Origin of the sequence: Draconibacterium sp. IB214405, assembly GCF_033963885.1 — a bacterium.
Taxonomy (GTDB): Bacteria; Bacteroidota; Bacteroidia; order Bacteroidales; family Prolixibacteraceae; genus Draconibacterium.
Genome location: NZ_JAXBMA010000004.1, coordinates 634,384 through 865,069, shown reverse-complemented (window position 1 = coordinate 865,069; position 230,686 = coordinate 634,384). Strand labels below are relative to the sequence as shown.

At 40.8% G+C, this 230,686-nt stretch carries 187 protein-coding genes, 5 tRNA genes, 1 other RNA gene and 1 riboswitch (2 of these 194 running past the window's edge); of the genes, 98 read left to right on the top strand and 95 right to left on the bottom strand.

Features of this window, described 5'->3' with window-relative positions; genetic code table 11:
• From SLH46_RS16095 to SLH46_RS16070, 6 genes are all read right to left on the bottom strand, one after another.
• Positions 1-1,414, bottom strand: partial view of a S9 family peptidase gene (locus SLH46_RS16095; RefSeq protein WP_320282234.1) — the 5' portion only. The gene continues 1,334 nt to the left of window position 1, outside the view; 1,414 of the gene's 2,748 nt are visible here — the first part of the coding sequence; it begins with the start codon at positions 1,412-1,414; its stop codon lies beyond the left edge, outside the window.
• Positions 1,415-1,594: 180 nt separating this feature from the next.
• Positions 1,595-1,990 (bottom strand): hypothetical protein, encoded by a 396-nt coding sequence (locus SLH46_RS16090; RefSeq protein WP_320282233.1) that lies wholly within the window; start codon positions 1,988-1,990, stop codon positions 1,595-1,597.
• Between the two features lie 81 nt (positions 1,991-2,071).
• The gene (locus SLH46_RS16085; protein ID WP_320282232.1) at positions 2,072-3,199 is read right to left on the bottom strand and encodes a saccharopine dehydrogenase family protein; all 1,128 of its coding nucleotides are present in this window, start codon (positions 3,197-3,199) and stop codon (positions 2,072-2,074) included.
• A 119-nt stretch (positions 3,200-3,318) separates the two neighbouring features.
• On the bottom strand, positions 3,319-3,963 hold the full coding sequence (locus SLH46_RS16080) for a response regulator transcription factor (RefSeq protein ID WP_320282231.1): 645 nt from the start codon (positions 3,961-3,963) through the stop codon (positions 3,319-3,321).
• A 75-nt stretch (positions 3,964-4,038) separates the two neighbouring features.
• Positions 4,039-5,076 carry an ATP-binding response regulator gene (locus SLH46_RS16075; RefSeq protein ID WP_320282230.1) on the bottom strand — a complete coding sequence of 346 codons (1,038 nt, stop codon included), beginning with the start codon at positions 5,074-5,076 and terminating at the stop codon, positions 4,039-4,041.
• A gap of 228 nt (positions 5,077-5,304) precedes the next feature.
• A complete protein-coding gene (locus SLH46_RS16070; RefSeq protein WP_320282229.1) occupies positions 5,305-5,910 on the bottom strand; it encodes a hypothetical protein in 606 nt (201 codons plus the stop codon).
• Between the two features lie 441 nt (positions 5,911-6,351).
• Between SLH46_RS16070 and SLH46_RS16065 the strand changes: the two genes are divergently transcribed.
• The 4 genes from SLH46_RS16065 to SLH46_RS16050 are packed head-to-tail and all read left to right on the top strand — an operon-like array spanning position 6,352 to position 11,324.
• Positions 6,352-7,536: a glycoside hydrolase family 130 protein gene (locus tag SLH46_RS16065; RefSeq protein ID WP_320282228.1), complete on the top strand. Its 1,185-nt coding sequence runs from the start codon at positions 6,352-6,354 to the stop codon at positions 7,534-7,536.
• A 57-nt stretch (positions 7,537-7,593) separates the two neighbouring features.
• Positions 7,594-8,802 (top strand): AGE family epimerase/isomerase, encoded by a 1,209-nt coding sequence (locus SLH46_RS16060; RefSeq protein WP_320282227.1) that lies wholly within the window; start codon positions 7,594-7,596, stop codon positions 8,800-8,802.
• Positions 8,803-8,848: 46 nt separating this feature from the next.
• On the top strand, positions 8,849-10,225 hold the full coding sequence (locus SLH46_RS16055) for an MFS transporter (RefSeq protein WP_320282226.1): 1,377 nt from the start codon (positions 8,849-8,851) through the stop codon (positions 10,223-10,225).
• 1 nt (position 10,226) lies between these two features.
• Positions 10,227-11,324 (top strand): glycoside hydrolase family 26 protein, encoded by a 1,098-nt coding sequence (locus SLH46_RS16050; protein WP_320282225.1) that lies wholly within the window; start codon positions 10,227-10,229, stop codon positions 11,322-11,324.
• Positions 11,325-11,375: 51 nt separating this feature from the next.
• Here SLH46_RS16050 and SLH46_RS16045 read toward each other — a convergent pair whose 3' ends face one another.
• On the bottom strand, positions 11,376-12,335 hold the full coding sequence (locus SLH46_RS16045) for an aldo/keto reductase (RefSeq protein WP_320282224.1): 960 nt from the start codon (positions 12,333-12,335) through the stop codon (positions 11,376-11,378).
• A gap of 159 nt (positions 12,336-12,494) precedes the next feature.
• Here SLH46_RS16045 and SLH46_RS16040 point away from each other — a divergent pair, with 159 nt between their 5' ends.
• Both SLH46_RS16040 and SLH46_RS16035 read left to right on the top strand, forming a co-directional pair.
• Positions 12,495-12,947: a hypothetical protein gene (locus SLH46_RS16040; RefSeq protein ID WP_320282223.1), complete on the top strand. Its 453-nt coding sequence runs from the start codon at positions 12,495-12,497 to the stop codon at positions 12,945-12,947.
• Between the two features lie 78 nt (positions 12,948-13,025).
• Positions 13,026-13,508 (top strand): cytidine deaminase, encoded by a 483-nt coding sequence (locus SLH46_RS16035; RefSeq protein ID WP_320282222.1) that lies wholly within the window; start codon positions 13,026-13,028, stop codon positions 13,506-13,508.
• 155 nt (positions 13,509-13,663) lie between these two features.
• On the opposite strand, the gene SLH46_RS16030 is transcribed toward SLH46_RS16035, so the two are convergent.
• Together SLH46_RS16030 and panB are read right to left on the bottom strand one after the other, a co-directional pair.
• The gene (locus SLH46_RS16030; protein WP_320282221.1) at positions 13,664-14,371 is read right to left on the bottom strand and encodes an RluA family pseudouridine synthase; all 708 of its coding nucleotides are present in this window, start codon (positions 14,369-14,371) and stop codon (positions 13,664-13,666) included.
• 140 nt (positions 14,372-14,511) lie between these two features.
• A complete protein-coding gene (panB, locus tag SLH46_RS16025; RefSeq protein ID WP_320282220.1) occupies positions 14,512-15,327 on the bottom strand; it encodes a 3-methyl-2-oxobutanoate hydroxymethyltransferase in 816 nt (271 codons plus the stop codon).
• 168 nt (positions 15,328-15,495) lie between these two features.
• Here panB and SLH46_RS16020 point away from each other — a divergent pair, with 168 nt between their 5' ends.
• A complete protein-coding gene (locus SLH46_RS16020; protein WP_320282219.1) occupies positions 15,496-16,842 on the top strand; it encodes a hypothetical protein in 1,347 nt (448 codons plus the stop codon).
• Here the strand turns inward: SLH46_RS16020 and SLH46_RS16015 are convergent.
• Positions 16,839-17,948, bottom strand: a complete 1,110-nt coding sequence (locus SLH46_RS16015; RefSeq protein ID WP_320282218.1) for an acyltransferase family protein — start codon at positions 17,946-17,948, stop codon at positions 16,839-16,841. The genes SLH46_RS16020 and SLH46_RS16015 overlap by 4 nt on opposite strands.
• 392 nt (positions 17,949-18,340) lie before the next feature.
• Between SLH46_RS16015 and dnaK the strand changes: the two genes are divergently transcribed.
• The 28 genes from dnaK to SLH46_RS15875 all read left to right on the top strand — a co-directional run bounded on the left by dnaK (position 18,341) and on the right by SLH46_RS15875 (position 74,387).
• Positions 18,341-20,254 (top strand): molecular chaperone DnaK, encoded by a 1,914-nt coding sequence (dnaK, locus tag SLH46_RS16010; RefSeq protein ID WP_320282217.1) that lies wholly within the window; start codon positions 18,341-18,343, stop codon positions 20,252-20,254.
• Positions 20,255-20,633: 379 nt separating this feature from the next.
• Positions 20,634-24,689: a hybrid sensor histidine kinase/response regulator transcription factor gene (locus SLH46_RS16005; protein WP_320282216.1), complete on the top strand. Its 4,056-nt coding sequence runs from the start codon at positions 20,634-20,636 to the stop codon at positions 24,687-24,689.
• Positions 24,690-25,244: 555 nt separating this feature from the next.
• The gene (locus SLH46_RS16000; RefSeq protein WP_320282215.1) at positions 25,245-28,292 is read left to right on the top strand and encodes a SusC/RagA family TonB-linked outer membrane protein; all 3,048 of its coding nucleotides are present in this window, start codon (positions 25,245-25,247) and stop codon (positions 28,290-28,292) included.
• A 19-nt stretch (positions 28,293-28,311) separates the two neighbouring features.
• Positions 28,312-29,904, top strand: a complete 1,593-nt coding sequence (locus SLH46_RS15995; RefSeq protein WP_320282214.1) for a RagB/SusD family nutrient uptake outer membrane protein — start codon at positions 28,312-28,314, stop codon at positions 29,902-29,904.
• A 66-nt stretch (positions 29,905-29,970) separates the two neighbouring features.
• Complete coding sequence (locus tag SLH46_RS15990) at positions 29,971-31,758, top strand: DUF6057 family protein (protein ID WP_320282213.1); 1,788 nt, start codon at positions 29,971-29,973, stop codon at positions 31,756-31,758.
• Positions 31,759-31,762: 4 nt separating this feature from the next.
• Positions 31,763-33,220 carry a TolB family protein gene (locus SLH46_RS15985; protein WP_320282212.1) on the top strand — a complete coding sequence of 486 codons (1,458 nt, stop codon included), beginning with the start codon at positions 31,763-31,765 and terminating at the stop codon, positions 33,218-33,220.
• Positions 33,221-33,269: 49 nt separating this feature from the next.
• A complete protein-coding gene (locus tag SLH46_RS15980; protein ID WP_320282211.1) occupies positions 33,270-36,497 on the top strand; it encodes a glycoside hydrolase family 2 TIM barrel-domain containing protein in 3,228 nt (1,075 codons plus the stop codon).
• A 2-nt stretch (positions 36,498-36,499) separates the two neighbouring features.
• Positions 36,500-38,053, top strand: coding sequence for an arylsulfatase (locus tag SLH46_RS15975; RefSeq protein WP_320282210.1), 1,554 nt, complete (start codon positions 36,500-36,502; stop codon positions 38,051-38,053).
• 11 nt (positions 38,054-38,064) lie between these two features.
• On the top strand, positions 38,065-40,356 hold the full coding sequence (locus SLH46_RS15970) for a glycosyl hydrolase family 95 catalytic domain-containing protein (RefSeq protein WP_320282209.1): 2,292 nt from the start codon (positions 38,065-38,067) through the stop codon (positions 40,354-40,356).
• Positions 40,357-40,463: 107 nt separating this feature from the next.
• Positions 40,464-41,879, top strand: a complete 1,416-nt coding sequence (locus tag SLH46_RS15965) for an arylsulfatase (protein WP_320282208.1) — start codon at positions 40,464-40,466, stop codon at positions 41,877-41,879.
• A 12-nt stretch (positions 41,880-41,891) separates the two neighbouring features.
• Complete coding sequence (locus SLH46_RS15960) at positions 41,892-43,199, top strand: DUF3472 domain-containing protein (protein ID WP_320282207.1); 1,308 nt, start codon at positions 41,892-41,894, stop codon at positions 43,197-43,199.
• A gap of 11 nt (positions 43,200-43,210) precedes the next feature.
• On the top strand, positions 43,211-44,623 hold the full coding sequence (locus SLH46_RS15955) for a sulfatase family protein (protein ID WP_320282206.1): 1,413 nt from the start codon (positions 43,211-43,213) through the stop codon (positions 44,621-44,623).
• Between the two features lie 15 nt (positions 44,624-44,638).
• Entirely contained in the window at positions 44,639-46,126 is a 1,488-nt protein-coding gene (locus tag SLH46_RS15950; RefSeq protein ID WP_320282205.1) for a Gfo/Idh/MocA family protein, read from the top strand.
• A 112-nt stretch (positions 46,127-46,238) separates the two neighbouring features.
• The gene (locus SLH46_RS15945) at positions 46,239-50,273 is read left to right on the top strand and encodes a glycoside hydrolase family 2 TIM barrel-domain containing protein (protein WP_320282204.1); all 4,035 of its coding nucleotides are present in this window, start codon (positions 46,239-46,241) and stop codon (positions 50,271-50,273) included.
• A 250-nt stretch (positions 50,274-50,523) separates the two neighbouring features.
• Positions 50,524-52,428: an alpha-L-fucosidase gene (locus SLH46_RS15940; protein ID WP_320282203.1), complete on the top strand. Its 1,905-nt coding sequence runs from the start codon at positions 50,524-50,526 to the stop codon at positions 52,426-52,428.
• 9 nt (positions 52,429-52,437) lie between these two features.
• A complete protein-coding gene (locus tag SLH46_RS15935) occupies positions 52,438-53,856 on the top strand; it encodes an alpha-L-fucosidase (RefSeq protein ID WP_320282202.1) in 1,419 nt (472 codons plus the stop codon).
• A gap of 32 nt (positions 53,857-53,888) precedes the next feature.
• Entirely contained in the window at positions 53,889-55,352 is a 1,464-nt protein-coding gene (locus SLH46_RS15930) for a sulfatase (protein ID WP_320282201.1), read from the top strand.
• A 274-nt stretch (positions 55,353-55,626) separates the two neighbouring features.
• Complete coding sequence (locus SLH46_RS15925) at positions 55,627-57,114, top strand: Gfo/Idh/MocA family protein (protein WP_320282200.1); 1,488 nt, start codon at positions 55,627-55,629, stop codon at positions 57,112-57,114.
• 175 nt (positions 57,115-57,289) lie between these two features.
• Positions 57,290-58,339: a FecR family protein gene (locus SLH46_RS15920; protein WP_320282199.1), complete on the top strand. Its 1,050-nt coding sequence runs from the start codon at positions 57,290-57,292 to the stop codon at positions 58,337-58,339.
• A gap of 184 nt (positions 58,340-58,523) precedes the next feature.
• Complete coding sequence (locus tag SLH46_RS15915) at positions 58,524-61,733, top strand: SusC/RagA family TonB-linked outer membrane protein (RefSeq protein ID WP_320282198.1); 3,210 nt, start codon at positions 58,524-58,526, stop codon at positions 61,731-61,733.
• Positions 61,734-61,753: 20 nt separating this feature from the next.
• Entirely contained in the window at positions 61,754-63,226 is a 1,473-nt protein-coding gene (locus SLH46_RS15910; protein WP_320282197.1) for a RagB/SusD family nutrient uptake outer membrane protein, read from the top strand.
• Between the two features lie 31 nt (positions 63,227-63,257).
• Positions 63,258-65,528 (top strand): tetratricopeptide repeat protein, encoded by a 2,271-nt coding sequence (locus tag SLH46_RS15905; RefSeq protein ID WP_320282196.1) that lies wholly within the window; start codon positions 63,258-63,260, stop codon positions 65,526-65,528.
• A 67-nt stretch (positions 65,529-65,595) separates the two neighbouring features.
• Entirely contained in the window at positions 65,596-66,198 is a 603-nt protein-coding gene (locus tag SLH46_RS15900; protein ID WP_320282195.1) for an RNA polymerase sigma-70 factor, read from the top strand.
• Between the two features lie 97 nt (positions 66,199-66,295).
• On the top strand, positions 66,296-66,988 hold the full coding sequence (locus tag SLH46_RS15895) for a Crp/Fnr family transcriptional regulator (RefSeq protein WP_320282194.1): 693 nt from the start codon (positions 66,296-66,298) through the stop codon (positions 66,986-66,988).
• 330 nt (positions 66,989-67,318) lie between these two features.
• Positions 67,319-68,227, top strand: coding sequence for a discoidin domain-containing protein (locus SLH46_RS15890; protein ID WP_320282193.1), 909 nt, complete (start codon positions 67,319-67,321; stop codon positions 68,225-68,227).
• 58 nt (positions 68,228-68,285) lie between these two features.
• Complete coding sequence (locus SLH46_RS15885; RefSeq protein ID WP_320282192.1) at positions 68,286-71,273, top strand: SusC/RagA family TonB-linked outer membrane protein; 2,988 nt, start codon at positions 68,286-68,288, stop codon at positions 71,271-71,273.
• 33 nt (positions 71,274-71,306) lie between these two features.
• The gene (locus SLH46_RS15880) at positions 71,307-72,968 is read left to right on the top strand and encodes a RagB/SusD family nutrient uptake outer membrane protein (RefSeq protein ID WP_320282191.1); all 1,662 of its coding nucleotides are present in this window, start codon (positions 71,307-71,309) and stop codon (positions 72,966-72,968) included.
• An 87-nt stretch (positions 72,969-73,055) separates the two neighbouring features.
• Positions 73,056-74,387: a DUF3472 domain-containing protein gene (locus SLH46_RS15875; protein WP_320282190.1), complete on the top strand. Its 1,332-nt coding sequence runs from the start codon at positions 73,056-73,058 to the stop codon at positions 74,385-74,387.
• A 98-nt stretch (positions 74,388-74,485) separates the two neighbouring features.
• On the opposite strand, the gene SLH46_RS15870 is transcribed toward SLH46_RS15875, so the two are convergent.
• From SLH46_RS15870 to SLH46_RS15860, 3 genes are all read right to left on the bottom strand, one after another.
• Complete coding sequence (locus SLH46_RS15870; protein WP_320282189.1) at positions 74,486-75,580, bottom strand: phosphotransferase enzyme family protein; 1,095 nt, start codon at positions 75,578-75,580, stop codon at positions 74,486-74,488.
• A gap of 1 nt (position 75,581) precedes the next feature.
• Positions 75,582-76,958 (bottom strand): phosphoglucosamine mutase, encoded by a 1,377-nt coding sequence (glmM, locus tag SLH46_RS15865; RefSeq protein WP_320282188.1) that lies wholly within the window; start codon positions 76,956-76,958, stop codon positions 75,582-75,584.
• Positions 76,959-77,034: 76 nt separating this feature from the next.
• Positions 77,035-77,955, bottom strand: coding sequence for a nucleotidyltransferase family protein (locus SLH46_RS15860; protein ID WP_320282187.1), 921 nt, complete (start codon positions 77,953-77,955; stop codon positions 77,035-77,037).
• A gap of 367 nt (positions 77,956-78,322) precedes the next feature.
• Here SLH46_RS15860 and SLH46_RS15855 point away from each other — a divergent pair, with 367 nt between their 5' ends.
• The 7 genes from SLH46_RS15855 to SLH46_RS15825 all read left to right on the top strand — a co-directional run bounded on the left by SLH46_RS15855 (position 78,323) and on the right by SLH46_RS15825 (position 84,955).
• A complete protein-coding gene (locus SLH46_RS15855) occupies positions 78,323-78,685 on the top strand; it encodes a twin-arginine translocation signal domain-containing protein (protein ID WP_320282186.1) in 363 nt (120 codons plus the stop codon).
• Between the two features lie 110 nt (positions 78,686-78,795).
• The gene (locus tag SLH46_RS15850) at positions 78,796-79,584 is read left to right on the top strand and encodes a toxin-antitoxin system YwqK family antitoxin (RefSeq protein WP_320282185.1); all 789 of its coding nucleotides are present in this window, start codon (positions 78,796-78,798) and stop codon (positions 79,582-79,584) included.
• A 141-nt stretch (positions 79,585-79,725) separates the two neighbouring features.
• Positions 79,726-81,360, top strand: coding sequence for a S8 family serine peptidase (locus SLH46_RS15845; protein WP_320282184.1), 1,635 nt, complete (start codon positions 79,726-79,728; stop codon positions 81,358-81,360).
• 3 nt (positions 81,361-81,363) lie between these two features.
• Positions 81,364-82,809, top strand: a complete 1,446-nt coding sequence (gene xseA / locus SLH46_RS15840) for an exodeoxyribonuclease VII large subunit (RefSeq protein ID WP_320282183.1) — start codon at positions 81,364-81,366, stop codon at positions 82,807-82,809.
• Positions 82,799-82,999, top strand: coding sequence for an exodeoxyribonuclease VII small subunit (gene xseB, locus SLH46_RS15835; RefSeq protein WP_320282182.1), 201 nt, complete (start codon positions 82,799-82,801; stop codon positions 82,997-82,999). Before xseA ends, xseB begins: the two co-directional genes overlap by 11 nt.
• A 3-nt stretch (positions 83,000-83,002) precedes the next feature.
• Positions 83,003-83,683: a deoxyribose-phosphate aldolase gene (deoC, locus tag SLH46_RS15830; protein WP_320282181.1), complete on the top strand. Its 681-nt coding sequence runs from the start codon at positions 83,003-83,005 to the stop codon at positions 83,681-83,683.
• A gap of 141 nt (positions 83,684-83,824) precedes the next feature.
• A complete protein-coding gene (locus SLH46_RS15825) occupies positions 83,825-84,955 on the top strand; it encodes a chorismate transformation enzyme, FkbO/Hyg5 family (RefSeq protein ID WP_320282180.1) in 1,131 nt (376 codons plus the stop codon).
• A gap of 74 nt (positions 84,956-85,029) precedes the next feature.
• On the opposite strand, the gene SLH46_RS15820 is transcribed toward SLH46_RS15825, so the two are convergent.
• The 7 genes from SLH46_RS15820 to SLH46_RS15790 form a co-directional block, all read right to left on the bottom strand.
• Entirely contained in the window at positions 85,030-87,471 is a 2,442-nt protein-coding gene (locus SLH46_RS15820) for a TonB-dependent receptor (RefSeq protein WP_320282179.1), read from the bottom strand.
• A gap of 40 nt (positions 87,472-87,511) precedes the next feature.
• A riboswitch (TPP riboswitch) is annotated at positions 87,512-87,613 on the bottom strand.
• 70 nt (positions 87,614-87,683) lie between these two features.
• Entirely contained in the window at positions 87,684-88,109 is a 426-nt protein-coding gene (locus tag SLH46_RS15815; protein ID WP_320282178.1) for an acyl-CoA thioesterase, read from the bottom strand.
• Positions 88,110-88,111: 2 nt separating this feature from the next.
• Positions 88,112-89,152: a glycosyltransferase family 2 protein gene (locus SLH46_RS15810; RefSeq protein WP_320282177.1), complete on the bottom strand. Its 1,041-nt coding sequence runs from the start codon at positions 89,150-89,152 to the stop codon at positions 88,112-88,114.
• A 3-nt stretch (positions 89,153-89,155) separates the two neighbouring features.
• The gene (locus SLH46_RS15805) at positions 89,156-89,632 is read right to left on the bottom strand and encodes a hypothetical protein (protein ID WP_320282176.1); all 477 of its coding nucleotides are present in this window, start codon (positions 89,630-89,632) and stop codon (positions 89,156-89,158) included.
• A 127-nt stretch (positions 89,633-89,759) separates the two neighbouring features.
• Entirely contained in the window at positions 89,760-90,557 is a 798-nt protein-coding gene (locus SLH46_RS15800; RefSeq protein ID WP_320282175.1) for an inositol monophosphatase family protein, read from the bottom strand.
• A gap of 31 nt (positions 90,558-90,588) precedes the next feature.
• On the bottom strand, positions 90,589-91,893 hold the full coding sequence (gene mtaB, locus SLH46_RS15795; RefSeq protein WP_320282174.1) for a tRNA (N(6)-L-threonylcarbamoyladenosine(37)-C(2))-methylthiotransferase MtaB: 1,305 nt from the start codon (positions 91,891-91,893) through the stop codon (positions 90,589-90,591).
• A gap of 159 nt (positions 91,894-92,052) precedes the next feature.
• Positions 92,053-93,384: a PhoH family protein gene (locus SLH46_RS15790; protein ID WP_320282173.1), complete on the bottom strand. Its 1,332-nt coding sequence runs from the start codon at positions 93,382-93,384 to the stop codon at positions 92,053-92,055.
• Between the two features lie 100 nt (positions 93,385-93,484).
• Here SLH46_RS15790 and SLH46_RS15785 point away from each other — a divergent pair, with 100 nt between their 5' ends.
• The 4 genes from SLH46_RS15785 to SLH46_RS21725 all read left to right on the top strand — a co-directional run bounded on the left by SLH46_RS15785 (position 93,485) and on the right by SLH46_RS21725 (position 95,496).
• The gene (locus SLH46_RS15785; RefSeq protein WP_320282172.1) at positions 93,485-94,780 is read left to right on the top strand and encodes a bifunctional folylpolyglutamate synthase/dihydrofolate synthase; all 1,296 of its coding nucleotides are present in this window, start codon (positions 93,485-93,487) and stop codon (positions 94,778-94,780) included.
• 100 nt (positions 94,781-94,880) lie between these two features.
• Positions 94,881-94,955: transfer RNA gene (locus SLH46_RS15780), tRNA-Val, on the top strand.
• Positions 94,956-95,020: 65 nt separating this feature from the next.
• A tRNA-Val gene (locus SLH46_RS15775) sits at positions 95,021-95,095 on the top strand.
• A gap of 203 nt (positions 95,096-95,298) precedes the next feature.
• Positions 95,299-95,496, top strand: a complete 198-nt coding sequence (locus tag SLH46_RS21725) for a GIY-YIG nuclease family protein (RefSeq protein ID WP_442873568.1) — start codon at positions 95,299-95,301, stop codon at positions 95,494-95,496.
• Positions 95,497-95,613: 117 nt separating this feature from the next.
• Here SLH46_RS21725 and SLH46_RS15770 read toward each other — a convergent pair whose 3' ends face one another.
• From SLH46_RS15770 to SLH46_RS15755, 4 genes are all read right to left on the bottom strand, one after another.
• Positions 95,614-96,159, bottom strand: a complete 546-nt coding sequence (locus SLH46_RS15770) for a glutathione peroxidase (RefSeq protein ID WP_320282171.1) — start codon at positions 96,157-96,159, stop codon at positions 95,614-95,616.
• A gap of 135 nt (positions 96,160-96,294) precedes the next feature.
• The gene (locus SLH46_RS15765) at positions 96,295-96,906 is read right to left on the bottom strand and encodes a hypothetical protein (RefSeq protein ID WP_320282170.1); all 612 of its coding nucleotides are present in this window, start codon (positions 96,904-96,906) and stop codon (positions 96,295-96,297) included.
• A 141-nt stretch (positions 96,907-97,047) separates the two neighbouring features.
• A complete protein-coding gene (locus SLH46_RS15760; protein WP_320282169.1) occupies positions 97,048-98,244 on the bottom strand; it encodes a SpoIIE family protein phosphatase in 1,197 nt (398 codons plus the stop codon).
• On the bottom strand, positions 98,225-99,154 hold the full coding sequence (locus SLH46_RS15755; protein ID WP_320282168.1) for a PAS domain-containing protein: 930 nt from the start codon (positions 99,152-99,154) through the stop codon (positions 98,225-98,227). Before SLH46_RS15755 ends, SLH46_RS15760 begins: the two co-directional genes overlap by 20 nt.
• Positions 99,155-99,379: 225 nt before the next feature.
• Here SLH46_RS15755 and SLH46_RS15750 point away from each other — a divergent pair, with 225 nt between their 5' ends.
• From SLH46_RS15750 to SLH46_RS15705, 10 genes are read left to right on the top strand one after another with little or no spacing between them, the layout of a single operon-like run.
• Positions 99,380-99,724: a hypothetical protein gene (locus SLH46_RS15750; protein WP_320282167.1), complete on the top strand. Its 345-nt coding sequence runs from the start codon at positions 99,380-99,382 to the stop codon at positions 99,722-99,724.
• Positions 99,724-100,134: an ATP-binding protein gene (locus tag SLH46_RS15745; RefSeq protein ID WP_320282166.1), complete on the top strand. Its 411-nt coding sequence runs from the start codon at positions 99,724-99,726 to the stop codon at positions 100,132-100,134. Before SLH46_RS15750 ends, SLH46_RS15745 begins: the two co-directional genes overlap by 1 nt.
• 3 nt (positions 100,135-100,137) lie before the next feature.
• Positions 100,138-101,505, top strand: coding sequence for a [Fe-Fe] hydrogenase large subunit C-terminal domain-containing protein (locus SLH46_RS15740; protein ID WP_320282165.1), 1,368 nt, complete (start codon positions 100,138-100,140; stop codon positions 101,503-101,505).
• A complete protein-coding gene (locus tag SLH46_RS15735; protein WP_320282164.1) occupies positions 101,462-101,824 on the top strand; it encodes a DRTGG domain-containing protein in 363 nt (120 codons plus the stop codon). Before SLH46_RS15740 ends, SLH46_RS15735 begins: the two co-directional genes overlap by 44 nt.
• A gap of 4 nt (positions 101,825-101,828) precedes the next feature.
• Entirely contained in the window at positions 101,829-102,569 is a 741-nt protein-coding gene (locus SLH46_RS15730; protein WP_320282163.1) for a PHP domain-containing protein, read from the top strand.
• A complete protein-coding gene (locus SLH46_RS15725; RefSeq protein ID WP_320282162.1) occupies positions 102,566-103,114 on the top strand; it encodes an ATP-binding protein in 549 nt (182 codons plus the stop codon). The genes SLH46_RS15730 and SLH46_RS15725 overlap by 4 nt, the downstream gene beginning before the upstream one ends.
• A 20-nt stretch (positions 103,115-103,134) precedes the next feature.
• Positions 103,135-103,530, top strand: coding sequence for a (2Fe-2S) ferredoxin domain-containing protein (locus SLH46_RS15720; RefSeq protein WP_320282161.1), 396 nt, complete (start codon positions 103,135-103,137; stop codon positions 103,528-103,530).
• An 18-nt stretch (positions 103,531-103,548) separates the two neighbouring features.
• Positions 103,549-105,342, top strand: coding sequence for an NADH-quinone oxidoreductase subunit NuoF (locus tag SLH46_RS15715; protein ID WP_320282160.1), 1,794 nt, complete (start codon positions 103,549-103,551; stop codon positions 105,340-105,342).
• Between the two features lie 18 nt (positions 105,343-105,360).
• Positions 105,361-107,112, top strand: coding sequence for an NADH-dependent [FeFe] hydrogenase, group A6 (locus SLH46_RS15710; RefSeq protein WP_320282159.1), 1,752 nt, complete (start codon positions 105,361-105,363; stop codon positions 107,110-107,112).
• A gap of 58 nt (positions 107,113-107,170) precedes the next feature.
• The gene (locus SLH46_RS15705) at positions 107,171-107,653 is read left to right on the top strand and encodes an NADH-quinone oxidoreductase subunit NuoE family protein (RefSeq protein WP_320282158.1); all 483 of its coding nucleotides are present in this window, start codon (positions 107,171-107,173) and stop codon (positions 107,651-107,653) included.
• Between the two features lie 62 nt (positions 107,654-107,715).
• Here SLH46_RS15705 and SLH46_RS15700 read toward each other — a convergent pair whose 3' ends face one another.
• The 10 genes from SLH46_RS15700 to SLH46_RS15655 form a co-directional block, all read right to left on the bottom strand.
• Positions 107,716-108,738 carry a 4Fe-4S binding protein gene (locus tag SLH46_RS15700; RefSeq protein ID WP_320282157.1) on the bottom strand — a complete coding sequence of 341 codons (1,023 nt, stop codon included), beginning with the start codon at positions 108,736-108,738 and terminating at the stop codon, positions 107,716-107,718.
• A 10-nt stretch (positions 108,739-108,748) separates the two neighbouring features.
• On the bottom strand, positions 108,749-110,047 hold the full coding sequence (locus SLH46_RS15695) for a hypothetical protein (RefSeq protein WP_320282156.1): 1,299 nt from the start codon (positions 110,045-110,047) through the stop codon (positions 108,749-108,751).
• Positions 110,044-111,432: a 4Fe-4S binding protein gene (locus SLH46_RS15690; protein ID WP_320282155.1), complete on the bottom strand. Its 1,389-nt coding sequence runs from the start codon at positions 111,430-111,432 to the stop codon at positions 110,044-110,046. The genes SLH46_RS15695 and SLH46_RS15690 overlap by 4 nt, the downstream gene beginning before the upstream one ends.
• Complete coding sequence (locus SLH46_RS15685; RefSeq protein WP_320282154.1) at positions 111,433-111,819, bottom strand: hypothetical protein; 387 nt, start codon at positions 111,817-111,819, stop codon at positions 111,433-111,435. It lies immediately after the preceding gene.
• A 1-nt stretch (position 111,820) separates the two neighbouring features.
• On the bottom strand, positions 111,821-112,822 hold the full coding sequence (locus tag SLH46_RS15680; protein WP_320282153.1) for a permease: 1,002 nt from the start codon (positions 112,820-112,822) through the stop codon (positions 111,821-111,823).
• Positions 112,822-113,214, bottom strand: coding sequence for a hypothetical protein (locus tag SLH46_RS15675; RefSeq protein ID WP_320282152.1), 393 nt, complete (start codon positions 113,212-113,214; stop codon positions 112,822-112,824). The genes SLH46_RS15680 and SLH46_RS15675 overlap by 1 nt, the downstream gene beginning before the upstream one ends.
• A 172-nt stretch (positions 113,215-113,386) precedes the next feature.
• Positions 113,387-114,166, bottom strand: a complete 780-nt coding sequence (locus SLH46_RS15670) for an alpha/beta fold hydrolase (protein WP_320282151.1) — start codon at positions 114,164-114,166, stop codon at positions 113,387-113,389.
• A 103-nt stretch (positions 114,167-114,269) separates the two neighbouring features.
• On the bottom strand, positions 114,270-115,043 hold the full coding sequence (locus SLH46_RS15665; RefSeq protein WP_320282150.1) for an NIPSNAP family protein: 774 nt from the start codon (positions 115,041-115,043) through the stop codon (positions 114,270-114,272).
• A 33-nt stretch (positions 115,044-115,076) separates the two neighbouring features.
• Positions 115,077-116,264 carry an aldo/keto reductase gene (locus SLH46_RS15660; protein WP_320282149.1) on the bottom strand — a complete coding sequence of 396 codons (1,188 nt, stop codon included), beginning with the start codon at positions 116,262-116,264 and terminating at the stop codon, positions 115,077-115,079.
• A 168-nt stretch (positions 116,265-116,432) separates the two neighbouring features.
• Positions 116,433-118,859: an alpha/beta hydrolase family protein gene (locus tag SLH46_RS15655; protein WP_320282148.1), complete on the bottom strand. Its 2,427-nt coding sequence runs from the start codon at positions 118,857-118,859 to the stop codon at positions 116,433-116,435.
• Between the two features lie 200 nt (positions 118,860-119,059).
• Between SLH46_RS15655 and surE the strand changes: the two genes are divergently transcribed.
• From surE to SLH46_RS15615, 8 genes are all read left to right on the top strand, one after another.
• Positions 119,060-119,833 (top strand): 5'/3'-nucleotidase SurE, encoded by a 774-nt coding sequence (surE, locus tag SLH46_RS15650; protein ID WP_320282147.1) that lies wholly within the window; start codon positions 119,060-119,062, stop codon positions 119,831-119,833.
• A gap of 10 nt (positions 119,834-119,843) precedes the next feature.
• Positions 119,844-120,146: a hypothetical protein gene (locus SLH46_RS15645; RefSeq protein WP_320282146.1), complete on the top strand. Its 303-nt coding sequence runs from the start codon at positions 119,844-119,846 to the stop codon at positions 120,144-120,146.
• Between the two features lies 1 nt (position 120,147).
• Entirely contained in the window at positions 120,148-121,293 is a 1,146-nt protein-coding gene (lpxB, locus tag SLH46_RS15640; protein WP_320282145.1) for a lipid-A-disaccharide synthase, read from the top strand.
• 8 nt (positions 121,294-121,301) lie between these two features.
• Positions 121,302-123,710, top strand: a complete 2,409-nt coding sequence (gldG, locus tag SLH46_RS15635; protein WP_320282144.1) for a gliding motility-associated ABC transporter substrate-binding protein GldG — start codon at positions 121,302-121,304, stop codon at positions 123,708-123,710.
• 123 nt (positions 123,711-123,833) lie between these two features.
• On the top strand, positions 123,834-124,961 hold the full coding sequence (gene dnaN / locus SLH46_RS15630) for a DNA polymerase III subunit beta (RefSeq protein ID WP_320282143.1): 1,128 nt from the start codon (positions 123,834-123,836) through the stop codon (positions 124,959-124,961).
• Positions 124,962-125,035: 74 nt separating this feature from the next.
• On the top strand, positions 125,036-125,842 hold the full coding sequence (locus SLH46_RS15625; protein WP_320282142.1) for a 3'-5' exonuclease: 807 nt from the start codon (positions 125,036-125,038) through the stop codon (positions 125,840-125,842).
• A 92-nt stretch (positions 125,843-125,934) separates the two neighbouring features.
• Positions 125,935-126,549: a fumarylacetoacetate hydrolase family protein gene (locus tag SLH46_RS15620; protein ID WP_320282141.1), complete on the top strand. Its 615-nt coding sequence runs from the start codon at positions 125,935-125,937 to the stop codon at positions 126,547-126,549.
• Positions 126,550-126,586: 37 nt separating this feature from the next.
• Entirely contained in the window at positions 126,587-127,009 is a 423-nt protein-coding gene (locus tag SLH46_RS15615; RefSeq protein WP_320282140.1) for an acyl-CoA thioesterase, read from the top strand.
• Here the strand turns inward: SLH46_RS15615 and SLH46_RS15610 are convergent.
• The 3 genes from SLH46_RS15610 to SLH46_RS15600 form a co-directional block, all read right to left on the bottom strand.
• Positions 127,006-127,626: a hypothetical protein gene (locus tag SLH46_RS15610; RefSeq protein ID WP_320282139.1), complete on the bottom strand. Its 621-nt coding sequence runs from the start codon at positions 127,624-127,626 to the stop codon at positions 127,006-127,008. The genes SLH46_RS15615 and SLH46_RS15610 overlap by 4 nt on opposite strands.
• 11 nt (positions 127,627-127,637) lie before the next feature.
• Entirely contained in the window at positions 127,638-128,273 is a 636-nt protein-coding gene (locus SLH46_RS15605; protein ID WP_320282138.1) for a YkgJ family cysteine cluster protein, read from the bottom strand.
• Positions 128,274-128,385: 112 nt separating this feature from the next.
• On the bottom strand, positions 128,386-129,756 hold the full coding sequence (locus SLH46_RS15600; protein ID WP_320282137.1) for an alanine/glycine:cation symporter family protein: 1,371 nt from the start codon (positions 129,754-129,756) through the stop codon (positions 128,386-128,388).
• A 182-nt stretch (positions 129,757-129,938) separates the two neighbouring features.
• Between SLH46_RS15600 and SLH46_RS15595 the strand changes: the two genes are divergently transcribed.
• From SLH46_RS15595 to SLH46_RS15580, 4 genes are read left to right on the top strand one after another with little or no spacing between them, the layout of a single operon-like run.
• On the top strand, positions 129,939-130,421 hold the full coding sequence (locus SLH46_RS15595; RefSeq protein WP_320282136.1) for a hypothetical protein: 483 nt from the start codon (positions 129,939-129,941) through the stop codon (positions 130,419-130,421).
• A gap of 2 nt (positions 130,422-130,423) precedes the next feature.
• Positions 130,424-130,912: a hypothetical protein gene (locus SLH46_RS15590; protein ID WP_320282135.1), complete on the top strand. Its 489-nt coding sequence runs from the start codon at positions 130,424-130,426 to the stop codon at positions 130,910-130,912.
• 2 nt (positions 130,913-130,914) lie between these two features.
• Complete coding sequence (locus SLH46_RS15585; protein WP_320282134.1) at positions 130,915-131,400, top strand: hypothetical protein; 486 nt, start codon at positions 130,915-130,917, stop codon at positions 131,398-131,400.
• The gene (locus SLH46_RS15580) at positions 131,390-131,590 is read left to right on the top strand and encodes a helix-turn-helix transcriptional regulator (RefSeq protein WP_320282133.1); all 201 of its coding nucleotides are present in this window, start codon (positions 131,390-131,392) and stop codon (positions 131,588-131,590) included. The genes SLH46_RS15585 and SLH46_RS15580 overlap by 11 nt, the downstream gene beginning before the upstream one ends.
• 89 nt (positions 131,591-131,679) lie before the next feature.
• Here the strand turns inward: SLH46_RS15580 and SLH46_RS15575 are convergent, their stop codons facing one another.
• The 6 genes from SLH46_RS15575 to nuoE all read right to left on the bottom strand — a co-directional run bounded on the left by SLH46_RS15575 (position 131,680) and on the right by nuoE (position 137,820).
• Complete coding sequence (locus tag SLH46_RS15575) at positions 131,680-132,513, bottom strand: endonuclease/exonuclease/phosphatase family protein (protein WP_320282132.1); 834 nt, start codon at positions 132,511-132,513, stop codon at positions 131,680-131,682.
• A gap of 90 nt (positions 132,514-132,603) precedes the next feature.
• Positions 132,604-133,563, bottom strand: a complete 960-nt coding sequence (locus SLH46_RS15570; protein WP_320282131.1) for an alpha/beta hydrolase — start codon at positions 133,561-133,563, stop codon at positions 132,604-132,606.
• A gap of 235 nt (positions 133,564-133,798) precedes the next feature.
• A complete protein-coding gene (locus SLH46_RS15565) occupies positions 133,799-134,284 on the bottom strand; it encodes a methylated-DNA--[protein]-cysteine S-methyltransferase (protein WP_320282130.1) in 486 nt (161 codons plus the stop codon).
• Between the two features lie 52 nt (positions 134,285-134,336).
• Entirely contained in the window at positions 134,337-136,127 is a 1,791-nt protein-coding gene (locus tag SLH46_RS15560) for an NADH-dependent [FeFe] hydrogenase, group A6 (RefSeq protein WP_320282129.1), read from the bottom strand.
• A gap of 21 nt (positions 136,128-136,148) precedes the next feature.
• On the bottom strand, positions 136,149-137,333 hold the full coding sequence (locus tag SLH46_RS15555) for a complex I 51 kDa subunit family protein (protein ID WP_320282128.1): 1,185 nt from the start codon (positions 137,331-137,333) through the stop codon (positions 136,149-136,151).
• A gap of 10 nt (positions 137,334-137,343) precedes the next feature.
• Positions 137,344-137,820 carry an NADH-quinone oxidoreductase subunit NuoE gene (gene nuoE / locus SLH46_RS15550; RefSeq protein WP_320282127.1) on the bottom strand — a complete coding sequence of 159 codons (477 nt, stop codon included), beginning with the start codon at positions 137,818-137,820 and terminating at the stop codon, positions 137,344-137,346.
• 440 nt (positions 137,821-138,260) lie between these two features.
• On the opposite strand from nuoE, the gene SLH46_RS15545 reads away from it, so the two are divergent.
• A complete protein-coding gene (locus SLH46_RS15545) occupies positions 138,261-138,662 on the top strand; it encodes a carboxypeptidase-like regulatory domain-containing protein (protein WP_320282126.1) in 402 nt (133 codons plus the stop codon).
• Positions 138,663-138,687: 25 nt separating this feature from the next.
• Here the strand turns inward: SLH46_RS15545 and SLH46_RS15540 are convergent, their stop codons facing one another.
• Positions 138,688-140,334 carry an alkaline phosphatase family protein gene (locus SLH46_RS15540; RefSeq protein ID WP_320282125.1) on the bottom strand — a complete coding sequence of 549 codons (1,647 nt, stop codon included), beginning with the start codon at positions 140,332-140,334 and terminating at the stop codon, positions 138,688-138,690.
• A 217-nt stretch (positions 140,335-140,551) separates the two neighbouring features.
• Between SLH46_RS15540 and SLH46_RS15535 the strand changes: the two genes are divergently transcribed.
• From SLH46_RS15535 to SLH46_RS15520, 4 genes are all read left to right on the top strand, one after another.
• Positions 140,552-141,535 (top strand): hypothetical protein, encoded by a 984-nt coding sequence (locus SLH46_RS15535; RefSeq protein WP_320282124.1) that lies wholly within the window; start codon positions 140,552-140,554, stop codon positions 141,533-141,535.
• A gap of 100 nt (positions 141,536-141,635) precedes the next feature.
• Positions 141,636-142,127 (top strand): RNA polymerase sigma factor, encoded by a 492-nt coding sequence (locus tag SLH46_RS15530; RefSeq protein WP_320282123.1) that lies wholly within the window; start codon positions 141,636-141,638, stop codon positions 142,125-142,127.
• Complete coding sequence (locus SLH46_RS15525; RefSeq protein ID WP_320282122.1) at positions 142,120-142,980, top strand: FecR family protein; 861 nt, start codon at positions 142,120-142,122, stop codon at positions 142,978-142,980. The genes SLH46_RS15530 and SLH46_RS15525 overlap by 8 nt, the downstream gene beginning before the upstream one ends.
• On the top strand, positions 142,980-145,526 hold the full coding sequence (locus SLH46_RS15520) for a TonB-dependent receptor (RefSeq protein ID WP_320282121.1): 2,547 nt from the start codon (positions 142,980-142,982) through the stop codon (positions 145,524-145,526). The genes SLH46_RS15525 and SLH46_RS15520 overlap by 1 nt, the downstream gene beginning before the upstream one ends.
• A gap of 17 nt (positions 145,527-145,543) precedes the next feature.
• Here SLH46_RS15520 and SLH46_RS15515 read toward each other — a convergent pair whose 3' ends face one another.
• From SLH46_RS15515 to SLH46_RS15505, 3 genes are all read right to left on the bottom strand, one after another.
• Positions 145,544-146,077 (bottom strand): hypothetical protein, encoded by a 534-nt coding sequence (locus SLH46_RS15515; protein WP_320282120.1) that lies wholly within the window; start codon positions 146,075-146,077, stop codon positions 145,544-145,546.
• On the bottom strand, positions 146,064-146,582 hold the full coding sequence (locus tag SLH46_RS15510) for an RNA polymerase sigma factor (RefSeq protein ID WP_320282119.1): 519 nt from the start codon (positions 146,580-146,582) through the stop codon (positions 146,064-146,066). The genes SLH46_RS15515 and SLH46_RS15510 overlap by 14 nt, the downstream gene beginning before the upstream one ends.
• Before the next feature lie 609 nt (positions 146,583-147,191).
• Complete coding sequence (locus SLH46_RS15505) at positions 147,192-148,034, bottom strand: SDR family oxidoreductase (RefSeq protein WP_320282118.1); 843 nt, start codon at positions 148,032-148,034, stop codon at positions 147,192-147,194.
• Positions 148,035-148,176: 142 nt separating this feature from the next.
• Between SLH46_RS15505 and SLH46_RS15500 the strand changes: the two genes are divergently transcribed.
• The gene (locus SLH46_RS15500; RefSeq protein WP_320282117.1) at positions 148,177-148,545 is read left to right on the top strand and encodes a winged helix-turn-helix transcriptional regulator; all 369 of its coding nucleotides are present in this window, start codon (positions 148,177-148,179) and stop codon (positions 148,543-148,545) included.
• 14 nt (positions 148,546-148,559) lie between these two features.
• Here the strand turns inward: SLH46_RS15500 and ygiD are convergent, their stop codons facing one another.
• The 3 genes from ygiD to SLH46_RS15485 all read right to left on the bottom strand — a co-directional run bounded on the left by ygiD (position 148,560) and on the right by SLH46_RS15485 (position 150,478).
• Positions 148,560-149,444, bottom strand: a complete 885-nt coding sequence (gene ygiD / locus SLH46_RS15495) for a 4,5-DOPA dioxygenase extradiol (protein WP_320282116.1) — start codon at positions 149,442-149,444, stop codon at positions 148,560-148,562.
• 81 nt (positions 149,445-149,525) lie between these two features.
• Positions 149,526-150,089, bottom strand: coding sequence for a YceI family protein (locus SLH46_RS15490; protein WP_320282115.1), 564 nt, complete (start codon positions 150,087-150,089; stop codon positions 149,526-149,528).
• 11 nt (positions 150,090-150,100) lie between these two features.
• Positions 150,101-150,478, bottom strand: a complete 378-nt coding sequence (locus SLH46_RS15485; RefSeq protein WP_320282114.1) for a hypothetical protein — start codon at positions 150,476-150,478, stop codon at positions 150,101-150,103.
• Between the two features lie 234 nt (positions 150,479-150,712).
• Here SLH46_RS15485 and SLH46_RS15480 point away from each other — a divergent pair, with 234 nt between their 5' ends.
• On the top strand, positions 150,713-151,432 hold the full coding sequence (locus SLH46_RS15480) for an AAA family ATPase (RefSeq protein ID WP_320282113.1): 720 nt from the start codon (positions 150,713-150,715) through the stop codon (positions 151,430-151,432).
• A gap of 6 nt (positions 151,433-151,438) precedes the next feature.
• On the opposite strand, the gene SLH46_RS15475 is transcribed toward SLH46_RS15480, so the two are convergent.
• Positions 151,439-152,029, bottom strand: a complete 591-nt coding sequence (locus tag SLH46_RS15475; RefSeq protein ID WP_320282112.1) for a Crp/Fnr family transcriptional regulator — start codon at positions 152,027-152,029, stop codon at positions 151,439-151,441.
• Between the two features lie 129 nt (positions 152,030-152,158).
• On the opposite strand from SLH46_RS15475, the gene SLH46_RS15470 reads away from it, so the two are divergent.
• Positions 152,159-152,704: a DUF1697 domain-containing protein gene (locus tag SLH46_RS15470; protein ID WP_320282111.1), complete on the top strand. Its 546-nt coding sequence runs from the start codon at positions 152,159-152,161 to the stop codon at positions 152,702-152,704.
• Here SLH46_RS15470 and SLH46_RS15465 read toward each other — a convergent pair.
• The 9 genes from SLH46_RS15465 to SLH46_RS15425 form a co-directional block, all read right to left on the bottom strand.
• Positions 152,701-153,681: a CHAD domain-containing protein gene (locus SLH46_RS15465; protein ID WP_320282110.1), complete on the bottom strand. Its 981-nt coding sequence runs from the start codon at positions 153,679-153,681 to the stop codon at positions 152,701-152,703. The two genes, SLH46_RS15470 and SLH46_RS15465, sit on opposite strands and share 4 nt — an antisense overlap.
• A gap of 83 nt (positions 153,682-153,764) precedes the next feature.
• Positions 153,765-154,883, bottom strand: coding sequence for an ABC transporter permease (locus SLH46_RS15460; protein WP_320282109.1), 1,119 nt, complete (start codon positions 154,881-154,883; stop codon positions 153,765-153,767).
• A 72-nt stretch (positions 154,884-154,955) separates the two neighbouring features.
• Positions 154,956-155,306: a four helix bundle protein gene (locus tag SLH46_RS15455; protein WP_320282108.1), complete on the bottom strand. Its 351-nt coding sequence runs from the start codon at positions 155,304-155,306 to the stop codon at positions 154,956-154,958.
• Between the two features lie 79 nt (positions 155,307-155,385).
• Positions 155,386-156,492: an ABC transporter permease gene (locus SLH46_RS15450; RefSeq protein WP_320282107.1), complete on the bottom strand. Its 1,107-nt coding sequence runs from the start codon at positions 156,490-156,492 to the stop codon at positions 155,386-155,388.
• Between the two features lie 87 nt (positions 156,493-156,579).
• The gene (locus tag SLH46_RS15445) at positions 156,580-157,299 is read right to left on the bottom strand and encodes an ABC transporter ATP-binding protein (protein ID WP_320282106.1); all 720 of its coding nucleotides are present in this window, start codon (positions 157,297-157,299) and stop codon (positions 156,580-156,582) included.
• Between the two features lie 6 nt (positions 157,300-157,305).
• On the bottom strand, positions 157,306-158,217 hold the full coding sequence (locus SLH46_RS15440; protein WP_320282105.1) for an ABC transporter ATP-binding protein: 912 nt from the start codon (positions 158,215-158,217) through the stop codon (positions 157,306-157,308).
• 17 nt (positions 158,218-158,234) lie between these two features.
• Positions 158,235-159,116, bottom strand: a complete 882-nt coding sequence (locus SLH46_RS15435; protein ID WP_320282104.1) for an HlyD family secretion protein — start codon at positions 159,114-159,116, stop codon at positions 158,235-158,237.
• A 26-nt stretch (positions 159,117-159,142) separates the two neighbouring features.
• Entirely contained in the window at positions 159,143-160,420 is a 1,278-nt protein-coding gene (locus SLH46_RS15430) for a TolC family protein (RefSeq protein ID WP_320282103.1), read from the bottom strand.
• The gene (locus SLH46_RS15425; RefSeq protein WP_320282102.1) at positions 160,417-161,031 is read right to left on the bottom strand and encodes a TetR/AcrR family transcriptional regulator; all 615 of its coding nucleotides are present in this window, start codon (positions 161,029-161,031) and stop codon (positions 160,417-160,419) included. The genes SLH46_RS15430 and SLH46_RS15425 overlap by 4 nt, the downstream gene beginning before the upstream one ends.
• Positions 161,032-161,192: 161 nt before the next feature.
• On the opposite strand from SLH46_RS15425, the gene SLH46_RS15420 reads away from it, so the two are divergent.
• On the top strand, positions 161,193-162,011 hold the full coding sequence (locus SLH46_RS15420; protein WP_320282101.1) for a 3-keto-disaccharide hydrolase: 819 nt from the start codon (positions 161,193-161,195) through the stop codon (positions 162,009-162,011).
• A gap of 6 nt (positions 162,012-162,017) precedes the next feature.
• On the opposite strand, the gene SLH46_RS15415 is transcribed toward SLH46_RS15420, so the two are convergent.
• Positions 162,018-162,941 (bottom strand): DMT family transporter, encoded by a 924-nt coding sequence (locus SLH46_RS15415; RefSeq protein WP_320282100.1) that lies wholly within the window; start codon positions 162,939-162,941, stop codon positions 162,018-162,020.
• A gap of 227 nt (positions 162,942-163,168) precedes the next feature.
• Between SLH46_RS15415 and SLH46_RS15410 the strand changes: the two genes are divergently transcribed.
• Complete coding sequence (locus tag SLH46_RS15410) at positions 163,169-163,633, top strand: MaoC family dehydratase (protein ID WP_320282099.1); 465 nt, start codon at positions 163,169-163,171, stop codon at positions 163,631-163,633.
• 102 nt (positions 163,634-163,735) lie between these two features.
• On the opposite strand, the gene SLH46_RS15405 is transcribed toward SLH46_RS15410, so the two are convergent.
• The 5 genes from SLH46_RS15405 to SLH46_RS15385 all read right to left on the bottom strand — a co-directional run bounded on the left by SLH46_RS15405 (position 163,736) and on the right by SLH46_RS15385 (position 169,193).
• Positions 163,736-164,224: a low molecular weight protein-tyrosine-phosphatase gene (locus tag SLH46_RS15405; RefSeq protein ID WP_320282098.1), complete on the bottom strand. Its 489-nt coding sequence runs from the start codon at positions 164,222-164,224 to the stop codon at positions 163,736-163,738.
• A gap of 97 nt (positions 164,225-164,321) precedes the next feature.
• Positions 164,322-165,071, bottom strand: a complete 750-nt coding sequence (locus SLH46_RS15400) for a shikimate dehydrogenase family protein (RefSeq protein ID WP_320282097.1) — start codon at positions 165,069-165,071, stop codon at positions 164,322-164,324.
• Positions 165,072-165,109: 38 nt separating this feature from the next.
• Entirely contained in the window at positions 165,110-166,045 is a 936-nt protein-coding gene (locus tag SLH46_RS15395; protein ID WP_320282096.1) for a DUF368 domain-containing protein, read from the bottom strand.
• Between the two features lie 156 nt (positions 166,046-166,201).
• Entirely contained in the window at positions 166,202-167,614 is a 1,413-nt protein-coding gene (locus SLH46_RS15390; protein WP_320282095.1) for a tetratricopeptide repeat protein, read from the bottom strand.
• Positions 167,615-167,666: 52 nt separating this feature from the next.
• Positions 167,667-169,193 (bottom strand): DUF4301 family protein, encoded by a 1,527-nt coding sequence (locus tag SLH46_RS15385; RefSeq protein ID WP_320282094.1) that lies wholly within the window; start codon positions 169,191-169,193, stop codon positions 167,667-167,669.
• Between the two features lie 31 nt (positions 169,194-169,224).
• Here SLH46_RS15385 and SLH46_RS15380 point away from each other — a divergent pair, with 31 nt between their 5' ends.
• Positions 169,225-170,295 (top strand): TIGR01212 family radical SAM protein, encoded by a 1,071-nt coding sequence (locus SLH46_RS15380; protein ID WP_320282093.1) that lies wholly within the window; start codon positions 169,225-169,227, stop codon positions 170,293-170,295.
• Positions 170,296-170,297: 2 nt separating this feature from the next.
• On the opposite strand, the gene SLH46_RS15375 is transcribed toward SLH46_RS15380, so the two are convergent.
• From SLH46_RS15375 to SLH46_RS15360, 4 genes are all read right to left on the bottom strand, one after another.
• The gene (locus SLH46_RS15375) at positions 170,298-172,247 is read right to left on the bottom strand and encodes a DUF3857 domain-containing protein (protein WP_320282092.1); all 1,950 of its coding nucleotides are present in this window, start codon (positions 172,245-172,247) and stop codon (positions 170,298-170,300) included.
• Positions 172,247-174,106: a DUF3857 domain-containing protein gene (locus SLH46_RS15370; RefSeq protein WP_320282091.1), complete on the bottom strand. Its 1,860-nt coding sequence runs from the start codon at positions 174,104-174,106 to the stop codon at positions 172,247-172,249. Before SLH46_RS15370 ends, SLH46_RS15375 begins: the two co-directional genes overlap by 1 nt.
• A 199-nt stretch (positions 174,107-174,305) precedes the next feature.
• Positions 174,306-175,046: a DUF4197 domain-containing protein gene (locus tag SLH46_RS15365; protein WP_320282090.1), complete on the bottom strand. Its 741-nt coding sequence runs from the start codon at positions 175,044-175,046 to the stop codon at positions 174,306-174,308.
• Between the two features lie 11 nt (positions 175,047-175,057).
• Positions 175,058-176,917, bottom strand: coding sequence for a YgiQ family radical SAM protein (locus SLH46_RS15360; protein WP_320282089.1), 1,860 nt, complete (start codon positions 176,915-176,917; stop codon positions 175,058-175,060).
• 201 nt (positions 176,918-177,118) lie between these two features.
• Between SLH46_RS15360 and SLH46_RS15355 the strand changes: the two genes are divergently transcribed.
• Positions 177,119-178,909 (top strand): GNAT family N-acyltransferase, encoded by a 1,791-nt coding sequence (locus SLH46_RS15355; protein WP_320282088.1) that lies wholly within the window; start codon positions 177,119-177,121, stop codon positions 178,907-178,909.
• Positions 178,910-179,171: 262 nt separating this feature from the next.
• Here SLH46_RS15355 and SLH46_RS15350 read toward each other — a convergent pair whose 3' ends face one another.
• The 6 genes from SLH46_RS15350 to SLH46_RS15325 form a co-directional block, all read right to left on the bottom strand.
• Positions 179,172-179,369: a YwbE family protein gene (locus tag SLH46_RS15350; RefSeq protein ID WP_320282087.1), complete on the bottom strand. Its 198-nt coding sequence runs from the start codon at positions 179,367-179,369 to the stop codon at positions 179,172-179,174.
• A gap of 68 nt (positions 179,370-179,437) precedes the next feature.
• A complete protein-coding gene (locus SLH46_RS15345; protein ID WP_320282086.1) occupies positions 179,438-181,054 on the bottom strand; it encodes an ABC-F family ATP-binding cassette domain-containing protein in 1,617 nt (538 codons plus the stop codon).
• A 197-nt stretch (positions 181,055-181,251) separates the two neighbouring features.
• Positions 181,252-182,451, bottom strand: a complete 1,200-nt coding sequence (trpB, locus tag SLH46_RS15340; RefSeq protein WP_320282085.1) for a tryptophan synthase subunit beta — start codon at positions 182,449-182,451, stop codon at positions 181,252-181,254.
• Positions 182,452-182,542: 91 nt separating this feature from the next.
• On the bottom strand, positions 182,543-184,207 hold the full coding sequence (locus tag SLH46_RS15335) for an AMP-binding protein (RefSeq protein ID WP_320282084.1): 1,665 nt from the start codon (positions 184,205-184,207) through the stop codon (positions 182,543-182,545).
• 88 nt (positions 184,208-184,295) lie between these two features.
• The gene (locus SLH46_RS15330; RefSeq protein WP_320282083.1) at positions 184,296-186,068 is read right to left on the bottom strand and encodes an SGNH/GDSL hydrolase family protein; all 1,773 of its coding nucleotides are present in this window, start codon (positions 186,066-186,068) and stop codon (positions 184,296-184,298) included.
• Positions 186,069-186,078: 10 nt separating this feature from the next.
• On the bottom strand, positions 186,079-187,290 hold the full coding sequence (locus tag SLH46_RS15325) for an S-adenosylmethionine:tRNA ribosyltransferase-isomerase (protein ID WP_320282082.1): 1,212 nt from the start codon (positions 187,288-187,290) through the stop codon (positions 186,079-186,081).
• Positions 187,291-187,409: 119 nt separating this feature from the next.
• On the opposite strand from SLH46_RS15325, the gene SLH46_RS15320 reads away from it, so the two are divergent.
• Both SLH46_RS15320 and rnpB read left to right on the top strand, forming a co-directional pair.
• Positions 187,410-188,447, top strand: a complete 1,038-nt coding sequence (locus tag SLH46_RS15320; RefSeq protein WP_320282081.1) for a DUF2027 domain-containing protein — start codon at positions 187,410-187,412, stop codon at positions 188,445-188,447.
• Positions 188,448-188,529: 82 nt separating this feature from the next.
• An RNA gene (gene rnpB / locus SLH46_RS15315) (RNase P RNA component class A) lies at positions 188,530-188,942 on the top strand.
• Between the two features lie 70 nt (positions 188,943-189,012).
• Here rnpB and SLH46_RS15310 read toward each other — a convergent pair.
• The 6 genes from SLH46_RS15310 to SLH46_RS15285 all read right to left on the bottom strand — a co-directional run bounded on the left by SLH46_RS15310 (position 189,013) and on the right by SLH46_RS15285 (position 198,389).
• A complete protein-coding gene (locus SLH46_RS15310; RefSeq protein WP_320282080.1) occupies positions 189,013-191,433 on the bottom strand; it encodes an outer membrane beta-barrel family protein in 2,421 nt (806 codons plus the stop codon).
• A gap of 202 nt (positions 191,434-191,635) precedes the next feature.
• Positions 191,636-192,196: a fused DSP-PTPase phosphatase/NAD kinase-like protein gene (locus SLH46_RS15305; RefSeq protein ID WP_320282079.1), complete on the bottom strand. Its 561-nt coding sequence runs from the start codon at positions 192,194-192,196 to the stop codon at positions 191,636-191,638.
• Between the two features lie 290 nt (positions 192,197-192,486).
• Positions 192,487-193,506, bottom strand: a complete 1,020-nt coding sequence (locus SLH46_RS15300) for an NAD-dependent epimerase (RefSeq protein ID WP_320282078.1) — start codon at positions 193,504-193,506, stop codon at positions 192,487-192,489.
• A 12-nt stretch (positions 193,507-193,518) separates the two neighbouring features.
• The gene (gene cysN, locus SLH46_RS15295) at positions 193,519-195,438 is read right to left on the bottom strand and encodes a sulfate adenylyltransferase subunit CysN (protein WP_320282077.1); all 1,920 of its coding nucleotides are present in this window, start codon (positions 195,436-195,438) and stop codon (positions 193,519-193,521) included.
• A gap of 12 nt (positions 195,439-195,450) precedes the next feature.
• Complete coding sequence (cysD, locus tag SLH46_RS15290) at positions 195,451-196,359, bottom strand: sulfate adenylyltransferase subunit CysD (protein WP_320282076.1); 909 nt, start codon at positions 196,357-196,359, stop codon at positions 195,451-195,453.
• A 221-nt stretch (positions 196,360-196,580) separates the two neighbouring features.
• Entirely contained in the window at positions 196,581-198,389 is a 1,809-nt protein-coding gene (locus SLH46_RS15285; protein WP_320282075.1) for an SLC13 family permease, read from the bottom strand.
• 317 nt (positions 198,390-198,706) lie between these two features.
• Here SLH46_RS15285 and SLH46_RS15280 point away from each other — a divergent pair.
• Both SLH46_RS15280 and SLH46_RS15275 read left to right on the top strand, forming a co-directional pair.
• A tRNA-Lys gene (locus SLH46_RS15280) sits at positions 198,707-198,782 on the top strand.
• 210 nt (positions 198,783-198,992) lie between these two features.
• Positions 198,993-199,065, top strand: a tRNA-Lys gene (locus SLH46_RS15275).
• Between the two features lie 158 nt (positions 199,066-199,223).
• On the opposite strand, the gene SLH46_RS15270 is transcribed toward SLH46_RS15275, so the two are convergent.
• Together SLH46_RS15270 and SLH46_RS15265 are read right to left on the bottom strand one after the other, a co-directional pair.
• The gene (locus SLH46_RS15270; protein WP_320282074.1) at positions 199,224-201,893 is read right to left on the bottom strand and encodes a WD40/YVTN/BNR-like repeat-containing protein; all 2,670 of its coding nucleotides are present in this window, start codon (positions 201,891-201,893) and stop codon (positions 199,224-199,226) included.
• Positions 201,894-201,972: 79 nt separating this feature from the next.
• Entirely contained in the window at positions 201,973-204,342 is a 2,370-nt protein-coding gene (locus SLH46_RS15265; RefSeq protein ID WP_320282073.1) for a WD40/YVTN/BNR-like repeat-containing protein, read from the bottom strand.
• A gap of 537 nt (positions 204,343-204,879) precedes the next feature.
• Here SLH46_RS15265 and SLH46_RS15260 point away from each other — a divergent pair.
• Both SLH46_RS15260 and SLH46_RS15255 read left to right on the top strand, forming a co-directional pair.
• Positions 204,880-206,271, top strand: a complete 1,392-nt coding sequence (locus tag SLH46_RS15260) for a site-specific integrase (RefSeq protein ID WP_320282072.1) — start codon at positions 204,880-204,882, stop codon at positions 206,269-206,271.
• 225 nt (positions 206,272-206,496) lie between these two features.
• Positions 206,497-207,369: an SOS response-associated peptidase gene (locus SLH46_RS15255; RefSeq protein WP_320282071.1), complete on the top strand. Its 873-nt coding sequence runs from the start codon at positions 206,497-206,499 to the stop codon at positions 207,367-207,369.
• Between the two features lie 73 nt (positions 207,370-207,442).
• Here SLH46_RS15255 and SLH46_RS15250 read toward each other — a convergent pair whose 3' ends face one another.
• The 10 genes from SLH46_RS15250 to SLH46_RS15210 all read right to left on the bottom strand — a co-directional run bounded on the left by SLH46_RS15250 (position 207,443) and on the right by SLH46_RS15210 (position 213,570).
• Entirely contained in the window at positions 207,443-207,880 is a 438-nt protein-coding gene (locus tag SLH46_RS15250) for a hypothetical protein (RefSeq protein ID WP_320282070.1), read from the bottom strand.
• A 51-nt stretch (positions 207,881-207,931) separates the two neighbouring features.
• A complete protein-coding gene (locus tag SLH46_RS15245; RefSeq protein WP_320282069.1) occupies positions 207,932-208,639 on the bottom strand; it encodes a hypothetical protein in 708 nt (235 codons plus the stop codon).
• 44 nt (positions 208,640-208,683) lie between these two features.
• The gene (locus tag SLH46_RS15240; protein WP_320282068.1) at positions 208,684-209,286 is read right to left on the bottom strand and encodes a hypothetical protein; all 603 of its coding nucleotides are present in this window, start codon (positions 209,284-209,286) and stop codon (positions 208,684-208,686) included.
• 431 nt (positions 209,287-209,717) lie between these two features.
• Complete coding sequence (locus tag SLH46_RS15235; protein WP_320282067.1) at positions 209,718-210,026, bottom strand: Rha family transcriptional regulator; 309 nt, start codon at positions 210,024-210,026, stop codon at positions 209,718-209,720.
• Positions 210,027-210,038: 12 nt separating this feature from the next.
• On the bottom strand, positions 210,039-210,200 hold the full coding sequence (locus tag SLH46_RS21720) for a Rha family transcriptional regulator (RefSeq protein ID WP_442873567.1): 162 nt from the start codon (positions 210,198-210,200) through the stop codon (positions 210,039-210,041).
• 125 nt (positions 210,201-210,325) lie between these two features.
• Entirely contained in the window at positions 210,326-210,508 is a 183-nt protein-coding gene (locus SLH46_RS15230; RefSeq protein ID WP_320282066.1) for a hypothetical protein, read from the bottom strand.
• A gap of 507 nt (positions 210,509-211,015) precedes the next feature.
• Positions 211,016-211,621 (bottom strand): hypothetical protein, encoded by a 606-nt coding sequence (locus tag SLH46_RS15225; RefSeq protein ID WP_320282065.1) that lies wholly within the window; start codon positions 211,619-211,621, stop codon positions 211,016-211,018.
• Positions 211,608-212,330 (bottom strand): hypothetical protein, encoded by a 723-nt coding sequence (locus tag SLH46_RS15220; protein ID WP_320282064.1) that lies wholly within the window; start codon positions 212,328-212,330, stop codon positions 211,608-211,610. The genes SLH46_RS15225 and SLH46_RS15220 overlap by 14 nt, the downstream gene beginning before the upstream one ends.
• A complete protein-coding gene (locus tag SLH46_RS15215) occupies positions 212,330-212,611 on the bottom strand; it encodes a helix-turn-helix domain-containing protein (protein ID WP_320282063.1) in 282 nt (93 codons plus the stop codon). Before SLH46_RS15215 ends, SLH46_RS15220 begins: the two co-directional genes overlap by 1 nt.
• Positions 212,612-212,709: 98 nt before the next feature.
• Entirely contained in the window at positions 212,710-213,570 is an 861-nt protein-coding gene (locus tag SLH46_RS15210; protein WP_320282062.1) for a hypothetical protein, read from the bottom strand.
• 121 nt (positions 213,571-213,691) lie between these two features.
• On the opposite strand from SLH46_RS15210, the gene SLH46_RS15205 reads away from it, so the two are divergent.
• The 8 genes from SLH46_RS15205 to SLH46_RS15170 are packed head-to-tail and all read left to right on the top strand — an operon-like array spanning position 213,692 to position 226,611.
• Complete coding sequence (locus tag SLH46_RS15205) at positions 213,692-217,096, top strand: helicase-related protein (RefSeq protein ID WP_320282061.1); 3,405 nt, start codon at positions 213,692-213,694, stop codon at positions 217,094-217,096.
• Positions 217,097-217,139: 43 nt separating this feature from the next.
• On the top strand, positions 217,140-218,204 hold the full coding sequence (locus SLH46_RS15200) for an AAA family ATPase (RefSeq protein ID WP_320282060.1): 1,065 nt from the start codon (positions 217,140-217,142) through the stop codon (positions 218,202-218,204).
• Positions 218,201-218,866: a DUF4276 family protein gene (locus SLH46_RS15195; RefSeq protein ID WP_320282059.1), complete on the top strand. Its 666-nt coding sequence runs from the start codon at positions 218,201-218,203 to the stop codon at positions 218,864-218,866. Before SLH46_RS15200 ends, SLH46_RS15195 begins: the two co-directional genes overlap by 4 nt.
• The gene (locus SLH46_RS15190; protein WP_320282058.1) at positions 218,866-221,985 is read left to right on the top strand and encodes a DUF1156 domain-containing protein; all 3,120 of its coding nucleotides are present in this window, start codon (positions 218,866-218,868) and stop codon (positions 221,983-221,985) included. The genes SLH46_RS15195 and SLH46_RS15190 overlap by 1 nt, the downstream gene beginning before the upstream one ends.
• A gap of 18 nt (positions 221,986-222,003) precedes the next feature.
• On the top strand, positions 222,004-225,297 hold the full coding sequence (locus SLH46_RS15185) for a DUF499 domain-containing protein (RefSeq protein ID WP_320282057.1): 3,294 nt from the start codon (positions 222,004-222,006) through the stop codon (positions 225,295-225,297).
• Positions 225,298-225,307: 10 nt separating this feature from the next.
• Entirely contained in the window at positions 225,308-225,847 is a 540-nt protein-coding gene (locus SLH46_RS15180; protein WP_320282056.1) for a hypothetical protein, read from the top strand.
• A 21-nt stretch (positions 225,848-225,868) separates the two neighbouring features.
• Positions 225,869-226,090 (top strand): HTH-like domain-containing protein, encoded by a 222-nt coding sequence (locus SLH46_RS15175; RefSeq protein WP_320282055.1) that lies wholly within the window; start codon positions 225,869-225,871, stop codon positions 226,088-226,090.
• A 20-nt stretch (positions 226,091-226,110) separates the two neighbouring features.
• Positions 226,111-226,611, top strand: a complete 501-nt coding sequence (locus SLH46_RS15170) for a hypothetical protein (RefSeq protein ID WP_320282054.1) — start codon at positions 226,111-226,113, stop codon at positions 226,609-226,611.
• A gap of 291 nt (positions 226,612-226,902) precedes the next feature.
• Here SLH46_RS15170 and SLH46_RS15165 read toward each other — a convergent pair.
• A tRNA-Met gene (locus tag SLH46_RS15165) sits at positions 226,903-226,976 on the bottom strand.
• 146 nt (positions 226,977-227,122) lie between these two features.
• Between SLH46_RS15165 and SLH46_RS15160 the strand changes: the two genes are divergently transcribed.
• From SLH46_RS15160 to SLH46_RS15145, 4 genes are all read left to right on the top strand, one after another.
• On the top strand, positions 227,123-227,500 hold the full coding sequence (locus SLH46_RS15160; RefSeq protein WP_320282053.1) for an START-like domain-containing protein: 378 nt from the start codon (positions 227,123-227,125) through the stop codon (positions 227,498-227,500).
• Between the two features lie 123 nt (positions 227,501-227,623).
• A complete protein-coding gene (locus SLH46_RS15155; RefSeq protein ID WP_320282052.1) occupies positions 227,624-229,099 on the top strand; it encodes an LptF/LptG family permease in 1,476 nt (491 codons plus the stop codon).
• Positions 229,100-229,105: 6 nt separating this feature from the next.
• The gene (locus SLH46_RS15150; RefSeq protein ID WP_320282051.1) at positions 229,106-230,308 is read left to right on the top strand and encodes a glycosyltransferase family 4 protein; all 1,203 of its coding nucleotides are present in this window, start codon (positions 229,106-229,108) and stop codon (positions 230,306-230,308) included.
• Positions 230,305-230,686 carry the 5' end (the start) of a glycosyltransferase family 2 protein gene (locus SLH46_RS15145; protein WP_320282050.1) on the top strand. Its footprint extends 809 nt past the window's final position, so 382 of the gene's 1,191 nt are visible here — the first part of the coding sequence; it begins with the start codon at positions 230,305-230,307; its stop codon lies off the right edge, out of view. The genes SLH46_RS15150 and SLH46_RS15145 overlap by 4 nt, the downstream gene beginning before the upstream one ends.

The window sequence follows — 230,686 nt, the reverse complement described above, 5'->3', positions numbered from 1 at the left end:
CATCGTTTAATTCGTTTGCCGCTTGAATAGTAGCCGGATCAGTGATTTGATACTCCTTACCTGTTGCAATTTCGTAGGTATTCCAGGTTGTGTCGATGGCATTGTACCAGTACACAAATTTACCGTCGGGAGAAACAGATGGATTGGCACGGCAGTCGGTTTTAAATTTTTCAGCCTCTCCGGAGTTGATATCAACCAGGTAGAAATCGTTGTGATATGGACCGCCTTCCCACATGGCTTGTACGGCATAAGGTCGATTGCTAAAGGCCAGCAATTTGTCTGCATCGCCATTTTGTATTTTTCCAATACGCGAAAACTGTTCTGTTTCCAACTGAACTGTTTTTTGCTGATTGAGATGAACAACAGCCAGGTATGATTTTTTCAAATCCTTTTTTTGGTTGTTAAGCTGTACGGTTTGAAGTTGCTCTTCGTTCCAGGTCCAGACATCAAGAGCCGGAATTTCTTCTTCCAGTATTGTTGTGTCTTTTTCAGGAACTATTGGAGCTGTTCCGAAAAACAAACGTTCGCCGTTATCAGAAAAAGAAAGTTTGCCGTTTTCGCTGATTTCCCAGTTTTCCGGAATGGCAGCATTTGTGTTGTCGGCAATAATTGATTCAGTTTCCCCTCCCCAATGGTAAAGAGAGTAAGATGGTTTTTCGGCATCGGTAGAATCGGCCAAAAAGGCAAGTTGTTCGCCATTGTCGGCAATACAAAGTTGCTCGAACTTTCCTTCTGCTTCCAAGATAGGAGAAAGTTTTTCTGCCTTTAAATCAAACAGGTAAACACCTGCAGTAAACGTACTATCGCCTTCAGAAATAAAACTGATAAATGGCTGGTCTTTTGCCAGTTCGTAACTGCTAACTGCAGGATATTGTTTTGTCGATCCGGTAGCAAGATCTTTTATATAGAGCGGGTGCTTTTTGTCCTTTTTGCTTTTTGTTGAATCATTCGGATCCTTAGCCTGGTATGCGATCCAGCCCGACCACTCTTCTGGTACTTTTACCGACTTCAGGTTTTCGATGGTTTCCGATTTATTCTCCTCAATATCAAAAACAACCAATTTATTCTGAGGCAGGTCTTCCTTTTTTGTCTTTTTCAGTTTCAGAGCACGAATGGTATCTGCCGGTGGAACTTCCGTAAAAATCAGGTAGCGCGAATCGTTTGAAAATTGCGCTTTTGTACCATAATTAAATGATGCAATTTCTTTGGCTTCGGGAGTGCTGATCTTTAATGTTGCATCGCCTTTCCATGGTTCTTCTTTCCATGCAATATATTTACCATTGTTCGACAGATGCGTTTCGGTAATTCGGTTCCACTTTAAAATATCGTCGAACGTTAGTTCTTGTTTTTCTGTTTGGGCCGACAAACCGGCCGAGATAATTAATAGCGCGAGTAAAGACAAAAAGTTTTTCATGTTTATCACAGTTGTTGGATTTTACCTAATTGGGTGAATAATGCGAATTAAAAATTATTCGCCGTTCAAATAAAGCATTTGATGAAGATAAAAAAATTATTAATCAATAAGAATTCGGCTTCACAATGCCAGTATAAGACGATAGATTCAATGAGAGGTTTAAATGGGGTAGAAAAAGTTTTATGCCTCGGCCATTAACATTCGGGCTTCGCTTTTTAAGATGGCCGGAAGTTGAATGTGTCGGCGTTCGATGCTTAGAAGCCAGAATTTAATCTCATCGGTGTTTAAGGTGTACAACACTTCGCGAAACTGTTCAATCTGGTTGTTGGTGTAGGCATTTTCGTCCACATTTTTGTACTCGTCGAGCTCTTCATCATCGTAATATTCAATTATCGATTCATCCATTTTTATCTGGTCGAACTCGCATACTTCGTGAGCGCCGCAACAGTCTGATGGCGGTGCAACCACGTCTTCCTGTGGTTTGTCTGTTTTCTCCTGCTTTTTATTTGCTTTTACCAAAAGTAGAACACCAAAAGCGGTGAGCAATAAAAACCCAAATCCAATAATCATTTCCATGCTGCAAAAATAGCATTTTGCTACAAAAGATAAATTGGTTTGAATTAAGGTTAAACTAATTTTAAGAGAGGTCTGATATTTTTACTCTGAGAGCGTGTATATTACGCCGCGTTCCTTCATGTATTGGAAGATATAACTGAGATTGCCTGGTTGTGCACCCACCGCTTCGGGAGCACTAACACCAACTGAATTAAACACCCCGTCGAGTACCAGATTGGCAACCGAAGAACAAGTGTAACCTGTTGTGCGTGCCATGGAAATCGTTTGTGTTTCGCGGTCGTATTTATCGAGCAGATGGTAGGTAAAAGATTTTTCTGTTCCGTTTTCTATTCCCTTTATGACAATCCGCATTATCGTAAAATCTTCCTCACCGGGCTTCAATTGCCACTTCGGAAAAAGCAATTTGGCTGTAACATCGATTGGCCGTACCTGCACACCGTTCACTTCAACCGGATCGTACGAGAAAAAGCCCGATGCTCTTAACACACGAAGGTATTCGATACATCCCGGATAACGAAGTGTTTTTTCAATCATGTCGGGAATATTCTTCATGGTTTGCATCAGCGAACGTAATCCGTCGGAGTTCCACGATTCAAGCGTACCAACACCTTCAAAATCGATCAGTTCCGGATCGGAGAGTGCCTCTTTTTCTACCAATTCATAGTTTTGGATATAGCGCGCAGGACGTGTGTATTCTTCAATTACATCGATGGGGGAGAATACAGCTTTGTATTCGTAGGGCCATTCGCGAATTACAGGTAAACCGCCAACAAGGCATTCGTATGATTTAACCGACATTTTTTCGTTGTAATGACCAAGGATAATATTTCCCATGCCGGGCGCAACACCGCAATCGGCAACAATACAAACTTTATTTTTTTGGGCTAAGCCGTTTAACGACAGAAAATCTTCGGGCATAAAGGAAATATCGACCATATTTTTGCCGGCTTCAATAACAGCTTTCATGGTTTGATAGCCCATAAAACCCGGAACAGCGCCAATTACAAGGTCGTAATCAGCAACCAACGATTTTATTTTTTCAGGCTGGCTAAGGTCTTCCTGAATACAATTAATTTCAGGTAAATCAGAAAACTTGGTAAAGGCTTTTGGATCAAAATCAACACTGGTAACCTGGTGGTTTTTCGATAAATCTTTGGCAATTGAACTTCCTACAAGTCCTGCTCCCAACACGATAACTTTTTTCTTCACTTAGGTAGGTTTGTTTAATGGTTTGTATTTCAGTTAAAGTGTGTGTTAACAGAGGTTTGCACTAAAACCCTGAACTCGGGTTCTTTAAACCAGTCCGGATTACAGGAAAATATCTTCTGCTAAAGTTGAATCAGTCCCTTTTTTAAGGCATATTTTACCAGGTCGGAATTTGTTTTTAAGTCGAGCTTTTCGAATATATTTTGTTTGTGCGTACCAACCGTTTTTACACTGATAAAAAGTTTGTCGCCAATTTCGCGTGTTGATTTTCCCTCGGCAAAAAGCAGGAAAATTTCTTTCTCACGCTCGGATAATTGAGAGAATGAATCCTTCTCGTCGGCGTTTGAATTGAGGTAGCCGTTAATAACAATTTCAGTAATGTCTTCGCTCAGAAATTTTTTGCCGTCGTGAACTGAATTAACCGCATCAGTAAGCTGCCGGTAAGTACAGTTTTTCAGCAAATAGCCGTCGGCACCAGCTTCAAGCATTCCTTTAACGTATTGTTTATCAGAGTGCATCGATACGGCAATGATTTTAACTTCCGGCATTTTCCCTTTTAAAATTTTGGTAGTTTCAATGCCGTTAATTTTCTCCATCGCAATATCAACCAAAAGCACATCGGGTTTAAATGCTTCCACTTTATCAATCGCATCTTGTCCGTTTTCGGCCTGGGCAATTACTTCAATATTGTCAGCAGAATGCAAGAGGTTGATTAACCCTTCTCGAAAAAGTTGATGATCGTCAGCAACTATTACCTTAATTTTCATTTTTATTTTTGTTTGTCAGGAAATAGCGATTTTAGCCTGTATACACCACTAAATCCTGTTATTGTTAGACTAATTTTATTCAATATTATACGGAATCTCAATTTGTGCTATTGTGCCATTTTCAGCAGCTTCAATACTAAAAGTTCCATTTAAAGTTTCAATACGCTCTTCGATACTTAACAGTCCGAAACCGCCTTTGTTTGATGCCGGTTTTTTACTCGACTTATCAATTCCAATTCCATTGTCTTCTACTGAAATACGGTACATGCCATCTTTTGTTGCTTGTTTCACAGTCACTTCTGTGGCTTCGGCATGTTTCGATGTATTGGTGAGTAACTCACCAACTGTTCGGTACAGAAAAATATTATTCTCTTTACTAAGTTTGGTACCTACATTCTCGACAATCAGGTTGGTGGCAATTTTAAAATCCTTCTCAAATTGTTCCAGTTTCCATTGAATGGCCGGAAGTAACCCCAATTCGTAAAGAATCGGAGGACTTAAATCGTAGGTTAACCGCCGCGACTCCTCAATGGCTTTATTCAGGAGTTTTGAGGTGAATTTAATCGTGTTTTTTACGCCCGGAGTACATTCCTCGGTATCAATTGCCGAAAGGTTCATAAAAGCCAGTCCAAGTGTTTGCCCCAGGCTGTCGTGAAGATTTTCGGCAATCCGTCTTCGTTCGCGTTCCTCCACCAGAGTGATTTCGGAGTTTAACTTTTTCAGTTGAACCTGGTACGATTTTATGCGTAACGCAACGTTAATCTGTGCCTTTAACTCAATTTGGTCAAACGGTTTCGAAATAAAAGAGTCGGCACCGGCATTCAAACCTTTCGTACGCTCTGCACTGTCTCTGCCCAAAGCCGATACCATTATGATAGGTATTTGTTTTGTCCGGCTATTTTTCTTTAACAGTGTACAGGTTTCATACCCGTCAAGGTCGGGCATCATTATGTCTAATAAAATCAGATCAGGATTTTCTTTTATGGCGATGGCGATTCCTTCCTCTCCGCTCAAGGCTCCAAAAAATCTGAAATCGGGGTAATAAACCTTTACAATCTGCGCGATAAGTTCCAGGTTGATGTTATTATCATCTATTGCAAGGATCTTTTTCATAAATTCAGTTTCACTATTTGGTATCAACATCACAAAAAATTACTTAGGGTTTTCTTCTTCAAACGTCAAACTGTCTAAAGATATCAAAAGTGTCGGAATCTATGAAGTAAAATGTTAGAAATGCTTAACAAAATATCAGTTTTTTGCTGAGGCATTAATGAGGTTTGGGCAAATAATGAAGTAATCTAATTCTTGATTGGGTGGTTATTTAATCGGTCTTCGATTTATCTAGTCGTTTTTTATCAATCCGTACATAATTCCAATTCCTGCACCAATATATGTTTGGTTGCTGTTTACCATAACCATTGGGCCGACCGAACATCCAAGCGATGAATATAAAGGCAATTCGACTTTCGGATTTAAAACCAGGCTAAACTTTTTCGATGTCTGAGTTTCAAAATTATATTGATCTCCTGATTGTGTCAGATTGAATTCCGGTTCACGAAAAGTTGATATTCCGGGGCCTCCCTGAAGAACAAGTCGTACGCTGCTTTTTTTATTCAGATCGAAAATCCGTCCTACCATCATGTGCAGGTTTTCAGTATTTTCAAAGGGTACAGAAGTAGTGGCAGGTGAAAGGTTTGAGGCCGATTTCAGAAACTCCGCAGTGGGAGTAACAGTCGATTTAAATGTGGCCGTGTATCCCATGCTAAGTATATACTTGTTGTTATAGGTGTAGCTGAGGCCGATATTCCCGGCCTGTTGCTCGCCTACAACATATTCTCCTGATGAATATAAATTATGTTTTTTTGTGACTGCAGGTTGGCCGTCCCATTGGGCAAGCGAAACCAACGCGGTCAGACAAAAAATTGTTGTGAATAAAAGTGTTTTCATTGGCAAACTTTTAAGAGGTTTTATTCTTGCAGTAAATAATGGGTTTGAATTTCTGCTGCAATGAATAAACCTGCTAGTGATTTAATGAATTTCGGTTATGTAAAATTAAAGAGTCTCACGTCGTTTATTTAATTTTTATTGCTGATTTAGGGGGTGCGAACTGACCATAATGTATTCAGAAAAACGGAAAATTTGCCTAGAGACAGTCGGCAGATGAGCAAAAGAAGGATGAAAGTAAGAGGTGAAATCGGTTCACGACACTAAGTTATTATTTGAAAATCGATGCTGTAAAATACCTTATTTTGTTGCTGAGTGTCGCGAATATTTCAGATATTCACCGATTGATTAATATTGTATAAATCACAAGAAGTATTAGTTGGTCAAACAGTGGTCATTATGAGTATTTGTTTGAGCATTAACAGGTAGAAAATATTGTAAACGATGGATAATTTATTTGACTCAAGATTAAAACAAATTAAGGCAGATTTTAAAGGGCTTGTTGAGAAGAAAAATGAGAAACTTTTTTCTTCGAACGGTATTTATAACCGGTATAAAAATCCGGTTTTAACACGCGAGCATATTCCTTTACACTGGCGTTTTGACCTGAATGCAGAAACCAACCCGTTTTTTATGGAACGCAATGGTTTTAATGCGAGTTTTAATGCGGGTGCCATGAAATTTAATGGCAAATATATTATGGTTGTTCGGGTCGAAGGAAACGACCGGAAATCGTTTTTTGCCATTGCTGAAAGTCCAAACGGGATCGACAATTTTAAATTCTGGGACCGGCCAATTACTTTGCCGCAAACCGAAGAGCCAGATACCAACGTTTACGATATGCGCCTGACGCAGCATGATGACGGATGGATTTATGGGGTGTTTTGTACCGAACGCAAAGACCCAAATGCTCCGGACGGTGATACATCGAGTGCCGTGGCAGCTGCCGGAATAGCACGATCAAAAGATTTGGTGGAATGGGAGCGTTTACCTGATCTGATTTCAACAACCGGTCAACAACGAAATGTTGTTCTGTTTCCGCATTTGATTGATGGAAAATATGCCTTTTACACCCGTCCGCAAGATGGTTTTATCGATACCGGAAAAGGTGGTGGTATTGGTTTTGGTTTGTCGGAAACCATTGAAAATGCTGAGGTAAAAGAAGAAGTTATTGTTGACGCAAAAACATACCATACCATTTACGAAGTGAAAAACGGACTTGGTCCGGCACCTATTCGCACGAAACATGGTTGGTTACAGCTGGCACACGGTGTAAGAAACACGGCCGCAGGCTTACGATACACGCTTTATATGTTTATGACGGACCTGGAAAAACCTTGGATCGTAACACATAAACCGCACGGGCATTTTATTGCCCCGTTAAAAGGCGAGCGTGTTGGCGATGTTTCCAACGTGGTTTTCTCCAACGGCTGGATTGAAGATGAGGATGGAACGGTATTTATTTACTATGCTTCGTCGGACACACGCATGCACGTGGTAACATCAACGGTTGATCAGCTGGTGGATTACTGTATGAATTCTCCCCAGGATCAGCTGTATTCACACAAATCGGTAGAAACGATCAATGAGCTAATCGATTCGAATAAGGATTTTATGCATTTGCTTTAACCCGATTTTACATAAATATTCAACCACAACCAAAAGTTAATTGCTCAGAAATTTTAAATGGATACAATAGAACAACTCGAAATATTAAGCGAGGAAATGGCTCTTGAATTGGAGAATATTCTTGAATTCTGGAGTATGCGAACCGTCGATCAGAAATATGGAGGATTTGTTGGCTGCATCGATCAGGAAGGGGATGTTGTTTCGGAAGCCTCAAAGAGTGCGGTGTTAAATACCCGCTTACTCTGGACGTTTGCTGCCGGTTACCGTTTAATCGGATCGGAAAAACTGGAGCAAATGGCAACACGAGCCTATCGTTATCTTGTTGACAAATTTTGGGATAAGGAGTTTGGCGGTTTATTTTGGGAACTCGATTTTAAGGGTGAAGTTTTGAATTCGCGAAAACAAGCTTATGCACAGGGATTTGGAGTGTATGCTTTTACCGAGCTTTATCTGGCAACAGGAAATAAGGAGAGTTTGGAATATGCGAAAAAGCTTTACAATTTAATTGAAACGCATTTTAGTGAAAGTACATTTGGTGGTTACATTGAAGCGTTGGACAGAGAGTGGAAACCGCTGGCGGATATGCGATTAAGCGAAAAGGATGCAAACCTGCCCAAGTCGATGAATACGCATTTGCATATTTTGGAACCCTACACGAATCTTTATCGTGCCTGGCCCGATCAGGGATTAAGAGAACGAATTCTGCATTTACTCGATATTTTTCAAACCAAAATTGTCAACCATAAAACCGGGCATTTTGGCTTGTTTTTCGACTTGGACTGGACACCAAAAAGTGATATCGTTTCTTTTGGACACGACATTGAAGGTGCCTGGCTTTTGCATGAAGCTGCAATTGAAACTGCTGCTACCGATAGAATTGCAGACGTGCAGCAAACAGCTTTAAAACTGGTTAACTCAACTTTAGAAGAAGGTACAGATCGGGACGGATCATTGTTTTACGAAAAGGAAGGAGAGCAGCTGGACACAGATAAACATTGGTGGCCGCAAGCCGAAGCATTGGTTGGTTTGATGGATGTTTGGGAAATTACCGAAGAAAATCGATATATTACGGAAATTGTTAGAATTTGGGATTTTATCAAAGAAAATGTGATCGATTATGAAAACGGAGAATGGTTTGGCCGGATTGATAAAAACGGCAATGCCATCTCAACCGAGGATAAAGTGGGATTTTGGAAATGCCCCTATCACAACACAAGATCGATGATAGAAATGATCAATAGAATTAATAAAGAACTAATCAAATAACGGACGTTTCGGAGTAAGAAATTACTTCGGTATTTAACCTAAACTTATGGCAGAAAAACTTCATCTTAAAGAGAAACTTGGTTACGGATTTGGCGACTTTGCTTCGTCAATTTTCTGGAAATTGTTTACCATGTTTCTCACCATTTTTTACACCGATATTGTTGAGCTGTCGCCAACTTCGGTGGCAACAATGCTTTTACTTACAAGAATATGGGATAGCATTAACGACCCGATAATGGGGATGATTTGCGACCGCACGAATACTCGAAGAGGAAAATTCCGGCCCTACGTTTTATATGTGGCCATACCATTTGCGATAATAGGTGTTCTAACTTTTACCAAATTTGATTTTGATGCTACGGGTAAATTGGTATATGCCTATGTAACCTATACTTTAATGATGATGGTTTATACGGCCATCAATGTGCCTTATTCATCGTTGTTGGGTGTAATGACTCCTATTCCTGCTGAGCGAACAACACTGGCTTCCTTCCGGTTTATCGGGGCATTTACAGGTGGTATATTTGTTACGGCAACGGCAGCTCATTTTATCGAATTTTTTCAGAATCGCGGAGCTAACGAAGCACAAGGTTACCAGTACTCTGTAGCAATTTATGCAGTTATTGTTGTTATTGCTTTTTGGTTAACTTATGCTTGGACTAAGGAGAAGGTAAAACCCGCGAAGCACGAGAAAACATCTATAAAACGGGACTTAGCCGACCTGTCGAAAAATATACCGTGGTTTATTGTTCTTGGTGCTTGTATTTTTGCCACCATTTTTTCATCGCTGAGAGACGGATCGATGATGTATTATTTTAAATACTTTGTAAAAGATCAATACATTCCGGGCTTTGGGGAAGTGACCTGGGCAAAATTGGCATCGGTTTACATGACTATGTGGCTGGCAGCAAATATGCTCGGTGTGGTATTGGCCAAACCCGTATCATCGAAGTTCGGAAAGAAAAAGACCTTTATCGGGGCAATGATCATTTCGGCTGTTATCAGCTTTTCAATGTATTTTTTACATGCCGGGCAGATTATGGTTATCTATGCGCTCAATTTAATTGTGGGTATCACTGCAGGAATTATCATGCCATTAATCTGGGCGATGTATGCCGACGTTTCTGATTATTCGGAATGGAAAAACGGGCGACGTGCAACTGGTCTCATCTTTTCTTCATCAACCATGTCGCAAAAAATGGGCGGTGCACTCGGTGGTGCCATTACATTATGGATTCTTGCGATATACGGTTTTCAGGCGAATGTCGATCAAACTGAAACGGGGCTAAGCGGAATTAAAATGACGCTGAGTATTTACCCGGGGATTGCAGCAGCAATTTCGGCTTTGTTTCTGATGGGCTATAAACTGAACGAGAAATTTATGTACAAGGTAACTGAAGAACTCGAACAAAAACGAAAATAAAATGACACGCATCCTTCTGGCTCTTTTTATGCTTTCCGGAGTATTCGCTTCTGCTCAAAATCCAATGCCGGCCGATAAAAAGGCCACAAAAGAAACCGTAAAACTGTATCAGAACCTTATCGAATTAAAAAAGAAAGGACTGATGTTTGGGCACCAGGATGATCTGGCTTATGGCGAAGGCTGGTACGGCGAAAAAGGCCGCTCGGATGTAAAGGATGTGTGTGGCGATTATCCGGCGGTTTATGGTTGGGAGATCGGTCATTTGGAACTCGGAGATGAATACAGTCTGGATTCGGTTTATTTCAAGGATATTCAAAACTGGATAAAAACGGTTTATGAACGTGGTGGAATAAATACCATGAGCTGGCACTTGCGGAATCCTTATACGGGAGGTTCGTCGTGGGATGTGTCGTCGAAAAAGGTTGTTGCTGCAATTTTACCCGGCGGCGAGAAACATGAGTTGTTTGTTAGCTGGCTTGATGAATTGGCCAATTTTCTCAATGGTTTGGAATCAGCTGATGGCACTAAAATTCCAATTCTTTTTCGTCCGTTTCATGAACACACCGGAAGCTGGTTTTGGTGGGGACGCAATTTGTGTTCGGTAGATGAATACAAGGCACTTTGGCGATTTACAGTCGATTATCTGCAAAATAAAAAAGAAATTCATCATTTGTTGTTTACTTATTCTACCGATAGGTTTAAAACTGAAGCAGAGTACCTGGAACGTTACCCGGGAGACGAAATTGTTGATGTTTTAGGATTCGATTTATACGACCGTGGAAGTTATTACAAGGGGACTTTAAAAAGCTGTGCAGAGAAGGTAACTAAACTAGCTGTAGAAAAGGGTAAGGTGGCAACCGTTAGCGAAACCGGAGGCCCGATTGCAACCAACCACGAGTGGTGGACGGAAGTGCTGGATATTTTAAAACCTTACGAATTATCGTATGTGTTGGTGTGGCGAAATCCTTTCCGTCCGACTGATCATGGTAATTTTGCTCCGTGTAAAGGCAGTCCCGACTCTGATAATTTTATCGAATTCTATAACGATCCGCACACCATTTTTCAGAAAGAACTAACTTCAAAACAAGTTTATAAGTAGAAACGCAAGTCCGATCTGAATCGTTTTAATTAACAGACCGGACTTGTTATTTTATTCCCATTCAGGAAACTGAGTTGTATTCAGATCTAATGCTGCAATGGTTTTCATATCCGCATCATTCAATTCAAAATCAAAAATATTGAGATTTTCCATCATGTGTGCCTTTTGCGATGTGCGCGGAATGGCAACTATGCCACGCTGATAATGCCAGCGTAAACTAACCTGTGCGTTATTTTTATTGTATTTTTTGCCAATAGCAGCCAGAGTTTCATTCGTAAATAATTCGTTTCTGCCTTGTGCCAACGGCGACCAGGCTTCCATTTGTACACCGTAATCCAGTAATGATTTTCGGGCTTTGCTTTGCTGAAAGAAAGCATGCGTTTCAATCTGGTTAACAGCCGGTTTTATCGTAGCATATTCCAGTAGTTCATCAATTTGAAAATCTTCGAAGTTACTAATGCCAATGGCCTTAATTTTACCTGCTTTGTGCAATTCTTCCATAGCTTTCCACGAGCCTTTTACATCGCCTCGCGGACGGTGAATGAGGTACAGATCAAGGTAATCAAGTCCCAGTTTGTCAAGTGATGTCTGAAAAGCAGCTTTACCCTTTTCGTAACCCGAATCGTCCACCCAAAGCTTCGAGGTCACAAATAGTTCTTTTCTGTCGATACCACTTTTTTTAATGCCGGCACCCACTGCTTCTTCGTTGCCGTAAACCGTGGCTGTGTCGATCAGTCGGTAGCCCAACGAAATGGCATCGGCAACACATTGTGCCCCTGTTTCGCCATTCAGATAAAGTGTGCCAAATCCCAGAATTGGCATTTTTACTCCATTGTTTAAAGTAACATTTTCGATTGTGGTTTGTGCAACAGTATTACCGGTTGCTGCAAAAAGTTTGGTTGTTCCCAGTCCCATAAAACCGGCACCGGCTGCAAAACTTGCTCCAACACGGATAAACTCGCGGCGTTGAATTCCTTTTGTTTGATCGCTTTTGTTCGATTTTTCTTTCATGATTTGCTATTAGATTTAATTGGTAAAAAAAGTTGGTTATTGTTGTCGGTACAATATAAACAAAAACATTATTGGTTGGTTCAGTGTCGTTTAATCCTTTGTCTACGTTGTGATTACAAAACGATATTCGTAACTTATTTTAAACAAAAACGACCTGTTATGCTTCTACAATATTTACTGCTTGCCGTTTTTGGGATAGCCATGGCACACTTTGAAGGGGTAGTGGTGGTATATCTCAGAAAAGCCATCGGACTTCTTGATTCTGATACGGAATCGGGAAATAGAGAATTGCTTGAAAAGGTTCCGAAACGCACGATTAAAATTGAAATGACGCGTGAGGCTGCAACAATAATAATGTTGGTGACTCTGGCTTTGCTGGTTGGAAATACCTGGCTGGACAAGGCCATGGTTTTTCTGTGGACTTTTGCGTTTTGGGATTTGTTTTATTACGTATCGTTGTATGTGGTAATAAAATGGCCGCCGCGGCTCACAACAATCGATGTGTTATTCCTGATTCCACGCCCGTGGATCGCGCCCGTGTGGTTCCCGGTTGGTGTATCATCATTAACAATTATTGGTATTGCGGTGTTTTATTTAGTGCCGGGGATTTAATGGATTCATTGACTTGTGAAATCCATACTTTCCCCGCCATTTAATATAAAATTGTACATTTGATAAAAATACCCGTTTATGCGAAGGAAAGAATTGAGGATAATGGTTTGCGAGTACGATGCGGTAGTGGAATTGCCCGATGCCGATCAGAAACTGGTGCTGGCAGCCCGCGAAGCCAGTAAAAATGCCTACGCACCCTATTCAAAATTTCATGTTGGAGCGGCTTTGTTGCTCGAAAATGGCGAGGTGATTACTGGCAGTAACCAGGAGAATGCCGATTTCACCGATGGATTGTGTGCTGAACGCGTGGCTTTGTTTTATGCCAACTCAACTTACCCTGATGTAGCGGTTAAAGCTATTGCCGTTACCGCAAAAAATGCACATGGCTTATTGGAATTTCCGGCGCAACCTTGTGGCTCGTGCCGCCAGGTGCTGGTAGAAACCGAGGTGCGTTACAACAAACATATTCGTGTAATTCTCGATGGCCGCAAACACATTCAGGTACTGGAAGGAGCCGACAACTTGCTTCCGTTTGCATTTAAACCTAAAGATTTAGAGTGAGAGAAGCTTCTAGCCACTAGCTACAAGTTACAAGTATCAAACATCAAGTTTTTTATCGAAAAATCATTTGTAGTTTATTCAAGCATTTCTGCATTTTCGCATTGCAGCATTTCCTCATTAACTCAATCACTCATTCACCAATCACTCTTTCTACCTTAAACCTTCACCGGGCTAAACTTTCCGGCTTTAAAAATTTTCATAAACTCGTCCCAAACAGGATCTTTTGGAGGATCGGCAATAATTGTAAGCGGCTCTTTGCGCACGGGATGCATAATTTCCACTCTGCGGGCATGCAGGTGAATACCTTTATCCTTGTTCGAGCGGGCAGCACCGTATTTTAAGTCGCCTTTAATATGCAGATGTAACTGGCGCAGCTGTACCCGAATTTGGTGATGACGACCGGTATGTATTTCTACCTCAAGCAAATGATAACGATCGATACTGGCCACGTGCCGGTAGGTGAGGCTTGCAAATTTAGCATCAGAACGAGGTTCTTTGTAGGCATAGCTACGATTTTTCTCCTGATCTTTGATGAGGTAATGTTCCAGCGTGTCAGTATATTTTGGAGGCCGTCCGTCTACCACAGCCCAATACACCTTTTTTACCCCGTCTTTTGTTTGAAAAAGTTTGTTCAGTCGTGGTAACACCTTGCTGGTTTTGGCCAATATGAGAATACCACTAGTAGGTCGGTCGAGGCGGTGTGGCAGACCAAGATAAACATTACCCGGTTTGTTGTATTTCACTTTCAGGTAATGTTTAACCTTGTCCATTACGGTTTCGTCGCCGGTTTTATCGCCCTGCACAACATCGCCGCATGCCTTGTTTATTGCAATAATATGGTTGTCTTCGTAAATTACTTCCATAGTGAGCTGCTAGCTTTTCCAGTTCAAAGTTTATCTCAGTTCTGTCATCCCCCTGGTCCTTCGTCCCTTTCCCCCTTCGAAGGGGGACTATGGGGGATGATACTTCCCCGAGTCTTGTATTTTACCTTTTTCCTTGAATTCTAATACTGTTCCTTTTCGCTAGGGAAATCCTGCGATTTTACATCGTTGATATAATTACCAACTGCCCCCTTAATTTCGGCAGCAAGATTGTGGTAACGACGTAAAAATCGTGGCGAGAATTGCTGCGTAATTCCCAGCAAATCGTGGATAACCAACACCTGTCCATCAACACCGCCACCGGCACCTATACCGATTACGGGAATTTTCAATTCCTGAGCCACTCGTTCTCCAAGTGAGGCAGGAATTTTCTCCAGCACAATCGCAAAACAACCGGCTTCTTCCAGCAACTTAGCATCGTTGATCAGTTTTTCTGCTTCGGCTTCCTGTTTGGCGCGTACAGTGTAAGTTCCAAATTTATGAATCGACTGTGGCATTAATCCAAGGTGCCCCATCACCGGAATCCCGGCAGAAAGGATACGTTTTACCGATTCGATTACTTCTTCGCCACCCTCGAGTTTTACCGAGTCGGCGGCAGTTTCTTTCATAATTCGAATGGCAGAACTAAGTGCCTCGCGCGAGTTTCCCTGGTAGGTTCCGAAAGGTAGGTCTACCACAACCAGTGCACGGTTTACGGCACGAACTACCGACGCTCCAAGGAAAATCATTTCGTTGAGTGTGATTGGCAGGGTGGTTTCGTGACCGGCCATTACGTTTGAGGCTGAATCGCCTACAAGAATAACATCTATCCCGGCTTCGTCAACCAACTGTGCCATACTGTAATCGTAGGCGGTTAACATCGATATTTTTTCGCCGCGCAATTTCATTTCCGATAAACGGTGCGTGGTAACTTTTCGAACTTCGCTGTGTACTGACATGTCTGTTTGTATTCTGTTTAGACAGCAAAATTAACCAAACCTTTTATTTTGCGCAAAACCAGACGTTTTTTCGTTTCATGTAAGTTAATGGTTAACTTTTATTAACCGGTTTATGCTCATAGTTTTCAGAAGGTTTATTTTCTTTGTGCCTAATTTGAATGTTAGAAAATGAGAAAACGAAAAAGTATATTCCCAAAAATTTATTTACCACTGATTTTTGTATTTGCTGTTTTTATTGCCGGGGCGCAGGATTCCGGAATTAGTAACGACGTGGTTTCGTTTACAAAACGCGAATTGAATTGGGGACTGATTATGGGCGTTAGCAAAGAACGCGAAGAATTGTTAAGCGACGAGAGCCGTTTTAACGAAGAACGTACTTTGCTGAATGGTAAATTCAGGTTCGAAAACAACTACTGGAATTTATTGGATTACAAACAGGAACGTTTGAATTTTAAGATTGAAGTTGGTCCTTACGGCGGTTTTGGCGATTGGGTTGACAGCTCGAAAGTAGAATACATTACTGCCGATCAGGATTTTTACGGATTGAGAACTTCAGCCAATATCGATTATACTTATCGCTATTACTACGATGCCAAAAGTTACACCGTGTTTGATGTAAGCGCTTGGGGACGTTACGATTTATATAAGCAGAATTTGGATGGAACCAGTACCGATTCGTTGGGTAACACTACTCCCGTTGACGAAAGTGATACAAAAGACCGCCTGCGTTATGGAATTAATGCAAAAGCTGGTTGGGGATCGGGACGATTAAGTCCGATGAACCATTTAATGACAGCCCACTACCTGTTGGAAAAATATTATCCGGGGCGTTTATTCTCCGATTACGAAATTGCACAGTTTGCACAGGTAATTGCTAATATAAAACACAGAAGAAATTACAAAGAAGGTCACGATACTGAAAAAGAAATGCTTGAAGTAATAGACTTTATCCGCAGCACTTTTGTGCTGGCTTCACCGGAATCGATGACAGCGGAATGGTCGTTCAGCGAGTTTGATCCGCGTTACCAGGGAAACCGTTTTGAGATTGGACCGCACTTTAAATATTATAACCAGGAACCTGACTTTTTATATGGAGGGTATATTCAGTACGACAACGCCAAATATGTAAACGTAAAATGGAACCGGAATTTTTCGGCAGGGCTTGTGTATAACCGCTACACCAAAACAGATATGGAATATGTTGATGAGTACCTTGTCAATGACAATGTTAGTCGCGATTGGGCAACAGCAGATATTAACCTGGGATGGAGTTATTACCCCAACCTGAAAACACAGTTCGATTTTGGAATGCGTTATGTTCCCGGTATTGAATTAAATAATTTCGACAATGTTGGTTCGTTAAGCCACAATTTTATTCCTTACCTCGCATACTTCACGCAGCTAAATGCCAAATCAAGAGTTAAACTCAACCTTGCCTGGCGTATTGCCGATGGCGAGCAGTTTGTTGTTCCGGGGCCGGAGTTTTCGTTATCGATTTATCGAAGTAAATATTAAACCCGCAGGAAAATCTTCTTTTTATACATGTAGTACAGTAATCCCCACATTAAGGCGAGTCCAAGGATTAGCAGCAAAAACTGACCGGCATCGCCAAGTGGTTTGGTAATCCACCCGAAAAAGAATTCGGTTATATACTGCATATCGATTATACGCACAAAAAGGTAAATAAAAATGGAGTTCATCCCGATTACCCTGAAATAAAATGCCCAGGCACGTATTTTCCAGTGATCGATGATGAGGTAGAATAAAGCCATTAACAGAAAACTGATTCCACCGGCAAGCATATTAAATGTCGATGTCCAGCAACTTTTTATAATAGGGTAGAAGGTTGAAAAGGCAAGCGCCAGAATGATCAAACCAACACCTGTGGCAGTCATATAACCGATTTTTTGCCAGTCGGTAGTTTTGCGGTTTCTGAGAATATTTCCGGCAATTGTGCCCATCAAAGTAACTCCTGTTGCCGAAAGACTACACATAATTCCTTCCGGATCAAACGTTCCTCCATATAATCGCCCGGGTAAAAACAACTGGTCGATGTAACCGTTTATACAACCTTCGGGAGTAAGAACACCGGCACCGACTCCCGGAACAGGAATTAACAACTGGATGATTCCGAAACCCGCAAGAATGCCCGCCAACCAGTAAATCCGACTTTTAAACGAATGAAAATAAATAACAATGAGCGAAGCAAAGAAGTAACCGATACCAATTTGCCCAAGCACACTGGCAATCCGGCCGTTTGCAAAACCATTATGGAAAACACCGTTGTAGAGCATTCCGAGAATGATTAGTATAACCATCCGTTTAAAGGCTTTTATTGCCAAACGTTTTTTCGGAACATTCTTTTCAATTTTTGCTTTTATCGAAAAGGGGATAGCAACTCCGGCGATAAACATGAATAAAGGGAAGATCAGGTCTTCGAAATGAAAGCCGGCCCAGTCAACATGTTCCATTTGCGCCGCCAGCCACTCGGCTCCGGTTATTTGCGAAATGGCAGTTGCCAAAATTCCGCCGCCGGTTATCCAAAACATATCAAATCCGCGAAGTACATCTAATGATTGAAGTCTTTTTTGTGGTTCAGTTCTTAATGATTTAGTTGCCATATTCGTTTAAGTTTAGACTTTTAAAAATAGTAAACATTGTGATTGATAAAACAGACTGGGAATTTATTTGAGTGTTGCATATTATAAAAAAATAGGTTGTGGTGTAATAACTTCAATTGCAATTTAACCCTTTACTACATCATCTTTTAAAGCCCATTCAATGGAACTTGTTGTTTAAATTAAGAGTCATCTGCTAAATCAAAAATCGTTAATCGTCATTCAATATTCGCAAATCTCCTGTCGTTTTGTCACCACTTCTGACAGGATTTTTACTGCGGCGGGTCAATAGTGTGTCAGATTTTACATTCATTCTGCTGATTTTTCCGTGGCACAATCATTGATTATTTCCTGACGTAAATTTTTGAAACAATAAAAACTTAAAAAATATAACAATGGGAAAAATTATCGGAATTGACTTAGGAACCACAAACTCTTGTGTTTCTGTAATGGAAGGTAACGAACCTGTAGTTATCCCTAACAGCGAGGGAAAACGTACAACACCTTCTATTGTTGCTTTCGTAGAAAACGGAGAACGCAAAGTTGGTGATCCTGCAAAACGTCAGGCTATCACTAACCCAACAAAAACAATCTTCTCGATTAAACGATTTATGGGAGAAACTTTTGATCGTGTATCAAAAGAAGTTGCCCGCGTACCTTACCAGGTAGTAAAAGGCGACAATAACACTCCACGTGTACAAATCGACGACAGAAAATATTCGCCACAGGAAATTTCAGCAATGACACTTCAGAAAATGAAGAAAACTGCTGAAGATTACCTTGGACAAGAAGTTACTGAAGCAGTAATTACTGTTCCTGCTTACTTTAACGACTCACAGCGTCAAGCGACAAAAGAAGCTGGTGAAATTGCCGGTTTAACTGTTCGTCGTATCATTAACGAACCTACTGCTGCATCGTTGGCTTACGGTTTGGATAAAATGGACAAAGACATGAAAATCGCAGTATTCGACCTTGGTGGTGGTACTTTCGATATTTCTATTCTTGAATTGGGTGACGGTGTTTTCGAAGTAAAATCAACCGATGGTGACACACACCTTGGTGGTGACGACTTCGACCAGGTAATTATCGACTGGTTGGCCGATGAATTTAACAGCGAAGAAGGAATCGACCTGCGCAAAGATCCAATGGCACTGCAACGTTTGAAAGAAGCTGCTGAGAAAGCAAAAATCGAATTGTCGAGCTCTTCTCAAACAGAGATCAACCTGCCATATATTATGCCGGTTAACGGTATTCCAAAACACCTGGTGAAAACATTATCACGTGCAAAATTCGAGCAGTTGGCAGATACTTTGATCACTGCTACTATCGAACCTTGTCGTAAAGCATTACAAAATGCAGGAATGTCGGCAAGCGATATCGACGAAGTAATTCTTGTTGGTGGATCAACTCGTATTCCTGCCATTCAGGATAAAGTAAAAGAATTCTTCGGGAAAGAGGCTTCAAAAGGTGTAAACCCTGATGAGGTGGTTGCCGTAGGTGCAGCTATTCAGGGTGGTGTTTTAACCGGTGAAGTAAAAGACGTTCTGCTGCTTGACGTAACTCCGCTTTCATTAGGTATTGAAACCATGGGTGGTGTAATGACCAAGTTGATCGAGTCGAATACAACTATTCCGACAAAAAAATCGGAAACATTTACTACTGCTGCCGACAATCAGCCTTCCGTAGAAATTCATGTTCTGCAGGGTGAGCGTCCAATGGCACAGGGTAACAAAACTATCGGTCGTTTCCACTTAGACGGAATTCCACCATCACCACGTGGTATCCCACAAATCGAGGTAACTTTCGATATCGATGCAAACGGTATTCTGCACGTACACGCTAAAGATAAAGCAACAGGTAAATCACAGTCGATCCGTATCGAGGCTTCTTCAGGTCTTTCGGATGACGAGATTAGCCGCATGAAATCGGAAGCTGAAGCAAACGCTGAAGCCGATAAGCAAGCAAAAGAATCAGCTGATAAAATCAACCAGGCTGACAGTTTGATCTTCCAGACTGAAAAGCAGTTGAAAGAATATGGCGACAAATTGCCAGCTGACAAAAAAGGCCCGATCGAAGATGCATTGAAAAAGCTGAAAGAAGCTCACGCATCAAAAGACATTGCAGCTATTGATGCCGCAATGAACGAGCTGAACACTGTTTTCCAGGCAGCTTCGCAGGAGATGTACAATGCTTCGCAAGCTGAGGGTGGTGCACAACCTGGGCCTGATGCAGGTCAGCAAGCCGGTCCTCAAGACCAGCCTAAAGACGACGGCGAAGTAACAGACGTTGACTTTGAAGAAGTGAAATAAGAGACGATTAGTAAAATAATCAATATAGTCAAGCGCAGTAGGTTTTTACTTACTGCGCTTTTTGTTTTTAGGTACTTGGTTTTGTTTACTTGTTTTTTTATTGTGCACTAACCTAACCGGTCGCATTGCAATAAAAGTGTTTATTAATTCAGTAATTGACGTAAAAAAGTTTAGAGGTACTTGTAAAATTATTTGAAGTTAATTATTCTTTTTGAAGCCCGGTAGGTGATTTAAGCATAAAGTACGGGTAGTTGAAAATGAGATTAAGTATAAAAACTAAATCAAACAGTGAAGCGTTCATGTTAAATCGAGCAAATTTTCCAATTAGTCTAATATTTTTAAAATAATATCTTTGCGAAAAATTCACTTTAGCTTGGACATGAATTTTTCGAATCAAATCTGTTTTCTGATTTTAACACTTTGCTACACATTCGTTTGTAGTTTTAGTAATGGGCAGGAATACCAAATTGAATACCTGTCTGTTGAAGATGGTTTGTCGCACAACAAAGTCACTTCCATTGTCCAGGATAAGTATGGTTTTATGTGGTTTGGTACCAACGGGGGACTTAACAGATACGATGGTTATCAATTTAAACACTATAAACCGAACCGGGAGCAAGTTACAAGCATTCAGAATGCATCTGTGGAAAGCTTATTCAGGGATTCTGCTGATCGGCTGTGGGTTGGAACGCAATCCGGTGGATATAGTTATTACGATGTAGAAAAAGACATATTCGTTGTTCCACCAGGAGCGGACAAATTAAATAAAAACCCGGTTGTTTCCTTTAATGAGGATGCCAGTGGCAATATCTTTATCAGTTCTCTGGGGCAAGGAGTTATTAAGTACAGCCCCGATAGTAATAACTATGAGAAATTAACAGAGGATGGATTTTGTCGCGCAGTAACCTGTGTTAATGATTCCATGATTTTTTATGGAACACAGCAAGGATTAACACAAATTGGATTGGATACTGTTGTAAAAACATTTAATCTTATAAACGGATACCACGAACCAATGAAAATGGTTGTTGATCGTCACAATCCTTATATCTGGATTGTTGGTTGGCGATTAAATCTGGTATGCTACAACTATTTGAATGGTAATTCTGAAATCATTAAAATTCCGGGTTTACAGGATGATCTGGATGCTGGTATTTCGTTAATGCAGGATGCAGATGGTGATCTTTGGATTGGAACAATAGGTAAAGGCCTGTATAAGTTTAATGTGGGAAGTTCGCATTTTCAGAGAATTGATATCAAACGAAATTTGAGTAGTTTGTTTAATCGTGATCATGACGTGATATTAGATATCTTTCAGGATGAAGCCGGATGTATTTGGCTTGGAACTGATGGAGGTGGTATAGTAAAGATAACTAAGCGAAACCAGTTTTTTACTCATCAGGTAGGAAATACGGATGAAGGACAACATATTACTGCAGTTCTCGAGGACGATAATGGTGTGTTGTGGGTAGGAACCAAAGGGAATGGGCTGTTCATGCGTGATGAAAAGGGACAATTCACAAAAATTATTAATCAGGATTTAAGTGTTGTAAATGATTTTGAATCTAATTATGTGAGAAGTATCTATCAATCTAAAGATGGTGTGATATGGGTGGGATTAGAATCGAATTTGTTTGTAGTACAAAAAAATAACAGCGGCCGAATGGAGTTGGTAAGGGCTGCAAAATTCCATGACTCACCTAATTTGTATACCCGAAAACCAATCAGTATAGCAGAAACTGAAACCTTACTTTGGATTGCCACTGAACAGACTGGTTTACATGTTTTTGAAAAAAATGCAGGGAAGTATGTGCTTAAGAAAAGAATCGAATCTAAAGATGAAGAAAGTAAACTTATAAGTACAACTGGTATGGTTTTACATGCCGATAATCAAAAACGTTTATGGCTCGGTACTAAGAATGGCCTCTATATGCTCCATTCAGAAGACGATTCTTTTACTTCGCTTACTTCGTTGCTTAGCGACCAGAATTTTTTGTTCGACAATACGATATTATGCCTGCATACGGATAATAATGGTCACTTGTGGTTTGGTACTCCCAGTAGTTTAAACCAACTTGTAAATAAATCCGACGGAGGATTCCAGGTAATCGAGTATGATATAAATGATGGCTTATCTGATGATTATATAAATTCTATTTTAAGCGATGATGAAGGGAATATTTGGGTAAGTACCAATGCCGGATTGTCGATGTTTAACCAGTTGGACCAAACGTTTATGAATTACGACATGTCTGATGGATTGGCAGATGTAAGCTATTCTGAGGCCTCGGGTTATAAAGGAAAAGATGGGCGATTATACTTTGGCGGTCAGAGCAGGTTAACCTACTTTTTGCCATCAGAAATAACGGATAACGTTTACAATCCTCCAATTGTAGTAACCGAATTCAAAATATTAAATAAGCCTGTTTCAATTGGCGATCAGGGAGTTTTAACGGAGAACATCAATGAGCAGCAGCGAATTTCTTTAAATCATTATCAAAATGAATTTTCATTAGAGTTAGCGGCGCTTGATTACAAAGCCCCTGGCTTAAACCAATATGCATATTGGTTAGAAGGAAGGGATAGTTCGCGGGTAATGATGGGGAACAGACGCTATATTTCCTTTTCGAATTTAAAGCCCGGCGCTTATACTTTACATTTGTACGCAACAAACAGTAATGGGCTGTGGAGTAAACATGAAAGATCGATTCGTATAAAAGTATCGGCTGCTCCATGGAAAACCTGGTACGCCACCGTAATTTATGTTCTTGTTATTGTGTTAATTGTGTATTTAATTATGCGAGTTGCAAGAAGGCAGGGAGCTTTAAGTCGCGATGTTGAAATGCAAAGGAAACTCCGCGAGAATCAAAAACAACTAAATGAAGAAAAACTGAGGTTTTTTACCAATGTTTCACACGAGATTCGTACACCACTTACACTTATATTAGCTCCGGTTAACGAATTACTGCAAAAGGACCTTTCAAAGGTTGGGCATAGTTTTGTAAGAAACAAAGCCGAAATTGTTCAGCAAAATACAAACAGACTGTTAACGCTGGTCAATCAGTTGCTTGAATTTAGGAAAGTAGAAGAAGGTCAGGTAACACTGAGGGCCTCAGAAAATAATATCATTGAATTCATTAAGCAATTGAGTAAGCCGTTTGAAGCTTATGCTACAAGCAAAAAAATAAAATACACATGTAACTATAAGTTAAGTGAGCCCTCGCTATTCTTCGATAACGAAAAAATGGCGGTGGTAATCAACAATTTACTCGCCAATGCAATTAAGTATGCGGGAGAGCCGGGTGTGGTGTCGATTAGTGTAAGCGATGGAGATGACTCTTCAGTATTGATAAGGATTTCGAACAATGGAAGTGGTATCCCTTCATCGAGTATGGAGTTACTTTTTGATCGTTTTTATCAGAATTCAGGATCGGCAACAGTCGACAGCTCGGGGATCGGACTTTCGCTGGTTAAAAGTTTTGTAGAACTCCATAAAGGTGAAGTTAGTGTGAAAAGCGCACCTAATGAATTAACCACTTTTACTATTGAGCTTTTGAAGGGGAAAGAACATTTATTACCCGATCAGATTATCGAAAGACCAACCGAAGCAGAAACATTTGAAAGTATCATTAAAAACGAACCGGAACCGTTACCTAAACAAAATAAAGGCATCAAAAATGCAAAGGTGTTAATTGTTGAAGATAATGAGGAAGTACGCAATTACTTGAATGATTTTTTAGAAGACTATTTTAATGTGATTGTAGCTAAAGATGGTTTGGAAGGCTATAAAAGTGCAATAGAACACAAGCCTGAATTGGTTATTTCGGATGTTATGATGCCCCGCATGGACGGCTTTGAATTGTGTCAGAAGATAAAATCCAATGCGCAGATTTCACATATCCCAATCATTCTTTTAACGGCAAAAGCCGAGCAGAAAGATGAAATGCTCGGAACCACAAAAGGAGCCGATGCTTATTTGACAAAGCCTTTCGATGCAGGAATGCTACTAGTGAAAATCAATATGCTCATCGACTCGCGACGTAAATTATCTGACAAATATGCCGATAAAGTCGTTCTTGCTCCGGAAGACAAGGAACTCGAGAAAGATGATGCCAAATTCTTAAAGAAGATCATGGCTATTCTCGAAGAAAATATTGGTAATATTGATTTCACGAAGGAACTGTTGGCAGATAAAATGGCAATGAGTGATACAACTTTGTTTCGGAGGTGTAAAAAGCTTGTCAATCTTTCACCAAGCGCATTCATTAAATCAATACGTTTAAAACGAGCGGCTCAGTTACTGCGAGACTCCGATCTTACAGTGACTGAAATTATGGATGCTGTAGCTTATGTGGAAATAAAAACCTTTAGGCGAAACTTTATAAAAGAGTTCAAAATGTCTCCATCCGATTACAGAAAACAGCATAAGAAGTGATGTTGTTTTTGTCCGCAATCAACTTCCTGATCTGAGGTATCAGACCGTATTATTGCCAATTCCAACTATACTTAAAATATCTTCTCCACGTATATATTTGCGCTAAAACTAAAGCCACTTATTCCAATATTTACTCCCTCCCAATTGTAATGTATCATTATTCCATACCCTCAGGTCTTTATTTGATTTTTTGCTGTTTTGTGAAAATTTTAAGTTGCTCATAATGTGTGGAATTCTATGTGTTTGTGACGCGTTTTGTACCCCATCATGAATCTTTTTTAATGTGCGTTTAGACCGTTTTTGTACCCCTGTCTGGTTTTTTAAAACGCATTTTCATCGGGTTTTCATCCACTTTTGGGAAATGAGATTTTTAAAGAATTTCATCTGTGTGGAAATTGAAGTGATCTTCTGGAATTATGATAAAGTTTGATAGACAAAAATTCTTGACATACCTACTAAGAGCCATGTTTTTGATTCTTGTGGTTATGCTGTTTGTGTTGTTTTATGTGCTTGGAAATTGAGATTTATGTTGGATTAACAAATAGTTTAAAATTTATGAAAAAAAATTATGAAGTATTAAAACGGATGCTATTGATTATTGTACTGATAATCACTAGCTATCTAAATGTTGCTGCCCAGGCAAATAGCTTGTCCGGGGTAGTGAAAGATGAGGCAGACCTGCCGCTGCCGGGTGTGTCAGTTGTAATTCAAGGAACTACGACCGGTACAGTTACCAATGTCGACGGTGAATTTACCTTGACGAATGTTGAAAATGGTACAACGCTCTTATTCTCTTGCGTGGGAATGAAAACAGAGGAAGTGGTGTACAACGGCGAGTCAACAGTTGCAATTACAATGGTGATTGATGCCATTGGTATCGACGAAGTTGTTGCAATTGGTTACGGTGTAAAAAAGAAATCGAATCTTACCGGTTCGGTTGCCACTGTAAATGCGTCGCAGATTAACACGCGTCCTACACAATCTATTTCGTCAGCATTGTCTGGTACAATGTCGGGTGTAAGTGTAAGACAAACATCAGGTGCTCCCGGTTCTCAAACTGGTAGCGTAGTTATTCGTGGAAAAAACTCGATTAACGGTGGTAGCCCATTGGTAATTGTTGATGGTGTTCCGGGAAGTATGGATAACATCGACCTTGAAGATGTTGAAAACATTTCGGTACTGAAAGATGCGGCGTCTGCTGCAATTTATGGTGTTTCTGCAGCAAATGGTGTAATTCTTATTACCACCAAAAAAGGTACAGTTAACCAGGGACCAAGTGTAAGCTACAGCAACAATTTAACCTGGTCTTCTCCAACCTATACTCCAACATATCTGGAGTCGGCCGAGTATGCTGAGTTATACAACGAAGCGTATATGAACGATAATCCATCGGCTACTGCTGCTCCTTATACGGATGAGGATATTCAGAAATTTCGTGATGGTTCTTCTCCATACACGCATCCGAATACCGACTGGATTGGTGAGTTCATGAAAAAAAGTGCATTCGAGCAGCACCACCATATGGGAATTACCGGTGGTACTGAAAAAACTTCTTATTCTGCATCTGTCGGTTTCCTCGATCAGGGTGGCTTAATTGACAACATGGACTATAGTCGTTTTAATATGAGAACAAATATTCAGTCGCAGATTAACGACCGTTTATCTCTTGGCATGAATATTTCGGCTTATAAAAGCGAAAACAATAGCGGATGGAACTCATTTGGTACTATAATGGGTTGGTTAATCAGGAATCCGCCCACATCGGCCATTTATAATGCTGACGGAACATACTCGTACGATGGATATAAAAACCCTGCTGCTTACATTGGTAACGATGGTTTCAGAGAAAGTAAACAAAACGAATTGTTTGCCATTTTTAATGCTGAATACAAAATTATCGATGGCCTTACCGTAAAAGGGGTTTATTCGCACCGTGCTTCTTTTAACCAAAGCAAAGGATTCAAGAAACACGTAACTTATTCGAATACTGAAACCGGTATGACAGATGATTCAGGTTTGCGCGAAATGTATGAAACACGCACAGAAACGGAAAGAGCAACCGGACAGGTGCTTGTTAATTACAACAAATCGTTCGACAAACACAATATTGGTGCTTTGGCCGGTTACGAGCAATACGAGACAGAGTACAATTACCTGAATGCAACAAGAAAGAACTACTCGAACGATGAATTGTATGAGCTAAATGCCGGCGACGCTGAAACACAAAAGAACGACGGAACCGGTAACGATTTTGCCCGTCAGTCATACTTCGGACGTGTTCAGTACGACTACAGCGGAAAATACCTGTTGGAAGCCAACTTACGTTACGATGGTACTTCTCGTTTTTCTGAAGACCACCGCTGGGGACTTTTCCCTGCACTTTCAGCAGGTTGGAGAGTTTCTGAAGAAAGTTTCCTTGCTGATGCTTCATGGTTAGACAACCTGAAACTTCGCGGAGGCTGGGGATCTACCGGTAACTCAGAAACCGGACTTTACGAAACTGTTCCTACATACAAATACAACGGACAGTACATTATCGGCAATAGTTTGGTTACTGGTGTAAACGAAGGTCGTTATGCCAACAGCGTATTAACCTGGGCTACTGTAAAATCAGTGGAAGGTGCCGTTGAAGGTAGTATCTACAACGGATTGTTCGGATGGGAATTAGCTGTATTTAAAAAGACAACCACCGATATGATTCTTCAGTTGCCAGTTCCTTCTATCCTAGGTATGTCTGCTCCTAATCAGAATGCAGGTGAATTGCAAAATACAGGTTTCGACCTTTCGTTAACACATAGAAATAGCTTTAGCAATGGTTTCAAATACGATGTAGCTGTTAACTACGGTTATGTGAAAAACGAATTGACAGACCTTCAGGGAACAGAAGGTCCTTACAGCAAATACATTATGGAAGAAGGTAGTCCATGGGAATCGTTCTATGGTTACGAATTCGAAGGATTTTTTGTTGACCAGGCAGATATTGATAGCCATGCTTCGCAAAATGGGAATATTGCTCCTGGTGACCTGAAATTTAAAGACCAGTTAACTGTTGATACTGATGGTGATGGTACACCTGATGCAACCGACGGCGTAATTAACGGCGATGACCGTGTTGTTATCGGACAAAATTTCCCAACTCACACTTTGGGTATTATCGGTAATGCAAGCTACAAAAACTTCGAATTTTCAATATTCTTCCAGGGAGCTTTTGATGTTGATGTATACTACGAGAACGAAGCTGCCTATTCATTCTTTAACGGAGCTAAAGTATTGGAACGTCACCTCGACCGTTGGACTCCTGAGAATTTAGATGCAAGCTACCCAAGATTAACACAAAGCCAGCAACACAACTATGCGACCAACAGCTTTTGGTTGGAAGATGGTTCTTATTTAAGGCTTAAAAACATCAACCTGGGTTACAATATTCCTAAGGCTTTAACATCAAAAATTGGTATCGACAGACTGAAAGTATTCTTCTCAGGCGAGAACCTAGTTACATTCTCTGGTTTGGATAACTTCGATCCTGAAGCTCCTTCAATTAACCGTGGATGGTATTACGGAAACGTGAAGAAAGTGTCTTTCGGAGTTAAAGCTAATTTCTAATCAATAAAGAACAGTGAAAATGAAGAAATATATAGTACTATTACTGACAATTATCGCATTTACATCGTGCGAAGACGGTTTCTTAGACCGCTATCCAAAAGATGAACTTTCGGCAGGAAGTTTCTGGAAACAGGAGCAGGATGCAGTTCAGTTCCTTACCTCTATTTATCAATACTTCCCAATGTTCCTGATCGATGATGAGATCTATTCAGATAATGCATTGCACGGAATTAAATGGGCCGAAGGAGATGTTGCAAAAGGTATTTACGATCCGTTGAATGGAACTTTCAAAGGGCACTGGAGTGGCAAATACGGTGGTGTTCGTAAAACAAATGTATTGTTGGAGAATATCGAGAATATTGAAGATATTGATCCTACAGTTAAAGCACAGATCATTGCCCAGGGCAGATTTTTCAGAGCCTACTTACACTTCGACCTTTGTAAAGTGTTTGGCGACATTCCAGTAATCGACAAAAGTTTAACACTGGAAGAGTCGTATACAGTAAGTCGCGCACCTATTGCACAGGTAGTTGATTTTATTACTGCCGACCTGGCGGCTGCTGCTGCTGATTTGCCTGTTGAATGGGCAGGAGAAGAATATGGCCGTGTAACAAAAGGTGCTGCCCTGGCTATGAAGGCGCGTGTTGAGTTGTTCTACAGCAACTGGGCCGATGCTGCTGCCACTGCAAAGCAGGTAATGGACCTTGATGTTTACGAATTATACGACCAGGAAAATACCGGTAGTTATGCTGAGTTGTTTTATACCAGCGAACAGGGTGATCCTCGTAAAGCAGAAATGGTGTTGGAAACACAGCGTAAAGCTGACGACTATGAAAACTGGCACAACAAATGGAGTGCGCCTCCGGGATTTGGTTGGGGTGGTATTAACCCGACACAGAGTTTTGTTGACGAGTTTGAATGTATCGACGGTAAAACCATTGCCGAATCGGATTTATACGACGACACAAAACCTTTCGAAAACCGTGACCCACGTTTAGAAGTAAACGTTTTGCACCACGGTGAAACATTCCAGGATCAGGAAATCCGTACCCGTCCGGTACAGGAAGATTATCCAAGAGGTATTGCAACACACCGTGATGCTACTTCAACCGGATACTACCAGGAGAAATTCCTGAATCCGAACGAAGATATTACCGGTGCTGATGCATGGAACACTTCTCACGACTGGCCTATTATTCGTTACGCTGAAGTGCTGTTAACTTATGCCGAAGCAAGAAACGAAGCTACAGGTCCGGACGCTGAGGTGTACAGTGCCGTAAATAAAGTTCGTACAAGGGTTGGAATGCCTGAGTTACCTGCAGGACTTTCGAAAGATGAAATGCGCGAACGCATTCGCAGAGAATGGCGTGTTGAGTTTGGTATGGAAGGCCGTCGTTGGTTAGATATCCGTCGTTGGGATATTGGTAGCGAAGTGTTGCAAGGTCAGTACTACGGAATGAAATACGATCCTGAAACACAAACACCTTTTATTGGTGAGAATGTAGCTGCAGGTGTAGTTCGTCAATATGAATCGCATAACCGCTTGTGGCCAATCCCGAAAAGTCAGCTCGACCTGAATGAGAATCTTACTCAGAATCCGGGATATAATTAATAAATTACAAAACAATTGTTTTAAATAGAAGGGAGGAGGTACTGCCTCTTCCCTTTATTTTTTAAGATGAAAGCTGGAATAAAAAACATATTGAATGCCCTCTTTTTTATAGTGCTTTGGGCATATTATGCTTCATATGGAAAATACATTCTCATTTACCAGGAAAATCATTCCCTCTTTTTATTCGACAAACAATATTTTTATAAATTCCTTTATTTCCCCGGTGGTTTAGCTGAATATCTTTCTGCATTTTTCACCCAGTTTTTTTATTCCCCGATATTAGGTGCGTTTCTAATCGCCCTTATTTTCCTGCTCATCACATTTTTTATACAATCTGTATTAAACAGGCCTCCTCATTTACTGTTTCTACTTTCCTATATTCCAGCCCTTATTTTCCTGGTTTTTTTCAATCAACCAGAATTTGGGCTAACACTGGCTATAGCATTTACCATAAATCTGGGCGCTATAGTTATTTTTAATAAGCTTGCAAAAACAAGATGGCGCTATTGCTTTGCTGTTCTTGCAGTGGTTATTTTGTATTTTACTTGTGCCGGTGTATATCATCTGTTCTGGATTTCAGTTGTACTCTACGAGATTTTATACTTCCAGTCAAAATCAAAAAAAATATTCTTACCCCTATTCATCGTATTGGCACTATATGTACCAACTTTTGCCGGACAAAACATTTTTCATATTCATTTTAACGTTAGCTATTTTCGCTTACTCGGCGATAGCCTCAACGAAATGCCTCCAATATTTTTTGCACTGGTAGGTTTTTTCATTCTTGTGCCGATTGGTACATGGTTGCTACAGTCAAAATCTAATCTCCTGTCTGAAAAGATGGAAAAGCCGTTTGTTATACTTGGGGCCATTTTTATGCTTACACTTACGGTGGCCATTTTGTATCGCTCTTACGATAAAAAAGTAAACCAAATGATTTGCACAGCCCATGAAGCCCGTGCAAATAATTGGGAACAGGTACTTAAAATTTCAGCAGATTACGATGGTTCGAATTACCTGATGGCCTATTACACCAACCTGGCTTTATTAAAGTCGGGTAAAATGGAAAACAACTTGTTTGAGTTTAACCAGGAATTGGGAACAAACGGCTTGTTTTTTACCTGGGACCGAAGTCGTAAAAAAAGCGAACACGGTGGCTTACTTTATTACGAATTAGGATTTATTAATGAAGCTCACCACTGGGCATTCGAATCGTTAATAAGTAATGGCGAGAATGCACCACAATTAAAAATGCTGGCATTAACGAACCTTATAAACGGAAAACGTGAGTCGGCAGCAAAATATTTACTAAAATTAGATCAATCACTATTCTACTCAAATTGGGTAGAACAATATATGCCTTTATGTGAGGACAGTACGCTTTGGGCGAAAAGCGAATTCATTAGGGAAAAGAGGGCACAAATGCCAGATGCTGATTTTTTTATGAACCTGAATAATTTGGCTCCCGACCTTGTACAATTGTTGAAATCAAATCCTCAGAACGAGGCTGCTTTCCGGTTTATGCTGAGTTTTTATCTGTTATCGAATCAGGTAGATTTATTTGCAGAAACATTAAAGGAATTTCATCCTGCCAATCAAGCTATCTCGTCAATGTATCAGCAGGCTTTGTTAATTTTTCTTTCGGCACATCCTGATAAAGCAGAAGAGTACAAGGATTTTAATATTGATTTAGCCACCAAACAAAAATTCAGTGCTTATGCCAATGCAATGCGTTCTCAACAACCGCGCAGAGGAAATATTCCGGAAAAATTCAGGAATGAATTCCAAAGTACGTATTGGTATTATTTGCACTTTGTAAGTCCGCACGGCAATAAGGTAATTACTAAAAATTAGAATGATGGAAACAAAAAGGGGATATATTTTAATCGTAATACTTATAGTGCTTTTGGCAGGCTGTAAAAGTTCTGTTACCGATTTCACTGAGACCGATAAATTGGTCTCAATAGACCCCGATTATTCCGATATTGTATTGCCACCAAACATTGCTCCGTTAAACTTTAAAATTGAAGAGGAGGCAACAGAATATCGTGTTGATATTTATTCCGAGAATGGAAAAGTAATTCAGATAAAATCAAAAAATGGCATTGTTGACATTCCTATTTCAAAGTGGAAAAAACTTTTGGCTGAAAACAGAGGGGAAAAACTATTCTTTTCAATTTATGGTAAAAGCGAAAACGGGTGGGTAAAATTCCCGGAGATTGAAAACACGATTGCCAACGAGAATATTGATAGCCATTTGGCTTTCCGGATTTTATACCCGGGTTACGAGTTGTGGAATGACATGGGAATATACCAGCGCAACCTGGAAACCTTTGAACAAAAGCCAATTATCGAAAACAAAGCTTTGGGCAACGATTGTGTGAATTGCCATTCGTTTGCTGCTAATTCGCCCGAAACCATGATGTTTCATGTACGAGGTAAAAACGGAGGAACCATTGTGTATTCGGAAGGCGAACTTAAAAAACGCAATATTAAAGTTGAAGGAATGCCTGGCGGCGCAGTTTATCCGTATTGGCATCCCGGCGGTAAGATGATTGCATTTTCATCGAACAGAATAAAACAGTTTTTTCATTCAACCGGTGACAAATACATCGAAGTCAGCGATTTTATATCGGATCTAATCGTATATGATGTGGAGGAGAATATTGTCCGCTCCGATTCTTCCATTGCCACAAAAGAATATATGGAAACATTCCCAACCTGGTCGCCCGACGGAAAATACCTTTATTATACCAGGGCTTTACCACCTGTTGACGAAGACCTTAAAAACGTTCGTTACAACTTAATGCGGATTGCTTTTAACGCTACAAATAACACCTGGGGGCAACCCGAAACTATTTACGATGCGGTTGCGATCGGTAAAAGTGTTGCTTTTCCGCGCATTTCGCCCGATGGAAAAACGCTGGTTTTTACCATGGCAGATTACGGTAATTTTACCATATGGCACAACGAAGCTGATTTGTACCAGGTAAATCTGGAAACCAACAAAACCGAAATTCTTCCTGTAAATAGTGATTGGGTAGAGAGTTACCACAGCTGGTCGTCGAATGGCAGGTGGATGGTTTTTAGTAGCAAACGGCGCGATACCCAATGTGCTAGGCCTTACTTTTTCTATTTCGATAAAAACGGTAAAGCCCATAAGCCATTTATAATGCCACAGAAAGATCCTGAATTTTACGATTCGTTTTTACGCACCTATAATATACCTGAATTGATTACCGGGGAAGTTCCTGTAAAGGAGTGGGATTTAATTGATGCTGCACATCAGGATCCGGTACAAGCTCAGGCTGATTAGATGCAAATTTACCAACCAACTAATATTTATAATTTTTAACTGAACAATTATGCCTAAAATATTTTTCTCCTTATTTGTTTTTTTGCTTGGAAGCCTAACGTTTACAAGTGCCCAAAATACAATCGATTTATCAGGCGAATGGCAGGTATTTTTAGAACCCAACCACGAACTTGAAGAACAATACCCCAACTCATTTAATGGAATGGGCAAAATTGAACTTCCGGCTTCGTTGGCCGAAAAAGGTTTTGGCTACCGCACCACCGGTTCCGATTTTGGTATTCTAACCCCGGAATTTAAATTTATTGGAAAAGCACGCTATTCACGGGAAATAGAAATTCCGGCCGATTGGAAAAACAAAGAGGTGGAAATACTTTTAGAACGAGTTCTCTGGGAGTCACGCATTTTTATCGACGGTAAAGAACTGAGTAAAGCAGATGCTTTGGGGACACCTCACATTCACCGGATTGGGGAAATTAAACCGGGCAAACACCAATTGACTGTTTTGGTTGATAACGACCTGATTCATAATATTGGCGATAAAGGCCATGCTTACGGAGAGTATACCCAAAGCATCTGGAATGGTGTTGTTGGAAAAATGGAAATGCGTGCGCTTAATTCCACCCGGTTTCAAAAAGTAAATATTTACCCTGATGTTGAAAATGAAAAACTGAGCGTTAAAACGGAAATCCAATCCGAATCAGCCGGGAAAACAGTTTTTTCGTATGAGATTGTTTCAGTCACTACCGGAGAAGTTGTTTTACAGGGAGATGAAAAAGTTGAGCTTTCAACAGATTCAAACGAAGTGGACTTTGTGATCGATACAAAATCGAAGCTAAAAAAGTGGAGCGAATTTACACCCGAAGTTTATCTCCTGAAATCAAAATTACACGTCGGAGAAAACACCGATGAGACGGAAACAGAATTTGGATTTTACCAGTTAAGTCACAACGGAACAAAATTGCTGGTTAACGGAAATCCTGTTTTTCTGCGTGGTAACCTCGATTGTGTGCATTTCCCACTAACCGGATATGCCTCGTGTAAGCTGGAAGATTGGGAACGGATTTTTAGGATATATAAAGAGTATGGTCTAAATCATGCCCGTTTCCATTCGTGGTGTCCGTCCGAGGCGGCTTTTAAAGCAGCAAACCGTGTGGGGATTTATTTACAGGCCGAAGCGTCGATTTGGATTGACTGGTGGATGAGCGTGGATAATACAGAACGTGGGCGACCGGAAATGAATACAAAAGGTTTCCCAAAAGGACTGGGCTTCGATGAAGAACGCGATAAGTTTGTAGTAGCCGAGATGAACCGCATGGTGGAAACCTATGGAAACCATCCGTCATTCACGATGTTTTGTATTGGCAATGAATTGGGGAATTCCGATTTCGACGTAATGAAACAGTGGGTTGCCGATTTGAAAAAGAAGGATCCGAGAAGACTTTATGCGGTTTCAACGGCACGTACCATTACCGAATTTGACGATTATAGTGCAACACATTACATTAAAGATGTAGGCCGTACACGCGGACTAAACGGGGCACACACCAACTGGGATTTCGAAAAGGTTTATTCACAAATGAACATCCCAATTATTGCGCACGAAATTGGCCAGTGGCCGGTATATCCCAAGTGGTCGGAAATTGATAAATACAAAGGCGTATTAAAAGCACGTAATTTTGAGGAGTTTAAAGTTCAGGCTGAAAAGAACGGAATAGGTGAACAGGACGAAGAGTTTGCCAAAGCATCGGGTGCGCTTAACCAACTGATGTATAAATACGAAACCGAATCGTTTTTCAGAACAGAAAGTTGTGCCGGAATTCAGCTCTTAAGTATGCAGGATTACCAGGGACAAGGCGAAGCTTTGGTAGGCTGGCTCGATGCCCATTGGGATAGCAAGGGGATTGTGGAGCCGCAAAAGTTTAAAGAGCATTACAATACAACTGTTCCATTATTGCGAATGGATAAATTTGTGTGGACAACAGACGAAAGCTTTGAAGCAGAAGCCCAAGTCTCTCATCACGGAGAACAGGATTTAACAGGAATCTGTACATGGAAGATAGTTGGCGAAAATGACAAAACCCTATCAAAAGGTACATTTGGAAAGTTTAGTTTTAAACGGGGAACCTTAACCGATTTAGGACAGATTAACTACCCGCTAAACAACATTACGAAAGCCCAACAACTAACTGTTTCTATTGAAATTGAAGATACTGAATTTCGGAACGAATGGAATATCTGGGTATTTCCTGCCGAGGTAAATGTGCCAGATACAGGCGATGTATTGGTAGCCAAAGTTCTGGATGAGAAAACAAAGGAGGCACTTGAAAATGGCGCAAAAGTACTTTTAGTTGCCAACAAATTGGGGACAAAAGAAACATCGGTGAATATTAACTTTTATCCTTTGTATTGGTCTTTAACCTTTTTCCCGGGGCAAGGCAAAACTTGTATTGGCATGTTGCTGCAAGATGAACATCCGGCATTTAATCAGTTTCCAACCTCGTATCATTCCGATTGGCAGTGGGAAACCATCAGTAAAGAAGCCAAAGGTTTTATTTTGAATGAATTGCCAAAAAATTACAAGCCAATAGCACAACCGGTTGATGATTTTCACCGAAACAATAAACTTGGAGCAATATTCGAATTTGAAGTTGGGAAAGGAAAAATTTTGGTTTGCGGTTTCGATATCGATTCGGACAAACCGGTTGCCTTCCAGTTAAAAAGCAGTTTGTTGGAATACATGAACTCAGGCAAATTCAATCCAAAACAGGAGGTGGAGTTTTCCTGGCTGCAACAAATGCTTCCTGAAATTCCAAAAGCGGAAGAAGCAAATGTCCCGGATGAATTTAAAAACGCGGTTCTCTACGTAGATGCTGCTGCCAATTTGAAGAAGGAAGGATCAACTGTCAGCTGGGAAAAAGAACTGGATGAAATTAAGCTTGCGAAAGAAACCTCGTACCAGTTAAAGGCCGATGGTGTTTGGAAAGAAAAGGATCAAACGCTTTGGCACGGGAAAAAAATGAATCTGCAGATAAACTGTCCGGAAGGAATGTTGGGAACACTGTATGTCCAGTTTTCCGATTTCAATAAGAAAGGACGCACCGGAATGCTTGAATTTGAAGGCCGAAAATCAAAACTTGGCCTTCACCACGGTGATGGAGTTTGGGTAAAATTTCATGTTATGCGAGAGGATAGCAACGATGGTAAACTGATATTAAAAACAGAAACCGAGACGGGTGGAAATTTAATGATAAGCAAGATCGTACTCGTAAAAGAATAAGAATGAAAACACAAAGTATAAAACTTATTTGCGGCCTTCTTTTAATTGCTCTATGCAGTTGTCAGAAAAGTACTGAACTAAGCGGTTCTAAGCCGAATATCATTTTTATTCTGGCCGACGACATGAGCTATTACGATTTAAGTTGCCTGGGACAAAAAGAATTTTCAACTCCTAATATTGACAAACTTTACAATAACGGGCTGTTTTTTTCTGAGGCTTATAGTTCGGCTCCTGAATGTGCACCGGCACGTGGAACTTTGATGGAAGGAAAACATTTAGGCCACAGTCGTATTCGTTTAAACCGGTCGGTTCGAATGCAAGACCATTTAAAAGATGAAGATATAACCGTTGCCGAAATGTTAAAAACAGCGGGTTATAAAACGGGTTTTGTTGGGAAATGGGGAATCGGCCTTCCAGGTACTGAAGGTACACCCGACAAGCAAGGATTTGATTATGCCTACGGTTTTTACGACCAGCTGCGTGCCCACGGATTTTACCCGCATTACATGATGGAGAATGGCAAACAGGTTCCTGTTCCTGAGAATTATGGTTTCGACATGGATAATGCTTATGCGCATACAAACAACAAAGAGGGTTTAAATGTATACGACGAAAATGGTCAGCTTCTTCCCAAAGGAATTAAAGATCCTTACAAGGCAAAAAACTCGCAGGATTTGATCCATGAAAAAGCGTTGACCTTTCTGAAGGATAATCATGAATCGCCCATGTTTTTGTATTACGCCACGCAATTACCACATGGCCCATGTATTACTCCTGATTTGGGGGAATACAAAGACAAACCGTGGGAAATGAAACACAAAGAGTGGGCTGCCATGATGACCCACCTCGACCGCCACGTAGGCGAATTGGTAGACCTGACGGTTGAATTGGGAATTGATAAAAATACCATCTTTATTTTCTCTAGCGATAATGGTTATGCCCACTGCGGATATATGGGACGCAAGCATTGGGAGGACGATCCGCTTTTCAAAAACAAAGGGCCGTGGAAAGCCGGTAAGTTTGCTTCGTTTGATGGTGGTGTAAGAATACCTATGCTGGCCTACTGCCCGGGTAAAGTTCAAAAAGGAAACACCAGCCATAAAGTTGTGTTATACGACTTCCTGGCAACTGCTTGCGATATGGCAGGAGTGAATCCTCCTGAAAATGACGGTTTAAGCTTTGTGCCGCTTTTGCAGGGCAATACGGAACAACAGGAAGAACATGCCTACTTGTATTGGGGAGGCGGAACATTTACTCCACAGGCACAGGCTGTGCGAATGGGAGACTGGTTTGCTACACGGAATACTCCGGCAGAGCCGTTGCAATTGTGGAACCTGAAATATGATATTAGCTGTGAAAAAGATGTGGCAAAAGAAAATCCCGCGTTGGTGAAGGAGATTTTGGAAATAATGCAAAATGAGCATCGTGACAGCGAGTGGTACACAAACCCGGGAGATACGAAACAAATCTTAAAAGAGAAAAAAGAGAAGGCTGAAAAAGAAGGAACAATGCAGGTTCCGGTAAAAGCAAATTCAGTTTACCCTAAAATAAACTAAATCGATTAATGATGAAGCAACTAAAAATATTCGGACTATTGTTAATAGTTAGCCTGATTGCATGTACCAAAAAGGAAACTGTTCAGAGTTTTCAAGGTAGTAATCTGGTTTTCGAAGAATTGGCTAACGTTTGGGACGAAGCCATGCCCCTTGGAAACGGAATGGTGGGCAACCTGGTTTGGCAAAAAAACGGGAAATTACGTTTCTCGCTCGATCGTGCCGACCTTTGGGATTTACGCCCCATGGAAAACATTGACTTTGATACATGGAAATTTCAAGAAGTGTATGAGCATTGGAAAGCCGATGAATATCAAAAAGTTCAGGAAGTTTTTGATGCGCCATACAACAAATTACCTGCACCATCGAAAATACCTGCCGGTGCTTTGGAATTCGATATTGAAAAGCTGGGAAAAGTAAAAAAGGTGGAGCTTGATATTCAAGCCGCAATTTGTATCGTTGAATGGGAGAATGGCGCAAAACTTACCACTTTTGTTCATGCTGATAAACCTGCAGGTTGGTATCGATTCGAAAATATTCCCGAGGCATTAAAAATTGAATTAATAGCGCCTGCTTACAATCGGGAAAATACTGAAGGATATACCAGTCAGTCACGTCAGGATTTAAACCGGTTGGGCTACGAGCAGGGCGAAATTATTAATGGCGAAAATGAAATTACCTACAACCAAAAAGGTTGGGGAGAGTTTGCCTATCAAATTCATACTGAGTGGACAGACGACGCAAACAGTCTGATTGGGTGTTGGTCGGTTTCATCGGAGAACGAAGGATGGGAAGCCAGCCCCAAAGCCATTGAAGTAGTAAAAAATGAAATAGCTTCGGGTTATAAAGAAGCAGTGACGAGCCATAATAAGTGGTGGCAAAACTTCTGGAACCAATCATCGGTAAATATTCCTGACTCAGTTTTACAACGACAGTACTATTTAGAAATGTATAAGTTCGGCTCGGTAGCACGTGCCGATGCTCCTCCAATTTCGTTGCAGGCAGTTTGGACTGCCGACCACGGAAAGCTACCGCCCTGGAAAGGCGATTATCATCACGATTTAAATACCCAGCTTAGTTACTGGCCTGCATACACAGGTAATCATCTTCAACTGGAGGAAGGTTATATTAACTGGCTTTGGAAATACCGTCCGACCTTTAAAAAGTATACCAGGGAGTATTTTGGTGTTAACGGAATGAATGTTCCGGGTGTATGCACGCTTGACGGCGAACCAATGGGCGGTTGGATTCAGTACGCAATGGGGCAGGGAGTTGGATCATGGTTGTCGCATCATTTCTACTTGCACTGGAAATACACGATGGACCGCGATTTCTTAAAAACAAAAGCTTACCCGTGGTTGAAAGATGTAGCAACTTTTATCGATGAAATATCGGTGGTTGGCGCAGATGGCAAACGCAAACTAAAAATAAGTTCCAGTCCTGAAATCTACAATAATTCGGCTAAAGCCTGGTTTGGTAAGACCACCAATTTTGATTTGGCTTTAATAAGGTGGAATTTGACAAAAGCAGCTGAACTGGCCACTGAACTTGGACTGAATGAGGAAGCTAAAAAATGGATGGGGATTTTAGCCGAATGGCCGGAATTAGCTGTTGACGAGGAAACCGGATTAATGATTGCCCCGGAATTCCCTTATAATGAATCGCATCGCCATTTTTCTCATTTAATGGGATTCCATCCACTTGGCCTGATTGATTATTCGAATGGTGAAAACGACAAAAAAATAATCGATAATACCTTGAGTAATCTTGAACAACAAAGTTCTGACTATTGGGTGGGTTATTCATTCAGTTGGCAAGGTAATTTATACGCCCGGGCTTTTGATGGAGAGAAAGCAGCGCAGGCTTTAACAACTTTTGCTGAATGTTTCTGTTTGAAAAACTCGTTTCATGCCAATGGAGACCAGTGTAAAGCCGGTCATTCAAAATTTACTTACCGACCATTTACACTGGAAGGTAACTTTGCTTTTGCCTCGGCCATTCAGGAAATGCTGATTCAAAGTCATACAGGTGTAATAAATCTTTTCCCTGCATTGCCTGATTCATGGGCGAATTGTTCGTTTGAAAAATTACGAACAAACGGCGCTTTTCTGGTATCAGCAAAATATGAAAACAGCGAAGTTACAGAAGTAATAATAGAAGCAACTGTTAAAGGTACGGCAACAGTTAAATATCCATTCAGTACTCAAACCTACCTTGTAAATGGTAAGGTTCAGCAACATAGTGGCGATCCCTTACTGAATCTGGATATGGAAGAAGGTGAAAAGTTAATCTTAAAAATTCAATAGCAACTGATATAAAATGAAACAACTCATTTTTTTCCTGGCGGCAATAGTTTTTTCGAAAGTTCAGCACCGGTTAAAAAGTTAGTTGAAGCAATACAGTTAAGTTAATTATGACTCGTTTATTTTTATTAATAGTTATCGCAGCCTTTTTGTCATCGTGTACACAAAAGGTAGAGCTTGAGCCATCAAAGCCAAACGTCATTTACATTTTGGCCGACGATTTAGGCTACGGCGATTTAAGCTGCTACGGGCAGAAAAAATTCTCAACTCCAAATATAGATAAGCTGGCCGGACAAGGCATGCTTTTTACTCAGCATTATTCGGGAAGTACGGTGTGCGCACCATCGCGCTCTGCATTAATGACAGGCCAGCATACCGGGCACACTTATATTCGGGGCAATTGGGAGCGCCCGCCCGAAGGTCAGCACCCGCTAATTACAGAAAACCCAATACTGCCCGAATTATTTAAACAAGCAGGGTACACAACCGGTGCTTTTGGGAAATGGGGTTTGGGCTACCCGGGTTCCGAAGGCGACCCTAACAACAAGGGCTTCGATGTGTTTTTTGGTTATAACTGCCAAATGCTGGGGCACCATTATTACCCTTATTTTCTTCGGTCGAATCAGGACAGTTTGGTGCTGGAAGCCAATGCCGGAACAAAAACAGGAATATATGCTCCGCAACTTATTCACGAAAAAACCATTGAGTTTATCGAAGAAAATAAAGACAAGCCTTTCTTTTTGTACGTTCCTTCCATAATCCCTCATGCCGAGTTGTTTGCACCCGAAGAATACATGGAGCGCTTTAGAGGGAAGTTTGATCCCGAACATGCCTACAAAGGAGTTGATGAAGGTGAGCGCTTCCGCAAAGGCCCTTATGGCTCTCAACCCGAATCTCATGCTGCATTTGCCGCTATGGTTGCCTTGCTCGACGAGCAGGTGGGAGAGATTGTTGCAAAGGTGGAGGAACTGGGTATTGCCGATAATACCATTATCATTTTTACCTCCGACAATGGTCCGCATTTAGAGGGAGGTGCACAGCCCGATTATTTTGATAGCAATGGCCCGCTAAAAGGGTACAAAAGAGATTTATATGAAGGTGGTATCCGTGTTCCTTTTATTGCCAGCTGGCCGGGGAAAATACCTGAAGGAACTACATCCGACCATATTTCTGCTTTTTGGGACATCTTACCCACTTTCACCGATATAATTGGAGCTCCTGCCCCTGGGAATATCGATGGTATTTCGATGCTGCCAACACTAAGTGGCAAGGGTACCCAAAGTGAGCACGAGTACCTTTATTGGGAATTTCATGTTTGGGGTGGCCGAAAAGCGGTTCGAATGGGCGATTGGAAAGGAGTGCAATACGGAATTAGCAAGGATCCTGATGTGCCAATTCAACTTTATAACCTGAAAAACGACATTGGCGAAACCACTGATGTTGCTGATAAATATCCTGAAGTGGTAGAGCAAATAAAAGAGATTATGGGGAGTGCAAGTACCCCTTCTGAAATATTTAAATTTTAAACAGCTACTAAAATGACTCTAAAAAATATGAATAAAGGAATTGGTTTTTTGGCTTTGCTGCTGATTGTGCTGCTAAGTGCATGTAGTTCCGGGGAGAGGAGTGTTGTGTATACAGCATCGTTACCTGTTGAAGGCAACACCTGGACCGACAGTAATAAAGTAAAGTGGGATTATTCCCCTGAAACCCCGGGATCCATCATTTTGCCAGGTAAAAATGAGGCAACACGTACTTATTTTTGGACGGAGCAAACAGGTGAAATCCACATTGGTTTTTCTGTAAAAGCTGTTTCTGAAAATGTAAAAGTAGTAGGTGTTTTCAACGGAGAAGAAACCGTAATTGAATTAACACCCAGTTCTTCCGATAGCATTTATATGGGAAGCTATTCTATTGATACACCCGGGTATAATTGTGTGGAATTGTACGCACACGAAAGTAATGGTCAAACCACCGTTGAACTGGAGGCAGTTTTACTGGGTGGCGCAGCCGTACAAGAAGGCTTGCAATATGTAAAAGACGATTTCTACTGGGGCAGACGTGGTCCTTCGGTACACTTGAGTTACCAAATTCCGGAAGAGGCTGGTGATATTGAGTATTTCTATAACGAAATTACCGTTCCAAAAGGTCAGGATGTGTTGGGTTCGTATTTCATGGCCAATGGTTTTGGCGAGGGCTATTTTGGTATCCAGGTTAATTCACCTACCGAACGAAGGATATTGTTTTCGGTTTGGAGCCCCTTTAAAACGAATAATCCCAACGAGATTCCCGAGGATCAACGCATCAATTTGTTAAAAAAGGGTGAGTCTGTTTACACCGGTAAATTTGGCAACGAAGGCTCCGGAGGTCAAAGTTATTTAAAGTACAACTGGAAGGCCGGAGTTACTTACGGCTTTTTATTAAAGGCTAAACCTTCAGAAAACAACAGCACGATTTACACGGCTTGGTTTATGGATCCTGAAGTGAATGACTGGCAACTGATCGCCAGTTTCCGCCGACCTCAAACATCAACCTATGTGAAGCGTCCTCATTCGTTTTTAGAGAATTTTATACCTCAAATGGGAACTCAAAGCCGCATGGCCTATTATAACAACCAATGGGTGTGTAACACTGAGGGGCAATGGTATGAACTAACGGAAGCCAAATTTACGGCCGATGCAACAGCCCGAAAAGGCGCCCGACAGGATTATGCAGGAGGAGTTCTGGATGGAAAATTCTTCATGAAAAATTGTGGTTTCTTTAATGAGCGAGTGGCTTTTGATCAATATTTTGAAAGGGAAAAACAAGGTGAGAAACCAGTAATCGAGTTTAATAAATTGAAATAAAATATAGTAATATGAAACATCTGATCTTTTTCGTATTTATCGTATTCGGCGGTCAACTTTATGCCCAACAGGCAAATGTTAAGCAGCCTAATATTATTCACATTTTGGCTGACGACGTAGCTTTCGATGATCTGAGCTGTTTTGGCTCAAAAGATATTTCAACACCCAACCTTGACGCTTTGGCTGAAAAGGGCATGAAATTCACCAGTTTTTATGCACCGCACGGAACCTGCACACCTTCGCGAGCAGCCTTGCTAACAGGTCGGTACGCACCACGGGTGAATGGAGGCGAAGGTTTATATGTACTGTTTCCTCACTCAACCACAGGCTTGGAAGATGAAATGGAGGTTACTATAACCGAGTTGCTGAAGAAACAGGGCTACAAAACAGGTCTTTATGGAAAATGGCACCTTGGGCACTTGCCGCAGTACCTGCCTTGTGTACATGGTTTCGACGAGTTTTTAGGTATTCCTTATCCCAATGATCATGGACCTGAGCGTATCGGCAATAGTGGCTGGCGCCCTAACGGCATAAGCGATCCGGCCATTCCATTAATCGAACAGGCGCAGGTTATCAAACGCTGCGATAACAATGATTTGGCTGAATTACCGGCATTGTTTACCCGCGAGGCATGTAAGTTTATCTATCGTTCGGTAAAAGAAGATAAGAAACCCTTTTACCTACAGTATGCTAATATTGAGACACATACGCCATGGTTTGTGCCTAAGGGTTTTGAGGGGCGAAGTAAGGCTGCTGCTTATGGCGATGCGGTTGAATATTTAGATCGTTCGGTAGGCATCATCATGAACACTTTAAAGCGTCTGAATATCGAAGACAATACCATCATTGTTTTTTCCTCGGATAATGGTCCTCTCATTTACAGAGATGAAGAGCTGGAGAACTGCTATGGCAAATTTGGCTTTACCGACCCGGAACGCACACATGTTCTGCGTGAAGGCAAATACCAGCAGCGCTATGACGGTGGTATCCGGGTATCATGTATCATGTCGTGGCCGGGGCAGATTCCGCAGGGAACTACCTGTGATGAACCGATAACAGCAATGGATTTGTTCACCACATTTGCCAATATTACCGGGGCTGAAATACCTACAGATCGTCCTATCGATGGCAAAGATATTCAGTCGTTGATGAGACAGGAAGAAGGAGCCGTTTCTCCTCATGAAGCGATTTATGGTTACAGGGCCAGAGGCGGATTAATGAGTGTTCGTTATCAGAACTGGAAGCTGGTATTTAAACAGAAATATGACCCGGAAGGTAATAACGACGTGTTTTTGTACGACCTGAATACTGATTTGGGTGAATCAATTGATGTGGCTTCTGAAAACACTGATGTAGTGAAGAAGATTTTAAAACTGAGTGAAAAAGCTGAATTAGCAATTAAAGAAGGAAAACAACTAAATTAATAATAGAACAATATTATGACCACAAATAGAAGATCATTTTTAAAGAATATAGGAATTGGCGCAGGAGTTGTCGCCACTACACCGCTAATGGCATCGGGCAGTACTAGTCCAAAGGAAGAGGTTAAATTTATCCGCAAATCTGCCGAGCATGTTCCTGCAATGGAATTTAACATGTGTGGTTATGCAGCCCCAAAACTGGATAAAGTACGAATTGGTTTTGTAGGAATTGGTGATAGAGGAATTGGCGCTGTCGACCGTATGGGTTTTATCGATGGCGTGGAAGTAACCGCTCTTTGCGATACACGTCAGGCTGCTATTGATGGTGCACAAGCTTCATTGGCTAAGGCCGGATTACCAAAAGCAAAAGAGTTTACCGGTAGCGATACAGCTTTTAAAGCCCTTTGTGATAGCGGGCTGGTTGACTTGGTTTATATTGCTACCCCCTGGGAATGGCACGTGCCGGTAGCTTTGGCTGCGATGCGCGGCGGTAGCCATGCGGCTGTTGAGGTGTCAACAGCTAAAACCATGGACGAATGTTGGGAAATTGTAGAAGTATCGGAGCAGACCAGGAAACACTGTGTGATTCTGGAGAACTGCTGTTACGATTTCTTTGAGCTGTTAACTTTAAATATGGCGCGTCAGGGAGCCTTTGGTGATCTGGTGCATGGTGAAGGTGCTTATATCCACGATTTGGATTACTGGCATTTTAACAAACCACAAGATGACAAACCACGTGGTGATGGCGCTTACGATAAATTGTGGCGTTTGCATGAAAACACTCGCAAAGCGAATGTTTATCCAACACACGGCTTAGGGCCAATCTGCCAGGCGATGAATATCAACCGTGGCGACCGTATGGATTACCTGACTGCCATGATCTCTGATGATTTTACTTTGGCTAATCGAATAAAGGAGTTGGCTCCTGACAGACCCGATTTACAACAGTTTGTAGGTAAAGAAATGCGTGGTAATATGGATATGCAGATGATCCGAACTGTTAAAGGACGTACCATTATGATTCAGCACGATATCAGTTCTCCTCGTCCGTATTCACGTATTCATATGCTAAGCGGAACCAAGTGTTTTGCTCAAAAGTGGCCTTTGCAACACATCGCCTTTGGACACAATGTGGCGGATGACGCGAAAATGAAAGAATTAGAAGAGAAATACACACCCGAAATTGTTAAACGAATTGGTGAAATGGCCAGGCAGGTTGGTGGCCATGGCGGTATGGACTTTATGATGGACTGGCGTTTAATTGACTGTTTGCGCAACGGCCTTCCGATGGATATGGATGTATACGACGCAGCAGCCTGGAGTTGTATTACCCCACTAAGTGAATGGTCTATCGCCAACGGTTCCAAACCAATTGATATTCCTGATTTTACCCGTGGTAAATGGAGAACCAACAAGCCGGTTGAATTGACCTTAAAAGGTGGAGGTACAACAGGTGTGCGTAATCTTAAAAAAGCAGATTCTGACAGCCAGTTAAATGTGCATTAGTCACATAGAAAAAGGTTAGTGATGATCAGAGAAACTGTAGTCGTAATTATATTGATGAATGCTTAATAATTCGATTACAGTTTTCTGACAAATAAAAAATTAAGTAGATTTTATGAAGAAGACAGCAATCGCATTGTTTGCGTGTTTTGCAGCATTGTATTGTTCAGCTCAGGAGCAACTGGAAGGTTACACTTATGGTGATAAGGATGCGCCTACCGGAAAAGAGTGGGAATCACCATCACATATTGCCCATAACAAAGAACAGCCACGTGCTACTTTTTACTCTTTCCAGGATGTTAAAAGTGCCCGAAAAGTATTGCCCGAAAATTCAGAATACTGGCAATCACTTGATGGTAACTGGAAGTTTAACTGGGTAAAACGTCCCGAGCTTCGTCCTGTTGATTTTTACAAGCCCGATTCTGATGTCAGTAACTGGGATGAAATTCCGGTTCCTTCTAACTGGAATATTGTAGGTCTGGGTAAAGATGGTGGCCAGAAATATGGCACGCCCATTTATTGTAACCAGCCGGTTATCTTCAAACACAGTGTAGAAGTTGATGACTGGAAAGGTGGTGTTATGCGTGAGCCGGCTAAAGATTGGGTGACTTACGAGGCACGGAATGAAGTGGGATCCTACCGTCGCGATTTTGAAATTCCCGAAAATTGGGATGGACGTGAAGTTTTCGTTCAATTCGATGGTGTAGACTCGTTCTTCTACCTGTGGATCAATGGCAAATATGTTGGTTTCTCAAAAAATTCGCGTAATGCAGCTACGTTCGATATCAGTCGGTATTTGATAAAAGGCAAAAACGTTATTGCCGCCGAAGTGTACCGTAACTCTGACGGTTCTTTTCTGGAGGCACAGGATATGTTCCGCCTTCCCGGCATTTTCCGTACCGTACAATTGTATTCGACTCCCAAAGTGCAGATCCGCGACTTGTTCGTTCTGCCTGAATTGGATGATAACTATGTTGATGGTTCACTGAAGATTGCTGTTGATATTCGTAATTTTAGCAAAAAAGCAGCTAAAGGTTATAAAGTTGATTATTCACTATTTGCCAATAAGCTTTACTCAGATGATAACGAACGTGTTGAAAATACTGTGGCAACAGCTTCGGTTCCGATTGTAACGAGTGGGGCACAGACAAGTGCAACAACCGTTATGCAGGTACAATCGCCAAAACAATGGTCAGCAGAACTTCCTTATCGTTATACTTTGGTTGCCGAACTGAAAGATAATAAAGGCAAAGTTATTGAGACTGTTTCGGCCTACACCGGTTTCCGTGAAGTCGTGATTAAAAATACTTTAGCTAAAGATGATGAATTCGGTTTGGCCGGTCGTTATTACTATATCAATGGCAAGACCGTTAAACTGAAAGGGGTCAATCGTCACGAAACACATCCGGCAACAGGACATACACTGACGCGTGAGCAAATGCAAGAGGAAGTGATGCTAATGAAACGAGCCAATATTAATCACGTTCGAAACTCACACTATCCTCCTGCTCCTTATTGGTACTACCTTTGCGATAAATATGGTATTTATCAGGAAGACGAAGCCAACATCGAATCGCATCAGTATTATTATGGTGAAGCCTCGCTTTCGCATCCGCCGGAGTGGAAAAATGCCCATGTTGGTCGTGTGGTTGAAATGACACACCAGAATAAAAACTATCCATCCATTGTCATCTGGTCGCTTGGTAACGAAGCCGGTCCGGGTAAAAACTTTGTTCACGCTTATGATGCACTGAAAAAAATCGATGTGTCACGTCCTGTGCAATACGAACGCAACAACAGCATTGTGGATATGGGCTCTAACCAGTATCCTTCTATCGGTTGGATGCAAAATGCGGTAACCGGTAAAATGGATATTAAATACCCGTTTCACATCTCTGAATATGCCCACTCAATGGGTAACGCCTGTGGTAACCTTATTGATTACTGGGAGGCCATTGAGTCGACTAACTTTTTCTGTGGTGGTGCAATCTGGGACTGGGTAGACCAGGCTATTTATAACTACAGACCCGATGGTACGCGTTATCTGGCTTATGGTGGCGATTTTGGCGACAAACCCAATAGTGGTCAGTTTGTAATGAACGGGATACTTTTTGCCGAACGCGATCTGAAACCTCAGTATTACGAAGTGAAAAAAGTATACCAACATTTTGGTGTGAAAGCTTTGGATATTGAAGAAGGCACGTTTGAAATCTTCAATAAATATTACTTCAAATCGCTTGCTGATTACGAGTTGATATGGTCGGTCTGGGAAAACGGTACTGAAGTTCAGGATGGTCAGTTAGCGCTCTCAGCAATCGCTGCCCGGACGAAAAGCACCGTAACACTTCCGTATAACTTTGGCGATTTTGAAGCCGGTTCTGAATACTTTGTAAAACTGCAGTTTATTCTGAAAGAAGATCAGCCGTGGGCGGAAAAAAACTATGTGCAGGCTGAAGAGCAGTTCTTGCTGAAAACAAAAAGCACGGTTCCAGCTATTGCCGAAGTGGCCGGTACTGCGGGAGCTTATAAATTAGAGCTCGCCGATGCCGGGAACAACATTAAGATTATTCAGGGTAAAGGTTTTACTGCCAAATTTAATCTTGAAGACGGTTCTCTTTACGGGCTTGTTTACAATGGTCATACTGTTATTGCTGATGGCAATGGACCAAAGCTGGATGCATTTCGTGCTTTCGTAAATAACGATACGTGGGGATACCGCAGCTGGTATGAAAAAGGTCTGCATAACCTGAAACACAAAGCGGTTGATGCTAAAATCCGAACCAATGATGATGGAACTGCGACATTGGCTTTTACAGTTGTTTCTCAAGCTCCCAATGCCGCTCGGCAACATGGAGGTACCAGTGGTAATGTTATAACGGTTGAAGAACTTATTGATACTAAGTTTGGAGAGAACGATTTTCGTTTTGTAACAAACCAGATATGGACCGTTTACCCGGATGGATCAGTTGAACTTCAATCGAGCATCACATCAAATGAGCCACACTTTGTACTGCCGCGACTGGGCTACTCAATGACCATCCCTAAAGAATACGAAAACTTTACGTATTATGGACGTGGCCCTATCGGTAATTATAACGACCGAAAAACAGCTCAAAATATTCAGAAATATACAACGACTGTTGGCGACGAATTTGTAAACTTTCCGAAACCGCAGGACATGGCCAATCACGAAGAAACCCGCTGGTGTGCATTAACCAGTAATAGTGTTGGTAATACAACCGGTGCCGTATTTGTGGCGACCGGCGATATGGCTGTTAGCGCCCTTACATACACTGCTCAGGAAATGGCAACTTCAGCTCATATCTATGAACTGCCCGAAGCAGGTGATATAACATTGCATCTCGACACCAAAGTTTCGGGTCTGGGTGGTGCCAGTTGTGGACAGGGTGGACCGCTTGAACATGACCGGGCATTTGCAGGTCATAATGATTTTGGTTTTATCATTCGTCCTGCAGGTTCCAACCTTGATAAAATTGCCAATGTTGCGCCTTCAGGCGAAGTTCCAATTGCCATTACACGCTCTGATAACGGCGTCGTTACAATTTCTTCAAGCAATGCGGATGCAAAACTATGTTATACCATAAACGGTAGTGCTGTAGGGGATTATACTGAGCCAATTTCGTTGCGTGATGGAGGAGTTGTTAAAGCTTGGTACAAAGGCAACAAAGATTCGGAAATTACAATGAAATTCAATAAAATCGAAAAAATTGAAACCACTGTTGTATTCACCAGTAGCGAAGAGCCTGGGAGTAGTACTACGGCTAAAAACCTGGTAGATGGAGATCCTTCAACGACCTGGCATACCATGTATTCAGTAACTGTGGCACAGTTTCCTCATTGGGTTGACTTTGACTGTGGTGAAGCCAAATCAATCAAGGGATTTTCATACTTACCTCGTCAGGACGGTGGACGAAACGGGGATATAAAGGACTATACGATTCATATAAGTATTGATGGAAAGGACTGGGGTGATCCTATACATAAAGGTGGTTTCTCCGCCGACAAAAAGGAGAAGCGCGTACTATTCAGTAAGCCTGTAAATGCGCGATTTATTCGCTTTACCGGTTTAAGTTCACAGAACGGACAAGATTTTGGCGGTGGGGCTGAGTTTAATATCCTGGCCGAATAATGTATTACTTATCAGGATTCGATAAAATTATTACGCATTTAGCGTTCGCATAGATTTAGTTTAGTTCGCAAAGAGGGGGTATTGTACTCCCTCTTTTTTTATCAATTTTGCCCGCATTTTATTACTTTTGAAAAAAATTAAAATGATAACACGGCAAATTGAAATTTATTGCTTAGGAGGGGCGTCTTGTTTGGTTCTTAAAAAAACGGAATTACCCAAAAATTGATACAAGTACTAAAATAACAGATGGATGAACAGAAGACTGAAGATAATAAACATGGTTATTTTACTCACATTGTGTTGCGGACATTTCGCCAATGCACAATGGTCAGTAAAAGGTGACACAACGGATAAAAAAGCCCGCTGGAACCATCTTCATATGTTTTCGGAAGAAGAATGGGATGCCAGTAATTTTGCTTCTGAGGAGGAAATGCAGTGGTTTAATGATGCCCGCTATGGCATGTTTATTCACTTTGGGCTTTCAACCTACATTGGCAAAGACCTGAGCTGGGGTATGTGTTACACCCGGAAAGCACCCGATAAAGGGCATGGCCCGATTGCTGATTCGGTGTGGGTGAAATACCCGGAAAAATTTGTTTTCGAAGACTTCGAAGCCAAAGAATGGGTGAACATCGCCAAACGTGCCGGCATGAAATACATCGTTACCATAGCCAAACACCACGATGGTTTTCACATGTGGGACACCCAATATTCCGATTTTAAGGTGACCAACACACCCTTTGGGCGCGATTATTTAAAAGAAATTGCCGATGCCTGTCATGAGGAGGGAATGAAATTCGGAATTTACTATTCGCAGCGCGACTGGTATCACCCCGACTATGCACCGGTCGACACCGCACTGATCGACCAGATGGACGAAGCCCCTTATTTCAGACCAAAATCCGGAGTGAAGGAAGTAAAACCGGGACCCAGTCATCAGAAATACATCGATTACCAGTTTAATGTGGTGCGCGAACTTTGTACAAATTATGGCAAAGTAGATGTTTTCTGGTTCGATGCCACCTGGTGGGGAGGTATGTTCACCTCGGATATGTGGGAGTCGGAAAAACTAACCCGAATGATTCGGGAACTTCAGCCCGGGATTATCATCAATAACCGTGCTTCGCTTCCCGGAGATTTTGACACCCCTGAACAAAAAATCGGGATGTACCAGTTTCGTCCCTGGGAAAGTTGTGTAACACTTTGTGGTTCGTGGTCGTGGTCGGACACACCCACAAAATCGAAAAAGAAAATCGTTGAAATGCTAACGGCAACTGCTTGTGGTAACGGAAATATGTTGTTGAGTTGGGGCTCGAAATGGGATGGCGAATTCGATCCGGTTCAGGTTAAACGTCTGGAAGAAGTGGGCGGTTGGCTTAAACAATACGGACAAACCATTTACAATACCAAAGGCGGACCCTGGTATCCTGAAAAGTGGGGAGGCAGCACCTGGCGTGGAAAAACCGCGTTTGTACACATTACCGGCGAAGTAGGAGATACGCTTTCATTACCTGCAATTGAGAATAAAATTGTATCTGCAAAAGTACTCACCGGCGGAAAGCTCAGCTTCAGCCAAAATGAAAAGCAGGTATTTATTAACCTGACGAATGTAAACAGGGATGTTGAGTCTGTTATCGTTGAACTTACGTTCAAGAATGAAATCGATGGAATGGTGACCGAAAAGCGATCGAAATCGAGGTTTGATGATCCGTTGTATGGTAAACAACTCACCGAAAATATAAAACTGGAACTCAGTTCTCAATCAGTTCTCGACAATCCTGAGCATCATAAATTGCTTTTGGGAAACACCTTGTTTAACAGTGCTTTCGCTTTTCATACAAAAGCAGAAAAAGAACCGTATGCCATAATCGATTTGGGAAAATTGTATTCGGTAACCGTTGTAGACTTGTACAATGATAAACATTACACTGGAAATCCGGGTACTTTTGAAGTATTGATTTCTGAGGATGGAAGAACCTGGCAATCAATTGAGAAGCATAATAAGGCATTCACTCAGTGGGAAGTTCCGGTGGCTCAGTTTAATGCCGGAATTCAGCTTCCCGGGGTGGAAGCACGGTATGTAAAGGTAGTGCTAAAAGCGAATGCGGAAGATGCACTTCACTTAAAAAGAGTACACATTTATACATTAGATTAATATTTGATTATGAAGAATATTGCAACCTATATTGTTTTGACGCTTTCATTTGTTGTATTGTTTTTATCAAATGCTGTGAGTCAGAAATTACCCAGAGAAAGCAGTGAAATACCTGTGCCAACACAAGCCCAAGTTAACTGGCAGAATGCCGAGATGGTGGCTGTTTTTCATTACGATCTGCACGTGTTTGATGGAAAGAAATATGTGCAGCGCGAAAACCGGATTACTCCCGTGCCCGATTATAACATTTTCAATCCCAAAAAGCTGGATACCGATCAGTGGATAAAAGCTGCAAAGGATGCCGGTTGTAAAATCGCAATTTTAACAGCAACGCACGAAACCGGTTTCGCCCTTTACCAGAGCGATGTAAATCCATACAGCCTGAAAGCTGTAAAATGGAGAGATGGCAAAGGAGATATTGTAAAGGATTTTGTTGAATCGTGCCGGAAATACGATGTGTTGCCTGGAATTTATATCGGTATTCGCTGGAATTCGTTTTTGGGTGTTTACGATTTTAAAGTGAGCGGCGAAGGTGCTTTTGCCGAAAACAGACAAAAATATTACAACAGTATTTGCGAGGGAATGACCGAAGAACTGATGTCGCGATACGGCGATTTGGCTATCGTTTGGTTTGATGGTGGTGCACACGGCCCCGAAAAGGGCGGTCCCGATGTTTTGGGTATTTTCGAAAAACACCAGAAGAATTGTATATTTTATCACAACACGCAACGTGCCGACATACGTTGGGGAGGAAGCGAAAGCGGAACAGTTCCTTATCCAAGTTGGGGAACCTATCCTTATCATTATTCGCACTCCACCAACCAGGAAATAATTTTTAAGAATAACTTTCAACTTTTAAAAGAAGGCGACCCAAATGGGGCGTATTATATGCCCGCCATGAGCGATGCGCCGCTACGTGGTTATAATGGTCGGCACGAATGGTTTTGGGAACCCGGCGATGATGATGCAGTCTATCCTTTAGATAAACTGGTGAACATGTATTACAATTCGGTGGGGCATAACAGCTCGTTAATTTTGGGTTTAACTCCTGATGCTGATGGCTTGCTGCCTGAATCCGATGTAAAACGCCTAAAAGAACTGGGCGATGAGATCAAAAGCCGGTTTGCAAATCAACTGGCAACGACCGCTGGTGTTGGTACTAAATTCACCCTTAAACTGAATAAAGGCCAAAAAGTGAATCAGGTTGTAATGGCTGAAAATATTGAATCGGGCGAACGTGTGCGAAAATTTGTGTTGGAAGGAAAAACGAACAAAGGCTGGCAAACCATTTTTGAAGGTTCTTGTATCGGACACAAGTTTATTCATCTTTTTGATGAGATGGAAGTGAAGGAACTGAGGTTAAAAATTAGCGAATCGAGAGCAGAGCCGCAAATTGCAGCGTTTTCAGCTTTTTATATTGAGAATTGACAATTAAAGAGATACTGTATAATATACTGAGTATGAGTTTGAAGAGTAGTTTGTTGTTTTACATTTCTGTTTTGTTTGTATTAACCGCCTGTAAGAGTAAGTCGGAAGTGGAAAAGCCCAACATTCTTTTCATTTTAGTAGACGATTTAGGATGGGCTGATTTGGGTTATACCGGCAGTAAATATCACGAAACTCCCAATGTTGACAAACTGGCAACTGAAGGAATGGTATTTACCGATGCTTATGCAGCTTGTCCGGTATGCTCTCCGTCGAGGGCTGCAATAATGAGTGGGAAATATCCGGCACGGCTCGATCTGACTGACTATATTCCGGGCAACCGGCAATGGGGGCCGCACAAAGATCAGAAATTGGCTTCGCATCCGTTTAAACTGCAACTCGACCTGGAAGAATATACACTTGCTGAAGCACTGAAAGATGCAGGATATAAAACCATGTTTGCCGGGAAATGGCACTTGGGAGAAGAGGAGAAATACTATCCTGATCAGCAGGGATTCGACATAAATATTGCAGGAAATAAAACAGGTCATCCGGCAGGTGGGTATTTCTCTCCCTATAAAAATCCTCAAATTGAAGATGGTTACGAAGGGGAATATTTAACTGATCGTTTGACCGATGAAGTCATTCAATTTATCAGGCAACATAAAGATTCTACCTTTTTTGCATATCTATCCTATTACACCGTTCATCTCCCGTTGCAGGCCAAACCCGAAAAAGTAAAAAAATACCAAGACAAACTTGCTGAAATGAATTACAGCGATGAAGAAAGTTTCAACGAAGGAAAAACCTGGTTTAAAAACATTCAAAACATGCCAAGATATGCAGCAATGGTTGAAAGCATGGATGAAAATGTAGGACGTGTTCTCGATGTACTCGACGAACTTGGGCTGGCCGAAAATACAATAGTGGTTTTTACCAGCGACAATGGTGGAATGGCCAGCAATACAAACAAGGATTTGATCCCAACTACGAATGCGCCGCTCAGGGCAGGAAAAGGTTTTCTGTATGATGGGGGAATTCGCGAACCTTTGCTTATTCGCTGGCCTTCGAAAATTCAAAGTGGTAGCAATAGTACACCGGTCACCGGAGTCGATTTGTATCCAACCTTGCTCGATCTTGCCGGATTATCGATGAACACTGAACAACACAAGGATGGCGTTTCATTAAAACCTTTGCTGGAAAATGAATCCATTGCTGAACGTCCGATTTTCTGGCATTATCCGCACTATAGCGGCGGCTTGGGAGGAAGGCCGTCGGGAGCTATTCGACTTGGGAAATACAAGCTCATCGAATTCTACGAAGACATGCACCTTGAACTGTATAATCTGGAAAACGATATTAGTGAAAAAAACGATCTGTCGGCTAAGTTTCCTGAAAAAACTATTGAGCTAAAAAATCTATTGCATCAGTGGAGAAATGAAGTTGATGCACAAATGCCTTATCCAAATCCGGATTACGAACTTGTTAACAAAGAATAGTACAACTGAAATAATTACCATGTATAATCCGAAAATTGTGAATAGAAATGAAGTATTATAAAACGGTGTAAATTTATATTGAGCTGAAGGATTAAGGCTTTTAGAAGCCGATAACTGGAAAATGAATATTACTTTACTACACAAACGAGACAGATATTTACTTTTCTCTCCAACAGTTTTGAATCAAGATATTCTGCATTTTAGTGTAGGGTAATCGACCGAATTATTCGTCAATAAATCAAAACAGATAAACGAATACTAAATAACGAATAAAATGAGTACAAATCGTAGAACGTTTTTAAGAAATATTGGACTTGGAGCAGGTGTTGTTGCCAGTACTCCGCTGATGGCGTCGGCTGGTGTTACTGAAAAGGAACAGGTGAAATTTATCCGCAAATCGGCTGAACGTGTTCCTGCCATGAATTTTAACATGTGTGGCTATGCTGCACCAAAATTGGATAAAGTACGAATTGGCTTTGTTGGTATCGGCGACAGAGGTATCGGAGCAGTAGACCGTATGGGTTTTATCGATGGAGTTGAAGTTACTGCCCTTTGCGATACACGTCAGGCTGCGATTGACGGAGCACAGGCTTCGTTGGCAAAATCGGGTTTCCCGAAAGCAAAAGAATTTACCGGAAGCGATACCGCGTTTAAAGCATTGTGCGAAAGCGGACTGGTTGATCTGGTTTATATTGCAACTCCGTGGGAGTGGCACGTACCTGTTGCACTGGCAGCAATGCGTGGTGGTAGTCATGCCGCTGTAGAAGTTTCTACCGCTAAAACCATGGACGAATGTTGGGAAATGGTTGAGGTTTCGGAACAAACCAAAAAGCACTGTGTAATTCTTGAAAATTGTTGTTACGATTTCTTTGAACTCTTAACCTTAAACATGGCGCGCCAGGGGGTATTTGGTGACCTGGTGCATGGCGAAGGTGCATACATTCATGATCTGGATTACTGGCACTTTAATAAACCACAAGACGATAAACCTCGTGGCGATGGAGCTTACGATAAATTATGGCGTTTACACGAAAATACACGTAAAGCAAATGTTTATCCAACGCATGGTTTAGGCCCAATTTGTCAGGCAATGGATATTAACCGTGGCGATCGTTTGGATTACCTTACGGCAATGATTTCTGACGATTTTACTTTAAAAAACCGCATAAAAGAATTAGCGCCCGATCGTCCGGACTTACAGCAGTTTGTTGGTGTTGAAATGCGTGGTAATATGGATATGCAAATGATTCGTACCGTAAAAGGACGTACCATTATGATTCAGCACGATATTTCATCTCCACGCCCGTATTCGCGTATTCACATGTTAAGTGGTACAAAATGTTTTGCTCAGAAATGGCCTTTACAACACATTGCGTTTGGTCATAATGTAGCCGACGATGCAAAAATGAAGGAGCTGGAAGAAAAATATACGCCTGAAATTGTAAAACGTATCGGTACCATGGCAAAACAAGTTGGTGGTCACGGAGGAATGGACTTCTTAATGGACTGGCGTTTGATCGATTGTTTGCGTAACGGTTTGCCAATGGATATGGATGTTTATGATGCTGCAACATGGTCGTGTATTACGCCATTAAGTGAGTGGTCGATTGCAAACGGTTCGAAACCAATTGACGTTCCTGATTTCACTCGCGGTGCATGGAAAACAAACAAACCTGTTGAGTTAACGCTAAAAGGTGGTGGCACAACAAAAGTGCACAATCTTCGTAATGCCAACTCAGAAGGACAACTAAAAGTAGAGTAAACAGGACCGGAAAAAATACCCGCAAGGGCATATGTTCTGATTAAGAATTATATTTTTGGGCAATTATAGATTGCCCAAAAATTTATAATTGCTTAAGCTATAATAAATTCCATTTTGAATGTAGGGTTTGTGTAGTTTCGACACGTCTTACATATGTGGAATACAACTTTAATTAATGACCAATACAAATACAAATATTGAAAATCTTCTTTCGAAATCTGTTTTTGGCGGATTGAGTGAGGAAGAGAAATCGCAACTCGACAAATGGATTTCCGAATCGGAGGAGAATGCCGGAGAGTATGAGGCATACCAGCAATTGTGGAAGAAATCTGAAGAATTGGTTGTTGGTGATTCCATCGATGTGGAGGCCTCGTTGTTAAAAACGAAAGAGCAAATTTCGTTTACCGATTCGAAAAAACGTTGGTTGATCATTGCAAGACAGGTTGCCGCTGTGTTATTAGTTTCTATTACAATTTCAGGTTTGTATACCTATTTTTCGAAGCCTGAAAAAGAGCACGTGGTTTACCAGGATATTTCAACGGCATTTGGCACACAAACCGAATTCGAATTGGCAGACGGTACAAAAGTGTGGTTAAACTCAGGTAGCCATATCCACTATCCAAACTCTTTCAATAATATGGACGAAAGACGGATAGAGTTGGTGGGCGAGGCTTTTTTCGAAGTCACAAAAAATGCTGAGAAACCATTTATTGTAGAAACATCGGCCCTCGATATAAAGGTACTAGGAACAGCTTTTAATGTTTCGGCGTATACCGGTTCGGAAAATCTAACGGTTGCGCTAAAAGAGGGGAAGGTTAGTCTGCACAAAGCAGGTTTGGCTGCCGAGGAGGATGCATTGGTTTCGCTGGTGCCCAACGAAGTGGCGGTTTACAACAACAAACAAAACGATATCGTAATTCATAAAGAGAAGAGTTTGAATAAGTACAATGCCTGGAAAGATGGAAGGATTGTATTTTTTGAAGATGGAATTGAAACGGTAGTACAAAAACTGGAAAACTGGTACAACGTTGATATTGAAGTTGCTGATAACGAATTAAATGAATTGATTTTTACAGCAACATTTATCGATGAGCCATTGGAACAGATATTAAATTGGCTAAGTATTTCATCTCCGATAAACTACTCCATAACTCCGGCAACCAAAAATGAGGATGGTATTTATTCAAAACGAAAAATCATTATAAAGGAGCGCAATAATAGATAGAAATAGTTTTTAAGTTTTTCAAAAAGGAACACAGGGAAGATTTGAGCTCTTCCCTGTGCGAATTTCACCTGACTTGTCCTCAGGCAAAAATTTTGTTTGAATCTAATTCACGTCAAAAATAATAAAAAAAGAAGATTGACAGGAATTTCCTGTTGATTCCAATTTTATTAAAGTGATTTAGATTATGAAACTGGTAATTTTTTTTACATCATTACTAGCCCTCTCATTAATTTCGAATAAGGTTAATTCGCAGAATCCGCGTATTAACCTAAACCTGTTTAATGTAAGCATTAAGGAAGTTTTGCAGGAAATCGAAATTCAAAATCAGTATTACTTTTTATACAACAACAATTTAATGGATGTTGAACGAAAAGTGGATCTAAACATTCAAAATAAAAGGATAGATGAAGTGGTAGAACTGCTATTCGAAGATCAGGCAGTGGATTTTACCATCCAAAATCAGATGGTTATTCTTTATCCTGTCGATGGTTTTTCTGCTAATGGAAATAAAACGGCTATCAGCGGAAAAGTAGTCGACAAATCCGGTTTGCCGCTTCCCGGGGTCTCCGTTCTTATCCGGGGAACTTTTTCGGGTACGGTAAGCAATTCTCAAGGTAAATTTAACCTTTATACGGCCAAAGCACAACCAATTATCGATTTCTCATTTATTGGCATGGAAAGCCAAACCGTGACTTATTCCGAACAGGAGTTTTTAACGATTACCATGATGGAATCGAGCCGAAATATCGACGAAGTAGTTGTTGTTGCTTACGGTACACAAAATGTATCTACACTCACCGGTTCGGTTCAGGCAATAAACAAAGATAAGTTAATGACTGTTGCCAGCCCATTCCTGCTAAACCAGTTAAAAGGCGAAGCAACCGGGTTGCTCGTGTCCAGTTCTTCAGGAACGCCGGGCGAAAAACCGGCATTACGAATTCGTGGCGAGGGGTCGATAAACTATACAAATGAACCGCTTTGGGTAGTCGACGGAGTTATTTTCGGAACCAGTTCGCCCGATATTAATCCGAACGATATTGAGTCGGTATCGGTGTTAAAAGATGCCGCTGCCGCTGCACTTTATGGTTCACGGGCTTCAAACGGAATAATCCTGGTTCGTACAAAAACCGGGAAAATAAACAGCTCAACGTTCAACTTAAAAACAAGCACCGGAGTATCGCAGGTTAATCACGGTAATTTAAACCTGATGAACGGGCAGGAGTTGTACGATTACGTAATGTCGATGGACGGAAATATACTTCCCGGCCAATTTCCTGCAGCCGATTCTGAAGGTGTACTAAACGGCGTCGACTGGCAGGATATCGCTTTTCAGAATGGAATTGTACACGATTATAATTTATCGTACAGCGGGGGCAACGACCGCACAATGGTGTATACCAGCCTCGGTTATTTTAACGAAAAGGGAGCTGCACGTGGTCATAAATGGGAAAAATTCTCAGGCCGGATAAATCTCGATTATAAAGCATCGGAAAAAGTAAAACTGATGTTAAAGGGAGAGGGGATTTTCCAGAATAGTTTTAACAACGAAAACGATTTGGTGTATGGTTCATATATTCTGCTTCCGTGGGATAATCCATATTTTGATGATGGTACAATAAAAGTCGGGCGGTCTGAAATTGATGGCGAAAAATGGTACGGACGAAGCCAGTGGAACCCGCTCTACGCCCGGCAATACAACTATAGCAAAAACCGAAGTACCCATTACATGACCGATTTGGGGGTTGAATATAAACTTACCGACTGGCTGACTTTTGTTTCGAATAACCGGATAAAAACAAGAACATCGAGATTTGAGTCATTGGACGATTCGCGCACTCCTGACGGACAGGCCGATTCGGGAGTTCTGTTTAACGAGTACAGGTTTGTGCGCGATTTGTCAACCAGTAACGTTTTCCGATTTAAAAAGGATTATAACAGTCATTCGGTGTTTGGTGTTATGGCTTACGAATATTCTCATTCGTATTCCGATGGGTTGAGTGGCGAAGGAAAAGGAATTTACCCGTCGCTTGAAATTATGAATGGCGCCTCAGAACCAAAATCTATAGGAGGAGTAAAATCAGAATCTGCTTTTCTGTCGTTACTCTCGAATGCACAATACGTGTACAACAACAAATACATGGTTCAACTTTCCTATCGTCGCGACGGTTCATCGCGGTTTGGATCCAATCAACGTTTTGGGGATTTTTACTCTATCGGAACTTCCTGGGTGGTTACCAAAGAGGACTTTATGCAGACCTTAGGTTTTGTCGACAATCTGAAAGTACGACTGAGTTACGGTTCGGTTGGAAATGCCAATATATCGGATTATGTGGCGTTGGGACTGTATATCATGACGGTTCAATACAATGGTGAACCCGGAGGATTTCCGCGCAGGTTACCCAATCCCGATCTAACCTGGGAGTCGAACAAAAACTTCAACTTCGGGATCGATACACGATTATTCGACCGGATAACACTAACGCTGGATGCCTACGATAAAAAGACTGAAAACCTATTACAAGATGTTCCTCTTCCGCTGGTAACCGGTTTTTACTGGTACACCGACAATGTGGGATCTATACAAAACCGCGGGGTAGAATTTAGCCTCGATGCCGAAATTGCAAAGTTGTCGCCATTTAAATGGAACACCAGCCTGAATATGAGTTTTAATAAAAACAAAGTATTACAGCTGAACGACGGAAAAGACATTTCGAAAGGCGATAAAATCATTCGCGAGGGCTGGGACATCAATACCTGGTATTTGCGAAAATGGGCCGGTGTTGATGCCTCGAACGGTAATCCTTTATGGGAAAAAGTTACCATTGCCGAAGATGGTTCGAAAATTATTGAAAAGACATCGAATTACAGTGCGGCGACCTTACAAAACATGGGGAGTTCGTCGCCCAAATTTTTTGGTGGATTTATGAATACGTTCGCTTACAAACAGTTTAAACTCGATGCCAACTTTAACTTTGTTTGGGGCAATAAAATCTACCACGAATTGCGCGAGTTGCTCGATAACGACGGTGCATATCCAACTTACAACGCTATGCGTTTAGCCGACGGTTGGAGTCGTTGGGAAAAACCGGGCGATGTGGCAACACATCCCAAACCGGTGTTGTTGGGCAATAAATTGTCGAACAAACCATCGTCGCGTTATTTGGAAGACGGCAGCTATCTGCGCTTGAATTACCTGAGTTTATCGTATGCAGTGCAGAGCTCATTTATTCAAAAAATGGGGATTAACAGTGCAGAGCTAAGACTAACCGGTGAAAACCTCTGGACTGTAACAGGATTTTCCGGAATGGATCCGGAAGTGGGAATTGGAGGGTATGGCGGAACGTTGTATCCGGTTACGCGCAAGTATATATTTGGATTGGAAATAAACTTTTAATGCAGCTAATGGATAGGACGATGATAAAGAAATTGTTTGTATGCCTGGTAATTGTATCGGGTGTAGTTGGCTGTAACTTAAACTACCAGCCTTACGACGGTATTCCTGAATCGGAATTGAAAGAAGATATTATCGGATTAAATGGTGCAACGGTTGGGAATTACAACTATTTGAAAGATAGCTATTACCAGCGCAATTTTCACTTTTTTGGAGAATATGGCGGCGACAATGTTTCATTGAGCGGAACTACAAGCGACCATTTATTTTATTGCTACAACTACCAGCATTTTCCGGCTATGAACACAACCTCAAACTTCTGGGAAAAAGCGTATCAGCTGATTGTTGGCTGCAACAAGGTAATTCTGTCCATCGACGATAGCGCTTCAGACGAGCTTCGACAGTTAAAAGGCGAAAACCTTTTTCTAAGGGCACAAACCCTGTTTCATTTAACCAATACTTTTGGTCGGCCTTATTACCAAAGTCCGGAAACCAATCTCGGAGTCCCCATAAAGTTAGACGACAATGTTGTAAATGTGCCGGCTCGTGGAACCGTAAAAGAAGTATACGAACAAATAATTGCTGATTTGCTGCAGGCCGAAGCGCTTATGGGAAGCGAAAGGGAAAATGTTTACGGATCGAAAGAAGTGGCGCAGGCCATGCTTTCGCGGGTGTATTTGTACATGTCGGGCACACCCGAAAATCCAGACATCAACTATGCGCAAAAAGCAAAAGACTATGCCAATAAAGTGATCGATTCGGGCAGGTATCATCTTGAAGAAACTGAAGAGTTTAAAACCTACTTCCGGAAATTACCCGAACAAAATACCGAAACAATATTTGCGGTAAAACATACCATCGATGTCGACGACCGTGGATGGGGATCGATAGGTTCAATGTACAACCACATCGAAAGTCAGGGCTGGGGCGAAATGTATGCTTCAGAACCTTACCGCGAACTGCTCGACGAAAATCCCGAAGATGCACGTCATGCTTTTATCGAGCCGCAATACGAAAGTGATGGAATTACTTTAAAAGAAAGAAATGGCTATCCCATATACTATATCAATAAGTTTTCGATGCAGGAAGAACGACCGACGTTGAGTTCGCCGGTGTACCTGCGTTTAGCCGAAATGTATTTAAATCGAGCCGAAGCCAATGCCAAACTGGGTTTAAACGAAGAGGCCATTGAAGATGTTAATTTGATTCGAAGCCGTGCCGGTTTAAGTGGCGACGCTTTGTACTCTACCGACGATTTAAAAGGAAGAGCAAGTGTTTTTGACGTGGTGCTTGAGGAACGCCGACTGGAACTGGCTTTTGAAGCGCAACGAAAATGGGATATTTTCAGAAATGGCCTGACACTGGATCGGAATTACCCGGGCACTCATGAACAGGGCGATGCCTTGCTGTTTGTGCCTCCCGACCATCGGCGGGTGGTATTTTATATCCCCGAAGCGCAAATTCTTGTTCAGGAAAATTTAGTTCAAAACCCCTAGCAACAAATTGGTAACTGTTAACAACGTTTTTATGCAAAATAGAGCAATCATTACAAAATCAATCCTCTTCTTCGCCGTCAGCGTTTTTATTCTGGCGTGCAGTACGCAGCCGGCAAAAACCATAAAGGCACCAATCAGTTATCCGGCTGATGGTACTGTGTTTCCTCCCGAATTTCCGCCACCTACTTGTTTTTGGGAGACCGAGAATAAAGAAGATGCTACCTGGAAAATAAGCGTATTGGATGCCGAAGACCAAACTTTAAACGAATTCGAAATTCGGGGAGATAACCGCTGGACGCCTTCTTCTGAATTATGGGAAGGCTTAAAACAACAATCCAATCAGAAATCGATAGCGTTTGTTTTATCGGCTTTTGATGATAAACAAACGGCCATTCCGGTTGATACTGTTTCTTTTCAGTTTGCAGCCGATTCGGTTGGTGCGCCAATTTTTTACCGCTCGGTACCACTGCCATTTAAATTTGCCCGCGAGAATCTTACCGAGGTCCGCTGGCAATTGGGTAATATTGGCTCTACCGATGCTCCTTCCACTGTTTTAAGCGATATTCCGGTTTGTGGTAACTGCCATTCGGTTTCGGCCGATGGAGGAACGTTGGCAATGGATGTGGATGCCCGCGACGAAAAAGGAGCCTATGCCATTGTTGAGTTGGGCGAAGAAACCATAATGTCGGAAAAGGAGATTATGAATTGGAGCAACTTTGTAAACGGTGAATTTACCTACGGTTTGCTTTCTCAAATTTCACCCGACAGTAGATATGTTGTAAGTACTTTAAAAGACTCGGAGATTTTTGTCGATCGCAACGATTTGGAATACTCGCAATTGTTCTTCCCTTTTAAAGGAATTTTAGGTGTTTACGACCGTACCAAAGACAAATATTTTGAACTGGAGGGTGCCAACGATACAAATTACGTACACAGTAATCCGAGTTGGGGACCTAACGGAGAATATATCTATTTTACCCGTTCGCGTGCTGCTCACCTCGATGAAAGTGGAATTTTCAGAGGATCGCAAGCCGTTGATTACAATACGTACAACAAATTTTTGAATGCTTTTCTGGAGCGTGAAAAACTTTTCAAATTCGATATTTACCGCATTCCGTTTAACAATGGAAAAGGCGGAAAAGCAGAACCTGTTCCGGGAGCTTCGAACAATGGAATGAGCAATTATTTTCCGCGTTTTACGCCCGATGGAAAATTTATGATCTTCTGCAAAGCCGAAAGTTTTATGTTGCTGATGCCCGACAGCAAACTGTATATACAACCGGTTGAAGGTGGCGAAACACGTTTGATGAATTGTAATTCGGATAATATGAACTCATGGCACTCGATATCGCCAAACAGCCGCTGGATGGTTTTTTCATCGAAAAAATACGGACCGTACACACAGTTGCTGCTTACCCACATTGATGAAAATGGTAACGATTCTCCACCGGTGTATCTCGAATATTTTGCTTCGGGAAACCGAGCCGCCAACATTCCGGAGTTTATAAACATGTCGCCTGAAACGAAGATTGAAATTGTACCAAAGTTTTTAGAGGATGATGCTTTTGCACTTCGCATGGGCGAAATAAAATCGAAAGAACACCAGTACGAAGAAGCTTTGGAATATTTTAATAATGCCCTTGCTTTTAATAACGATAATTCCGATGCGCATCACGGGAAAGCTCATGCACTGATGATGCTGAAAAAACCGACTGAAGCACTGCAGCATTTCGACAAGGCAGTTGAATTAAATCCCGGAAAAGTGGAATATCTGTTGAGTAGGGGAAATGCAAATCTTACCATAAATAACGAGGAAAAAGCGTTAGAAGATTTTAACCGCGCCATTGCCATCGATGCGTTTAATTTTATGGCCTACAGTAACCGCGGAATGTTGTGGCGCAAAAAACGCAACCTGGAAAAAGCCATGGCAGACTTTAACCGGTCGATTGAACTGAACCCGGAAAGTAACGTGACCTATGTAAACCGGGGTGTAATAAATGCCATTACCAAAAAATACGACGAGGCGCTGGCCGATTTTGATACCTCAATTCGTTTAAACCCGGATGATCTGTCGGCCTATTTTGCCAAAGCTAAAGTGTACCAGGAAATACAGGATAATAACATGGCGTTAGAGGTTTATTCGCAGGCAATATCAAAATCTTCGAGTAGCCCTGAGGCGTATTATAACCGGGCACTATTTTTTATTCAAACAAAAGACAAAGCTTCGGCGATAAACGACTTGCAGATAGCAGCCGGGATGAAATATGAACCTGCCCTGAGAATGTTGAATGAGGTGCGTTAAAATGAAGTTTAAAGGGACTGTGTAGAGATGGAAATACAAAAGTTGAACACATCTAATTTGGCTATATTTGAGCCGTAAGAAAACAGGAATGCCGGAAAGCGAAATTCAAAATATTAACTTTTTATTGGCAGAACTTGCCAGGGGACAGGAAAGAGCGTTCGATTTTATTTTCAGAAAATATTATAAAGCGCTTTGTGCCCAGGCAAATGTGTATGTTAAAGATATTGATACTGCCCAGGGGATTGTTCAGGAATCGTTTATAAAACTGTGGGGAAAACGCGAAGAGGCAGAATCGATAAAAAACCTGCCGAGCTACCTTACATCGATGGTGCGTAACCAGTGTATCGATTATATGCGCAAGGTTAACGTGCTAAATAAAACACACCAGCAGGGAGCGTTAACCGGCGATGCCGAAAACACCACCGAAAACCTGGTTTTGGCGCACGAATTTGAGGAAAAACTGGTTGTTGCTTTGGCAAATTTACCCGAACGTTGCCGGATTGCATTTGAATACAGCCGCTTCGAAAATCTCAAATATCCTGAAATCGCCGAAAAAATGGGTATTTCGGTAAAAGCCGTTGAAGCGCTCATTAGCCGGGCATTAAAAACCTTACGCACTGATCTGAAAGATTACCTACCATTTTTGTTGCTGCTATTCAAAATGTATTAAATGCAATTTTCTGTTGTAGGGTAACAGGGGATCAGTTTCGTCTATAAATCAAACGGTAAACAAATTCAATTGAACGTATAAAAATAGTTAGGTCGTTGTGATAAAAAGCATATTAAATAGTAAAACCACTAACCTTCGATTTATTAACCTGTTTAAGCACTTAACCATCGAGGAGCTCGAAAAGTACAGTGTAAACTTTCAATTGGTTGAATTAAAAGAAGGTGAAACCCTGTTCCGCCCCGGACAAAAATTAAAAGGAATTTATTTTATCGAGCGGGGCGTTTTAAAACAATACCGGATCGGTTCTAAAAACAAAGAGCAAATCTATCAGTTGCTCAGTTTTAACGATATGCTTGGTTTCGATTCGGCGCTTAACCAAACTCCGGCCACCGAGTTTACCACTTGTATGGAAAAAGCCAGGCTGATATTTGTACCAATTCAAATTGTAACGAAGCTGTTTGCCGAAAGTGTTCAGGTACGACAACTGCTTTTGCAACAAGGTTGCCGGGAGTTGGGGGCAGCTCAAAATACCATCATTAACTTTTCTCAAAAGTCGAACCGGCAACGGATTATTGATCTGTTACTGGATTTGCGCGAACGCTTTAACCTGGATCAGGACAATATGATTAATGTTTCGATAAAACGAATGGAAATTGCCGGACATATCGGAGCTAACGAGGAAAATACGATACGCATATTATCGGATTTACGAAAAAACAGATTGATACATACCAAAGGCAGAAAGATAGGCATCCTTAAATTACAACGATTCGGAGAAGCTTATCGCTAAGTAGCTACTTATACTTCGGATGTTCGTTATTTCCGAAGCAAAACAGATGTTTTCCCACCATTGAATAGTCGGATAGTGACTTGCAGAATGTTTTAATTCTGTAGGATTAAAAGAATTTTGTCACCATCTGCGCACTTCAAAAAGACAATCATTCACTTTTCTTTCATTTTTATCAATTTCTGGTGTAGGGTGACCTCAAGTGAGGCTCGTCAGTAATTAAATAATTGGCAGGAATTGGTAGTTCGGCCAATCCGCAAGGAGCGAACAACGACTATAATATGAACACTAAATTATTTATGTAATTCAAATTAATCTACAAAAAATCGAAAAATGAAAAAAAGTAATTATCGAAAAATGCTGCAAAACGGTGCGACCAAACTCTCCGTTTTTATGTTTGCATTGGCTGCCCTGTTTATTACAGGCTGTGAAGACGAAGGAAGTGGTGAATTGCCAACGACTTCGACAGGTGAAGTTGCCGAACTCGCCGATATTTATGCCGTAATAAACGGTAGTGTAACATCTGATGGAGGTTCGAATATTCTTGCAATGGGAATTTGCTGGACCACCGAAGATAAAGAGCCAACAACTACGGATAATATTGTTGCAGTTGGTACTTATACGCTAAATGGAATTTTAGCAGAAGAATGGGATTACTCAGTAACTTTAGATGGATTATCATCGAAGACTGACTATAAAGTTAGAGCTTATGCGGCCAACGAGGCAGGCACTTCGTATGGCGAAACAATTGCTTTTACTACCAAAGCCGGAAAAACTTTCCACACACTTACTGCCGACATGATTGACACGTATACGCAGGAAATCTGGGAAGGTCCAAAAGAAAATCTTGTTGATGGTGATCCTTCAACTTTCTGGCATTCAGCCTGGTCTGACGAAGAAACTGCTAAAGTGCAACCGCTTCCTCACCACATTCAGATCACTTTCCCTGAAGCCAAATATATTGGTGGATTCCAGTTCTGGACCCGTTCAACTTCTGCCAGAACTATAGACCCGGCTCAGTTCGATGTTCAGGTCAGTACAGACGGCGTAGAATATACTACAGTTTGGACTTCAGAGCGTTTTGATGCAAAAGCACGTCCTGATTATAACGAGTTGTCGCTCGACAAAAACTACTCTTCAAAATACTTCCGCATCCGAATTCTGGATACCCGTACTACCGGTTATTCATTTACCACAATGGGCGAGATTAAAGTATTCGATGATGGTTTGCTAGATTATTAATCTATAGCTAATTACGAATAATAAGTAATTCTAAAGTTACAGAACAAAGACAATAATTATGAGATATATACAAAATTTCGGTTCTGATCGAAAAAACAATAAAAACAGCTTACTTTCGGGCATACACAAAGCAATTGGTTTAGTTGTGTTTATGTTCCTGTTTGCCACGTTTGCAAACGCACAATCAACTACTATTAGCGGTACGGTAACCGATAACGAAACCAAAGAGTCGTTACCGGGTGTTAGTATCATTATTAAAGGTACCACAACCGGTGTTACTACCGATATTGATGGAAAATTTGCAATTAAAGTTGACGATACCGATGCCACTTTGGTGTTTTCGTTTGTAGGTTACGAAACACAGGAGATCGCGGCAGGTGGTCAAACTTCAATCAATGTTTCGTTGGTAAGTTCAACTACCGATTTAGATGAGGTAATGGTTGTTGCATACGGAACAACTAAAAAATCGAATTTAACAGGTTCGGCAGTTGCCCTTGATACCGATGAGCTAAACGATGTTTTTGCTCCTAACGTATCAGCGATGTTACAAGGTAAAGTTGCCGGTATGTACACAAGTGCATCAAGCGGTAAACCCGGAGCAGGTACAACTATTACAATTCGTGGTAAAGGTTCGCTTTCGGGAACTACAAAACCACTTTGGGTTGTTGATGGTATTATTATGGGTAACGACGATCCTGGTTTCAGCCCGTCGGATATCGAAAGTATTACCGTACTTAAAGATGCCTCGGCAACTTCGTTATACGGTTCGTTGGCGGCAAACGGTGTAATTTTGTTACAAACAAAAAGAGCTAAAAAAGGTGTTTCTACACTTAATGTAAATGCATCTTACGGTGCTACAACATTCAATACCGGAAACTTTTCGGTAATGAATTCGCAGGAATTATACGATTACCAGAAAACCTGGAATCCGAACGTTACTGAAGATGTATTGAACACGGATACCGATTGGATGGAAATTGGTACACAAACCGGACAAGCACAGGAATATAACGTAAACTACTCGGGTGGTAACGATAAAATTATGGCCTATTTATCGGGTACATATTTTAACGAAACAGGTGCTTTAAAAGGATACGAATACGAACGTTTTTCAGGAATTGCAAACGTTGATGTACAAGCAAGCAAACGTCTTTCGATTAAAGCTAATCTTTCAGGAAACTATACCAATACGCACAATCAGGAGCATTCTACTTACAACATGTTTACTTACATGCCATGGGATGAGGCTTATTTACCGGACGGTTCGGTTTTAGATCCACGTGTTGACAGCGGAAAGGAATACTTGCTTGAAAATGGAAAAGTATGGTATGGCCGCGATGAGAACAACTACCTGTACGATCTTCAGTACAACTACGGTACATCTCGCGGAAACAATTTCCGTATTAACATTGGTCTTGATTATGAAATCAACGACTGGTTGACATTCTCATCGATGAACAACGTTGCTCTTGGTTTCGGACATAGCGAATCATACACCGATCCACGTTCTATTTCTGGTCAGGCCGACAGAGGAAGATTATACGAAGCTTATAGTTTTAGCAGAACACGTTTTACCAACCAGATGCTTCGTTTCAAAAAAACGATCGACAAACATAACCTGAATGCCTTTGTTGCATGGGAATACACTGACTATTATTCGGATGCTGCCAATGCCACAGGTAAAGGTGTTGCAGCAGGTTTAACTGTTCTTAACGCTACTGCCGAAGCTGTTGGCGTTGGTGGTTCGAAATGGGAGAGTGCCAAACAAAGTATGTTGGTTAACTTACAGTATGCTTACGACAACAAATATTTAGCGACTGCTTCGTTCAACCGTCAGGGATCAAGTAGTTTCGGTCCGAACAACCAGTACGGTAACTTCTGGTCGGCAAGTTTGGGATGGAACCTGCACCACGAAGATTTTATGAGCGGTGTAAAATGGGTTGATGTACTGAAATGGTCAGCCAGTATGGGGCAAGTAGGTAACGCACCTGGTGGATTCCAGTACCTGGGTTACTACGCTTTTGTTGACCAGTACAACGGAAACAGTGCTGCAACACCTTACCAAAAAGGTAACGCTGATATCAGCTGGGAAAAAGTTACAAGTTACAACACCGCTGTTAACACACGTTTATTTAACCGTGTTGGAATTAACCTCGATTTATACTACAAAAACAGCGATAACCTGTTAACCTACGTACCGCTTCCTGCTTTATCAGGATACAATGGTATCTGGATGAACGTTGGTCGTGTTACCAACAAAGGTTACGAATTGTCAATTTCTCCTGAGATTATCAGAACTCCAAGATTTGCCTGGGATATGACTGTGAACCTGGCATACAATAAAAACAAGGTTGAAGAATTATATGAAGATAAAGCATATACTTCAGGAAACGTTCGCATTGAGCAGGGTTACGACATGGACTCGTATTACCAACGCATTTGGTACGGTGCAAACCCTGCAAATGGTGAGCCATTATGGGAACAAGTTGTAGTAGATGAAGAGGGTAATGAAAGTATTGCTTTAACATCGAGCTATGCCGATGCAACTTTACAATTTACAGGATCGAAAGGAACACCAACTTATACAGGTGGTATTTTAAACACTTTAACTTTTGATGATTTCACTTTGACTGCAAACATTAGTTTTGTTGACGATATCTACAAATACAATGGCAACCGCGAGTTGTTCGACAGCGACGGTTCTTACGCATCATTCAACAACATGAACCTGGCTGACGGTTGGAGCCGTTGGGAAAAACCTGGCGATATTGCAACACACCCAAAACCATACAATGGTGGTGTTAATGCGAATAAAAACTCTTCGCGTTATTTAGAAGATGCAAGCTACGTTCGATTACGTAATGTTACCTTATCATACCGTCTTCCTAAAAAAGCTACCGATGCTATTAAAGTTAAAAACGCTTCGGTTTATGTAAGTGGCGATAACCTGATTACCATTACTGACTGGTCGGGAATGGATCCTGAAACAGGTGCACTTTACCCATTGTCGAAAAAGATTATGGCCGGTGTTAAAATCGATTTTTAAGCAAAAAATTTATTCATGATTAACAGTATTAAGATGAAAAAAATATATTCTTTTATAGCAATACTACTGACAATCTCTTTTGTCGCTTGCGATATTAGCAGAGATCCGTTTCAGGATTTATCCGATGAAATGGTGTTTGCCGATGAGTTAGGAATTGAGGCAGCAGCTTTAGGAACTTATGCGCTGCTAAAAACAAATGCATTTATGCGTCCTTACCATTTTCATGGCGAATTTGGTGGCGACAATATCTCATTGAGTGGATCGACTACCGACCACTTGTTCTACATGTACAATTACCAGCACACGCCAACAAACTACCACTTAAACAGTTTGTGGTCGACTTGTTACAAAGGTATTGTTAATGCCAATAAAGTAATTGCCAAAGCACAGCAAGGTACTGCCCGAATGAACCACGTAATTGGTGAAATGTACTACCTGCGTGCCTTCTTCTACTTTAACCTGGTAAATATCTGGGGTCGTCCTTATACGCAGGATCCAACTAATAACTGGGGAGTTCCTATTGTTTTGGATGCCGAACCTGATGTAGATAACATGCCACCACGTGCCACTGTACAAGAGGTTTACGATCTGATCATTGAAGACCTGACAACTGCAGCAGAGCTGATGAGTGAATTTAAACGTATCGATGCTGAATACAATATTTATGCGTCGGAACAAGCTGCCAATGCGCTGTTATCGCGTGTTTATTTGTACATGGACGATAATGCTAAAGCTGCGAGTTTGGCTACAGAGGTAATCGAATCGAACAATTTTGCATTGCTTCAGGGGTCTGATTACGAAACTTTCCCAACAATGGTTCCCGAAGATAATTCGGAAGTTATTTTTGCTTGTCGTGCATTAAAAGATGAAGACAACTATGGTTGGTATGCGTTTGGAGGAATGTATGCTACAATCGACGGAGTTGGCTGGGGAGAAATGTATGCTTCTGAACCTTTCAGAGATTTACTGGATGAGAATCCAACTGACAGAAGACATAAGTTTATCGATCCTCAATACATTGATGGTGACACGTATGAAATTACTTACTCGTACGATAAATCTTCACCTGCAGGATCGAGAATGTTCCAAATGTATGACGTTACAAACAACGGCGAAAGCTGGGAGTACGAGTACAACGGAACACAAACTGTTATGACTGAAGACGTAAATGGAGTAACTAAATACTACATTACTGCCGGCGATAACATTAGCGGAAAAACCTACGTGCGTTTAGACAAGAAAATGCCTGTACGTCAGGGATATCCTAAATTCTTTGTTATTAAATGTTCGAACCAGGAAGGTCAGCCTCAGTTGTTCTCGCCAATTATTTCGCGTTTAGCGGAGATGTATCTTAACCGTGCCGAGGCACGCGCAAAAACTGGTGATACTGATGGTGCACTCGAGGATATTAATCTAATCCGAGAAAGAGCAAATATTCCTGTTTACGATGATGTACCTGAAGACAGAACTATATTGGATATCGTTCTTCAGGAGCGTCGTGTTGAGTTGGCTTTTGAAGCACACCGTCGTTACGACATATTCAGAAACGGTTTAACCTTAGACCGCAGATATCCGGGTACACACGACAGAGGTGCTAATCCGCTGTTAACAGTGCCTGCAACTAGTCCTCGTGTTGTTGATTACATTCCGGAGGATCAGATTTTGGCTCAGCCAAACTTAATTCAGAACGATTAATCAATTATAGCTAATAACAAATCAGGCTTTTGCGGTGTTTTTACATCTGCGAAAGTCTGATTTTTATAAGTAGAAAATACTAACACTATGAGAACAAGACTAAATCTGAAAATATTATTCTTAATCCTGATACTTCCTTTTGCGGCCTTTGCTTGTCAGCAGGACGAAATAGAAGAACCGGAAACTCCGACAATGTCTCACCGGATTCCAAGCGAAGGAAACAGCTGGTTTCTTACAAACGTTGGCGGAAATAAACTACAGACAGCAGATTACAACGGTTTTAACTGGAGCTATAAAACTTCGGTTTTACGTACCTTTTTTCGTGTTGAGGCGGCCGGCGAAATTCATATAGGTATTACAGGAAAAGTTAGCGAGGGCAGCTCAACGCTTCAGGCAACTTTCCTGAATGAAACAAAAGAAATTGAGCTAAACAGCACTACAAACAGCCTGGTATTTGTAGGTTCGTATACCGTGCCTTCACCGGGATATTATTACCTTGACCTGCAGGGCGTTGATAAAGTTGGTGCTCAATTTGCATCAATCGAGTCGGTTACGCTGGGAGGCGCGGCTTGTAAATCAGGTGTGCATTTTTCAAACGAAGATTATTTCTATTGGGGACGTCGTGGACCGTCGGTACATTTAGGTTATCAAAAACCAACCGAAGCTTCAGATGTAGTATGGTTTTACAACGAAATTACGGTTCCAAAAGACAATGACGTAATTGGTTCGTATTACATGGCAAACGGTTTCGGACAAGGCTATTTTGGTATGCAGGTGAACTCAAGTTCTGAGCGACGCGTTTTGTTTTCGGTGTGGAGTCCGTATTCAACCGACGATCCAAGTACTATTCCTGAAGATCAGCGTGTACAATTGATTGCTAAAGGCGCAAATACTACCACTAACGACTTTGGAAACGAAGGATCTGGAGGACAGAGTTATATGCAGTTTAACTGGAAAGCTGAAAACACCTACAAGTTTTTATTAAAAGGAGAACCAAGTGGCGAAAATACTACGGATTATTCAGCCTGGTTTTTTGATGCAGAGCAGGAAGAATGGCTTTTTGTTGCCACCTGGCGACGTCCTAAAATCAGTACCTACTTAACCAGTTTGTATTCGTTTTTGGAAAACTTTGACACAAAAACAGGTCCGATTGAACGCAGGGCGTATTACAACAACCAGTGGATTTACGACACCAATGGTACATGGCACGAGGTTACAGAAGCAAAATTTACTGCCGATGCTACTGCGCATGATAAAGCACGTTTGGATTATGCCGGCGGTTACATAAGCGGCGACAATGGTTTCTACCTAAAGAACTGCGGATTTTTTAACGAAACGTCTGAGGTTGATACCTACCATGAGCGCCCGGTTTTAGGAGTGGCTCCGTCTATCGACTTTGACACTTTGCCTGTTGAATAATTCCATTTGAATAGTAAGGGAGTTAGCGTAGAAGTTAACAATGAGGAAATCACCAAAAGACAATTTATTTCAATTGTCTTCTGGTGATTTTTTTATGCCTAATTTGCAGCTAATCTGCTCACAATTTTTTTCATGTCTTCAAATTGTTGCTCAATGCTTTGCAGCAATTTGTATTGGGCATGGGTACGAACGAGGTTATGATTTGGGCTTTTTATTTTGTAATAATTGTCGCCGTCAATGTAATCCATTAAAAAGCGCAATACCTGCTCGTAAGTAATGTATTTGGCTGAAAACGCTAAATAATCAATTTCCGGTTGTGTCAGAAAAGAACTGGTTTCTTTGAGGTAGCCCTGGGCATAAGCCGCAAAGGTTTCCATATCCATCGAAATGTTTTCCAGATTTTCATCGTCTTCCAAACCGGTGTTGGTATAAGAACGAATGGCATCGCCAAAGTCGTTAAGCGCCGTGCTGCTCAATACTGTGTCAAGGTCGATCACGCACAACACGTCGCCTTTGTCATCAAAAAGGATGTTGTTGATTTTTGTGTCGTTGTGTGTTACACGTGCCGGAATCGTTCCGTCTTCAACAAGCTTCCAGAAGTTAAGCATCTCTTCTTTGCGGCTTTCAATCCAGCTGATTTCCTCCTTTACTTCTGCTTTCCTTTGTACCGGATCTTCAGCAAGCACTTTGTCCCACTGTTCAAAACGGTAGCGGATGTTGTGAAATCCAGGCAGGATATCTGTCAACGTTCCTTCAAAATCAGCAGTCATCGCCTGGAATTTTCCAATTCCACGTCCGCCAGCGTAAGCCAGTTCCGGGGTGTCAGCTTTTTCATAGGTAACACTGCCTTTTATAAAATAGCACATGGCCCAGTATTCACCGGTTTCATCCTGGTAATAAAGTTCATTACCCTTGCTTTTTGTTACCGTCATTGCTTCGCGCATCGGATCGCCGCCGTTGCTTTTAATCTTCTCTTTTAAATGCTGCGTTACACGTTCGATGTTGTCCATCATTGCCGGAACGTCGGTAAAAATCGATTTGTTTTTACGTTGTAGCAGGTAGTCGGGCGTATTTTCCTCAACGGTTTTTAAATAATAAGTGTCGTTGATAAATCCCTCGCCAAGAGGTTTAATCGACTCAATTTCTCCTTCGATTTGAAAATTACCTGCGATTTGTTTTAGATCAGTTTTCATATTAATTGGTTTTAGTGATTGAACGAATTTTAATGTTTATTTCTTTAGCCCTGTCAAGGCTTGTGCTCTCGATATAAATCCTGACAATTGGCTCGGTATTCGATTTGCGCATGTGTGCCCAACCATCTTCGAAGTAGAGTTTTAAGCCATCAATTTCGTTTGTTTTGCATTGCGGGAATGATGCTTTTACCTCCTGCAATAATTGGTTCAAATCAACATTTGCGTCAAACTCAATTTTGTCTTTTAACATTTCGTAGTTGGGGTACTGTGCTCTTATTTTTGATGCACTCTTTTTCGATTCAGCAAGCTGTGTAAGAAACAACGCAATGCCTACCAAAGCATCGCGGCCATAATGAAGTTCAGGATAAATCACCCCTCCGTTTCCTTCACCACCGATTACCGCATTTACATTTTTCATTTGCTCCACAACATTCACCTCGCCAACGGCCGACTCGTAAAACTGAACATCGTGTTTTTTGGCAATGTCTTTTAATGCATTGGTCGACGAAAGGTTGGCTGCAATTGTGCCTGGTGTGTTCGACAAAATATAATCGGAGATTGATACCAGCGTATATTCTTCTCCAAAGGCTTTTCCGTTTTCATCAACCAGTGCCAGTCGGTCCACATCCGGATCAACCGCAATTCCCAGGTCTAGATTATTTTTGCTAACGGTTTTACACAGTTCGGTTAGGTTCTCTTCCAGTGGTTCGGCAATCCTCGAGAACTTTCCATTTGGCTCAGCAAAGATTTCAACCACTTCCGCAATGCCCAGTGCTTTTAACAGTTTAGGAATCGATGGATTTCCTACAGAGTTTACACTGTCGACAGCTACTTTTAGCTGTGCTTCTTTTATCGCTTCTTTATTTACCAAAGGCAGGTTCAGAATGCTTTCGATGTGCTTGTCGATATAGCAATCATTTGTAATGTAGGTACCAATTGATTGTGCTTCCACAAAATCGAAGGCTGCTTTTTGTGCCTGTTTAAGGATCTCTTCACCATCCGCCTGTGAAATAAATTCACCTTTGTTGTTTAGTAGTTTTAAAGCATTCCAGTTGCCGGGATTGTGGCTTGCGGTGATGATTATTCCACCATTTGCCTTTTCCATAGGAATAGCAATTTCGACTGTTGGTGTTGGTGCCAGTCCCAAATCGATTACATCGATTCCGAGACTATTTAATGTGCCAACAATCAAATTCAGAACCATCTGTCCTGAGACGCGCGCATCGCGGCCAATTACTACAGTTGGTTTTTCTGCGTTTTGTTTTATCCAGGTTCCGTATGCACCTGCAAATTTTAAAATATCAAAAGGGGAGAGTGATTCTCCCGGTTGTCCGCCAATTGTTCCGCGGATTCCTGATATTGAACTTATTAATGCCATTTTATTGATTTGTTATTTTGATTTTTTATTCTGAGTCGTAGAGGTTAATTTTCCCATAAAACTTCTGAATTCGCTGTTAAACCGTTGGAAGACTCTCGTTCTTCCACAGTGTAGTTGGGTATACATTTTTGTCGATCAGGCGGTTTATGGCTTCAACTGCTTTTGCTTTGTCTTCGCTGTAAGTAACACCGAACCATTGCGCATCCGACTTCAACACTTTAAACTGTGTTACGCCACTTTTGATGATTTCCGAAACTACCACCGGGATGTAAAACTCCGATTTTAATTCATCGCCTCGTTCTTTCAGAAAGGTGATAAACTGCGTTTCCAAATGATTAAAAAGTCGTGGTGTAAAACCCCAGAAATTCATCGAAACGGTTGTGTCGGCTGCCAACGAAATCCACTGGTCATTTTCTTTGTAGGCAATAACATCTTTGGTTTGCTCAATGTGTGTGCGTTCATTTACCTCTTTCAGGAAATCGTTTGCATCAGTGGAACAAACGCCTCTTGAAACTGATCCATTTTCCGAGATTGTGTTTTTTAAGTTGTAGCCGATCATACAATTTTCTTCGTCGGTGGCTTCGGTAGCAAGAAAATCGGCCATTGTTTTAAATGCACCGGCTCCATAATAATCATCGGCATTAATAACTGCAAACGGTTCGTTAATACAGTCTTTTGCCATTAATATGGCGTGCCCCGTTCCCCACGGTTTTTCTCTTTCCGGATTATATTTTGAATCTTGCGGAACCTTATCAATCTCCTGGGTTACGTATTCAACTTCAATTCTACCCGCAATTTTTGCATTAAAAAGTGCTTTAAATTCCTGCGCGAAACTTTCGCGAATGACAAAGACAATTTTGCCAAATCCCGCCTCAATGGCATCGTAAATCGAGTAGTCGATAATCGTTTCGTTCGACGGGCCAATCGGATCCATCTGTTTTAATCCTCCGTAGCGACTGCCCATTCCGGCCGCTAATACTAATAATGTTGGTTTCATTTTAATATGTTTTTTAGTTTTTAATCGTATTGTTCAAACAGTATTTGATAGCTGATTATCAGAGATTAATCTGTTCCATCAATGACTGTTTATTTCGATCGTTTCAAATCTCAATATAAAGAAAACATATTAAAAATATTAAAAAGATGATATTTTAAAGGAAATAAAATTAAAAATTAGGATTATATGCTTTTTGAGAGGTTTAGAAATAGATAAGCTTCCAGAAAGTGTTTGTTTAGAGCATATTTGTATGTTCGAGAAACGGGATTCGTTCTAATAGATTTATTATAAAGGTGGCTTTTCTGTTAACGTCTTAAACATTCCCGGCTCAACCGTGTTTGTGAAATGAGGATTTAAAAACACAGAAATGAGCAACGAATACGAACAATCAAGAAGAGCCTTTTTAACAAAATTGGGGATGACAATTGGCGCTGGTGCAGTAGCAGGAGAAAAGCTATCGGCGAAAGTGTTGAACGACAAAGCTGAATTTCCATTGGAAAACGATCAGCAAAAACTGATGGATCGCTACGAAAACTGGATGGATGAATTTATCCCGGTAATAAAAGCGTATCGTGCAAATCCCGAAGATAAACAGGCTAAAATTCGTATTGCAGAATTGTCGGAAGAAGCGGAAACCTGGCGCGAACAGCTAACCGTTTTTATGGAAGACGAAAACTTTGCACGCTATTACATGACTGCCACTGAACGAATGACCAAAGAAATTTATTAAAGACACGTTTTAATTACATAATTATTGGCTTTCTATTGATTGATGGAAAGCTTTTTTTATGCCAACTGAAATAAATCCCTAATTTCGCGTTCTACCTAAAATAGTGTGTTATGAGATATTTGCTTGTTCTTTTAATTTTTCTTCCGTCGGTTGTTTTTTCGCAGACAAACCAAACTGATGCCAATGGTTTGCGCCAGGGATTTTGGCAGAAAAAGCAGGCCAACGGACGTTTAATCTACGAAGGAAACTTTAAAGATGACAAGCCTGTTGGTGAGTGGAAACGCTACCATCCGGGTGGACAGTTGAAAGCACTGATTGAATACAAAGGCGATACGGCTTATACGCAGTTTTTTGATGTATGGCGTAAAAAATTAACTGAAGGAAATTATGTGAACCAGCAAAAAGAAGGTGTTTGGAAGATTTATAAAAACAATGTTTTAACTGCAGACGAAGAATATAAATTAGGTCTGAAGTACGGAACATCGCATCAATATTACGATACGGGCGAAGTGATGGAAGAAAAGCAGTGGGTGAACGACAAAGAAGATGGCGACTACCAGATATTTTATAAAAGTGGCGAACCTTATATGCAGTGCAAAATGAAACTGGGGATGCGTCACGGGTTGTTTTTGGTGAATTACGAAAACGGTCGCCAGGAAATGGTGGCCGAATACCGAAATAACCTGCGTCATGGTGAGTGGAAACATTTCGACCGCGAAGGAAATCTGCTGTACACTTTGTACTACGATAACGGGCAAATTCTGAATCCTAATGTTCGCGACAGTATCGACAACCTGAAAATGATTGAGTTGGAAAAAAATAAGGATACAATTCTCGATCCCGAGGAGTTTTTGCAAGATCCGTCGGAGTACATGATGCGCAACCAAAAGAACCGATAAAACTGTTTGCAGTTCAAGGTAAAAAGCTATTATTTCATTAACTTGGCCTTTTATTAGGGACGGTTGATAAAGTGTCTGAAGGTTGTTTGTTGCATCATTTCATTTTCACTTTTGAACCACAAAATTGAACATTGTATTAGAATGAAGTATACCATTTTACTCCTTTGCACGCTGTTAATGGGTTTGCAACAAATTAATGCTCAGAATTATTTTTGGATAGGTTTTACCGATAAAAATAATTCAGAATATTCGCTTGATAATCCTTCCGTATATCTTTCCGAACGTGCTATTGAACGTCGCATCAATCAAAATATTCCTATCGATTCATTGGATTTGCCGGTTAATCAAAATTATATCGATTCGGTGCTTACACTAAATGTCGAGTTAGTGCATGCATCAAAATGGTTAAACGGAATTACAGTTAGCTGCGATTCAACAAATCTGGCAGACAGTTTAACCTGGGATTTTATACGTGAGGTTCAATTAACAAAACCGGGTACTGCAACAAAAAGTACATTCAACAAATTTGAAGACGAAAGTTTTGCCGATGTGGCTCCAATCGATACTTCATTGTATGGAAGTTCGGTGTATCAGGTTGGAATGATGGAAGGTCAGTTTTTGCATAACGAGAATTTTCGTGGACAAGGAAAACAAATTGCCGTGTTGGATGCCGGGTTTTTAAAGGTCGATGAGCTACCGGCTTTCGACAGTCTTTGGGCAAATAACCAGATTCTGGGTACGAAGGATTTTGTAAATCCCGATGATGATTTCTTTTCTACCAACTATCATGGAATGAGTGTGCTTTCGTGTATGGGGGGGAATATTCCCGGAGAATTGATCGGCACAGCGCCAAAAGCTTCTTATTGGTTGTTGCGTTCGGAAGACACCGGATCAGAATATAAAATTGAAGAAGATAATTGGGTGGCAGCTGCTGAGTTTGCTGACAGTGTTGGCGTTGATATTATCAATTCATCGCTTGGTTATACTGAATTTCAGGACACTGCTACAAATCATACTTATTCCGACATGGACGGTAAAACAACACGTGTGACCAGAGGAGCAAATATTGCAGCATCGAGGGGCATTATGGTGTTTTCAAGTGCCGGCAACGAGCGGGCTAATTCCTGGTTCCGTATCGTGGCACCTTCCGATGGTGTAAATGTGATTGGTGTTGGTGCTGTAGATAAGAATTTTAACCCGGCCTATTTTTCATCTGCTGGCCCTGCTGCCGATGGTGCGCTGAAGCCAAATGTTTCGGCAATGGGCTATCAAACAACGGTACAACGTTCCAACGGTTCGCTTTCAGTGGCCAGTGGAACTTCGTTTTCGTCGCCGGTTCTGGCTGGAATGGCTGCATCGTTGTGGCAATGTTATTCCAATAAAACAGCTGTTGAAATAAAAGATGCGCTAGAAAAAAGCGGTCACCTTTACAGTTCTCCCGATTCGCTTCAGGGATATGGCGTTCCGAATATGAGGCAAGCTTGTGCTTTGCTTAATCCGGTGTCAACACCGATAATTCTGCAAAAGAATATCTGGACTGTTTTTCCAAATCCTGTGCAGGATAGAATTGTAGTTCAGTCGGATACAAATCAACAGGAACACGAAATTGATATTGAAATATATTCGATCGATGGCAGTAAAATAAAAGCCTGGAAAAGGTCAGTGGCTCCTTCCATTTCACTGAATGGATTGGAAACGATGGAGCCCGGAATTTATCTGCTAGTGTTGCGAACAAAAGAGGGTGCCGAAACCTTTAAGATCAATAAAATCAGGTAGCAGATGAACCAGCAACTCACCCTTTCGGAATTAAACAACCAAATAAAAAATGCATTGCTTGATGCATTTCCGGGAACGGTGTGGGTAGTTGCCGAAGTGAGTGAATTAAAACATAACCGAAGCGGACATTGTTATCTGGAGTTGGTTGAAAAAGAGGGGAACACCATTATGGCGCGTTCGCGGGCAACCATCTGGTCGTACACCTACCGGATGCTTAAACCTTATTTTGAAACCAGCACCGGGCAGCTTTTCAGTGAAGGAATTAAGGTGTTGGTTCAGGCAACAGTTGAATATCACCCGGCTTACGGTTTGAGTTTGAATATTAAAGACATCGACCCGACATACACAGTTGGCGACATGGCCTTGCAACGAAAGGAAATTATAAATCGATTGAAGGCCGAAGGTGTTTTTGATATGAACAAAGAACTGGAATTGCCTTTGGTACCACAGAAGATTGCCGTTATTTCCTCGGCAACGGCTGCCGGTTACCAGGATTTTATGAACCAGCTGGAAAACAACGAATACGGTTTTAAGTTCTACACCAAACTGTTTGAGGCCTACATGCAGGGTGCCGAAACAGTGCCGTCAATTGTTCGGGCATTGGATCGTATTTTTGCTTACGACGATTTTTTCGATGCTGTTGCGATTATTCGTGGAGGAGGCGCAACGGCCGATCTGAGTAGTTTTGATGATTACGATCTGGCAATGAATATCACTCAGTTTTCGTTGCCGGTAATTACTGGAATCGGCCACGAGAAAGATGATACGATTATCGACCTGGTGGCACATACGCGTATGAAAACACCAACTGCCGTAGCCGAATTTTTTGTTAGTGGTGTTGAGCGCTACTACGAACGTTTGCTCGAGCTGGAAAATGGCATTGTACAGTTAACCCGCGAAACGCTCGATTTTCAACAAGATAAACTGGAAAAGGTAGCGGAAGGATTAAAGTATTCGATCTCCGAATTTATAAACGACAGACAAAGAGAATTAAACAAACGCGGCAATGAATTGCAGCAAAATGTTAGTCTGTTTTCGTTTAAAAAGCAAAACGAACTGACAGAATTGAAACACAATCTTGATTCCGGACTTTCGGTGTGGTTTGTGGAAGCAAAAAATACCATTGGTAAAAAACAACGCATCCTGAGAAGGGTTGTAGGAGAGACTGTTTTTAAAGAAAATGCAAAATTAAATCATCAGCAGGATCTGTTGTCAGGTAAAGTCCGAAACGTTTTGGCGAAAGAGCACGACCGGATTCTGATAAACGAAAATTCGGTACGTTTATTGAATCCTGAAAATGTATTGAAACGAGGATTTACATTAACTTTGAAAGAAGGTAAAATAATAAAATCGAGCAAAGACGTAGCAGTTGGAGAAGAACTGGAAACCCGATTTGCCGATGGAAAAGTAACGAGTAAAATCACAAAAAATAAACAAAATGGCAGCTAAAAAGATTTCGTACAACGAGGCGATGGCCGAGATAGAAGAAATTCTTGAAAAGATAGAAAACGAAGAACTGGATGTGGATGAACTGGCCGAAAAAGTAAAACGCGTTTCGGTACTTTTAAAAACCTGCAAGGATAAACTGACCAAAACAAACGAGCAGGTGGAGCAGATTTTAAAAGAAATGGAGGACTAAAATATGTATACAAAAGAACAAGTTGCACAAACCATCGACCACGCGGTTTTAAAACCCGAACAAACCTTGGCCGATCTGAAGGAAAATGCTGAAATGTGCATTAAAAACAAGGTTTTTAGTATGTGTGTGAAACCTTGTGATATAAAACCTGCCAAAGAATTGTTGCAGGGCAGTGGTGTAAAAGTATCGTGTGTACTTAGTTTTCCGCACGGCGCCGATGCAACACCTGTTAAAGCTTTTCAGGCAAAACAGGCCATTGAAGACGGCACTGACGAAATTGATATGGTGATGAATATCGGTAGGTTTTTATCGGGTGAATACGATTATGTTCGCGACGATATTAGAGCTGTTGTTGAAGTGGCTCACCAACACAATGTGCTTGTAAAAGTTATTCAGGAAAGCGGTCATTTAACATTGGAACAAATTGCCAAAGCCTGCGAATTATCGTACGAGGCCGGTGCCGATTTTGTAAAAACATCAACCGGATTCGGGCCGGGTGGCGCCAAACCTGAATACATCGAGGTGATGGTAAAAACGGTCGGCGATAAAATGCAGGTAAAACCGTCGGGTGGCATCCGCGACTGGGAAACTGCCGTAGCTTTTCTTGAGATGGGAGCCGACCGTTTGGGAATTGGTTCAACAGAAGCAGTGCTGAACGGTGCCACTGCAAGAGGTGATTATTAATTGATTAACGAACTTCTAAAATATTGCAAGGTGTTAATATAGCTTTTTGTACTTGGTACAAGAAATTTGACAGAAATCATTTTTTTCAGCTAAAAAACACCCATATTTGTGCTTTATTTGTTTGAGTGAGGGGAGAATAAGATGTATTTTCTAAACGGAGACAGAACGTATATAAAGCCTGAAAATGCTTGTGGCGACTTAACTGCACAACTGGAAAGTTGCTTGAAGCAGCTTGAAAAAATCAATTCAGGGAAACGGATTTTCAAACTTAATTTCTTTGTCGATACCAATTCAAATTCTGAATACGATCAGCTGTTAAAAGATCTTCGTATTCAGGTTAAAGAGCTTATCGGAAGTGAAATTCTATTGAGTTTTATTTCGCAACCACCGCTGAGTTGCAAGGTAATTGTTGAAGCCTATTATTACGACCCGGAAAACTGGGATTGTCAGATGCTTTCTGAAGGTGAAAACAGTACGGCCTTGTTCTTAAATGGCACAACCGAGATTCTGCTTGGCACCGTTCATGCCAACCAAAACAGCAATTGTAAACTCAATGCCGAGAAAGCTTTTGACGATCTTGTTGAGACATTTGAAGAGGCGCAGTTTCCGTTGTATTCTATCGTTCGACAGTGGAATTACCTGGAAGATATTCTTGGATTTGATGGTGATGAGCAACGCTACCAGGTGTTTAATAACGTTCGGTCGGATGCTTATGGGAAAGTGTTTGAGCAAAACGGATATCCTGCAGCAACCGGAATAGGGATGACCCACGGAGGTATTCTTATCGAGTTTGTGGCGGTAAAATCAAAAGAAGTGCTAACTCAACCGGTTGATAATCCCGACCAGATTTCGGCACATCAATACACCGAAAAGGTTTTGGTTGGAGAGGAGTGTGTGTTGAAAACAACGCCTAAATTCGAGCGGGCCCGTTATTTCAGGTATCGCAATAAAAAGATGATCTTCATTTCCGGAACTGCATCCATCATTGGCGAAAAGACGGTAGGCGTTGAAGATGCAGCCAAACAAACCGAAGTAACGATTCAGAACATGCAACGTTTGTATGCTGACAAGGTTCTTGCCGGTTTACCTGATGAGGTAACAAATCCTGAATTTGGACACGCCCGTGTTTATGTAAAAAACAGAAAAGATTACGGAAAAATTCGCGAAGAGGTTAAAAAGGTTTACGGCGATTTGCCCGTTGTTTATATTCTCGCAGATATTTGCCGCAATGATCTGCTGGTGGAAATTGAGGGGAAAGTTATACTGGAATAAAAAGAAAGACAATAATAAAAAAACGGCTGCACTTTAAAGTGCGGCCGTTTTTCTTTTTAATCGGTAAGTAATTCTTAAAATGTAAAGTCTACTCCAAACATAAAGTGAGCTCCGGCTTGCGGATAATAACCATCCATTTTATAACGTTCGCCACCCAGTAAATAGGGATAAACCCATGCATTCGATTCGTATTCCACATCCAACAGGTTGTTGGCCATAAAGTGCAATGAAATCTCATCAAACAGTTTCGTCGTAAAAGTGTAATCGGCTTTCAGGTGATTTACAAAATAAGCATCAATTTTGCGATCGTCACTTGAGGTATTGTCGATGTACTGATCGCCCACATACTGTGAAATAAATGCGATACTAAAATGCTTTCCAGGAGAATATACAAACTGACTGTTTGCCACAACATTTGGAGAGAATGCCAAATCAGTATTTCCCAGATCAAAGGCATCCTGTCCCCAGGTATCCCAGTTGTCAACGTATTCCGTGAAGTCTTTAATCTTGTTTATACTTAATGTGGTGTTACCGTTCCATTGAAAATCGTTGGCGATTTGAACGCCGGCCTGCAGCTCAATTCCTGCGCGGTAACTCTCGTCAACATTAACCATAATTGCTGAACCTACATCGTTGATCTGGCCGGTAACAACCAGCTGATCTTTGTAATTCATAAAATAAGCGTTGGCACCAAACGAGAGTTTCGATGAGGCATAATTGTAACCCAGTTCCCAGTCGTGCAAAGTTTCGTGCACGGGAGGTTCGTTGCCGGCCGGGTAGTCAACAAAAGCCGTGCGGTTGGGCTCACGGTTTGCAACCGCAAACGACAGGTACAAATCCTGATTGTCGGCCACCTGGTAAAAAATACCTAGTTTCGGATTAAAGAAATTAAAGTCGTGATCTTGATCCAAAACCCGAAGATCGTCGTCGATTCCTTCAATGGTATAATCGATTCGTCGGTATTGCATATCGGCAAATAAATTCAGCTTTTCAGCTACCTGCCAGTTGTATTTGGCAAATACATTAAAGTCCTTTTTCAGGCCGGTTCCGCGGTACCATTCATGATCATATTCTGCTTCGCCCAGATACTGTGCCCAAATTACATTTCCAAAATGACGGCCATCGTAAACATTGTAGCCGCCTCCAAAGGTAAAATCGCTGTTGTTTTTGTTGTAGTTGAATGAGTAGGTAAATCCGTAAAAGTCATTGTCGAGCCACTTGCGATTGATCAGGTCTGTGGTTTCAATTATTGCACCACCAATTTCAATATTCGGCAACTGGTAGTCTGCTAAATCTTCGTCGGCTTTGTAATTCTCGTAATAACCCGTACCATAAGTGTAATGCAGCGATGCATTTAAATTCAGGTTCGAATTGAATTTATGCGAAAAATGCAATTGGTAATGATCCTGCACATAATGGTCGACCTGATTTTTATAAGTGTAATAATTGTAGGTTCGACTGTCAGACGCCATCATGTGATCCACTTCTTCCTGTGTCATCAGCCAGTGGTCGGCATATTGTTGCATCCCGGCCATGTCGTCATTCAATCGAACCGTTGGAACACCGTACCAGGCCTGGTATGTTTCTTCGTAACCGGTAAAAACATTCACTTTAATAATTGTATTTTCAGAGTAGTAACCGCCCGAAACAAAGAATGATTTAAGGTCGGAACTGGCACGGTCTACAAAACCATCGGATGTAACTTTTGATAAACGAACGTCAACCGTAAAATGATCGTTCATCAAACCTGTTCCGGCAGAAATGGTGTTTTTGAAGGTGTTGAATGTTCCGGCTGCAGTTTTATAGCTGCCGTACGCTTCCTTGTTCAGTGCGTTGGTTTGCAAATTAATGCTGGCGCCAAAAGCAGCAGCACCATTTGTAGAAGTTCCCACACCACGCTGAATCTGTACATTCTCCAAAGATGACGCCATATCCGGCTGATCCACAAACCAGGTGCCGTGCGATTCCGCGTCGTTTAGAGGAATTCCGTTCACACTTACATTAATACGGTTAAGATCGGTGCCGCGCACACGGAAATTGGTGTAACCCACTCCGGCTCCTGCATCAGAAGTTGTAACAAACGAAGGTGTCAGATTTAGCAAGAAAGGAATGTCTTGTCCCATGTTGCGTTTGGCAATCTCGTCGCTGCTTACGTTGCTGTAGGCTACGGGTGTTTTATTTCCTGCACGTGTTGCCGAGATCAGCACTTCGTCGGTCATAATAACGTTAGGTTGCAGGTTAACTTCAATGTTTTTACTTGCTGAAAGTTGAAGGTTGATTTTTTGTGGTTCGAAACCGATAAACGAAACCAGTAAAGTGTAATCGCCGGGTTTTAAGTTTTTGAATTCGAAACTCCCGTTGGCGTGTGTGGAAACGCCGTAAAACGATTTTTCGATTACCACACTGGCACCGGCCAAAGCTTCGCCATCACCTTTAACAAGGCCGGTTAAATTAATTTGCCCGAAAGCAATTACTGCCATCACTTGCAACAGCAGCATCAAACTAAATTTTTTCATTTTTGAATAATTGGTTAAAAAACTAACCAATGAGGTAGGAAATAATCCTTTTCGCTCTCCCTACGCCGGTGCTAACCGGATCAGGTTCATTGAGTATAATCTCAGTCCCGATGTTTTAATCGGGACACCCCATTGCGTAAATATCGGGAGCAAAGTTATAACGGATTTTTTAATTGACAAAACAACGTCTGCAGAACTGGACTTTCTTGTCTTTAACTTTCGCTGTCTTCCAAAAGGTATTTTTCGAAAGATTCCCTGTATTTCACAAACTTACGCGAAGGGCGTTGTGTTGCACGGTCGATGAACAAAACCTTTTGTTGAGCGGTGGAACAGATTTCACCTTTTTCGTTCCGGAAACGGAATTTGAAGTTTGCCGACACATTAAAAATATCTGATACCCAGACTTCAATATGCACTTCGTTACTCAGGAAAAATGGCTTTTTGTACTGAATGGTAGTTTCCGTAATTATAGGTAAAATATCGTCTTCATGCGCAATTTGTGTAATCGACAAACCCATGGCTTCGATAAGTTTAACACGGGCATTTTCCAGCCATTGCACGTAAATAATGTTATTTACATGTCCAACAAAATCAATATGATACGTATAAACGGGCTCTTGAAATTTTAATTTTTGCATGCTTATTCCGGATTGAAATTCAGTTCGGTAAATTTATGTTTTTTCTGTACAAAAAACTTCCACATGATGCTTTTCGAATACATCTGCTTGTGACTGTCAACACTTGCCAGCTTTAACAAATCCTTTCTTTTTTTGCGCAGCGCCGAAAGGTTTTTGTAGAAATCGCGATGTGCTTTTGCAACTGCACCAAAAGCTTTAAATTCTCTTCCCACCAGGAATTTGGCAGCAGCTACTCCGTCAAGAATCATTCGAGTGAGGAATATCGGCAGGAACTTCTTTTTCGGCAGGTTTTTATAAAGCATGTATAGATTGTTCCGGAAGTTAAGGAAAACTTTTCGTGGATTTCCGTATTCCAAACTTCCGCCACCCAAGTGATAAACTACACTGCTAGGTTCGTATACTATTTTGTAGCCCTGGTTTTTCCAGCGCCAGCATAAATCAATTTCTTCCATGTGTGCCCAGAAGTCTGCATCCAGACCGCCAGAGTTTTTAAACGCTTCGGCCCGAACAAACATACACGCACCGGTTGCCCAGAAAATTTCGCTCGATTGGTTGTGCTGATTTTCATCTTTCTCCACATGATCGAGAATGCGGCCACGACAAAACGGATAGCCAAATTTATCGATGTAACCGCCGGCTGCCCCGGCATATTCAAAAAGTTCAGGTTCGTTAAAACTCAAAACTTTAGGCTGAACGGCAACAATTTTTTCATCCTGCTCAAAATGATCGATGCAAGGCTGGATCCAATTGGGTTCAACTTTAACATCCGAATTCAGCAACACAAAATAGTCGGCTTCAATTTGATTTAAAGCCACATTGTAGCCTTTTGCAAAACCGTAATTTTCTTTGAGGTCGAGCAATGTTACTTCCGGGTAATTGGCTTTTAGAAACTCCAGCGAATTGTCGGTTGATCCGTTGTCGGCAACAATTACTTCAATGTTTTCGCCTTTAGAATGTTCGATTACGGATGGAAGATAATCGGGGAAAAGTTTCACCCCGTTCCAGTTTAAAATTACAATGGCAATCTTTTTGTCTTTGCTCATAAATCAGCTCAAAAGTAGTTTTGCGATCAGCAAAGAAAGGTTTTCTTTTTCAAGATTTTCAAGAATTTCGCTGATTTTTTTTGCTTTCTCTTTGTCGTCCGATTTCACCAAAGCATCAATTTCTTTAACCTGTTTTCCGGTTAATTCATCCTGAAGCAAGACCCAAAGTTTTTGTTGTTCATCTTCTCCTTCAGGCAGTCCGAGCGTTTCCAACTCAAGAATAGTCGCTTCCAGTATTTCGCTGGCACGCATTTTTACCGGGTCTTTGTCTTTTGTTTTTCCAGCAGCTGCAGTATCGCGCAGGCTCCAACTTGAGTAATCGTAATGAAGATCCTGAATGAGCTTGAGTTTCGAATTGTCCTTACCGAAAATTCGTTCCAAAAAAATCAGGGTATGCGTTTTCCAGGCATCGAGATCGAATTTTTTTTCGTCTAATTTTGCCAGTTGCTCCCGAAGAATTGCAATTTGTTTTTCTGCCATGGTAATTTGTTTCCTGCAATTTACAAAAAATCATGGCTGTCATTTCGAACGAAGAGAGAAATCTGTTGGAGATAAGTTCTGTTGTAACAGATTTCTCCATGCTTACTCATCGAAATGACAAAAGGAATTATTTCTCGCCCAGATATTTGTTTACGATCCCAAAGAATTCAGGGAAATAAGCGTTGCTGGCTGATATAATTTCTCCGCCAAACAGCCAGTTGTCGCCACCGTTAAAATCGGTAGTTTTTCCGCCTGCCTGTTGCAGAATAAATACGCCGGCTGCCACATCCCAGGCATGTAGTGCATGTTCATAAAAAGCATCGAAACGACCGGCAGCAACATAACACAAATCGATGGCGGCCGATCCAAAACGGCGAATTCCTCGCGTTGACTGCATCAGTTCTTTCATGGCTCCAATGTACTCATCCACTTTTTCGAAAGCATAATACGGGAAGCCTGTCGCGATCAGTGTATCTTCCGATTTTGAACGCTTGGCTGTTTCAATAATTTCGTCGTTACAATAAGCCGGGCCACCTTTCCACGCGTAAAACATCTCGTCGGCACCAACCTCGTAAACAACGCCCAACACCATTTTATTACCTTCTGCCAAACCAATACTCACCGAGTGCGGCGCGATGCCGTGCAAATAGTTGGTTGTTCCGTCGAGCGGATCGACAAACCAGGTGTATTTTTCGTTATTTGATTTCGCAGTTCCTTCTTCGGCAACAAAACCTGCTTCGGGAAGCAGTTGCTTTAAAGCTTTTACGATTTGTTTTTCGGCAGTTTTATCAACGTAGGTTACCAGGCTGGCAACACTTTTAATTTCGATATTTTTTTCCGTGATCTTTTTTTGTTCGCCACGAATAAAATTACCGGTGCTGTGTGCTATATTTTGTACTTGAAAACAAAGCTCTTTGTAATCCATCTTTTCTGTTTTGAACAAAAGTATTGAAAAATCAGGCGCTGAAATCTACAGCCACGTTGCCGTTTGGCAAAATTGACTTTAATTTCACGCTGTCCAGTTTATTTACCAGTTCTTCCTGATACGGCACCTCAACTTTGATGTAGTTTTCGGTGAATCCATGCATTTTGTCCTGGCTTTTCTGTGCTTCGAAAAGTGCAACCTGAGTTGAGCCGATATGTTTCTCGTAGAAAGCACGAAGTTTTTTCTCCGACAGATTGATGTATTTCTGTGTGCGGTTTTTGCGTTCTTCCACATCCACTTTCCATGGAATTTTCAGCGCCTGTGTTCCGCTTCTTTCCGAGTAGGTAAAAGCGTGGAGTTGCGAAATTTCCAGACTATTGAGGAAGTCGAACGATTCCTGGAAATATTTCTCGGTTTCCCCATTGGTACCGGCAATAACATCAACACCAATAAAGGCGTGCGGTACTATTTCGCGAATACGTTCCACACGTTTTCGGTAGAGGTCGGTGGAATATTTACGTTTCATCAGCGACAGGATTTCATCGGAGCCCGATTGTAACGGCAAATGAAAATGCGGCATGATGACTTTCGAATTGGAAACCAGTTCGATAATATCGTCTTTTAGCAAGTTTGGCTCAATCGATCCCAAACGTAGTCGTTCCAAGCCTTCAACCTGCTCCAGCGCTTTTAACAGATCCAGAAAATTCTCACCGGTAGATTTACCAAAATCGCCAATGTTTACACCGGTAAGTATAATTTCTTTGTAGCCTTTCTGAACGGATTTTTGTGCTTCTTTAACCGTGTTAACAACATTATCGTTACGGCTTCGTCCGCGTGCATAAGGAATGGTACAAAACGAACAATAATAATCGCAACCGTCCTGTACTTTCAGGAAACTGCGTGTGCGGTCGCCCCACGAAAATGCTTTGTGGTAGCTTTTTATATCGGCTAAACGTGTTGTTTTGATTTCGGTGGTTTCGCGTTTTTGCAAATCACCAAGGTAGTGTGGAATGTGAAACTTTTCCTGAGTTCCCAGTACCATATCAACCCCTTCGATGTGACCCACTTCGTCGGGTTTGAGCTGCGAGTAGCAACCCACCACAATTACCATGGCATCAGGGTTTTGTTTTACGGCCTTGCGCACAATATTACGGCTCGCCTTATCGCCCTGGTTGGTAACCGAACAGGTATTAATCACGTACACATCGGCTTTTTCATCAAACTCAACACGATCGAAACCAACCTCTTTAAAAGAGCCGGCAATGGTCGACGTTTCTGAAAAATTAAGTTTACAACCCAATGTGTAAAAAGCAGCTTTCTTCCCCTTGTAATCCATCTTGCTATCTTGAATTATTCTAAATAGGCTGCAAAGGTAGAAAAAAGCTGCTTAATGCAAATACTTCTTTATGAATCAATTATTCTATGTTACGTCATGCTGAATTTATTTCAGGATCTATTTTGATTTTAGATTCTGAAACGAGTTCGGAATGACGGTCTATAATAAGTTACTGGCCAGTTCTGCCAGGTAACTTCGTTCGCCTTTCACCAGGTTAATGTGTGCAAACAACTCCTGGTTGCGCATGCGGTCGACCATATAGGCCAGTCCGTTCGATTTCATGTCGAGGTAAGGCGAGTCGATCTGCCACAGGTCGCCGGTGAATACCATTTTAGTTCCTTCTCCGGCACGTGTAATAATGGTTTTTATTTCGTGCGGGGTAAGGTTTTGTGCTTCGTCAATAATAAAAAAGGCATTCGATAAACTTCTACCACGGATGTATGCAAGTGGAGTGATGTTCAGTTTTTCATCTTTCACCATTTCTTCGATAAGCTGGTACTCGTTGCTTCGCGGATTAAATGTATGTTTTATTACAGCCAGATTATCGAAAAGTGGCTGCATGTATGGATTTATCTTTTCGTTAGCATCACCCGGCAAATAACCAATGTCGCGGTTACTTAGCGCAACAATAGGTCGGGCCAAAAGAATTTGTTCGTACTGACGGTGTTGTTCGATTGCCGCCGCCAGCGCAAGTAAGGTTTTTCCTGTTCCTGCTTTTCCGGTAAGCGCAATAAGTTTAACTTCCGGATCCATCAGCATATTTAAACTAAAAGTTTGTTCAGCATTTCGCGGTTTTATACCGTACGCCGATTTTTTCTCAACCCGGTAAATTCGTTCCGATTTACTGTCGTAGCGCGCCAAAGCACTCGACTGGTTGCCTCTGAAAATGTAACACTCGTTAGCATCCGGAGCAAAATCTTTTACGTCGTTTTTGGCAAACGATCCCTGCTGATACAGCTGGTCGATTAAAGGATCTTCGAAATTATCAAAAGTAGTGATTGTTTTATCCAGAACATTCTCATCGGTAATCTGGTCGGTTTTATAATCTTCAGCCTGAATACCCAACGATTTGGCTTTCATCCGAAGGTTAATGTCTTTACTGATCAGAACCGTTTTTCTGCGTGGATAAAGTTTTGCCGTAAAATCCGCAATTGCCAGAATGCGATGATCGGGAATATCTTCGCGAAACGAAGCTTTTAAATCATCCGAAAACGGTTTCCCTGTTTCAATTCGTATTCTGCCTTTGCCTACACCAAGCGATTTGCCGCCGTTAAAAATGTCATCTCCAACAATTTCATCGAGCACCCGGGTAAATTCGCGTGCCTGAAAGTTGATAAGGTCGTTTCCTCGTTTAAATTTGTCCAGCTCCTCGAGTACTGTAATCGGAAGGATAATGTCGTTATCCTGGAACTGGTAAATACATGTGTGATCGTGTAAAATTACGTTCGTGTCGAGAATGAAAATTTTACTCTTTTTGGTTTTACTCAGCATATATAAATGATTTGTTCTAAATGTAGATAATTTCGTCAGAAATAGGGTCTGATGCGCCAAAAATTAATAAACTTGCAACAGTTAATAAATATTGAATTCATTGGATTACAAAGCTACTTTAGATTTCCTGTTTAGTCAGTTGCCTATGTTTCAGCGAAGCGGGCCCGCTGCCTATAAAAACACCCTTGAAAATACCTTGAAACTGGATGAGAATTACGGTCATCCGCACCGGAAATACAAGACAATTCATGTTGCCGGAACAAATGGGAAAGGGTCGGTTTCGCATATGCTGGCAGCCATACTTCAGGCAACAGGTTATAAAACGGGATTGTACACTTCTCCGCATTTAAAGGATTTTCGGGAACGGATAAAAATCGATGGTGAAACGATTCCGGAAACGGTCGTAACCAACTGGGTGAGTAACTTTATAACTAACAATGAATTGTGGAAAATTCAGCCATCTTTTTTTGAACTTACCGTGGCTTTGGCATTCGACTATTTTGCTGAACAAGAGGTGGATGTTGCTATAATGGAAGTTGGTCTGGGTGGACGGCTCGATTCTACTAATATTATAACGCCCGATGTAAGTGTGATTACAAATATTGGTCTCGATCATGTGAATTTATTGGGTGACACACTTGAAAAGATCGCTGCCGAAAAAGCAGGAATTATAAAAACGGATGTACCTGTGGTTATTGGAACAACGCAGGACGCGACGAAACCCGTTTTTGAGCAGAAAGCGGAACAAGTTGGAGCACCTATTTATTTTGCCGATCAGGAATACGAAGTGCCTTATTCGTTAATGGGGACAGATGGCAAACAGCATTTGCATGTTGAAAAAAATGGAACTGCTGCTTTTAAGGAGTTGAAGCTAGATTTGCTGGGACAATATCAGCATAAAAATATTCCTGCGGTTTTGAAATCGGTTGAGATACTGAATGAAAAAGGGTACGCGATAACCGAAGAAAGTCTGCGAAAAGGATTGGCTGCTGTAATTTCCACAACAGGTTTATTGGGGCGCTGGCAGGTACTTGGTAATAATCCGTTAATTGTTTGCGATACCGGGCACAATGAGGATGGGATTAAAGCCATTATTGCGCAGTTAAAGAATACCGCTTACAAGCAGTTGTTTTTTATTTTTGGCACTGTTGGTGATAAAGATCCGGGCAAAGTTTTGGCACTTTTACCCAAACAAGCGAAATATTATTTTGTAAAAGCACCAATTGCCCGGGCAATGGATGCAGCCGAGTTGGCAAATCGTGCTGCCGAATGTGGATTAAAAGGAGAGGCGTATCCGTCAGTGATAGAGGCATATAAAGAAGCAAAAAACGAAGCAGATAAAAATGATTTGATATTTGTAGGTGGCAGTACCTTTGTGGTTGCAGAAGTGCTTTGAGAATTTTATTGAAAAAATTTTTGCAGAACTAAAAATAGGTTTTATATTTGCAGCGCCTTACTGAAAAGGGGGTACGTTCAGAAACAGAAATAAGCATATTGGGGGGTTAGCTCAGTTGGTTCAGAGCACCTGGTTTACACCCAGGGGGTCACTGGTTCGAATCCAGTACTCCCCACAAAAGAGGTCGATTTCGGTTGACCTCTTTTTTAATGTGTTTCGCTGTTAATGATAAAAATAATTGGGGGGTTAGCTCAGTTGGTTCAGAGCACCTGGTTTACACCCAGGGGGTCACTGGTTCGAATCCAGTACTCCCCACAAAAAAAAGGTCGATATTAGTCGGCCTTTTTTCGTTTTCAAAAGGCTCAGTTGATTCAGAGCATCCCGATTATATCGGGAGTGTCACTCGTTCGAATCAGGATCACCCAACAAGAAATGTAGACATTTGGTTGGCTTTTTTGTAATTTAACCTCATGTATTATTGCTACATATTATATTCTCAAAAATAAAATAAATTCTATATTGGTTCAACGGGAGATGTTGAAGGTCGTTTGCAACGACATAATTTCTCTAATAAAGGATTCACCTCAACAGGTAAACCATGGGAGTTAAAATATTATGAAACCTTTGATGAAAAAAGTGATGCGATGAAGTGCGAAACGCAACTTAAAAAATGGAAAAGCAGAAGTGCAATTTTGAAATTGATAGAGGAGTTCTAGTTCATTTGGTTCAGAGTATCCCGATTTATATCGGGAGGGTCACTGGTTCGAATCCAGTACTCCCCACAAAAAAAGGTCGACATTAGTCGGCCTTTTTTTGTATCTATATTTAATGTGTTATTGTACTTCGGCAGTGATCCAACTGATAATTTTAGCATCATCCGGTTTTACTTTCGGCTCAATAACCTCTACCAGCTTTCCGTTTTCGTCGATCAGGTATTTTTGGAAATTCCAGCCAACTTCCGAATCCTGCTTTCCGTTTTTACTTTTTTGTGTCAACCACTGGTATACCGGATGCATATCGTCGCCTTTCACCGATATTTTTGACATCATTGGGAAAGTTACTCCATAATTCAGTTGGCAGAATTCAACAATTTCCTCGTTGCTTTTTGGCTCCTGGTTGGCAAAGTTATTTGCCGGAAAGCCAATAATAACGAAGTTTTCGCCCCCGTATTGCTCAAACACACTTTCTAACTGCTCAAACTGCGGAGTTAATCCACATTTCGATGCGGTGTTTACAACCAGTACTTTTTTCCCTTTTAATGTTGAAAGGTCAAAGTCGTTTCCTTCAATGTCTTTTACTGTAAAATCGTGCAGCGAATTTTGTCCAAAAACTGTAATTACAGCTAAAAGTAAAATGTTTATCAGAATCAGTTTTTTCATATTCAATAATTTAATGTGTAATGTAAAACAGATGGAATGTTTAAAAGTTTGAGAGAGCCTGTAAAAATGCAGTTGGCAGGATTGGAAAAACAGAGACAGGTAATTTCAAATGGTTTGATAATCTAGCTTTGGAGGCTATTTGTTTTTCTTTTTTTCCAGCTCTTCACGTGTTTTTCTAGTGGAATCGTAATCAGTGTAGCGATCTTTTTTCAGGTTGGTAAATAGTCTTCCAATACTTTCTGAAGGCGAAAAAGCTACAAGACTTATCGATGATGCTTCCGACCTCAGGTAAACATTGTTGGCTGTCATTATCCAAGTAACCGGATTGCCGTCCTCTTCTTCAATACGCATTCTAACCGGCGAACTGTATTCGTCCATAAATACCATATTTCCTCTGGCTCGGTCAATATCAGTGATCTGCTCCGGCGATACAACAATCTCAGGAATATCAACGTGTTCAGAAATCAACTGAACTTTAGGATTGACGAGTAAGGATTGAACAGAAACTATTTTTCTGAAGTAAGATATGTGTGAAAGTACCAATGAATCGTTTGGCGATACCCAAAGTGTGAAACCGCCATTTTCGTGGCTGATGTCTTTCTCGTGGTTGTCGAGGTTTACAACATAAACATCGCTAATTGGATCGTCGTTTTGATCGACGATCTGCGCCTGAACTAAAAAACGTTTTATTTGCCCCGATGAGGCAAGCACGAGAAAAGAGAATAAGATGGTAAATATCGTTCTCATATCAAGTGTTGTTTTATTAAAGTTCGGAAATTGAAAGCAGAAATCCCACAAAAAACCACTAAACATTGTTAATGAGAAATTGCTGGAAACGTAGTTTTAGCAGAGTTTGCTGATAGTTAAAGTTTTAAGAAGGAAGTTCGACTAAACGTATTCTATAGTTACTTTTTTGAAAAATTTGTGCACCAGCAGGCGAACAATACGTTTTACGACAAATTTCCGAAGCTCCAGTTCGATAGGTTGTTCCGGGTCCTGATGCGCCCAATTAATTCGGGTACCAACAATAATATCGATGCAGTCGTGTTGCAATAGCAATTGTACGATTTGTTCCGACGTACTGTCTTGCAGTCTTGTATCGCTGTCGTAATTCTCAAGAATCTCTTCAACTTTTCCCAGAGTCAGAATTCCTTCGGTAACCATCTCAAAACCTTTCATGCTGGCACTTGGTGGCAATTTTTCGAGGTTTTTATTACCGTGTTGTATTTCCACCGAAATGTTCAGCTCGCGGGCAATGATCTCAGCAGTTGTTCCACCACAAATTATCTTTTTCCCATCAAAATCCTGGATGCGGCCAACAAAGTCGAAGTCCTTCATTTTATAGAAAGGCGGGCCGGTGATCAACATAAACTTACGTGGCTCGCGAAAATACATCACACCACAACTTGTATCGTCTTTTACCGAGAACTGATCGTTCATTACGGCCTGGTTAATGATCTTTCGGGCCAGTTTGGTTGCCGAAATATCGGGCATGCGTTTTATCTGATTCAGGGTAAATTCTTCAATATTTTCCATTCCCCAGCCAAGCGGATAACGTTGGTTTCCCAGTCCCGATTGCGGTACACCATCCGACATAAAAATGATCCGGTCTTCTTTTCGTGCCGTAAATTCTTTACAGTGAAGTTCTTTTCCCAGATTTTCTTCACCGCTGATTGTCAGAGTGTACTCTTTTCCCTGCATGACAACGCCATTGCGAACTACCAGGATTTCAGGATTATCGTAATTTACAATTCGCACCTGGCCTTCGTCATCCAATTCAATAATGGTAAACGTGGCGTAGCTTTCTTTGCCGTCGCTGCTTTTGGGCAACGTTTCCATAATGATACGCGCGGCCACCTCGGGTTTGGTGTGTAGCATCGAATATTTCAGGGCCATCGTTGCCGTGAGAGTAGCCAAAACACTTGCTTTTATTCCATGGCCGATACCGTCACTCAAAACCATTATGGTGCGTCCTTCTTCGCGAATAATGCTCGATTGAAATACATCGCCACAGGCAATTTCGCCTTTCGGGCGCTTTTGCTGGATTTCTATCTCAACGTGAAAATCAGGATTTATCGTCACCATAACGGTAGGTTTCAATTATTGAATTCAAAAGTTCTTCTGTTTCGGCGGCGTTTTCACCCAGCAGATAGGCAATCTTTTGTACGGTTTCAATATTTTGTTTGTTGATTTTACGCGCCCGGTTAATGATTTCGTCTTGTACAAGCATTGGCGCCGACATGTCGCGGAAAACCACACCAACTACCCGGTTTTTGTAGAGGGTCCGGACTGAAACGTGCATTAGTTTGTTGTTGAACTTGAGGTCGCGTTCAGCCAATTCATCGCCCGACGTTAAAACACTCGAAATCATTTTAAAAATTAGATCGGGAACAAGGCCGGTTACGTCGGCGCCTGTTAATCCTGGAATGGTTTCGTACAGTTCTTCGGCTTCTTCTCCCATTAATTTGGCAAAATATTCGTTGGAGTCAACAATCTTAAAATCGCTGTCAACCATTACAATTCCGGAAGATATTTTGTGGATCATTTGCGAAGAAACTTCCATAGTCTCCTGTGCTTTTTCCAGACGTTTTTCTGTTTTCTTCAATTCGGTTATATCGTTGATGGAGCCAACAATTCCAACAATTTTGTCATCGTTGTCGCGAATTACAGCCTTATTCAATATTACGTGGTGCGAAGTTCCGTCGCCATGCCGAACCTGTGTATTATAAACCTGTACATCGGGATTGGCAATTAAATCTTTATCCTGCGCCATGTACATATCGGCCATTTCTTTTACATGTACTTCATGCAATGGTTTTCCAACAATCTGTTCTTTTGTTTTTCCTGTAAATTTTTCGTGCGCGGCATTACACATCTGGTACAAACCGTTGGTGTCGCGGTAAAAAATGGGGACAGGCAGGGCATCAATAATTTTCTGATGGATGGCGGGGTCATCAATATTGCCTGTTAGAATCGATTTTTTGTCGTAAATCATGGTTCGGTAACTCTTGTTTTCTTTCAGAAAAATAAGGAATTTAACAGGCAATTAAAACCTCATGGCATTTATATTTCTGCGAATTGTTTAAAAACACCTTTCTTCCGGTTATCAGAGCTAAATTTTGCTTGTTTTTAATGATTATAAATTCCGCATAACTTGATGAATTTAAGCTTAAATAAGAGGCTGTAAACCTATCTTTGTGTCAAGATTTATACTAACCAAGTGAGATTAACTGAGATAATAGATTTGACCCAGGCAGAAGTGGTTGCCGGAGATACCGCGATCAACCATAATTTACAAAAAGCCTTTAGCTCCGATTTGATGAGCGATGTATTAACGCTCGATACCGAGCATATACTTTTAATAACAGGATTGGCCAATGTGCAACTTATTCGTACAGCCGAGATGGCAGATATTGAAGTTGTTTTGTTGGCGCGAAATAAAAAAGCAACTCCTGAAATGATAGAATTGGCGAAGGAGATTGGTCTTGTTTTACTCGAAACACCTTATTCAATTTATCGTTCGAGCGGTTTGTTGTTTAAAAACGGTTTGCCCCCGGTTTATTAATGAAGTTGGAATTTGAAATAGTAAGTGGCGATTTTAGCATGGCCGGAAAAGCATCCAGCCAAATTAAAAAGAAGCTAAAACAATTGCAGGTTGATCCGAAAGTGATCAAACGAATTGTTGTGGCCATTTACGAAGCAGAAGTAAATGTTGTAGCCCACTCGGTTGGTGGGAAAATGGTGGCAGAAATCGACGGAAACGGAATAAACGTTGAGGTAAAAGATGCCGGTCCGGGTATTGCCGATATAACGAAAGCGATGCAGAAGGGTTTTTCCACCGCTTCGAAAGCCGTGCGGAATATGGGTTTTGGTGCCGGTATGGGTTTGCCAAACATTAAAAAGAACACCGACGAATTTAATATTGAAAGCGAGGTGGGGATTGGAACAACATTAACTTTCAGGAACAATTTTTAATGGATGAAGAATGTTGAAAAATATCATGCGATAAAGGTTGACAAGCAAAAATGTATGGGGTGTACCCACTGCATGAAGGCTTGTCCGACTGAGGCTATCCGCATACGGGGAGGCGTGGCAAAAATAAATGCCGATCGTTGTGTTGACTGTGGCAACTGCCTGCGTGCCTGTCCGGTTGATGCTTTTTATGTGGAGCACGATAGTCTGGAGCAACTGAATAAATACAAATACCGGGTGGTGCTTTTCCCATCGGTGCTGATCGGGCAGTTTCCTGAGATTTATTCCGAAGGGAAAATTTACGAAGCACTGTTGAAGCTTGGTTTTACTCATATTTTCGAGGTAGAGCAACCCATTGGTTTGTTGATTAACGAGATAAAACAGGAGGTTGAAAAAGCGACGCATAAACCAATGATCTCGTCGTTTTGCCCGGCTATTGTGCGGTTAATCCAGTCGCGCTATCCTTCGCTGGTCGATAATATTGTGCCGGTAAAAGCGCCTCACGATCTGGCAGCTTGCCATGCCATTGAGTTATTAAGCAAAGAAGGTGTTAAACGCGAAGAAATTGGTACTTTTTATGTATCACCTTGCTCGGCAAAAATGGCTGCCGTAAAACGGCCTTTGGGAGAAGAAGTTTCGGCAGTGGATGGCCTGATAAAAATGAGTGATTTGTACAATCATATCATGCGGGTAATCGATAAATCGGAAAAAACCGACACCGCGCCATTACGTAAAAATCTAACGCTCGATGGTATTTTGTGGAGTCTTCCGCGTGGCGAAGCCCGACACTTTAAACGAAATTCGATGGCGGTTGACGGTATTCACAATGTGGTGAAAATTCTGGAGCGCATGGAAAATGATGAGGTTCCTGTGCTTGATTTTCTCGAATTAAAATCGTGCCACCAGGGATGTGCCGGAGGGATTTTGCTAACCGGCAACCGTTTTCTTACTGTTGAACGATTGCAAAAACGATCGAAACGTTATCCGCACGCTTCTTCAATCGATATTTCGGCAGTTAGCTGTTTAGGGATAAAGGATAAAATGAAAGCCGATGCGATTGAACCGCGATACGTTTTTGCACTGGACACCGACCGTCTGAAAGCATTGGAGAAAATGCGGAAAGTGGACCGGATTCTGTGCCAGCTTCCGGGAATCGACTGTGGAAGTTGCGGCGCACCCAATTGCCATGCACTGGCCGAAGATATGGTGCAGGGGAAAGCAAAAATGACCGATTGTATTTTCTTACAAAACCGCTATTTAAACGAGACTAAAATTACGATAGAAAAAGCGACTAAAAACCTGGAGAAAGCCTGGGGTAAAAATCGTTTTGATGCAGACTGTAACAAAAAAGGAGGTAGAAATGAAGGTTTCTGAACTGGTTGAAAAATTTGGATTAAAAGTATTTTCCGGCGAAGAAGGGCTGGAAAACGAGATTAGTGGTGGCTATGTGTCAGACCTGCTTAGCGATGTAATGGGAAATGCCGAGGAAGGCCAGGTATGGATTACCTTGCAGACTCACCAGAATGTGATGGCCATTGCTTCGTTGAAAGAACTGGCTGCAGTAATTCTTGTGAAAGGATTTGAACCTGAAGAAGACACCATTGAACATAGCAACGAAGAAGGAATTCCTGTATTGGGAACCGATAAAGCTACTTTTGAAATGGCCGGAAATTTATACATCACTTTAACCTAGTATCATGCGCGAATTCAGGGCCGACTTACATATTCATACCGTACTTTCGCCCTGTGCCGATTTGGAAATGGCTCCACGTAAAATTGTGGACCAGGCCGAAAAGGCAGGATTGCAGCTTATTGGCATAACCGATCATAATTCAACGCTTAATGCAAAGGTTATCCGCGACTTAGCTCGCGAAAAAGGGATTTTGGTGCTCACTGGTGCCGAAGTCACTACAAAAGAAGAAGTGCATTGCCTGGCATTTTTTGAGAACGACAGAGCATTGGATGCCTTTCAGTACTATCTGGAAGAAAATATTATGCATGTTCCGAATCGTAACGGACACTTTGGTTACCAGCCGGTTGTTGATGAAGATGAAAATGTATTGCAGTTGGTTCCGTATTACCTCACATCCGCTTTGAAAAAAGGAATTTCATCAGTTCAGAAAAAGGTGTACGAACTGGGTGGGATTTTTATTCCGGCGCATGTAAATCGTCCCTTAAACGGTTTGTTCAGTCACCTGGGTTTTATTCCTTATAACCTGCAGTTTGATGCGATGGGGATTACAGGTAAAACCACTGAAAATCATGTTCGAAAACATTATGCTTTAGAAAATAAAATTTCATTGATTTATAATTCAGATGCCCATTTTTTAGATCAGATCGGAACTCGTTTTTCGGTTTTTCATCTTGAGGAATTGAATTTTAATGAGGTTAAAATGGCTCTGAATCAAATAGATAGTAGATTTGTTCAAATTTCATGAGAACATTGTCGGAACATATTCTTGATATCGTACAAAACTCGATTGGCGCAAAAGCGACGTTGATTGAAATCATAGTTGAAGAGGATAAAAAAATTGACCTTTGTTCGTTGATTATTAAGGACAACGGCTGCGGAATGAGCCGTGAAACATTGGCCAAAGCAACTAATCCGTTCTTTACATCGCGAACTACCCGAAAAGTGGGGCTGGGACTTCCGCTTTTAAAACAAAATGCGGAGGCGGCAGGTGGCATTTTTTCAATAGAATCGGAAGAGAATGTCGGCACGGTTTTAAAAGCCACGTTTCAGTTGTCGAATATTGATAAACCTCCGCTGGGAGATATCTGGGAAACCCTGTACCTGCTGTTTTTAAGTTACGAAAATGGGGAACTCATTTACCGGCATAAAACAGAAAAAGGAGAGTTTAGTTTAAGCTCGGAAGAATTGAAAGAAGCACTTGGTGGTGTTTCGTACCAGCTGAAGGAAATCAGGGAGGGAATATTGGAACTGATAAAAACAAACATAGAAGAGATAGAGGCGAAAAAATAACGAATAAACAATCAAACGATATGGCAAAAATTAAATCACTGGCTGATCTTCGGAAGATGAAGGAAGAAGCTCAGTCGAAAATCAAACTCAGGGAAAACAGCGCTAATCCTGATCAGGTTGTACAAGTTAAAGTAGGTATGGCCACGTGTGGAATTGCATCCGGTGCTAAAGAAACCATGAAGTTTTTTGTGGAACAATTGGAGCAGGAAGCCATCGACGCGGTGGTTACGCAAACGGGTTGTATGGGCTACTGTTATGCAGAACCAACCGTTGAAGTTACGCTACCCGGAAAAGAGCCCGTTGTTTTTGGACATGTGAAAAAAGAAAAAGCCAGCGAAATTATCGATGTGTATATCAAACGCGGCGAGCTGGTTGATGGAATTATACCCGTAAGTTTTAAAACCATAGACGATTAAAATTTCAAACCTAAAACTATGACAGACTACAAAATGCATCTTTTAATCTGTGGTGGAACCGGGTGTAAAGCATCGGAAAGCGACGAGATTAAAAATCGTTTAAATCAGCTAATTCCGGATTTGGGCCTGCAAAACGAGGTTCAGGTTGTACTGACCGGTTGTTTTGGTTTTTGCGAAAAAGGACCGATTTTAAAAGTATTACCCGACAACACATTCTATGTTCAGGTTACGCCAAACGATGTTGTTGAAATTGTTGAAGAGCACATTGTAAAAGGGCGCCCCGTAAAACGTTTATTGTACACCGATCCGAACAAGGATGTACAAATCAGCGATTCAAAAGGTATGGATTTCTACAAAAAACAGATCCGTATCGCATTGAAGAATTGTGGATTCATTAATCCGGAAAATGTTGATGAGTATATTGCCCGCGACGGTTACCAGGCGCTGGGAAAATGTTTAACAGAACATACGCCTGAGGAGGTAATAAAAGAAATTAAAGACTCCGGTCTTCGCGGTCGTGGAGGTGGTGGATTCCCAACCGGATTAAAATGGGAGATTACCAAAAATGTAGAAAACGATCAGAAATACGTGGTGTGTAATGCCGACGAGGGAGATCCCGGCGCATTTATGGACCGCTCGATTTTGGAAGGCGACCCACATTCGGTTCTGGAGGCAATGGCCATTTGCGGTTATTGTATCGGTGCCGACACCGGTTTGATCTACATCCGAGCAGAATATCCGCTGGCTATTCAGCGCCTGAAAATTGCTATAAAACAAGCCGAAGAATACGGATTAATCGGAGATGATATTTTAGGTAGTGGTTTTAATTTCCGTATTGAATTACGTTATGGTGCCGGTGCTTTTGTTTGTGGCGAAGAAACTGCATTGATCCACTCGATGGAAGGTTTGCGTGGCGAACCAACGTTTAAACCGCCGTTTCCATCTGTGTCTGGTTACATGGGAAAACCTACCAACGTGAATAACGTGGAAACCTTTGCAAATATTCCGGTGATTATAAACAAGGGAGCTGCGTGGTTCAGCAGTATCGGGACCGAAAAATCAAAAGGAACAAAAGTATTTGCATTGGCCGGAAAGATCAACAATGTTGGTTTGATTGAGGTGCCGATGGGAACAACACTTCGCGAAGTGATTTACGATATTGGTGGCGGAATTAAAGATGGAAAAGAGTTTAAAGCCGTTCAAACCGGTGGTCCGTCGGGAGGTTGTTTAACCAAAGATTTTCTGGATATCCCGATTGATTACGACAACCTTTTAGCATCCGGTTCAATGATGGGATCCGGCGGAATGATCGTAATGGATGAAAGCGACTGTATGGTTTCCATCGCGAAATTCTATCTTGATTTTACATTGGAAGAATCGTGCGGAAAATGCACACCGTGTCGTGTTGGTAATAAACGTCTTTACGAACTGTTAGATAAAATTACGCAGGGAAAAGGAGAAGAGCAAGACATTGAAAAGTTGAAAGATTTAAGTGTGGTAATTAAAGATACAGCACTTTGTGGTTTGGGACAAACTTCGCCTAACCCGGTGCTTTCAACCATAAACAATTTCGAACACGAATATAAGGCTCACGTTCACGATGGTAAATGTCCGGCCGGCCAGTGTAAATCGCTGTTGCGCTACGATATTGTTGAAGACCTTTGTACCGGTTGTACACTGTGTTTCCGCAATTGCCCGGTTGGTGCGATTTCTGGCGAGCGCCGTGCGCCGCATTTTATCGATCAAACATTGTGTATTAAATGTGGTGTGTGTTACGAGAAATGTAAATTCAATGCAATTACCCTAACCTAATCTTGAAACCTGGAAATTATGGATACAGTAAATCTTACGATAGATAATAAACCGGTTGTGGTAAAATCAGGTACCACAATTCTTGAAGCAGCGGCGGGTGTTGGCATGCATATTCCAACGCTTTGCCACATGAAACTTGATGACCTGAACATTGAAAACAAACCCGGTGGTTGTCGGATTTGTGTGGTTGAGGTGGAAGGCCGCAGAAACCTGGCACCGGCCTGTTGTACCGATGTAAGCGAAGGAATGAACGTTAATACGCACTCGATGCGTGTGATCAATGCACGCAGAACAGTGATGGAATTGATTCTTTCCGATCACCCTTTCGACTGTTTGATCTGTGCAAAATCGGGCAACTGCGACCTACAGGATATGGCGCACAATCTTGGAATTCGCGAAATTCATTATAAAGGAGAGCAGTCGACTTACCGCGAAGATACTTCGCCTGCGATTATTCGCGAGGTGGACAAATGTATTATGTGCCGTCGTTGCGAAACGATGTGTAACGAGGTTCAAACCGTTGGTGTTTTATCGGCCATCAACCGTGGATTTGAATCGGTGGTGTCACCGGCTTTCGAAATGAATCTCGATCACTCGGTATGCACCTATTGCGGCCAGTGTGTGGCAGTTTGCCCGACCGGAGCATTAACCGAAGTTGACGAAACCGGAAAAGTGATTCGCGCACTTTCTGACCCGACAAAAACAGTGATCGTACAAACTGCTCCTGCAGTACGTGCTGCGTTGGGTGAGGAGTTTGGAATGGAAGCTGGCTCGCTTGTAACCGGAAAACTGGTTGCTGCTTTGCGCCGTTTGGGTTTCGATCATGTTTTTGATACCGACTTTGCTGCCGACCTTACCATTATGGAAGAAGGTACCGAATTGCTAAATCGTTTGGGAAAACATTTGGCTGGCGACAAAGATGTGAAACTTCCTATTCTTACTTCGTGTTGTCCGGCGTGGGTGAAATTCTTTGAACACCAGTTTCCGGAAATGAAAGAAATTCCTTCAACTGCACGGTCGCCACAACAGATGTTTGGTGCTATTGCCAAAACCTATTTTGCCGATCAGTTGGGAATTAAACGCGAGGATTTGGTGGTCGTTTCAATTATGCCATGTGTGGCTAAAAAATACGAATGTGGCCGCGACGAGTTTAAAACAAACGACAATCCGGATGTTGATCACGCACTTACAACCCGTGAGTTGGCAGCACTGATCAAACTTTCGAATATTGATTTTACTGCACTTCCTAACGAAGACTTTGATAATCCGCTGGGTGAATCAACAGGTGCCGGAGTAATCTTCGGAACAACAGGTGGGGTAATTGAAGCAGCGGTTCGTACTGCCTATGAAGTGCATACGAAAAAAGAATTGCCTCGTCTTGATTTTGATGAACTGCGCGGAATGGAAGGTATCCGACAGGCGACCATCGATTTTGATGGATTACCAATAAAAATTGGAATTGCGCATGGTTTGGGCAATGCCCGAAAATTGCTCGAAGATATTCAGGCTGGTAAAAGTGAGTTTCATGCCATTGAAATTATGAGCTGCCCCGGCGGATGTATCGGTGGTGGAGGTCAGCCTTATCACCATGGTGATGCATCAGTTCTGAAAAAACGACAAGCTGCCCTGTATCAGGAAGACAAAAACAAAACGCTGCGTAAATCGCACGAGAATCCACATATTATTGAGTTGTATGAAAAGTTCCTGGGTGAACCAATGAGCGAAAAAGCACATCATCTGTTGCACACCGAATATTTCGACAGGACTTAGTTCATGAATGCTTTAATGCAAAAATGCTTTAATTCTAAAAATTTAAAAAACGTCAATCATGCCAAAAATTGAATTAGCAGAGAATACAATACAACTCATAAAAGATATTTGTGTTGAATTTGAAAATAAAGAAAGCGAGCTGATAAATGTGCTTCACCAGGTGCAAAGCAAGTTAGGCTATTTGCCCGCAGAGGTGCAGGAAGTGATCGCCAAAGAATTAAAAACATCGGTGGCAAAGGTTTATGGAGTTGTTACTTTTTACAGCTTCTTTACGATGATTCCGCAAGGCGAAAATCCTATCTCGATTTGTATGGGAACAGCTTGTTATGTTCGTGGTGCCGAGCAGGTGTTAAACGAATTCAAACGTCAGCTGAAAGTTGAAGTTGGAGAGTCAACCGAAGATGGTAAGTTTTCGATTAACTGTTTGCGCTGTGTGGGAGCATGTGGTCTTGCGCCGGTTGTAACAGTTGGTGAAAAAGTTTACGGTCGTGTAGCTCCTTCTGATGTGAAAAAGATTATCGCAGAGTACCATCACCACTAGGCGGCCGAATAAAATATTATTTGAATAAAATTTTCCCTCCGTATTTTGCGGGGGGAATTTTTTTATCCTGAAATTACTGCATCATACTGGCAGATATCAAAGCACTTGTTGCATTTCATACAATTATACTGATCGATCTGAGCAACAGCGAGCTCACGGTTGACGGCTTCCTGCTCGGTGCAAATTGTGTAACATTTGCCACAATCAGTGCATTTATCACTCAATATTTCCGGGGAATAATCGCCACTTTGTTCCAAATAAATAGCATTTTCAGGACAGGTTTCAATACATTCACCACAGTTCGTACAAGATAGCCGTTCAATGTATGATGTGTTAGTATCTGAATTCCCGGATTTTTCAATTTCATCGTAAGTACAAGCGTTATAACATTCACCACAGTGTGTACACTTATCAGTATCGATTGCCACATAGGCATTTTTAATGGCATTGTGAGGACAGGCTTTCAGGCATTTGCCACATTTTGTACATTTTGCCGTATCGATGCTTGAATGTCCATTCACCCTTGAAATGGCATCGTAGTCACATGCACCTGAACATCGTTCAACACAACCATGACAACGACCGGAACGAACCGAATAATTCTCAACAACATAGCTTATGGCCTGACCTTCATTCTCGCAAACTTCAATACAATCACCACAGCCCACACATCCAGATTTTATCGAGAAAGCATTTGAAGCGATCATTAATGCAGAATAGTTGCACGAAGGAATACATTCATTACAACCCGTACAATCCGATGCATTGATCAAATAACTTTTTTCCGGCATTTGAATAGCATCATCTTCGCAAACATTAACACACCAACTGCATAACGTGCAGTCGCTAACATTAATAGAATAGTTTGATTCACCATTCATAATAATGGCGCTATAATTGCAAACATCATCGCAATCGCCACAACCAATACATTTGGCTTCATCAATGGTTAGTGTATTGTAGAAACTTTTTGAACAAGAGTAAATCGAAGGACTAAGTAAAACACTACCGGATACAAACTTTAGTCCGTTACCAATAAACCTGCGCCGTGTCTCTGAGTTAACTGTTCTTTTCTTGTTTTCCATCGTGTATTGTTTAAAAGTAAAACCTGGCTTCGAGGCGTCCCAATAAAGCTTTCTCGGTAAGATCTCCCCCGTTAATTATGCCGCCTTTGGCATTTAACTGGAAGCGTTTGAATTGTTTCCCTATTTCAAGATCAACTTCTTTTAAATCGCCGGAACCGGCTTGTCCGGCGTGCTGAAGTTTAACATGGATTTTGTTTGAAGGGAGAGTTAATTTCGCACCAACAAGGTAAAGCGGCATATTTACAGCATCAAGCCGAATTACTTCACCGGCAAGAATATTACTATATGAATTAAGAACCATAGCATTTTCATCAATTTCAGAGAATCCATAGTAGGCTGCGTTAAGCGATAAACGATTACCATTTTTCAAACTGAATGATTTTTCGAGTTTGACCAGGTAGATTATGCCTTTGTTCGAATTTTCAATTTGAAATAATGCTTCAGGATTGAAATAAATCTCTCCGGGTAATTTTATACTGGCAAACAATCCGGCATGGTAAAATGTATTGGTGATCCAATCGCCAAACTCGCTGTAGGCTACCAAACCGAAATTTTCTAAACTAATTTTTGGATTCTTTGAAGGAGACTCCGAGGTCGTTTCCTCGAAAGTGCCAAATTCGTCGGTTGATTCAAATTCATCAAAAACTTCAATCCCATCAGTGTCCGATTCCGTAGTTACTGCTTTGCCCTTTCTCTCCTTCTGAGGGAAGAATGAAAAAGTAAAAGCTGCCAGATTTTTATCACCAAGATTATTACCTAAAAGTACCTGGTCTTGCCCGGTTGACAGGTCATAGATAAAACCCGTGGTACAAAATATGCCGTTTCGGGCGAAATCTTTTGTAACAGATCCGCCGTAAACATTCAGTTTCCATTTACCGAGATCGAGCTTAAAATTTGCCCCAGCAATACGTTCATTCAAAAGGTAATGGTCGTCTAGGGTTGAAGTCTGTAACCCAAGTGAAAAACTACTAACATTGCCAGAGTATTGATAAAATAGTTCGCGCAATCCGAACCGGTACTGATCGAATAATACCTCTTGATCGAAATCGTACTTACCCCAGGCTTTAAAACCTCCTTCAATATAAAAGGAATGATTTTTTGTTGAATAATCGAGGCCGGCAAATGCCATTGCGGTATTAATGGAACTTCCATCCAGAATACCTGTTGAGAGCTGAAATTCGCTACCCAGAAGTAAGGGGCTGTTAAAAACCGGATCAAGATTGGCGGCCAGTTTGCTGGGGCATTCCCATTGAGCTTTAACGTTTAGAAACAGAGTACACAGTAGGAGAAATAAACATGTTCGTTTCATTTGGCAATTCCTTTAATTTCTAAAGAAGAAAATTTGCAGGTATCCATGCAGTCGCCGCACAGGATACAGTCTTCGTTATCAAGATGACTTTTTTTGTTTTCGTATGTCATGGCATTGTGGCGACAAGCATTGCTGCAGTTTTTACAATCGATGCAACTCTCGTTTTTATTTAATTTTGAAGCTCCGGGAATATGCGATATCCAACCAAGAATCAGCCCTACGGGGCAAATTACACGACAGAACGGTCGATAGATTAAAACGGAAGAAAGTAGCAATATAGCAAGCAGGATGTAACCTAGTGTGTTGGCTGAGAATAAGTTGAAGGCAACTTTAAACGGGTCGTAATGAATGAAAATATTTGTTTTTGTAATTATGATCTGTACAACCAAAATGATTAGCACTGAAATTCGAATCCACTTAAAAATGACTTGTGATTTCCGTTTTTGAAGCACCTTAAGAATTCCGGGACGGAAAATAAATTCCTGCAAACCACCTAAATGACAGACCCATCCACACCAGACTTTTCCGAAGAAATAGGTTAAAGGAATCAGTCCTAAAAACCAAAGCATATGCATTGGGTTTATTTCTATTCCAAGGATGTACATTATTGTGTTCTGAAAACTGGAGATCATACATGGGCATGCACCATTTATAAAACCAAGGTAGATAATTGTTCCCAACAACATTAATGTTTTCAGCTTTCTGGTGGTTTTAAAACGAACTAAAATACCGGCGATAGCTGTTAATGCCAGTACTAAAAGCGACAGTCTGAAATTTTTGTCCTTCCAAATGGAAACTTCTGTATCTTCTATATTGACAGTGGTACTAAGGTCTTCAAACTCATCCAGGTTACCGGTTGATTCAAATTCTTCTGCACCATTGAATTCCTCAAATTCGTTATCATCAGAGAAAGTCTCAAATTCATCGCTGCTTTTTTCTTCTTCTAAGGGTTCAAATTCGTCTTCTTCGTTCTTCGGAAGCGATGATTCGGATATCAGTACAAGATTTGTCGGGCACTTTTCTAAAAGGCACGCTTCGCGTTTTGGAATAGAACCTAATGTAATTAGTAATAGCAGTAATGCTGCAATTTTCCAGTTCAGTTTTTTTGTGATATAAACGGCGCCTCCCGCAGCAGCAAGAAACAGCAGACCAAATTTTAACCATGGTGGGGCAGTTGTGCCTTCCCCGGTTCCACACGTTGTTGCATCGGCACAAGTTGAACAATTGCTTTGCTCCCCCGGATTATAATCATCAGTAAATTCCTCAAAAACATCATTATCCTGAGCATGTGCCGAGAGTTGTTTTGGTAGCAGCAAAAACGATGTTGCCACGATAATGATCAGCCCAAAAAGCTTGTAGATATGTTTTTTGTTAATGGATATCATTTAGGCAACAGAATGACGAGTTAAACTAATTTTTCCATAACCACCTTCTTTGTCGCAAGAGCGTATGGCTTCAAGAATTATTTCTTTTTGTTCCCCTTCAAGCACTTTTATTTTTAGTTTTCTTTCAAACTTGCCTGTTTCATATTCTTTCCACTTAGTAGCGCCCAAAACTTTTAATCCGTCGTATTTAAATTTGGTATTTTCAATACCCTCCGGGCAAACCCTGTGAGTGAACACAACATCCACTTTTATAATTATTTCTTCACCTGCGGCGTAAGTTTCTTTTTTATCGCCCTCAATACTTATTTCAATTTCACAGGCATTAAGCTGTTGCACGGTAAAGATCAAGGAGAACACGAATAGCGTCGATAACAAATATTTCTTCATGTTAAAAATTTAAGATTTCAATTAATTGGCTCATCATAAATATGGCGGCCATGATAAAAAGCGAGAGTTGTATTGTTAGTTTTTTTCCGAGGTATTTTAGTAGCATCATAAACGACGAAACACAAATAGCTGTTGAGGTTAATGAAAAAGCAATTGATGACCCCATCGACAAATCGCCATAATTTACCAGCGGTTGTAAAAATAAAATGTCGGCGCCGTTGCAAAAGTAGATGGGCATCCCGATTAAAATAAAAACCGCGGAACTAAGCGGTCCTTCTTTTAACTGGAATTTTTCAAGTAGCTCAGTTGGTTGAAAAACCTCGAATGCAAGGCTTATTAAACCGGCAATTAACAGGTAGGGAAACAGTTTTTTGAAAATACGGAAGGTCTCAGAATATATACTTTTTCCGGGTACTGTACATGTTGAATTACTTGAACAATTCAGTAATTTTTCGGGATCTGAAATGGCCGTTTTGGGTGCAACGAACTCAGCAAAATAACCTGCACCCAATGCCACAAGTAAAGACGAAACAATGCGCAAAAAGGCGTATTCATTGCCTAAAACGGTAAACGACAGCGCGACAATATAAGGATTGAGAAGGGGGGCTGCAACCACAAAAGTAATAATAGTACGCAACCGCAATTGACCTTGCATGGCGCCCATCATCGGAATTGCTGAACATGAACAGACCGGTATGACTGCTGCGTAGAGAAAAGCCGAAAACTGGTTGCGCGGATAAAACCGTTTGTATTTGGTAAAGTGTTTTTGCAAAAGTGTTCCAATGAAAATCCCCACTAAAACGGTCATAAAAAGGTCGAACGAAAATTCGTAGATAAGAAATGCCCAACGCGGTAGGTTGGTGTACAGAATACAGTTTTCGCGGGTTTGATAATTAATGCCGTAATAACTTTTGTATATGAAATCGGCGAGTAACAAAGTGATCGAAAAATAGATCAATCCCCTCAATATCCATTCCTTCTGATTTTTTTCTGTTTTGTTCATCACTGCTCTTCTTCCCTCACACTGAATTCTATCTGGCTAAAACAGTTGTAATGCCCGGTTTTACGATATGCCGTTATTACGCTCTTATTTTTTCCACTTAATACAGTCAATGTCAGTTTTTGCCCTACCGTATTTTTTGATATGGTATTCCATTCTGATCGTTCACAAATTTTTAATCCCTTGCAAAATACTTTTGTTGCCTCCGCCGCTTCGTCACAAAAGTCGTCGTCCAGTTCTACTTTTACCAGCACTATTATTGTGTCGTTAGCAAAATAAATTTCTTTCTCGTTTCTAACGTCAAACGAAATGTTACAATCTTTTCCTGATGCTAACGAATTGATCGACAATGCAATTATTAGCAGTGTTATGAGTGAAATTATTTTTGTGTACATAAATTTAATAACCCCATTATGGTCTTATGATTAAAATATCCAAAGTGCGCAGAACAAATTTTTCGACCTGCATACCTTCTTTAGGGTTAAGCTTGAATTTTGGACACGAAAAGTATTTAAAACTTGCGGATTAATTTTCGAGGGGTAAAATTTAGAATCGGATTAAATAAGCTTAGGTAGTAATACTCTTAATAAACTGAATACAACGTTCGTTAAAAATATCGGGTTGATCGATATTACAAACGTGGCCGCAGTTACTGATAACCTCCAGTTTTGAGTTAAAATGTTTTTTTACCAGGTTCGATACCGTAGGCAAAAACATATGATCGCGATCACCCATCAAATAAAGTACCGGAACAGAGGCTTCTTTCATCAGAAATTCCTGCAGGTTAATTTTAATTTCGGTTGACATGCGCAGCCATTTTTTAAATTCTTTTTCACCCAAACGAATGGCTTCTCGTATAAACAATTTACGCGACGCAATGTCCTTTTTGTAAGGGATCAGAATCCATGCGTTGATTTTATATAACCACATGTACGGGAATATCGAGTGCATTAATTTTGCTACAGAAACCAGCGCATTAATACGCGAATTAAACTGAACAACAGCACCACCAAGGATAATGGATTCGGCTCGTCCCGGTGCCAGTTTATCCATAGCTCGAATTACAATACAACCCAACGAAATACCTACCAAATGAGCCTTGATGATTTTAAGGTGGTCCATGGTGCGGATCACATCCAATGCAATTTCATCAAAGGCATAAATCTCTTCCCTAGTGTATTCTTTTTTCGATTTTCCGTGTCCGCGCAGGTCTACCAAAAGAACATTAAAATGTTTCTTGAATTCGCGCAGTTGTCTGAACCATACTACATTACTTCCCCCGGCACCGTGTACAAACACTACCCAGGTATCAGACGACTTATGTGGAAATACTTTGTGATACAACATGCCGCAAAAATAGAATTATTTCAATATAACAACAAGTCCTGATTGCGGTTGACTATTACATACGATAATTTTTAAGGATTATTAAGGGTTGTTTATGAATTATTTAAAAGTCGGAATAAGCAGTTGGATGACATAACCAGTTATCGATATGCGAAACCGTATTGGCGTAGGCCTTATTGTTTTTTAATTCCTCCCATTTGGGGTGAGAACCAAATGCTTCCCAAAGTTTTTTATTCGAATCGATGTCTTTAAACGACGTCATATAAATAAGGTTGGGCATATTTGCTCCGGCCAGTACTTCGCCAAAAAACACGGCGTTAAAACCAAGGTCGTTAAACAAGGCAACTTCACCACCTTCGTTAAACATCTCCACTTTTTTCCGATACAGCTTTTCGGTAGCTCCCTCATAACTTCGTATCTGAAATATCTGTTCCTCTTTTGGCGTGTCGAAAGCCGGTTTGTGATAGTTAGGCATTTCCGAAAATGCTTTTAAAATTATAGTCTCAACACGCTGAAATGGCGGATTGTCGTGGGCTGCATTTATGTAATCGGAATCGTCTGAGTTTAATTCTGTGCGAATGATTTGATCTTCCAGTTTCACAATGTCGTTCAGGTCTTTTAGTGGAATAAGAACAAATATTTTTTTACCGTAATCAGGATCGGTTTCAATGGGTTTAAAAACGCCAACGTTTTCAATTCCAGCCTCGTGTGCAGCTTTCAGAAAAGTACTTTTTAAATAGTTGTCTACGCGTTCTTCCTGCCCGGGATTGTCTAAATTATAAACTTTAATTTGATAATAGTTGACGGCAAAAAGTTGCGAAAAGGAAAACAGAGCAATTATAATAATTGCGGTTGAAAGAATTCGATTAGATTTCATTATGAACGGTTTTTGGTTTACCGCTCTAAGGTATTAATTTTTAGCTAATTTATATTCCACTTTATATAACGCCCGGTGAGTTTCGGCAAGCAGTTCTTTTAACGGAATATGAGCCGGAATTTTAGCCGTATCAATTTTGTCGAGATTGGCTTGTGTGGGTAATTCTCCCGGAAACCAGTGGCTTTTTTCAGTAAATGTTTTGTAGCGGTATTTCGCAAAATCGATCATATCATACGATTTCCAAAGCCGGCGTAAACGCAAAACCTCCGGAATGTTAATTCCTGATGGATCGTTCTGCATTTCAAAACCCTCGTAAACGGCATACGGATCATCGAATAAAGAGCTATCGAGTTTTAGTTTTATTTCGTAATCTGTCTGACTCCATGGCGATGTGGTCGGGAAAATGCCTTTCATTTCCTCAAAATGTTCTTTTTCTGTTATGCCAAACGAAAGGGTGTGAATGGCCGGATTATTTAAACAAAACCGTGCATTCCACTGAATTGGAGTTAAAGGGAAAGTGGCATCTTTTACTTTGGCCGAAGGATTAAAAAGCTGGCCGCCTTTATCGTTTGGCGAGATGATAAAAACGCCCATATCGTGAACTTCGGCCATTTGTACTGCTGCCAGGTTTCGCTGGTTGAAGTAGTAATAATGTAGATTTACAAACTCAAACAAGCCGGTTTCAATGGCACGCACAATTACATGCAATGGTGCGTGGGTACTAAAACCAACATGTTTTATTACGCCCTCTTCTTTTAGTTTGAGAAGTGCTTCAACCGCTCCGCCACTTTTGCAACTTTGTTCCAGCAAGTCCGGAGTGTTCATCCCGTGCCAACCATAAAAATCAAGGTAGTCGGTTTGCAGATCACGCAATTGATTTTCTACCATTTCATAAGTTGCATCTGCGGTCATCGGGCTTCCCTTAGTCATTAAATGATAGGAAGTGCGCGGAATAGCCAACTCTTCATTTAAAACTTTGCCATAAACGGTTTCGCTTTTTTTGTAACCCCAAGCCGTTTCAATGTGGTTGATACCTGCATCAAATGCCAGCTGAACTGTATTCAAACATTCTTCAAAAGTATCTGCTGGAATTTCACGTCGGGGATCGTCCCAGCCATTTTTGAAACGCATGCCTCCCAGAGTGATCGTACTCAAGTATTTCTCTGTCTTGCCAAAGCGGCGGTATTGCATTCCTTGCTTTTTGTTCAGAATTGCTGACATATTTTTGTTGTAAATAATTGTTTTGACCGTCAAAAGTAGGCCATTTATATAAGTTCCTTAGCGGAAAGAAGTTCAAGATAAGGTTAAGAATTCTTTTGCGACGAGTGAAAATTAAAAGTCCAAAACAGGTTAAATCTGTTTTGGACTTTCATCTCGTAAAGAGGCTTATTATTTCTTATTCTTTACATACTGCTCGAGCCATTGATCCTGCTCCCACAACATATGTAAGATTGATTCTCGGGCTGAGTAACCATGGCTTTCTTTTGGCAACATAACCAAACGAACTGGCGCTCCCAAACCTTTTAATGCATTAAAATAACGCTCGCTTTGCATCGGATAAGTTCCTGAGTTATTGTCAGCAATTCCGTGAATTAGCAAAAGCGGAGTCTTCATTTTGTCGGCATGCATAAACGGACTCATGGTGTAATAAACTTCGGGTGCTTCCCAGTACGATCTTTCTTCGCTTTGAAAACCAAAAGGAGTCAACGTTCGGTTATAGGCACCACTTCGGGCAATTCCTGCGGCAAACAGATCGCAGTGACTAAGCAGGTTTGCAGTCATAAATGCACCGTAAGAATGGCCGCCAACTGCAACACGCTCCCTGTCGATATAACCCAAATTGTCAACGGCATCTATGGCTGCTTTGGCATTTGCTACCAATTGCTCGCGGAAGCTGTCGTTCGGTTCTTTTTCACCTTCGCCAACAATTGGGAAGGCGGCACCGTCGAGAACAACATAACCACGGGTAACCCAGAAAATAATTGACCCATACGATGGATAAGTAAAAGTGTGTGGCGATGTGGTAACCTGTCCGGCGGCTGATTTATCCTTGTACTCGCGCGGATAAGCCCACATTATCATTGGCAGCTTTTCTTTTTTGTCCATGTCGTAATCGGCAGGCAAATACAGCGTTCCCGATAAATCCAAACCATCTTCACGTTTGTAGTTAATAATCTCCTTATGAATATTGGCAATGCTTTGGTACGGATTTTTAAAGAACGTAATCGGCTTTGGCGCAATACGTTTTTTTATGTTTCTGATGTAGTAATTCGGGTATTGAGTGTTCGTCTCAACACGTGTCAACAGCTCACCTTTTTGCGCATCAATAACACGGTAAATATTTTCCAGTGTTGTTTCTCCGCTGGCACGCCACAAACGTTCGGTTTCCCCGGTTTTCAAATCGTAGGCATCGAAAAATGGACGCATTCCTTCCGGAGAATAACCTCGCCCGGTTAGGTACAGCTTATTGTTATTCATTTCGAGCGTGTAGGTTCCCAGTTCGTTTTTTGTGGTTACAAACGATCCCGGGTCGTTATAACGGTCATTTACGTTTCGGTCGAAAATAACTACCGGTTCAGCTGTTACATCGCTCGGATTGAATAGATATGTTTTTTGATTCCGGGTATTCCACCATTCGTCGGTGGCAATGGCTACAGCGTCATTTCCCCAGGTAATCCGGTTAAAACGTTGCTGTGTTTTTAAGATGGATTTAGGTTCGCCGGTAAATGGGGCATCCAGTGTAAACAGTTCGTCTCTGAAATCTACTTCAACTGCCGGGTCGCCTCCATCAAGTGCTTTGGCGTAAAAAATGGTCGACGGTTTGTCGGAACGCCAGCGCAGACTGCGAATTTCTTTTGTGGTCGACATAAATCCTTTTGGACGAACTTCTTCGAGCGGAACATCGCGGATTACTTTAACCGATTGGCCCGATTTGTCGTAAATAGTAGTTTTTGAAGGGAAACGATTGTAGGTAACCAGGTACGAAAAAGGTTCTCCAAGAGTTGAAATCATTATGTATTCACCATCCGGCGAAAAACTCATGCCGGTGTACATTGCGGTTTCTTTCCATAATGACGTATTTCCTGCAAGATCAACCGTATAAAGTGTTGAAAGTACCAGCTGTTTAAAATTATATTCGTCGGCTTTGTCGATAAGCAAATCCTGGTAAGTGCGGTTTTGAGCTTTTTTGCCGTCGCTAACCGAAACTTTCGGACCGGTTGGTACGGCAGTCGATTTGTCGATCAATGGTTTTTTGTCGGCAGGAAGCATTTTTACCAGCAAACGACTATTGTCTTCGAACCACTCAAATGCAGCACCAATATTTGCGTTCAGTTTTGCATCGGTAAGTTTTTTACATGTGGCCTCGTTTATATCCAAAACCCACAATTCAACTCCTTCGGCAACCGTGTTGGTGAAAGCCATTTTACTTTGATCGGGCGACCAGGTAAAATTGGCAAGGCGCTCAGTTGTTGGAACGTTGCTAACCTTAATTTCGTCAGGCTTCCCAACTTTCATCAACGAAATGTTGCTGAAGTAACGCGTTCTGCTACCAATATTTGTAACCGGATTGATTCGCAGTCCCGCAAGTCGTAATTCTGGTTCCGATAATTCGGCAATACTTTTAAACTGGTTCCGATGCAACAAAACAATGTTTTCGTTTTTTGCATCGAAGGAGGCCGAAGGAACCGCCGGAGCATCAATTAATTCCAGAATTTCCTGCGGTGGTTTTTGGTACTCAATATCCACCTGGGCGGCAGCTCCGTACCATACAAGTGAAAGAAGGCAAAATACAGTGAGTTTTTTCAAAAATTTCATCATATAACGTTTTATAAAATATTTTCAGATCCGAATTATTTAGTTCAATAATCGCCCAGATTAACTATAAACTGAGTATTAATAAATTAAAATTGTCCTAAAATGTTCATCATCTCAACACTGAAACGGAGATAAAAGAATAACAGGTATAAAATTGGTTTGATGACACAAGATAGTAATTTCTAATTATCTTTGCTCTCATGCAAAAAAACGATACTGAAAAACCATTTATTTTGGTTACGAACGATGATGGAATTCATGCAAAAGGTTTGCGGGAACTGGTTGAAGTGGTCCAGTTTTTTGGTGATGTAGTGGTTATTTCTTCCGAAGTTAGTATGTCGGGGAAAGCCTGTGGCATTACGGTTGACCACCCACTGCGCGCTACTCCGGTTGAGAAAATCCACGGTGTGCCAACATACAAATGCAACGGTACACCAGTTGACAGCGTGAAACTGAGTTTTAACGGTCTGTTCGATCGCAAACCTGATTTTGTTGTGTCGGGAATTAATCATGGTTCTAACTCATCGATTAGTGTGATTTACAGCGGAACAATGGGAGCTGCCATCGAAGGTGGTTTGCATGGAGTTCCGTCGATTGGTTTTTCGTTGGAAGATTACAGTGCCGATGCTGATTTCTCGAAAGCGAAGTTGGTTGTTGCACGTGTTTTTCAGAGTGTTGTGGAGAACGGACTGCCGGCGTTTACTTGTTTAAATGTAAATATTCCGAAAGGAAAACCGGAAGGAATAAAAGTGTGCAGGCAGGCGCACGGTAAATGGATGGAAGAGTTTGAAAAAAGAACCGATCCGCACGGAAGAGAATATCACTGGCTTTCAGGATATTTTCAAAATCTTGAAGAGGATACAGAAGACACCGATATTTTTGCACTCAAAAATAATTTTGCCACCGTTGTTCCCGTTAGAGTTGATATGACTTGCTACGATACCATGGAGCAAATTAAGTCGTGGAAGTTTTAATCCGTCTTCTATGCCAAAAAGCAAAAAGAATAAATACGACAAAGTTGGTGTTGGTGTTTTAACTGGTCTGGTTTTACCCATTTTCATTTTTTTTATCGTGTACCTGGTTGGCGAAAACGATATGTCTTTCCCGAATTACATTTCAGGAATGTGGCGAATGCAAGCGCTTGTTAAAATTGGGAGTCTGTGTGTTTTTACCAACGTTGGCGCCTTTTGGATCTTTTTACGATTGAAATATGAAAAGGCGGCCCGCGGTGTGTTGGGAGCTACCATTCTTTACGCTTTTGTGGTGTTAATTTCAAAAGCTGTTTAATATGAAGTATTACATTATAGCCGGCGAAGCATCGGGCGATTTGCATGGTTCGAACCTGATGAAGGAACTGAAAGTTGCTGATAAAGATGCAGACTTTCGTTTTTTTGGCGGCGATAAAATGCAGGCTGTTGGCGGCGAGCTGGTAAAACATTACCGCGAAATGGCTTTTATGGGTTTCGTGAACGTAATACTGAATATCAAGACCATAAAACGAAACATGGAGTTCTGCAAAAAAGATTTGCTGAACTACAAACCCGATGTTCTCATTCTGATTGACTATCCCGGATTTAACCTGCGAATTTCCGAGTTTGCCAAACAAAACAACATAAAAGTTTATTATTACATTTCTCCAAAACTGTGGGCATGGAAAGAGTACCGCGTTAAAAAGGTGCGTGCTTTTGTCGACGAAATGTTTACCATTTTCCCGTTTGAAACAGCCTTTTACAAAAAGCACGGTATCGATGTAAATTATGTGGGAAATCCGCTGTTTGACTCGATTAAGGAATTTGAACAAAAAGCACAATCGGCTGAAGAATTTAAAGCAAAAAATAATTTAGATGAACGCCCGATAATTTCACTGCTGGCCGGTAGCCGGGTGCAGGAGATAAAAGGAACATTGCCGGTGATGAAAAAGGCCGTTGAAGGCCGTGATGATTACCAGGTTGTGCTGGCTGGTGTTTCGTCGGTAGACAAAGAGTTGTATAACGGAATTTTGCAGGGGAGCAACATAAAAGTGCTGTACGAATCCACTTACGATTTACTAAATAACGCACATACTGCTTTGGTGGCCTCCGGAACGGCAGCATTGGAAACCGCTTTGTTTCATGTTCCGCAAACGGTGCTTTACAAAGTTGAAGGTGGCGTTTTGGTTCATTACATTATGGCTGCCGTTTTAAAAATCGACTGGGTGTCTCTGCCTAATATTATTTTAGGAAAAATGGCGGTAAAAGAGCTGCTCCAAAAAGACATGACCGTTAAAAAAGTGACGGTCGAACTCGATCGTTTACTTGGCGACGAAAAGTATCGCGAAAGTATTCTGTCGGATTACGGGGAAATGCAAAAACTAATGGGCGAGCCGGGGTGCTCAAAACGGGCAGCCGAAAAAATGGTTGAATTGTTATCTTTGTGTTCTGAACATAAATCATAAGAATACAAGTGTATAGCTTATTCAAAAAAGAAATAAAAACTTTCCTTGGATCGCTGATCGGTTACCTGGCCATTTTGGTTTTTCTTTTGGTTACCGGTTTGTTCCTGTGGATTTTCCCGGGTAATTACAATATTCCTGATAATAATTATGCAACGTTGCAGGGGCTTTTTACCTTGGCACCGTGGTTGTACCTGTTTTTGGTGCCGGCAATAACTATGCGCATGTTTGCCGACGAAAAACGCAGCGGAACCATCGAAATACTACTAACACGACCGCTCGGTGATCTTCAGTTGGTACTGGCAAAATTTTTGGCCGGTTTAGTGCTTGTTGTTTTGTCGTTGTTGCCCACTTTACTTTATTTCTTGTCGGTTTATTTATTAGGAAATCCGGTTGGAAGTATAGATACCGGCGCCACATGGGGGTCGTTTATGGGGCTGTTTTTCCTGGCAACCATTTATGTCGCCATTGGTATTTTCGCCTCGTCGCTTACCGACAACCAGATCGTTTCTTTTATCTTCGGAATGTCGCTGTCGTTCATTTTTTACCTCGGTTTCGAGTTTGTGGCATCGTCAGAAGTTCCGTATTTGGCAGAGCAACTTTTTTCGTGGCTGAGTATCAACGATCATTACCTGTCCATTTCGCGTGGCGTGGTTGATATGCGCGATATCCTGTATTTTATTGGGATGGCCTTTTTGTTTTTGTACGGCACGACACTGATCTTGCGAAAAGGAAAACTTCGAAAAACAAAAGCAAAAGTTCGTGCGGTGGTTATTCCGGTTGTTGTTTTGCTGGTACTCGCCATTTCATCCAACTTTTTATATCGTATCGACCTGACTGCCGAAAAACGTTATTCGCTTTCGGACGTAAGTAAACAAATGGTAAGCGGACTTGAAGGCCCGGTGGAAGTGGAGTTGTACTTAAGTGGAGAGCTGGAAGCGGGATTACGAAAAATACAAAATGAGGTATTGGAGAAAATAGCCGTTCTTAATGCATACAGTTCGTCCCCAATTCGGGTACGCATTTTTAATCCGTACAGCATCGGGAATATCGAAAAACAGGAAGAGTTTATTACCGACATTGTAAATAGAGGAGTGCCACGGATTAATTTCGGGCACAAAACCGAGCAGGGAGTGAGTTCGCGATTTATATTTCCGGGGGCGATTATTCGTTATCAGAATAAAGAGCTGGCGGTTAATTTCCTGAAAAATAATCCATATACCAGTTACGAAAACAACTTTAACCATTCGGTTGAGACCATCGAGTTCGAGTTGGTAAATGCATTTCATAAACTGATACGAAAGAAAAAATCGGTGCTGGCATTTTTACAGGGGCACGATGAGGCGAATCAGTACGAAGTGGCCGATATTGCTCGTACACTTTCTTCCGATTTTGAAATTGATATGCTGGAAGCTGCCGATCTCGACGGTTCGGACGTTGATATTTTGGTGATCGCCAATCCGAAAAAAGAATTCCCGGAGACTTCAAAAATTGCCATCGACCAATACCTGATGAAAGGTGGTAAATTGATGTGGCTGGTTGATCCTGTTCAGGTTAGCCTTGATAGTTTGAGCAAAGGATTTCAAACCTATTCATTTCCAAACGATATGAATATTGGAGACCAGTTATTTCGCTACGGTGTTCGTTTAAATTACGAGTTGCTGCAGGATGTAAACTGTATTCAGATTCGTGTAAATACGGCGGCACCGGGTAATGCACCGCGCTATACCTTGCATCCGTGGTATTATTCGCCACTGCTTACTCCCAACGATAATCATCCGATCAGCAGGAATCTGAATTGGGTAAAAGCCGAATTTGTTTCGTCGCTCGATACAGTTTCTGCCAATTCCTCTATTCAAAAAGAGGTAATTTTGAGTACGTCGCCTTATGCACGCCGCATAAAAGCACCGTCGTCGGTGAGTCTTGGAAACATTAATAATCCGCCGGCGCGCGAGTTGTTTACGCAGTCGGATATTCCGGTTGGCGTTTTATTGGAAGGTGTGTTTACATCGAACTACAAAAACCGAATGGTGGAAAACTACGGCTATTCTTCGGCCGAAATAATTACAGAAAGTCAGCCCACACAAATGATCGTAATTGCCGATGGTGGCATGATCACCAACAAAGTCAACTACTCTACCAATCCACCTAAAATTCAGGAACTTGGTTTTGATGAAGTGTCGGGGCAGGTTTTCGGAAATAAGGAGTTTCTGGTGAATGCCATTTCGTACCTCAATGATAAACAGGGAATTATGGAGTTGCGCGGTCGATCGCTAAAACTACGTTTACTCGACAAAGTTAAATTGCGCGAAGAAGCGGCATTCTGGAAATGGCTCAATGTATTGCTGCCACTGCTTTTAATCACGGTTTTTGCACTGGTTTACAACCTTGTCCGCAAATACAAATACAACCGTTCATAAAATAGGGTAAAATCCCTTTTATCACGATAGGGATAATTCATGAAAGTTTGTATATTCGTATACTTAGATTGGTGTCAACCGAAGCACCGTTAAGTATGAAATCAAAAAAATAAATCGAAATAAATGAAGTTTGTAGTTTCAAGCACCGAATTACTGAGCCACCTTTCTGCAATTAGCAAGGTTATCAGCAGTAAAAGTACAATGCCAATTCTCGATAACTTCTTGTTTCAGTTAAGCGAAACAGAGTTAACCATAACAGCTTCCGATCTGGAGTCGACTTTAATTACCAGCCTCGAGTTGGATAATATTGAAGGAGAAGGAGCCGTTGCAGTTCCGGCCAAGTTGATCACCGATACGCTGAAAGAATTTCCGGAGCAACCGCTGACATTTCAGATTGATGGTGATTCGTACCTTGTTGAGATTTATTCCGACAATGGTAAATTCAGCATTATGGGACAAAATGCCGAGGATTTTCCGGAGCAGCCACAGTTGGATGAGGAAGGTGCTTCGTCGATCGATGTTAGCCATGTTGTACTTCAGAAAGGTATTGAAAAAACTTTGTTCGCTACAGCCGACGATGAGTTACGTCCGGTAATGAACGGTATTTACGTGGAGTTAACGCCTGATTTTATGAGCTTTGTAGCTTCGGATGCGCACAAACTGGTTCGCTACCGTCGTTTGGATGCAAAAGCTGAATTCGAGTCTTCGTTTATTTTGCCTAAAAAACCGGCTAGCTTGTTGAAAAACCTGTTGCCAAAAGAAGAGTTTGATGTAAAACTGGAATTCGACGATAAAAACGCCTTTTTTACTTTAAGCAACTACAAACTGATCTGTCGTTTGGTGGAAGGAAATTACCCAACTTACAACTCGGTAATTCCTACAAATAATCCAAACAAAATGATTATCGACCGCCTGAATTTCTTCAACACAGTAAAACGTGTTTCAGTATTCTCGAACCAGGCGAGCAACCTTGTAAAATTGAATATTTCCGACAACCAGGTAGTGGTGTCGGCACAAGACATCGACTTCTCAATTTCGGCAGTTGAACGTATCAATTGCGAATACGAGGGTGAAGAAATTGAAATTGGTTTCAAATCAACTTTCCTGCAGGAAATTCTTACCAATATTTCAACCGGCGATGTAAAGGTTGAAATGAGCGATCCAACACGTGCAGGCTTGTTACTTCCGGCCGAAAACGAGGAAGATGAAGACATGTTGATGTTGCTGATGCCAATGATGATTAACGTTTAAAATAGTAAAACGATAAACCGAAAAGGTATCCGGGAACACAGGTTTCAGGGTACCTTTTTTAATTCATACCCACCATGAAGTTACATTTAAAAAACGCTTTGGTTTTTTTAGATCTGGAAACCACCGGAATAAACATTGTTACGGATCGAATAGTGGAGATTGCTTTAATAAAAGTAAATGTTGACGGAACAGAGGAGGAAAAACTGATGCGCATAAATCCTGAGCAAGCGATTCCGATTGAGGCTTCTTTGATTCATGGAATTTACGATGAGGATGTAAAAGACGCACCGACTTTTAAAGAGGTGGCGAAAACGCTGGCCAAATTTCTGGAAGGTTGCGATCTGGCAGGTTTTAATTCCAACCGGTTTGATATTCCTTTGCTGGCCGAAGAGTTTTTGCGTGCCGAGGTGGATGTTGACTTTAAAAAGCGCAAATTTATTGATGTCCAGGCCATCTTTCACAAAATGGAAAAACGTACACTGTCAGCCGCATACAAATTCTATTGCAACGAAGAGTTGACCGATGCGCACAGCGCCATGGCCGATACAAAAGCCACGTACGAGGTGCTAAAAGCGCAGCTCGACAAATACAAGGGAACGGAGTATGAAGATGCAAAAGGGAAAAAATCGACACCCATTGAAAACGACGTAGATAAGTTGAGCGAGTTTTCGTCGTACGATCGAAATGTTGATTTTGTTGGTCGTATTGTTTACGACGAAAATGGCGTGGAAGTATTCAATTTTGGTAAAAACAAAGGTGTACCTGTTGAGCAGGTTTTGGAAGAACAACCCGGCTATTTTGGTTGGATTCTGAACAGTGAATTTCCGTTGTATACGAAAAAAGTTTTAACACAGTTGAAACTGAAAATGATGAGTAAGTAAAGCTTGTCATTTTGAAGGAGGGACGACTGAAAAATCTGTTACAGATTTCTCTCTTTGTTCGAAATGACAACGAAATTGAAAAGCTTTTAATCATGAAAATAATTTGCATAGGTAGAAATTATGTAGCTCATGCCAAAGAGCTGGGCAACGACGTACCTGAGGAGCCCATATTTTTTATGAAGCCCGACACCGCTTTGTTGCGAAACAACGATCCGTTTTATATCCCGGACTGGACCAAGGAGGTACACCACGAGATAGAGTTGGTGATAAAGATCAACCGCATTGGCAAAAACATTGAAAAACGTTTTGCACACCGTTATTACGATGAGGTTGGATTAGGTATCGATTTCACGGCTCGCGATGTACAGGCACAGCTGAAAGCAAAAGGCCTGCCCTGGGAAAAAGCAAAAGCTTTTGATAAATCAGCAGTGTTGAGCAGTACTTTTTTGTCGAAGTCCATTTTTCCGGATCCCGATGCCATTAACTTTCACCTCGATATAAACGGCGATACGGTTCAGGAATCTCACTCAGGAATGATGATCTTTGATTTTGATGAACTGATCGCAAATATCTCGAAATACGTTACCCTAAAAATTGGCGACCTGATTTACACCGGAACGCCTGCAAATGTTGGCCCTGTTGCCATTGGCGATCGTATGGAAGGTTACCTGGAAGGGAAAATATTGTTCGATTTTGAAGTAAAATAGAACTACTGAATCTGGCTTTAGCCTTTAAATCTACATAATGGAGAATTATCATTTTGAACTGGAGATGCAGGTTCGCGATTACGAATGCGACATTCAGGGAATTGTAAATAACGCTGTTTATCAAAACTACCTGGAACATACACGCCATAAATTTTTGAACCATGTTGGGCTAGACTTTGCACAATTACACGACGAAGGAATTGATGCAGTAGTTATAAAAGCCGAGTTGGAATACAAGTTCCCACTGCGTCCCGGCGACGATTTTCTGGTTCGTCTGAAGATTGGAAAACAAGGTCGTTTACGCATTGTCTTTTTGCAGGAAGTGATTCGTAAAGCCGATGAAAAGCTGATGGTAAAAGGTCGCATAACGTCGGTTCTTACACGAAATGGTAGGCCATTATCACCAGAAATCCTGGAAAGCAAATTTGAGGAAGCCGGGATAACTATTGAAGAAGTTTAATCACCACTTTTGAGTATCGTGCTCAAATGATCCGTTTTAGTATCGCTCCCAAATTTTGAAATATAATTTTGCAGTAGTTCCGTGGCTCTTTCGCAGTTTGTGTGCTCTTTTTGGCATTCGTAAACATAGCTTGCTGTCATACCAAAAAGTGCATCTTTGTTTGTGGGGATAACTTCTAAAACCCGATTAAACTGGTACCGGGCATTTTTATAATGACTTTTATTTAGCCAATCATAACCAGAGTCGAGCAAATAATTGATTTGTTCGATTGTGATTTCTGTTTTTTGTTTCTCCGCTTCCGAAACATAAGGGCGATAATTATTCTGGCTGTTGCTAAAGAAAAATTGAAAGATTCCAAATGTGATCAGAGGAATAATGATTACGATTGAAAGAATGGTAAGAATTAGTGTGCGCTTCTGGTCTTTTTCAATTTCTTTTCTGTATTTCGTTTTTAGTTGGGCTAGTTTTTCCGGTGAAACTTGCTTTGATACAAGTTTGTACTTGTTTTTAAAAATCCTTTTATCCGCTTTTTCCCAATCTTGGTAGGCATGATGTTTGGGACGCGCATTAGCACGTAACGATTGTATCATTGCAAGTACCGATCCCCCAAAGCCCATAGCTGAATTATTTAGATTAGTTTCTCCTCGATCCGAAATTCTTTTGCTTCAATACCATTGGTTTTAAGTGCCGATTTAAATCCTTCGTTCATCATTCGTCCCAAACGCATTGGCATATCTAAAAGGGCAGGGTAGGTATTTTTATCATCCGGTTGGTTATAAAAGTGAACACAGCTTTTTACATCCGACGAAAGATAAATGCGGCAAGCCATTGGGCGCGCTTCATACGCCGAGCAGGCATTATCTTTTAAAAGTGGGCAGGGATATTTGGCATTCATCAGTTCATCGCCTTTTAAGGTGCCTAGTTTTGTTTGTTTTTGTTTGGCCTTTTCCTGAACACCTGAAAACGTATCATCGTCAAATGATTTCTCCATAAACGCCAACAAATAATCCAGCTCGTAATCCAGTGCAAAAACCGGTTGATGGCAACACCAGCTGCATCCTTTTTTACAATCGATAACCTGATTTTGTTGCTGCGCATAAACAAACAACGAGTCGATCAGTCCATCGATGGCGGCATACATTTCTTGTAAAGATTGATGTAACGCTTCTTGCTCCAAATTTGCCTCAACTGCTTTCATGGCCAGTTGATATCCATCATGAAAAAAGGCCTTTTCAAGTTGTTCAAATTGCTGATTTGTGGTCATTTCAATATTTTGGTTTAAAGTATTGAATATATGAAAGAAAAGCAATAGGTGTCCGATTTGATGAGTTGTTTCATCAGGTTTTCCTCGAAATTTATTTGAGCACGGCTACTATTTATTTAGCCTTTTCAATTTTAAGACGGGCAAAATAATCTTTAGCTGCTCGCTTAACATGTGGCGAAAGCAGCATGGTTGTAATTACAGTTGGGAAAGCCATTAGTGCAAAAGCAATGTCGATAAGGCCAATGATTGTACGCAGATTTGCCACAGCTCCCAGTAAAATTACGGCAACAAAAAGGTAGTTGTAAATGTGCTGATATTTGGTTCCGGCAACAAAACCCAGGCATTTTACCCCGTAATACGGAAAGGCAAACATAGTTGACATGGAAAAGAAAATTACACAGATAGCCAGAATGTATTTTCCGTAAACCGGGATGCTGGAATCAAAAGCCTGCGCGGTAAGTGTAATTCCATCGGCGCTACTTACTTGCCAGGTGTTTGTAATAATAATGGCCAGTGCAGTCATCGTACAAACAATAATGGTATCGATAATCGGGCCCAGCATAGCTACCAGTCCTTCGCGAATTGGTTCGTTGGTTTTGGCTGCTCCGTGCGCCATTGGCGCTGTTCCCAGTCCTGCTTCGTTCGAGAAAGCTGCCCTACGAACACCGGTAATTATAATCGCACCCAGCGATCCTCCCAATACGGCATTTCCGGTAAATGCATCTTCGAAAATGGTTTTAAATGCAGGAACAATTTCTGAAGAATTGGAAAAAATAATGTATAAAACGGTAACCGTATAAACAACCACCATGGTTGGAACCAGGCTGCCGGTAACTTTCCCAATTCGTTTAATTCCACCGATAACAACCAGTCCAACAAGAATGGAAATAACCACACCGGTTAAAATATTGGTGGTGAATGAACCTTCAATTCCGTTCGGAACAAGAACCACATCGCGAACCATTTGGGTAAGTTGGTTCGCCTGAAAAAGTGGTGAAACACCGATCATGGCCATTATGGCAAAAAACACGGCAATGGGTTTCCACTGTTTTCCAAGTCCTTCGGTGATGTAGTACATCGGGCCTCCCTGGATTTCGCCGGCATCGTCTTTTCCGCGGAACATTACGGCCAGCGAACAGGTAAAGAATTTGGTGCTAACGCCAAGTAGTGCCGACACCCACATCCAGAAAATGGCTCCCGGACCGCCCATGGTAATTGCAACGGCAACACCACTAACGTTTCCCATTCCTACAGTTCCGGCAAGAGCTGTGGATAGTGCCTGGTAGTGTCTTAATTGTCCTTCTTCGTTCGGATCGTCGTATTTTCCGGTTAAAATGGAAATGGCGTGACCGATGTAACGCAACGGTGCCAAACGCGAATACACTAAAAAGAAAAATCCGCCACCAAGTAGCAAAATTAAAATAGGAGCTCCCCAAATGCCATCGGAGATTTTTATAATGAGTTCACCAAGATTTTCAAACATTCCGCTAAGAAATGTAAAACTTATCAATTATCAAAAAGCAGAATGAAAGATAAAACTCATGTTTTATGATAAAATGATTGAAATGGTGTCAAAGATAAAGATGTTGTAAAAATGTAAAGAATACTTGACTTTTTATAAAATGTAAAGTAAATTTGTCATATTGAACAGTAAAGTTTACACTTATGGTCATTTATAGTATTCTTCTTTTTGGTATATACATAGGTCTTCTTGCCTATATAATTCCATCTTCTGCTCTAAGTTTTGATTTATACGAGCGGAAATTCAGACTATTGCCAAATTGGTTCAAACTGATCGCGATAATTCTTACAGTTGTTGCATTAATAACAATTTTCATTCTTAAGGATTCAATAGAGAACAAAAAGGAAACAATATTCTCTGTTTTAAATTTTGTCTTATTTATAACCTTCTTTTCCAAGCAGAAAGCTGAAGATGAGTTTTCAGAACAGATTCGCTTAAAGGCATTTACTTATTCATTTGTAAGTTTTGTAGCCATGTTTTGTGCATTGGGCGCAGCACGTGTTGCTGATTCGGACAGTGGAGACTGGAGCAATTTTATTGTGCAGGTATTTATGTTTGGTGGATTATTGATTGCAACGCTGTACTTTTATTTTACCCTTTATAAACTACGAAAAGAAAACAACTAACCATGAACACCATAATAGGAACAATAGTAATCATCAGCTATTTTATAGTTCTACTTCGTTTTTTCCCATTTGGAAGGAGAACACTTGATGTTTTTAATCTAAGTCCTCACTTGCTGCCCTTCTGGTGTAAGTTTGTTGGAATGGGGTGGCTTCTTTTTGTTTTCTGTTATTCCATTATTCAAGGAGATACAAATCCTTCCACAAATCCTTTTTTATTGTCGGGAATCTATTTTGGTTTGCTCCAAATTGCTTTTTCAAAGGAAAAGAACGATGACGAATTTGCCGAGCAGATAAGAATGAAAGCCATGTACATTTCTATGATCTCGTTCTTTTTTCTTGCCGGTATTTATTCTGGATACGAAATTATTGAACCGAATTCCTTTTCAGAAAACTCGTTTGTTTGGTTTATGATGTTATTAAACGCAACCTTTATCGTGTATCTCAGCTATTTTTATTTTACGAAATACCGATCACTTAAAAATCAGAATTAGTTATGGAAACAAAGATAGTTCAATCACTATTGTTAGTACTTGTCGTTCTATCTATTGGACTTGTGTCCTGGCTCTTTAGAGAGAAGAATGAAGAAGCTGTTTTTAAGAAGTTAAAGTTATTTCCTCGCTGGTTTAAATTTCTGGGATTGGTGATTGTTATTTGTGCAGTTTCTTTGCCATGGATTTTTCAGAGTTTGTTAGTTGATGGTGGCAACCATCTGGGGAGTATTTATATTATTTTGGGCTTGTTTCTTATCTGTTTTTCCCGAGACAAGATTGAAGATGAAATGTCGAACACTATACGATTAAAATCATTCTATCGCAGTTTTGGGGCAGGAGTTGTAGGATTCTTTTTTCTAACTTATATTGAAAATATTGTTTCTGACGATTTTAATCAACTTCATGCAGATACTTTATTGGCTGTTATTTTGGGATTTTACCTAGTGAGTTATTACGTTACAAAATCAAAAATACGAAGTGCAGAATAGGCTAAAAATAGAACGTGCCATTAAAAACCTCACACAAGACGAACTGGCAAAACTGATTGGTGTTTCGCGCCAGACCATTAATTCGATCGAAAAGGGGAGGTATGTGCCATCAACTATTTTGGCCCTTAAAATCTCGAAAATATTTGAAAAGTCGGTGAATGAAATCTTTGAGTTGGAAGATTCGGATTAGGAAAATTTCTCGCAGATTTCGCGGATTGCGCTGAATATTTTCAGAATCTTATCTGCGAATATCTGCGAAATCTGCGAGAATTATTCCTCTTATCTCAATTGTATTTGCACAAAAACCGGTAAATGATCGGATGGCGATCGGTTCTCGTAAGTATCGCTGATTACAGCGTATTCCAACACCTTAATTTTATCGTTCACAAAAATGTAATCAATGCGGTTATCGCCTTCGCTGCCCGGTTTAAAACCGTTGTAAGTTCCAATCGGTCCGTACGGTGCTTCTTCGGTAACTTCGCGGCTGTCGCTCATGTAGCCTTTAATTAGGGCTATTGGTGCTGAATCGGGTCTCAGGTTAAAATCACCTGTAAGAATTACCGGCAAGCCTGATCCTGCAGTAAACTCTTCCATTTTCTCATGAATCAATTTTGCCGAGTTTTTACGGGCTTCCACTCCAACATGGTCGAAGTGCGTATTAAAAACGAAGAATTTTTTCCCGGTCACTTTCGATTTAAATTTTCCCCAGGTAACAATCCTGTTGCACGCAGCATCCCAACCCAGTCCCGGTTCATCGCAGTTTTCGGATAACCAGAAATGTCCCTTGTCTTCCAAAATCAGTTTTTTCGGATTGTAGAAGATCGGCATAAATTCGCCGGCTTTATCACCATTGTCGCGGCCAACGCCAAACCATTTGTATTCGGGCAACCCTTTTTCAATGTCAAGTAGCTGATCATACAAGGCTTCCTGTAAACCAAAAACATCGGGATCGTAAAAATGCAACAAGCCATTTACCAAAGCAATACGGTTTGGCCAGGCATTTAAACCGTCGCTTGCCGTATTTAATCGGATATTAAACGTCATTACATTCATTTGCTGCGCAAATAATATTGTTGGGAAGAATAAAAGCAAGCTTAAAATTAATCGTTTCATCTTATTAAAATTGTTTTTTTTCTGCGGAATAAGATGGAACTCGCATGAAGAGAATAATCCGTTTTTAAGGAAATTAGACTCATGCTCGTTTCATTCTGAACAGAAATTATAAGTGGTGTATTTATCGGTATTTTGTTTTCCTTCTATGATCGTTTGTCTTTGGTCACCATTTTTTTCAATGGCAAACTGGTCGCAGAATTCAATAATCACATCGAAGTAATCAGTAATGGGAGTGATATTTACTTCGTGCGCGCCACCGCAAGTGGTATGCAACCAATACGGAACTTCCAATTCTTCCAGTTTCTCAGCAATGGTGTACGATCCGTGTAAAATCCAATAACCTTTGGAATCTTCGCTGCAATAATGATGCGGAGCAGTTCCATAAGGAACCAGGTTGTCGTCGGTGCCGTGGAATAAAAGCGAAGGAATGGCCGATTCATCGTATAAAGCTGTGGTGTCGGGAATTGCTCCGGCCATACCAATAACACCTGCAAAAGATACAGGGCCCGAATCCAATCCATAACAATATGGCGGTTGATAGGCGGTAAACAAAACCGTTTCGGCACCGGCACTACTTCCTGATAATATAATTTGCTGTGGGTTTATTGCATACTGGTGGCGATTTTCGATCAAAAAGAATGCAGCATCCTGAAGGTCTTCGCTGGCAGCATAAATGGTGTTCATTTTTTCAGTTGCAGGGCAATCGCAGCCAAAACCTTCCGGTTTCCCTTTTCGTGTTAAACGGTACGAAATGGAAGCCACCACATAACCGTAGTTTGCAAGGCGCGTACAAAATGTTTTAATATTTTCGCCATCTCTTTCTCCGCCACTAAAACCACCGCCGTGCACATAAATAATCGTGGCTCGTTCCTGCTCGTAATCGTTTTGCGGAAGGTAAATATCCATGTCAAGATTTTCACCATCTTTTGTAGCATAAGTTACTGTTTCAACGCGGATTTCATCAAACAAGTCAGTCGTGTATCTTTCCTGGGCAAAAGAAAAACTTAGCAGGAAAATCGACAGAACAACAAGGCTTAACTTTTTATGCATAAATTTTTTGAGGTGAATATAAGGATATATCAGACTTCATGCAAAAGAAAATGGAACCCAAAATTGAGTTCCATTTCTTAAGGTTTACCATAACAGGTGCCTTATTTTTTATCTTCCTGATTTCGTAAGTTAATTTGCAAATGATATACCACAAATTGTAAAGCGCAAGTATTCAGTAATGTAATGTTTTTGCAATGTTGGTTTTGTGCTCCAATATGGGACAGTGTTCCTGATTCTAGAACAATTTGCCGGAAGTAGGAGCATTTGAAAGTTCGTGTGTGAGCAACCAGCGTTTTCGCTCTAATCCGCCTGCATAACCGGTAAGTTTTCCTGAGCTGCCAATTATACGGTGGCACGGAATGATAATGGGAATAGGGTTTTTACCATTTGCTAAGCCTACGGCACGTGTGTTTTTATCCGATCCCGATTGTTTTGCAATATCGAGGTAACTGGCAGTTACTCCAAATTCAACCTGTTGTACCAGCTGCCATATTTTTTGCTGAAATTCGGTTCCTTCAGGTGTAAGTTGCAGGTTGAACGCTTTTCGTTTGCCTGCAAAATATTCCTTTAGTTGAGCCTCAACTTCATCCAATATTTTTGGCTGAATAGTTGAGTTATTGGCTTCTTTATCAACAAAACATATAGCAGTTAAAGTCGTTTCTGTCGACTGAATTTCGAGCCAGCCAATGGGCGAATTTATATATCTGGTAAACTTTTCCATAAAAAAATCCGGTACCAAATATACCGGATTTTAAAGTAAGTCAGGTTAGTTATTAATACCTTTCTCTTCGGGTGTATTTTGTATGCAACAAATGGTGCGATACTTCACCAAGCGGTTCTTTAAGAAAGTCCTTGTATAACTTTTTAATTTCAGGATTATCATGCGACTTTCGAAGTGGCAGTCCTTCGTCTTCAGCATAAATTGCCTCAGCACGTTTCTGCCTGATTTCCGGATTGGTAGGAATCGGTTGTCCGCCACCACCAAGACAGCCACCTGGGCAGGCCATAAATTCAATAAAATGGTAATCGGCAGTACCGGTTCTAACTGCTTCCATAACAGCTTTGGCATTAATCAAGCCGTGGGCAATGGCACATTTTAGCTCAACGCCATCGAGGAATGCCCATTCTTTCACCGGATTTTCAATTTTAATAGTTGCTTCGCGAATACCGTCAATTCCCCTTACCGGCGTAATATTCAGGTTTTCGAACGGAACTTCGCGGCCAGTTACAATTTCGTAAGCGGTACGTAATGCTGCTTCCATAACACCGCCGGTAGCTCCAAAAATTACTGCCGCACCCGATGATTCTCCCATTAAACGGTCGTATTTTGCCGGCTCCAGTTTATTGAAGTCCAAACCTGCCTGTTTAATAAGGATAGCCAGTTCGCGCGTGGTTAAAACATAGTCAACATCGCGGTAACCGCTGTCGTGCATTTCAGGGCGGAATGCTTCGTATTTTTTTGCTGTACATGGCATTATCGATACCGAAACAATGTCTTCGGGTTTAATATTTCGCGCATTGGCGTAGTACGTTTTTACCAGGGCACCAAACATTTGTTGCGGCGATTTACAGGTCGACAGGTTTTGCAAATGCTCGGGGAACATGTGTTCGATGTATTTGATCCATCCCGGCGAGCACGATGTTGCCATTGGTAATTTTACCGTCTCATCTTTGTCGACCAGTGCTTTTTTCAGGCGGGTAAGTAACTCTGTTCCTTCTTCAATAATGGTAAGGTCGGCAGTAAAATCGGTGTCAAGAACCGAGTCGAATCCCAAACGTTTTAAAGCGGCAACCATTTTTCCGGTAACACTTTTACCCGGTTTTAATCCAAGTTCTTCGCCTAATCCAACACGTACAGCAGGTGCCGTTTGCACCACAACGTGTTTATTCGGATTGGCAATGGCTTCCCAGACTTCTTCAATGTAGTTTTTCTCCACCAAAGCTCCCGTTGGGCAGTGGTTAACACATTGTCCGCAATTGGTACAAACCACATCGCGCATGGCTTTTTCGAAGAAGGTTGTAATCTTCATTTTATCGCCTTTGTGCGCAACGGTTAGTGCATTAACACCTTGCAAACCCGCACAGGTTCGTACACATCGCTGACAGCGAATACATTTGCTGTCGTCTTTCATAATCGACGGCGAGTACGCATCGATAGAATATTGTTTTAGTGGAACCAATTCCAGAAAATCCTGGGTCATAATTTTATACTCCGAAGCCAGCGTTTGCAGCTCGCAGTTTCCGTTGCGGTAACATTTGGTGCAATCGGCGTTATGTTCGGCCAACAACAGTTCGATAATTTGTTTTCGCGAATTACGAACTTTTAAACTGTTGGTAAGGATTTCCATACCTTCTTCGCAAGGTGTTGCGCAGGCGGCCGACAAACGGTTTTGTCCGACTACCTCAACCACACAAACGCGACAGTTTCCGGCAACACACAAATCTTTATGATGGCAAAGTGTTGGGATGGTTATTCCTTGTTCTTCTGCAGCTTCGAGAATGGTTTTTCCTGGTGCTAATTCAACCGGAAAACCGTTTATAGTTATACTTATTTTTTTGCTCATAACATTTCTTTTTCCGGTTTATTAATAGATCATCTCTTCTCTGAAGTTCTCTACAATCGACGAGAACGAATTGGCCACCGATTGCCCAAGACCGCACTTGGCTGTGTACTGCATCGTTTCGGTAAGACGCAATAATTTGTCGAGATAGGAAGCCGGTTTATCACCACGTTTTACAGCTTTAATACCCAAAAGCAGCTGTTGGCATCCTACGCGGCACGGTGTACACTGGCCGCACGATTCTTCGCGGAAAAATTCGAGGTAATTATCGAGTACGTTAAACATCGAGCGCGAACTATTAAAAAGCATCATCGATCCGCCCGTAGGCAGCGAAATACCGGTTAGTTTTCCTTTAAAACCAATGGCAGCATCTTTGAATTTTTTACGCGGTACAAGAAAACCGGAAGCTCCGCCAACTTGCACAGCTTTGGTATCGCCATCGCCAAATTCGTAAACAAAATCCTGAAGGCTCATTCCCAGCTCTAGTTCATAAATACCGGGTTTTGGCGTATCGCCGGAAACCGAGAAGAGTTTTGTTCCGCGTGAGTATTGAACACCCAAATCGTAGAATTTTTTTGCGCCGTATTTAAAAATGGTGAAGGTATGAACGAGTGTCTCCACATTGTTTATCACTGTTGGTTTTCCCATAAAACCGGACTGAGTTGGAAATGGTGGTTTATTACGCGGCTCGCCACGTTTACCTTCCATCGATTCCATTAAAGCGGTTTCTTCCCCACAAATGTAGGCGCCGCTTCCCATAAAAATGGAGATGGTGAAATCGAGATTGGTTTCTTTGCAGTAGTATTCAAATTCGTCGATGGCCTTGTTTAATTCGGGCAACAGAAATTTATACTCGCCACGCAGATAGATAAAACCTTTGTTGGCTCCGGTAATATAACCGCAAATAGCCATGGCGGTTAATACTTTGTATGGTACGCGCGATAAAATTTCGCGGTCTTTAAAGGTTCCGGGTTCGCCTTCATCGGCGTTACAGATTACGTATTTCTGTTTTTCGTCTGACTCTGCCGTAAGTTTCCATTTTAGCCCGGTTGGGAATCCGGCTCCTCCACGGCCTTTTAGTTCAGAACTGATCAGCTCGTTTATCAGATCCTGTGGTTTCTTTTTTAGGGTTGATGAGAGAATTTTTTCCCAGTCGTTTTCATTTCTGAAAATGAAATCTACACGTTTTAATTGATTAGAAGTTGCCATACTTGCTGGTTTAATGATTAACGTTTTCTTTCATATAACTCGACAGTATTTCACGCACCTTTTCAGGCGTTAGCTCGGTGTAAATGTCGTCGTTTATAAGCATAGCCGGTGCCTTGTGGCACCATCCCAGACAGTTGGTCTCTAAAAGTGTAAATTGTTTGTCGGGAGTGGTGTCTCCCAACTTAATTTTTAGCATGTCCTGAATGGCAAATAAAACCTGGTTTTTTCCTTTCATAGCACAGGTAATTGTTTTGCACACCCGAATAATAAATTTTCCTGTTGGTTTGGTTTCAAGAAATGAGTAAAATGTAGCTGTTCCGTAAACATCGGCTGCAGGAATATCAATTTCGCGGGCAATTTCTATCATCGAGCGTTCAGACAGGTATTTTTCGCGCTCAATAACTCCTTGCATAATCGGTAAAACGCTTTCTCTGCGTCGTCCATGTTCATCGGCGAGGTCTTTAATTAAGGATTGGATTGGATCCATAAGACAAGTTTTTGAGTATAAAATGGTTTATAGTTGTTATTGTTAAATAGGTCGCCAATTAAGGCCGGGTCGTCATTGCGTATTGATTTAAATAAAGATATATTTCTTTATTTCATTCTAAACAAATGTAAGCAGTTGTTGTAAATAATAATAGTGTATTTGCTTCATAACATGATGTTATTCAGCAGGAAACAAGAGAATAATTTAATCTCGTTTAAAATAGTAGTGAGCGACTAACTTTTATCATGTTTTGCATGTGCTTTATAAAAGGTTTTTTGTAGGTCTTGAACAATGTAGTCTAAATAAGAATTGGAATTAGGAGGGGAAATGCAGATTTTTTAACAATTTATTTGATAAAATTTAAAATACAAAGCAACCTTTTTCTGCCCTAAATTGTCTATTTTTATATAGCCATAACAATTAGAAACAATTTACAGAAAATGAAAACAGTTTTAATCACCCATTTCGCGTTACTTTTATTCCTTATACCGGGTATGAGTTGGGCTCAGGTAGTCGCCATTTCCGGTTATGTTAATGATGGATCCAGCGGAAAAGCCCTTGAGAATGTAAGTGTATTTGAAAAGAATTCAGGAATTGGAACAATTACCAATCAGAATGGATTTTACAAACTAATATTGCAGGAAGGGGAGGTGGATCTGGCCATTTCAAACGGTGGATTCAAATCCGTACAGCATCATGTTAAGGCAATCGCCGATACAACACTTGTCGTTAGTCTTCAGCCGGTAATTAATGGTAAAGACAAGCAGAAAAAGGATGATCAGGTACGTGCAGAACTTAAAGTTGAAAAGAAGAATGTACGAAAGGGATTTCTATTCTTCTAGTTGGTGTTAGTTGAGCGCCTGCAAATTATTTTTCCAGTATTTCTTTTATAATTTTTCCCTGACATTTATCGGGTAGCGGCACAGCAATCAGTTCTGCCAGAGTTGGTACCAGATCGACGGCATTGTGCGTAGTGCTAATCTTTTGGGCCTTTATACCATTTCCCCAAATTACTATCGGAATACGTGATTGATCAGTGTAATTGGCACGTTTGAATTTATAACCCGGTTGCCAGCCTTCTTTTAGGGTGTAAATAAAATCGCCCGAGCGGTTTTTGTGATAGGTATTGTACAGCGGCTCAAACAAACCGTTTGCCGAACTTCCCTGCTCCAGTTGAAAAGCCGGCATCGATACCTGCACGCCTGTAAACTGGTTAATAAAATTCGAACACACCTCACGTAATTCATTAAGCGTTACATTGTCGTTTTTGCTGATGATGTCGTGATCCAGGTACAGTTGAAGATCAGAATAGTGCTCTATCCATTTTTCTTCACCGTAAGTGATATTCAGATAAGAGGTGAGTAGTGCGATGGCACTTTCAATATTAAAATAGTCAACCGTAAGATGAAATTCTTCTTTCAGGTACTCAACCGGGTACGATGCAGACGTATTCGCTGTGAGGAAAAACAAAACATTTTCTTTTCCGAATTTCTTTTCAGCAGCGTCAATTAATTCGCCAATGTACTGGTCGAGGTACAAATAAGTGTCCATCATTTCGAGCGAGGCAGGACCGAATGAACCGTTCTCATAATCCATGCTTGAAAATACAGCAGTAACAAAATCGGTAACGTCGTCGGTTCCAATTTCTTCATTTTCCAACATTCGTAAGGTAAAGTCCTTAATCATCATATTGGCCGATGGCGTGGTTTTAAATGGCCTGAAATCGTTGGTGCGTTTAATGTATTTACTAATAGCGTGCGGGAAAGTATTAAACTCGCCAAAATAGCCACGTTCAAGCAGGTAGTCGTCGCGCAGGCATTCGGTGTAACTCGTTTCCGGAAGTAGCGTTGTCCAGGTGCGGTGACTATAAATATCGGCGTAATTTTCGCTGTTAAAAATACGTACCCAATCGGGGAAAGTGCTTACATAAAACGAACTGGATATCATTCTGCCGGATTCTGTATCGAACCAGTAAGCTCCGTCGGCAGCGTGGCCTGCCGCAAACATCGCTGATTCGCGGTTTAAAGCCGCACTAAAAATTTTGGCTTTGCCTCCGCTTAATATTTTCAGGTTATCGGTAAGTGTGGTCGAAAGCAGATTTTGAGGAGATGCGGCACCTGCTTTGGTATCGGCGCCAACCGTAAAATAGTAATCGTCGTCAGTGCTGTCGATTTCTTTTTTCTTCAGGCGGTCGTACCATTTATTTGAAACAATTCCGTGAATAGACGGATGAACTCCGGTAAAAAGAGTTGCCGTTCCACTTGCATAATTTTGTTCGTGCAGGGTAAGTTTTACATTTTCGCAAACGGCACCCTCAGTGTATATCTTTTTAAATCCATTGGGCTGAAATTTGTCCCAATAACGCTGTATATAATCCGGACGCATATTTTCAATTACAATCCCGATCACCACTTTGGGTTTCGTATTATTTACCTGGTTACTGTTTTGTGCCTGAGTGTGGCTTCCAAAAAATAAAAGAATAATACCTAAAACTACAACTACACCTGCCTTCATATTCTAAACTGGTTTGAGCAGCCAAAAGTAAACATTTTGAGCACTTTCCACAAAGGATTTTTGTAAAGCATTGAAAAAAATAGTCGGTTCAAAATATTGTTTGTCAGAAGTTTGAGCGAATGGCTAAAATTAGTTCAGGAAAAATCTATCAAAAAGGTAGGGTAAGTTGATTCTTATGCGGATTACAGGTAGAATTAATCATATAAACTAGAGTGTCATGAAAAAAATTATTGGATTTTCAGTTCTTGCAGTTGCAATGTTCATGTTTTCGTGTAGTACAAAAAGCGACGAAAGTATTGATATTCCCGAAATGAGTGAAGAGCTGACTTTAAAGTCGGCCCAGATTGCAGTTGCCGAAGTGCAGGCCGAAGCCGCTAACACCGAGTGTAATTACGAAGTGGAATTTTATGCCAATGCCGAATCACTTCTTACGCGTTGGTGGAAAATGGGGAAGTTATTTAGCTGGAACAACAACCTGCGTTATTTCGAAAATAAATGCCCGGATGTTACCATTGAAGAGAATGTTGATGAATATGACAAAACAATAACACTAAATTACGGCGACAGCACAGCGCTTAATAATGGGAAAGTGTTGAGTGGCCAGATTGTCATTAATATTTTAGGACAACGAAACAGTCAGGAATATTCGCGATTGGTGACCTACACTGATTTTGGTGTCGATTCGATGCTGATCAACGGCACATCAGAAGTTGTAGTTGATAAGGTTGACAGCACCTTTCGAAAGTTTGAGTCGGACATGACTTTTGTGTATCCCGACGGAACAACGGTTACACGAAATGCTACCCGTGTTTGGCAATGGATTGCCGGACTGGAAACCAGTGAAATCCAGAGTGACGATGTATTTGTAATTACGGGAGAGGTTACCGGATTAATTGTATGGCCCGACGGAACGGAAGAAACATACAGCAAAGTTATTTCAACTCCTTTAAAAAGAATGGCCAGGTGCAGATACGTTGTTGAAGGAGAGGTTGAAATTTATGTTGCGGGAGAGTTGGTTTCGACGATGGATTACGGTTATAGTAACGGAGAAGATGAATGCGACCACTTTGCTTTGCTTACAACCGGTGCCGGCGAAGAAGTAATTAATCTGGTGCAAAGAGAATATAATGGTAAGGCAAAACAAAATCAGGATAAAAACAAAAAGCAGAATAATAATAAGAATCAAAACGGTAACGGATAACCGATAGTAACGAGGTAGTACCGGGAAGTATTTTTAATCTCCCGGTACGCTTTACCACAAATAGATGTAACTTTATTGTTCTAATCATTGTTTCGGCGTTTTGACAAAAGGAGATTTTAAAAAGCTTTTTGATGAGCATTTTGAACAGGTTCGTAGCTACCTATTCTTTCGTTCGGGAGATACTGAACTGGCTACTGACATTGCGCAGGAAACATTTCTGAAGATCTGGGAGAAACAACATTTTATTGATGAAACAAGAGTGAAGGGCCTACTTTTTAAAATTGCCAATGATTTGTTTGCTTCGTACTACCGAAAAGAAAAACGTTCGTTTGAATTTTTTAAACATTACAAACCGGAAGAAAAATCGAGCACGCCCGAAGAAGCCCTGGTTTTTACACAAATGAAAGAAAACTACAATCAGGCGCTTGAAAGAATGCCCGAAAAACAACGAACCGTTTTTCTGATGAGCCGGGTTGACCAGTTAACATACAACGAAATAGCCGAAATGGTTGGTGTTAGTGTTAAAGCTGTCGAAAAGCGAATGAAGCTCGCGCTTAACTTTTTACGAACAAGTTTAAGAGTAAATGAATGATAAAAAATTACATAACGACCCGTTAGCCGGTTTCGAAAAAGATCTTTTCGGAAAAGGAAAGATTAAGTGGGAAAAATCGAAGGCGGATGTCTGGGACGAGTTGCAACGCAAAATTGATGATAAGCCTGCTTATGTAATTCCAAAACATCAGAATTGGATACAGTGGGCTGCAGCAGCTGTAGCATTGATCATTCTGGGAGTTGGAGGTGTTTTTTCATACTATCAAACTACCATCGAATGCCAACCCGGTGAACATAGGGTTGCGGAATTACCCGATGGCTCAACAGTAGAAATGAATGCCGCATCGAAACTGGTTTATTATCCCTTAAAATGGAGTTTGCAACGTAAATTAAAATTTGAAGGAGAGGGATTCTTTAACGTTGAAAAGGGATCACCTTTTACGGTGCATTCTGTAAATGGTACCACCCGGGTATTGGGTACTTCGTTTAATATTTATGCCCGCAACGAAAATTACCGCGTAACTTGTTTAACCGGGAAAGTTCAGGTAACTGCACCGAACGATGAAAAAGTTATTTTGCTCCCGCAAAACCATGTAGAACTGGAAGAAGGTAAACTGGTTGTTACCAAAATGTTTAAAACCGAAAAGGCCATTAGCTGGAAACAAAACTATTTCTTTTTTGCCGGCCGCCCGTTAAAAGAAGTCATCGATGAAATTGAACGTCAATATGCCGTTACCATAAAACTCGATCCACAATTAAATAATCGTAACTTTGGAAGTAATTTTTCGAAACAATACAGCATTGAAGATGTGTTGGATTTTGTTTGCAAACCAATGAATCTGAAGTTTGAAAAACAAGCGAATAATGTTTACATCGTGACAGACGAAAGTTAATGAGCAGGTTAACCGTTATGGTTTTGATAATGCTGTTGTCCGTTTTACAGTTGGCTGCCCAAAACCATGAACAAATAGAAATTAACACACGAAAAACCCCTTTAAATCAGGTTTTAATTGATTTAAAGGAAAAGTATGGCTTTCAGTTTGCGTACGACAGCGATTTACTTTCCGGCTTTTTAGTAAGTGCCAACAATAAAACTTTCGATAGCGACGAAGAAGCGCTGCGGTTTCTTATCAAAGATTTTCCGCTTGAAATAGAACGATCCGGCGATGTTTTGCTTATCATTCCAAAAAAGGAACATAAACCTCAGTTAACTCGAATTTCCGGTCAGGTGTTAGAAGCCAATACTTTCGAGCCTTTGCCCTATTCGTACATTCTTATTAATCGTCGTCCGATACAATCCGATTTGCAGGGCCACTTTAATTTTATTGCCTCGGCCGACACGTCTTATAATCTTCATATTTCGCACCTGGGCTACTTTGTTTACGACACAATTGTTACGCAAAGCCTTAGTCGCAACTTTTTGCTTTATCCTCAAATTGAGCGAATTAAAGAGGTGAAGGTTTATAGTAACGCCATCGAAAATTCAACCCTGATTGGCGACAAGGCAGGCCGAATGAAAATCAACCACCAGATAGCACCGATTCTTCCGGGATATGGCGATAATTCGGTGTTTAACCTGTTGCGATTAATGCCCGGTGTTATGGCTTCGGGAGAACAGTCGAACGACCTGCTGATTTGGGGCGCATACGAGAGCCACAGTAAAATTCAATTTGATGGATTTACTGTTTTTGGACTAAAAAACTTTAACGACAACATCGCCGTGGTAAATCCTTTAGTGGTAAAAAATATTGAAGTGATGAAAGGCGGTTACGAAGCCCGTTATGGCGATCGGGTTGGGGGAATTGTTGATATTCAGGGAAAGGACGGAACCTTGTTAAAACCAACCTTTACTTTTAGTATTAACTCGATTACGGTTAACTCGATGGTTCAGTTGCCGATTTCAAAAAAATCCTCGTTATTGGCTGCCTATCGTCAAACCTACTATCAGTTGTACGGCCCAACACGAATTACCATTGTTTCGCGCGAAGGAAATACGGATTCGGGTGCGGGATCAGGAAGTACCCGCGGAAACGGTTCAACAACAAGTCGTATTACCGACGTAAAACCCGATTTTGTTTTTCGCGACGCCAATCTGAAATATACTTTTAAAGGCGACAACGGAAGCCGTTTTTCGCTGAGTTTGTATGGTGGGGGAGACGATTTTAGCTACGATATGGATGCTGAATTAGCAAAGGTTTTATGGACACGCGAGGAGCAGGAACAGAATAATCAGCTGGGAGGATCGGCGCAATTTAGTTATCCATGGAATAACGGAGATGCTACCAACTTAACTTTTGCCTATTCGGCTTTGGACCGGCAGTTGTACCAGAAAGCTCAAACCGAAAATTATAAAAACGGGAATATTAAAATATTAAACGATTTGGATTCGGAGAATAAGGTGAATGAATTAAGTTTTAATGCCGAACATACTTTAAATTTTCGCGAAGGGCATCGTTTGCTTTTGGGAGCAGGTGTAATTACCAACAAGGTTGAACTATCGCGATTCTCCGAAGAAGAAAAACAAATTGATATTAATAACGAGTCGCCGAGGATTTATTCGTATTTACAGGATGAGTATCCGCTTGGGAAGTTCTTAGAAATAAAATCAGGACTTCGTTTTATATACAACACCAAACCCAATAAATGTTATGTCGAGCCCCGTGTTTCGGCATCTGTTTCGGTTTTTAAAAACACAAAAATAAATGCGGCATGGGGGCTTTACAACCAGTTCTTATCGAAAACAACGGTTCTCGACAGTGCAAATAATTACACTGAATTCTGGACAAATTCCGACGATGAACAGATTCCGGTTTTGAGTGCCGAGCATTTTGTTACCGGGATATCGTACAATAAAAATGGATTTACGGCCAGTGCTGAGGCTTTTTACAAAACCACCAATGGATTGAGTCAATATATAAATGGTAATTTGCTGGTCAGCCAGGGATTTTACGAAGGAAAGGCAAGAAGTAAAGGCGTTGATCTTTTTATAAAAAAGGAATACAAACGAAACATGGCCTGGATATCGTACACATTGAGCAATACCGAAGAGCAGTTTTCATATTTTAGAAATAACAGGTGGCGGCCGGCACCACATCAGCAAAAACACGAACTAAAATTTGCCGGAGTTTGTAATTACAAATCGTTTTACCTGTCGGCAAATTACGTGTACGGCTCCGGGTTCGAACGTTATGATACTGATAGTGATGACGACCTGAACTTTGATAAACCGTACAGCAGATTGGATGCCGCTTTGGTTTATAAATTCAGGCCGGGTCGAGTTAAAGCCGAAGCCGGCATTTCAGTACTTAATATTTTGGATAGAGAAAACATTAAATACTCCAATATCAGGATTAGCAAAATCGACGAAGTTAGTCTTATTGGAGTGTATTCCGATGCTATATCGTTTACACCTTCCATATTTTTAAATATAGAGCTTTAGTTATTACAAGTCTGATTTTACACGTTTTCAATTTCACGAATAAGTTGTTTCGCGTTGTCGTGTAAGGGTTTATAGCGAAAATACCAAATTGTCAACCCGATACAAACGGCAAAAGCCAATGTTCCAAACCATATAAGTTGAAGTTTGATAAAATCAAATCCCAGCGACGAGTTTAATGCCAGTCCGGCATCGATCAATAGTAAAGGGATGATTAACCATGCTGTTTGTCGTTGAAAAGGCTGGTAACGATAGGCCGCTTTTTTTAACATCATAAGAGTGGGTTGCGAATAGTCGACGTTGTTATAATCTTTGTAATATTTACGGAAGAAGAATGCGTACGACAACATCGACAGCAGAAAACAAGTTGCTCCGGCGAGTTCTGAAAGCGGTTCTTTTTCAATGATATGAATAATGATCAGCACCCCGAATAAAAACGTGAGAATAAAGTATAAAATTTGAAATGATTTACTAAGTCGGGCATACTTCGAGTCCTCATTTTTTAAGCGATGAATAAGTTGCTGTAAATTTCCTAATGTGTTATTCGTTTTCATAATTGTCCTCCATTTTCTGTTTAAGTTGCGATTTAATCCGGTGAATTTTTACTTTCACATTACTTTCGGTTATCCCGATCACGTCCCCGATTTCTTTCATTGTAAGTCCTTCGAGCATTAACGAAATCAGAGCTTTGTCGATTACCGAAAGTGTATTGAGTTCATTTTGTAGCTGTTCCAGCTGTTTCTCTTCCAGAAGTTTCATCTCCAGACTTTGATCGTCTAAAATCGAGCTAAGATTATATTGGTCGGCATCAACCATAACTTTCAGGTGACGATAAGCTTTACCTGTGTAATTGAGCGAAGTGTTTATGGCAATTCTGTAAATCCAGGTGTTTATCGACGAATCGCCGCGGAAATTATCAAGGCTTTTCCAAATGTTTACCAGAATCTCCTGATACATGTCTTGCTGGTCCGTTTTGTTCGCATTGTAATAGTTACAAATGCGTTTTATTCGCTCATCATTATCAGCTACCAGCTTATTAAACTGTTCCTCTTTCTTCAACGTTTTTGGTTTTGTTTTTTACTTAGTTTCCGAAAGATACAAATGGTTACATTTTTTTGTAAAATAATTCTTGCTATGTTAATTCTGTCGGTGTTGCTGTTTTCTTCTGATTGGGATGATTTTGTTTAAGAGCTTTATATTCTGTTGAATAATGGAATAGAGGAATAAAATACCAAATACTTGTTTTTTAACAATAATTGTTTTAAATTAGATACTGTTAAATTGAAACCATAACGAAAACCGGCTCGTGATCTCTAAATTTCATTGAATCCGACCAGACAAAACTTGCAACATGGCCACTCAACTGGAATAACACATCAAAATTTTCTTATTCGTGTAATTAGCAACCTTTGATACATAAATTATCAAGTGATTTATTGCCCGAATTGAATGATTCGAAAACAGACGAGAAAAGAATAACAGTAAGATATCGACAAAGTGAGGAGAAGGGACAGTATAACCGTCTTTGGAGTTCTAAATTCCGGAGGCGGTTTTGTTTGACCATAATTCTGTGAAAGGATTGTTTTTGGGATTTAATCAGAAAAATTGCCTGCAACTTCCGGTGAAAGAATATTGCAGGCAGAATTTTAAATGCTATTTTTTAATTTATTACAATACGGCTTTTACTGCATCAGCCAGCGGAGTTGTTGGTCTACCAATCAATTCTGAAAGTTGTTTTGAATCATCAAAAAGATCATTTTTTGAAGCTCCGGTGTCCCATCCTGCAATGGCATCAGCAAACATGTCGGGCAAACCAACACTTTTTAATATTGAAGCGTATTCAGTTTCCGGTAAGTTGTTGTATGGAATTTCCTTGCCGGTTTGTTTTGATATCTCAGCAGCCAGGTCGGTAAGCGTATAACTTTCGTCGCCTGCCAATTCGAAGAGCTTGCCTTTGTGTTTTTCATTTGTTAAAACCACTGCAGCGGCTTCAGCAAAGTCGGCACGTGTAGCCGATGAGATTTTTCCATCACCAGCACTTCCCACAAATGCACCTGCTCCCAATGCTCCTGCAATCGATCCGGTATAGTTTTCCGAGTACCAGCCGTTACGCAAAATGGTATGCTCGATTCCCGAGCTTTTCAAGGCTGCTTCGGTTGCCAGGTGTTCGCCGGCCAAACTTAACGATGAAGTGTCGGCATGTAATAAACTGGTGTAAACAATCCAACTAACACCGGCTTCCTTTGCCGCGTTAATAACATTAATGTGCTGTGGTGCGCGTTTACCGATCTCATTTCCTGAAATCAACAACAAACGATCGATACCTGCCAGCGCACCGGCCAGTTCTTCCGGTTTTTCGTAATCAAAAGTACGTGCTTCAACACCAAGTTCTGCAGCTTTCTCGGGTGTACGTACCAATGCTACAATGTTTTCAGCTGCTGTTTTTTGTTTTAATTGTTCAACAACTAATTGTCCTAATTGTCCTGTTGCTCCTGTTACTGCTATTTTCATTTTATTAAATTATTTAAGATTACTAAAATATATTTACTTACTTTTGGAGAGTAAAGTTATACTCTTCGATTTATTTATACAAGAACTGACAAGAAAGTACGATACTTACGTCAGTGTTAGTATTGTTTATTATCAATGTATTATGAACGAAGTTTTATTAAAAAAATATAGCACTCCTGAATCTTGTCCGATTCGTCATGTATTAGATCGTATCGGTGATAAATGGTCGATGTTGATTTTATTGCTTCTCGAAGAAAGTGGAACCCTCCGTTTTAACGAGATTCATAAATACATAAAAACCATTTCTCAAAAAATGCTCTCTTCAACGCTCAAAGCACTGGAGGAGGATGGCCTGATAAACCGTACTGTTTTTCCACAAATTCCTCCAAAAGTTGAATATGAGCTAACTCCACGGGGACAAAGTTTAATTCCTCATCTTCGAAATCTGGTAGCATGGGCATCAACCAACATGGCCGATATTCAAAATTCACGACAGAATTTCGCTCGTTAATCAGATAAATGATGTTACCCTATTTTTACCGAGGTCATTGCCAGTGAGCCACCAACCGGTTCATCATTAAAAATACTGATTTCATCCTTCTTATCCTGCAATGCCAGCGCATAAAGCAAAGGCAAATAGTGCTCGGGTGTTGGGATTGATAACTGGAAAGCTCTGCCCATTTTCGAATAGTTGATCAAATCCTGGTGATTACCGTTCAATATCAATTCTTTCATTTTGCTGTTGGCCTCGTTTGCCCAGTCGAAACCAAAGTTTTCGTTGAGTTTTCCCCAATGTACCATCCTTAAATTGTGTACATTATTACCACTTCCTACAATCAAAATTCCTTTTTCACGTAGTTTGTTCAACTCTTGTGCGAGTTCGTAATGCTCCTGTGGCGTTTTTCTGTAGTCAAGGCTCAACTGGATTACCGGAACATCGGCCTCGGGGTACATGTGGCGGATAACTGACCAGGCTCCGTGATCGAGACCCCATTTATCGTCGAGATGAACAGGTGTTGTTTGCACCATATCTTTAACTTCCTGTGCCAGTTCCGGCATTCCCGGTGCGGGATATTGTACTTCGTAAAGTTCCTGTGGGAAACCACCAAAATCATGAATGGTTGATGGTTGTTCCATGGCTGTAACTCGTGTTCCCTGTGTTTCCCAGTGTGCCGACACCACAACAATTGCTTTGGGCTTTTCAATTTCGGAAGAAACCTTTCTGAAACCCTGAACAAATTCGTTCTCGGTGATGGCATTCATCGGGCTGCCGTGTCCTAAAAACAACACCGGCATTTTGGGCGTGTTTTCCAACGATTCTGTTATTTTATTTAATGCATTAAGTTTCATACCTGCAACTGTTAGCGGCACTGCTGCCATTACTGTTTTTAAAAATTGTTTACGTTCCATGTTTTCAAATGTTAGCAATTGTTTGCACGCCGGGCGGACATATTTCAAACCGTTTAATGCTTCCCTTTGTTCTCCTGCACATTAAAGTGCAAGAGAGATTTCGAGTGTAAAGATGTCGTTTATGGCTTTGTCGCCCAGGTTGTCGAAGAACGAGTTTGAGCCGTAACGTACATCAAATTTCGATCGGTCAACCTCAACATTTGCGTTGTAGGTATTTCCATCCTTAACCACTTCAAAAGTAACTTCTTCGGTGTTTTCTTTAATGGTGAGTTTACCGGTCACGCTGGCTTTACCATTTTCGAATTTTGTTGCTTTGGTAGCCACAAATTTTGATGTCGGGAATTTTTCAACGCCAAAGAAATCATCAGATTTTAAGTGTCCCACCAACTTTTGGTTGTACTCCTCATTATCAAGGTCTTTGTTGGTAATGGTATTCATGTCGATTACCACTTCGCCACCAACAATGTTGTCGTTTTTGAATTCGAAATACCCGCTTTTAACTTCGATTTCGCCATGGTGCGAACCACCAATTTTTTTACCGGTCCATTTTACAACCGACGCTTCCTGATTTACTTCTTTTTTCTGTGCAAATGTTGCAACACTCGCAGCTAATACAAGCACTGCTAATAATCCTAATTTTTTCATTGTTCTAAATATTAATTGTTGTTATAAATTGATTCACTAATAATTTGTCCGTCGCAATTCCATTTTTGTAACGTAATGTGGGTGTATTTTTGTTCTCCCAAATCTTCGTGGGTGTAATCAAATTCCCATTCCACAATCGATATCTTATCGCCAATAATTACTTTTTTTACGATGGCTTTTCTGAACGCTGTTATGCCGGTAACCAGATTTTCTTCCTGCAACCGACAGGCGTTTTTTCCAACGATCCTTTCACATTCGTTTTTTTGTCTGATCACATCGTCGGCATAAAATTTTTCGAATGCTTCTAAAATGTGTCCTTCAAGAATCATGTTGTTTAGTTTTTCAACTCGCTCCTGAACTGATAATTTTTTTGGATCTATTTTTCGCATCGTCTTTTGTTTTAATTGTACGATACAAAGGTAGAGGGTGGGGTAGCCTCACACACTTGACCTATGATAAGAAATGAAATTGATCTATGTTAAGACGATGAACATGGATAACGTGCTGATTATGCTTATCTTCGAAATTCATTAAAGTCAGTATAAATTCAATTCGTTGACTGATAGGCTATTTAAGCATCAGGAAAAACGGCTTTTAATCAACCTGAAAAAACTATATTCAACATGTACCACTTGAACAGTATAAACCTTGAAACGGATCGATACCCGACAACCGAGCATTATCCGTTTAATCTTCCTTTGTTTTCCGAAACGAAAAAGCTTGAGTTTACAAAGCCGGTTACTTTGTTTGTGGGGCAGAACGGTTCGGGAAAGTCGACATTGCTAGAGGCCATTGCGGTTGCGGCAGGAATTTATATCTGGCGAAATAATATGACTTCGCGCTACAGGATGAACCGTTACGAAGCCACGTTGCATCGTTATTTAAAGGTTTCTTGGGAAAACGGATCGGTTCCCGGTTCTTTTTTCGGGGCACAGATATTCAAAGATTTTGCTTCGATGTTGGAAGAATGGGCAACCACAGATCCCGGCCAGCTTGAGTTTTTTGGTGGTAAATCTTTGATTTCTCAATCGCATGGACAGTCGCTTATGTCGTTTTTTAAAAGCCGATACAAGTTAAAAGGATTGTATTTGCTCGATGAACCGGAGACTGCACTTTCGCCTTCCAGTCAGCTGGAATTGCTTCGGTTGATCAGCGAAAATTCAAAGGGCGGACACGCTCAGTTTATTGTTGCCACACATTCGCCAATTTTGCTGGCGTGTAAAAATGCCACCATTTACAATTTCGATGAGATGCCGGTTTCGGAAGTGAGTTATGAAGATACTGAGCATTTCAGAGTGTATCGCGATTTTTTGAATCACCGCGAAAAGTACCTGACGGACTAGCTGAATCTATTTTGCTGACTTTTTACGGATGCGGCTCAAACTCTCAGGAGTGATGCCCAGGTATGATGCAATGTAAACCAGCGGCACGCGTTGAAAAATGTCGGCGTGTTCTTTTAGCATGTCGTTGTAACGGTCAACCGCCGATTCCCACATCGTGGCATTCAGGCGCTCCAAAGCATTAATGTACGCCTTTTGAAAAAGAATACGGAAGTAGCGTTCTATTCGTGGTACTTCGTCGTAGAGTTGTTCAAGTCGGTCGTACGAAATTCGCAGCAGCTCGGAGTCTTCCAGCGTTTCGATGTAATACTTCGACGGGCGTTGCGAAAAGAAACTTTCCAGGTCGCTGATCCAGCTGTTGTCAAGCCTGATTTGATAAATGTGCTCGATGCCTTTTACATCAACATAATACGAGCGCAAACAACCTTTAATCACAAAATAAATGTATTTACAGGTTTCGTCGGGTTCCAAAAGGTCTTTTTTCTTTTTTACAGAAATAGGCTCAAAAGCAGAGAGAATTAACTTTTCATCATCTTCAGAAATATTGGCGACCCACTTTTTTATGTAGTAGATTAATTTGTGATCTGTTGCTGTTGTCATGTCGAATTTTGCTAGCCTCTAAATTTAACGCTTACAATTCAAGCTTTGTTCTTTCTATTGAAGAAAATAAGTTTTTGGTAAAAAAGATGACGTTTCAGAACTAAGTTTCGGACCTGATGTTATGGATGTATGAAAACGTATGTAGCTATTTTGCGCGGAATAAATGTTAGCGGGAAAAACAAAATAAAGATGGATGCGCTGAAATCCTCGTTTTCCCGTTTGGGATTTGAACAGGTTCATACCTATATTCAAAGCGGGAATGTTGTTTTTAGTTATCCGGAGTCGCGTATTGAAAATCTGGAAAAACTCATCACTAAACAAATATTTGAAGACTTCGGATTTGATGTTCCTGTTTTGATTTTAAGTGAAGATCAGCTGGCAAACATCGTTGAAAACAATCCTTTTATAGGCAAAGAAAATATTGATCATCAATTCCTGCACGTCACTTTTTTGAAAGAAATACCGAGTGATGTGGATGAAGAAAAAATTACTTCGCATTTAAAAGCCGGTGAGGAATTTGTGATTTCAGAAGGCGTCGTTTATTTGTATTGTCCGCACGGGTATGGCAAAACCAAACTTACCAACAACTTTTTTGAAAATCAACTGAAAGTGAGTGCAACCACACGTAATTGGAAAACCACACAAAAACTTTTGGAAATGGCAAATGAGATTTAATCGTTCCCGCAATCACACTCAGTAGCTTTTTTCTGTTTGCGACCACTAAAAAGTTTCAGCTGTTTTTTGTGCATCACCGAGTTCTCCCAGTTATTAAAAATACGCAAAGCAAAAGCGTCGCTGCTTTCTGCAAAACACTGCTCGCCAAGCGCCTGAACTCGTTTTCTTAAAATCGATCGCCTGTTATACAAATAACGCATTAGCTTTTCGCGTGAATCTTTATCGGTAATTACGATGCGTTTACTTTTAATCGCCGCATGAAATAAATCTAAATCGTGCAGTTTGCCGAGTGTACTTCCCAATAAACTCAGATCGCTGATGTACGCGTGAATGGAATTTGGCCAGGCTTTGTTGAGCAACATTAAATGATACGTGAGGTATTTTACCTGTTTACGCCAGTAGTGGTAGACCTCTTCGTCATTCAAAAATTCGGTGGTTTCAAAAGCTCCCCGCGCACGTTTATAAATATGTTGCAGGCTTTTAAGGATAAAGAATTCCGGATCGCCCGTAAAACTCAAACTGTGAATCATTTGCTGCAGGCTCAGTATCATTTGCTTTATATTCTCGGCATGCCCTGTCTCTTTAAAATGGTCAAAAGCTGTTTTCCTGTTTCGGCGATGTTGGGAAATAATTTTATCGAGCGCTTTTGTAACTGCAGGATTACGCAGTTTTGATTTTACCTCCTGTAGGAGTTCAATTTGCGAAGTATCGTCGCGTAAAGGAGCAACCTCCATTGCCAAGTCGCGGTAATATGCGTTCATTTCATTGTAGCTTTCTTCTCCAATTTCGTGACGAAGCAAACGCAACAATCCCCGTATCTTTTTAATATTGGTACGAACCTCGTGAATGTAATAATGCTGACGTTTAGTGCTGGTAATAAACTTTGCCGAATCGGAATGTAGTTTGTCGAGCACACGAAAAATGCCCTCTTCAAAATATTCACGTTCTTTTATTTCCAGACTAAAATCTTCGCTCATTCGTTTCGCTCTGAAATGTTGACACTACCACCAGACTGCTTACTGATTAACGATTTTGGTAAAAAAAGGTTAACCGCTGTAAGTTATGCTGTTTTTCGGTAACGCCAAATAGCGAGGCTTAAGAAGGTAACGCCTAAAATCGATAGGGAAACCAGTTCTTGTAAAAGGTCGGAAATGTTTGAGCCTTTTAAAACTACCATGCGCATTACCCGCATAAAATAATAGATTGGATTTAGGCGATCGATGTTTTGTGCCCAATCGGGCATACTTTCAACCGGAGTAAAAATGCCTCCCATCAGTACAAAAATCATCATAAAGAAAAAGCTGACGAACATGACCTGTTGCTGGGTTTCGGCAAGTGTAGAAATAAATAAGCCCAGACCAAGTACGCCGATGAGGTAAATGCCGGCCATAAAAAATAGTGTGAAAAGACTGCCAACAATTGGGAGATCGAATACAATCCAGGCAATTGTTAAACCAAAAGCCAGATCGAATAATCCAATTATCCAGAACGGAATTAGTTTGCCAATTATAAACTGGTATTTTTTGAGTGGTGTAACGTTCAGTTGTTCGATTGTGCCAATTTCTTTCTCGCGCACCAGGTTCATCCCCGACATAAACATCCCGATGATGGTAACAAGAATCGCTAAAATACCCGGTGCCATAAACCATTTGTAATCCAGCTCAGGATTGTACCAATAGTTTTCAGTTATTTCAACTTTTGTTGGCGGCGTAAATTCAGGGATTCCTTTCCACTCGGCAATTATGTCTTTGTTAAAGTCGCTGATGATGTTGGCAGAATAAGCATAAATTAACTGTGCCGAGTTACTCTCGATAGCATTTATCAAAAGTTGCACTTTCGATTCATCATCGCGAATGAGATTACGCTCAAAATCCACCGGAAAAACAAGAATTGCATCTGCCTCGTCAATTAATAATTTGTCTTCGGCCAGCTTCTCCGATTGCTCTAAATGATGTACATGAAAAAATGGGATTCCATCAAATTTCGCGATCAGGTGCCGTGAGTTTTCAGACATATCGTGGTCAACCACAACCAAATCTATACGTTTCATATCGTAGGTTGCCGCAAACACCAGAATCAGCATTTGCATGATCGGCACAACAAATATCATCGGCAGGATGGTCCTGTTCCGAAATATTTGCCGGAATTCTTTTTGTAATAGGTATAGTATTGTTTTCATTTTAATTGAAAGCTATGAGTCACGAGTCACGAGTTCCGAGATTCGAGACACGAGTTTCGAGTTTGTCGAGGATCACTTAAGACTCTTTTGAAGTCCGATTATCATTTTTTGTTCTTCGTCAAGTTGTTGATTAAGATTTGCAAAATCATCTTCATTTATAAAATCCAATTTTTTCGCTAGAATTAATTGTGTTTCCAGCTCAAATGAAGAGCCGAGTGAAATATCAAGAAATCTATTGAAGTCTTTCTTTGAACCTCTTCCAGATCCTTCAGCAATATTGGAAGGGATGGAAATTGCTGAACGCTTAATCTGACTGGTTAATCCGTACAATTCTTCATTCGGGAAGTCGTTTATTTTCTTGTAAACGTCAACTACTAATTCAATTCCTCTTTGCCAAACTTTTAGATTTTTGAAGTTCTTCATATTTAATTATTTAAAGGTTACTATTCTTACTCAACTTACTCGCCACTCGCCACTCGCCACTCTTTACTCGCTACTTTTTTCACTCCAACCTAATCTTAAACTTCTTAACACTAACAGCAATAAAAAACAGTGTCATACCAATTAAAACTGCTGTTTCTTTCCAAATAAAAAAGATACCGGTTCCCTTCAGCATGATGGTTCGCACAATCGTAATAAAGTATCGGGCGGGCATTATGTGACTAAAATATTGCAGCACTATCGGCATATTTTCAATGGGGAAGATAAACCCTGATAATAGGATTGTGGGCAGCATTAATCCGATCATTGAAATAAACATGGCTGCCATTTGGTTTTTTGCTGCCGTGGAAATCAGAATTCCAAGACAAAGCGCCATCATGATGAAAAGAATGGTTTCCAACATGAGTAAAATGAAACTACCACTTACCGGTACGCCAAACACAAAATGCCCGATCAACACGATAATAAATGCATTGGCGATTGACAATAAAAGGTAGGGGAGAACTTTCCCGACAATTATTTGAACAGGACGCAACGGTGAAACCAGCAGGATTTCCATGGTTCCCAGTTCTTTTTCACGGGTTATTGAAATGGAAGTCATCATGGCCGAAATGAGCATTAAGATCAGCGCCATTACTCCCGGGACGAACATGTACGCACTTTTCATTTCTTCGTTAAAATACATGCGTACTTCAGGAGTAATTTGCATGGGTAACTGCATTTCGGGATACAGTTTTCGAATATAATCGTTTACGATAGCCGTTGTATAGGAAATGGCCAACTTGGCTATATTCGGATCAGAAGCATCGGCAATCAGCTGCATTTTGGCGATACCTTCTTTGCCGAGTGTTTGCCCAAAGTTATTCTCAAAAACAATCACTTCGCGCACTTTCCCTTTTCTGAAAATAGCGTCGATGTCGTCGAGATTATCAAGGTTTTCATCTAATAGAAAATAGCCCGAAGAGAGTAGTTTATTCGTGATCTCTTGTGTGGTTGCATCCTTTGATTGGTCGTAAATGGCAATGTAGACATCCTTAATTTCGCTTTTAATTACCGTTCCAAAAACCAATAATTGCACCACCGGAATGCCAAACAGAATCAGCATTGTTCGCGGATCTCGAAAAATGTGGAAGAATTCTTTTTTTATGAATGATCTTAGTTGTTTCATTTTTTAAGTATTTAGTTGCGAGCCGCGAGTTACGAGTTTGATCATGCTATGGCTTCTTACTCGAAACTCGTGTCTCGAAACTTGTAGCTATCTTGCTATCTTCAAAAACACTTCGTCCATGTTTGTTGCATTGTATTTTTCTTTCAGTTTTGCAGGCGTGTCGAGTGCTTCAATTTTTCCGGCATTCATTATCGAAACGCGGTCGCAATATTCGGCTTCATCCATGTAATGTGTAGTTACAAAAACCGTGATGCCGTTGTGGGCTGCTTCGTAAATCAGGTCCCAGAATTTGCGTCTTGTAACCGGGTCAACGCCTCCCGTTGGCTCATCGAGAAAGACGATTTTTGGATCGTGAAAAATAGCAACCGAAAAAGCCAGCTTTTGTTTCCATCCCAGTGGCAGATCTCCGATGAGTTTGTTTTTTACATTTTCCAACTCCAATTTTTTTAGCAATTCCGATTCTTTTTCTTTGCGCTGTTTTCGTCCAATACCATAGATTCCTGCATATAGTTTGATGTTTTCCAAAATTGTAAGGTCTTCATACAGCGAAAACTTCTGGCTCATGTATCCAATGTTCTTTTTTATTTTTTCGGTTTCACGATAAATATCAAAACCGGCCACTTCCACCTCTCCCGACGTTGGTGATGAAAGTCCACAAAGTATTCTAATTGCCGTTGTTTTTCCGGCTCCGTTAGCTCCCAGGAATCCAAAAATCTCACCCTTTTTTACTTCAAACGTAAGGTTATCGTTCGCAGTAAAGTGACCGAACTTTTTAGTGAGATCTTTTGCTGTTATAATGTTTCCCATCGTGTTCTACTTGGTGGTGTTTTCCATTAAATTCATGAACACATCTTCAATACCGGCCGGAATTTCTTCAACCAATATTTTTTCATGTCCAAGGTTTTGCAGGTAATTATCGAGTTCACTGGTTTCCACTTCATCATTCAATCCGGTAAAGTGAGCAAACTGACCAAATGCGTACACTGCTTCTGCTTTATTGTACCCACGTAAATCGTTGATCAGTTTATACATATTTCTGGCACCCACCTGAATAATCTTTCTTGGAAACTTTTCAGTTACTCGTTTTGGAGAATCAACATCCAGAATCTGTCCGTTTTGTATCAGTGCTACCCGGTCGCAAAGATCGGCTTCGTCCATATAAGGTGTCGACACTAATATAGTAATTCCTTTCTGCTGAAGATTTTTCAGCATCTCCCAAAACTCCTTACGCGAAACAGCATCCACACCGGTTGTTGGTTCGTCGAGTACCAATATTTTAGGTTTATGAATTAAGGCACACGAAAGCGCCAGTTTTTGTTTCATTCCACCCGACAGTTTTCCGGCACGCCTGTTTTTAAAAGGCTCGATTTGGTAATAAATATCGCGAATCAGATCGTAATTTTCCTGAACCGTTGTGCCAAACACTGTCGCAAAGAAGTTCAGGTTTTCTTCCACACTAAGATCCTGGTACAATGAAAAACGTCCCGGCATATAACCAACCATTTTACGGATCTTCTTGTAATTTTCAACCACATCTAAACCATCTAATTTTGCTTCGCCGGAATCCGGTAAAAGCAGCGTCATAAGAATCCGGATCAAAGTCGATTTCCCTGCTCCGTCGGGACCGATCAATCCAAAAAGTTCACCTTCGTTCACGTGCAGATTGATGCCCGAAAGTGCCGTGGTTTCCTTGTACGACTTTGTTATATTATTTATTTCAATCATGAAATACTTGACATTGATTAGTTCCAGCGAACTTCCCCGGGCATTCCTATTTTCAACGTTCCATCGTTTTTCACTGTTACCTTAACAGCGTAAACCAGTTTTACACGTTCTTCCTTGGTTTGGATGATCTTTGGTGTAAACTCTGCTTCCGATGAAATCCAGGTAATCGTCCCGCTGAAATGTTGGTTCTCGGTGGAATTCTGGTCAACCATAACATCAAGTTGCTGACCAAGTTTTACATGTGGCAATTGGGCGCCACTGACATAAACTTTTAGTTCCAGTTCACTGATATCGGCAATTTTTAAAAGTGCTTTTCCGGCAGTTGTTAATTCTCCTTGTTCAGCATAAGTTTCAAGAATGGTTCCTGAAACCGGCGATTTTATAGTACAGCGGTTTAGCTGATCACTCAAAGAAGCTTTTTGAGCTTCCAAAACTTCCTGCTCTTTGCTGATGAGCGTGAATTGCGTTTTGGTATTGGCAATCTGTTTGTCGATTACACTGATCTGTCCCTGAATATCGTCGAGTTGTTTTTGAGTAGCAGCTCCGTCTTTCAGCATCTTTGTGATACGTTCTTCGTTGATCTCCAGGCTTGCTTTTTGCTCTTCGAACACTGCTATTTGTGATTGAATCGATTGACGTTTTGCTACCACCGCCGTTTGTTGCGCATCAAGTTGTAACAGCTGTAAGTGAAGTTGGACAGTGTCGATAAGAGCTGTAGAATAACCGGCTTCAATTTTATCCCCTTTGTCAACATTTAGTTCAAGAATTTTACCCGGAGTTTCAGCAGAAACAATAACTGTTTCAGCCTCGAAATTGCCATAAGCGTCGGCCGTGTCGTTATCCGATTGACAGGCCATAAAAAGGATTGGTAGCGAAATAATGTAAAGTATCTTTTTCATGGTAATCTTGTTTTGCTGGTATATTTTTAGTTCTGAGTTGTTGTGCCCGTTAATGTTTTTCCTTTGATAAGGACATATTTTTCGCGGGCTTCGTTGAGCTGAATTTTGTGCACTTCCTGTTTTAGTTTTGCTACGGTTTCTGCTTGTAATTCCTGAACATAGTCGGAAGTTGTAATTGTTTCGTTTTCAAGTTTTGAGGCGGCTGCTTTTGTAATCCCGGCACGTAGTTCAACCAGGTTTTCGTCGTTGGAGATTAATTGTTCCAGTTTCCCGATTTGTTCTTTTTGTTGAATGAGTAGCAGGTTAAGGTTTTGTATAAATGTGGCTTCCTGGCTTTGAAGCATTTCTTGTTGAAGTTGTAAAACCTGTCTTTGTCGCGAAGTTTGTTTCCAGTCGAAGGCATTCCACGAAACACCCACACCAAAAAGGTAGTAGCCTTTAAATTCGTCGAGTAACATGTTTAATCCCGGTTTTCCGTAACCTAACTGTCCAAAACCGAAAAGTTTAGGATTTCTTGTTTTCGAAAGCAGATCGCTTTGAACAGCCAACTGCTCACGCTGAACGCCCAGTAATTGCAACTCAGGACGTAGCAACTCAGAACTTCCTGAAAAGTTGGTTTGATAAGTAAATGTTTCATTTTCTGCAAACCGTTTCCCGGTAAGTAATTCAAGCATTTGGCGCGATGCACTTTTTGCAGCATCTAACTCTACAACGTTTTGTTCGAGGTTGATCCGTTCAGCTTTAAGTACCATGGCTGCGGAAGGTTCGGTAATACCATTTCTGATTCCCGATTCCACACGGCTCAACTGTTCGTCGATGGTTTTTAGCTGAGCTAGAATCACTTCTTTTTGCAGATCGACAACCAAAGCTGTAAAAAAGGAATGTGCAACCTGCTCATTCAGTTTGTAAAGTTCAACTTCTAGTTGACTGAGGTTGCTGTTTAAAATGGCCGTTTCGAGTGTTTTATTTGTTTTAGTAAGTCCACCGTCCCAAATTGTTTGCTGCAACTCGGCGTATGTATTGTAACGATCTTTTGATACTGTCGGAATTGATATTCCGGGCATTGAAACCGGAACTTCAGTTACTGCAGATTGATAACTAATCTGTCCGTTCAAGGTTACCTGCGGCAAATAATTGGTTTCGTGATTTTGTATGGAAAGCGAATTGATCTCCTTCCACAATTCCGACTGTTTCAGATTGGGATAATTTTGTCGCGCCCACACATAACAACTATCTAGCTGAATGGTGTTTTGGGCAACTGCCAACTGAACCGGAAATAACAATAGAATCAGAATCTTTCTCATTTTATTAGTATTGAGTTAAGGACAAACTCCTTTACAGTTACTTTTCTTCTTTCAATAAATTCCGTGTAGCTTTTTTGGTCGTCATCAAAAAACAACAACGAGAGCAGTGGTTTTGAGGCAATGGGAAATATGTTTAAACTTAGTATGCTGATTAATAAATCGCGCGGATCCATCGTTCGGATGGTGCCTTTCTCCATTTCTGTTTTAAACATTTCAACAACTTTTTTGGGTTGTAGTCCGCTGCTTTTAATCAGCTCTGCCAGAAACTCCGGGTCTTGATTTATTTCTTTTAATACAAAGGTTGGCAGAAAAGGATTTTTCATTAAAACGTCAATATAGTTTTCAATGAAGAAGTCGAGCTTTTCTTCAATAGGCTGGTCAGACTCAACCATGCGCATTACATTGGGTATTATTTTGCAAAAAACGCTTTCGAATGTAGCGTGAAACAATTGCTGTTTCGAACGGAAATAATAGTGAAGCAGCGCTTTGTTTATCCCGGCTTCGTCTGCAATTTCCTGCATGCGGGCTCCATCCATTCCTTTGCGCACAAAAACATTCTGTGCGGCAATTAAGATCTTCTCCTCGGTATTATCTTTTTTAATGTTTGTCATTTTTTGATTTAACTATTTAGTTTAACCGATTGGTCAAAAGTAGGGGGTTGAATTCAATTATCCAAGAAAATAACCAAATAGTTTAACCAAGTGGTTAATTTTTATTCTTTTCAATATTGTTTTACCTTTACTTCAGAACTAAATCAATTAAAACTTCAGTAATGAGAACTTCTTACAAACTCTTTGGAATTACCCTTCTGGCGTGTTCTATTATTTTATCGTCATGCAATTCAAAACCCAAAACACAAGAAACAACTGAGAAATCGGGTGAAGAATGGATTCAATTGTTTAATGGAAAAGATATTACCGACTGGACACCAAAGTTTACGGGCTTTGAGTTGGGTGTTAATTACAAAAATACTTTTCGGGTTGAGGATGGACTGTTGCGTGTATCTTACGACAATTGGGACGAGTGGAATAGTGAATTTGGACACCTGTTTTACAAAGATGAATTTTCACATTACTTATTACGGGTGGAGTATCGATTTATCGGGGCACAAGTAAAAAACGGTCCTGGCTGGGCATTTCGAAACAACGGTTTGATGATTCATGGGCAGACTGCAGAATCAATGGCCCTGGACCAGGAATTTCCTACATCGGTTGAAGTTCAGCTATTGGGTGGTGTTACAGGACAAGGCGAACGACCAACTATGAATTTGTGTACGCCGGGAACCAATGTGGTAATGGACGGAAAGTTATTTGAAGAGCATTGTACAGATTCAAGATCGAAAACACAATTTGATGATGAGTGGGTAAATGTAGAGGTGGAAGTACACGGCGGAGAGGTTATCCGTCATTTTGTAAATGGCGAAGAAGTTCTTAGCTACGAACAACCACAGCTTGATCCGCGCGATCAGTATTTTGATAAATTATTACCGGCCGATGGGAATATAATGATTACTGGAGGAACGATATCAATCCAGGCTGAGAGTCACAGTACAGATTTCAGAAAAATTGAATTACTGGTTTTGGACGAGTAATTATCGCTATTCTTTTTGGGCGGCCAGTTTTTGCTCTCTTCGGTTGGCGTAGTTCAGGCTAAGCAATGATACTGCAATAACTACCATTCCGGTAATTGAAACGAAATCAGGTTTTTCGTTACTCAACAAGACCCAGCTGAGTGCTGCACCGGAAACGGGAATCAGGAATTTCCATACGTTTAGTAACGAAACTTTTACGCCTGGTCGTTTCAGCAACGAATACCAAATGGTAATTGCAGCTGCCGATAAAAAGCTGAGCCATGCCAAAGCATACCAGTATTCCGGAGGAAATGGCCCCAGGTGAACGCCTTCAACAGGAATGGAAACGACAGACAACATCAAACCACCAATAATCAACGAAGTGGAGCTTAAAACTACCGGTGAAATCGTGCCTGTATGTTTCGCAACAAGTACATTGGAATAGCCCGATACAATATTGTTCACAAGCAATATTGCAATGCCGATATATTCCAGGTAGCCACTCATCTCAACTTTCGAGCGGCCGAGTGTGATAATAGAAATGCCAACAACACCAATTAAAATACTGAATGTTTTTAGCGGGGTCATTTTGTCGTTATTAAACGAGAAGTGCGCAACAAGCGCTATAAAAAGTGGTTGCGATCCTACGATCATAGCCGATAAGGAACCGGGCAGTAAATTTATACCACTATAGAACAGTGCATATTGTGCAAATATTTGTACAACAGAAAGTAGTAGTATAAATTTTATGTTCTGCTTGAATTCTGAAAAATAACGTTTTGGTTTTCCGAAATACAAAAACATGAGCAGGCCGGAAATGGTAAAACGGATACCCGCAAACTGAAACGGGCTGTGATATTCCAATCCTATTTTAACTCCCGCAAACGCGGTCGACCATAAAAGGCAGGCAACAATGGCCAGAAATGTTGTTGTTCGGAAAAGATTTCTCATGCGATAAATTGAAATGCAAAGGTGACCATTTTCTGACAATAACCGGACATCTGTGTCTGAAATAATCAGTTTCAGATCAACGTGGTTTTAAAATTAGAACATAAGGTATAAAAATTCAGTAAGTCTTTATGAAACCTTTCTAAAAACAGGGTGTTCGCTACACTTATTGCTGCATTACTTGGCGAAAAAGGATTAAATTGGCACATCATTTAGCAGAATTATTTTCAATGGAAAAACGAATTATCAACAACTACGAAGAGTTTGAAGCCCTTTTGGGGCAGGTTATAGGAGTTTCTGATTACGTACAAATCACTCAAGAACAGATCGATAAATTTGCCGATGCAACGCTCGATTTTCAGTGGATACACACCGATCCGGAGCGTGCTGCCAAAGAGTCGCCGTTTAAAACAACGATTGCCCATGGTTATTTGTCGTTGTCGATGCTGACTTACCTTTGGTACAATGTTGTGGACGTACGCAATGTAAAAATGATCGTAAATTACGGTATCGAGAGTTTACGTTTTCAGCAACCTGTTAAAGTAAATGACAAAATCAGGGCAACGGTATCGCTAAACGACATTAAGAACCTGCGTGGAATTGCTAAAATCCAGGTGAAAATTGTAGTTGACATTGAAGGCGAACGCAAACCAGCTTACGATTGTTTGGTAAATTTCCTTTACCACTTCGAATAAAATATACTGTGTTTAAAATTGTTTTCATCCCCTGCTCCTTCGTCGCTTCCCCCTTCGAAGGGGGATAGGGGGATGAAAGTAACTTTCCGGAAAACCCAGACTTTAACTTATTTTTTTCAACAGCCCCTCGCATGCATCTTCCAGCAGATCGAGTACGAGCTCAAAACCATCGGCACCTCCGTAATACGGATCTGGTACTTCGTCGTATCGGCCGTCGCCGCTAAAATCTGTCATTTTGTATAGCTTTTGCATGTCGTTGCCGTTGCGGGCCATACTTTTTAGATTCTGCATATTGCTGTCGTCCATCCCGATGATGTAATCGAAATAATCGAAATCGGAATGCGGATCAAACTTCCGGGAAAGACTTGTCAGGTTATAATCGCGACGTATGGCGTGTGTTTGCATCCTTCGGTCGGCAGGCTCGCCGGCATGCCAGCCCGAAGTACCGGCAGAATCCACTTCAAACTGTTTGCTTAATCCTGCTTTTTTTACAGTGCCATTGAACACTGCCTCTGCGCTTGGCGAGCGGCAAATGTTTCCCAGACATACGAAAAGTACTTTTGTTTTATCCATGGTTCGAGTCTCCTTCATTTTTGATTTCATCCCCCAACTCCTTCGTCGTTTTCCCCCTTCGAAGGGGGGACTAAGGGGATGAGCTTTCAATAACTTTGAAAATTATACTACAACCTTATTCTTCCGAATTCCAAATCTCATAAGACTTTTTAGCCTGGTTCAGCAACATTTCGTAGCCGTTTTTAACAGTGGCTCCTTTGGCTTGTCCTTTGGCCATAAACTGCGTTACTTCAGGATTGTATACCAAATCAAAAAGTAAATGTTTGTCAGTTATAAATTCGTAAGGAATATTCGGGAAAGTCTCAACTTTTGGATAGGTTCCCAGTGGCGTGGCATTAATGATCAGCAGACGCTCGCTTATTAATTTTTCGTCGATGTCTTCGTAACGAATCTCGTTTTCGTTCAACTCTTCAATTGATGCTGAGATGTATTCAATACCCAGTTTGTTGAGCACATATTTTAATGCTTTCGAAGCACCACCGGTTCCGAGAATCAAAGCTTTTTTATGATGCTCTTTTAAAAGTGGTTTCAACGACGATTCAAAACCAAAAGTATCGGTATTAAATCCCTTTAAATGCACACCGTTTTCCGATCGGGTAACGCGGATCGTATTAACAGCACCAATCTCTTTTGCCGAATCATTCAGTTCATCCAAATAAGGAATCACCTGTTCTTTATACGGAATAGTAACGTTAAACCCGATCACTTCAGGATTGTCTTTTACCACATCCGGAAATTTAGTTATCGAATCGATCTCGAAATTGTCATAAGTTGAATCTATTTTTTCCGTTTCAAAACGTTCGGTAAAATAGCGTTTTGAAAATGAGTGGGTGAGTGGGTAGCCTAATAATCCGTATTTTTTCATGTTTTGATTTTTTGCTAAATGCTGTAAACTGAGACTGTTTACTTTTTCAATTTCTTTCCAATTCCTTCAACTACAAAAATGAGTGCAAAACCGGCAACTGCCAGTAGAATAGCACCTAATAACCAGGCTTCATGTCCTGTAATTTGTTCGTAAGTTCCAGGTAAAATATTACGTTCGGTGATAGGTTTTAATTCGCCGTGACGGTCGATTATTGTTTGTGTAACTTCTTTCCATGGCCAAACTTTGTTAAGCGATCCTACCATAAAACCGGCCAACACGGCAATGGTTGTGTTGTGGTATTTCTTTAATAGCCACGATAACACATTCGAAAAAGCAATGATGCCTACGGCTGCTCCAACAAGGAAAGTAAGGATAACCGCAATATTCATATCGCCAACTGCCGAAAGGATGAATTTGTACATGCCCAGCAGCACCAAAATAAAGCTGCCTGAAATACCCGGCAAAATCATGGCACAAATGGCAATGGCTCCCGATAGGAAAATAAACCAGTAGCTGGTGTTCGCCTCAGCCGGGGTAATTACAGTAATCAGATACGCAATTACAATTCCGGCCAAACCGCCAATTATGGTGTCGGCTTTCCAGCGTTTTATGGAACGTGCCACATAAATGGCCGATGCAACGATCAGTCCGAAAAAGAACGACCACACTAGAATAGGATAGTGGTGCAACAAATATTCCAGTCCTTTAGCCAGTGAAAAAACACTGATTCCAATTCCTATAAAAACACTGATAAGGAAAGTTCCGTTAATAGCTTTCCAGAACTCGGCAAGTTTAAAACTGAGTAAGAGTTTAATCGCGGTTAAGTTGATCGATTTTATCGAGTTAATCAATTCTTCATAAATACCTGTGATAAACGCAATTGTTCCTCCGGAAACGCCCGGTACCACATCGGCAGCACCCATTCCCATTCCTTTTAATACCAGTGTAAAATAATCTTTTGCTGATCTGTTCATTTATGATCTGAATTTGTAACGGTGTATATGTTTGTTTCGGGACGCCAAAATACAAAAACAAATTGTAAAACAGGAGGTAGTTATAGAAGGTTGATTCGCTGATACTGATTTTAATCGGGGATTTAATAAATTGAATAAAGATTGATCTGCAGTTTGCTATTTATCGCCGCGGCGGAAATCGTCGACAACCTTTTTCAGCTGCTTACTTTTTAATGCTCTCGGATAAATATCGAACAGGTAGTTGATGTTTTCAAAATCCTGTAACATTGCAGAACGTAACCATTCGTAGGCTTCTTTACGTTTGCGGGCTCCAAGCAATATGGCTACCAAACGGTATTTTAACATCGAATCGTCGTTATTGTCGATGGCTTTTTTCAGAATTCGGATAGCCCCTTTTGTTTCGCCATGCTTCATAAAGGTCTCGGCCCAGGTTAGCCAAATTTCAGTGTTCTCAGCATCAATGCGTGCACCTTGTTTAAAGGCTTTCAACGCTTCTTCCAAATCTTCGGCATCATTTTGTACCTTGCCTAAAGTCAGCCAGTATTCCGAATTTTGCTTATCGATTTTAATGGCCTTTTTGATGTAGTCGACACTTCTGTCGTACTTTTTCGCGATCCACATAATCAACCCTACGCCAAAATGGGCGGTATCATTATCCGGGTTTATCGAAATTGCTTTCTGGTAATAATGCTCCGATTTCAACTGGTCGTCAAGGTTTAGGTAACATTCGCCCATGTAACAATAGGCATCATCGTTATCCGGATCAAATTCCAAAAATTCCTTGTATTTATCGATGGCCTCATTAAAACGACCTGAATTGGCCAGCGCGTTCCCGATATTGAACATGGCCATGTGGAAATTCTCGTTAATGGCCAGTGTGTATTCATAAGCTTCAATAGCTTTATCGTGCATATCGGCTTTATTGAACACAATGCCCAGGTTAAACCACGCAGTGTAATTGTATACATCGTTGTCGATGAAACGATTGTAATATTTTATGCTGTTTTTATAGTCGCCAATCTGATCGGTAAAAAATGCCAGATCGTACAATGCCAGCTCGTGTTTCGGATTTAGTTTGATGGCTTTTTTGAAATACGAGATAGCCTCACTTATTTCGCCAATCTGAATAAATGCCGATCCAACATGATAAAGGATATCGTCGGTTTCTCCGTTGCCGGATTTTATCGCTTTTTTGAATGATGCTTTTGCCAGGTCTTCGTTGCCCATAATCAACGATGCCGATCCTCGTAACAGGTGAACATCGGGATTGGTATTTTCAACTTTTTCAGCAAAATCGAGGTATTTCTGAGCCTGATCGTATTTGCCTTTGCTCAGCAGAATTTGTGCATATTTTAAATGAAGTGGAACCGCGTTAGGATGGATTTGAATGCCTTGCTGTGCGGCAATTTCAGAAGACTGCAAATCGCCCTCTTCCATCAATTGCTCAACAATTCCTTCAAACTCCGACACGTCGAAATACTTTAAGCGGCCCGAAACCAAAGAGCTCTTAAAGCGCTTAAGTGCCTCACTAATATCCTCTTCCCTAAAATTATCTCTTTCCTCGTTCATCGTAAAATAAGTTCGCGAAATTAATAATTCGGCCCGAATCTCAAAAACAATCTTACAAGTGTTGATCGCGCAACAAGTCGTTAACCGTTTTTACCGGATTAAAAGTTTCAATCGGTACCTCAACAAACAGGGTGTTCCAGTTGCTCATCGCTCCGTTCCACAAGCCCGGCAATTCCTGAGCTTTCAGCTCTTTTCCGTCTTTCGATTTTTGTGAAATAAAGCCGGTTGCCGGATCGGTAAATTGTGTGAGATCGTATTTTTCTCCTTTGTAATTTTTTACTGCACAAACAAGATCGACCGGGTTAAAGTGTGTTGCGTGCTTAACAATATTTTGCTGTTGAACACTCTCCGGATCGATCTGCGAACTTTCAACTACCTGCAACGATACGGTTCCGTCGGCATTCATCGCCCAAAATGGGCCGCCACCCGGTTCACCTTCATTTTTTACCATTCCGCACACACGCAATGGTCGGTTGTATTTTTCCTTCAGGTAATGATAAAGTTCTTCGCGCTCGGTGTAATAATGATTTTTAGCCGGCTTGGTATTTAGTGTAAACTCCAAAAAGTTGGCAGCTTCGGCTAAAAAGTTGCTGTTTAGCGCGGTATAATGTTTTTCGTTTAATTCCTTTTGATAGTAAAACAGTTTTTCCTGGTGTTTTAAAAGAACACCGGCCAGTCCTTTTTTATAGTCGATGGTTGGTTGTTTTAACCGATCAGGAACCACATTGTCGATGTTTTTGATGAAGATGATATCGGCATCCAGGTCATTCAGATTCTCAATTAAAGCACCGTGGCCACCCGGACGGAACAACAAACTGCCATCATTATTTCTAAATGGTTCGTTATCCAAATCAACAGCAATGGTATCGGTTGATGGTTTTTGCTGGCTGAAAGTTACATCGAATTCAATTCCCAGCTGCGCTTCGTATTTTTCTTTTATTTCTGCAAACAAAGCTTCAAATCCCGGTTGATGTTCCGGCGAAACGGTAAAGTGCAGACTGGCTTTGTTATCCTTGTCAGCAGCGTATTTTGCACCTTCAACCAGGTGCTCTTCAAAAGGTGTTCTTGCACCATCGTCATACGAATGAAATTTGAGCAGTCCTTTGGGTTTTACTCCGTAATTCAGCCCTTTTTCTGTTAACAGGTATTCGAGTTTACTGGTGGCCGAAAGTTCAGCACCATCATCGGTAACGGCTTTTTTTAGTTCTTCGGCAAAAGCAAATTTATCGAGTTCGGTAACGTATTGTGCAGCGTCTCTGTTGGCGGCAAGTACATCTTCGTGTGGTTGATTCTGAAAATCCTCCAAGGCCTGAAAAAGTGCTTTAAACATACGGCTTGCTGCTCCCGATGCCGGTACAAATTTTAAGGCTTTTGTTCCTGCCGCTATTTTAGCATCGTAACGTTTGCCTCTTTTCTTTAAATCTTCAGGACTTAACCGGATAATACCTTTTCCCACTGAAGCGGCGTCTTCAATAGGTAGGTAGGGGAAGCCTTTTTTAAAATTTTCGATTTGAATTTGCACGGTTTCCGGGTTACTTCCGCGCTGCTGAATTTGCTGCTTATCTTTCTCCGAGAACATATCTGGCTGAATTTTCCTTAAAAATAGAGATTTGAAGCTGTATTTGAAAAGCAAAACCGTTGATATTCGCGGAAAGTTTTCAAGAGTTGTTGATAAGTTTTATGCAGAAAATTCTGATTCACAAATTTACGTACTTTTGCAATTTCAATTAAAAGGGATGCAAAACGGAACATACAGCTGGGGACACGACAGGCGATACAACGATTTTCCAACATATTTCAGAACGCTTTTTTCGGAGCGGGTGCAAAAGGTTTCGATCGATGCCGGTTTTACCTGTCCGAATCGCGACGGGACAAAAGGTGTTGGCGGATGTGCTTATTGCAACAATAAAACCTTTAAACCCACCTATTGTAACCTGGAAAATAGTGTGACGAGTCAGGTAGAACAGGGCATTGCTTTTTTTGCTAAGAAATACAAGTCGATGCGTTTTCTGGCTTACTTTCAGGCGTATACAAATACTTATGCTCCGATTGAGGATTTGAAACGTTTGTACCAAGAAGCGCTGGAACATCCGAAAGTGGTTGGATTGGTAATTTCAACGCGGCCTGATTGTATCTATCCTGAATTGCTGGATTACCTGGCCGAACTCAGCCAAAAAGTTTATGTAATGGTTGAGTTGGGCGTGGAGTCTCATCTCGATAGAAGCTTGGAAAGCATTAACCGTGGACACTCGTTTGCCGAAGCTGTCTGGGCAATTGAAGAAACCGCAAAACGTGGCATTAACAATTGCGCGCATATGATTCTGGGTTTGCCGGGCGAAACACGTGATGAACTGCTCGATCAGGCAAAGACGATTTCGAAATTGCCGGTGAAAAACTTAAAGCTTCACCAGTTGCAAATTCATAAAAAAACGCTGCTGGAAAAACAGTTCCAACAACATCCCGAAAACTTTAATCTGTACACTGCCGATGAGTACATCGACCTCGTAATCGATTACCTCGAGCTTTTAAATCCCGAAATCATCGTTGAGCGATTTATCAGTCAGGCACCACCCGAAATGCTGATCGCACCAAAATGGGGATTAAAAAACTTTGAATTTGTTGCCAAAGTGGAAAAACGACTTAAAGAGCGTGACACCTGGCAGGGAAAATATTTCGTTTAGAATTATATTTTTTTGAGCACTATTTTTTCATTCCCTCGTTTTACTATTTCATTAAAGTAGAACTTAATTTTTGAGTAATCTTTAGCCTCGTAAACCGACTCTTTAAAATCGGTTACCAAAGTAACGCGAACAGTGTTTTCAACCGGTTCAACCGTATAATTCAGCTCAAATAGGTTGTTATTAATCTTGTAATTTTCAGGTTGGTAATCGAGCTCATATCCTTCGGGAATGATAATGGTTGAAGTGAGTATATTTTTTGTAGGATAAGTCATGTCGATCGGATACGACCGGGTCGGTTGATTTAAAGGATTATCCGAAAGTGCCTTATTTAAAAAGGGTTTGATATACAGTTTCTCATTAATTGTTTCAGGAGTTACGGTCAGATCATACTCGTACCTGAACTCTTTGTCTTTATTTGAAACCTTCGAAAAATCGGCACGGTCAATCTTGTAATCATCTTCTTCCAGGTATTCATTTAATTTGTCAACGTTGTCACCGATAATACTTTTTAAACGGAAAGCTTTGTACTCCGAAGCTAAGGATCTGACTTTTACATTCGATGTTTCCTGTGAAAGGTCGATGTTAAAATCGAATGTTGAAATTGATGGAAATTTACATTGTAACCCGATCCATTTTACATCTCGATCCGGATCGACCAGTAATCCCTGATCGTTAATACAACGCGATGGAATTCTGTTGTTCGCTACATTTAAATCTGTTGCATCGCTCAGTATCATTTTCCCATCAACACTGGCCAGAATAACTACATAGTTGAAGTAGTGTGCGAAAGGATAATTATCGCTAACTTTTCCGTTTTCGCGGGTGCTTATTAAAACCGGGGTAGCTTCGATACCTGCGGCTCGTAACAAACCAATAGTTAATAAATTCAGATCTGCAGCGTTGCCAAATTTATCCTTTACAATATCGTTTGCTGATTTTGAGGCATATTTTCCGTTGTATTCATTCCAGCTGAAATTGTTTTTAACATAGCTAACGATTTCATCAAATTTTTCTGTAGCAGTTTTACCTTTTAAAGCATTGAGATCAATAATTTTTGAAGCTGCCTTTTCGCATTTTTTTACGTATTTGCCAAAATCGTTATGATCGCTGTATTCCTGAATTAATTTTGGCCAGGTCGACATAACATCTTTAACAGCACCATTTGGGTAATTAACCTTAGCGAGCTGGAAATCAATTTTTATAATATAATCATTTATGGATGTGATATAATCTTCGCTGTCAAATGCAGGAATGTCTTTCATCGAAAATTTGTTAACCAGATCGTTGTATGTTGTTCCGGCAAATTCGTGTGTATATTTTCTATCAACGTAATTTTCTGTTGCCATTGAGCTTCCTGTTCTTTGGGCAAGATAAATGTATTCGTAGAACGGAATCATAGCCGCTTTGTACTCGCTGTAGATGGTTGGAATTCTACTCTGAAATTCCCAGTCCCTTAAGTTAAAAAGGTATTGCGACGAGATTTTGTATTTAAACTCAATAATCGAACCGGCTTTTACATTGGGCATTGCAAATTTCCGAACCATCCAGTAGTCATTGTAAATTTCATCGTTCCACGAGTCGCTGGTTAAAAGAGTCCGGGTGAGTTTCCCATTTTCAAAATTGTGCGTGATGGCCTCTAATTCCACTATTTTTTCGAAAATACTTCCTTCGCGATAAAATGGAATTTCAATCTCAGCATAATCTATGCCCGCTTCGGTTAATATTTTAATTCGTTTCGACCGTTCAAAAATCAAATCAAAACCGTTGCTGCTCTGAACAAAATACGATGATCCCTTATCGTAAATAACCACGGCTTCGGCAGTCTTATCTTTATCGTATTCTTTTAGTTCAATATCGGCATTACTCACTTGCCCGTATTCAAACGAAAAATCCTGGGCGTTGGCCAAATAAAAACAGAAGACAGTAAATAGTGAAATCAAAAGGTTTTTCATTATGAGGTTTTTTTAGTTGTATTGATGTAAAATTTTTTCTCGAACGCTACAATTTGGCTGATAAAAGCGTAAAATTCTTCGTATTCTGTTAATGGGTAGTTCCCGCTGTGTATCAGGAAGGATTTGCTTATTTCAACAGTATTGTCTTTTGTTGTTACGTTGATCGAATAGACTCCATATTTGCTTTTTATTTCTTTGTTTTCCGGAAGATTCTGAATGGTATAATCAGCCGAAATTTTATAGTTTATTGAATCTTTTTGGTAAACGGGATAATCAATTTGAACGGGAAGAACCCGGTCTGCAACCGATTCAAAATTATTAATGCCGAAAGCCAGAAGCCGGATGATTAGATCGTTTCCATATTTCTCGTACACACGATTTGATTTTGCTGTGTAAGTAAGTTGCACCTTAACCGAATCTATAATCGACTGGTGATTTTTTATTTCAACGGGTTCAAATCCGTTTGGTATAAGATGCTCCCGCACAATCTCCAGGTTATCGTTTTCGTTAGTTGACGTAATAAGATTGTGTAGCGACTCAAAAGCATTGCCCCTGTACGTATTCGAAAATTCAGCCAAACATTCATTTTGCAATACATTTTCAACCGTTATATGGCGTTCGCAAAGAACTTGATCTTTTGTCAAGGCCGGAATCTTTGCGAAGTGACTTTTTTCGCCATTAATTACAAAGGCTTCCCTGTTTTGAATAAAGGTACCAATATATTCGAACGGATTGTCGCTGGTACAATCCAGCCAAAGTGTGTCGTTTTGTACCGGAACACAAACAATAATGTGGTTCGACTGCATCGACGGTAAGGAATGATCAATTGCTTCAATTGGGTCACCGGCCGAAAGTTTAGCGTAATAACATTCAATTCCCACACTTTTCAGCAAGGCCATAAAATAAATGCTAAGCGCCTTACAATCGCCATAATGATTTTTAGAAACGTAACTTGCAGGGTATGGTTTTAATCCGCCGGTTTCGAGGCTGATGTTTATATACCGGGTTTCGTCCTGCACATATTGGTAGATGGTTTTAATTACAGCCTTTTTATCTTCTAGCCCGTTTATCCGATTTTCGATCGTTTTTATTTCATTTTCAGGAAGCTCAAATAATCCGGAGATCAGTTCATCCTGCCACTTTCCATAGGATTCCCATGAATCAAATGAGCCTTTAATTTCGAAATCGAAATTTTGTGGAACTACCTGAACCGAAGGTACATGATTTAAAAGCGGTGGCGCAAATACTTCTTGTTGAATACTTCCGTCGTAACTTGTTTTCCAGTGATACTGATATTCATTATCAGTAGAGTCAATGTTAAACGATGAAACGAAATTATTTTTGTAAGAGAGTTTAAAGTCTTTAGGCGCCACAATCTCCAACTCTGCATTCAGGGTGGGGATGTCCAGATCAAGCAGCGGAACCCAGTGTTCAACAAATAGAAATTCATCTTCTGCTTCTTCGTATTCATAAACCAGAGTGTACGGATAAACGTTGTGTTTTAACCTGAATTCTTTTACAAAATCATCCTGGTAAAAGGTTCCGCCCGAAATCGAACTTCTTTCCGAGATGTCGCTATTCTTTAGCTTTTTTACAATTTTTCCATTGTTATCTTTTATGTACGCTTTAATATTCGAAACTTTTACCAGGCTTGAAAAGGGGATGGTAACTTCAGCAAATTCTTCTCCTTTTCTGTTGATTATGAGAATTTCAAGAGAATTGATCTTGGACAGATTATTCTTCTTTATTTCTACTACCGTTTTCTGGTTGATCAGAACCGCATCAAAGCGCTGTGCAAAAAGTGTATTTTGGAATTGGAGACTGAGAATAAAACAGAATAAAAATAAACTGCGCCTCATAAATATTGGGTTTGTTAGTTAAATTAGTTATTTCAGTATTTATACGATTTAGTTGCTTGCTAACAAAAATAATATTTTGAACAGGCTTTTAAAATGAATTGTGCGTTTGCACAAAATTTAGAATGTGTCTAAAGTTTTTTAATCGATAGACTATCGATGAATCAAATATATTTTGGGAGCTGGATTTTTTGGAGAGAATTTACGAGTCAACCGAACCAAATACTTTTTTCAGCAAACTTGTGACACGTGCTGCCGGATCTTCCCTTATCAGTTTTTCTTCATCGGCAATTTTCAGAAATACACCGTCAAGGGCTTTTGATGTCAGGTAATCTTCCAGTTGTGTATCAACTTTTTCTAAACCGGCAGTTTGCCCGATAAAAGAACCGGCCACCTGGTTCCATTTGCCAACCAATGTGTCCCAGCTTTCTTTGGTTGATACACCACCAACCAGTTCTTTCTCAACCGAAGCTTTTATTTTTGGTCGGTAAAGCTCAAAAAGCTGATCGTAAGTTGTTTTGTGTAAATAGGCTGTTGCTGCTTTGTTATCACCTTTTAAAATTCCAACAGCATCGTTGAATGTCATACTTTTTATGCTGTTCACAAAAATTGGAGCAGCTTCTTTGGCGGCGTCTTCGGCGGCCCGGTTAATATGTAGTAAAACATCTTCGAGCAGCTTCTCACCTCCCGGTACTTTGCCCACGTTGTCAACAATAATATCAGCTTCAGGAGGGAGTAAAATTTTTACAAGGTCGTCTTTGTAATAACCATCTTGTGCACCAAGAATACTCACCGAATTGTTAGTCCCGGTTACCAGTGCTTCTTTTAATCCGGCAATAATTTCCGACTGTGTTAAAGGTGTTTCTCCTTCAAGTGTTTGCTGAGCAATTTGCATAACTTCTGCACAACCGGTTAGCAGAATAGTTAGGGTCAAAGTTAACATTCGTACGATTTTCATTTAGTGTCTTTATTTTGGTTTTTACTGAAAAGCTTTTTAACAAGATCTTCGCGGCCTTTTGCTTTTAAGTCACGAATAATTTTATTCCGAAATTCCTTTTTGTACCAGAAGAAGAACTGGCGTTGTTGTTCTTTTGCATTTTTATTCCGGGCCGTATAAATCTGCTCCATGGTGTACGGATGATACCCCGAATAATAAACCACGGTAGCCAGCGTCATTGGTGTCGGCGTAAAATCCTGCACCTGCTCCAGCCTGAAATTCATGTCTTTTGTCTGGATTGCGAGGTTGGCCATATCTTCGGATTTACTTCCCGGGTGGCTCGAAATAAAGTAAGGAATCAACTGCTGATTGAGTTTTTCTTCTTTATTGATTTTTATAAACTCCTGATTCAGTTCCTCGAACAATTTAAACGAGGGTTTTCGCATAAACTTCAGCACTTCGTCCGACGAGTGTTCCGGAGCTACTTTTAACCTTCCCGAAACGTGGTGTTTAATCACATCGCGCAGGTATTTCCGGTTGTTTTCGTTTACCTCTTTGTCGTTGGTGTTTTCCAAAATCATGTCGTAACGGATACCACTGCCGATAAACGCTTTTTTCACTTTCGGGTTATGCCGTACTTTTTCGTAAAGATCAAGCATTGGTTTGTGGTTGATATCGAGGTTTTTACAAACCGAGGGGAAAATACACGAAGGACGCTTGCATTTTTTGCAGATCTCTTCGTGAATACCTTTCATTTTATACATGTTGGCCGACGGGCCGCCCAAATCGGAAATGTAACCTTTAAAATCGGGCATTTCAGTTACTTTCTCCACTTCGCGAAGAACGGATTTCTCTGAACGGCTGGCAATAAATTTTCCCTGGTGTGCCGAAATTGTACAAAACGTACAACCACCAAAACAACCGCGGTGAATATTTATGGAGTGCCGGATCATTTCGTATGCCGGAATTGTACCTTTATTATTGTAGCGCGGATGTGGCAAACGCGTGTAGGGTAAATCGTAAATGCGGTCGATCTCTTTTTCCTTAAAAGTTGGCCACGGCGGATTTACCACCACCTTTTTATCGCCGATTCGCTGTACCAGCTTTTTGGCCTCCATTTTATTCGATTCCTCTTCAATGTGCATGAAGTTGCGGGAATACTCTTTTTTGTCTACCAAACAGGTATCGTGCGATGCCAGTTCCAGCTCGTCCCAGTTTTTCTTGGTGGCATAAGATTCATCGGCTCCAACCATAAAAACGGTTTGCGGAATGGTAGTCAAACTATCGATAGGAATACCACGTTTCACCAGTCGTGCGAAATCAACAATCGATTTTTCACCCATCCCGTAAAACAATAAATCGGCTTTTGTATCTGCCAAAATAGAGGGCATTAAACGGTCTGACCAATAATCGTAATGAGTTAAACGGCGCAAAGAGGCCTCAATTCCACCCAATACTATTGGTACATCGGGGTAAAGTTCTTTTAGAATATTTGAGTAGGTAATTGTCGCATAGTCCGGACGTTTTCCAATTTGTCCGCCGGGCGTGTATGCATCATCCGATCGTTTACGTTTTCCGGCAGTGTAATGGTTTACCATCGAGTCCATATTTCCTGCCGTTACAGCAAAAAACAGGTTGGGTTTCCCCAGCTTTTTAAAGTCGCGTAAATCGTCGGTCCAGTTGGGTTGCGGAACAATGGCCACGCGTAATCCTTCGGCCTCTAAAACGCGCCCGATTACCGCCGCGCCAAACGATGGGTGATCGATATAAGCGTCGCCCGTAAATAAAATAACATCCAACTCCTCCCAACCAAGTTGATTAACCTCTTTTTTCGATGTGGGGAGCCAGTCTGTAATATGTAGTTTGTTTTCTGTCATCAAATAAAATTATACCCTTATAACAAAGAAACTTCAAATATGATTAAAAAATATTTATCAGTTGATAAATTGGCTGTTTTCCAACTGGTAACACCTATCGAAAAACACACGTATATAAGCGATGAAAGATCGATGATAATTCAAAAATCCTTTTATTTTTGTAATGAAGTATTTGTAATTATTCTAGCTGAACAGCAATAAATGGAATTACTTAAGCCAAAGGATCTTTTCAAAGATCGTCCTGCTTTACTCGCCAGCGGCGATTATTTCGCCAAATTCCTGATGTATATTCTTCGTTATAAAAAACTTAATAAAATCTACAGTCAGATTGCTGAAAAGCAAGGAGTTGAGTTTGTTGATGAACTTATAAAAACGCTCGAATTCAATGTTGAATTTGATGAGGCGCAATTAAAAAAGATACCAAAAGAAGGGTCGCTAATTATTGTTGCTAATCATCCGTTGGGTGGTTTCGACGGGCTGTTACTGATCAAATACATTTCGATGGTCCGTACCGATGTTAAGGTGCTGGCCAACTTCCTGCTGAAAAATATTGACGCGGTTTCGGATTATTTTATGGAGGAAAATTTGTTTAACGACTCCAATGAAAATAATCTGGCCGGACAAAAAGAGGCGGAAAATCATTTGAAAAATAATGGGGTGCTTTGTTTTTTCCCTGCCATCGATGTAAATACAAAAGATTCGTTCGACGGTGTTACCGATAAAGTTTGGCAAATTCCGGTGGTAAGTTTTATTAAAAAGGCGCAGGTGCCGGTGGTTCCTGTTCTATTTCAGGGAACGAACAGCCGCCTGTTGCATTTAGCCGCTAAAATTCATCCTTCGCTAAAAAGTGCTCGCTTGCCTTCGGAGATTCTGAGTAAAAAACATAAGAACATAAAATTGCGAATTGGCAGTGCGGTGAAAGTTGAAGAACAGGATAAATACAAAGATGTGTACCAGTTTGGCCGGTTTTTGCGGGCCAAAACCTACAGTATGGAATCGGATATTGAGGTGAAGCGCTTTTTTAATTATGCGCTAAAACAGCAGGTAAAGCCCGATACGATTATCGATCCTATTCCGTTGGAAAAAATTCAGAAGGAAATTCAGAGTATAAAATCGGAGTACACGCTGTTCAGACTGAAAAACTACATCGCTTATTGCGCTCCCGCCGCACAAATCCCAAATATTTTAAATGAGATTGGTCGATTACGCGAGATAACGTTTCGTGAAGTGGGCGAGGGTACCAACCGCAGTATCGATATTGATGAATTTGATTTGTACTACCACCAAATGTTTATATGGGATGAAGATGAGGACCGGATTGTTGGTGCGTATCGCCTGGGCAAAGGACACGATATTATGGAGCAGCTGGGCCGACGAGGCTTTTATCTGCATACCTTATTTCGGATTTCGGAGAAATTTAAACCTGTTCTGAAAGAAAGTATTGAGCTGGGACGCTCGTTTGTAATTAAGGAGTACCAACGCAAACCAATGCCCTTGTTTTTGCTGTGGAAAGGTATTTTGTACTTTTTGTTGAAAAACCCGGAATACCGCTATCTGATAGGGCCGGTAAGCATCAGCAACAACTATTCGAAGGTGTCGAAAGACCTGATCATTAAGTTTATTATAAAGAACCATTTAAACTGGCGGATGGCTCAGCACATTAAACCGCGCAATAGCTACAAATTTAAAAGCGACAATGTGGATCTTAATTTGCTGATGGAAAACATGGAGCACGATATTAACCGGCTTGATAAAACCATTGGCGATTTGGATGAACAGAATTCGGGACTTCCGGTTTTGTTGAAGAAATATATTAAACTAAATGCCGAGATCATCGGATTTAATGTGGATCCGAAATTTAATAATTGCCTCGATGGCCTTATCGTACTTGATGTTTACAATGTTCCGAAAAAAACCATTGAGTCATTATCAAAAGAAGCGAATGACGGATCGATTCTCGACCGCTTTTATGGCAGCCGTGAGGTGGAATGAGGGCAAGGCAAAAGTAGAAGGGAAAAAGGCAAAAGGTGAGAGCGGATTTGCTGATTGAAATCCCGATCGCAGCAAAAGTAGCTGTCATCTCGACGAGTAGGCGAAGAGATCTGTTACTAGTTTGCAGTCGCAGTTTTCAGTTAACAATTTGTCAATTTAACAATTCAGCAGTTTCTTCATTCTAAAACCTAACCACAAAGTAGAAAAGCTGAATTAAAGCAATGCTGCATTCAATCCTTCAATCCCTCAACTCTTCAGTCCTTTAATCTTTAATAATTTGTTGAACACGGCCTACTTCACCGCTTTCAAGCATTACTTTAATGCCGTGTGGATGTATGGCTGAATTGGTTAATATTTTCTGAACGATTCCGCAGGTTAACTTTCCTGATTGTTGATCTTCTTTTAGAACGATGGCCACGTTCAGGCCAACTTTAATATTTTTCCGTTGCTGAGCAATCATGTTTCTATCCTTTTGAATTAAAACTGTTTGTAGTTTTATTGGCTTTGGTTATCTATTGTAGAAACAATTTATACTGTATAAAGTTTCTCGCGTAATGCGTGAATTTTTTCGTCTTCGATATATTCGTCGTAAGGCATTAGTTTATCGATAATTCCATTTGGAGTCAGCTCAATAATACGGTCACAAACCGATGAAATAAACTCGTGGTCATGCGACGACATAAACACGTTACCAGGATATTTTATCAGGTTGTTGTTAAATGCCTGAATCGATTCCAGGTCGAGGTGGTTGGTTGGTGTATCCAGAATAAGTGCGTTCGCATCGAGCAATTGCATTTTTGCAATCATACAACGCATTTTTTCTCCTCCCGAAAGCACGTTTACCTTTTTGTAAATCTCTTCGCCGGCAAATAACATACGGCCCAGGTAACCACGAATATAAATTTCAGTAGTGTCGGTGGTAAACTGACACAACCAGTCGAACAACGTCATATCGCTGTCGAAAAACTCCGAGTTATCTATTGGCAGATAAGCCGATGTTATTGTTTGTCCCCACTGGTAGGTTCCGGTATCAGCTTCGCGTTTTCCGTTAATGATTTCGAAGAAAGCAGTCATGGCACGGTGGTCACGCGAAAGGAATACAATTTTTTCACCTTTCTGTGCTGAAAATTCCACGTCTTTAAAAAGTGTGGTTCCTTCAATACTCGCACTCAGGTTTTCTACATCAAGAATACGGTCACCGGCTTCACGCTCAGGCGTAAAAATAATTCCCGGATACTTACGTGTTGACGGCTGGATATCTTCAACATTAAGTTTCTCCAGCATCTTTTTACGACTGGTAGTTTGTTTCGATTTGGCCACGTTGGCACTAAAACGCGAAATAAACTCCTGCAGTTCTTTCTTCTTCTCTTCAGCTTTTTTGTTTTGAGCCTGCTGCTGACGCAGTGCCAGCTGGCTACTTTGGTACCAGAAACTGTAGTTTCCGGCAAACATTTTAATATCGCCGTAATCGATATCTATTGTGTGGGTAGAAATTGCATCCAGGAAGTGACGGTCGTGCGATACAACAAGCACGGTATTTTCGTAATTGGCCAGGTAATTCTCCAGCCAAACAACGGTTTCAAGGTCAAGGTCGTTAGTAGGCTCATCGAGCAACAGGTTGTCAGGGTTTCCGAATAAAGCCTGTGCCAGCAAAACACGAACCTTTTGGTTACCACTCATATCCTTCATCAGGGTGTAGTGGAACTCTTCTTTAATACCAAGGTTACTTAACAAAGTGGCTGCGTCGTTTTCGGCATTCCAGCCACCCATGTCGCCAAATTTTTCTTCCAGTTCGCCGGCTTTAATTCCATCCTCTTCCGAAAAATCAGGTTTCATATAAAGAGCTTCTTTCTCTTTCATCAAATCCCAAAGCTCGGCGTGACCTTTCATAACAGTATCCAGAACGGTAAACTCATCAAAAGCAAAGTGGTCCTGACTTAAAACTGAAAGTCGCTCCCCCGGTTCAAGAGATATTTTGCCGGCAGTTGGATCGATCTGTCCGGATATTGCTTTTAAAAATGTTGATTTTCCTGCTCCGTTTGCTCCAATTACACCGTAGCAATTACCGGCCGTAAACTTCATATTAACGTCCTGAAATAGTATGCGTTTGCCAAATTGGATTCTTAAATTCGATACTGTAATCATTGTCTAATTCTGTTTTCAATTTTTGCCCTTTTTTTAAGGGAGTGCAAACGTATATAATTATTTGGTTTTGGGTGTTAAGGCAACATGAAGTAATGGAGGAGTTAGTCTTAAATTAACGTGATAACCGGTAATTGAGATTTTTGTCATAAAAAAAGTCCGGCAGAACCGGACTTTCAATATTTTCTGTAAAATTTGTCTTATTCGGGTAAACCGTATTTTTCAACCACAAAGTCGATATCTTTATCGCCGCGGCCACTCAGGTTAATTAAAATCGATTCCTGTTGTTTTTCTTTTGCCAGTTTTAAAGCGTAAGCTACAGCGTGTGCACTTTCCAAAGCCGGAATAATTCCTTCCAAACGGCTTAATTCGTAAAAGGCGTCGATGGTTTCTGCATCGTCGGCAACACCGTAATTTACTTTGCCCATATCTTTAAGCATACTGTGCTCCGGACCAACTCCCGGATAATCCAATCCGCTCGCTACTGAATAAACCGGAGCAGGTTCGCCTTTCTCATCCTGCAACGTGTAACATTTAAAACCGTGGATAACGCCCGGTTTTCCGAAAGTAATGGTGCTGGCGTGTTCGCCCAGTTTTGTTCCAATTCCACCCGGTTCAACACCGTGTAATTCGGTTTCTTCAATATCCAGGAAGCCCGAGAACATTCCCATAGCATTACTTCCACCGCCAACACAAGCTACTACGTGATCTGGATTTTCGCCGGTCATTTCGTAAAATTGTTCCTGTGCTTCAATACCAACAACACGCTGGAAATCGCGAACCATCATCGGGAATGGGTGTGGTCCAACCACCGATCCAATACAGTAAATTGTATTTATAGGATCTTTTAAATAAGCTTCAAAAGCCGAATCAACAGCCTCTTTCAGCGTTTTTAATCCGTGAGAAACAGGAACTACCTCGGCTCCCAAAATTTTCATACGAACCACATTCGGATGCTCTTTGGCAATGTCAACTTCACCCATATGAATTTCGCACTCTAAACCAAAATATGCCGCTGCAGTTGCCAGTGCCACACCGTGTTGTCCTGCGCCGGTTTCAGCAATTAATTTCTTTTTACCCAGGTGTTTCGCCAATAAAGCTTCACCCATACAATGGTTGAGTTTGTGCGCTCCCGAGTGGTTCAGGTCTTCGCGTTTCAGGTAAATACGACCACCATATTTTGCCGATAAATTCTGGCAGTAATAAACCGGAGTTGGACGTCCCTGAAAGTGTTTGCGAATGCTTCGAAGTTCAGAAATAAAATTGTGCGATTTGCTGATGCTGTGGTAAGCATCGGTAATTTTATCCATTTCAGATTGCAAATCGGGTGGAATAAACGAACCACCATATTCCTTATAAAATCCCTCTTTATTCGGGTATTTCTTGAAATAATCAGTCATGAGTTTTTTATTTTCAAATTAAACCCACGAATGTAAAATTTTATCCCTTTGGTTTGATTCTAAATAAGTATTACTTCCGGATTTTTTTGAATTAGTAATACAGGTAGCGTTTGATTTTTTGAGTGGCTGTTTTTATGAAAGGGGTAGGGTGCGAAATAAAATCCTGAACTTTAGAAAACTTGTTAACCCTTGAGTTAATATACTCTTTCAACTCCGCCCTTAACTCTTCAATTTTTTCATCTACATGATGAGAGATTTCCTCCATTTTATCTTCTAATCCCGAACGCATTTCTTTTACTTTTTGCTCGAGTTCTTCGCGATTAAAATGAACCAACGCCACCAGTTTCCCTTTTTTCTGAACAACAACCGATTCCACCACATGTCTGAAATTATTGATGATCGATTCGATTTCTTCGGGGTAGATATTTTCGCCGTTGGCACCAACAATCATATTTTTCAAGCGGCCTTTGTGACTTAACCAGCCGTCTTTATCAAAAACGCCAAGGTCGCCGGTTTTAAACCAGCCATCTTCGGTTAATACACGTTTTGTTTCTTCCTGATTTTTATAATAGCCCAACATCACATTCGGCCCTTTTGTCCAGATTTCGCCCTCGCCAGTTGCCGGGTTGGGATTATGAATTTTTATTTCGCTGTTGATCACTTTTGGACCAATAGCTCTGAAACGTGTTGTTGTTGGATTTGATCCCGCCACCAGCGGAGCAGTTTCAGTTAAGCCGTAACCAATGGCATACGGAAATTTCGCATCGCGCAGAAAACGTTCCACTTTACCATCGAGTTTTGCACCACCAATCCCAAAAAATTCAAGACGGCCACCAAACGTTTCCATCAGTTTTTTACCTGCTAATCGGTGAACCAGCTTGCGAGTTGGTTTAAACCGGTGCATCAAACGTGTAACGGCTTTTTTGTTAATGCCGGGCAGAATGCTGCTTTTGTACACTTTTTCGATAATCATCGGGACCGTAAGCATAATGTGCGGCCGTAACTTTTTTAAAGCCGGAAGCAAAACACTTGCGGTTGGCGGTTTGTGCAAATAAGTTACACTGGCGCCTTTGTACATGGCCAACAAAAATCCTATGGTATTTTCGTAGGTATGCGACAACGGCAGCACCGATAAAAAACAGAATTCTTCTTTGATTTCCTGAACAGCTGCTGACTGAACAACATTCTCCAGGATATTTTTTTGCGACAACATTACTCCTTTTGAGTTTCCGGTTGTTCCGGAGGTGTAAATCAAAACGGCCAGCTCATTTTCTTTTGGCTGATACGCTTTGTCGCTGCTTGCTTTTTCATCGAAAACTACCGAAGTATTCTCAGCTTTTAAAAGGCTAAAATCGTCGATTTTTACGATAACATCAAGTGTCGTTGTGTCCGCATCTTTTAGTTTATACTGAAGGCTGGAAGAGATAAACATGGCTTTTGATTCGGAATGTTTGATCACATTCTCCAGTTCAACCGGACTAAAATCGGGAAGAACGGGAACGGCAACAATTCCGGAACATTGCAAGGCAAAATATACAACTCCCCAGTCAGGCATATTCTGACTGTAGATAATCACCTTGTCGCCCTCGTCAATACCAAGTTTTTCCAAAAACTCCTGAACAGCGGAAATTTTTCTCCCCATTTCTGCGTAAGTCAGGTAGTCGCCATCAATAAACCCAAGTGCCTTGTTGGTGGCATAGTTTTGTACTGATTCGGAAATAAAGGAGGAAAAACTGTCTATTTTATCTCTCTGCATAGTTGTCACAAATATGGTTAAAGTTAGCTTTTGTGCAAATTATTTAGCCTTAAAAAATGTTAGTGGAGAAGCTAACCACACTATAATTTTATTGCTGTAGCAACAATTCCCTGATTTTTGGCGCCAGCTTGTTATAGCCGTCAGCATTGGGATGGAGACCATCGGAAAAGAGTGTTTCATCAATTTTTCCATCATTCTGAAGTAGCACTGTGCCCACATCGGAATAATCAAGTCCCATTTTGCCTGCCAGTTGTGCAATTTTAAGGTTCAGACCGGCCACGCGTTCTTCATTATCTCTGCGCGGATAAATTCCTAAAATTAAAATCCTGGCATGCGGTTGACAGGCTTTTACAGCTTCGTAGACAAGTTGTAGTCCGGTGGTAATTTCTTCGTCGGTATTTAAATGAAGGTTGTTGGTGCCCAGCATAAAAACGATCTGCTCAGCCTGAAATCCATCCAGTTCCTCGTGGTAAATGCGCCACAATACGTTTTCAACACGGTCCCATCCATAACCAAAGTTGTGCACCGAAAGATCGCCCAGGTATTTATCCCACGAATCCTGTCCGTTTTTTCTCGGATCATCCGGTTGTCCTCCCCAGTAATGCGTGATTGAATTGCCAATAAAACAGACTTTTGGAGGATTGTTTTTATTCATCTCCAGCAACTTGTTGTGTCGGGCTTCCCAATTATAGTTACCCGGTTCGCGCGACTGAGTAATTGGAATAGTGGTAGAAATCGATCCTTTTGGCTCGTTCAAAAATTCCCGCAATTTCTTTTCGTAAGCCAGCGCATATTGTTCCATTCCTCGGTCGGTAGGATGCACGCCATCAACGTAACTATCGAAATCGAGATTCAGCTCTTCTTGGGTTAATACAGTCATATTGGTGTAGCCCGCAGTCATCAAATCGGCAAACGCTTTTGCCTGTGCCGCATTTAATTTTTTGGTACCTTCTTTTTGAGCTATGTTACTGCTTTCAAAACCATATCCGGCGTGTTCAACCAATAAAATAGGTGCCGACGATTTTGACCGTAATATTTTTACGGTATTCTCCACCTTTTGGTAAACATCGTTTTCCGAATATGTTTCGCCTAAAGTAAGGTTTGGCAGACAATCCAAAATGTACACTTTTGCATCGATTTCGGCAATTAATTCAGCTACTTCATCTTCCAATCTTCCGTTTCCGGAGAAAGCAAGGTTGATCAACGGATTATCCATTTTTCTTTCAAGGAGAGAAGTCCATGCCATACCCGGTCGTGAAGCGCAACCACCCTGTGCGATTGAAGTACCATAAACCACAATCGGTTTTTCCTGTCTTAATGGAATCGGTTCAAAAAGCGCATCATCAGCAACTCCAATTTCCATCCATTTTACCGAGTTGTAAAGCGGAAGATAAAGGTGGTATTCTCTTCCCATCTGGTGATACTGATCGTTGGGAGTGATATTCCGGAATTCGTAAGTAATCGTGTCGCCAAACGAATAATGTCCACGGCACCAGATCCATTCTCCGTCGGCATTTTTTGCATATAAATCCAAACCACTTACGCCTGTTGACGGCATGTGTGGCATATTCAGATTTCCACCAATCTGATACTTTACTTTTATTTCTGAGGCGTTTGTACGAAAGCGGATTTTTAGTCCGGCCGTGTGTTTCGATAGATTCCAAACTGCATCGCGAACAGTGGCTTTTGCTTTTGTTGGAAGTCGGTCGTAAGGTGTTTCCAAATCAGCTTGCCAGCCTTGTCCGTCGATTACATCAAAACTGTTTTTGGCGGGATTCCACCACTTTATTTTATCGTTTTTCGCTAAGGCAGAAATAGAAATTAATACCGCGAGGAGGATGAGGTTTAGTCTTTGTTTCATTTTTAGTATTTTATTTGAGGTAGAGATTGCTGTCGCCATAACTTAAAAAGCGGAAGTCGTTATCCAATGCATAATCATAAACTTCTTTCCACTTGTTGCCCAAAAATGCACTGATTAACAGCAGCAGCGTACTTTGTGGCTGATGAAAGTTGGTGAACATTCCGCTGATCAGCTTAAAATCGTAGCCCGGCAAAATGATGATCTGCGTAGAAAAGCGAATGGCTTTTTCGTTGTTCTCAACCAGGAAATATATGATATTCTGCAAGGCTTTTTCTAACGATATTTTTGCTTCGTTTTCGTAAGGTTCCCATTGTTTTACCTCGGGATGAAACGGATCGAAACGTTTTTCTTCCAGTTGCAGGCCTATCCAATACAAACTTTCCAGTGAACGCACCGAAGTGGTTCCTACCGCAATAATGTTTTTAGGATTTTCCACAAACGAACGTAAAATATCTATCGGGATGATCACTTGTTCGTGGTGCATGGTGTGACCTTCAATCGTTTCCGATTTTACTGGCTGAAAAGTACCGGCTCCCACGTGCAATGTAATTTCGTTGGTTGTAATATTTTTATCTGCCAGTTGCTCAATTACCGGATCGGTAAAATGTAAACCGGCTGTTGGTGCCGCCACCGAACCATCAATTTTTGCATAAACCGTTTGGTAGCTTTCTTCGTCGCTTTCTTCGGTGTCGCGGTTCAGGTACGGAGGAATCGGTAATTGCCCGATGTGTTCAATAATTTCGGAAAAGTGTACGCCGCCGTTCCACACAAAACGGATGTGAAAAGAGTTGCCTTCCTGCCCGATTTTGGCGGCAGTCAGTTCGATGGCTTTACCATCTATTTCAAAGGTTTGACTCAAAAAACCTTCTTTCCATTTTTTTGAATTGCCCACCATACATTTCCAGGTTACTTCTTCGGTTTCCTGAAATGCTACCTGGTAATCGGCCGGTTCAACGGGCTCCAGACAAAAGATCTCAATTTTGGCACCTGTTTCCTTGTAAAAAAACAAACGGGCATGAATTACACGGGTATTGTTGAAAACCAGCTGCGCATCTTCCGGAAGATAAGTGCCGCAGTTCTCAAAAATATCCTGTTTTATTGTTCCGTTCTGCCTGATGAGTAATTTCGATTTGTCGCGCTCAGTAAGCGGGTATTTGGCAATTCGCTCGTCGGGCAGGTTGTACGTGAAATCGCTAATCTTTATGTCTTTGTATCTGTTCAAAACAATTGTATTTAGGACTGCAAAAGTAATATTTTTTCATTGTTCAGATAATGAGGCGTTTCGCGTAATTAGCCTAAGGCTACATAAAAAATTGTACTTTTGCCGGAAATAAGAAAGTCATGATAAAAGTAGGAGATAGGGTTAAGTTTTTAAACGATGTTGGTGGTGGAGTTGTAACCGGTTTTGTCAATAAGAACACGGTTAATGTTGAAGGCGATGATGGTTTTGAGGTGCCTTGTCTGATAAAGGAGCTGGTGAATGTAAGTGCGCCGGAATTGAATACAAGCATTAATACTTCAGTAGAACAGGAAGCTCCTGCGGTAGTACAGCCCGAACCTGAATATATTGAGCAGAAAGGAGAGATAATTAACGGTAAAAATGCCGCAGAATTTTATTTCTGTTTTGTGCCTACGAATCCAAAAAATCCGCTGTCGGGCGAGATTGAACTTTACCTCGTTAATGACAGTAACTACACGGTGCTATTCAATTATTCGTATATAAAAACCGATAAAGTTGAGGCTGTAAAACAAGGTACGGTTCGTTCCAATTCAAGAGAAAAGGTTGATGCTTTGGTGCAGGAGGATTTTAGCGATTTGCCTGATTTTGGATTTCAACTGATCTATTTCCGCGATACAGAAAGTGAATGGAACCTGCCGATGGTGAAGAAGTTCCGGGTAAATCCGGTCAAATTTTATAAAGAATCTACTTTTCGCGAGAATACATATTTCAAAAAGAATGCATTGGTGTTGAAGATTACTTCGGATACTTTTCAAACAGAGTTGGACAAGTTAACTCAGGATGATTTCAAAAAGGTGGTTAAAGCGAAGGAAGCTGTTGAAGCACCAAAACGAAAAGAACGAAAACGAAATGCTGAAGAGGTAGTGATCGATTTGCATATTACCGAGTTGCTTGACGACTCTGAAGGTTTGAGTAACCGCGAAATGTTGGATATTCAAATGGACACTGTTGAATCGGAAATGAACCTCGCCATTAAAAATCACACGAAAAGAATTGTATTCATTCACGGAGTGGGTCAGGGCGTTTTAAAACAGGAAGTAACAAATCTGCTCAAGCGAAAATTCAAAAAATATTATTTCCAGGACGCCTCGTTTAAGGAGTATGGCTATGGAGCTACAATGGTAATCCTGCGAAAATGATAGTAGGTTACAAGTTGCACGTTCTTAAAACACAAACTTGCAACCTGAAACTTGTAACTTGAAACTATTTTCTACTTTTGTGCCGGCAAGCCGCTTTATCGCTGTTCCGATTTATCGGGAGAGAGGAAAGTCCGGGCAACACAGGGCACCGTGCTTCTTAGCGGGAAGATCTTTGAAAGAGGATAGCAACGTAACAGAAAATAACCACCTTGTTGTGGCGTGTCCACAGCGGGGAACGGGTGAAAAGGTGCGGTAAAAGCGCACCGGTGGAGGTGGCAACATCACCAGCCGTACGTCTCACGGGTTGCAAAGCCATGTATATCCAAAGTGTTTGCCGCTGTTGCGGTACAGCGAAACGGCCCGTTTTGCTCTCAACGCACAAGAGACTTTGGAGGGGTAGGCTGCAGGATCCCGGCAGTGATGTCGGGACTAGATAAATGATAAAGGCCCCGATTTATCGGGGTACAGGACCCGGCTTACAGGCTTGCCTTTTTTATAAAACAAAAAAACAGTTCTTCATTTAGTGATGGGGAACTGTTTTTTGTAAGTAGTCGTTCTCAATATCTTAGAATTTATATTTCAAACCAACCCGTATAATCTGGGTCTCGTAATAGTTCTGGTATTCTGCAGAAAATCCATCTCCATCTATTTCCTGCTCAATTCCGAATTGATTAAAAATATCGGTAAACGCAAATGAGAATTCACCTTTTCCCTGCCACAATTTCTTTTTCATGCCCAAATCGATTGAACTTCTTGAAAGTTGCTTCCCTTGTGGTATGTTTTTAGGGGCAAAATACAATGCTGTTAGCTGAAGTTGTAATTCTTTCGGTAATGTAATTGTATTGATAATTTTAAAATCCCAGGTATTATCGGTTGTTTGATCTACATTAAATGTATGTTCGTATGGAAACAACAGCGTTCCGGTATAAGCTTTTATTTTGTTTTGGTAGATATTCAAATTCCCTGATAGCTCATAAAAATCAGATACTTTTTGGTTGAAGACCAATTCAAATCCAAGGTTTGTAGATTTACCAGTATTGGCGTAGCTTTTCAGGACAACATCATACTCTGCCCTGCTGGTATCCTGTGTGTAAACTCTCATGTATTCGTCGGTAATAAACCTGTAATACCCCGAAAGAAAGAGTGAACCTTGCTGCCAGTTTGTTTTGTAGCCAATTTCGGCCGATTTTGTGTATTGCGGCCGCAAATAAGGATTTCCAACTTTAACCAGTTCGTGGTCGTCTGATTTTGCATACATGCGCAATTCCGGTTCGCCGGGGCGGTCAATTCTCTGATTATAAAACAGCGAAACTTTGTTGTTTTCATTAAACTTATAGCTTAATCGAATATTAGGGAAAAGTTTAAAATAATCGTAACTGTCATTCTGAGTGTAATAAATATTTGCCTCATCCATGTCGTAAAAAACAGCTGTGTATTCTGTTCTTAATCCGGCCTCTACAGAATACTTTGTTTTTTCGTGTACCCAGTTAATATATCCTGCGTAAATCGATTCGCCCCATTTTGTCCAGCTACCCAAACCGGGGTATAAAATGGAGTTTTCGCCTCTTTCCTGTTCGTATTCTACCGGCAGTCTTCGTATCTGGATTTTTGCACCGGTTTCAATTCGCCCTGATGTTAATGGTTTGGTATAATCAATCGTGAAAGTTGTCGTATGCTCAGTTCCAAGCACGCTGGTAACATCTCTGCCATTTTGCCTGATGGCGGAACTGTCGTTTATATGATAGGTTTCATCTTCCCATCCTTTTGAATATTGGAGGTGTGCATGAAATTCGTGCCCGATTTGTTTGAACGCATGCGAATAATGTAGCATGTAATTCATGTATCCGGTTATTTCTTTTTCTCTCCAGTTTATGTAGCGGTTTCTGGTATTGGTATGTAAATAGATATACGGAACCTGTGCAGAGTCAATATGCGATTCCCAATCATAAATTCCTGAAAATGACAAATTGTTACTTTCATCGAATTGATAGTCAATTCCTCCTTTTACGATGTAATGCGTTTGCTTTCGGTTTTCAGGTACTTGTGATGCAATCGTTCTTCCATCGTTGTAATACCGCGTGGTAAATTCGTTATTAGGCAGTCGCTTCTGAAAGAGAACTTCCGATTGCATAAAAAAGCTTAGTTTATCGGTTTTGTAGTTTAAATCAAGACTTGGAATATATTTTGGCGTTGGAGAAAAGCTTCCCAAATCAGTTGGTAAATCTTCCTTTGGCTTGGTTAGTGCTCCCAGCCCGTATGCCAAACCGGCGTTACCGTGTAAGCCTGTTTGTTGTTCCTTTAAATAAACAATGTTGATTATACCGGCCATTCCTGTGGCATCGTATTTTGCCGAAGGATTGTTGATGATTTCAATTCGTTCGATATTGGAAGCAGGAATGTTATCCAAGCCCTTTTGGTTGCCATAACCGGTGAGGCTCGATTGTTTCCCGTCAATCAAAACCACAACTTTGTCGCTGCCTCGTAATATTACTCTGCCATTCTGATCGAATGATACACTAGGCATGGCTTTCATAGCATCCATAACCGACCCGCCCGACTGAGCGATCGAGTTGCTCATGCTGTATGTTTTTTTGTCCAGCTCGTCGGCAATTTCGCTTCTTTCGCCTTTTACAGTTACTTCTTCCAGTTGCGTTACCGATTGTTCTAAAGTAATTTTGCCAACATCGTAATTTTGATTTAAAGTCCCGATTAATATGTCGGTTTGAAAATTGTTGTAGCCCAGGAATGATACTTCCAGCCTATAGTTTCCCGGCTCTAAACCCTGAATGATAAAAAAGCCATCATCGTCGGTAATTCCACCATTCACCAAACTGTTATCTTCAGATAGAATGACAACCGAAGCATAAGGAATTACTGCTTTTGTATTTTTATCTGTAACCTGACCGGAAATTGTAGTGTTTGATTGTCCGGCCGCATTAAAACTGGTTATGAGGATTAATGCAAAGAATATTATATTTCCTTTCATACTATTAAAATTGATTACTATTCGTGTTATTCTACTGAACCCGCACTTTTATTTAAATAGCTGAAAAGATAGATGTTTTAAAACTGTAAATATGGCTTTTGTAAAGCCCGGCATTTAACCGTATCTCTACTTTTGCCCGATTAAAGTTAGTTAAATCATTTGTTTCTATGACAATTTATTGTCACTCGCTGAATTTTTCAGTCTATTTCAATTGCCAGTCAATCTCTTTTTTTAGCAAATTCTCCAGTGGAAACGAAAATTTTATCTGCTTGCCAAATGCAATGGCATCTGCCAGTTTGTATCCTTTGTATTCAACCATGTAAGCCATCATGAAATAGGTAACCCGGCCTGCGCTTCCACAATGAATTAATACCTTTTTGTATTTGCCATTCATGGCCTCAGCAAATTTCTCCAGGTTTTCGGGCGTGTAGCCATCATATCCTGAAACCGGCAACGAAACGTAATTCATTTTTAATTTGGCAACCATTTCTTCTTCGTTAAATGCTTCTTCGGCAAAATCTTCGTTTTCACCTTCTGTGCGAAGATTGATGACCAAATCAACACCCTGTTCTTTTAACCATTCAAAGGTTTCGAGATTGGGCTGACCGCTAAAATACATGTTATCGCTTTTAAACAGGTTGGGGGCATTATCGAGCTCTTCAACTTTAGGTATCTCTTTTTTCTGAGGAGTTGAAGCATGGGCCAGAGGTATGCTGAAAAGAAGTATTGTACAACAAAACAGCAGTAGAGTAAACGTTTTCATGAAATAGAATTTAGAGTTATTTTTTAAAGTTAATAATCCTGAAACGCAATTATGTTAATGAAGTGTTATTGCTTGTTAACGATTTCCGGCAGGCAGCCGATGTTGGGGGCGATATCGTTTAATAAAAGACGGAAAAAAGGGAAAGTGGAGGCGTTATGATTTAATAATTAGCTGCCGAAGCATTTGGTGAACCAATTATCATTTGATTGTGACTTGCCGGACGGTTGGGGAACAATTATTATTTAATAGCAAGCCAAAATAAAGGGGCAACTGTTGTTACCCCTTTAAATCTATGCTGTTTGATAAAACTTTTTGTACCATTTTACAAACTCGCCAATTCCCTCCGCCAGCGGCGTATCGGGCGAGTAGCCAAAGTCTTTTTCCAGCGCACTTACATCGGCGTAGGTTTTGTACACATCGCCGGGTTGCATATCGTGGTATTCTTTAACGGCTTCCTGTCCCAGCGCTTTTTCAATGGTTTCGATAAATTCCATCAATTTCACCGGGCTTGAATTTCCAATGTTATGCACCTTGTACGGAGCTCCAGATTCCCTTATTGGAGGTCCGTTCAGTATTTTGATGATTCCCTCAACAATATCGTCGATATAGGTAAAATCGCGGTACAGATCGCCATGGTTAAATATCTTAATGGCATTTCCGGCGAGAATGTTTTTTGTGAACGAGAAATAGGCCATGTCCGGGCGTCCCCACGGTCCGTAAACCGTAAAAAAGCGCAGTCCTGTTGTTGGGATACCAAACAAATGACTGTAGGTATGTGCCATCAACTCGTTGCTCTTTTTGGTGGCCGCGTATAAACTCACCGGGTTATCCACAGTGTCGTTAACCGACAATGGCATTTTTGCACTGTTGCCATATACACTCGACGAGCTGGCGTAAACCAAATGCTGAATGTTGTTATGGCGACACGCTTCAAGAATATTAATGAAGCCAACGATGTTACTGTCGATATAAGCTCGCGGATTTTCGATGCTGTAACGCACACCGGCTTGTGCAGCAAGGTTACAAACCATATCGAACTTCTCGGTTTCGAAAAGCTGATCGATTTGCTCGCGGTCTTCCAGGTTCATCCGAACAAACGAATATGCCGGATTCTTTGTGCTGACAACTTTTTTATGCCAGGTTTCAGCCTCTTTGGAAATTCCTGCTTCAGCCAAACGGGCATATTTCAGATCGGTAGAATAGTAGTCGTTGATATTATCGATACCTACAACTTCCACCCCTTGCTCCAATAATTTATTGGCAAGGTGAAACCCGATAAATCCCGCTGTGCCTGTTACTAATATCTTCATCTCAAAAAATTTCTAGTGATTAGGAAATACTTTGTTCTGAGCTAAATAATCCAAAATTGCATCCAGATTCTCCTCGTTCTGCTCCGGATTGAAAGCCAGTTTTGCATTTGTTGGAACTTCATATTCTAAATCAAAACCAGGTAAACCACTTGTTTTTCCCAGTTCTGCCAGTTCGTAAAGTTCCGGTTTGTTCTGCTTACAATACTCCAAATCTGCATCCATGTGCAATAAATGGAAACGTTCTTCGCCAATAATTTCAGCCACCTGCTTCCGTAAATTGTCGTTACGCGAAATAAATGAAGCGATGGCAATAATTCCCTGGTCGTTCAGCATTTTACAAATATGAGCCACACGACGAAGGTTCTCGGCACGGTCGGCAGGAGAGAAGTCAAGCTCGCGGCTTAATCCTGAACGTACAGAACTTCCGTCGATCAACACAACGGTTGCGCCGTTGTCGAACAATTTTTTCTCCAGACTAAATGCCAATTCATTTTTACCCGAACCATGAAGGCCGGTAATCCAGATAGTTTCACCTTTCTGGTTGTATTTCTTAATGTATTCTTCGGTTTTTACAAGCGGTTCACCTTTGGCAATTTTTGCCTTATCGACATCGGTAATACGCGACGGAAGACTGTTGCTGCCAAGCTTATCGATGATCATACCCACCGCACATGTGTTATGCGTTACCGGGTCAATTAGAATAAACGAACCGGTTTGTTTGTTCTTTTTATATGGATCAAAGAAAAGTGGCTTGGTAGTGGTGATCACTACACGGCCGATCTCGTTCAGCTTGAATTTTTCGATGTTCGATTTTTCAAGCGTGTTTACATCCACTTTGTATTTAATCTCGTCGATACGAGCCTTTGTATTGTTGTTGGCCTGTTTGATGTAAAACTGTGTAGAAAGGTTCATTTCGTTCTCATCCATCCAAACCAGCATGGCCTCAAACTGACGCTCAACACGTGGTAAGTTATCCGGGTGAACCAACATATCGCCACGCGAAATATCAATCTCGTCTTCGAGTGTAACGGTTACGGATTGTGGTGGAAAAGCATAGTCCAGTTCTCCTTCGTAAGTAACGATTTTCTCGACTTTTGATTTTTTCATCGAAGGCAGCACCATCACTTCATCTCCTTTTTTAATGATACCCGAAGCTACTGAAGTCGAGAATCCACGGAATTTAATATCCGGACGCAATACATACTGAACCGGGAATCGCAGGTCGTCGAAGTTACGGTCTGAACTTACATGAACGTTCTCCAAAAACTCCAATAAACAAGGACCGTGGTACCAATCCATATTCTCTCCTTTTTCCACAACGTTGTCGCCTTTTAAAGCCGACAGTGGAATAAAGTTTACATCAGGTATATCGAGTTGGGTAACAAAAGCTTTGTAGTCGGCTTTAATTTCCTCAAAACGCTCCTGTTTGTAATCGGCCAAATCCATTTTGTTAATGGCAACCACAACGTGTTTAATTCCCAACAAGTTGGCCAAATAAGTATGGCGTTTGGTCTGAGTAATTACACCGTGGCGGGCATCAATAAGGATAATGGCCAGGTTGGCAGTTGATCCACCGGTAATCATGTTACGGGTGTACTGTTCGTGTCCCGGAGTATCGGCAATAATAAATTTACGCTTGGCTGTAGAGAAGTAGCGATACGCTACATCAATGGTAATTCCCTGCTCACGCTCGGCTTTCAAACCGTCGAGCAACAAGGCGTAGTCAATTTCTTCACCGGCATGACCAATACGTTTACTGTCGCGATGCAAGGCTTCAAGCTGATCTTCATAAAGCATTTTACTGTCAGCCATCAGGCGTCCGATAAGCGTTGATTTGCCATCATCAACCGATCCTGCAGTAAGTAAGCGTAAAAGGTCTTTTTTCTGGTCTTGATCCAGAAACTCTTGTATGTTTAATTTTTTTGTAGTCATTGTGTGCAGCTTTTAGAAATACCCTTCTCTTTTTTTCTGTTCCATACTTGCTTCCTGGTCGAAGTCGATAACACGTGTTGTACGTTCCGAAACGGTAACGGTCATCATTTCTTCAACGATCTTTTCGATGGTGTCGGCTTCCGACTCAATAGCACCGGTAAGCGGGTAACAACCGAGCGTACGGAAACGTACCTTACGCATTTCAGCTTTGTCGCGCAATTCTTTTGGCATACGTTCGTCGTCAACCATAATCAGGCTGCCGTCGATGTCAACAACCGGACGTTCTTTGGCGTAATAAAGAGGAACAATCGGGATATTCTCCAAACGAATGTACTGCCAGATGTCAAGCTCAGTCCAGTTCGAGATAGGGAATACACGAATAGATTCGCCTTTCTGAACGCGGCTGTTGTAGATATTCCAAAGCTCAGGACGCTGGTTTTTGGGATCCCACTGGTGGAATTTATCGCGGAACGAGAAAATGCGTTCTTTCGCACGCGACTTTTCTTCATCGCGACGGGCGCCACCAAAAGCAGCATCAAATTTGTATTTGTTCAGACCACCAAGCAGGGCCTGCGTTTTCATAATATCGGTGTGAACTTTACTACCGTGAGTAAACGGACCAACGCCACTTTCAAAACCTTCTTTGTTGTAATGTACTATCAAATCCCAGCCTTTCTCTTTTGCATAGCTGTCTCGGAAATCGATCATTTCCTGGAATTTCCATTTCGAGTCGATGTGCATCAACGGAAACGGAACTTTACCGGGATAAAATGCTTTTTCGGCCAGGCGAACCATTACCGACGAGTCTTTCCCGATGGAATAAAGCATAACTGGATTTTCGAACTCGGCTGCCACCTCGCGGATGATGTGAATGGCTTCTGCCTCAAGTTCGCGAAGGTTGGTTAATGAATAATTATCCATTCTATTTTATTTTAGTTAGTACAGCCCGGAATGTTTATTTTTGGGTATGTTGCTGATATCTACCAATAGTAGGCTGTAGCTGTATTAAATATCTTCTCTTCTGTTGAAACGAATGCAAATATAGAATTTTATTCCGGTTGGCTTTACGATTAAAAGCTTTTGTCTGGAGAAGGAATTTTTCTTAAGAATGAATTTAAATAAGGATGGAGTTGCCGAGTTGATTAAAAGCTCCAGAAATAAGGAATGAGCAACATCGATAAAATGAAAGCGAGCAAATTAAGCGGAAGCCCGATTTTTAGGTAGTCGCGGAATTTATAATTACCAATTGCCTGAATAATAAGGTTGGTTTGATAACCGATTGGTGTCGAGAAGCTTGCCGATGCCGCAATTGCGATGGTAACAAACAATGGTTTTGGATCGACATTTAACTGTTGCGATGCGGCCAGTGCAATTGGAAATACCAGTGCTGCTGCCGCGTTGTTGGTGATAATTTCAGTGAAAATAGCAGTGAGAATATATAAGGCGGCCATAACTCCCCACGGACCGAATCCTTTTGAAAAATTAATGGTTGTGCGCGCGATAGCCTCAGCTGCTCCTGAATTCTGCATGGCTTTGCTAATGGCAAAGGCGCAGGCAATGGTAATTAATACGTCCCAACTAATGGCTTTGGTGTATTTTTGGTGCGGCATAATTTTTAGCCAGATCAATAACATAGCTGCAATAGACGAGAAGAAGAACATGTCGAGTGTTACACCTCCGGGCGATTCAATAAATTTTCCGATCGTTGTTCCTACTACCATCGCAAGCAGGATGATAAATGCAATCCATTTTTTCCAGAAAGTTCCTGTAGATCTGTAGTCGCGGATGTAAGAAGTGAGCAGAAAGATTTTTGATTCGCCCCAGTTCTCAATAAATTTTTCAGTTGTTAACAGGACCAGGTTATCACCGGTCTTTAATTTAAGTTTGTCTTTATTGCTCGTAATACGTTCTCCGTTGCGGTGCACCGCAAGTACAACTGCCTGGTAATGATCGTAAAAGTTAAATTCGTGAATTGTTTTACCAATTGCCGGAAACCGTGGCGATAAAACCGCCTCGTATTGTTTCAGGTTTTCCTTAGGGACATTTTTTATTAAATCAATTCCACTCAGTTTTACATTCGAGTTTGCCAGGATGTAATTTAAACGATCCGATTTTCCGGCTACGAGAAGCGTGTCGTTGGCTAATATTTTAAACGAACCTTTTTTGGTCTCAATAATATTTCCCTCGCGATTAATGGATTGAATAATAATCCCCTTCAGCTCTTTCATTCGGCCGTTCTTAATTTCAAGACCAATGAGGTTGCTGTTCTCCGTAATAACAATGTCGTAATGGTAATCCTTGTATTCGGTCGAGCTTTTTGAGTTGAAAAAAATCTTTTCTCCGGGAAGCAGTTTATTACTAAATACGGTCATATAAATAGTGCCGGCGATGGCAATAAAACCACCAATTTTCGCCAGTTCAAACATGCTGAATCCTTCGTATCCGTTCTCTAAAATTAAACCGTGTACAACGAGGTTTGTTGACGTTCCGATAAGTGTACACATCCCTCCAAAAATAGTAGCATAGGAGAGTGGAATCAGAAATTTCTTTGAAGAGAGGTTTAGGTTTTCCGACCACCTTTTAATAATTGGTGCAAAAATGATAACTACCGGAGTGTTATTTAAGAATGCTGATAAAATAGAAACCGGCAGCATTATCAGCGGAATCAGCGAAACCATTTTTCTTCGTTTTCGCGGAAGATAGGTTTGTGCCAGTCGGTTAAGAATTCCGGATTGTCGTACACCTTCACTCACTATAAAAAGAATGGCAATTGTTATCATTCCTTTGTTGGAAAAACCGGCTAACATCTCCTTATCTGTAATTGCTCCGGTTGCTACAAGTATGATGGCAGCAGAAAAAAAGATAAGTCCCGGGCGCATCAATTCCTTCGCCAGGGCAATAATTGTTAACAAAATAATGGCAAGTACAATATATCCTTCGGTACTAATCAAAGTGATGCGGTATTAAGTTGTCCCTCATCCCAAGCTATAGCTGCTTGAGAAAATCAAAACTAATATTAAAATTTATTCTCATCAAATAAATTGTCTGAAATTAAATTGGCTTCAAAACCAAATGCATGGTAAATTGTTGTAAATGTGCATGGTGTGTATGGGTGGCGAGAGAATAGAGGTGTGCGATTTATGAAAATGATGGCGATAAGAAGAGACTAAATTCAATTTTTTTAAAAAAAATGGCCATGTGATTTGTGTGGAAAGAAATAATGATTACTTTTGCACCCGCCTTTGAGAAACAAAGGTGCTATAAGGATGACTCAGTAGCTCAGTTGGTAGAGCACATCCCTTTTAAGGATGGGGTCCTGGGTTCGAGACCCAGCTGAGTCACCAAGTCGGAAATCATTCCGAATCGAAAGCGCTTAAATCGTTGATTTAGGCGCTTTTTTATTTTCCGAAATTCGCTAGGCTGAGCAAGCCGGATAATGAAATATATGAGTGTTTTTTTAAGGAAGTTCTCGAGTTGGTGCAACTTTATTTGTGTGAAAAAAAATAATGATTACTTTTGCACCCGCCTTTGAGAAACAGGGGCGCTAAAAGGATGACTCAGTAGCTCAGTTGGTAGAGCACATCCCTTTTAAGGATGGGGTCCTGGGTTCGAGACCCAGCTGAGTCACACCATTAAAAAGCTTCGAAAAAATTCGGAGCTTTTTTTATTTCCTAAAGTTTGAAAGTCCTTAGAAGAAGCTAGCCTTTTCAGGGCTTGTTAAAAGAAAACAGGAAGTAAAAACCCGAATGCGAACATCCTGTTTTTATTTCCTGTCTCAAATTTATTTAGTTTTTGCCGGAATAATTAAGTACCGGCCATTGCCACCTTTTTAAAACAATTCCTGGTTTGGTTTCCGAAATGCTTCCGCATTTTAAGGTAACCTGGTATTCTCCTTCAGCGGCCTTAAAAGTTGGCCAATATATTTTGCCAATTCTTTCTTGCTGAGGTAACGTTTTTTCGTAAACCAATTCTCCGGTTTTGTCTGTGATCTCAATTTTGGTTTCTTCATCTAAAGTTTCACTAAGCAGGTACCAAATTTCAAGTCCGTTGGGTTCGTTGGGTGAATTCAGATGATTGCTTCCGGTCATTTGATAATTTCCCCACTGAGCCTGCTGCGAGAAGTTCATTTGTGGTTTTGGTTCAATATCGAACAAATGCAATTCTTTCTTTTCAATTTCAGGAGTAAGTTGTTGAAGCGGGCTGATGTCAGTAATCCAGGCTGCACGCCCGTAAGTTCCCACAATTAAATCATTTTCCCTGGGGTGAATCAGCATGTCTTTAACAACAACATTTGGAATATTGGCATTAAAGGATGTCCAGTTTTCGCCTTTGTCAGTCGACACATAAACGCCTATTTCATTTCCTGCAAAAAGAAGCGCCGGATTTTTCCTGTCTTCAATAATGACATTCACCGGAGAATTAGGAAGTCCATTGGTGATCTTTTTCCATGTTTTTCCATAATCGTGGGTAACGTAAATGTGCGCATCAAAAATATCGTCAGTAAATCCACATTTTGAAATGTAGGCCGTGGCAACATCGTGGTTTGACGGAAACACTTTACTTACCCACATTTTGGCAGGAGCACCCGCTTTTTCCAAATTCGATGTCAGGTCTGTCCATGAGTGACCGAAGTCGTTTGTAAGTTGTACATGGCCGTCATCAGTACCGACCCAAATTATGCCTGCTTTTACCGGAGACTCATCAAGGGTAGAAATTGTGCAATATTGAATATGTCCTTTCCCGTGGATTTTATTCGGATCGTTATCCGTTAAATCAGGGCTTATTTCTTCCCAGTTTTCTCCACGATCTAAGGAACGTAAAACTTTTTGAGCACCAGTGTAAATTATTGCACTGTTGTGTGGCGAAATTGCCAGTGGGGTAGTCCAGGTGTAACGATAATGTTCACCTTCTTTTGCTTCCGGCAGAATGGAAACCCTTTCACCGGTTTCCTGATCAACATGTTGATGCGAGCCAAATTGGGTGGTAATATAAATGTTCTTGTTGTCTTCCGGGTCAACTTTGGAATACATGCCGTCCCACATTCCGGTAATTACCCAATCGGCAGGGGTAATTTGTCCCGACCATCCATTCGAGGGTGCTTTCCATGTTTCGTGATCTTGCAAACCTATGTAAATATTATATGGAGTTTCATTATCAACTTCAACGGAATAAACCTCTCCCAGCGGCATGTGGTAGTAGTGATTCATGGTTAATCCGCCATCGAAAGTCGAGTAGATTCCTCCGTCGGAACCAAGCATCATGTGACGTGGATCTTTAGGGTCGATCCAGAAAATTCTATTATCCCCAAAATTGGTTTGAAACAATTCCTGTTCGCGAAATCCGGGCCAGGTTTTGCCTCCGTCGAGTGTGTAAAACATATTCACACCAATGATGTAAATCTTATCGGGATCAACCGGATCGATAGTAATTCTGTTGAAACTGTATGCCGCTTTTCCGCTCACATCGTTTGTTTCCGGATCATTTATTCTCTTCCATTTTTCACCACCATTTTTGGTAATGTAAACTTCACCTCCAATCAGGTTGTCGAAAGAATGGTCGGTAAATTCATCAAAAGGAACCGGGGCGTCTGGATCGAATCCGGATTTTACATTAAGATTTTGAATTACTGCAACTAGAATGTGAGGATTTGCCCGATGAATGTCAAGGCCAATTCTTCCGAGAGGACCGGTAGGCAAACCGCCGGCAAGTACTTTCCAGGTAGTGCCACCATCGGTAGATTTGTAAATACGGCTTTTTTCGCCACCCGGATCAAAAGTCCAGGCAGTGCGCTCTTTCTGGTATGTGGCAGCGTATAAGATTTCAGGATCTTTAGGATTGATAATTAAGTCGGTTACACCGGTTTCGTCATCAACGTATAAAACCTTTTCCCAGTTTTTGCCGCCGTTAGTGGTTTTGAAAATGCCTCTTTCTTCATTTTTCGAAAACAAATGACCCATTGATGCCACCCAGACAGCATCTGGATTTTTGGGATGAATAACCACTTTTGCAATGTGGTGCGAATCATGCAAGCCCATGTTCTTCCATGTTTCTCCTGCATCAGTTGATTTCCATATTCCATTTCCGCTGTAGGAAGAGCGGGCGTTAAATGCTTCGCCTGTGCCGGCCCAAATAACTTCGGGATCAGACGGAGCAACGGCAAAATCGCCGATGGAAGAAGTTCCAAACGAGTTAGATACGCATTCGAAAGTTGTGCCGTTGTTTATGGTTTTCCAGATTCCGCCACTGCGCGGACCAACGTACCAGGTGTATTTGTGTTTTTCTCCCGGGTTTTCAGGAACAGCCAGTGAGCCAACCCATGCACTAATTCTGTACGCTCCAAGATTCCTATATTGAAATGCCTCGTATTTTTTTGAGGCATCATCTTGTGCAGAAGCATTAAAAGTAATTGACGTAAAAAGAAAAATGGAAATGAATATTCTGGAGAGATTCTTCATGATAAAATGCTTTTTAGGTAAAAATAAGGTCGTTTATTTTAGAAACAAACGACCTTTATTAATTAGTGTAAGTCTATTTCTATGGTTCCGGCTCAAATCTTCTGCGGCGTGTAAGTTTTTCTTTTTCATTAATCGGATCTGCATCCATTACAAAAATACCGCGACCATGTGTTGCAATAATAAGCATGTTATCGCGTGGATGAACCTGCAAATCATGCACATAAGCGAACGGTAAATCGCCCAGTACGTCCCAGCTGCTTCCTTTGTCTTTGCTAATGTATACCGATGCATCTGTGCCGAGGTATAAAATGTCAGGATTAAACGGATCTTCGCGAATAACATTTACTGGTCCAACAGGAATATTGCCTGAGATGTCTTTCCATGTTTCGCCAAAATCAGTTGATTTCCATACATAAACCTGGAAATCATCATCGCGTCTTCCGGTTTGTGTCATATAAACCGTTCCAAGCTCGTATTTCGATGCAACGATTCGGGATACCCAGCGCTGAGGAACGGCTCCGTTTCTAATTTCTTCCCATTTTTTACCACCGTCTTTGGTTCTCCAAATGCGGCCATCGTCGGTTCCGGCATAAAGTAAACCGTGAAGAAGTGGCGATTCGTCCAGTGACTGAATGGTTTGGTGATTAATATCCCCAAATTTATCGGGATCATTAAAAGTTAAGTCCGGGCTGATCTTTTCCCAGGTACTTCCTTTGTCCACCGATTTCATTACATATTGGGTACCAAAATATATAATATCGTTGTTGTGTTGCGACATTACAATCGGCGAAACCCACTGTCCGCGCAATACCGGTTCGTCGGGTAAATTTGGTGGAAGTACTTGTTTGGTGCTTGCAGGATAATTATCTACCTCGGCGCGTGCCAGATTGCCGTAAAAAACACTGGCGTATACGGTGTTGTTATCACGTGGGTCAATCACGTGGGTGCTTCCTTCTGCTCCCAGAGTGTGCTCAAATTCTACAGGTTGTACTCTGTCTTTTCCGCGCGAAATATCTACGGTTCCGTAAAAGCTGTGATGATCCTGAATAGATCCGAAAACACGAAATGGTGTGTTGTAATCAAAAGCTACGTTATAAAATTGTGCCAGCGGCAGCGCTTCAATCGGATGTTTCCAGTTTTCGCCTTTGTCGTACGAAATGGTAATTCCACCGTCTTGTGCATTGATAATGTAGTTCGGGTTGATGGGGTCGATCCAGAGTCCGTGGTGATCGGCATGAGGATCGCGGATAGAAGTAAATGTTTTTCCTCCGTCAGTCGATTTGTTTAGCCAGATTCCTAACGTATAAATGGTGTTTTCGTCTTTCGGATCAACTCTGATCTGGCCAAAAACCCAGCCATAAGTTCCCGAATGTCTTTCCATGTAGAGTTTTGTTTCGGGGGTTAAACCGCTGGTTTGTTGCCAGGTTGCGCCGGCGTTGGTCGATTTGTAAACGGTAGCACCTTTTATTACATCTTCTTTCTGGCGATTGTACGAATCCAGTTCGCCTTCTTTTGCTTCGTATGCAATTTCGTAATTGTCGAGCAAGGCGTAAAGAACATTCGGATTGGAAAGAGAAATGTCGATTCCTATGCGACCGCGATCTTTGGCTGCCGGTAGTCCGTTATTGATTTCTTTCCAGCTTTTTCCGCCGTCAGTCGATTTCCAGATTCCGCAGTTTCTTGTTTTCTCAAAAGTTCTGGGATCGTTCCATTTTAAACGCATTCTTTCCCAGCTTGTGGCGTAAAGTGTTTCCGGATTTGAAGGATCAAGAACCAGGTCGAACACTCCTGTATTTTCATCGATCTCGAGAATTTTATCCCATGTTGCTCCGCCGTCGATGGTTTTATATAATCCACGGTCCTTGTTAGGAGTCCATTCGTGCCCGGTTGCTGCCACATAAACGATATCAGAATTTTTTGGATGAACTCTAATTCTTCCAATGGTGTGGGTGTTTTCCAAACCCATTAATTCCCATGATACTCCGCCGTCTGTGGTTTTGAAAACTCCACATCCTGCATTCGAACTTCTGAAAATGTTGGCCTCACCGGTTCCAACCCAAACCACATCTTTGTTTTGTGGGTCAATAGCCAGATCGCCAATTGAAGCAGTTGGCATATCCTCGAAAACCGGTTCAAAGGTTGTGCCTTCGTTTACTGACTTCCAAACGCCTCCTGTAGCAGATCCGACCCAAATGGTGTATTGGTCTCCCCTGGGTGAAATGGCTTCAACGTCGGTGCATCGTCCGCTAATGTTGGTTGGTCCAATAAATTGCCAGTGGTAATCTTTGTATGGCGAGGATTCAGATAGTGATTTTTGGTTTTCGAACATTTTTACCCGCTCGGTTCCTAATAGAACAGGCTTCTTCTCTTGCGAATAGCCAAGAACGGCAGTAAAAACTAAAGTTGCTGACAGCCATGCAGATAAGCTGGTTTTTAGATTTTTTCTCATTGAGTATGGTTTTTTAATTGGATATTCATATTACGAATTGGCATCGATGAATGAATGCAATATGTAAAATTTAAAGCTTTTTACGTAAAAAAATGACACAATAAATAATGTGTTGCTAACAATAAAATATTAGACATGATTTATGTCATCAAAAAGATATCGAAGCTGTCACGTTTTATAAAATTACTAATAATTTGTTTTTAGGGATTCTGAAATCAAAGAGGAATTTGAGCGGGGCGGATGAAGTATGAATGAGGAAGCTGAGTTTTTTGAAGAATCCGATCGTGTATGATTTGGATAAAAACAAAAAAGACAAGTACTAATTTTTGTTGTACTTGTCTTTCGGTGTAGCGAGAGGCGGGCTACTTTTTCTTGTTTTTATTTTTCATAAATTATCGTAGTGAGAAAACAATATGCCTTTGTTCATGGGGTTTGTGTAGAATTTGTTTTATCTTTATGGAAAATAAAATTAAATAAGATTAATACATTGTGTCCCAAATGTGTCTCAGTCTTTGGGGTAATAAGAAAGGTATCGTCATGGCCAATATTAATTTCGTTTTACGTGATCCTTATAAGGAGGGAACCTCCGAAAAGGTTAGGGAAAATAAAAAAAAGGGAAAGCGTGTAGATAATTTTTTCAAACCGATAGAAGTCCCGATAATTGTAGTTTTCGGATACGATAGGAAGCACAGATTTAAATGTAAAACCGACTTGAAGATTAGACCACGAGAATGGGATTTTAAGAAGCAAAGAGTGAAGTCATCACTTACGGGGAGCTTTGAGTTTAATGATCGGATAGATAGCTTACAGAAAGAAATTGTCGATTTTTATAATGGTTTAACCTCAAAATCAAAGGAAATAACCTTTAACCAGGTGAAGGATAAGATTACTGAGTTTGTAAAGAATCAACAGATGCCAGATTTTGAGGAAGGAACGGGTTTTTTTGATGTGCTTGATGCTTATATCGAACGGAACAAAACTAAGGTTTCTTCTCGTACAATACAGAAATATAAAACACTGAAAAAGTCACTTACTGAGTTCACCAGTGCGAAAAAAAAATACCGAAACTTTACTTTTTCGCAAGTTGATCTGAATTTCTATGATGATTACCGGAATTATTTATTGATGGAAGTTGATAATCCAAAGAGAAAGGATGAAAATGGTAAATGTGAAAAAGGCTTGTTGGATGATACCGTTGCAAAATATATAGAGAACTTAAAAAACTTTATGAAATGGTCGCTGGAAAGAGGGTATCATACGAACAGGGAGTTCCAGAGAAGAGACTTTTCTTCAAGCCGAAAACCCAAACAGGAAATAGTAACTCTGGAATTTGAGGAGCTAAAAAACTTTTATGAGCATGACTTCTCCAGGGATCAAAGGTTAGACCAAGTTCGAGATTTATTTTGTTATGCTGCATTTACGGGGCAACGCTGGGGGGACATTTCTAATTTTAAGAAGGAAGATATTGTTGATGACGCATGGATTTTTACTGCTGAGAAAACTGGCAAGCAGACAATAGTCCCTTTTGTTGGTTACATTGCACCAGCCTTAACGATATTGGAAAAATATAACTTCAAGTTGCCTGAAATAAGCAATCAAAAGTTTAATGACTATGTCAAGGAAGCTGCCGAAGAAGCAGGGCTTGATCGCCTGGTATCAATCAAGCGTATGAGAGGGCGTGAAATATTAGTTAGAACAGAACCTCTACATCGACATATAACAATGCACACTGGGCGTAGAACGTGTGTCTCATTGCTATTGAATGTAGCCAAAATGCCAATTCCTCAGGTAATGGATATTACTCAGCACACTGATTTTAAAACCTTACGTAAGTATATTAACGAAGATCCAGCCGCATTACGCAAGAACCTAAAAGAGACAAGGAGTGTGGTTGATTTGGAATTGAAGGTAGTTAAGAGGGCTAACTGATGTGTCCAATAATTGCATTTTTATACTATAAATATCTTCAACGGGTAAAATTAGCTTTTACACTACAAAATGTACAGTAGAAGCATTGGAATTGTTGATATTTCGGTGCTTTTTGTTGTTAGGGTGAAGAAATTTTTTTTAGACATAAATTTTACACTTTTTGTTTAACCTGACTTGTATTTTCCTACCTTATCAGAACAGCTTTGATAATAATAATATCATACGATGTTCAACCGATACGTTTTAGCCAGCAGCTACCAAAGAATCCGATCCAAATTCGATATGGCATCATTGCCGGAAGGAGAAGAATACATCCCATCATATAACATTGCTCCAGGGAACAACGCTTACGTAATCATACCCGGCTTAAATGAATCGGCAGAAATACACGGAATGAGTCCGGTAATACGAGCCTACTATGAAGAACGAAAACCATCAAAGGTCATCAGATCGTTCAGTTTCGGCTTACAGGGAGTGGAAAAGTACACCGTGAACTTCATCCGGGCAGAAGGAGATCGTAACCTGAGCAACGATCCACACTATACAGGATCAAAAGCTATATTCCTAAAACCGAATTACAAGAAGATCATTCGGGAGCAGCGATGCTTGGTTCTTGCCGATGCGTTTATTGTTGACATTGATAAAAAACCACACTTGGTCTATATGAAAAATAAGAAGCGACCATTTGGCTTTGCCGGACTGTGGAATAAAACTACCGATGCAGATGGCAATGAATCCTACTCATTTGGCATATTAACAACCGTAGCAAATCCGTTGATCAGGAAGCTGGGGGGCGACCGGATGCCAGTGATCGTACCAGAGTATTCTGAGAGGCGATGGCTATCGACAAACAATACGTTGTCGCAGGTGCTTGATATGCTTAATCCGTATCCGGCACATTCATTGAATGCATATCCTGTATCGGAGCGTATCAGCGATCCGGTTAATAATGATCTGTCGGTGATCCAGCCAGTTGGTAGGCGTTTGTATAGCGAACGAATGGAACCACTATCCAGGAAACGAGTTAAGCCAGTTCGTGAGCCGATGGATTCTCCTACTATGGAGGAAGTTGCTCGGATGGGTAAAGAAACTAACTGAATATTCCTTCCTCCCCCGATTTTGTTAAGACTAATTTAATTACTTTGCAAAGTGGTTCTGATCTACTCATAAATCACCAGTAATCAGCAAATACATTTTCTTCTTGAAGTTCAAAGTCAGCAGTTTTTCTGTACCAAATGACATAACCTTCTCCATGAATGGAATATTCGTATTTAAAGTAATGAGACGTTGAAGCTGGTTGTTTTCTAATTTCTTCGTACCCATTTAATAACTTTTTTCTCTTGGTGAACGCAAGAATATTTAGGACATCATTTCTACAAAGTTCATGTTCTGTTTCAATTACTCCCGTTAAAAACAGGCTACTGCGAGTCCAAAAATCAAACTTCACATTAAACAAAGTTGTATAGCGATTATTTTCATTTGAGAGAGAATCCTTGACGCCAACTGCCCCATATGTAACGTGTGTAGCGATGTAATAAACAAATCTTGAACATACAAGAATTATCATTAAAGGTATCCAGATATGCCAGTATTCAGATAGGGATTTCATAAGGAGTGATATAAATTTTAGTAAACGTGTTTATTTTATTAATGAAGTAAATTATTTCATTCCTCTTTTACGCTTGATTTCTTCAATTTTCTTGGTCTGTTCATCCCAGTATTCTTGCCTGGGTGCATCTTCCCATCCACCATATGAATATATCCAGCCAAGAATTTCACTTATACCTTCCCCATAAGGAATTTCATCATCAATAAGAAGTCCAGCCAGGCTCTTGCGATTATATGTCCACCAGGGATACTGTATCACTCTTTCACCTTCCACTATTTTAATATAAGGCGGTTTAATATGTCTCTCAGGATCGCCAATCAACAGTTGTCGGATTGCAATTTCCCTTGCTTCGGTTACCTTCATATCGCCAGTTAAAATATCATCCACGAGATAGGCTGTTCGAACTTCAAGCATATCACAATACCAGTGAAGGTGTTGATCCCAGAGTAACTTGTAGTAGAAATCCAAATGGTCGGATTTCAGTATCCCGGCAATAATCTGCCCGGTTTCATTCAGCTTTTCAATACGATCACGATCACTTGGTTTCGGTGTTCCGGTGCGGTGCATAGCTTCAATATATAAGTCAAGGTCATTGATACTGTTTAGTTGATCAATTTTGAAAATGTAGTCTGCACCATATTCATACCATACCTCATAATAAGCATCCATCCACAGATATAGCTTGACTATGTAGTTCTTCCAAACTCGTCTGGCGAGGTATTGGGCATCTTTCGGTATGTGCTTGTTTTCTATATCCATTGGATTACTTTCATAATCTTAAAATTATACTGTCAGAAGCATTTTTAGTCATCAAGGTAATCCTCTGCCGTAGCATCTTCCCAGCCACCATATTCATACAGCCTACGATGAACTTGTATGATTCCGTCATCAAATGCGCTCTGGTTTTCAATTAACCAGTTCTGCTCACTTTTCCGGTGCATAAACCAATTCGGAAATTCTATTCCACCTACATTGTATTTCTTGATATATGGCGGCAGTATATGTCTCTGTGGATCGCCTTTAAGTAGTTGTTTTATGGCAATTTCTCTGGCTTCGGTAACCTTCATGTCACCAGTAAGAATATCGTCCAATAGATAGGCTGCACGGACTTCCATCATATCGCAATACCAGTGTAGGTGTTGATCCCAGAGTAACTTGTAGTAGAAGTCCAGATGGTCGGTTTTCAGAATCCCGGCTATGATCTGCCCAGTTTCGTTCAGTGTGCCATAACGATCACGTCCTCCTGGTTCCGGCACCCCGGTGCGGTTCATCGCTTCGATATATAGGTTCAACGTAACTTCACCGCTAAGATGCTTAATTTCCCATATTTCATTAGTGCCGTATGTAAAATTAACTTCATAGAAACGTCCCTGCCACGAGTACAACTTAAACTCGTTATGGTGCAATACTCGCCTTGCAAGGTATTCGGCATCTTTCGGTATGTGCTTGTTTTCAATATCCATTGGATGGGAATTGGATTTTGAATTTACATAAAAATTGACAAAGTCGATGAATTTCTTTGACCTTATGATCAGAAAATATTAATTCCATAGGCATTAGACTGGTAACATATTAAGGACTCCGATAAGTTGAATTGTTATCCTGTGTGTATGGAGTAATTGCCTGGTTATAGTTGTTTACGATTGTTTGTGGCCATTTACTTATCGCTTTTCATAATTTCTGTTAGCACGGTTCATTACCTTAGTCAATGACGGAGTACGAGACTGTATTGTTGCAAAAACCTCAGGGTATATGCTCTGTCTGCATAAAGGATCAGTTCCTGTGTTTAGGTTAGAAATTACATTTGCTTTAAGCTATATTCTTTTACTACATCGGTTTACTTTCGGCTGGTTGTCGGTTTTACAGCCATAAACTCAAACAAGTTTAACTGTTGATCCTTTTCTTCCAGCGCACGAACAATTCTTATCCTCAACTCAGCACTGTAGCCGGACACCAGTTCCAAGATTTGTGCTTTATTTAAAGTGTACTCTCTATGCTTTTGATTTCCAGTATTTGGATGAAGGTAGTACCCCTGCTCAATTTTGGGCAGGGCTAATCTTTCGTAGTGTTCGTTCAGTACATCGCAATCTCTCAATACATGATCGTGTCTTTTTCCTGTGATCTGTGCGATTTCCCGGCTGGTCATTGTAAGTTGATCCTAAAATTTATTCCGGTCGCTGTTGGTTGTTTGCATCCGGATAATGCCCCAATCGAAATTTCGATCCGGCTGTTTTTCCCACGATGGCTCCATCACTCTAATTGCTTCCATAACGTGTTTGTGTTGTTTGCCAGTTATCGGTGCGATCTCCCGGCTGGTCATTGTCGATCTGAAAAATATGTATCCCCTGTTTATCTGTCTATTATCGGCATGATAGTTCACGGCGGAGATTATAGCCATGCTCATTCTCTGTGTCGCTGATTTCCAGTGTTTGGACGATGGTAGTATCACTGCTCAATTTTGAGCAGGGCTAACCTTTCGTAATTGTCGTTCAGTACATCACATTCTCTTAGTATATGTTGGTGTTCTTCGCCTGTGATCTGTGTGATCTCCCGGCTGGTCATACTAAGCTGATCCTGAGATTTATTCTGGTCTCTGTCGGTTCCACTGGTCGATGTAATAGGTCGCATCAATTTTGAATTGACCTACTTTGTCCATGCTGTTTCCATTTCTCTGATTGCTATCTTCTTTCGCTCTGTCGGTATTCTGTCGAAAGGGTGATGGTTTTTGCTGTAAAGTTGTCGCTTTATTATCGGTTCTGGTAGTAATGCTGTTGGTTTTCGTTGGTTATGTATGATTGATCAAAATGAAGATTGGTACGCTTTGCAGAGCAAGTGGAGCAGTATATATGTCGATATTGTGGCAGTTTTTTAATTGCTGGATAGTGGTATAAGCCGATATGCTTCTTTCGCTGGTCGAAACCGAGGACTTTAGGATAAAAAGATATAGACGATATATTGTGTTGCGGGAACGCAGAAAGTATTTGCGTGAAGTTGATTTAGCCGATTAGCTAACATTGATACCAGGCTTCAAATCGAAAGGACGAGATAGCAACTTTGCCACACAGCTACCAAAAAAAAAATGCCGGGAACTACTGCCCCGGCACTGTATAAATTGTGTTGTAAATGTTACCTGCTCTATCGACGTAAGCTCTCGCCAGAAAACTTTATCACCCGGCATAAACGCTTTATCCGATCCATTGTTCGCACGCCATATCTTCCGAGTATTTCTGAACCGGTAAGGTTCGATGATACAAAAAGTACCTTCGATTCAGTTTCAGCGATATTAAAAACATTATTCATTGCCTCGTGCTTTGCGCCATAATCATTTACAATCGGCTCAACACCCATTTCATCAATGGAAATAAATTTTTTCCTTCTTATTTCTGCAAATTTGGCGTTAACATCCTCTGCATTATAGCAGTTTACCACCTTGGTAAATTTAGCCATGAATAAAACCGGTAACACATAGTGGATAATGTTAGTTTTGCCTCGTCCTACGTTTCCTGTTAAAAACAGGCCTTTCCCTTTAGTGTCGGACAGCCAATCTGCAACTTCATCAAATTCTGGTAAATAGGTAAATTTACTCATCGTATTATCTCCTGCCAGCATAGCCTGTTCCAACAAGACTTTACATTCTGGGACTGACCCAAATGAAAAAGATTCAAATGCTCTTTCCTTAAAGCCAAAGTTCTGCTTCATAGCTAAAATAGTTTGTTCTATTTCTTTATTAAAATCCTGCATCGTTTATTAATTTTTTATTGTTGTTTTCATTTAATGATTTTAAAATCTGACCTGGGCGTTGCTCGTTGTTGGAATAGGAGTTTTTGTTCCATCGGTTTAAGCGTCTGGCAGTATCCCAGGTTTTTTCCATTTCCATTCGCATTTTTTTACCCGATGGGTTCGGCTCCGTCCAATAGTCGAAGAAGTTTTTAAGCATATCGCTTCCATATTTGTTCTGAAATTGTTGGAGCGCAGACGCGAAATCCTTTTTTCGCTCTGCTAAATCCTTCTTCTTGTTCTTATCGTTCTTTTCATTATTGTTAGGTGCCACCGTTTCGCCACCCGTTTGCCGCAGCTTTGCCGCAGCTTTGCCACTTGCCTTGCCACCCTGCTCGTCTTTAAGTTGGTAAGTATCCCAATTTAAGATCGTTATGATACGTCCGTGCTTTGTCACTTTGTTTGCCAGAAAACCAAGGCTTTCAAATCTTTTTAGTGCCGTCCTTACGTTTTTTACTGACACCCCCTTTCCTGATTTTATAACTATCGAATCCAGGCTTGTTACGAATTGCCCGGGAGATACTCTGAATTTTTGGCCACCCCAATCCCATTCAGATTCCTGGTGGTTCGCCAGCATCAGCAAAGTCATGAGAATAGTCTTTTGCTCGGGTGTTGAATTAAGCCAAATCGGTTTTCCCAATAGCTTCCTGTGTAGCTTTACCCAGCCTTCCATTATCGACGATATTTCAAGGGTTGTACTTCGGTCAATGCAGCATCAAGTTCATCATCCCGGTACAGAACCCTTCCATTTAACCGGTAGCCTTTTATAATGCCTTTTTTAGTAAGCTCATTCAAGGTCGGTAAGGAAATGTGCAATTTACTGGCTGCTTCCTTCCTGGTTTTGTAAATGATTTCCTGCTTTTGAGAACTGTAATTTTGAAGTTCTTCCCTGATAATCGCTCTTAAACGAGCTTCGTGTTCTTCTTCGGTAAGCGGTATGATTATTCCCTTCATGGTGTATGATTTTCCACGAAGGTATTGGATGGGGTAAAGTTTATTTTTCCATTATTTCCACAAGGAAAAGGATGGAAATAAAAAAAGGCAAAACTGAGCTATTTTCTATGATTTAATAGTGATCTGAATGTCCTTTTAAATTCGTCATGTGAATCACTTTCACTTGGCCGGGTAGTTAAATTACGAATCGTCACGTATGTATTGCTAACTAACTGCTCGGAGACTTGTAGTCCAAACTCACGGTATAGGGCAATAAGTTGAGGTTTCTTACCTCCTTGCTTTATGAGTTGAAAACCGTATTCTGGCTCTTTAAGTACGAAGTATGCAATAGCCAGCTCATTTTTCGCTCCAGTTTGTCCCTGCCAACAATCGTTTTTGTCGATGTAACCATGCTTTCTGAAAATTTCCTTTAAGGCTTCTGGCGTTTCTTTATATTTAAACAAGTCCTCGTACTTAACTTTGGAAGGTGATCTCTTTTGAGTCTTTTTGGATTTTGCGTTCATCATCTCTACAATGCAATGCTGTAACTGCGGGATCAGGCTTACCCTTTCCTCTATGGATGACAAACGTTTTAATAGGGCTTCTGATTCATCGGTTTTGTTATTCTTTTTCCTGTGCCCATCCCATTCCATGCGAAAAAAGGTTAGAAGTCCTTCTCGGTCGTCTGGATAATTCTTGAATGTTCCTTCAATATCCAGTTCTAATTTGTCAATAATCTTCTGGCAGAAAGTGATTTTATCTTCATTGTTATCAAAAAAAACGGAGTATTGAAGAAGCTGAACTGCCAGAAAGTTTTTATGCCCGGGTTTTATTTTACTGACACTGAAATTAAGATGATAGAATAAATCGAAATTTTCGACTGCGTGATATTTTAAGGCAAGCAATTTACTCTTATCCAACGATTTGATTTTCTCACTTTCCCCATACTTCTTTTTAATGATGTCGCTCCAGGTTTCCAAATTCAATAAATGTTATAATATGCTGTTAAGTAAAAGAGGGCTTATATGCCGATTGCTGAAAAATATTGCTAATTTCGGGAAATTACAATAAAAGTTTTGAACACTGATCTCACTAATCGTTATGAACCTATCCACCGGCCAGATCATAAAAAATTTACTTACCGATGAGCCAGTTCGAGTGACAAAGATTGCTCCATTGGGAAGTATGACTTCAATTCATTATGTTGGAATTAACTCAAATGTGTCCAACAATAAGCTGTTAACCAAAGACCAACTGGAAAAGCTGGAAATCATTTCCGAAGATGGCACATTCAATTTTACCGGTAATCCCGAAAAATTTAAACTGTTTGCCGAAGCAGAACGAATTAACTCAGCATACCAGTTCGATCCATTATTTGCAGTTAATTGTAGTGTTATTGATCCTCTGCCGCATCAGGTTGAAGCAGTTTATAAATATCTACTACCACTTCCTAATATAAGGTTCCTGCTTGCGGATGACACTGGTGCAGGGAAAACAATTATGACGGGACTACTGATTAAAGAACTAATGATGCGTGATCTGGTAAAACGCATTTTAATAGTTACTCCGGGTGGTTTGACCAAGCAATGGCAGGAAGATGAATTGGGCTTGAAGTTTAATCTACCCTTTAAGCTGGTTAATAGGGCAACTTTTAATGCCGATCCGAATATCTTTTCCTCAAACGACAAACTGGTAACTTCAATCGACTTTATACGCTCAGAAGATGTATTAAATGTACTTGGTGAGGTTAGTTGGGATATTGTCGTTGTGGATGAAGCGCACAAACTGAGTGCTTTCGATTATGGGCATAAGCGATACCGTAGTAAACGCTACCAGGCTCTTGAAAAAATTTCCACCAAATCAGAACATCTTCTTCTATTAACAGCTACACCTCACCGTGGAAGAGCAGATACATTTAAAAACCTATTACAACTGCTGGATGAAGATATTTTTGCCAGTGAAAGTCTGGTTACTTCACGGATTAATGAAATCAATGAATCAGGCATCAATAAATTCTTTATTCGCAGGTTGAAGGAACAAATGAAAGATTGGTCAGAGCAACCATTATTTAAGGAGCGTTCCACCAACACTATCATGTACAAACTTACGGAAGAGGAAAAACGTTTGTACGACAGGGTTACCAACTACCTGATGAAAAGAAGGGAGGAAGCTCAGCAGCAATCCAATATTCATGTTTCACTGGCTTTAATGGTAATGCAACGTAGGCTTACAAGTTCCATCTTTGCCATTTACAGAACATTAAAAAACAGATATGATGCACTGAATGGATTGTTACAAGAATTAACAGACAATCCAAGCCTTTGGAAACAGCGACAGAAATTCGATTTGGAAGTGACCAATATTGATGATTACGATGATTTGGATGATGATGAAAAGGATGGCTTGGAAAACATTTTATCTGATCCTAAGAAATTTAAACTCTTTACCACAGCTAAAAGCCCTTCTGAACTGCGGGATGAGAAAGAACAGGTTAAGCAGCTTTTTGATTTTGCCGAACACCTTTATAACAGCCGACAAGAGGAAGCTAAATTTCATCGTTTAAAACGGCTATTAAAAGAAAAAGGAGTATTCGATAACAAGGATGAAAAACTCGTAATCTTTACTGAGCACAAGGATACTTTAATGTACCTAACTGATAGGCTCTCAAATAATGGATATACTGTTGAAACTATTCATGGTGGTAAATCGGTTGATGAACGGAGGCAAGCCCAGGCTGCTTTTGCAAGAGAATCACAAATACTAATTGCAACCGATGCTGCCGGAGAGGGTATTAATCTCCAGTTTTGTCGGTTACTAATAAATTGGGATATTCCGTGGAATCCAAACCGGCTGGAACAAAGAATGGGGCGTATTCATAGGTACGGACAAAAGCAGGATGTACTTGTTTTTAACATGGTTGCACAAAATACAAGAGAAGGTAATGTATTACAGCGATTATTAACTAAACTGGACTTAATCCGAGAGCAGATTGGTAACGACAGGGTTTATGATGTTATCAGTGATGTCTTTGAAGAAGTTGCTATGGAAGATATAATTAATTCCACATTCAATCGCAAAGAAACAAAATTCGATGTTACTATTGATGCCAGCCTTACCAAGGAAAATGTTGAAAAGAAGATTAAGGAGCAGAAAGAAAAAATGGCGCACAGCGATGTGGATTATGAAAAGGCCAAAGAACTGAAAGAAAAATCAGATGAAAGACGGCTCCAGCCAATATATATACAGCAATTTTTTGAAAAGGCTTATACATTCATGGGAGGAGAACTGGAAAAAGTCAATAGTTCAGTTTATCACATCGTTACTATTCCCGATGCTATTGTTCATGTATTACGTGAAGATTACAACATTTCAGCAGACCTGACAGAGTATCAACTATGTTTTGATAAGCAGGTATTCCTTGATTTCCAGTTTAATAATCTCGGTGCGAAAATGTTTTATGTGAATCCGGGAAATCCGATATTCGATGCCTTGTTAAAGGTTGTGCGCAACCAGTACCGTGAAGAAATGATGAAGGGTACAATCCTTGTTTCACCAGAGGATACCGATTCTCATTTAGCATTTGTTGTCAAGTCTCAGATTACAGACAATAGGCCATCTAAAGGCCATGAAAACGTTGCCGATGAAACAATACATTTGGTATGTTATGACCACAACAACGAATTGTCAGGTACCTCTCCGGCAAAACTTATTGACCTTAAACCTCCTTCTGATTTTGCTAAAAAGATTGACACACCTGAGCCGGTACAAGAGGAATTGATAAACGAATGGTGTTTTACAAATATAACTGCTCCGCAGTTTGAGGTAGTTCAAAAGCGTATCAAGGAAGATATTTCTCAACGTAAACTATATCTTGATGAAGCGTTTAATAACATCATTTTTGACGTGACTAACGATATAAATGAGTTACAACGTAAGATACTTCTGGGCGACAATAAGGTGAACGACAAAATCCAGAAGAAACAGGCAAAAATCCAGGACTTAATGGTTCGGAAGGAGCAGCGACATAAAAAGTTGGAAGCTATGACTCAACTGTCACCAAAGGAGCCGGAAATTATGGGCTGTGCCTATGTTGTTCCCTTGAACCAGATAGAGTATCAAAAACATTACGGAATGAAACGTGACGATGAGGTTGAAAAAATCGCCATGGATTATGCTGCTGCTTACGAGCGCAGTAACGGGTGGACTCCCGAAGATGTATCATCGTTAAATCTGGGCTACGACATCAGAAGTACAAGCCCAGAGCATATTAAAAAATATATTGAAGTAAAAGGCCGGGCAACTATCGGTGGTATTATGCTATCAGAAAATGAAATGTTTCGTTTGGGACAGTTGGGCGATTCGGCATGGTTGTATATAGTGTACAACTGTAAATCGAAACCTGAATTGGTTCGTATTCAAAACCCAGCCAAAAATCTTCAATACGAGAAATTATCAAAGGGGGTGCAATATTTTCTTTCAGAAAAAGAATGGAAAAATTATAATTAAATTTGCTCAGAACTGATAGATTGCGAAAAATTAATACACAACGATGATAGACTATGTAAAAATAGCAGGTTATAAATCAATCAAAGAAATCAACTTAGATATTAAACCAATTAATATTATAATTGGTGCAAACGGTTCAGGGAAGAGTAACTTTATTTCCTTCTTTGAATTTCTTAACCAGGTATATCAGCAGAACTTAGCCGAGTACATTGCTCTTAGAGGAGGGGAAGAAAAAATATTGCACAAAGGAGCTAAGATTACCTCAGAATTAAAGTTTGAAATTAGTTTCAATAATGAGTTAAATGGTTATTCTGCAACCCTTCACTTAGGTGAAAGTGGATTTGTTTTTATGAATGAATATTTACTCTTTCGAGGTGATAAGGGATGGGACATTTCAACAAAAAGAAATGAAGCATATATTAAAAGGACTGACAATTATCGAGCAAAATATGTAATTCGATTTTTGAAAGGATTTAGAAAATATCACTTTCATGATACCAGTAAAAATTCACCATTTAAACAACTCAGCCATATTGAAAACGATAGTTATTTTCTATACGAAGAAGGAAAAAACCTTGCAGCTTATCTGTATTCAATAAAGGAGGATAGCAAAATCATATATAATCGGATTATAAAGACGATACAAAGTATTGCGCCATTTTTCTCCGATTTCTATTTTCAGCCAAATAAAGAGGGCTACTTAAAATTGCAGTGGCAAGATAAGTATAGTTCTAACATTTATGGAGCGAATGACTTTTCGGATGGGACATTACGTTTTATAGCCCTTACCACTTTGTTCATGCAGCCCCAACTGCCTGATACAATCATCATAGATGAACCAGAGTTGGGACTACATCCAACTGCTATTACCAAACTCTCAGGGATGATTAAAAGTGTTGCTGCAAAAGGAACGCAGGTTATTTTAGCGACTCAATCAGCAGACTTGGTAAATCATTTTGAACCAGAAGATGTAATAACGGTTAATCAACAGAATGGTGAAAGCCTGTTTAACCGGCTAAGTTCAAAAGAACTCGAACACTGGTTAGATGAATACAGCCTTGGTGATCTGTGGCAAAGAAATATTCTGAAAGGAGGACAACCAGAATGAGTAGTGGCATTAAGCGTATTATTATAATATGTGAGGGGCCAACTGAAAGAGAGTTCTGTAAAGATGTACTTGTCCCTTATTTCGCTCCAAAAAATATATTTATCGAATACCCTTTGATTAAAAAGTCGGGTGGGGGAATTGTGCCTTGGAAATCCTTAAAGGATCAAATAATTACCCATTTTAAACAGGATGGGAGTGCGATTGTCAGTACTTTGATTGATTATTATGGTATTCCTGGCGATTATGATTATCCAGACTGGGATGAAGCACATCAAGAGACCGATAAATCAAGAAGAATGGAACATCTTGAACAAGGTATGCTTCAAGCTATTCCCGATATTTATAGAAACAGATTCCTTCCATACATTCAGTTGCACGAATTTGAAGGAATCCTGTTTAGTGAATTAAGACCTTTCCTTCATAATTTTCTCGAAGAAGAATTTGTTGATTATCCTGTATTTGAGGCTATTTTTAATTGCCAGAATCCAGAGGAGATTAATAGGGGGAGGAAAACAGCTCCGTCAAAAAGACTCTTACGCCATATTGTAGGGTATAATAAAGTAGTTTATGGCGCAACATTGGCCGAAGAGATAGGATTAGCCAAAATTCGTGAAAGATGTCCTCGTTTTAACGAATGGATCAATAAAATCGAAAACATTTAATGGAACCAAAAAAATTAATAGAAGTTGCCATGCCGGTAAAAGAGGTGTCGGCAGAAAGTGTACGTGACAAATCAATTCGCCATGGGCATATATCAACATTGCATTTATGGTGGGCAAGACGGCCATTGCCAGTTTGTCGTGCCGTAGTGTTTGCCAGCCTGGTGCCAGACCCATTGGATGAAAACTGTCCGGTACAATTCCAACAAGCTGTGGCAAAATACCTGGCCGATAAAAATTACAGCCCGTACGATGATATTCCACATACTGCCGCTATCGATCCGATGGAGGACAATATGCGTAACCGTTTATTGATGTTTATTGGCAAATTCTCTGACGAATATGTTGCCAACGAAAAACTCGGTAAAAAAACACCCTCTAAAAAACAGCTATCCGATGGTTCGCTTATTAAGTGGGAAAACAAAAACAGTCCCGAGATTATTGGCATTGCTCGTAAACTAATATTCATAGCACATAACTCCTTAAACAATGGAAATAAGGCCGATTTGGTCACGCTTGAAAAACGATATAGCAAACTTTGGGATGGCATTGCAACAGCAGAAAAAGACTTGTATGGTACCACCAATCGACACATTGCAACAGTCGATGTAACAGCCAAAGAGAAAGCCTTAATCGGTGCCATTGATGCCTATCTCGATCGTATGCCAAAGGTATTCGATCCCTTTGCAGGAGGAGGTGCTATACCTCTTGAAGCTGCCCGACTGGGGTGTCGCACTTATGGCAATGATATTAATCCGGTGGCACATATTATTCAACGTGGTAGTGTAGAGTTTCCCCAAAAATATGGCAAGCCCATTACTTATTCCCGAGACGAATTTATTAAACGATATTCAGCCTTTTTCAAATCATTAGAAAATAACATCGTGGCTGATCCAAACGTAGGTTATAGCCTGCAAAATATGCTTGAAATTGAGGGTTACGAAGATGCAAAAACCAAATACAGGGAAATAAAAAATGCTGATTACATAAACATTAAAAATCGTCTGGCATTTGATGTGGAGTATTATTCTCGGCAAATGCTGGCTGGTGCTGAAAATGAAATTGGACAGTATTACCCAACTGTAAACGGGAAGAAGCCAGTCGCCTACTATTGGGCTCACGTTGGTACTTGCTCGAATCCAAGTTGCAAGGCTGAGGTGCCTTTATTAGGAAGGTTTTATTTAGTAAATAAACCTGGTAAAAAGGTTTATTTGAATCCGCTAATTATTGACAATCAAATTGAGTTTGAAATTAAGACTGGAGAATATAAAGGGAATGGTTGGATGGCAAGAGGAAATTTGTCTTGTCCCTGTTGTGGAAATACAACTGATGTCAAATCCTTAAAAAAACAGTTTCTATCAAAAAATACATCACAGAAACTAATTGCAGTAATTGAAGAAGATACTGGAGGTAAAAATTATAGGTTGCCTACAAAACAGGAAATTGATATTCTCAACTCTATTGAGACAGATTTTGAACGTCCTAACGAAATGATGCCTGTAAAGTACACACAAGCACTTCCGTCCTGTACATGGGGGTTAGAAAAGTGGGGACAGATGTTCTCAGAAAGACAGTTGGCATCATTAGGAGCTTTACTAAAACAATTTAAACTAATCGAAGAAGAATTGCTAAATAGAACAATCCCCAAAAATGATTACTCAAATTCGCTGCTAACTTACCTCGGTATTTTAATTGACAGGATTGCTATTGTAAATACAACATTTGGGGTATGGCATACAGGTGGTGAAAAACTGGAAAGACCAATGGGGAGGCAGGCTATTCCGATGGTATTTGACTTTCCTGAATCTAATCCATTTTGTTCAAGTTCAGGCAGTGCCTTAAATCAAATTGACTGGTTAACACGCTACATTAATTCAGAAAGTGATTCATCCATTTCTGCACAATGTAATAATTCGTCAAGTGGTGAAATCTCCCAATTCGATTTCAAATCAATCAATTCGGTTGTTACCGATCCCCCATATTATGATGCTATTGCTTATGCTGATATTTCTGACTTTTTTTATGTGTGGCTAAAACGTACACTGGGAAATGTATTTCCACTTAATTTTGCCACACCTCAAACACCAAAAGCGGAAGAGTGCACTGCCTTAAAACATCATCATGGAGGAAAGATGGATGTTGCCAAGAAGCATTTTGAGAATAAATTGCAGAGAATATTTTCTGCTATCGAAGAACAAACTTCGGGAGTAGTAAGTATAATGTTTGCCCATCAAAGTACGGAAGCATGGACAACCCTTTGTAATTCTATACTTGGTGCTAATATGAACATTACAGGTAGTTGGGCAAATGATACAGAAATGACCGGAGCTTTAAAAACAAATAAGGCGTTTCTATCATCGTCTGTAACAGTTGCCTGTAAGCCAAATGTTCAAGAAGGTTATGCCGGATTTAAGGAAGTAAAAAAGAACATTGAAGCAAGAATTAAGGTTGAAGTTCGGGAATTGTATTCCAACGGTTTCCGTGGTGCTGATCTACTAACTGCTTGTTTCGGTAAAGCCGTTAGCGAATTTGGCCAGTATCAAATGGTCGAAAAAGCCGATGGCACGCAAGTAACAGTAGCTGAGTTATTGGAAATGGCACGAGAGGCTGCCTTTAATGCCATAATCAGCGATATTGATACCGATGAGGTAACTAAGTTCTACATTGGCTGGCTTAACCTCTTTGGTTTTACACAAGCCGAACACGATGATGTAATGCGTATTACCCAGGTAGGTTTATCCATTGAAGTTTCGTTGCTGCACCAACACCAAATCTTTGAAACTTCTGGTAGTAAAGAAAGTTTATCCGGCTATTCAGGGCGCAACAAGGCAAATCAGAAACTTGGAGAAAAGATTTCAGATAATGCTATCGACAAAATACACAAGGCTATGGCTTTATATGAAGGTGGTAATCGGATGGCCTTAATTAATTTTTTGGCCAAAATGGCACCTACTAATGATGCTCCGTTATGGAGGATATGTACTGCGTTGGCAGAAGTGCTGCCCGTTGGGCAGGGTGACCACAAGCAACTTAGTGGCCTTATAGCTAATAAAGAAAGCCTTATTCGTGAAGCCAGTCAAAAGAAACAGGAAACTCCCGAACAAGGACAGCTGGAAATGTAAAAAACTAAAAATCAAATCATGGTCAATATTAATAAACCACAAAATAGAGAATTACAGGATGCCGGGGAGCTTTTCATTAAAGGATTCAGGATTTACCTGGTTGAAAAAATGATAGCTAAAATAGGTCAAGACTGGGGAATTGTATATAAAGACGATTTGCTGCCACAACATCAAAAGATATGGGACGAAGGATTAATGGCAGGTAAAGATCCGGTCGAATTAATAGATTGGGGACACTTAAAACATTTTTCAATACATAATAAGGATTACTTTAAAGACGACTTTGGCCGTAATACCAATCGTTTGCCCACCTGGCTGGAAGAAATAGTTGAGGTACGTAACGATTGGGCGCACACTCACGATATTGATCAAGACGATGCCATAAGGATGCTTGGAAATATGATTCGTATCCTGAACTACATAAAAATGGATAGCATTGCTGAGCAGTTAAAAAAAATCCGTCTTGGTTTTTATCCCGAAAATGTAAAAGTGGTAGAAGTAGAAAAACCATCTACTACAAAAAAGATTGATACTCCATCAGCTCAGCTATCGGGTAATGTTACACCTTGGTTTATGAATGTTCGCCCCCATGAAGATATTGAAAGGGGACATCTTGATGAGTCATTGTTTGCTGCCAATTTGGGTGATGTGGCAATGGGCAAGGGAAGGGATATTTACCAAGATCCTGAAAGATTCTTTGAGAAAACTTATTTTACCTCAGGATTAAAAAATCTTGCACGTCAAGTCATAAATGGACTTAATGGCAACGAAGAAGCTGAAAATCGTGTTATTTCGCTTCAAACCGGTTTTGGTGGAGGTAAGACCCATAGCCTTATTTCGCTATTTCATTTAATAAAAGAAGGAAAAGGAATTGCAGATTGGGAATTTACGAATGAAATAATTGGAGAGATTGGTGTTCCCAAGTTTGAAAATGCCAAAGTAGCAGTATTTACTGAATCAACAAATGATCCCACACAAGGTCGATATGTTGATGGTATTCACATTCAAACTATTTGGGGAGAATTAGCATGGCAACTTGGAGGGAAGGAAGCATATGAGATTGTTCGACCAAATGATGAAAATAGAACGTGTCCCTTAGGGAGTCTATTTAAGAAAGTATTGGAGATAAGCTCTCCGTCACTAATTCTTGTTGATGAGTTAGCTCATTACTGCGTGGCTGCCTCTGGAGTAGCAGTGGGGCAAACAACACTTGCAGATCAAACCATTGGTTTTGTTCAAGAATTAACCCAGTCTGTGTCCTCAACAAATAATTGTGTTGCGGTAGTTACGCTCCCTGCAAGTCCATTAGAGGTGGCATCATCGGAAAAAGGAGCAGAGGTGCTAATCAGTTTGAATAATCGTTTATCTCGTGTCGGTCAGGATACTAAACCTGTTGAAGGAGATGAAATATTTGAAGTGATCCGTAGAAGGCTATTCGAGGATTTAGGAGATAGGACAGAAATAGATAAGGTAATACAACACTACCACGAATATTACAAAACCCTTGATTTTAACCACGAAATACCAAAGCACGCAGCAAGGGGGACATACAAAGAAAGAATTGAAAAAGCCTATCCTTTTCACCCAGAGCTTATTGATGTGTTTGAAAAACGTTGGGCGAGCCATAGCGATTTTCAGAGAACAAGGGGAGTATTACGAATGTTAGGTTCCATTGTTGCCGATTTGTGGAAGCGGCAGGGAACATTGGGAGGAGTTCAGGGGCTTATACATACCTCAGATCTCAATTTAGGGAATTTGGATGCCATAACATCTCAAATGAAAAAACTTTGGGGCAACGGATTTGATGCTGTAATACGGGCTGATGTATCCGGCACAAACTCTAATTCGTTTAAAATAGACAACAACAAACAGGAATATAAAAAATTCTCAATTAGCCAGGGAGTTGCGTCAACAATTCTAATGAACACTTTTGGTGGTGAAGGTGCTAACCGAGGAGTGGGTATTCAGGATTTGAAACTGATGGTTCTGAAACCTGATAGTTATAACCATAACTCGGTTAATGGTGCTATTGATATGCTGGAAGCAGAGGCACATTATTTACACTATTCAGATGTTGGTGGTAACAGACGATATTGGTTTGAAACAGAACCAAACCTGAACATTCTGGTTAATCAGGCTAAAGGAGATATAAACCTGAATGAGATTGAAGCAGAAATCATCAATCGTATTACTAACAGGTCACGAGGATTTCAACTATATACACCACTTATAAATCCCACGGATGATTTGCCTGAACAAAAGAGGCTTACATTGGTTGTCGCACATCCATCGTTGTTAGTAAATGCCGATGTCGTAAATGGCAAATTAAAACCCTACATTGAAAAACTGGCTAACAAACGAGGTAATAACGAACGCATCTATCGTAATACCTTACTTTTTCTTGTGCCGACCGAAGTTGGAATGAGCCAGCTTCATACTGAACTTAGAGAACTGATGGCTTGTAATAAAATCAGATCGGAATATAATTCACAGCTTAATCAGGCGCAGAAAGGAGAGCTTAAAGAAAAGGTAGGGGAACTAAATAGAAAGATCGAAAAATCAATCTCAGTAGCTTATTCGTTAATAATCAAAGCCGGAACAAAAGGTACGATAGAGAAGATTAAAATTGCTCAGTTTAGAGATACGCTGGATGTCCAATTTAACTCGAACATCATTCAGCAATTAAAAGATGAAGAATGGTTGATTGATGGTGTTGGATTCGGAATACTTAAAACACATGGACTGATACCAACTGTTGAAACTCCGGTTAAAGTGAAAGAAGTGTATGAGGCTTTTCTTCGGTACAACGATAAGCCAATGATTAGTAGTATTGATGCCTTGCAAACCAGTTTGTTGAGATTCTGTAATGGAAATCAACTGGCCATTGCCCAAGGAGAAAAGGGCAACTGGACAAAAATATACCTGGGACAGTCACCATTTGGTTTTGATGTTACATCAGATGATTTCTGGCTGGTTGATAAATCTTTGTACCAAGAAGCTAAACCAGAAGAACCAGCAAAACCGAAACCGTCTCCTTATCCAACACCTAATGATCCGGGATCCGGTCATGATCCGGCACCAACAGATAAGGTATATAAATCAATTACAATTTCCGGTAAGGTTGACGTAGCCAATTACAGTCAGGTTTTTACCAGCTTTATTGCACCATTGATGAATAACAATGTAGAAGTGACTGTTACGGTAAAAGGCAAATCAACAGCAGCAATTCCTTTAAGCGAAAGCAGTACACAGTTTAAAATTACCAAAGAATCTGCCAGCCAGTTGGGTTTGGATTTTGACGTTGAAGAATAACACGAATAACATGAAACAAGCATTGATATATCATCTTACTCTTACATTTCACGAATCGAACGAAGTTGATCAGGATGTGTTGAAAGAAATCATAGATTTAAAGTCAGAACCAGAATGTGCTTATAGTAGTTCGTGTAAATCAGAAAGCGGTGGAAAAATTATACAGTTATTTTTTACGTTTGCTTTTAGGGAAAATTTAATGGATTTCCTACGAAAATTGTACACGAAAAGCACTGTCCTTAATTTAAGAATGGTAGCATCGAAGAACAAAGTTCGTAAAGCAAATGATTTTTATTTTGAAGTAAGAATAAGCCAGGAATTTGTAGATAATAATGTCCCCTCCGAATTACAAAAAAAGTTTTGGACTGATGAATATTCTTTTATCTATGGGTATGCTATTGCTTCCTATGTTTACCATGGACTGGCCTCAGAATTGGAATTGTACTATTTCCTAAATCATCCTTTAGCAAAAGGGAAGACCATAAATATTAGAGATTCACAGGGTATTGATTATACAATACTTGAAGATAGCTTTTTGGAATTATGGTAGAACATACAAAACGAATAACCTATGACTGAAAAGGAACTAAGCGAAAAGTTAGCCGATATGTATTTTAATGCAATGAAAGGTGAAGCGGTATCAATGATTCACTTGTTTGGGATTAAATATGCAGAGGAGATACGTAATTACAGTATCAAGGAAATCATTGAAATGTCGGGATTAAATCCAAGTTATGGAACCGAGGTTTCTAAAGGAATGAAGCTGGCAAAGTATGTGAAGCCACTTATCTAATTGCTCAAAACCACCTTCGGATGAATTATTCGGTATATAGAAAGGTACTATTGATGGTCTCAGAGCTTCATGTAAGAGGTTATCAGCTACTGAGGATAGCACCGGGTATGGCTCCATCAGGATTACACTGGAGATGTTCAATTACACCGGCAACCAATATCCTTAAATCAAATGGAGCATTGCAGTATTCTTTTGAAGATGGTGTTAGTGTAAACTATACTTCGGGGCTAGAAAACCATTATTTTGGATGGAGTGATGCCGGATATATTACTCCAAGCAAAATGGCGAAACTATTTATTCAACGTTTCCCGAGAATAGCCGAAGCTGGTAAAGGTTCAGATTGGTCTTATGCTGGATGGTATGTTGAAATGCTACATTTAACTTATCCAGACGGATTCCCTATCGCATACGAAGATAGTTATTCTGCCAATCGGTTCCGAGATGGTTTGCGCATGGTTGGAGGTAAAAGTGATTTAACGATTCCACATCCACCTCCAGGGCTTGCAGAGGAAGTTTGCTGATTAGTTCTTTCCGGTGTGTGATAATTCAGCCATCAGTCAATCCACTGCTTGGCCACAGCGACAAATCAATTATTTACAGGAGCCTAAATTGGCAACATCCAAAGGTTTTTTATCTATGCCGAAAATTTTTTGATTGTATCAAAAAAATCGTTGATTGTAGCAATATTGTCTGTTTATCTGTTGGCTGTATGTTGGTCAGTAATCCATACGCTGTGTCCCATATGTGTCTCGAAAAGAAATAAAAAAAGCCTGTAATATCAGTAATTACAGGCTTTGTGGTGGTTTTGTAAGTAGCGAGAGGCGGGCTTGAACCGCCGACCTCATGATTATGAATCATGCGCTCTAACCAGCTGAGCTACCTCGCCGTGTTTTTCAAAATTGCGGTGCAAATATAGTATTTATTTTTAATCACACTACCCATTTTTGTAAAATTTCAAAAGAACTTTCTTTGCGCGTTTTTAACCTGTTGTAAGTTACATTCTTATTAATTATATTGCCGAAAATCAAACTTATGACTAGTAAAGTGAAAATCAGCCTGGAATACCTTATTAATTGCTCTCCCAAGGTACTCTATAACAGACTAAGCACGGCTTCCGGCTTAACCGAGTGGTTTGCCGACGATGTTCGTGTTCGCGGAAAACGTTACACTTTTATTTGGGACGGATCGGAACAAACTGCGGAGATGACCTTACACAAAGAAAACCGTTTGGTGCGTTTTAACTGGGTTGATGAGGACGATGTTTATTTCGAATTTAGAATTACCCGCGATGAGCTTACCGGAGATGTATCACTATTAATTACCGATTTTGCCGATGAAGATGAACAGGATGAAACACGTGGTTTGTGGGACACCCAGATTGCCGATCTCAAACATGTTTTAGGTTCGTAGTTATAAGATTTAAGATTATTAAACCAGAACAAACAATCTCAATAACGTTTCTTAACCATTTTTACTTTACTAATTCCTAAAATAACTTAGTTTTGTAAGCGTTTTCAGATAGAAAGAAAGTACATGAAGCGTTTACACCTTTTTGTTATAAAATCGTTTTTAGGGCCATTTTTTATGACCTTTTTTATCGTGCTTTTTGTACTGCTCATGCAGTTTTTATGGAGGTACGTCGACGACATGGTCGGAAAAGGGCTCGATCTTAAAGTATTGGCAGAAATGATGTTTTATGCATCGTTTGCTATGCTTCCGCTGGCCTTTCCGCTGGCAATGTTATTAGCATCAATAATGACCTTTGGCGCCCTTGGCGAAAATTATGAGCTGGTAGCCATGAAAGCTTCAGGAATTTCATTGTTCCGAATAATGCGTCCGTTAATTGTTATTGCGGTACTTATTACCGGAGCAGCTTTTTTCTTTTCCAATAATGTACTGCCAAAAACCAACCTGAAATTTTCGACACTATTATATAGCGTAAAAAAACAACGCCCTGAACTTGTTTTGCAGGAAGGTGTGTTTACCAACGAAATGGATGGGTACAGCATTAAAGTTGGAAAACGAAATAACGACACCAAAATGCTGTACGATCTGCTTATTTACGACCACACAAAAAACAAACCCAACGAAAGTGTTACGGTTGCTGATTCGGGTTTATTGCGAATAACTGAAGACAAGAAGTACATGGTGTTGGAATTGTTTCATGGTGTAACTTACCAGGAGCAAAAACAGGATAGAAACAAAAAAGAAACGTATCCTTATCAACGAAATAAATTTGAGGAGCAAACCATCAGGGTAAAAGTTCGAAATTTTGAATTTAACCGACGTGATGAAAGCATCTTTAAAAACCAGTACAGGATGCTTACCATCGACCAGTTAAAAGTGGCCGACGACAGCCTAAGCAATGATTACCACGACAGGCTGCAAAAATATATGTTGCAGATCAATATTAATCCTACTATTTCGAGACGGATGTTCAACCTCACCGTGAGAGAGGATTCGCTAAAACGTGAAATAAACGATCCGAAAGCCGACACGATTTTTGATTATGATGCCTATTATAGTGGCTTGGACAAATGGGTGCAGGCCGATATAGCCAAAACAGCACTGGATCGTGCACGTAGCAATATGCAACAGGTTAATATGTTTCAGGGACAACTCTATAATAAAAAGAAGAATCTGAATAAATACAAAATGGAGCGGCACCGTAAGTTTACCTTGTCGGTGGCTGTGCTTATCTTTTTCTTTATCGGTGCTCCTTTGGGCGCTATCATCCGGAAAGGAGGATTGGGGATGCCAGTAGTGGTTTCCATTTTCTTATTCATTCTGTATTATATTGTTTCCATGAGTGGCGAAAAAACCGCACGGGAAGATGTGTGGGCGATGTTTAACGGAATGTGGTTTTCGTCTTATATTTTCTTGCCTGTAGGGATTTGGTTAACATACAAAGCGGCTACCGATTCGGCAATAATGTCGTCCGAAACTTATACAAAACTGTTTTCACGTTTAGGTTTGGATCGATTTTTCTCAAAGAAGTCAAAGAAATAAACCCAAATGAACATACTCCAGGTGACAAATAAGGTTCCTTTTCCGGCCAAGGATGGTGGGGCCATCGCCTGTATGAACCTAACCCGGGGCTTTTCGCAGCTCGGTCACCGGGTGACCGTTTTGGCCATGAATACCTTAAAACATCATGTTCAACCAAATGAAATTCCTGAAGACATAAAACAGTTGGCCACATTTAAACTGGTTGATGTTCCTGCCCGGATAAATGCTTTTGCTGCCCTGGTAAATCTTCTCTTTTCACAAAAACCATACAATGCGGTTCGTTTTATCGATAAAAATTTCAGTGACGCATTGGTTGAATTATTGACTAATAATCAGTTTGATATTATTCAATTGGAAGGGCTTTATGTGTGCCCGTATATTCCTGTAATCAGAAAATACTCCAAAGCCACGGTAGTTTACCGAGCGCATAATGTTGAGTTCGAAATTTGGGAACGGGCAGCAAAGCTATCGCACGGGCTGAAAAAGATATACCTGCAAAATCTGTCAAAAAGGATAAGACGTTTCGAAAAGGGTTTGTTGAATTCGTACGATGTTTTGGTGCCGATTACCTCCAGAGACGGAGATCGGCTTGATAAATTGGGAAATGTAAAAGATAAACTTGTTTCGCAAACCGGCGTTGATACTTCGCGTTTGGTAGCGGATAAAAGCGAAATGGAATTCCCATCACTTTTTCATCTGGGATCGTTGGAATGGGCGCCCAATCAGGAAGGTGTTTTATGGTTTATTGAAAATTGCTGGCCGGAGATTCACAAAACATATCCGGAGCTTCGTTTTTATGTGGCCGGAAGAAATGCTCCGCAATGGTTAATCGACAAATTAAACGTTGATGGAGTGGTATTCGAGGGAGAAGTTGCCGATGCCTACCGGTTTATGAATTCGAAAGCGATAATGATCGTTCCCTTGTTTTCGGGTAGCGGAATGCGCATAAAAATTATTGAAGGAATGGCCCTCGGGAAAAGTATCATTTCTACGTCGATTGGCGCGGAAGGTATTACTGTTACAGATGGAGAGGATATCCGGATTGCCAACGACGCGACTGGTTTTATTGCTGCCATTTCGCAATTAATAGAAGACAAGGATTATTTCGAACGTATTGGAAATAATGCCGCCGCTTTTATCCGCGAGAATTTTGATAACTTAGCCATCACTGAAAAACTAACCGGATTTTACAAACAATACACTAAATGATCTTAAGCGTTTTCTTCTGGGTATTTTTATTCATTCTGTTTTATACTTACTTGGGGTATGCGCTTGTGTTGTGGTTTTTTGTTGGCGTAAAGAAATTGTTCAAGCCTCTAAAAGCCTCAACCGAAAACAGAGACTTCGAACCTGAAGTATGTTTGTTTGTGACTGCATACAACGAAAAAGATTACATTGAGCAGAAGGTGAACAATGCTTTTTCGCTCGATTACCCGAAAGAGAAAATCCAGTATTTATGGGTTACCGATGGATCAAACGACGGTAGTCAGGAGATTCTAAAAGGAATCGATCCACTGGAAGTGTATCATCAATCCGAGAGAAGGGGAAAAATGCACGCCATGAACCGCGGCATGAGCTATGTAAAAG

Bases quoted from the DNA above. Each gene is read 5' to 3' on its own strand.
- SLH46_RS16090 (WP_320282233.1), bottom strand. From the start codon at position 1,990: ATGGAAATGATTATTGGATTTGGGTTTTTATTGCTCACCGCTTTTGGT.
- SLH46_RS16080 (WP_320282231.1), bottom strand. From the start codon at position 3,963: ATGAAAATTAAGGTAATAGTTGCTGACGATCATCAACTTTTTCGAGAA.
- SLH46_RS16075 (WP_320282230.1), bottom strand. From the start codon at position 5,076: ATGAAAAAGATCCTTGCAATAGATGATAATAACATCAACCTGGAACTT.
- SLH46_RS16070 (WP_320282229.1), bottom strand. From the start codon at position 5,910: ATGAAAACACTTTTATTCACAACAATTTTTTGTCTGACCGCGTTGGTT.
- SLH46_RS16065 (WP_320282228.1), top strand. From the start codon at position 6,352: ATGGATAATTTATTTGACTCAAGATTAAAACAAATTAAGGCAGATTTT.
- SLH46_RS16060 (WP_320282227.1), top strand. From the start codon at position 7,594: ATGGATACAATAGAACAACTCGAAATATTAAGCGAGGAAATGGCTCTT.
- SLH46_RS16055 (WP_320282226.1), top strand. From the start codon at position 8,849: ATGGCAGAAAAACTTCATCTTAAAGAGAAACTTGGTTACGGATTTGGC.
- SLH46_RS16050 (WP_320282225.1), top strand. From the start codon at position 10,227: ATGACACGCATCCTTCTGGCTCTTTTTATGCTTTCCGGAGTATTCGCT.
- SLH46_RS16045 (WP_320282224.1), bottom strand. From the start codon at position 12,335: ATGAAAGAAAAATCGAACAAAAGCGATCAAACAAAAGGAATTCAACGC.
- SLH46_RS16040 (WP_320282223.1), top strand. From the start codon at position 12,495: ATGCTTCTACAATATTTACTGCTTGCCGTTTTTGGGATAGCCATGGCA.
- SLH46_RS16035 (WP_320282222.1), top strand. From the start codon at position 13,026: ATGCGAAGGAAAGAATTGAGGATAATGGTTTGCGAGTACGATGCGGTA.
- SLH46_RS16030 (WP_320282221.1), bottom strand. From the start codon at position 14,371: ATGGAAGTAATTTACGAAGACAACCATATTATTGCAATAAACAAGGCA.
- panB (WP_320282220.1), bottom strand. From the start codon at position 15,327: ATGTCAGTACACAGCGAAGTTCGAAAAGTTACCACGCACCGTTTATCG.
- SLH46_RS16020 (WP_320282219.1), top strand. From the start codon at position 15,496: ATGAGAAAACGAAAAAGTATATTCCCAAAAATTTATTTACCACTGATT.
- SLH46_RS16015 (WP_320282218.1), bottom strand. From the start codon at position 17,948: ATGGCAACTAAATCATTAAGAACTGAACCACAAAAAAGACTTCAATCA.
- dnaK (WP_320282217.1), top strand. From the start codon at position 18,341: ATGGGAAAAATTATCGGAATTGACTTAGGAACCACAAACTCTTGTGTT.
- SLH46_RS16005 (WP_320282216.1), top strand. From the start codon at position 20,634: ATGAATTTTTCGAATCAAATCTGTTTTCTGATTTTAACACTTTGCTAC.
- SLH46_RS16000 (WP_320282215.1), top strand. From the start codon at position 25,245: ATGAAAAAAAATTATGAAGTATTAAAACGGATGCTATTGATTATTGTA.
- SLH46_RS15995 (WP_320282214.1), top strand. From the start codon at position 28,312: ATGAAGAAATATATAGTACTATTACTGACAATTATCGCATTTACATCG.
- SLH46_RS15990 (WP_320282213.1), top strand. From the start codon at position 29,971: ATGAAAGCTGGAATAAAAAACATATTGAATGCCCTCTTTTTTATAGTG.
- SLH46_RS15985 (WP_320282212.1), top strand. From the start codon at position 31,763: ATGGAAACAAAAAGGGGATATATTTTAATCGTAATACTTATAGTGCTT.
- SLH46_RS15980 (WP_320282211.1), top strand. From the start codon at position 33,270: ATGCCTAAAATATTTTTCTCCTTATTTGTTTTTTTGCTTGGAAGCCTA.
- SLH46_RS15975 (WP_320282210.1), top strand. From the start codon at position 36,500: ATGAAAACACAAAGTATAAAACTTATTTGCGGCCTTCTTTTAATTGCT.
- SLH46_RS15970 (WP_320282209.1), top strand. From the start codon at position 38,065: ATGAAGCAACTAAAAATATTCGGACTATTGTTAATAGTTAGCCTGATT.
- SLH46_RS15965 (WP_320282208.1), top strand. From the start codon at position 40,464: ATGACTCGTTTATTTTTATTAATAGTTATCGCAGCCTTTTTGTCATCG.
- SLH46_RS15960 (WP_320282207.1), top strand. From the start codon at position 41,892: ATGACTCTAAAAAATATGAATAAAGGAATTGGTTTTTTGGCTTTGCTG.
- SLH46_RS15955 (WP_320282206.1), top strand. From the start codon at position 43,211: ATGAAACATCTGATCTTTTTCGTATTTATCGTATTCGGCGGTCAACTT.
- SLH46_RS15950 (WP_320282205.1), top strand. From the start codon at position 44,639: ATGACCACAAATAGAAGATCATTTTTAAAGAATATAGGAATTGGCGCA.
- SLH46_RS15945 (WP_320282204.1), top strand. From the start codon at position 46,239: ATGAAGAAGACAGCAATCGCATTGTTTGCGTGTTTTGCAGCATTGTAT.
- SLH46_RS15940 (WP_320282203.1), top strand. From the start codon at position 50,524: ATGAACAGAAGACTGAAGATAATAAACATGGTTATTTTACTCACATTG.
- SLH46_RS15935 (WP_320282202.1), top strand. From the start codon at position 52,438: ATGAAGAATATTGCAACCTATATTGTTTTGACGCTTTCATTTGTTGTA.
- SLH46_RS15930 (WP_320282201.1), top strand. From the start codon at position 53,889: ATGAGTTTGAAGAGTAGTTTGTTGTTTTACATTTCTGTTTTGTTTGTA.
- SLH46_RS15925 (WP_320282200.1), top strand. From the start codon at position 55,627: ATGAGTACAAATCGTAGAACGTTTTTAAGAAATATTGGACTTGGAGCA.
- SLH46_RS15920 (WP_320282199.1), top strand. From the start codon at position 57,290: ATGACCAATACAAATACAAATATTGAAAATCTTCTTTCGAAATCTGTT.
- SLH46_RS15915 (WP_320282198.1), top strand. From the start codon at position 58,524: ATGAAACTGGTAATTTTTTTTACATCATTACTAGCCCTCTCATTAATT.
- SLH46_RS15910 (WP_320282197.1), top strand. From the start codon at position 61,754: ATGATAAAGAAATTGTTTGTATGCCTGGTAATTGTATCGGGTGTAGTT.
- SLH46_RS15905 (WP_320282196.1), top strand. From the start codon at position 63,258: ATGCAAAATAGAGCAATCATTACAAAATCAATCCTCTTCTTCGCCGTC.
- SLH46_RS15890 (WP_320282193.1), top strand. From the start codon at position 67,319: ATGAAAAAAAGTAATTATCGAAAAATGCTGCAAAACGGTGCGACCAAA.
- SLH46_RS15885 (WP_320282192.1), top strand. From the start codon at position 68,286: ATGAGATATATACAAAATTTCGGTTCTGATCGAAAAAACAATAAAAAC.
- SLH46_RS15880 (WP_320282191.1), top strand. From the start codon at position 71,307: ATGAAAAAAATATATTCTTTTATAGCAATACTACTGACAATCTCTTTT.
- SLH46_RS15875 (WP_320282190.1), top strand. From the start codon at position 73,056: ATGAGAACAAGACTAAATCTGAAAATATTATTCTTAATCCTGATACTT.
- SLH46_RS15870 (WP_320282189.1), bottom strand. From the start codon at position 75,580: ATGAAAACTGATCTAAAACAAATCGCAGGTAATTTTCAAATCGAAGGA.
- glmM (WP_320282188.1), bottom strand. From the start codon at position 76,958: ATGGCATTAATAAGTTCAATATCAGGAATCCGCGGAACAATTGGCGGA.
- SLH46_RS15860 (WP_320282187.1), bottom strand. From the start codon at position 77,955: ATGAAACCAACATTATTAGTATTAGCGGCCGGAATGGGCAGTCGCTAC.
- SLH46_RS15855 (WP_320282186.1), top strand. From the start codon at position 78,323: ATGAGCAACGAATACGAACAATCAAGAAGAGCCTTTTTAACAAAATTG.
- SLH46_RS15850 (WP_320282185.1), top strand. From the start codon at position 78,796: ATGAGATATTTGCTTGTTCTTTTAATTTTTCTTCCGTCGGTTGTTTTT.
- SLH46_RS15845 (WP_320282184.1), top strand. From the start codon at position 79,726: ATGAAGTATACCATTTTACTCCTTTGCACGCTGTTAATGGGTTTGCAA.
- xseA (WP_320282183.1), top strand. From the start codon at position 81,364: ATGAACCAGCAACTCACCCTTTCGGAATTAAACAACCAAATAAAAAAT.
- xseB (WP_320282182.1), top strand. From the start codon at position 82,799: ATGGCAGCTAAAAAGATTTCGTACAACGAGGCGATGGCCGAGATAGAA.
- deoC (WP_320282181.1), top strand. From the start codon at position 83,003: ATGTATACAAAAGAACAAGTTGCACAAACCATCGACCACGCGGTTTTA.
- SLH46_RS15825 (WP_320282180.1), top strand. From the start codon at position 83,825: ATGTATTTTCTAAACGGAGACAGAACGTATATAAAGCCTGAAAATGCT.
- SLH46_RS15820 (WP_320282179.1), bottom strand. From the start codon at position 87,471: ATGAAAAAATTTAGTTTGATGCTGCTGTTGCAAGTGATGGCAGTAATT.
- SLH46_RS15815 (WP_320282178.1), bottom strand. From the start codon at position 88,109: ATGCAAAAATTAAAATTTCAAGAGCCCGTTTATACGTATCATATTGAT.
- SLH46_RS15810 (WP_320282177.1), bottom strand. From the start codon at position 89,152: ATGAGCAAAGACAAAAAGATTGCCATTGTAATTTTAAACTGGAACGGG.
- SLH46_RS15805 (WP_320282176.1), bottom strand. From the start codon at position 89,632: ATGGCAGAAAAACAAATTGCAATTCTTCGGGAGCAACTGGCAAAATTA.
- SLH46_RS15800 (WP_320282175.1), bottom strand. From the start codon at position 90,557: ATGGATTACAAAGAGCTTTGTTTTCAAGTACAAAATATAGCACACAGC.
- mtaB (WP_320282174.1), bottom strand. From the start codon at position 91,893: ATGGATTACAAGGGGAAGAAAGCTGCTTTTTACACATTGGGTTGTAAA.
- SLH46_RS15790 (WP_320282173.1), bottom strand. From the start codon at position 93,384: ATGCTGAGTAAAACCAAAAAGAGTAAAATTTTCATTCTCGACACGAAC.
- SLH46_RS15770 (WP_320282171.1), bottom strand. From the start codon at position 96,159: ATGAAAAAACTGATTCTGATAAACATTTTACTTTTAGCTGTAATTACA.
- SLH46_RS15765 (WP_320282170.1), bottom strand. From the start codon at position 96,906: ATGAGAACGATATTTACCATCTTATTCTCTTTTCTCGTGCTTGCCTCA.
- SLH46_RS15760 (WP_320282169.1), bottom strand. From the start codon at position 98,244: ATGGTGACGATAAATCCTGATTTTCACGTTGAGATAGAAATCCAGCAA.
- SLH46_RS15755 (WP_320282168.1), bottom strand. From the start codon at position 99,154: ATGATTTACGACAAAAAATCGATTCTAACAGGCAATATTGATGACCCC.
- SLH46_RS15745 (WP_320282166.1), top strand. From the start codon at position 99,724: ATGAAGTTGGAATTTGAAATAGTAAGTGGCGATTTTAGCATGGCCGGA.
- SLH46_RS15740 (WP_320282165.1), top strand. From the start codon at position 100,138: ATGAAGAATGTTGAAAAATATCATGCGATAAAGGTTGACAAGCAAAAA.
- SLH46_RS15735 (WP_320282164.1), top strand. From the start codon at position 101,462: ATGCAGACTGTAACAAAAAAGGAGGTAGAAATGAAGGTTTCTGAACTG.
- SLH46_RS15730 (WP_320282163.1), top strand. From the start codon at position 101,829: ATGCGCGAATTCAGGGCCGACTTACATATTCATACCGTACTTTCGCCC.
- SLH46_RS15725 (WP_320282162.1), top strand. From the start codon at position 102,566: ATGAGAACATTGTCGGAACATATTCTTGATATCGTACAAAACTCGATT.
- SLH46_RS15720 (WP_320282161.1), top strand. From the start codon at position 103,135: ATGGCAAAAATTAAATCACTGGCTGATCTTCGGAAGATGAAGGAAGAA.
- SLH46_RS15715 (WP_320282160.1), top strand. From the start codon at position 103,549: ATGACAGACTACAAAATGCATCTTTTAATCTGTGGTGGAACCGGGTGT.
- SLH46_RS15710 (WP_320282159.1), top strand. From the start codon at position 105,361: ATGGATACAGTAAATCTTACGATAGATAATAAACCGGTTGTGGTAAAA.
- SLH46_RS15705 (WP_320282158.1), top strand. From the start codon at position 107,171: ATGCCAAAAATTGAATTAGCAGAGAATACAATACAACTCATAAAAGAT.
- SLH46_RS15700 (WP_320282157.1), bottom strand. From the start codon at position 108,738: ATGGAAAACAAGAAAAGAACAGTTAACTCAGAGACACGGCGCAGGTTT.
- SLH46_RS15695 (WP_320282156.1), bottom strand. From the start codon at position 110,047: ATGAAACGAACATGTTTATTTCTCCTACTGTGTACTCTGTTTCTAAAC.
- SLH46_RS15690 (WP_320282155.1), bottom strand. From the start codon at position 111,432: ATGATATCCATTAACAAAAAACATATCTACAAGCTTTTTGGGCTGATC.
- SLH46_RS15685 (WP_320282154.1), bottom strand. From the start codon at position 111,819: ATGAAGAAATATTTGTTATCGACGCTATTCGTGTTCTCCTTGATCTTT.
- SLH46_RS15680 (WP_320282153.1), bottom strand. From the start codon at position 112,822: ATGAACAAAACAGAAAAAAATCAGAAGGAATGGATATTGAGGGGATTG.
- SLH46_RS15675 (WP_320282152.1), bottom strand. From the start codon at position 113,214: ATGTACACAAAAATAATTTCACTCATAACACTGCTAATAATTGCATTG.
- SLH46_RS15670 (WP_320282151.1), bottom strand. From the start codon at position 114,166: ATGTTGTATCACAAAGTATTTCCACATAAGTCGTCTGATACCTGGGTA.
- SLH46_RS15665 (WP_320282150.1), bottom strand. From the start codon at position 115,043: ATGAAATCTAATCGAATTCTTTCAACCGCAATTATTATAATTGCTCTG.
- SLH46_RS15660 (WP_320282149.1), bottom strand. From the start codon at position 116,264: ATGTCAGCAATTCTGAACAAAAAGCAAGGAATGCAATACCGCCGCTTT.
- SLH46_RS15655 (WP_320282148.1), bottom strand. From the start codon at position 118,859: ATGAAATTTTTGAAAAAACTCACTGTATTTTGCCTTCTTTCACTTGTA.
- surE (WP_320282147.1), top strand. From the start codon at position 119,060: ATGCAAAAAAACGATACTGAAAAACCATTTATTTTGGTTACGAACGAT.
- SLH46_RS15645 (WP_320282146.1), top strand. From the start codon at position 119,844: ATGCCAAAAAGCAAAAAGAATAAATACGACAAAGTTGGTGTTGGTGTT.
- lpxB (WP_320282145.1), top strand. From the start codon at position 120,148: ATGAAGTATTACATTATAGCCGGCGAAGCATCGGGCGATTTGCATGGT.
- dnaN (WP_320282143.1), top strand. From the start codon at position 123,834: ATGAAGTTTGTAGTTTCAAGCACCGAATTACTGAGCCACCTTTCTGCA.
- SLH46_RS15625 (WP_320282142.1), top strand. From the start codon at position 125,036: ATGAAGTTACATTTAAAAAACGCTTTGGTTTTTTTAGATCTGGAAACC.
- SLH46_RS15620 (WP_320282141.1), top strand. From the start codon at position 125,935: ATGAAAATAATTTGCATAGGTAGAAATTATGTAGCTCATGCCAAAGAG.
- SLH46_RS15615 (WP_320282140.1), top strand. From the start codon at position 126,587: ATGGAGAATTATCATTTTGAACTGGAGATGCAGGTTCGCGATTACGAA.
- SLH46_RS15610 (WP_320282139.1), bottom strand. From the start codon at position 127,626: ATGGGCTTTGGGGGATCGGTACTTGCAATGATACAATCGTTACGTGCT.
- SLH46_RS15605 (WP_320282138.1), bottom strand. From the start codon at position 128,273: ATGACCACAAATCAGCAATTTGAACAACTTGAAAAGGCCTTTTTTCAT.
- SLH46_RS15600 (WP_320282137.1), bottom strand. From the start codon at position 129,756: ATGTTTGAAAATCTTGGTGAACTCATTATAAAAATCTCCGATGGCATT.
- SLH46_RS15595 (WP_320282136.1), top strand. From the start codon at position 129,939: ATGGTCATTTATAGTATTCTTCTTTTTGGTATATACATAGGTCTTCTT.
- SLH46_RS15590 (WP_320282135.1), top strand. From the start codon at position 130,424: ATGAACACCATAATAGGAACAATAGTAATCATCAGCTATTTTATAGTT.
- SLH46_RS15585 (WP_320282134.1), top strand. From the start codon at position 130,915: ATGGAAACAAAGATAGTTCAATCACTATTGTTAGTACTTGTCGTTCTA.
- SLH46_RS15575 (WP_320282132.1), bottom strand. From the start codon at position 132,513: ATGAAACGATTAATTTTAAGCTTGCTTTTATTCTTCCCAACAATATTA.
- SLH46_RS15570 (WP_320282131.1), bottom strand. From the start codon at position 133,563: ATGCATAAAAAGTTAAGCCTTGTTGTTCTGTCGATTTTCCTGCTAAGT.
- SLH46_RS15565 (WP_320282130.1), bottom strand. From the start codon at position 134,284: ATGGAAAAGTTTACCAGATATATAAATTCGCCCATTGGCTGGCTCGAA.
- SLH46_RS15560 (WP_320282129.1), bottom strand. From the start codon at position 136,127: ATGAGCAAAAAAATAAGTATAACTATAAACGGTTTTCCGGTTGAATTA.
- SLH46_RS15555 (WP_320282128.1), bottom strand. From the start codon at position 137,333: ATGGCAACTTCTAATCAATTAAAACGTGTAGATTTCATTTTCAGAAAT.
- nuoE (WP_320282127.1), bottom strand. From the start codon at position 137,820: ATGGATCCAATCCAATCCTTAATTAAAGACCTCGCCGATGAACATGGA.
- SLH46_RS15545 (WP_320282126.1), top strand. From the start codon at position 138,261: ATGAAAACAGTTTTAATCACCCATTTCGCGTTACTTTTATTCCTTATA.
- SLH46_RS15540 (WP_320282125.1), bottom strand. From the start codon at position 140,334: ATGAAGGCAGGTGTAGTTGTAGTTTTAGGTATTATTCTTTTATTTTTT.
- SLH46_RS15535 (WP_320282124.1), top strand. From the start codon at position 140,552: ATGAAAAAAATTATTGGATTTTCAGTTCTTGCAGTTGCAATGTTCATG.
- SLH46_RS15525 (WP_320282122.1), top strand. From the start codon at position 142,120: ATGAATGATAAAAAATTACATAACGACCCGTTAGCCGGTTTCGAAAAA.
- SLH46_RS15520 (WP_320282121.1), top strand. From the start codon at position 142,980: ATGAGCAGGTTAACCGTTATGGTTTTGATAATGCTGTTGTCCGTTTTA.
- SLH46_RS15515 (WP_320282120.1), bottom strand. From the start codon at position 146,077: ATGAAAACGAATAACACATTAGGAAATTTACAGCAACTTATTCATCGC.
- SLH46_RS15505 (WP_320282118.1), bottom strand. From the start codon at position 148,034: ATGAAAATAGCAGTAACAGGAGCAACAGGACAATTAGGACAATTAGTT.
- SLH46_RS15500 (WP_320282117.1), top strand. From the start codon at position 148,177: ATGAACGAAGTTTTATTAAAAAAATATAGCACTCCTGAATCTTGTCCG.
- ygiD (WP_320282116.1), bottom strand. From the start codon at position 149,444: ATGGAACGTAAACAATTTTTAAAAACAGTAATGGCAGCAGTGCCGCTA.
- SLH46_RS15490 (WP_320282115.1), bottom strand. From the start codon at position 150,089: ATGAAAAAATTAGGATTATTAGCAGTGCTTGTATTAGCTGCGAGTGTT.
- SLH46_RS15485 (WP_320282114.1), bottom strand. From the start codon at position 150,478: ATGCGAAAAATAGATCCAAAAAAATTATCAGTTCAGGAGCGAGTTGAA.
- SLH46_RS15480 (WP_320282113.1), top strand. From the start codon at position 150,713: ATGTACCACTTGAACAGTATAAACCTTGAAACGGATCGATACCCGACA.
- SLH46_RS15475 (WP_320282112.1), bottom strand. From the start codon at position 152,029: ATGACAACAGCAACAGATCACAAATTAATCTACTACATAAAAAAGTGG.
- SLH46_RS15470 (WP_320282111.1), top strand. From the start codon at position 152,159: ATGAAAACGTATGTAGCTATTTTGCGCGGAATAAATGTTAGCGGGAAA.
- SLH46_RS15465 (WP_320282110.1), bottom strand. From the start codon at position 153,681: ATGAGCGAAGATTTTAGTCTGGAAATAAAAGAACGTGAATATTTTGAA.
- SLH46_RS15460 (WP_320282109.1), bottom strand. From the start codon at position 154,883: ATGAAAACAATACTATACCTATTACAAAAAGAATTCCGGCAAATATTT.
- SLH46_RS15455 (WP_320282108.1), bottom strand. From the start codon at position 155,306: ATGAAGAACTTCAAAAATCTAAAAGTTTGGCAAAGAGGAATTGAATTA.
- SLH46_RS15450 (WP_320282107.1), bottom strand. From the start codon at position 156,492: ATGAAACAACTAAGATCATTCATAAAAAAAGAATTCTTCCACATTTTT.
- SLH46_RS15445 (WP_320282106.1), bottom strand. From the start codon at position 157,299: ATGGGAAACATTATAACAGCAAAAGATCTCACTAAAAAGTTCGGTCAC.
- SLH46_RS15440 (WP_320282105.1), bottom strand. From the start codon at position 158,217: ATGATTGAAATAAATAATATAACAAAGTCGTACAAGGAAACCACGGCA.
- SLH46_RS15435 (WP_320282104.1), bottom strand. From the start codon at position 159,116: ATGAAAAAGATACTTTACATTATTTCGCTACCAATCCTTTTTATGGCC.
- SLH46_RS15430 (WP_320282103.1), bottom strand. From the start codon at position 160,420: ATGAGAAAGATTCTGATTCTATTGTTATTTCCGGTTCAGTTGGCAGTT.
- SLH46_RS15425 (WP_320282102.1), bottom strand. From the start codon at position 161,031: ATGACAAACATTAAAAAAGATAATACCGAGGAGAAGATCTTAATTGCC.
- SLH46_RS15420 (WP_320282101.1), top strand. From the start codon at position 161,193: ATGAGAACTTCTTACAAACTCTTTGGAATTACCCTTCTGGCGTGTTCT.
- SLH46_RS15415 (WP_320282100.1), bottom strand. From the start codon at position 162,941: ATGAGAAATCTTTTCCGAACAACAACATTTCTGGCCATTGTTGCCTGC.
- SLH46_RS15410 (WP_320282099.1), top strand. From the start codon at position 163,169: ATGGAAAAACGAATTATCAACAACTACGAAGAGTTTGAAGCCCTTTTG.
- SLH46_RS15405 (WP_320282098.1), bottom strand. From the start codon at position 164,224: ATGAAGGAGACTCGAACCATGGATAAAACAAAAGTACTTTTCGTATGT.
- SLH46_RS15400 (WP_320282097.1), bottom strand. From the start codon at position 165,071: ATGAAAAAATACGGATTATTAGGCTACCCACTCACCCACTCATTTTCA.
- SLH46_RS15395 (WP_320282096.1), bottom strand. From the start codon at position 166,045: ATGAACAGATCAGCAAAAGATTATTTTACACTGGTATTAAAAGGAATG.
- SLH46_RS15390 (WP_320282095.1), bottom strand. From the start codon at position 167,614: ATGAACGAGGAAAGAGATAATTTTAGGGAAGAGGATATTAGTGAGGCA.
- SLH46_RS15385 (WP_320282094.1), bottom strand. From the start codon at position 169,193: ATGTTCTCGGAGAAAGATAAGCAGCAAATTCAGCAGCGCGGAAGTAAC.
- SLH46_RS15375 (WP_320282092.1), bottom strand. From the start codon at position 172,247: ATGAAAAACCTTTTGATTTCACTATTTACTGTCTTCTGTTTTTATTTG.
- SLH46_RS15370 (WP_320282091.1), bottom strand. From the start codon at position 174,106: ATGAGGCGCAGTTTATTTTTATTCTGTTTTATTCTCAGTCTCCAATTC.
- SLH46_RS15365 (WP_320282090.1), bottom strand. From the start codon at position 175,046: ATGTTAACTTTGACCCTAACTATTCTGCTAACCGGTTGTGCAGAAGTT.
- SLH46_RS15360 (WP_320282089.1), bottom strand. From the start codon at position 176,917: ATGACAGAAAACAAACTACATATTACAGACTGGCTCCCCACATCGAAA.
- SLH46_RS15355 (WP_320282088.1), top strand. From the start codon at position 177,119: ATGGAATTACTTAAGCCAAAGGATCTTTTCAAAGATCGTCCTGCTTTA.
- SLH46_RS15350 (WP_320282087.1), bottom strand. From the start codon at position 179,369: ATGATTGCTCAGCAACGGAAAAATATTAAAGTTGGCCTGAACGTGGCC.
- SLH46_RS15345 (WP_320282086.1), bottom strand. From the start codon at position 181,054: ATGATTACAGTATCGAATTTAAGAATCCAATTTGGCAAACGCATACTA.
- trpB (WP_320282085.1), bottom strand. From the start codon at position 182,451: ATGACTGATTATTTCAAGAAATACCCGAATAAAGAGGGATTTTATAAG.
- SLH46_RS15335 (WP_320282084.1), bottom strand. From the start codon at position 184,207: ATGCAGAGAGATAAAATAGACAGTTTTTCCTCCTTTATTTCCGAATCA.
- SLH46_RS15330 (WP_320282083.1), bottom strand. From the start codon at position 186,068: ATGAAACAAAGACTAAACCTCATCCTCCTCGCGGTATTAATTTCTATT.
- SLH46_RS15320 (WP_320282081.1), top strand. From the start codon at position 187,410: ATGATAAAAGTAGGAGATAGGGTTAAGTTTTTAAACGATGTTGGTGGT.
- SLH46_RS15310 (WP_320282080.1), bottom strand. From the start codon at position 191,433: ATGAAAGGAAATATAATATTCTTTGCATTAATCCTCATAACCAGTTTT.
- SLH46_RS15305 (WP_320282079.1), bottom strand. From the start codon at position 192,196: ATGAAAACGTTTACTCTACTGCTGTTTTGTTGTACAATACTTCTTTTC.
- SLH46_RS15300 (WP_320282078.1), bottom strand. From the start codon at position 193,506: ATGAAGATATTAGTAACAGGCACAGCGGGATTTATCGGGTTTCACCTT.
- cysN (WP_320282077.1), bottom strand. From the start codon at position 195,438: ATGACTACAAAAAAATTAAACATACAAGAGTTTCTGGATCAAGACCAG.
- cysD (WP_320282076.1), bottom strand. From the start codon at position 196,359: ATGGATAATTATTCATTAACCAACCTTCGCGAACTTGAGGCAGAAGCC.
- SLH46_RS15270 (WP_320282074.1), bottom strand. From the start codon at position 201,893: ATGAAGAATCTCTCCAGAATATTCATTTCCATTTTTCTTTTTACGTCA.
- SLH46_RS15265 (WP_320282073.1), bottom strand. From the start codon at position 204,342: ATGAGAAAAAATCTAAAAACCAGCTTATCTGCATGGCTGTCAGCAACT.
- SLH46_RS15260 (WP_320282072.1), top strand. From the start codon at position 204,880: ATGGCCAATATTAATTTCGTTTTACGTGATCCTTATAAGGAGGGAACC.
- SLH46_RS15255 (WP_320282071.1), top strand. From the start codon at position 206,497: ATGTTCAACCGATACGTTTTAGCCAGCAGCTACCAAAGAATCCGATCC.
- SLH46_RS15250 (WP_320282070.1), bottom strand. From the start codon at position 207,880: ATGAAATCCCTATCTGAATACTGGCATATCTGGATACCTTTAATGATA.
- SLH46_RS15245 (WP_320282069.1), bottom strand. From the start codon at position 208,639: ATGGATATAGAAAACAAGCACATACCGAAAGATGCCCAATACCTCGCC.
- SLH46_RS15235 (WP_320282067.1), bottom strand. From the start codon at position 210,026: ATGACCAGCCGGGAAATCGCACAGATCACAGGAAAAAGACACGATCAT.
- SLH46_RS21720 (WP_442873567.1), bottom strand. From the start codon at position 210,200: ATGACCAGCCGGGAGATCGCACCGATAACTGGCAAACAACACAAACAC.
- SLH46_RS15230 (WP_320282066.1), bottom strand. From the start codon at position 210,508: ATGCGACCTATTACATCGACCAGTGGAACCGACAGAGACCAGAATAAA.
- SLH46_RS15225 (WP_320282065.1), bottom strand. From the start codon at position 211,621: ATGCAGGATTTTAATAAAGAAATAGAACAAACTATTTTAGCTATGAAG.
- SLH46_RS15220 (WP_320282064.1), bottom strand. From the start codon at position 212,330: ATGGAAGGCTGGGTAAAGCTACACAGGAAGCTATTGGGAAAACCGATT.
- SLH46_RS15215 (WP_320282063.1), bottom strand. From the start codon at position 212,611: ATGAAGGGAATAATCATACCGCTTACCGAAGAAGAACACGAAGCTCGT.
- SLH46_RS15205 (WP_320282061.1), top strand. From the start codon at position 213,692: ATGAACCTATCCACCGGCCAGATCATAAAAAATTTACTTACCGATGAG.
- SLH46_RS15200 (WP_320282060.1), top strand. From the start codon at position 217,140: ATGATAGACTATGTAAAAATAGCAGGTTATAAATCAATCAAAGAAATC.
- SLH46_RS15195 (WP_320282059.1), top strand. From the start codon at position 218,201: ATGAGTAGTGGCATTAAGCGTATTATTATAATATGTGAGGGGCCAACT.
- SLH46_RS15190 (WP_320282058.1), top strand. From the start codon at position 218,866: ATGGAACCAAAAAAATTAATAGAAGTTGCCATGCCGGTAAAAGAGGTG.
- SLH46_RS15185 (WP_320282057.1), top strand. From the start codon at position 222,004: ATGGTCAATATTAATAAACCACAAAATAGAGAATTACAGGATGCCGGG.
- SLH46_RS15180 (WP_320282056.1), top strand. From the start codon at position 225,308: ATGAAACAAGCATTGATATATCATCTTACTCTTACATTTCACGAATCG.
- SLH46_RS15175 (WP_320282055.1), top strand. From the start codon at position 225,869: ATGACTGAAAAGGAACTAAGCGAAAAGTTAGCCGATATGTATTTTAAT.
- SLH46_RS15170 (WP_320282054.1), top strand. From the start codon at position 226,111: ATGAATTATTCGGTATATAGAAAGGTACTATTGATGGTCTCAGAGCTT.
- SLH46_RS15160 (WP_320282053.1), top strand. From the start codon at position 227,123: ATGACTAGTAAAGTGAAAATCAGCCTGGAATACCTTATTAATTGCTCT.
- SLH46_RS15155 (WP_320282052.1), top strand. From the start codon at position 227,624: ATGAAGCGTTTACACCTTTTTGTTATAAAATCGTTTTTAGGGCCATTT.
- SLH46_RS15150 (WP_320282051.1), top strand. From the start codon at position 229,106: ATGAACATACTCCAGGTGACAAATAAGGTTCCTTTTCCGGCCAAGGAT.